This window comes from Streptomyces sp. NPDC054757, assembly GCF_053612185.1.
Window position 1 is genome coordinate 1 of record NZ_JBSHBW010000013.1, and the last position, 201663, is coordinate 201663.

Below are 201663 nucleotides of genomic sequence, written 5' to 3' on the forward strand. Positions count from 1 at the left end.
CCAACCCAGAGGCCGAGGGCCTGTCCTCTCTCCGCAGAGAGGACAGGCCCTCGGCCTCTGCCTTTTTGCCGGTTGGCGGTCTGCCTGCCTACCCGTCTACTGGCCCGCGTACTTCTTGCTGACCGAGTCATAGACGCCCTTGGCGACTTTGCCGAGGCGCGGACCGGCAAGCCAGCCCGCGGTCACCGGGCCGATGGAGGTGTTGGACACCAGCGCGGGCTTGCCGTCGGCGCCCTTGGCGATCCAGCCGCCGCCCGACGACCCGCCGGTCATGGTGCAGCCGACGCGGTACATCGTCGGATCGGCAGCGGAGAGCGAAAGACGTCCCGGACGGTCGGAGCACTGGAACAGCTTCTGGCCGTCGAAAGGCGGCGCCGCGGGGTAGCCGGTCGCCGTCAGCCCTGAAATTTGCGGCACAGCCGGTGCGTTGAAGTTCACCGGGAGTGCGCCTCCGACCGTCTCCTCAAGAGACTTGGTGCTTCCCTTCTCCGGAGTGACGTGCAGGACCGCGAAGTCGTACGGGGCGCCCTGGCCACCGGTGGGACCGCCGTTGTCGATCCACTGCTCGGAGGTCTGGGCCCAGTCCGCCCAGAAGACACCGTACGGAGCGACTTCGTCCTTCTGGGCGTTCTGCAACTGGGCCGCGGACTTACCGCTGTTGTTGTACGAGGGGACAAAGGCGATGTTCCGGTACCAGCCGCCCTTCTTCCCCGCATGCACACAGTGGCCCGCCGTCCATACCAGGTTGGACTTCCCGGGGTGCGCGGGGTCCTCCACGACCGTCGCCGAGCAGACCATCGACCCTTCGGGGCTGTCGAAGAAGACCTTGCCGGCCTCCGGGACGCTCTGGTGGTACGGGGCGTTCACCCCCTGCGCGGTCACCGGCGCCGGTGTCGGGTCGGTCACCCCCTTGTCACCGGAGATGTCGTTGTCGACGGGCTTCTCCGGGGGCTTGGACGCGTGCCGCATCCTGGACGGGTCCCAGAGCCCGGAGATGACCGGGTTGACGAAGTCCTGCGCCTCACGCAGCCACTTGTCCCTGTCCCAGTTCTTCCACTCGCCGTGCTTCCACTTGTCCAGGTCGAAGCCGTGCTTCTTCAGCACACCCTTGACGTTGTCCGGTATGACGACCTTGCCGTCCGGGGCCGACGACGTACTGGCGGCCGGTTTGGCATCGGCGTTGTCGTCACCGGGGCCGCAGGCGGTCACGGCCAGTGCGAGCACCGCCGTGAGACCAACCGCGGTCACGGCGGGAAGGGTTCGCCGGGATGCGCGCTTCCCGCGGCGTTCGGCTGAAATCGGGCGTAGCGGTCGCATGTGGTGATTCCCCCTGGGGCTTTGGAACAGGACTTCGGAACAAGGACTTCGGAACGAGGACTTCGGAACAACGGATCTCGGCACTGTGGAACCGACCGGGACCGCAGCGCGGGCCCCACTATGCCGGTGCCGATGTGGACGGCATGAGGCAGGGCTGTGGTTCCGCCACCGCAAGGATCTTCCGACTTACCCGTGATTCCAGGGTGACTTCGTCGTTGGTACGGCTGGGGGCCTTTGGGCTGCGTTCGGCACCCGGGCGTCGGTGGTGGGGCGAGCGGCGCTACAGCCGATCCGTACAGCGGGAGGACCAACAGCAGTGGCCGTGACCGAGACCGCACCGTCGGCGGTGACGACAGCGCACCGGGGGTCCCTGCGCCGGCAGCCGCTGCGGGAATCGGCGGCCCGTACCTACGCCCGGTCGCTGCCGATCGTGCCGGTACGCGCGCGTGGGCTCACCATCGAGGGCGCGGACGGACGGCGCTACCTCGACTGCCTGTCCGGGGCGGGGGCCCTGGCACTCGGACACAACCACCCGGTGGTCCTCGAAGCGATCAAGAAGGTGATCGCCTCGGGTGCGCCCCTGCACGTCCTGGATCTCTCCACGCCGGTCCAGGACGCCTTCACCAGGGAGCTGTTCGAGACGCTGCCGCGCTCCTTCGCGGATCGAGCCCGGGTGCGGTTCTGCGGGCCGACCGGTACCGACGCGGTCGAAGCAGCTCTCGCCCTCGTCCGAACCGCCACCGGCCGCAGCGGGATCCTCTCGTTCGCCGGTGTCTGCCACGGCAACGCGGCCGGTGCGTCGCCGCTGTCCGGCGGCGCCCACGACGTACGGGTGACACGGCTGCCGTATCCACGGGACCACCGCTGCCCGTTCGGCGTCGGCGGCGCCCGTGGTGCGGAGCTGGCCGGTGACTGGACCGAAAGCCTTCTCGACGGCCCCGGGAGCGGGGTGGCCCCGCCGGCCGGGATGATCCTCGAACCGGTGCAGGGCGAGGGCGGGGTGATCCCCGGCCCGGACCGCTGGATGCGCCGTATCCGGAAGATCACTGCTGACCGGTCCATTCCGCTCATCGCCGACGAGGTGCAGACCGGCGTCGGCCGGACCGGTGCCTTCTGGGCCGTCGAGCACAGCGGCATCGTGCCCGACGTGATGGTGATGTCCAAGGCCATCGGTGGTTCCCTCCCTCTCGCTGTCATCGTCTACCGGTCGGAACTGGACTGCGGGGGGCCCGGAGCCCGCGCCGGTACTTTCCGCGGCAACCAGCTCGCCATGGCCGCCGGCGCCGCCACGCTCGCCCATGTCCGCGAGAACCGGCTCGCCGAACGTGCGGCCGACCTGGGCGCCCGAATGATGGGCCGACTGCGGGACCTGGCCGCCGACCACCCCGTCATCGGCGACGTCCGGGGCCGGGGCCTGATGATCGGCCTGGAGCTCGTCGACCCGGAAGCAGCCGAAGCCGCGGGCACCGCCCAGACCCTCGCACCCGTGGACGCCAGGCACGCCGCGGACGCCGGGACCGTCGCACCCCCCGCGAACGCCGCGACCGTCGCGCCCCCCGTGGAAGCCGGGTGGCCCGATGCCGTCCTCCCCTCGTCCGCCGCCCCCGTGCTCGCGGCTGCCGTGCAGCGGGAGTGCCTGGCCAGGGGGCTCATTGTCGGACTCGGCGGTCACCATGCCGACGTGGTCCGTCTGCTGCCTCCGCTCAATCTCACCGACGAACAGGCGGACGCGGTTCTGGACCGGCTGGCCGATGCCCTGTCTGCCGCAGAACACGCGACCCGCGTCCGTCGCCGGGCCCGCCGCCCGCACTGAAGCCACCTCCCCCCATTTCCCCGGCTGCGCAAGGAAGCACCCCGTGAACCCCACACCCGACCCTGACGCCCCCGAGACCGGAGACTCCGCCATCCCCGGCAGCCGTAAGGCGGGTCCGCCCCCGGCCCGCCCCGTCCGGGCCGACTCCCTCACCGCCGGCCCGGTGTCGACAGGCTCTCTCTCGGCCGGTCCCGAGACCGTGCCACGCCAGATGACGGCGGACCGGACCCCGGGCGGCCACCCGGCACTCGGCCATTTCGACGACCCAGTCGACGCATCGGACCCCCACACGGCCGCCGAAGCCGCAGCCGTCGAGAACCTGCTCCGCTGCTGGGTGCGGGAGACCAACCTGTCGGCACCCGCCGGGCTCACCCTCCGTATCCCACTGAACGCCAGCGGTATCGCGCTGCTGGTTCCCGTCCTGTACTGGTCGGCCACCGGCTGGCACCGGTTCGGTAAACCGGTGCTCGAAGGAGGATCGATCGGCGCACCACGCGCCGATGCCGTCACCGTCGCCGCCCTGCTCGGCAGGGAAGCCGGTCAGAGCGACAGCACCGAGCTGGTCGGCAGGGTCGCCGACTCGGTCCACAGGACCGCCGCCTTCATCACGGAGCGCCGTCGCAGCCCGGAACCGTCCAGCGAGGCGGACCCCTTCCTGACGGGCGAGCAGTCCCTTCTGCTCGGTCACCCGCTGCACCCCACACCGAAGAGCCGTGAGGGGCTCTCGGACGCCGAATTCCGTCAGTTCTCGCCTGAGTTGCACGGCTCCTTCCCGTTGCACTGGATGGCTGTCGACCGCTCCGTACTCGCGCAGGACTCGGCATGGACGGAAGGGGGACGCACGCTCTCCGCCGACCGGCTCACCGCCCGCCTCGCGGGCGCCGTACAGCACCCCGACAACACGGTTCTGCTGCCGCTCCACCCGTGGCAGGCACGCGACCTGGCCCACCGCCCCGCAGTGGCTTCCCTTCTCGAAGCGGGGCTGCTGCATGACCTCGGCCCGCACGGCGACCGCTGGTATCCCACCTCCTCCGTACGCACCGTTCACCGGCCGGGCAGTGACGCGATGCTCAAACTCTCGCTGGGGGTCCGGATCACCAACTCCCGCCGGGAGAACCTCCGCAAGGAACTCCACCGCGGTGTGGAGGTCCACAGAATCCTCCGCAGCGGCCTCGGCGCCGCCTGGCAGGTGGCGCACCCCGGATTCGACATCGTCCGTGATCCGGCCTGGCTGGCCGTGAACACCCCGGACGGTGAACCACTGCCCGGCTTTGATGTCGTCCTGCGCCACAATCCGTTCGGCGCCAGTGACGACGCCGTCTGCCTCGCCGGCCTCACGGCGGTCCATCCCCGCCCCGGCGGCGGTGCCATGCGTTCGCGTCTCGCCGACATCGTGACCGCTCTCGCTGCCAGGACCGGGCGGCCGACCGGAGCTGTGGCCACCGAGTGGTTTCTGCGCTATCTCGACCATGTCGTGCGCCCAGTGCTGTGGCTGGACGGCACCGCGGGCATCGCACTCGAAGCTCACCAGCAGAACACCATCGTCCTCCTCGGCCCCGGGGGCTGGCCCGTCGGCGGCCGCTACCGCGACAACCAGGGCTACTACTTCCGGGAGTCCCACCGCACCGCACTGGAGAAGCGCATCCCCGGCGTCGGAGCCGTCAGCGACACCTTCGTCGCCGACGATGTCACCGACGAACGCTTCGCCTACTACCTCGTCATCAACAACGTCTTCGGACTGATTGGCGCCTTCGGCGCCCAGCGGCTCGCCGACGAGACGCTGTTGATCGCAGCCTTCCGGCAGTTCCTCAACCGGGCCACGGCCCTCGGTTCCCCCTTGCCCGCACAACTCCTGGACACCCCCGTCCTGCGTACCAAGGCCAATCTGCTGACCCGACTCCACGGACTCGACGAACTCGTCGGCCCGGTCGACACCCAGTCCGTCTATGTCCGCCTCACCAACCCCCTTCACCCCACTGGGGCATGACCCGACCGATACCTGAGCAGAGAATGAGGAGCGTGGCCGTGCCCTCCACGGATGCGAGCGCCCAGACCGGGACAGAGCCTGCCGCCCGGACCGACGAGGAGTCCGAGGACACCCTTGATCTGCAGTTGTCCGAGGATCTGCTGTCCCTGCTGCGCACCGGGGAACCGTGGCCCGCCGCCCCCGGGCACCCCGGGGGCGGCCTGCTGGACAGCCCCGGCGCCTGGAAGCCCGTCTCCACCTCCGTCGGTGTGTTCCAACTCGTACCCGTGGACATCGAACGCGACCTCTCCCTCCTCAGCCACTGGATGAACGACCCTGCCGTCGCCGCCTTCTGGGAGCTGTCGGGCCCCGAGTCCGTGACCCGGGCCCATCTGCGCCCCCAACTCGGCGGTGACGGCCGGAGCGTCCCCTGCCTCGGTGTACTCCAAGGCACCCCGATGAGCTACTGGGAGATCTACCGCGCCGACCTGGACCCGCTTGCCCGCCACTACCCGGCCCGTCCCCACGACACCGGCCTGCACCTCCTGATCGGCGGCGTCGCCGACAGGGGGCGCGGCACCGGCACCACCCTGCTGCGCGCCGTCTCCGACCTCGTACTGGACAACCGGCCCCTCTGCCCCCGCGTCATCGCGGAGCCCGATCTGCGCAATACCCCTTCCGTATCGGCCTTTCTCGGAGCCGGCTTCCGCTATTCAGCTGAAGTCGATCTTCCCGACAAGCGCGCGGCCCTGATGATCCGCGACCGCGCATTCCGCGACCTCATGTGAACACCTCCTCTCAACTCTCTTGATGGCAAATCCTCATGCCCCTGCGGCGGCACCCCGTCGCCGCACCCCTGTTCCTGCACCCGCGTTCCTGCACTCCCGTTCCTGCACCCCCGCCCCTGACCACCTGCTGCTTTTCATACACCGCCCGACCCGAATCGGTTCCACCCCGAGGAGTCCCCGTGCTGAACCCGTCTGCTGGCTTCGACTCCGATGCAGAACCGGCGCTGCTCGCCCCCGCCGAGCTGAACCCCGAGGACTGGGACCATGCGGCCCGCCGTCTTCTCGCCAAGATGCTTGGTGAATTCGCCTACGAAGAGATCATCGAGCCGGTGGGGCGGGGAGGCGGCCGCTTCACGCTCACGCTCGACGACGACCTGCCGCTGACCTTCCAGGCCCGGCGTGGCGCATACGGGCACTGGCATGTCGGCCCGGCCACCATCGCGCTCCAGGGCGAACCGTTCGGAGACCCGCTCCGCTTCCTCGTCCTCGCCCGCAGGCTCCTCGCACTGGACGGGGCGACTCTCGGGCACCTGGTCCGCGAGCTCACCACCACTCTCGCTGCCGACGCCCGTATCGAGCACACCGCGCTCACCGCCGCCGAACTGGCCGCACTCGACTACGCGCAGCTGGAAGGCCATCAGACCGGCCACCCCTGGCTCGTGCTGAACAAGGGCCGGATCGGATTCTCCGCCGCCGACGCCGCCCGCTGGACCCCCGAGTCCCGCCGGCCCGCCCGGCTGCCTTGGATCGCCGTCAGCGCGGAGCTCGCCCAGTACCGGGGTGTCACCGGCCTGGCGACGCCCGACCGGCTCTACCGCCGCGAGCTGGACTCCGCCGTCCGGTCTTCCTTCGCGGCGGAGTTAAGGGCCCGCGGGCTCGATCCGGACGGCTATCTCTACCTCCCCGTGCACCCCTGGCAGTGGGACGAGGTGATCCTGCCGCTCTACGCGCCGGCCATCGCCCACGGACAGATCGTCCCGCTGCACGCCGACGCCGATCCACGCCTGCCGCAGCAGTCCATCCGTACCTTCCTCAACGTCGAACACCCTGAGCGGCACACCGTGAAGCTGCCGCTGTCCATCCTCAACACCCTGGTCTGGCGCGGCCTCCCCACCGAGCGCACCCTCGCCGCACCGGCCGTCACCGCCTGGGTCCAGGGGCTGCGGGACGGCGATGCGTTCCTGCGGGACGAGTGCGGCGTCATCCTGCTCGGCGAAGTCGCCTCCGTCGCGGTCGAGCACCCCCTCTACGACCAGCTGCCCGAAGTCCCGTACCAGTACCGGGAACTCCTGGGCGCCATCTGGCGCGAACCGCTCGGCGTACAGCTGGCCGCCGGAGAGGGGGCCCGTACGCTCGCCTCCCTGCTGCTCACCGACCACCAGGGGCGCTCCTTCACAGCGGAGCTGGTCGCCCGATCGGGACTCGCGCCCACCGCCTGGCTCGGACGGCTCTTCGCCGCGCTGCTCCCCCCGCTGCTGCACTTCCTCTACCGCTACGGCACGGTGTTCTCCCCGCACGGCGAGAACGCCATCGTCGTCTTCGACGACCACGATGTGCCGGTGCGGCTCGCGATCAAGGACTTCGTCGACGACGTCAACGTCAGCGCCGAGTCACTGCCGGAGCACGATTCGATGCCCGACGACGTACGTGACGTGTTGCTGACCGAGGAGCCGGCCTTCCTCACGCAGTTCATCCACTCCGGACTCTTCGTCGGCGTCTTCCGCTACCTCGCCCCTCTCTGTGAAGATCAACTAGGGGTCCCGGAGGCTGATTTCTGGCGACTGGTACGCGCCGAGATCCTCCGCCACCAGGCCCGTTTCCCCGAGCTCAAAGAGCGCTACGAGACGTTCGACCTGCTCACCCCGCGGATCGACCGGCTCTGTCTCAACCGCAACCGGCTCCACCTCGACGGCTACCGCGACCGCCCGAACCGGCCGCACGCCGCTGTGCACGGGACGGTCGCCAACCCCCTGCACGAGGTGTGACCCCGATTGTCAGTGCTGCCCCGTAGGGTGGTCCCGCTATGACGAAGCCCTCCCTCCCCGAGCTCCTGCACGCCGCTGTCACCGCTGTGGGCGGTACGGAGCGGCCCGGCCAGGTCACCATGGCCGAGGCCGTTGCCGAAGCCGTCGACGACAACGCCCACCTGCTGGTCCAGGCCGGCACCGGTACCGGAAAGTCACTGGGGTACCTGGTCCCCGCGCTGGCCCATGGGGAGCGCGTCGTGGTGGCCACCGCGACGCTCGCCCTCCAGCGGCAGCTCGTGGAGCGCGATCTCCCGCGTACGGTCGAAGCCCTGCACCCGTTGCTGCGGCGACGCCCTCAGTTCGCCATGCTGAAAGGGCGGTCCAACTACCTCTGTCTGCACCGCCTCCACGAGGGCGTACCGCAGGAAGAGGAGGAGGGGCTGTTCGACCAGTTCGAGGCGGCCGCCCCCACCAGCAGGCTCGGCCAGGACCTGCTGCGTATGCGGGACTGGGCCGACGAGACGGAGACGGGCGACCGGGACGATCTCACCCCGGGCGTCTCCGACCGTGCCTGGGCCCAGATCTCCGTGTCCTCCCGGGAGTGCCTGGGGGCCAGCAAATGCGCCTACGGGGCAGAGTGCTTCGCCGAGGCGGCCCGCGAGCGGGCCAAACTGGCTGACGTCGTCGTGACCAACCACGCCCTGCTCGCGATCGACGCCATCGAGGGCGCACCCGTGCTCCCGCAGCACGAGGTGCTGATCGTGGACGAGGCCCATGAGCTGGTTTCCCGGGTCACCGGTGTCGCGACGGGCGAGCTCACCCCGGGCCAGGTCAACCGGGCGGTGCGGCGTGCGGCGAAGCTCGTCAACGAGAAGGCGGCGGACTCACTCCAGACTGCCTCCGAGACCTTCGAACGGGTCATGGAGCTGGCGCTCCCCGGTCGGCTCGAAGAGATCCCCGAGGACCTCGGATATGCGCTGATGTCCCTGCGTGACGCGGCCCGGACGGTGATCTCGGCCATCGGTGCCACCAGGGACAAGTCGGTGCAGGACGAGGACGTCGTACGGAAACAGGCTCTTGCGTCCGTCGAGTCCATCCACGACGTGGCCGAGCGGATCACGCTCGGCTCCGAGTACGACGTCGTCTGGTACGAGAGGCATGACCGATTCGGGGCTTCCGTGCGGGTCGCGCCGCTCTCCGTTTCGGGACTGCTCCGGGAGAAACTCTTCGCCGACCGCTCCGTCGTTCTCACCTCCGCGACGCTCAGAATCGGCGGTGATTTCAACGGAGTCGGTGCCTCACTCGGACTCTCACCCGAGGGCACCGAGGGGGAGGACGTCCCGCGGTGGAAGGGCCTGGATGTCGGGTCACCGTTCGACTACGCCAAGCAAGGCATCCTGTATGTCGCCAAACACCTCTCCGCCCCGGGCCGGGAGGGATCCCGCTCGGACATGCTGGACGAGCTCGCCGAACTGGTCGATGCGGCGGGTGGGCGCACGCTCGGTCTCTTCTCCTCGATGAGGGCCGCCCAAGCGGCTGCGGAGGAGCTGCGCGGCAGGCAGGACAGGCGGGTGCTGCTCCAGGGTGAGGAGACGCTCGGTGAGCTGATCAAGAATTTCGCTGCAGATCCCGAGACCTGTCTCTTCGGGACACTGTCGCTCTGGCAGGGAGTCGATGTTCCGGGATCCAGCTGTCAGCTCGTGGTGATGGACCGGATCCCGTTTCCCCGGCCCGACGATCCGCTGATGAGCGCCCGGCAGAAAGCGGTCGAGGAAGGGGGCGGCAATGGATTCATGGCTGTTGCCGCCACTCATGCCGCTCTGCTGATGGCGCAGGGTGCCGGCCGACTGGTCAGGGCCATGGGGGACCGGGGTGTCGTCGCCGTGCTGGATCCCCGGCTGGCCACCGCACGGTACGGGAGCTATCTGCGGGCCTCGCTGCCCGATTTCTGGTTCACCACGGACCGTAACCAGGTCCGCCGGTCACTCGCCGCGATCGACGCAGTGGCCAAGGAAAAGGAAACCGGAAAGTAGCCCAGAGGAAAGCCAGAGGCAGGCCAAAGACAAGCCAGAGACTGGCCGGAGACAAGCCAGAAAAAAGGCAGGGCCCCGGAACCGGCGCAGTGAGTTCCGGAGCCCTGTTCAGGGCCGACGCGGTGTTCACACGCGTCGGAGCACAGCCACCACCTTGCCGAGGATGGTGGCTTCGTCACCGGGGATCGGCTGGTAGGCGGCGTTGTGCGGCAGCAGCCACACATGTCCGTCCTCGCGCTTGAAGCGCTTGACCGTGGCCTCGCCCTCCAGCATGGCTGCCACGATGTCGCCGTTCTCCGCGACGGGCTGGCGGCGCACCGTGACCCAGTCGCCGTCACAGATCGCGGCTTCGATCATGGAGTCGCCCACGACCTTCAGGACGAAGAGCTCACCGTCGCCGACCAGCTGCCGGGGGAGCGGGAAGACGTCCTCGACGGACTCCTCGGCCAGGATCGGCCCACCGGCGGCGATCCGGCCGACCAGCGGCACATAGGAAGCGGCGGGCTTGCCCGTGGTGTCGGTGGTCTGGGTGCTGGGCTGGTCGGAGCCCCTGACCTCGTACGCCCGCGGGCGGTGCGGGTCCCGCCGCAGGAACCCCTTGCGTTCCAGGGCCATCAGCTGATGGGCGACGGACGAGGTGCTGGACAGCCCCACCGCCTGGCCGATCTCACGCATGGAGGGCGGGTATCCACGGCGCTGTACCGAGTCCCTGATCACTTCGATCACCCGTCGCTGCCGGTCCGTGAGCCCGGAGCTGTCCGCCCGGATGCCCGGAGGCCGGCCGGGCAGCGAGCGTGCGGGTCGTGGGGGCAGCCCCTCGGGGCCCGTAGCTGCGTCGGTCATGGCATGCCCCGGCTCGAGTCGGTTCTGCGAACGGTCCTGGGCGGTGATGGTGGCGGTGTCTGCGGTCGTGGTCACGTCGTCGGCCCCTCTCGAGATGTTCTCTCCCTAGTTGGACAACGGTAGTGGCTTTCGAAAGGTTGCGCCAAACACACGTTCGAGTGAAAAAACGAAATAACCTTCACATGAGCGCAGTGAGGGGTGTAAGAGCGCGGCTGTAGCCGAAAGGCAATTCGGTCGATTACGGTACCGTCCGCTGTCGGCATCCCGTGCTGCGGGGGCGGACGGCCGCGTCGCGCCGGGTGGTGCCCGTCTGTCATTGCCCCTTCCCCGCCTGCCGCCGGGCCGTCGCCGCGCGCCACCCGCCGACGGGTGCCGGGTGGGCCCGCATCCGGTCGCCGACCCGCTTCCCGTACCCTCTTCCGAGCCGGGCGGCCCCGGCGTGCGGGTGCGACACGCTCTGCCGTGAAGGTGGCGCTGAACCCCAGATCTAGTGGTTGGATTGAAACAGCCACCCAGAAGTTGTGGTCCCTGGTCCCTCGTGTCCCGGGTCATCGCCTATGCTTGGGGCTGCTTCGAGGGGCTCGTTCCGGCCCCGGCGAGGCTATTCAGTCGTACCGCGAAGGAGGGTCGGGAACCATGCACTGCCCCTTCTGCAGGCACCCTGACAGCCGCGTCGTCGACAGCCGCACCACGGACGACGGCACGTCGATCCGCCGGCGCCGCCAGTGCCCCGACTGCTCCCGGCGCTTCACGACGGTCGAGACGGCCTCGCTGATGGTGATCAAGCGCAGCGGGGTCACGGAACCGTTCAGCCGTACGAAGGTCATCTCGGGTGTGCGGAAGGCGTGCCAGGGGCGGCCGGTCACCGAGGACGCCCTCGCCAAACTCGGCCAGCAGGTCGAAGAGGCGCTGCGTGCCACCGGGGGCGCCGAGCTGACCACCCACGACGTCGGGCTGGCCATACTCGGCCCCTTGCAGGAACTCGACCTGGTCGCGTATCTGCGCTTCGCGTCCGTCTACCGGGCTTTCAACTCGCTCGAAGACTTCGAGGCCGCCATCGCGGAACTCCGCGACGCGCAGCCCCCCGCAGTGGAATGCGAGTGCGGAGGGACCCCCGCGGTCCCCGTGCCCGCCACTGCCACCGACTGACCCTCCGGGGCCGGCGGACAGAGACCTGCCTGAGGTGCTTCCTGCGCCACGGGCATCAGACAGACATAGTGCCACGGGAAGAACTGGGCACTTTTGGGCGTTTTAGCCCGCATATGGGAGGCGGCATGACAGAGACGGCGAGCGGCCCGGCACGAGGTTCCCGCGCAAAGGGATCCAAGGCGGCCGCTAATCGGCAGGGGCTGCGCAGCGAGCGCATCCACACCACTCCCGGCGTGCATCCGTACGACGAGGTCGTCTGGGAACGCCGTGATGTCGTCATGACCAACTGGCGCGACGGCTCGGTCAACTTCGAGCAGCGTGGCGTCGAGTTCCCCGACTTCTGGTCGGTGAACGCGGTCAACATCGTCACCAGCAAGTACTTCCGCGGTGCTGTCGGCGCCGACAACCGCGAGAACAGCCTCAAGCAGCTCATCGACCGTGTGGTGAAGACGTACCGCAAGGCCGGCGAGGAGAACGGCTACTTCGCCTCGCCGGAGGACGCCGAGCTCTTCGACCACGAGCTCACGTATGCGCTGCTGCACCAGGTCTTCAGCTTCAACTCGCCGGTCTGGTTCAACGTCGGCACCACCCAGCCCCAGCAGGTCAGCGCCTGTTTCATCCTCTCGGTCGACGACTCCATGGAGTCGATCCTCGACTGGTACAAGGAAGAGGGGATGATCTTCAAGGGCGGCTCCGGCGCAGGCCTGAACCTCTCCCGTATCCGCTCGTCCAAGGAACTGCTCTCCTCCGGCGGCAACGCGTCAGGGCCGGTCTCCTTCATGCGCGGGGCCGATGCCTCCGCCGGGACGATCAAGTCCGGTGGTGCCACCCGCCGCGCGGCCAAGATGGTCGTCCTCGACGTCGACCACCCGGACGTCGAGGCCTTCATCGAGACCAAGGTGAAGGAGGAGGAGAAGATCCGCGCCCTGCGCGACGCGGGCTTCGACATGGACCTGGGCGGCGACGACATCACGTCCGTCCAGTACCAGAACGCCAATAACTCGGTCCGCGTCAACGATGAGTTCATGCACGCGGTCGAGACCGGATCGCAGTTCGGTCTGCGCTCGCGCATGACCGGCGAGGTCATCGAGAAGGTCGACGCCAAGGCGCTCTTCCGCAAGATGGCCGAGGCCGCGCACGTCTGCGCCGACCCCGGGATCCAGTACGACGACATCATCAACCGGTGGCACACCTCGCCCGAGTCGGGCCGGATCACCGCGTCCAACCCGTGCAGCGAGTACATGCACCTGGACAACTCGTCGTGCAACCTCGCCTCGCTCAACCTCATGAAGTTCCTGCGCGACGACGACCAGGGCAACCAGTCGTTCGACGCCGAGCGCTTCGCCAAGGTCGTCGAGCTGGTCATCACCGCGATGGACATCTCGATCTGCTTCGCCGACTTCCCCACGGAGAAGATCGGCGAGACGACCCGCGCCTTCCGTCAGCTGGGCATCGGCTACGCCAACCTCGGCGCACTGCTCATGGCGACCGGCCACGCGTACGACAGCGACGGCGGTCGCGCACTGGCCGGTTCCATCACGTCGCTGATGACCGGTACCTCGTACAAGCGCTCCGCCGAGCTCGCGGCGGTGGTCGGCCCCTACGACGGCTACGCCCGCAACGCGGACGCACACAAGCGCGTCATGAAGCAGCACGCGGACGCCAACGCGTCGGCCACCCGCACCGACGACCTGGACAGCCCGGTCTGGGCCGCGGCCACCGAGGCCTGGCAGGACGTCCTGCGTCTCGGTGAGAAGAACGGCTTCCGCAATGCGCAGGCCTCGGTGCTCGCACCGACCGGCACCATCGGCCTGATGATGGACTGCGACACCACGGGCGTCGAGCCGGACCTGGCCCTGGTCAAGTTCAAGAAGCTCGTCGGCGGCGGCTCGATGCAGATCGTGAACAACACGGTCCCCAAGGCGCTCAAGCGTCTCGGGTACCAGCCGGAGCAGGTCGAGGCGATCGTCGCCCACATCGCCGAGCACGGCAATGTCGTCGACGCCCCCGGCCTCAGGCCGGAGCACTACCCGGTCTTCGACTGCGCCATGGGCGAGCGTTCCATCGCGCCCATGGGCCACGTACGGATGATGGCGGCCGCCCAGCCGTTCCTCTCCGGTGCCATCTCCAAGACGGTCAACATGCCGGCCTCCAGCACGGTCGAGGACGTCGAGGAGATCTACCTCCAGGGCTGGAAGCTCGGCACGAAGGCGCTCGCCGTCTACGTCGAGAACTCCAAGGTCGGTCAGCCGCTCTCGGCCAAGGCCAAGCCCGCAGAGGAGAAGACGGAGCCGAAGACCGAGAAGGTCATCGAGTACCGCCCGGTCCGCAAGCGCCTGCCGAAGGGGCGCCCCGGTATCACCACCTCCTTCACGGTGGGCGGCGCCGAGGGCTACATGACCGCCAACTCCTACCCGGACGACGGCCTCGGTGAGGTCTTCCTGAAGATGTCCAAGCAGGGGTCGACCCTCGCGGGCATGATGGACGCCTTCTCGATCGCGGTCTCGGTCGGTATGCAGTACGGCGTCCCGCTGGAGACATACGTCTCGAAGTTCACCAACATGCGCTTCGAGCCGGCCGGTATGACGGACGACCCCGACGTACGGATGGCGCAGTCGATCGTCGACTACATCTTCCGCCGTCTGGCGCTCGACTTCCTGCCCTTCGAGACCCGCTCGGCGCTGGGTATCCACTCGGCGGCGGAGCGTCAGCGCCACCTGGACACCGGGTCGTACGAGGCGGGCGACGACGACGTGGACGTGGAGGGACTGTCCCAGTCCGCACCGCGCCAGGTGGAGGCTCCGAAGACGGCCGAGCCGCAGCCGGAGGCCGCGGCCGAGGTGCCCGCGCCCAAGCAGGCGCACAACTCGACCGAACTGATGGAGATCACGCTGGGCCTGAACGCCGACGCCCCGCTCTGCTTCTCCTGCGGTACGAAGATGCGCCGGGCGGGCAGCTGCTACCTCTGCGAGGGGTGCGGCTCGACCAGCGGCTGCAGCTGACACGGGCAGCAAGGCGGCTGAGGTGTCCCTGAGCACGGGCTGCCGAGGGCACTGAAGCGCTCCGGAGAGGGCGTCGACCACCTGGTCGGCGCCCTCTTTCCGTGGGCCGGGTCCCGTGCACGGCGTGTTCTCCGCCGGATCCCGTACGCCGGCCGGGCTGTGTGCGTGCGGCGCGAACGCAGGTGAACAGATCGCTGTGGCTGCTCGGTTGACCGGAATTCCCATCTATGTGACCGGTATTGCCCGCAGGCCGGATGTTTGCGGCGGAAGATCCGGATGTGCTCACCCGGACCATGACCGGGGTCACTCTTCTGGCCGTACGATGGCGCGGTGCTGGTCAAGTGGATTCGCTGCACGGTGACAGACCCCAGAGGGTTCGAACAGGGGCAGCGGAGGTGGGCGGGGCTGCTGGGTGAGCCGGGATTCCGGGGACAGGGGGGCGGGTGGAGCCGCAGACGGCGGAGTGTGGCGCATGTGTTCGCCTTCTGGGAGAGCCGGCCCTTCTACGACTCGTTCATGGCGCGTGCGCATGACAGGCTTGCCGCCGCTCAGGCCGGCACGTTCAAGGACCCGCAGGCCAAGCTCTTCGAGTACCGCTTCGATGTGCGGACGGGTTTCGAACCCCGCTTCGGGGACGCGGATGTGGTCAGGGTCGCGCACTGCCGGGTGCACTCCGAGCGGGCCGAACACTTCGCGCTGATGCAGGAGAAGGTCTGGAACCCGGCGATGGCGGGGTCGCCCGGAATGCTGCGCGGGATGTTCGGGGAGGCGCCAGGAGACGAGTTCCTGGTGCTCTCGATGTGGCAGTCCGCGGCCGAGCGCGGGAAGTACCGGCCGGAGCGGATCGAGCGGCTGGCGCTGCGGGCCCGGACCGACGCCGATGTGGCGGCGCTGGCGGGCGACGTCGTGCAGTTGGAGCCGTCCTGGACCGTATAGCCGCCGCCGCGCGCCCCCACCTGTACAAACCCAGGGAGGGGCTGCCCGTACGGGCCGGCTGAGGGGGACCGCCGCACCCGGCGGCGATCCGATCTACTGTCTTGGCATGGCACGACCACAACGCATCGTTCTCGTCCGGCACGGGGAGTCGGAGGGAAACGCTGATGACACGGTGTACGAACGCGAACCCGACCACGCCCTGAAGCTCACTATGAACGGCTGGAGCCAGGCCGAGGCGACCGGGGCGCGGTTGCGGGAACTCTTCGGCCGGGAACAGGTGAGCACCTATGTCTCGCCCTACCGCCGGACCCATGAGACCTTCCGGGCCTTCGGTCTCGATCCGGAACGGGTACGGGTCAGGGAGGAGCCCCGGCTGCGTGAGCAGGACTGGGGGAACTGGCAGGACCGCGACGACGTGCGTCTGCAGAAGGCGTACCGCGACGCCTACGGTCACTTCTTCTACCGGTTCGCGCAGGGGGAGTCCGGGGCCGATGTCTATGACCGTGTCGGTTCGTTCCTGGAGAGCCTCCACCGCAGCTTCGAGGCTCCCGACCATCCGCCGAACGTCCTGCTGGTCACCCATGGGCTGACGATGAGGCTCTTCTGTATGCGCTGGTTCCACTGGTCGGTGGCGGAGTTCGAGGCGTTGTCCAACCCCGGTAACGGGGAGTCGCGGACGCTGGTGCTGGGGGAGGACGGCAAGTACACGCTGGACCGGCCGTTCGACCACTGGCGCGTACCCGAACCGTACGGCGTCACCGGTTAGGCTGGAGGTGAGATGACCGCTGACTCCACTCCTCCTCCCGTTTCCGGGTCTCTTCCCGAGGCTTTCGAACGCGCTCGGGCCAGCCTGCGCGGGCTTTCCGTCGGAGATGCCCTGGGTTCCCAGTTCTTCGTCCCCCTCCACTACCCGCTGCTGGCCCGGCGCGAGCCGCCCACCGGCCCCTGGCAGTGGACCGACGACACGGAGATGGCCTGTTCGGTCCTGGCCGTACTGGCCTCGCAGGGCCGGATCGACCAGGACGCCCTCGCCGCTTCCTTCGCCGCGCGCCATGACTTCGACCGGGGCTACGGCCCGGCGGTCAACCGGATGCTGCGGCTGATCAGGGAAGGCGGCGACTGGCGGGAACTGGCCAGTGGGCTCTTCAACGGCCAGGGCTCGTGGGGAAACGGCGCCGCGATGCGGATCGCGCCGCTCGGCGCCTGGTACGCGCACGATCCGGAGCAGGCCACCCATCAGGCCGAGATCGCCGCGTACACGACACATCAGCACCGTGAGGCGGTGGTGGGGAGCATGGCAGTGGCTGCCGCTGCCGCCCTGGCCGCCGCCCCCGCCGGGCCTCCGTCCGCCGCCGAGCTGCTGGACGGCGTGATCGCGCTCGTGCCCCGCAGCGCGGTGGGTGCGGGGCTGCGCCGTGCCAGGGACATGCTGGACTACGACGACGCGGGGACGGTCGCCGCGGTCCTGGGGTGCGGCCGGCGGACCAGCGCCCATGACACGGTGCCGTTCGCACTGTGGTCGGCCGCGCGGGGTCTCGGCGACTTCGAGCGGACCTTCTGGACGACGGCCCAGGTCGGCGGTGACACCGATACGACCTGCGCGATCGCGGGAGGTGTCGTGGCCGCGGGGGCGGGCGGGGCGCCGCCCGCCGAGTGGCTTGAGCAGACCGAGGAACTCCCGGAGTGGACGCCATCGCGTCTGCCGTGAGGTGACGCCCTCACCGCGAGGGCTCCGCGTAGGTTCCCATGGCGCGGTGAGGGCGGTGGCTCCGAGTTGAGGGCGATTGCTCCCGAGGCGACGGGGAGGCGGCGCGTCGAGTGCGTAAGCGCGCCGCAGCCCCGCTGGGACCCGGTCAGATCGCGCCGGGACCCGCGGACCCGCTGAGCGCTTCCAGGTCGCTCTTGCGGACCTGGATGACGAATATAGCGGTGACCGCTGCCAGCGCGGCCAGAGCGCAGGCGGCGATGAAGGCGGTGCCGATGCCGTGGGCGAGCACCGCGTCGCCCCACGGGGCGGGCAGTATGTGCGACTTCGCGAAGGCCGCCTTCTGCTCGGGGGCCCCGGCGGCCAGGAACTTCGCGGCCTGCTTGGTGCCTTCATGGCGGCTCGCGGTTTCGAAGACCGTGGTCAGGATGGAGAGCCCGAGCGCCCCGCCCACCTGCTGGGTGGTGTTCAGCAGCCCGGACGCCGCCCCGGACTCGTGGTCGGCCACCCCGGAGACCGCGGTCAGCGTCAGCGTGACGAAGTTGAGGCCCATACCGAAGCCGAAGAGAATCATGGGGCCGAGGACACCGCCGGTGTACGAGCTTCCGGGGTCGATCATGGTCAGCCAGCCGGTCCCGAGCGTGGCGAGCACGGTGCCGGTCACCATGAAGGGTTTCGGGCCGAGCTTGGGCAGCAGCTGGGTGGAGAGCCCGGCGGCGATCACGATGGCGACCGTGACCGGCAGGAACGCCAGCCCGGCCTTGACGGGGCTGTAGTGCAGCACATTCTGCACGAACAGCACGATGAAGAAGAACATCCCGAACATGGCGGCGGCCAGGCTGAGCATCATGATGTACGTGCCCGCCCGGTTGCGGTCGGCGAACATCCGCAGCGGGGTGATGGGCTGGGCGGAGCGGCGTTCCACGGCGATGAACGTGATGAGCAGTACGACGGCAGCGATGAAGGACCCCACGGTCACCGAGTCGCTCCAGCCGTCGTCGGCCGCACGGATGAACCCGTACACGAGAGCGGCCATGCCGGCGGTCGAGGTGGCGGCCCCGGCGATGTCGAAGCGGCCGGGGTGGCGTGCGGACTCGGTGATGAACCGGGGCGCGAGCAGGGCGATGAACAGGCCGATCGGTACGTTGACGAAGAGCACCCAGCGCCAGTCGAGCCAGTCGGTGAGCATGCCACCGGCCAGCAGGCCCAGTGCGCCACCACCCGCAGACACACCGGCGAAGACGCCGAACGCGCGGTTGCGTTCGGGCCCTTCGGGGAAGGTCGTGGCGACCAGGGCGAGAGCGGTGGGCGATGCGATGGCGCCGCCGACCCCCTGCAGTGCGCGGGCGGCGAGCAGCTGCCAGGGCTCCTGGGCGAATCCGCCGAGCAGTGAGGCGAGGGTGAAGAGCAGGATGCCGGTGATGAACATCCGCCGGCGTCCCAGCAGGTCACCGGCCCTGCCGCCGAGAAGGAGCAGCCCGCCGAACGTGAGCGCGTAGGCGTTGATGACCCAGGTGAGGTTGCTGGTGGAGAAGCCGAGCGCGGTCTGGATGTGCGGCAGGGCGATGTTCACGATCGTGGCGTCGAGCACCACCATGAGCTGGCTGGCTGCGATGACCAGGAGTGCGATGCCGGCGTGCGCCGGACGGGCGCCGAGGCCTCGGGCCGGTGGGCCCGGTACGGCTGACTCTGTCGTGGCTGGTGCGGATGCGTCGCGTGGTGACGGGTCCGGCCGGTCCGCCGTTCTTATGTGATCAGAAGTCACAGAGCTTCCCCCTGGGCCGAGTTGGTGTTCCGGTGTGTCCCCCGCCGGGACAGTAACGAGTCCGGATTAGTGAACGCAAGCGTTCACTAGATACAGATTCGGCGGACGGTGGCTGTGCGGGGAGTCGACCTGCATCGGGATATCGGAGACACTGGAATCTTGATCAAGTGAACGTGGATCGGCCGGTCTCGACGGAGTGGAACTGATGGTTGCTTCGCGCTCGACGGATGACGCGGGGGAGCGGCAGGGGGCGCCGCGCCGCCGTGGGCCGGTACTGGAACGGGCGATCCTTGAAGCCGCTCTGGAGCAGCTGAGCGCGGTCGGCTGGAACGCCCTCACCATGGAGGGGGTCGCCGCCCGGGCCAGGACCGGGAAGGCGGCCGTCTACCGGCGCTGGTCGTCCAAGGAGGACCTTGTCGCCGACGCACTGCGGGCCGCGCTGCCCGAACTGGTGGCATCGGCCGACCACGGCAGTGTGCGCGAGGATCTCTATCAGCTGTGCCGCGGGATCCGTGACGCGATGTTCTCAACGCCAGGGTTTGCTCTGCGTGCGGTACTTCACGAGTGTGACAACTCCACTGCGGAACGCTTCCATGAGCTGATCATCAGGCGGGTTGCCGAGCCGTCCGTGCAGCTCTTCAAAGAGGTTGTGTGGCGCGGGATCAAGCGTGGTGATGTCCGCTCGGATGCGGTGGGCGATCTGATTTGCGATGTGATCCCCGGGTTGATGATGTACCGATCCAAGGTGTGCGGCAGCAAATTTCCCGATGAGGACATCGCTCGGATGATCGACGAAGTGATGGTGCCGCTGCTGCGCCGGAGCGGTCGCTGAATTCGGGAGAGGTACCGGGGTGTCGCAGGAGGTGTCCGGCGGCGTAACCTGGCAGGCGCCATGCCGTACGAACCACCCACGCACACCGTCGAGCGCTCACTGCGCGCCACTACGGGTGCCAAGACCGTCGCCGGCGTCGACGAGGTCGGGCGCGGGGCCTGGGCCGGCCCTGTCACCGTCTGCGCCGCAGTCACCGGACTGCGCCGACCGCCGACCGGACTCACCGACTCCAAGCTGATCAGCCCGAAGCGCCGCACGGAGCTGGCCGGGGTGCTGGAGTCGTGGGTCACCGCCTTCGCGCTCGGGCACGCCTCTCCGCAGGAGATCGATGATCTGGGGATGACGGCGGCGCTGCGGCTCGCCGCTGTGCGGGCCCTCGAAGTACTTCCCGTCCGCCCGGACGCGGTGATCCTCGATGGCAAGCACGACTATCTCGGCCTTCCCTGGCGGGTCCGTACGGTGATCAAGGGCGACCAGTCGTGCGTTGCCGTGGCAGCCGCCTCGGTGATCGCCAAGGTGCGCAGGGACGCGATGATGGCCGAACTCGCCGCGGCGGAGTCCGATGTGTGCGAGGGCTTCGCCTTCGAGGACAACGCCGGCTACCCCTCGCCCGTGCACAAATCCGCGCTGGAGGAGCGGGGGCCCACCCCGCACCACCGGCTCTCCTGGTCCTATCTGGACGGGCTGCCGCAGTGGCGGCACCTGAAGAAGATCCGTCCTCTCGCGGAGGCCGTCGCGCTGGAAAGCGGGGGCCAACTCGGGTTCGACTTCTGAACTTTCAGCGCACCGGCAGAGGAAACTCCGTCCGGATCGCACTGACGTGCCCACCCGGTGGTGCCTTGTGTGCCGCCGTTTGATAGACATCCATTCATGCCTCTCATCCCCGAGGAGTCTCAGATTCACGAGAGTGCCCAGGGTCCTCGCGTTGCTCCGGCCGCCGGCCGTACAGCGTCGACCCCTCGTCCCGTACCCGGCCCGCGACCCGCGGCCGTGCCACGCCCCGCTCGTCCGGGGCCCCGTCCTGCTGCGAGGCCTGCGCCCACCGCGCCTCCCACGCAGCGGACATCCTCTTCCCAGCGTGCGGAGAACCGGCCGGGCAACCGTCCGGAGACCCGCCCTGAGACCCCTGCGGGAGACTCTTCCGCGCCGCAGATCCAGCTGATCCCCGCTCCGGTGGACGGTGCGCTGGACGCGGCGGAGGAAGCGGTCGACCTGCTGCTCGACACCGGTCGCGCTCCGGGTGACGTCCTGGTGCTCACCACCGGTGAGCAGCACCCGTGGGCGGCCCACGAGTTGTCCTTCGGCGAAGCCGCCTACTGGGCGCAGCACGATGCCCGTGAGGACGTCTTCTACGCGAGCGCCGACGCCGTGGGACGGGCTGAGGCCCGCCCCGTCGTGGTGGTGGTGCTCAACGGCGGAACCGATGAATCCGTGGCCCGGGTACTGCCCGCGGCCAGGACGCACGCGGGAGCACTGCTGATCGTCTGCGGTGACCCGCAGCGCGTCAACGCCGTGCTCGGCGCGGGCGTCTGAACCGTACGTCCCGTCCGCCCGGCCGTCTCCGCGAGGAGCAGGCCGGGCGGAGGCGTGTCCGGTACGACCGGTCTGCGGCGTACGCGAACGCGACTGGTTCCCCAACGGGCCCCGGTACGACGGTCGTCGGCCCTCCACGGGCCGTCGCAGTCAGCTGGCCGCAGCCCGGCGGAGCGCGGCCGGTGCCCCTGAACGCAGCGGTGCCGGCGGAGAGTTCTCCGCGCTGCCGCCGATGCCGGCCGGGCGGGAGAGCAGGTTGGGCCGCCGTCCGCCCCGGCCTTCGCCCAGTACCTGCCAGCCTCCCCGAGTGAGCGTGATGTACGCCCCGCAGCGCAGCCCATGCAGTGTGCAGGCATCGCGCAGCCCCCACATCCAGGCCCCGTCCTCCTCGGTCCACCGCTCGTCCCCTTCACGGCAGTAGAGCAGTACGGCGGTGCGGACCGGCGTGCGGCGGCGGAGGTCGTGCGGAAGGACCCTGCGCAGATGATCAAGGAGTGCGTTACGGAAGTCCCAGCCGTCCGCCGGGGCGGAACGGCGGGTGAACGAGGCGCTGGCGACGAGCCGTTCCTCGTGGTTGAGCACGGCCACGACGGCGGTCGAAGCGGTGGGGCGGTGTCTGGAGTGCAGTCCGCCGACGACGGCACGAGGGCTACGGAGCAGGGGTATGCCCGCAGCGGCCCACTCAGCAGGTTCGAGCAGGCGCCCGGCCCGGTTGCCCGAGTCGGCGGACACGGCTGTCGAGGAGGCTGTCAGGGCGGCGGACGGAGCGAATCCGAAGGTCACGGTACTCCCTTCGCATACGCGCCCATGGTGCGGGCAGGGTCGGGTGAGACGCACCGGGGCACAGCCCTTCCGAACCGCGGGCGGGCCGTACGGGGGAACACTCCCGATTCTTCCTGCCGCACGGGCGGGCGGCAACGAACAATTCACGCGGCTGACGGGAATCTGAGGGGTGGCTGGTCCATCCCTGCCCACCAGGGCCCCGGGTGACGCCTCCTGTCACCCCTGTACGGCGAGGACCAGCGGAAACACCCCCTTCGCTCCGGACCGGCAGAGCAGCCGGGCCGCCACGGCGAGCGTCCACCCACTCGCCGACTGGTCGTCGACCAGGAGAACGGGACCGTCGGCAGAGGCGAGTGCTGCCGCCAGTCCGGGTGGCACGGTGAACGCCTCGTGCAAGGCCCGCACCCGCTGTGCACTGTTGCTCGGCGGAATCCGCTCATGGGCAGAGTGCGCGTACTCGACCCGGCCGAGCAGGGGCATGCGCCCGGTGTCCGCGATGCGGTGGCCGAGCGACTCGATGAGCTGGGGCCGGGTGTGCGAGGCGATGGTGACGACGCCCACCGGCCTGGGCGGGGCGTCCGGTCCGCCGGAGGCCCATCCTCCCGGCCCCCGGGCCCAGTCGGCCAGCACGGTCACGACCGCATCCGCCACCGCGTCCGGGACCGGGCCGTCCGGGGCCTGTGGTGCGAGCATCGGGCGCAGTCTGTTGCCCCAGCCGATGTCCGAGAGTCTGCCGAGTGCCCGGCCAGGCAGAGCCTGTTCGCCCTTGGCGATGCGCCCCTTGAGGTCCACGCCGACCGCCGCCAGACCCGTCGGCCACATCTTCCGGGGCTCCACCTCCACGCCCGGCCTGCTCAGTTCGCCGCGCGCCCCGTCGAGTGCCGCGGTGGAGACCTCGGCGGTGAAGCGGCCCCCCGCGCAGTTGTCGCAGCGACCGCAGGGTGCTGCCTCTTCGTCGTCCAGCTGGCGCCGCAGGAACTCCATCCGGCAGGCGTCCGTGGTCGCGTAGTCCCGCATCGCCTGCTGTTCGGCAGCTCTCTGGCGGGCCACCCAGGCGTAGCGCTCCGCATCGTAGGTCCAGGGCTGTCCCGTGGTGGTCCAGCCGCCCTTCACCCGGTTCACCGCGCCGTCCACGTCGAGGACCTTCAGCATCGTCTCCAGGCGGGTGCGCCTCAGTTCCACCAGTGGCTCGATCGCGGGCAGCGACAGGGGCCTCTCCGCCCGGGCGAGAACGTCGAGGGTGCGCCGCACCTGCTCCTCGGGCGGGAAGGCGACGGAGGCGAAGTACTGCCAGATCGCTTCGTCCTCCTTGCCGGGCAGCAGCAGCACCTCCGCGTGCTCCACACCGCGGCCGGCCCGGCCCACCTGCTGGTAGTACGCGATGGGGGAGGAGGGCGAACCGAGATGCACCACGAAACCGAGATCGGGCTTGTCGAATCCCATGCCCAGCGCGGACGTGGCGACGATGGCCTTGACACGGTTGGCAAGCAGATCGTCCTCCGCCTGCTGCCGCTCGGCGTTCTCCGTTTTGCCCGTGTAGGAGGAGACGGTGTGGCCGCGCTGGCGCAGGTACGCGGCGACCTCCTCAGCTGCGGCGACCGTCAGCGTGTAGATGATTCCCGAACCCGGCAGTTCGTCGATGTGGTCGGCCAGCCAGGCCAGGCGGTGCGCGGCATCCGGGAGCCGCACGACGCCCAGGCTCAGGCTCTCCCGGTCGAGCGGACCCCGCAGTACCAGGGCGTCGGTACCCGCGCCTGTCCCCAGCTGGTCGGCGACATCCGCGGTGACGCGGGAATTCGCCGTGGCCGTGGTGGCGAGCACGGGCACTCCCGGCGGCAGCTCCGCGAGCATGGTGCGCAGCCTCCGGTAGTCGGGCCGGAAATCGTGACCCCAGTCGGAGATGCAGTGGGCCTCGTCGACCACGAGCAGACCTGTGGCCGCCGACAGCTTGGGAAGCACATCGTCCCTGAAGTCCGGATTGTTCAGCCGCTCGGGACTTACCAGCAGCACATCGACCTCGCCCGCGGCCACTTCCGCCTGGACCGTCTCCCACTCCTCCGTGTTCGAGGAATTGATGGTGCGCGCTCTGATGCCGGCGCGTGCCGCCGCTTCCACCTGGTTGCGCATCAGCGCCAGGAGGGGCGAGACGATCACGGTGGGGCCGCTGCCCTGCGCGCGCAGGAGCGAGGTCGCCACGAAGTAGACCGCGGACTTGCCCCAGCCGGTCCGCTGCACGACCAGTGCCCGGCGTTTGTCGGCGACGAGCGCCTCGATCGCCCGCCACTGGTCCTCGCGCAATGTGGCGGCGCCGGTGTGGTCGCCGACGAGACGGGCCAGTACGGAATCGGCCGATGCCCTGAGAGCGGTGCGGTCTGAGTTGGTCATGGCCCCATGCAACCCGATCGCACCGACAATGGGCGAATGTGCCGACCTGCCTGTGGATAACTGTTATCCACAGGGGTCGCGCACTCCGCCGGATCGCGGGACCTTCGAGCCATGAACTCGCACGACGAAACCCATGGTCCCTCACCCGTCCAGGAGCAGGTCACCCTGCGCGGCCCTGCCGAGCTCGCCGACGCATTGCCCTATCTGCTCGGCTTCCACCCGACCGACTCGGTCGTGATGGTCGCCCTGCACGGCCTGCGCGGCCGTTTCGGCGGACGGCTCAGGCTCGGTATCCCGCGCTCGCCGCAGGAGTGGCAGCCGGTCGCCGACCAGCTCGCGGACGGACTGGTCACCGGCAGTGAGAGCCGGGGCCGGCGGCCGGAAGGCATCATCGTCTTCCTCTGCCAGGACCCCGGCCCGGGGGAGACCCCGGCGGATGTCATGGAGCGGCTCCGCCCTTTCGCCCAGCATCTGCGTACGGCATGCGGCGCCCGGGACGTGCCTGTTCCCGAAGCCCTCTGCATCTCCGACGGCAGATTCTTCTCCTACTGCTGCCCCGACACACGGTGCTGTCCGCCCGACGGGAACCCCATGGCCCTGCCGGGTACTTCGGTAATGGCCGCGGCCGCGGCCTACGCGGGGATCCAGGTGCGGGGAACTCTCCAGGAGATGGACGCCAGACTGGCCCCCTGGCAGCCGCCGCGCACCGCGGCGCAGGAACGCGCGCTGGACGAGGCGGCAGGCGCCCTGGTGCCGAGGATCCTGGCAGGCGCCGATCGCGAACAGGTGGGACAGGAGACGCTGGACGCCGCACGCCGCCTTGTCCGTCGCATCGGGCGGACACCACAGGCGCCGGGCTGGGCCGAGGCCGACGCAGCCGACGACGAGCTCATGACCGACGACGAAGCGGCCGTCGTCCTGCTCGGGCTCCAGGACCGTACGACCCGCGATCGCGCAGCCGAGTGGATGGAAGGGCCGTCCGCCGGATCGGTGTTGCGCCTGTGGCGGGCGCTGGCGCGCCGTTGTGTCGGACCGTATGCCGAATACGCCGCGGCGCCACTGACCCTGGCAGGCTGGGTGGCCTGGTCGACAGGGGATGAACCGAGCGCCCGGGTGGCCTTGGGCCGCGCACTCGCCCTCGACTCCGAGTACGTCTTCGCGCGGCTGCTTCACCAGGCATGCAACGAAGGTCTCGATCCCGAGGCGCTCCGGCACTGTCTGCGCCGCGAGCGGAGCGACCGGCTCGCTACGGGGAATCCACCCCCGCAGAGCGGGAGGAGCGCAGCCCCCAAGCCACCAGGAGCCCGCCAGGACCCCCCTCCCGGGACCAGCCGCCCGGGGGCACCGGCCGGCCGGGGGCGTTCGCGCCGTCGCAGCGGTCAGCGTGGGACGAGGACCGGACGATGAGAGCGGGACACAGGTACGGGCGTGACCCGGCCGTGTCCGGCGCCGTTCATTCGGGTGGTGGTGCGCGGCGGCCCGCGCCGGAGGCTCCGCCGCGACCGGTCGCAGCGCTCAGGAGGCGGAAGATGGCTCTCAGCGTCCCTTCAGGAACCAGCGGGGCAGCCGGGGAACGTTCTTCTGCGCCGCCCGCCCTGGGGCAGGCGGCGGCTGTATCGCGCCGAAGGCCCGAACTCCCCTCCGTGCACAACGCGTTGATCTGCGTGGGGCTGCCCGGACTTGTCATCTCACCTGAACACGGACAGCTCACCGGCCAGGGCTTCGACGGGTTCTACCAGTCGGGGCGACGACTCCTCTCCCGCTGTCATCTCCGGGTGTCCGGACGCGAACCGGTCGCCGTCCGGGGCGGGTTGACCGGAGCCGGCCGCGCCCGGTTCGTCGCCGTGGTGCGCCCGCCCGGCGCGGCGGGGCCCGACCCCGAACTGCTCGTGGAGCGCCTGCGCTCCGCCGATGGCATCGAGCGGATCACGCTGCGCAGCGCATCGGACCGGCCCCTTCGGGTGCCGGTGGAGATCGCTCTCGGCACGGACCTGGCATTCCTGGGAGCCGTCGCCGCGGGTTCCCCGGGAGCGGAACTGCCCGCCAGCGTCCATGGAGCCGGTCTGCGCTGGGCGGAAGAAGGGAGCCATGCCATCGTCACCGCAAGCCCTCCACCGCAGGACGCGTTCGCGGCTACGGGACTGCTCAGATGGGAGCTGGAACTGTCTCCGGGAGAATCCAGAGAGATCGAACTCCGGATCCATACGAATGCCCCGTCCCGCCCGGCGAGTTCTCTGCTGGGGGGTGCGGCGCACCCGGCGAGTGCGGACGGCGACGACTCGCGGGTAGGGGCGCTGATGCGCGCCAGTCTGGATGATCTGCGCGCGTTGCTGGTCCACGACCGCAGCCACCCCGCAGACATCTACCCGGTGGCGGGCGTGCCATGGCGCTGCGGGTTCGCGCCTGCCGAGATCCTCTGGACCGCCCGTATGACGCTTCCCCTCGGGACTCGTCTGGCCGCCGCCGCGCTGCGCAGCCTTGCGCGCACGCAGCTCGGGGGAAGCGGGCCTGAAGCCGGACGCATCCCTGGCCCTCTCAGGGATGCGGGGCCCCATCTGCCACCCAGCTGTACCGGGGTGGAGGCGACGCTGCTCTTTCCCGTGCTGCTGGCGGAGGCCAGGCGCTGGGGCCTGGCGGAGCGGGAGGTGGCGGCCCTGCTCCCTGCGGCCGAGCGCTGTCTTGCGTGGCTCCGCACGGCGGTGGACGAGGAGGGCCTGCTCGGTGAGGCCGGAGCTGGGGGCCTGCAGCGTGCGGAGACGCAGGCGCATGCCCATCGCGCCGCAGTGCTCGCGGCCGAGCTGTTCGACGAGTGCGGCAGCCCGGGGGCGGACGCCTGGCGGGAATGGGCCGGCAGGCTCCGGAGCAGGTTCCGGCAGGTGTTCTGGATCGAGGACCGTTCGGGGGGCAGACCCGCGGCCGCGCGCACTCGCGATGGTCAGCTGGTTCCGCATCTGAGTGCCGGAGCGGCTCATCTTCTGGACACGGGACTGCTGGGCGGTGGAAGCCGCGCGAACGGGCTGCTGGACAAGGTGCGGACCGAGCAGGTTGCCAGACTGCTGGGCGGCCCCGCGATGGATTCGGGCTGGGGACTCCGCAGCCTCGGCGCCAGGGAACAGGGATACAACCCGTTCGGGCACCGCGGTGGTGCGGTGCGTGCGCAGGAGACGGCTCTCGCGGTGGCGGGGCTGGCGGCATCGGGATTCGAGAAAGAGGCTGTCTCGCTGCTCGGCGGGGCGCTCGCCGCGGCCGACGCCTTCGACCACCGGCTTCCGGAGATGTACGCGGGGGTGCAGCGGACCGAGGGCGGTGTTCCCCTGCCGCACCCGGCGGCCTGCCGCCCGGCAGCCGTGTCCGCTGCCGCCGGGATCCATCTGCTCACAAGCCTCGTCGGTATCCGTCCTGATGCCCCGGCGGGGACGGTCGCGCTCCGGCCTATGAGCAGTGCTCCGCTCGGCGCCATCCGGTTGTCGGGGCTACGGGTGACAGAGGAGCCCTTTTCGGTGCGCGTCAGCAGACTGGGACTGGGGATGGTCGAAGAAGCCGCTGCCGGACTCCAACTGGGGCTGTGAACGGGCGGGAGGAGTGCAGGAGCAGACGAGAATCGGAGTGCACCGTGGATGTCGAAGGGCGTGTTTATCGTCAGAGAGACGACTATGATCACTCCATGTCGCCCTACGACCCGTCGGCCTTTCCGCCCTTCGCCGTCACCGTCGATCTGGTCGTGCTCACGGTGCGGAGCCATGCGCTGTGCGCACTGGCCGTACGCCGTGGGGAGCCGCCCTTCCAGGGCCGGTGGGCGCTGCCCGGTGGCTTCGTCAAGACCGACGAGGACCTCGGCGCGGCCGCCGCACGGGAACTGGCGGAGGAGACCGGACTCTGCGCCCTGGGTCCCTCGGCGCCGGTCCCGGCTCCTGGTAACGGCGCGCACCTCGAACAACTGGGCACCTACGGCGACCCGGGACGCGACCCCCGTATGAGGGTGGTCAGCGTGGCCCATCTGGCACTCGCGCCCGATCTGCCCGCGCCCCGGGCCGGTGGTGACGCGCACAGTGCCCGGTGGGCCCCTGTGGAGGTGCTGCTGGGGCAGGAGGGCACTTCCGCGAGGGCTGCCGAGCCGCCCGAGCCCCTCGCCTTCGACCATGCGCGGATCCTCGCCGACGGTGTCGAGAGGGCCAGGTCGAAGATCGAGTACTCCTCGCTGGCCACCGCCTTCTGCCCTCAGGAGTTCACGGTCGGGGAGCTCCGCCGGGTGTACGAGGCGGTATGGGGCGTCGTCCTCGACCCCCGTAACTTCCACCGCAAGGTGACCGGTACACCGGGCTTCCTGGTTCCCTCGGGCGGTACGACGACCCGCCAGGGCGGCCGGCCCGCGCAATTGTTCAGAGCAGGAGGTGCGACCCTGCTCAACCCCCCGATGCTTCGCCCAGAGGTTTGAGAACCGCTGCCGTGCTGCACCAAAAGTCCTGAATGTAGCGTTATCTTGCTTCGGTAGCCGCCCAAGCCGCCCGGCGGCCCTGCTACCCGCGAGAGAAGCGATGCTCCAGGCCATCGGACTCACCAGCCACCCCCGCCGGGACCTGCCGCCCGCCGTGGACGATCTGACCTTCGAGGCCGAGGCCGGCCGGGTCACCGCACTTCTCGGCGCTCCGGGTGCCGGCAAGACAACCGCCCTGCGGCTGATGCTCGAGCTCGACCGGGGCCGTGGCATCACCTATTTCCGGGGTCTTCCGCTGCACCGGATCGCGCGTCCGGCTGCCGAAGTGGGAACCCTGCTCGGTGATGTGCCCGGACATCCCGCACGTACCGTACGTGGGCAACTGCGCATGCTCTGCGCCGCGACGGGGGTGCCTGTCTCGCGCGTCGGCGAACTGCTCGAATGCGTGGATCTCGTCGGCCTCGCGGAGCAGCAGCTCGGCACGCTCTCCCGCGGGATGGACCGCAGGCTCGGCCTCGCGGTGGCTCTGCTCGCGGATCCGCAGACACTCGTCCTCGACGAACCCGTCGCGGGACTTTCGCCGCAGGACAGCAACTGGCTCTTCGGGGTGGTGCGCGACCATGCGGCCCAGGGCGGCACGGTTCTGTACACGACGAGTGACCCCAAGGCGGCGGCCCGTACCGCCGACCATGTGGTCACCATCGAAGCCGGACGGCTCGTGGCGGACCAGGAGGGTGCCGAGTTCGCCCGCACCCGGCTCCGCCCCCGGGTCGCCGTGCGCACACCCCACACTGCACGCCTTTCCGGACTGCTCGGCCGGGAGGCCCGCGAAGGGCACCGCTCTGTCGAAGTCGTCACGGAGAGCGGCAGCAGGCTCTCTGTCTACGGCAGCAGTTGCGCCGAGGTCGGCGAGACGGCGTTCAGGCACGGAGTTCTGATCCATCAGCTCGCCGATGAGACAGGCGACATGGGGCCAGGGGGTGAAACCTCCCCGGTCGCCGGTATCCCGGGTTCCGCATCTGCCCGACCCGCAACCGAACTCTCCCCGGTCCGCGACCGCTCCCTCGTGGAGCCCGGTCCCGACGGCTCCTTCCGCGACCCGTCGCCCTACGGGCAGGGGCCCTTCGGCCCGGCGGAGCCCGCCACCGATGACCCCGTACTCGCGGCCCGGTCCGGGCTCCCCGAGCTCCAGTCGCTGATCGCGGCCCGGTCCGAACTCTCCGAACAGCAGCCGGTGATCACCCCGCTCCCGCTCAGGGGGCCGGTCAGGCCGCTGCGCTATGAGCTGCGCCGTGTCTTCGGCGTCCGGACGGCGCTTCTCGTCGTGGGTGTCGCCCTGGCCGCTTCCGTCGTCCTTTCGCTGGTGCTTGCCAGGGCTGGGCAGACTCCCATCCCTCATCTTCTGATCGCGTGGCCCGATCTGCTTCCGTTGCCGCCCGCGGCCTGTGCGGCCGGGCTGCTCGGCGCTCTCGCGTTCGGCGAGGAATTCCGGTATCCGGCGCTAGCCGTGGTCCATGGCATTGTTCCGAGACGATTCGGCCTGCTGGCCGCCAAACTCGCCGTCTCGGGTGCGGCAGCCCTTCTGCTCGCGCTGCTCACTGCCGCTGCGGACGCGGGAATTCTCCGCCTCGTGTACGGCGGTGACTTGGCCGGTGTTCCACACAACTGGCTCTCGCTGGTCGTGGGTTGGGCGGGGCTGGCGGTCGGCTGTGCCTGGGCGGGGCTGCTGGGTGCGGGTGTCTTCAGGAGTACGACCGCCGGGCTGGCCGCCGTTCTGTCCGTCCCCGTTGCCGTCGTACCGCTGGTACAGGCGGCGCTGGCGGCACCGGCCGCCCGCTCTGTCACCGGGCTCTCCGCCAAGCTCCGTGAACTCGCCTGGGGCTGGCCCCACGAAGCGGACCGGTGGCTGATCGCGGTTCTCCGCCTCCTGGTGCAGCCCGTAGGTACGGCCCTGGCCCTGTCGCTCACCGCTCTGCTCTGCGCATATCTGCTCACGGGCCTTTGGGGCAGAGCTCGTTGGTGACCTTCCTGGCCCGCTTCGCGACGCCTTGAAAGCAACTCCTGGGATAATGCCTGGTTCTTTCCGATAAGGCGTCAATTGCAGGGAGGTCGATGATCACCCTTTCGTGTGCTTTTCACCAAAGACCTCAAGGGGCGCCCGAGGCACGCCGACAAAGGATGCGTGACTACCCTTGCGCACTCCATGATGACCAACGCCCGCTCTGCCGAGTCCGGCCTCGCAGGCTCGGGTGAACTCGACCGCTATCCGTACGCAGAGGCGCCCGGTGCCGGGCGTGCCGGAACTCCTTCCTGGGGCGGCGACGCCGAGATGGCCAGGGCTGGTCGGCGGGCTACCGGCAGCCGCGGCCGCGGACTGCACGGCCAGCTGGTTCAGCAGCTCGGCCAGATGATTGTCTCCGGCGACCTCGGTGCCGACCGCCCGCTGGTTCCCGAGGAGATCGGCCAGCGTTTCGAGGTGTCCCGCACGGTTGTGCGGGAGTCGTTGCGTGTCCTGGAGGCCAAGGGCCTGGTCAGCGCCCGCCCCAATGTGGGAACCCGGGTCAGGCCGGTCAGTGACTGGAACCTGCTCGACCCGGACATCATCGAATGGCGGGCATTCGGACCGCAGCGTGACGACCAGCGGCGGGAACTGAGCGAGCTGCGCTGGACGATCGAGCCGCTGGCCGCGCGCCTGGCGGCAGGGCATGGGCGCGAGGACATGCAGCAGCGTCTCGCGGACATGGTCGAGATCATGAGCCACGCTCTGGCTCAGGGCGATGCGGTCACTTTCTCCCGTGCCGATGCCGAGTTCCACGCCCTGCTGATCCAGCTCGCGGGCAACCGCATGCTGGAGCACCTCTCGGGCATTGTCTCGGGCGCCCTCCAGGTCTCCGGCGGTCCCGTCACGGGGTGTGACCGGCCCACCGAGGTCGCTCTCGTTCAGCACGCGCGTATCGCCGACGCGCTCGCCGCGAACGACCCGCAGGCCGCGGAGGCCGCCATGCGTCAACTGCTGACCGTCCACCCGGAGGTGGAGCGCGTCGTTCCCGCGCCGCGTGTGCATTGAGCGCGCGCTGCGGCCGGGGCGCGGGCCGGAAACCGGTGCCGCCGGATCCCCGGAGGGTCCGGCGGCATAATTGTGGGTATGCGTCCCTTGGGGAGTCGTATGTCGCTAATAGGGTGTGACTCGGGCCACGCGGATTGGGCGTAACACTCTTTGAGACAGCGCGATGACCTAAGAGGTGGTAGCCGAAGAGGGAATGCAGGCGTCGTTGGCGGCGCTGTACAGCTCCGAAGCTCAGCCCGCGCCGTCGGTACATCCCCAGCCGGCGGTCGTCGGTTCCAGGCCCGTCAAGGGCGGAGCCGGAAGCCGTTTCCATCGTTTCGAGAGGTTGTTCGTGTCGGCCAGCACATCCCGTACTCTCCCGCCGGAGATCGCCGAGTCCGAGTCTGTCATGGCGCTCATCGAGCGGGGAAAGGCTGATGGGCAGATCGCCGGCGACGATGTACGCCGGGCCTTCGAGGCTGACCAGATTCCGGCCACCCAGTGGAAGAACGTTCTGCGCAGCCTCAACCAGATCCTCGAGGAAGAGGGTGTGACTCTGATGGTCAGTGCCGCGGAGTCGCCGAAGCGCCCCCGCAAGAGCGTCGCAGCGAAGAGCCCGGTGAAGCGCACCGCCACCAGGACTGTTGCGGTCAAGGCGACCGCGGCGAGGACTGTGGCGGCCACTGCCGCTCCTGCTGCCGACAGTGTGGACGCTGTGGCCGACGATGCCGAGCCCGCGAAGAAGGCTGCCGCCAAGAAGGCCGCTGCCAAGAAGACCACCGCGAAGAAGACGGCGGTCAAGAAGACCGCGGCGAAGAAGACCGCCTCCAAGAAGGACGCCGACGAACTCCACGACGGTGATGAGGCAGCCGAGGAGACCCCGGTCGCCAAGTCCGGCGAGGAGGAGGAAGAGGGCGGCGAAGCCAAGGGCTTCGTTCTCTCGGACGACGACGAGGACGACGCGCCCGCGCAGCAGGTCGCTGTCGCCGGTGCCACCGCCGACCCCGTCAAGGACTATCTGAAGCAGATCGGCAAGGTCCCGCTCCTCAACGCGGAGCAGGAGGTCGAGCTCGCCAAGCGCATCGAGGCCGGCCTCTTCGCCGAGGACAGGCTGGCCAATGCCGACAAGCTCGCGCCGAAGCTCAAGCGTGAGCTGGAGATCATCGCGGAGGACGGCCGCCGGGCCAAGAACCACCTGCTTGAGGCCAACCTCCGTCTGGTCGTCTCGCTCGCCAAGCGCTACACGGGCCGCGGCATGCTCTTCCTGGACCTGATCCAGGAGGGCAACCTCGGTCTGATCCGTGCGGTCGAGAAGTTCGACTACACCAAGGGCTACAAGTTCTCCACGTACGCCACCTGGTGGATCCGGCAGGCGATCACCCGCGCCATGGCCGACCAGGCCCGCACCATCCGTATTCCGGTGCACATGGTCGAGGTCATCAACAAGCTCGCACGCGTCCAGCGTCAGATGCTCCAGGACCTGGGCCGCGAGCCCACTCCGGAGGAGCTGGCCAAGGAACTCGACATGACCCCTGAGAAGGTCATCGAGGTCCAGAAGTACGGGCGCGAGCCGATCTCCCTGCACACCCCCCTGGGTGAGGACGGGGACAGCGAGTTCGGTGACCTCATCGAGGACTCCGAGGCGGTCGTCCCGGCCGATGCGGTCAGCTTCACACTTCTCCAGGAGCAGCTGCACTCGGTCCTGGACACGCTCTCCGAGCGTGAGGCGGGCGTGGTCTCCATGCGCTTCGGTCTCACCGACGGTCAGCCGAAGACGCTGGACGAGATCGGCAAGGTCTACGGCGTGACGCGTGAGCGTATTCGTCAGATCGAGTCGAAGACCATGTCGAAGCTGCGTCATCCGTCGCGTTCGCAGGTGCTGCGCGACTACCTCGACTAGTCCAGCGAGCCGCAGGACGTACTGATGCGGGCTCGTGTCTCTCCGTGACGAGAGATGCGGGCCCGCTCTGCGTTTCGGGTCCGGTGTGTGTTTTCGGTGTGGGTGTATGCGCCATGGGGCTGATTCACTCTGAGTGAGACAAGTTCACTGGAGAGTCAGGAAGTCGTATGTGTCGTCCTATCGTCCGAGCACTGACCGGCGTGCTGGCGCTGACCGCGGCCGCGCTGCCACTGGGCGTGTCCGCTCCCGCGTCCGCCGCAGGGCGGGTGACGGTGATCGGTGGCCAGGGGGTGTCGGTGGCCGACAGCCCCTGGGTGGTCGCTGTGGCCAGTCGTGAGCGCTTCGGGTCGGGCCGGGCGGGCCAGTTCTGCGGGGGAGTGGCGGTGTCACCGCGCGAGGTGGTGACGGCGGCCCACTGTCTGAGCCGGGAAGTGCTGGGCGCTCCGCTGGGCCAAGTGCGTGATCTGTCGGTCGTCGCGGGCCGCAGCGACCTGCGTACGTCGGCGGGTCAGGAGATCCGGGTGCGGTCCACCTGGACCGACCCCCGGTACGACCGGGTCAGCAATGCGGCCGATCTCGCCGTGCTGACCCTTTCCCGGGCGCTTCCCCGCCCGTACGCGATCAGGATCGCCGATCCGCACGATCCGGCCGAGGAGCCCGGAACGGATGCGACCGTCTACGGCTGGGGCGACACCGCCGGCACCGGCGACTACCCCTCCGGGCTGCACGCCTCCCATGTTTCGGTACTGCCCGACGCGCAGTGTGCGTCCGCGTACCCCGGGTCATCGAGCGGTACTTTCCAGGCGGCAACCATGCTGTGTGCCGGTGAGCCCGAAGGGGGCCACGATGCGTGCCAGGGCGACAGCGGGGGGCCGCTGGTAGCCCGGGGTCGGCTCATCGGGCTGGTTTCGTGGGGTGCGGGCTGCGGCCGGGCGAAGAGCCCGGGTGTCTACACACGGATGTCGGCGATGGCACAGGCTGTGGCGTCCCACGGCTGATGCCACGCGGCTGACGGCATGCGTCGGATGAGCCCGATGCACATGCCCCGCAAGGTCTGCCCTGCCGGTGCCGGGTCTGCAGGGCCATCGGCCGGGCGTGTGACGACGGCGTGATGGCGCGCCGGGGGTATCAGGGGGTATCGGTCTCCGGCACTGGGCGTGCGTGCCCGGCACCGCGGCCAGGAGTGGTGCCGGGGGGCTTCAGGGCCCGCCTGACGCCCCCCGGGGCCGGGCATGAGAACGGGCGGCCTCTCCTGTGGGTGCAGGCGGGGCCGCCCGTCGACCGGGCTGATACCGGTCCTTGGCTCGTCGTGGGTGCGAGGTGTCAGCGGTCCTCTTCGTCGGAATGGTTCGGGACGGCCGTCAGGCGATCCGTCTCATCCTGGATGTCCGCGGCGATCTTCTTGAGTTCTGGCTCGAACTTGCGACCGTGGTGGGCGCAGAAGAGCAGTTCGCCACCGCTGGTGAGGACAACGCGCAGGTATGCCTGGGCGCCGCATCGGTCGCAGCGGTCAGCGGCCGTCAGCGGGCTCGCGGGGGTCAGAACAGTAGTCACGTCGCCTCTTCTCTAGCTCGACGAGCTGTCGTACCAGGGTCAACATCCAACCAGGCCCAAAACGTTCCCGCTCGTGGCTTTTCCTTGAAACTTTCTGTTCAAGGTGGCTGTCTGCTGCCGGGTGGCGGCGAATAAGCCGTATTGCGGTGGCTTTACGGTTTCGCGTTGCTTGTCTTCGGTGGATCCTCCCGGCTGGCTGCCGGTTGTTGATGAGGACGTGCCCGGAGCCTAAATGGTTCATGCCTGGAAGGGAACGTGATGTGGGCTTCACTCCATCCAGCTATCGAACAGGTGTACGGTGCGGGTTTGGCGCCGGACTCTTCTAGGGTGGCGTAACAACGGCTCTACCAGGGCTCGGTAGGCTCTGACGGGCGACCGACGCCCGGGCCATACCCATGGGGCCCGAAAATAAATTCAGCGAGGAGCGAACCGCGTGACCGCCGATATGTCCGTGCCTTCCACTGCGCTGCTGAGCGGTGCAGACCGTGATGGCTCCAACTACACTGCGCGGCACCTGCTCGTACTCGAAGGGCTCGAAGCGGTCCGCAAGCGGCCCGGTATGTACATCGGGTCCACCGACAGCCGCGGTCTGATGCACTGCCTCTGGGAGATCATCGACAACTCGGTCGACGAGGCTCTCGGCGGCTACTGCGACCACATCGATGTGATCCTCCACGAGGACGGTTCCGTCGAGGTCCGGGACAACGGCCGGGGCATCCCGGTCGACGTCGAGCCCAAGACCGGGCTCTCCGGCGTCGAGGTCGTGATGACCAAGCTGCACGCGGGCGGAAAGTTCGGTGGCGGCTCGTACGCGGCCTCCGGCGGGCTGCACGGCGTCGGTGCCTCCGTCGTCAACGCTCTCTCCGCCCGGCTGGACGTCGAGGTCGACCGCGGCAGCGCCACCCACTCCATCAGCTTCCGCCGCGGCGTTCCCGGGATCTTCACCGAGTCGGGCCCCGACAGCCCCTTCGACCCGGCCAACGGGCTGCTGAAGGGCAAGCGCGTGCCCAAGACCAGGACGGGCACCCGGGTCCGGTACTGGGCGGACCGGCAGATCTTCCTCAAGGACGCCAAGCTCTCCCTGGACCATCTGCACCAGCGGGCCAGGCAGACAGCCTTCCTGGTCCCCGGGCTGACCCTCGTGGTGCGCGACGAGCGCGGTCTCGATGGCGCGGGGAAGACCGAGGAGACCTTCCGCTTCGACGGCGGCATCAGCGAGTTCTGCGAGTACCTCGCTCAGGACAAGGCCGTCTGCGACGTGCAGCGGCTGTCCGGGCAGGGCACCTTCAAGGAGACCGTCCCGGTCCTGGACGACCGCGGTCATATGACCCCGACGGAGGTCACCCGCGATCTGGGAGTGGACATCGCGCTCCGCTGGGGTACCGGCTACGACACCACGGTCAGGTCCTTCGTCAACATCATCGCGACGCCCAAGGGCGGCACGCATGTGTCGGGCTTCGAACGCTCCCTGACCAGGACGGTCAATGAGGTGCTGCGCTCGGCGAAGCTCCTGCGGGTGGCCGAGGACGACGTGGTGAAGGACGACGCGCTGGAGGGGCTGACGGCGGTCGTGACCGTACGCCTCGCCGAGCCGCAGTTCGAGGGCCAGACCAAGGAGGTGCTCGGCACGTCGGCGGCCAGCCGGATCGTGTCCAACGTCGTCGCCAAGGAACTCAAGGCCTTCCTGACCTCCACCAAGCGCGACTCCAAGGCGCAGGCCCGTGCGGTGCTCGAGAAGGCCGTGGCTGCAGCCCGCACCCGGATCGCCGCCCGCCAGCACAAGGACGCCCAGCGTCGCAAGACCGCTCTTGAGTCCTCCTCGCTGCCGGCCAAGCTCGCCGACTGCCGCAGCGACGACGTGGGGCGCAGCGAGCTCTTCATCGTCGAGGGGGACTCCGCGCTCGGTACGGCCAAGCTCGCCCGGAACTCCGAATTCCAGGCGTTGCTGCCCATCCGGGGCAAGATCCTCAATGTCCAGAAGGCGTCGGTCTCGGACATGCTGAAGAACGCCGAGTGCGGCGCCATCATCCAGGTCATAGGAGCAGGCTCCGGGCGGACCTTCGACATCGACGCGGCTCGTTACGGCAAGATCGTGCTGCTGGTCGACGCCGACGTGGACGGCGCGCATATCCGCATCCTGCTGCTGACGCTCTTCCAGCGGTACATGCGACCCATGGTCGAGGCGGGCCGGGTCTTCGCCGCGGTACCGCCGCTGCACCGCATCGAGCTGGTCCAGCCCAAGAAGGGCCAGGACAAGTACGTCTACACGTACTCCGACAACGAGCTGCGGCAGAAGCTGCTGGAATTCCAGCGCAAGAACATCCGCTTCAAGGACTCGATCCAGCGCTACAAGGGGCTGGGTGAGATGGACGCCGACCAGCTGGCGGAGACGACCATGGATCCGCGGTTCCGTACGCTGCGGCGCATCAACATCGGTGATCTGGAGTCGTCCGAGCAGGTCTTCGACCTGTTGATGGGCAATGAGGTCGCGCCCCGCAAGGAGTTCATCACCAGCTCGGCCGCGACACTGGACCGCTCGCGGATCGACGCCTGAGCCTCCAGCCTCCTGCCGGCTGTGCTCTGCTGTGCGCTGCTCCGCTGTGCGCCGCGCGGGGCTCGCATCCTCGGGCCCTCCACCCCTGGGTGGAGCCGCAAGCTCCACCCAGGGTCCACCTCTGCTCCGATCTGCTGACCCGCACGTTTCCGTAGCGTCGAAGGCGTCAACCTTCCCCGCTCACCGGAGGCACTCATGTCAGCGTCCACGCTCACCGATGTCGTGGTGGCTGTCGCGGTCATCGCGCTGGTGCTCGTGCGGCAGTTCCGCCCCCAGCAGGTCAACCACGACAGGCGCTGGTGGCTGCTGCCCGCCATTCTGGCCTTCGTCGCCCTGCGCCAGCACGGCCTGATCGACGCGCACCACCGTTCCCTGTCCGTCCTGCTGATCGGGGTGCAACTGCTGACCGGGCTGCTCATGGGTGCGGGCTGGGCCTGGACCACCAAGATATGGAGCGAGCCGGACGGGTCGACCTGGACCAGGGGCACCAAAGCCACGGCTGCCGTCTGGATACTGGGGCTGCTCGTACGGCTCGGGGTCGCGGGTCTCGGCGCCCTGGCGGGAGTGAGCCTGGGGACCGGAGCCATGCTGCTCGCCCTGGCGTCCTCCCTGCTGGTGCGGGCCGGGGTGGTCGCCTGGCGGGCCGGGCACATCAACCCGTCGTACGGTGTCCCTGCCGCAGCGATGCCCGGAGGGGCAGGGAAGGACCGCGTATGACGCCCGGCGCCTGGACGAGCTGGCCCTCCCGGGAGGCTCTTTCCCGGGTGGGCGTGACCGGCGCGCGGCGCTCGCTCAACTGGGCTGTCCGGTTCGTTGCCCTGGGCGCTCTCCTGTGGAGCGTCTTCACGAGGATCGGCGACGACGCGTGGGTGCTGGCCGCCGCTGCGGTCTCCATCGGTGTCTGCGTCGCGGCGGTCCGCGCCTTCTACTGGGCCAGTCTGGAACATCGCCTGTGGTCCTCGGTGGCACTGCTCGTCGTCCTGCTGGGCGTTGCCGTGCTGGCGCAGCAGGCGAGATTTCCCGGCCCGGCTGCTGTCCTCTGGTGCGGCTGCGCCGTCATCGCACTGGAGCGGCTGCCGCTCATGGCGGGGCTGCCCTGTACGGCGGCGGCCTTCGGCGCCTACGCGCTGCTGGGCGACGACCGGCTGCTGACGGTCGCCGTGACGACCGCAGGGCTGGCTCTCGTCGGATATGTGCTGCGGCTCGACGGGGAGGCCAGGGGTGGTGCTCAGCGGCTGCTGGAGCAGGAGCGGGCGGCCCGGGTGGCCGAGGCCGAGTCCGCGGCGCTTGCGGAGCGGTCCAGGATCGCCCGGGAGATCCATGATGTTCTCGCCCACAGCCTCTCCGCGCAGATGGTGCATCTGGAGGCAGCCAGGTTGCTGATCGAGCGTGATGCGGGGCGGGACCAGATCCTGGAACGCGTGGTGGCGGCGCGCGGGATGGCCAGGGAGGGGCTCGCCGAGACCAGGCAGGCGCTCTCGGCGCTGCGGGGTGAGATGACGCCGGTCGAGGAGTTCCTGGAGGAGGTGGCAGGAGGCTCGCGGTTTGCCGTGACGGGGGACCGCAGGCCGCTGCCCGCTGAGGCCTCGCAGGCTGTGCGGCGGGTGGCTCAGGAAGCGATGACGAATGTACGCAAGCACGCCCCGGGCGCCGAAGTCCGGCTTCGGCTGGAGTATCTGCCGGACGAAATCCTCCTGGAAGTAAAGGACTCGGGGCCTGGGGGACCGGTGGATGAACTCGCTGTCAGTGGCTCGGGATACGGTTTGCTCGGAATGCGGGAGCGTGCCGAACTGCTCGGCGGGACGCTGGAGGCGGGGCCCGATGAGGAGGGTTTCTTGGTACGGCTGAAGGTGCCGGCATGACGGCGCGGGTGGTGGTTGCCGATGACCAGTCCGTTGTGCGTGAGGGCATCGTGATGCTGCTGGGGCTGCTGCCCGGCATCGAGGTCGTGGGCGCGGCGAGGGACGGCGTGGAGGCTGTCGCGCTGGTCGGCGAGCACGCTCCCGACGTGGTCCTGATGGATCTGCGGATGCCCCGCTGCGACGGGGTGGAAGCGACCCGTCGTATCCGCGAGCAGTACCCGTCCACGCAGGTCGTGGTGCTCACGACGTTCTCCGATGACGGCTCGCTCTTTCCCGCGCTGCAGGCCGGGGCGCGGGGATATCTCACCAAGGACGCGGGCGGCGAGGAGATCGTCCGGGCCATCGAGGACGTCATGGCTGGGCAGGCGGGGCTCTCGCCGAGTGTGCAGCGGCTGCTCGTCGAGCGGGTCACTGCGCCGTCAGCGCCCGCCCCGCGGACCGCGGTCGAGCTGCCCGACGGCCTTACTCCCCGGGAGGCCGAGATCCTGGCGCTCATCGCGGAAGGGCTCTCCAACGTGGAGATCTCCCGCTCGTTGCACATCTCGCCGGCCACTGTGAAGACGCACATCAACAACCTCTTCGCCAAGACCGGGATACGCGACCGGGCACAGGCCGTGCGGTATGCGTACGGGCACGGGCTCGCAATGCCACCGGGCACGTCCATCACCTAACGGGCACGTCCATCACCTAACGGGCACGTCCATCACCTAAAGGGGTGAAGAGGGGGAGATAAGGGTTCGGACGCCCCCGGAAGTACCCATCCTTGGGCACGCGGCTGAAGCAGTCGCGCACAGGGAGAGGGTATTCGGTGGAGAAGGACGACGGGCTCGACGCCGCTGAGGTGCGGTTGGACGACCCCTGGTACGACGCGTTGGCCTCCGGCTGGGGCGAGTCGGGCGGCGCCGGCGCTCCCGCGGCTGTACCGGCGCAGACAGCCCCGGTGCAGTCGAGCCCGGCACAGGACCCCCCGGCACAGTCGGGCCCGGTGCAGCCGAACCCGGCACAAGCGGCTTCGGCGCCGTCGAGCCCCGGGCAGGCGGCCTCCGGGCAGCCGACTCCGGAGCAGGGGCGCAGTGCGGCCGATATCTATCTGGAGGTCCAGAGCAGCGCGGCCTTCCAGGAAGTGCGCAGTCGTTACCGGAGGTTCGTCGTCCCCGCGGTGTGCGCGTTCTTCGTCTGGTACCTCGCCTATGTCGTCATGGCCACGGCCGCACCGGGGTTCATGGCCCGCCCGGTGGCCGGAGCGGTGAATGTGGCGATGCTGGCAGGTCTCGGGCAGTTCCTCTCCACTTTCCTGCTCACCTGGGGTTACACCCGCCACGCCCGCCTGCGCAGGGACCGGGCGGCGCTCGACCTCCGCTGGGACACACAGGAACTGACGCGAGAACTGACGCGAGGGATCAGCCGTTGAGCAGCCACACGATCACCTCGCAGCATCAGACCCTGGCACTGCTGCTGTTCAGCGTCTTTGTCGCGGTCACCCTCGCGATCACCACCTGGGTGAGCCGTAACCGCCGCGGGTCCGCGGAGGAGTTCTATGTCGGCGGGCGGCTCTTCTCCCCGATGGAGAACGGTTTCGCCATCGCCGGTGACTACATGTCGGCCGCGTCGTTCCTCGGTATCTCGGGACTGATCGCGCTCTTCGGTTACGACGGCATGCTCTACTCGGTCGGCTTTCTGGTCGCCTGGCTGGTCGTGCTGCTCCTGGTGGCCGAACTGGTCCGCAACTGCGGCCGGTTCACGCTGGCCGACGTCGTGGCGGCGCGGATGAGTGAGCACCCGGTCAGGATCGCGGTGGGCTCCTCGTCGGTCACCGTGTCCGTGCTGTACCTGGTGGCGCAGATGGTCGGCGCCGGCAGCCTCGTCTCGCTCCTGCTGGGCGGGAACAGCGGCGCGGCCCAGGCATGGACCGTGATCGGTGTCGGCGCCCTCATGGTGATCTATGTGACGCTCGGCGGGATGCGGGCCACCACCTGGATCCAGATCGTGAAGGCCATTCTGCTGATGACGGGTTCGATCCTGCTCACGGTGCTCGTCCTGGTGCGTTTCCACGGAGACTTCAACCAACTGCTCACCTCAGCCGCGCACCGTAGTGGCCACGGGATGAAGTTTCTGGCACCCGGGCTCAAGTACGGCGGGGACTGGACCTCCCGTATCGACTTCATCAGTCTCGGTCTGGCGCTGGTCCTCGGAACGGCCGGGCTGCCGCATATCCTGTCGCGCTTCTACACCGTGCCTACTGCCCGCGCCGCCCGCCGCTCCGTCGTCTGGTCGATCGGTCTCATCGGCGGCTTCTATCTGATGACGATCGTGCTCGGCTTCGGTGCGGCGGCGCTCGTCGGCTCGGACCAGGTCCGGGCGTCGAACCCGGCGGGCAACACCGCGGTACCGCTGCTCGCACTGGAGGTGGGCGGGGGAGCCGAGTCCACCGGAGGCACGGTGCTCTTCGCCGTGGTCGCCGCGGTCGCCTTCGCCACCATCCTCGCCGTCGTCGCGGGGATCACACTGGCCTCGTCGGCCTCCGTCGCGCACGACCTCTATGCGACGCTCAGACGCCGTGGCACCCGCGGCAGCGGAGGGAAACAGCGCAGCGAGGTGGCCGTGGCCCGTGTCGCGGCCGCCGGTATCGGCGCCGTGGCCATCGGGCTCAGCCTGCTGGCGAAGGACCTGAACGTCGCGTTCCTGGTGGGGCTGGCTTTCGCTGTCGCGGCATCGGCCAATCTCCCGGCGCTCCTCTTCTCGCTGTTCTGGCGGAACTTCACCACGCGCGGTGCGGTCTGGTCCGTGTACGGAGGGCTCGTCCCGGCGATCGTCCTGGTGGTTCTCTCGCCGGTGGTCTCCGGGAGCCCCACCTCGCTCTTCCCCGGCGTGGACTTCCAGTTCTTCCCGCTGGAGAATCCGGGGCTGGTCTCCATCCCCCTCGGCTTCCTCGCGGGATGGCTCGGTACGGTCACCTCGTCCGAGCCGCCCGACGCGGCCCGGCACGCCGAGACGGAGGTGCGGTCACTGACCGGTGCCGGGGCCGTCTGACCCGGGTGCGGCCCAGGCGTAACGATGCTCGGGCCTCCCGGTGTCCCCGTACTTCAGCGTCAGCCTGAGCCGCCCCGTCTGTTCGAGCTGGCGCAGATAGCGCTGTGCCGTGGAACGGCTGAGCCCGGTCCTCGCGGCCACCTGGTGCGCCGACAGCGGTTGCCGGGCGCCGGTCAGGGTCTCGCGGATCAGGTCGGATGTCGGTACGGAGTGCCCGCTGGGCAAACCCGAGGAAGCGGCCGGCCCGGTGGTCCGCAGTGCGCCGAAGATCCGGTCGACCTGTTCCTGCCCCGCGCACTCTCCGCTGCCTCCGACACGGCTCACGGTGCGCCGCAGCGCCGCGTACCCTTCGAGCCGGGACCGCAGCACCGAGAACGTGAACGGTTTGACCAGATAGTGCAGGGCGCCGTGGCGCATGGCGGCCTGCACGGTCGCCACGTCGGCGGCCGCCGTCACCATGATCACGTCGGTGTGGTGTCCCAGCTCCCGCATCCGCCGGACCAGCGCCAGCCCTGTTTCGTCCGGCAGATAGTGGTCGAGCAGGACCAGATCGATGGGTTCGCGCTCCAGCGCCGCCATCGCCTGGGCGGCGCTGTGCGCGCGGGCGGCGACACGGAAGCCGGGAACCTTCGCCACGTACGCAGCGTTGATCTCAGCGACACGGAAGTCGTCATCGACCACCAGTACATCCATCATCGGGCCGCTCTCTGTCCGTGGCGGTCTGAGCCGTTCCTGTTGACCACGTAGTTGTAGCGCGCGCAAAACGAGCACAACAGTCTCCTGCAGGCAGAAGACCGCCTTGCGCCCACAAGGCTGCCGCTCTGCCGCGTGCCACCTCTACGGTCCGGTCCATGAGCACAGACACGAGCCCCGCCATCGAACTGCGGGGCGCCAGCAAGGTGTTCCGCACCCCGTCGGGGGTCCCGCACACCGCCGTGCGGGAGGTGGACCTCACCGTCGAGCGCGGTGAGTTCGTCGCCGTGGTCGGCCCCACGGGCTGCGGCAAGTCGACCACGCTGACCCTGGTCAGCGGCCTTGAGGAGCCCACCGACGGTGAGGTGCTGGTGGCCGGTGAGCCGGTCCGCGGCATCGGCGACAAGGTCGGATTCGTCTTCCAGCAGGACGCCGTCTTCCCCTGGCGGACCGTCCTGTCCAATGTGATGGCGGGCCCGCGCTTCCGTGGCGCGCCGAAGGCGGAGGCCAGGGAGAAGGCCCGTGAGTGGCTGGCCCGCGTCGGTCTCTCCTCGTTCGAGGACCGCTACCCGCACCAGCTCTCCGGGGGCCAGCGCAAGCGGGTCGCGCTCGCCGCCACCTTTGTCAACGACCCCGAAATCCTGCTGATGGACGAGCCGTTCTCCGCGCTCGACGTCCAGACCAGGGCGCTGATGTCGGACGAACTCCTCGAACTCTGCGCGGGCACCGGTACGTCGGTGGTCTTCGTCACCCACGATCTGGAGGAGTCCATCGCGCTCGCCGACCGGGTGGTGGTGATGACGGCGGGCCCGGCGACCGTCAAGCAGATCTTCGAGATCGACCTGCCCAGGCCCCGCAAGGTCGAAGCCGTGCGCCTCGAGCCCCGGTTCGTCGAGATCTACCGCGAGATCTGGTCCTCGCTGGGCGAGGAAGTCCGTATCACCCGTGAGCGAGGTGCCGCCGATGCCGCCTGAGACCGAGCCCGTGCCCGGCGCCGCTGCCACCACGCTGTCGTCCGCCGCCTCCGCGGCCGCATCCGACAAGAGGAACGGCAGGACCGAGGAGCGCCGGCGGGCAGCACGCAACCGCCGTGCGGTGGTGTACGTGAGCCGTGTGCTGCTGCTGATCGCGGTGGTCGCCCTCTGGGAGATCCTGGCCCGCACCAAGGTGATCGACCCCTTCAACTTCTCGATGCCGTCGAAGATCTGGGACCAGATACGGGAGTGGGCGCTGCACGGCACCGCGCAGGGATCTCTCTGGGAGCAGATCTGGTACACGATGTACGAGGCGCTGCTCGGCTGGATCATCGGTGTGGTCGCAGGGGTGGTTCTGGGTATCGCCCTGGGCCGGATCCGGTTCCTCTCCGATGTGCTCGGCCCGTACATCAAGGTGCTCAACGCCATTCCGCGCATCGTGCTGGCGCCGGTCTTCCTCATCTGGTTCGGGCTCGGCCCCGCCTCGAAGGTCGCGTCCGCCGTTGTGCTGGTCTTCTTCCCGGTCTTCTTCAACGCCTTCCAGGGCGCCAGGGAAGTCGACCGCAACCTTGTCGCCAACGCCCGGATCCTCGGCGCCAGCAACCGGCGTGTCACCTTCCAGGTGGTCATCCCCTCCGCCACCTCCTGGATCTTCACCAGCCTCCATGTCAGCTTCGGCTTCGCGCTCATCGGCGCGATCGTCGGGGAGTACATCGGTGCGACCAAGGGCCTCGGACTGCTGGTCTCCGCGTCGCAGGGCACCTTCAACGCCGCGGGTGTGTACGCGGCGATGGTGATCCTTGCGGTGGTCGCGCTGATCACCGAAGGGCTGCTGACCTTCGCCGAGCGGCGGCTGTTCCGGTGGCGGCCGGTGGACACGGGCAGCGAGCGCTGACGGCGCAGCCCCGTCGGCCGCTTTGCGGACCCGGTGCCTCCGGGGCCCGGCCTCCGGCAATTCCGTACTGACCTCCTGGTAATTCCGTACAGATCACAGGGACGTGATGAACATGCGCAGCATCAGCAGGGTGTCGGCAGTCGCGGTGACGGGTGTGCTGGCGCTGACCGCGCTCACCGGCTGCGGCGGCGGCTCCCCGGGCGGCGGCAAGGACGGCGGCAAGATCAAGATCATGGTGGGCGGTCTGGACAAGGTGATCTATCTGCCCGTGATGCTCACCCAGCGGCTCGGGTACTTCAAGGACGAGGGCCTCGACGTCTCGCTGCTGACCGAGCCCGCGGGTGTCCAGGCCGAGACGGCGCTGGTCTCCGGCGATGTCCAGGGCACCGTCGGTTTCTACGACCACACGCTCGACCTTCAGTCCAAGGGCAAGCACGTCGAATCGGTGGTGCAGTTCTCGCATGCCCCCGGTGAGGTGGAGGTGGTCTCCAACAAGGCCGCGGGGTCGCTCACCGGCCCCAAGGACTTCAAGGGCAAGAAGCTGGGGGTCACCGGGCTCGGTTCGTCCACCGACTTCCTCACCAAGTATCTGGCGGTCCGTGCGGGCGGGCAGAGCGGCGACTTCACCCCGGTCGCCGTCGGCGCGGGGCAGACGTTCATCGCCGCGCTCAAACAGGGCTCGATCCAGGGCGGGATGACCACCGACCCGACGGTCGCGAACATCGTCGACCAGAAGCTCGGCCAGGTCCTCATCGACATGCGTACCCCCGAGGGCTCGCAGGCGGCGCTCGGCGGACCGTACCCCTCGTCCAGCCTCTATATGAACGCCGACTGGGTCGACGGCCACAAGCCCGCGGTGCAGAAGCTGGTCAACGCTTTCGTGAAGACCCTGAAGTGGATGTCGTCGCACTCGCCCGACGAGATCGCGGCCAAGATGCCGGCCGACTACGCACAGGGCGGAAAGGGGCTCTACGCACAGTCGATCAAGGCCACGCTGCCGATGTTCACCAAGGACGGTGTGATGCCGGCCAACGGCCCCGAGACGGTCGAGAAGGTGCTGAAGGCCTTCAACCCCAACCTCAAGAACGCCACGGTTGATCTGTCCAAGACATATACGACGGAGTTCGCGAAGAAGGCCCGCTAGGACCCGGTGGTCCTGTCGTAGCGGGGCGCGCGTGCGCGCCACTGCTCGATCCGGTGGGGGCGCGGCTGCACGACGTTGTGCCGCTCGTGATCACCACATCCAGGGTCTCTGCATGGACATCCCAGACACACGCCTGGATCGCGCCCGCCGGCGCCGGGCCACCGCGCATACGATCCTCGACCGGCTCGGGCTGTTCGAGCGGTGGCGGCCGCTCGGCGCGCCCGTGCTCGTCGGATCCGTCGCCCTTGACCTGGTGGTGGAACCCGACATCGATATGGAGGTCTACTCCACCGCTCCGTCCGTGGCCGAGGGGTTCGCTGTGCTCGCCGCCTGCGCGCAGCTGCCCGGGGTACGCAGAGTTCGCTTCACGAACGCCCTCGATCTGCCGGACCGGGGACTGTACTGGCGACTGGACTACGAGTTCACGCATGACGAGACCTGGAAGATCGACATGTGGTGGCTCCCCAGTGATCACCCCGGTCCCCGCGCGGCTGACCTCGTCGCCCCCGTGCGCGCCGCCCTGGACGACTCGACCCGCGACGCCGTCCTCTCCATCAAGGAGGACGCGGCGGCGCGGGGCGAGGCGACACAAGGGGTGTGGGTCTACCGGGCGGTCCTGGATCACGGGGTCCGCACCTATGACGAGTTCCGTGCCTGGTGCGCCCGGACCCCCACGGACGGTCTGGTGTCGTGGCAGCCGAGCGCCACGCGGACGGCGGAGTAGCCCGTCTTCAAGCTTCCGGCATCCTCCCGGAGGGCGCCCCGGCTCCGTACCCGCCGCGCCGTCCCGGCCTGCGACCCCCTGGGCCGTCGGAGCGGGCCGTGTCGGTGATGGCGCAGGCGAGGTGCAGATCGACCCGGTCGCGGGCGTGGGAGAGGTCGCGGCCCGTCAACTGCTCGACACGGCCGATGCGGTAGTGCAGCGTGCTGACGTGGATGTGGAGTTCGGCCGCTGTCGTACGCCAGGCGCCGTTGTGCTCGAGGAACACCTCCAGCGTGCGCAGGAACTCCGCGCCGTGGGTGCGGTCGTACTCCTCCAGGGGGCCGAGGAGCCGTCTGCGGAAGGCCCTTCTGATCTCGACCGGGACTCCGGCGAGCAGAAGGAGGTGGGAGTCGAGGTCGCGGGCGGTGACCAGGGAGAGCCGCTCCGCTCCCAGCCCGGCCAGGTGCCCGGCGTGCCGGGCTTCCTCCAGCGCCCGGAGCAGGCCGCCCGGAGTGGATACGGTGCCGCTGAGTCCGAACGAGATCCGGCCGTCTCCGGTTGCACCCGCGAGCACGGCGAAGCGCTCGCGGAGCAGCTCCGCCACCTTCAGGTCGTCGCGGATCACCCCACCGAGTGAGACGAGGACGGTGAGACCGCGGCCGTCCCCGGCGACCACCGCACAGACCTGCGGATCGTGGTCGAGTGCGCTCTCGACCAGGTCGGCGGCCAGGTCCCAGGGCCGTAGGCTCCCCAGGCTGGTGGCGGTCAGGACCAGGTAAGGGCCCTGGACCGCGAGGCCGGCGGCGCGCAGCCTGGGCGTCAGCACAGCGGCCGGTGCTCCGGACTCGACGAGTGCGACCAGTTCGGTGAGGAAGTGCTGCTCGGTGCGGCGCCGTTCGTCGCGCCGGGCCCCGCCCAGGGCGAGCAACTCGGCTGTCTGGGTGGCCGATTCCACTTCATCGGAGGCCAGGAGCTCTCCGGCCACCACGAGGTGCCCGCCGCCGCTGCCGCGCCGGCCGATCGGCAGAACGGTGTAGCGGACGGCAGCGGGCCGGCGGTCGGCGGGCCCCGCGGAGCCCGGCCGGGACGCGTCGGCCGTCACCGTCGCGGGAAGCCGGCCGGAGCGCTGTGCGGCCGCGCTCAGTGCCGCGCGGCTGCCGGCCGGCAGTGCCGCCGGCGGCCCGGCGAGCAGGCGTCCCGCAGGTGACAGGACCCAGCAGTCGCGGCCCAGTTCGGTGGCGAGCATGGCGGTGAGCCCGCCGAGATCGGCGCCGTCGACCAGGGCCTGGACGAGGCGCCGGTGGCGGCCGAGCATCTCGCCCAGCTCCCGGCCGCGCTCATGGTTGATGCGGTCGATGACGGTGCGGGACAGGCTGCTGTACGACACCTCGGCGGCGGCTGCCAGGAGCGGCAGGCCGTGGCGGCCGCACGCCTCGGCCAGGGCGGGCGGCACCTCGCCGAGCAGCAGGTCACCGGCGACGACGGCGGCCGCGCCGCCCGCGCTGAGGGAGGCGGCGAACAGGGCGCAGTCGGCGGGCTCGCGGTACCAGCCCTCGCTGGTCAGCACCAGTTCGCCACCGGTCAGGAACGCCTCGGGCTCCAGCAGATCCGTCGTGTACACCCAGCGCAGCTCACGGCTGAGGGCTTCGGTGTCACCGGTGAGCAGTTCGAGCCGCAGGCCGGGCAGGGCCAGCAGGTCCGCGACGTTCATGTGCGGGGTCCGATCGTTGGGTTACTCCGACGATCGTAGGAGCCGGGCGCTGTTTCCGGCCAGGGTTTCGCACCCTCGTAGCCTGCCCCGCCCGCCACCGCCACTGGTCTACTTCGGGTGCTGCAGTGCTCCCGTCAACTGCCCGGACACGCCGTCGGGGCAGACTGAATCCAATGATCGATGGAATGGGGCTCTCATGGCCCAGCACGGTTGCATCGCCCGTACCGTCCGCGCCGCCACCACCGTCGAGACATCCGGGGTCGAACCGATCCCGGACGCCGAACGCACGGGGGGATCCGGCGCTTCGTTCACCCTCTGGTTCAGCTCCAACGTCCAGTTCTCCAGCCTCAGCAGTGGTCTGCTCGCCACCGCCGCCTTCGGGCTGGGCTGGCTGCAGGCCCTCGCGGCGATCGTTCTCGGCAGCGCGATCGGTGCCGCCGCGATCGGTGCGATGTCCACCTTCGGCCCCCGGGCCGGAGTGGGACTGCTCGTCCAGTCACGTATTCCGCTCGGCCGTCTCGGCAGCGCTGTCCCCGCGGTACTGGTCTTCTTCAAGGCGTGCGCCTGGTTCGCCGTGAACTCGGTGCTCGGCTCCTTCGCCCTGCAGTCCCTCCTGGGCGCCGGGTTCGGTCCGGCCTTCGCCATAGTGACGGTCAGCCAGGTGCTGATCGCTCTGCTCGGGTACGGCTTCATCCACCTGGTGCAGAAGGCGATGGCGGTCGTCCTGCCGCTTCTCTTCGTCGGCGTCTCCGTCTACGGATTCGCCAAGAGCGATCTGGGCTCGTCGTTCGACGCACACAAGGCGGGTCCGCTGGGCTTCGCGGGGGCGTTCGCGCTCACCGTCGCCGTCCAGGCCGCGCGCTCGCTCAGCTTCTCCTCGTACTCCGCCGACTACACCCGCTACCTGCCGGCCGGCACTCCGCAGCGGAGACTGTTCGGCAACGCCTTCGGAGGAGCGCTGCTCGGCTCGGTGTGGATCGCGAGCCTGGGCGCGGCGATCGGCACGCTCACCTTCGTCGGTACCCCCACCGACCTGGTCAACAACGTCCTGCCTTCCACACTCGGGGCGCTCACCATGCTGGCGCTGGGGGTGTCCACCATCACCTCCAGCTGTCTGGACTGTTACTCCGGCGCGATGGCCTGGCTGGTCGTCGGGGTACGGATGGCCCGCTGGCAGGCTGTCCTGGTCGTCGGTGCGATCGGCTCGGCCATCGGCTGGGCGGCAGGGCAGGGCGACTACTGGGAGTCATTCCAGAACTTCCTGATCCTGCTCGGCAACTGGATCGCGCCCTGGCTCGCGGTCATGCTCGTGCACCGGTTCTTCGCCGGGGCGCCATCCGATGCGCGGCCCGTCCGTTTCGGGGCGGGGTTCGTCTCCTGGCTGCTCGGTATCGCCGCGGCGGTTCCCTTCATGAGCCAGCCCGGTGTCTTCACCGGGCCCCTCGCCCGGAGCCATCCGGCACTTGGCCCCTACGCTGCGGCCGTCGCCTTTGCCACGGCCGGGCTCATCCATCTCCTGCTCGTACGGGCGCTGCCGACCGGTACGCCCCGCACGGACAGGTCCGTCACCACCGAACCCGACCCCGGCCCGCACACCGACTCCAACCCCAACCCCAATCCCGACTCCAACCCCAATCCCGACCCCGATCCCAGGGAGATTCCCGCATGAGCACCGCCCAGGCACCCGCAGAGACTGCCTCCGCCCTCGACGTACAGCACCTGCACACCGCGGTCACCATCGCCCAGCGCTCCCGCACCGCGGGCAACCACCCCTTCGGCGCGCTGCTCGCCGGCCCCGACGGCACGGTCCTGCTGGAGGCGGAGAACACTGTCACGACCGAACGCGATGCCACCGGCCACGCCGAGACCAATCTGGTGCGGCTGTCCAGCGCCGCGTACGACGCGGAGTTCCTGCGCACCTGCACGCTCTACACCAGCACCGAGCCCTGTGCGATGTGCTCCGGCGCGATCTACTGGTCCCACATCGGCCGGGTCGTCTACGCGCTCGGCGAGGACCAGCTGCTCGCCATGACCGGCGCCAACCCGGAGAACCCCACCATGGCCCTGCCCTGCCGTGATGTCTTCGCAGCGGGCCAGCGGGTCCTCCCGGTCGTCGGCCCGGTCGCCGTCGACGCCGCCCGTACCGTCCACGAGGGTTTCTGGGGCTGAGCCGGTACGGAGCCGGGCCGGGACACGCGTACAGCGGCAGCGTGCCCCGGCCCGGCTCCCGTTCGTCCCGCTCCTGTCCGTCAGCCCCGCACCTCCCGCGCGGTCCCCGCCCGTTGCCCGGCCAACGCCTCCGGGAGTACGACGGTGAACTCGGCGCCGCCGTCCGGGCCGGTACCGACCCGGGCGCTGCCGCCCTGCCGTTCGGCGAGTCTGCGGACCAGCGGGAGGCCCAGACCCCGCTTCCCGTGCGCGGGGAGCTTCTTGGTCGACCAGCCCTCGGTGAAGATCAGTTCACGCTGTTCCTCCGGTATCCCCGCTCCGCTGTCACAGACACGCAGGACGGCCGTATGGCCCTCGGCGAGCAGCTCGGCCTCCACCCGCGCACCGGCCGAACCGGACACCGCATCCAGGGCGTTGTCCACCAGATTGCCCACGATCGTCACCAGCCCCTGCGGGTCGACCAGCCGGTCCGGCAGCAGCGTTTCCGGGGTCAGACGGAGGGCGACCCCGCGCTCGGCCGCCACCGTCGCCTTGCCGACCAGCAGGGCGGCCAGCAGCGGATCGTGGATCTTCCCGGTGATCTGCTCGGCGGTGGTGCGGTGTGCTCCGACCACCTCACTGATGAACTCCGCGGCCTCGTCGTGCATCTCCAGTTCGAGGAGGCCGAGGAGCGTGTGCATCCGGTTGGCGTGCTCGTGGTCCTGGGCGCGCAGGGCGTCGATCAGCCCGCGGGTGGAGTCGAGTTCACGGCCCAGCCGCTCCAGCTCGGTCCGGTCACGGAGGGTGGCCACCGCGCCTCCGTCGTCGGTGGGCATCCGGTTGGCGACCAGGACGCGGCGGCCGCATACCGCCAGCAGGTCCTCGCCCGTGACGCGGCCTGCCAGCACATCGGTGGTGCGCCCCTCGCCCAGCGCCTCGGTGAGGGGGAGCCCGATGATCCCGGGGCCGAGGTCCAGAAGGCGCTGGGCCTCGTCGTTCATGAGCCGTATCCGGCCGCCGCCGTCCAGCGCGACGACCCCTTCACGGATGCCGTGCAGCATCGCCTCACGCTCGGCGAGCAGCGCCGAGATGTCGGAGAACGCAAGGTCGTGCACCTGCCGCTGGAGCCGCCGTGAGATCAGATACGCGGCCAGCGCCCCCGCCGCGAGTGCCCCGCCCGCGTACGCGAGGAGCCCCGGGATCATCGCGAGCAGATGCGCGCGCACGCTGTCGTATCTGATGCCGACCGACACCGCGCCGACGATCCGGCGGTGGCTGTCGCGCAGGGGGACCTTGCCCCGGGCGGAGCGGCCCAGGGTGCCGCTGTCGATCTGCATGACCTCGTGGCCCGACAGCGGTCGCCGGGCACTTGTCGAGACCGGACGGCCGATCTCCGAGCGGGTGGTGTGCGACCAGCGGATCCCGCGTACGTCCATGACCACGATGTACTCCGCGTGGGTCGCACGCCGGATGCGTTCGGCCTCGGCCTGGACCGGGCCGCCGGGCGTCGGCCGGGAGGCGAGGAGCTCCGCCGCCAGCCGGGGCGAGGCGGTAGTCTCGGCGATCGCGAGGGCGCGGCGCATGGCCTGGTCGTCGAACTGGGCGCCGAGCGGGCGCAGGAAGAGACCGGTTGCCAGGGCGAGCACTCCGCCGGCGATGGTCAGCTGCATCAGCAGCACCTGCGAGAACACCCGCCGGGGCAGTCCGATACGGCGTTTCCGGGGCTGTCCGCTGTTCATGTGGCAGAACCGTAGAGTGCGGGCGGGGCCACCGGAAGTTCCCCACCGTACGCAAACCGCTTGCGGCCTTTGCGCTAATCTTGCGCGCATGACGCGACGACTTGCACAGGTGGCACAGAAGGTTGGGGTCAGTGAGGCCACGGTCAGCCGGGTACTCAACGGCAGGCCCGGCGTCTCCGAGGCGACGCGGCAGGCTGTTCTGTCCGCACTCGACGTGCTGGGGTACGAACGTCCCACCCAGCTGCGCGGTGAACGCGCCCGGCTGGTGGGCCTGGTCCTCCCTGAGCTGCAGAACCCGATCTTCCCGGCCTTCGCCGAAGTGGTCGGCGGCGCCCTCGCGCAGCAGGGTCTGACGCCCGTGCTCTGCACCCAGACCAAGGGCGGTGTGTCGGAGGCCGACTACGTCGAACTCCTGCTGGAGCAGCAGGTGTCGGGGGTGGTCTTCGCGGGCGGTCTCTACCAGCAGCTCGACGCCCCGCACGAGCACTACAAGGTGCTCGCGGACCGCAGGATTCCGGTCGTCCTGATCAACGCGACCCTGCCGGACCTCGGTTTCCCGGGTGCCTCCTGCGACGACGCGGTCGCCCTCGGGCAGGCCTGGCGCCATCTGGCCTCGCTCGGTCACGAGCGGATCGGCCTGGTGCTCGGGCCCGGTGACCATGTGCCGTCGCTGCGCAAGCTCGACGCCGCCCGGGTGATCGCGGCCGAACTGGGCGCCGAACTCCCCGACGAGCGGGTCGTACGGGCGATGTTCTCGCTGGAGGGCGGCCACGCGGCGGCGGGCCGGCTGCTCGACCAGGGGGTCACCGGAGTCATCTGCGCGAGCGACCCGCTCGCACTCGGCGCGGTGCGCGCCGCCCGCCGCCGGGGCCTCTCGGTGCCCGGCGACATCTCGATCGTCGGCTACGACGACTCGGCCTTCATGAACTGCACCGAACCCCCGCTGACCACGGTCCGCCAGCCCATCGAGGCGATGGGGCGCGCCGCGGTCGAGCTGCTGTCCGTGCAGATCGGAGGCCATACGGTCTCATCGGACGAGCTGCTCTTCGAGCCCGAACTGGTGGTGCGCGGTTCCACGGCGCAGGTGTCGCGCAGTGGGGAGCAGTAACTGTCAAAAATTTGCGGAATCTGCGCGACATCTTGCGGAGTGCTGTTGTCGGTGGTTGAGTTTGCGCCGCCCCACAGCGACGCAGTTGTGGGCTTCCAGCGCTCCTGCCCACAAGGGGACCACCGATGAGAAGCACCTGGTTCCGCCCGACCCACCGCCGTACCGCGACGGCTGCCCTCGTCTCCGCGCTCGCCCTGACCGCACTGGCCGCCTGCGGCACCAGCAGCAGCGACACCAGCAGCGGATCAGGCGGCGGGAGTTCGGATCCGTCCGCTCCGCTCGACCCGAAGACCAAGGTCACGCTGACCATGGACTGTATGCCGCCGGCCGCGAAGGCCGCCGAGCTGCGCGAGTGGAAGGAGGACATCAAGGCGTTCAACAAGCAGTACCCGAACGTCACGATCGACGGTAAGTCCACGCCCGGCCAGTGCGAGGAGCCCACACGCTTCACCGCCGCTCTCAAGGGGAAGTCGCAGCCGGACGTCTTCTACACGTACTTCACCGATCTCCAGCAGGTGCTGGACAACGGCGGCGCCGCCGACATATCGGCGTATGTGAACGCGAAGAACGTTCCCGCGCTGGGCAGTATCGACCCGGACGTGATGAACGTCCTGAAGAAGGACGGCAAGACCTACGGCCTGCCCACCAGCAACTACACGATGGGCTTGATGATCAACCGCAAGCTCTTCAAGCAGGCCGGTCTCGACCCCGACAGGCCGCCGGTCACCTGGGCCGAGGTCCGCAAGGACGCCAAGGCCATCGCCGGTCTCGGTCACGGCATCGCGGGCTACGGCGACTACAGCGCGACCAACCAGGGCGGCTGGCACTTCACCGCCGAGATGTACGGCCTCGGTGGCGACGTCGTCACCCCGGACGGCAGGAAGGCCGCCTTCAACGACGCCATCGGCAAGGAGGTGCTGACGAACCTCAAGGCCATGCGCTGGGACGACGACAGCATGGGCAAGACCCAGCTGCTCAAGTGGGGCGATCTGCAGAAGCAGATATCCACCGACAAGCTCGGGATGTTCCTCGCGGCCCCCGACGACCTCACGTACATGGTCCAGCAACTGGGCGCCAAGTACGCCGACTACGGTATGGGGCCGATCCCCGGCGGGCATGCCACGCTCTTCGGCGGCAACGACTACATGATCAAGGCGGGCAGCTCCCCGGACAAGATCAAGGCGGCCATCGCCTGGGTCAACTTCAAGACGCTCACCCCCGGCAAGGGGCAGTTCGACTGGGCCCGCTCGAAGTCCGACAAGCTGCCGGTCGGTCTGCCGCAGCCGAACTTCTGGACCGGCGACACCAAGGCCAAGGACCTCCGGTCCCGGACCGACAACGCCACCATGCCGGTCGAGAACTTCAGGCCCTTCATGGAGAACCCCGTCAAGGGGAAGGCCGAGCCGGCCAAGGCGCAGGAGATCTACAAGGTCCTCGACGATGCGATGTCCGGGGTCCTGACCAACAAGAACGCCTCCATCGACTCCCTGCTCTCCACCGCCGAACAGCAGGTCAACCAGGTCCTGGCGAACTAGTACCAGTACCGCACGGCGAACCAGTACCGGCACCGCACCACGAAGGGCCGGGACCCAGCGGTCCCGGCCCCGCCCAGACCGAGACCCGGAGAACCGGCGCCAAGGAGAGACGATGTCGGCCCCCACCCTGTCCACGAGCAGCCTGCCGGTGCAGCCGCCGCAGCACGACGGCCCGCCGCCGCAGGCCCGTCGCGAGGTCTTCGTCCGCAGTCTGCGGCGCAACCTCTCGGCACACGGCTTCCTGATCGGCGCCGTCCTCTGCTTCGCCTTCTTCTCCTGGTACCCGATGGTCAGGGAATTCCTGCTGGCCTTCCAGAAGAACGAGGCGGGCAGGACCACCTGGGTCGGCCTGGACAACCTGAAGTACGTCTTCCACGACCCGGCCTTCTGGCAGGCCTGGCGCAACACCCTGCTCTTCACCGGTCTCGCGCTGCTGCTCGGTTTCCTGGTGCCGTTCGTCATCGCGATCGTGATCAATGAATTCCGGCACGCCCAGGGGTACTTGCGGCTCCTCGTCTACCTGCCCGTGATGCTGCCGCCGGTCGCGTCCGTCCTGCTCTTCAAGTACTTCTACGACCCGGGCTACGGGCTCTTCAACGGCATCCTGCACTTCCTGCACCTGCCCGAACAGCAGTGGCTCCAGTCCACCAGCACCTCGATGCTCTCCGTGGTGATCGCCTCGACCTGGATGAACATGGGCGGTGCGACGCTGATCTACCTCGCGGCCCTCCAGGGCATACCGGGCGAGCTGTACGAGGCGGCGGAGCTGGACGGCGCCGGGCTGCTGCGGAAGATCTGGCATGTGACCGTCCCGCAGACCCGGCTGATCCTCTCGCTGCTCCTGCTGATGCAGATCATCGCGACGATGCAGGTCTTCACCGAACCGTTCCTGCTGACCAACGGGGCGGGACCCGAGGGTTCGACGACGACCGTCGTCTACCTCATCTACCAGTACGCCTTCAACTTCAACAACTACGGCGGAGCCGCCGCACTCGGCCTGGTCCTGCTCGTCCTGCTCGCCGGTTTCTCGGCGGCGTACGTCCGACTGAGCCGCGACAGCGAGAGCTAGGGGTACGACGACGATGGCAGAGCGCACACTGATCTCACCCGCCCAACTGGGCAGACCCCGCGGAAAGGCCGTCTACTGGGGTGTCCTCACCCTGGTCGTCCTCCTCTTCACCCTGGTCTTCCTCGGCCCGCTCTACTGGATGGTGACCGGCGGGCTGAAGACCGCGCAGGAGTTCGCCCAGTCACCGCCCACCGCCTTCCCCAGGAGCTTCCACCCGGACAACTACTCCAGGGCCTGGCATGTGATGCAGCTGTCCAAGCTGCTGCTCAACACCCTCTACTACGCCTTCGGGGCGCTCGCCTTCCAACTGGTCCTCGACGTCGCCGCGGCCTACTCGCTCTCCAAGCTCAGACCCGTCTTCGGCAAGGCCATCCTCGGGATGATGCTGGCCACGCTGATGATCCCGGCGACCGTGCTCGTCGTACCGCAGTACCTCACCGTGCTCGACGTGCCGCTCTTCCAGCGCAACCTGCTCAACTCGCCCTGGGTGATCTGGCTTCCCTCCGTGACGAACGCCTTCAACATCTTCCTGCTGAAGCGGTTCTTCGACTCGGTCCCGCGGGAACTGCTGGACGCCGCCTCCATCGACGGGGCATCCCCGCTGCGCACCCTGCGCTCCGTGGTGCTGCCCATCTCCCGGCCCATTCTGGGAGTCGTCTCGATCTTCGCGGTCGTCGGCGTCTGGAAGGACTTCCTCTGGCCGATGCTCACCCTGCCCGACCCCGGCAAGCAGACCCTCAACGTCGGTATCTACTCGCTGGCCCAGGGGGTGCCCGAGAACTGGCTCATCGCCGCGCTGGCCATGGCGTCCGCGCCGACGCTGATCATCTTCCTGATCTTCCAGCGCAACATCATGAGCGGCCTGACCGCGGGCAGTCTGAAGGGCTGACGACCGCCCCGGCACCACCACCCCGGCACCAGCACCGCGGCACCGCCACCGCCTCAGTACCACCGCTCGCTGTGCGTCCTCCTCCCTCCGCGCTCCGCCGCCGGCCCCTTCCCGGCGCCCCGCTGTCCGGGGCCGGCGGCGGAGTCCCACCTGCCCGAAAGGACCGTCACGTGGCAGCCATCCCTCCGCCCGAGGCCACCGAAGACTGGTGGCGCTCCGCCGCCATCTACCAGGTGTACGTACGCAGTTTCGCCGACGCGGACGGTGACGGAACCGGCGATCTGGCGGGAGTGCGCAGCAGACTGCCGTACCTCGCCGAACTGGGCGTCGACGCGCTCTGGTTCACGCCCTGGTATCTCTCGCCGCTCGCGGACGGCGGTTACGACGTGGCCGACTACCGCAGTATCGACCCCGCCTTCGGCACCCTCGCCGAGGCCGAGAAGCTCATCGCGGAAGCACGTGAGCTGTCCATCCTCACCATCGTCGACATCGTGCCCAACCATGTGTCGGACCAGCACGCCTGGTTCAGAGCCGCGCTCGCCGCCGGCCCCGGCAGCCCCGAGCGCGAACTCTTCCACTTCCGCCCGGGCCGGGGCGAGCACGGGGAACTGGCCCCCAACGACTGGCCGTCCCAGTTCGCCGGGTCCACCTGGACCCGGGTCGAGGACGGCGAGTGGTACCTCCATCTCTTCGCCCCCGAGCAGCCCGACCTCAACTGGTCCCACCCCGTGGTGCGCCAGGAGCACGAGAACATCCTGCGCTTCTGGTTCGAGCGCGGCGTCGCGGGCGTACGGATCGACTCGGCCGCGCTGCTCACCAAGGCGGACGGGCTGCCCGACTTCGTGGAGGGGCGCGACCGGCATCCGTACATCGACCAGGACGAGATCCACGACATCTACCGCTCGTGGCGGGCCGTCGCCGACGAGTACGGCGGTGTCTTCGTCGGCGAGGTCTGGCTGCCGGACTCGGAACGCTTCGCCCGCTATCTGCGCCCGGACGAACTGCACACGGCCTTCAACTTCAACTTCCTGAGCTGTCCCTGGGACAGCGCCGGGCTGCGTACCGCGATCGAGGAGACCCTGGCCGAGCACGCCCCGGTCGGCGCTCCGGCGACCTGGGTGCTGTGCAACCACGACGTGACACGGACCGTCACCCGTTACGGCCGCCGGGAGACCGGCTTCGACTTCGCGGCCAAGGTCTTCGGCACCCCCACCGATCTGGAGCTCGGAACCCGCAGGGCACGCGCCGCAGCCCTGCTCTCGCTGGCGCTGCCCGGATCCGTCTACCTCTACCAGGGCGAGGAGTTGGGGCTGCCCGAGGTGGAGATCCCGCTGGACCGGATCCAGGACCCGATGCACTTCCGCTCCGGCGGCACCGACCCGGGCCGCGACGGCTGCCGGGTGCCGCTGCCCTGGACCGCGGTACCGCCCACGGCCGAACCGTGGCTCCCGCAGCCGGACGGCTGGACCCGTTACGCGGCGGAGGTCCAGGCGGCCGACCCGGATTCGATGCTCTCGCTGTACCGCACGGCGCTCGGGCTGCGCAGGACGGCGGCCGGGTTCGGCGACGGGCCGCTGACCTGGCTGCCCGCGGCCGAAGGGGTCCTGGCCTTCGCCCGGTCCGGAGGACTGATCTGCGTCGTCAACCTCGCCGCCGAGCCCGCGGTGCTCCCCGGCCACACGGACACCCTCCTCAGCAGCGGCCCGCTGGACGAAGGGGGGCGCCTGCCGCAGGACACGGCGGTCTGGCTGCGGACCTGACCCCTCGGCTCAGGGTGCGGGCAGGGGCAGGGGAGGGCGCGGGCCGTTGTACTGGCCACTGGGGCGCAGCCGCAGCGGCCGTTCCGCGTACTCCTCCAGGGCGTGGGCGATCCAGCCGGCCGTTCTGGCCACGGCGAACAGCGCCTCTCCTGCCTCGGCGCGCATCCCGGAGGCCACCGAGAGCACGGCCAGCGCCAGATCGACATTGGCGTGCAGTTCGGTGTGGCGGGCCGTCGTGGCCACCACGTCGCGGGCAGCGGCGAGCGCGGGAGCGGCCGCCGGGACCCTGTCGAGCAGCGCGAACAGCACCGCGGCCCGCGGGTCCTCGCCCCGGTACAGCCGGTGGCCGAGCCCCGGGACCCGGCGGCCGGCCCGCAGATGGTCCGCGACGACCGGAGCCGCCCCGCCCCGCTCCAGCACTTCCGCCAGCATCCGGTGCGCCAGTCCGCTGGCCGCGCCGTGCAGGGGGCCCTCCAGGGCGCCGAGCCCCGCGGAGACGACCGCATACGGATGGGCGCGGGCGGACGCCGCGACCCGGGCCGCCAGCGTGGAAGCCGCCAGGTCGTGGTCGATGAGCAGCACAAGTGCCGCCTCCAGTACGGCCAGTGAGTCGCCGTCTGGTGCGCGCGGGGTGAGCCGGCACCAGAGCCGTGGGGCAAGCCCCGCCTTCTCGGCCTCGCCGTGCGGGCCCTCTGCCGGCAGTGAGCCCACCAGCGTGGGGATCAGGGCGCGCGCCGTGCCGAGCACGGCGTCCGGCGCGAGGTCGAAGCGCAGCGGATCGGCCGCCGACGCAGCGACGGCCGCGGCCCGCAGCCGGTCCATCGCCGTGCTGTGCGCGGGCAGCGCCCCGACCGCCCGCTCTCCGGCCGCCAGCGCCTCGGGGGGAGCGGTGAACCGCACACCGGGGCGGAGCGTTCCGGTCCACAGCCAGTCGGCCACCTCCTCGTAGCCGTACCGTCCGGCGAGTTCCGCCGCGTCCACCCCCCGGAAGTAGTAGCGGCCGGCCTCCGGGTCGATCAGCGTCACACCGGTACGGAAGGCGAGGTCGGTGCCGGACGGCTGGGGCTCCCGCCGTGCGCCGCGCGCGGCCAGCGCCTCGACCTCGGCGGCGTCGAAGGTGCTGCCCCGGCCGCCCGGTGCGCGGCGGGAGCCGAGCTGACCCCGGCTGACGTACGCGTACACGGTCTCGGGCTTCACCCCGAGCCGGTCGGCCGCCTCCCTGGTGGTCAGCCGCCGGGGTTCCGCTGCCGCTGGTTGATCGCTCATAGGGTTCACCGTATTTACATTGATTCAATCAACATTGACAGGATGAAAGTCAATCATGGACAGTCGAATCAATGAAGAGGGAACGCGCCACGCCCCACATCCGGCGGGGCGCGCCTGACCGAGGGGACAGCCATGACCACCATCACCGCCCCACGAGGGCTCGCGGGCGTAGTCGTCACGGACACCGAACTGGGCGATGTGCGGGGCCGCGAGGGCTTCTACCACTACCGGCAGTACTCGGCGGTCGACCTGGCCCGGCTCCGTACCTTCGAGGACGTCTGGTACCTGATGGTCCACGGCGAACTCCCGGACGCCGACCGGCGTGCGGCGTTCACCGCCCGTACCGCCGGACTGCGCAGGCTCCCGGATGCCGTCCGGGAGGCGCTGCCCGCCATCGCCCGGGCCGGATCGGGCCCGCTGGCCGGGTTGCGGACCGCGCTCTCCCTGCTCGGCGCCGATTCGGGCTTCCGGCCGGTCTACGACATCGGCGCGGACCGCCGGGTGGCCGACACACTCACCGCCTGCGCGGTGGTGCCCACGCTGCTGGCCGCGCTGTACCGGATCGGCCAGGGTCTGGAGCCGGTCGAACCGCGTGACGACCTGCCCGCGGCGGCCAACTACCTCTATATGATCACCGGTTCGGAGCCGGACCCGGAGCGGGCGCGCGCCGTTGAGCAGTACCTCGTCTCCACCGTCGACCACGGCTTCAATGCCTCCACCTTCACCGCCCGGGTCATCGCCTCCACCGGCGCCGATGTGGCGGCCTGTCTGGTGGGCGCGGTCGGCGCGCTCTCCGGGCCGCTGCACGGCGGGGCGCCGAGCCGGGCGCTGGACACCCTCGACGCGATCGGCACACCGGACCGTATTGACCCGTGGATACGGGAGAGGGTGCTCGCGGGGGAGCGGATCATGGGCTTCGGGCATCCCGTCTACCGCACCGAGGACCCGCGCTCGCGGATGCTGCGGGAGATCGCCCAGGGGTTCGGCGGCCCGCTCGCCGACTTCGCCGTCGAGGTGGAGGAGCGGGTGGAGGCGCTGCTCGCCGAACTCAAACCCGGCCGGGAACTGCACACCAACGTCGAGTTCTACGCCGGGGTCGTCATGGAGCAGTGCGGGCTGCCCCGCGAGATGTTCACACCGACCTTCTGTGTGGCGCGGGTGGTCGGCTGGAGCGCCAACATCCTGGAGCAGGCGGCGGATTCCAAGATCATCAGGCCCGCGGCCCGCTATGTGGGACCGCCCCCGCCGCAGCCGGTGCCGGCCATCGGCTGACCCGGCCCGCGGCTGTCCCGGAACGGTGCGTCCACCCCGGCCACGGCTGCCCGGCCGCACGGTGTGCGGCTCGTTTAGGATCGGTGCCCATGTCCAGGAAACCCGTGCCCGTCGTCGTCCTCGCGGGATTCCTCGGATCCGGCAAGACCACCCTGCTCAACCATCTGCTCCGGCAGAGCAGAGGCACCCGGATCGGCGCCGTCGTCAACGACTTCGGCGCCATCGAGATCGACGCGATGACCGTCGCCGGACAGGTCGACTCGATGGTCTCGCTCGGCGACGGCTGTCTGTGCTGCGCCGTCGACACCAGCGAACTCGATGAGTATCTGGGCCGGCTCTCCCGCCCCGAACTGCGGATCGATGTCATCGTCATCGAGGCGAGTGGCCTGGCGGAGCCGCAGGAACTCATCCGGATGATCCTGGCGAGCGGGAACCAGGACATCGTGTACGGGGGTCTCGTCCAGGTCGTCGACGCCGCCGAGTTCGACGCGACCCGGAGCCGGCACCCGGAGACCGACCGTCATCTGACCCTCGCCGATCTGGTCGTCCTCAACAAGGCCGACCGGGTGGACGCGGCGGGCCGCGCCCGCATCCGCGCCGCGGTCGGCGAGCACGCCGTCGGGGTCCCGGTGATCAGCGCCGAGTACGGGCAGATCGACCCGGGGCTGCTCATCGACCGCAGACCGGCCGGTGAGCGGGTCGGCCAGCTCTCCTTCGACGACCTGCGCGACGACGGTCCAGCGGGCGACGTTGCTCCGCCGGACGGCGCCGGGGAGCCGGGCGGCCCACAGGACGGCAGCACATGTGCGGAGGGCGGCGGTCACAGCGGCCATCTGCACACGCTCTACGAGAGCGTCGGGTTCGTCTCGGCCGAGCCGATGAACCCCCGGCGGCTGATGGAGTTCCTGGACGCGCGCCCCGACGGCCTCTACCGCATCAAGGGTTTCGTCCACTTCGGGGTCCCCGGCCACCCGGAGAAGTACACCCTGCACGCGGTGGGAAACTTCCTGCGCTTCTATCCCTCGCCCCGGGCCGGGGACGCGGGCACGGGCGGCAGCGGCGAGAACCTCACCGAGCTGGTCCTCATCGGGTCCGGTATCGACGCCGGAGCGGTGCGCGACCGGCTCGACGGCTGCCGCGAGCACGCACCGCAGGATGTCCCCGCCGAATCGATGTGGGGCGTCCTGCGCTATGTGCCCGGCCTCTCCGAAGGGCCCGGGGAACCGGACGGGACCGAAGAGGCCGGGCTGTTGTACTGAGCTTCCGGTTACACCGGCCCCGCGAGCCTCGCCACCGCCGAGGTCAGCGGCAGGCCGGAGCCGTCCCGCCGCGGGTCAGGTTCCGGCAGTTCGGCCGGGGCGCCGTTCGCGGCGGCGGCCCGCACCGGGGTCTCGCCCGCCCAGGCGAGCACCAGCAGGTCCTCGCCCTTCAGGAAGCGCTGGCAGCGCACCCCGCCGGTCGCCCGGCCCTTGCGCGGGTACTGGTCGAACGGGGTCAGCTTCGCCGTACGCACCGAGTCGTCCAGCGTGCCGTGCGAACCCGCGATGGTGAAGACCACCGCATCCGCCGCCGGGTCGACCGCGGTGAACGAGATCACCTTGGCCCCCTGGGCCAGCTTGATGCCGGCCATACCGCCCGCCGGACGGCCCTGCGGCCTGACCTGCCCGGCCGGATAGCGCAGCAGCTGGGCGTCGTCCGTGATGAAGACCAGGTCCTCGTCCCCGGTGCGCAGCTCGGCCGCGCCGACGATCCGGTCGCCGTCCCGCAGGCCGATGACCTCCAACTCGTCCTTGTGGGCCGGGTAGTCGGGCACCACCCGCTTGACGATGCCCTGTTCGGTACCGATCGCCAGACCCGGTGACGACTCGTCGACCGTGGTGAGACAGACGACCCGCTCACCGTCGGCGAGCGAGACGAACTCCGCGATCTGCGCACCGCCCGCCAGGCTGGGCGCGGACGCGGTGTCGGGCAGCTGCGGCAGGTCGATCACGCCGAGCCGCAGCAGCCGGCCGGCCGATGTCACCACGCCGATGTCGCCCCGCGCCGTCGCCGGCACGGCCGAGACCACCACATCGTGCTTGGTGCGCTTCTGCCCCTCGGTGCTGAGCCCGTCGGCGGTGGCCGTACGCGCCAGGAGCCCCGTGGACGACAGCAGTACCCGGCAGGGGTCGTCGGCGACCTGGAGGGCGGCCGCGGCCACCGGGGTCCCCGCCGACTCCAGCAGGACGGTCCGGCGATCGGTGGAGAACTTCTTGGCCACCGCGGCCAGTTCGGACGAGACCAGCTTGCGCAGCTCCGCGTCGGACTCCAGGATCCGGGTCAGCTCCTCGATCTCGCTGTTCAGCCGGTCGCGCTCGCTCTCCAGCTCGATCCGGTCGAACTTGGTGAGCCGGCGCAGCGGGGTGTCCAGGATGTACTGGGTCTGCGTCTCACTCAGCGAGAAGTGCGAGATCAGCCGCTCCTTGGCCTGCGCCGAGTTGTCGCTGGAGCGGATCAGACGGATGACCTCGTCGATGTCGAGCAGCGCCACGAGCAGCCCGAGGACCAGATGCAGCCGGTCCTGCCGCTTGGTCCTGCGGAACTCGCTGCGCCGTCTGACGACCGAGAAGCGGTGGTCGAGATAGACCTCAAGCAGCTCCTTGAGGCCCAGCGTCAGCGGCTGCCCGTCGACCAGCGCCACGTTGTTGATCCCGAAGGACTCCTCCATCGGGGTGAGCTTGTAGAGCTGTTCGAGCACGGCCTCGGGCACGAAACCGTTCTTGATCTCGATGACCAGCCGCAGCCCGTGCGCCCGGTCGGTGAGGTCCTTCAGGTCCGCGATGCCCTGGAGCTTCTTCGACGCCACCAGGTCCTTGATCTTCGCCCGCACCTTCTCCGGGCCGACCGCGAAGGGCAGTTCGGTGACGACGATGCCCTTGCGGCGCGCCGTGACGTTCTCCACGGTGGCCGTCGCACGGATCTTGAAGGTGCCGCGCCCGCGCTCGTACGCGTCCCTGATCCCGTCGAGACCCACGATCCGGCCGCCGGTCGGCAGATCGGGGCCCGGCACGAAGCGCATCAGGGTGTCGAGATCGGCGCCCGGGTGCTTGATCAGATGGCGGGCCGCCGCGATGATCTCGCCCAGATTGTGCGGGGGCATATTGGTGGCCATCCCGACCGCGATCCCGGACGAGCCGTTCACCAGGAGGTTCGGGTAGGCCGCCGGGAGCACGCCGGGCTCGCGCTCCTGGCCGTCGTAGTTCGGCTCGAAGTCGACCGTGTTCTCGTCGATCGACTCGGTCATCAGTGACGTGGCGTCAGCCATCCGGCACTCGGTGTACCGCATCGCGGCCGGCGGGTCGTCGTTGCCGAGCGAGCCGAAGTTGCCGTGTCCGTCGACCAGCGGGAGCCGCATGGAGAAGGACTGCGAGAGCCGCACCAGGGCGTCGTAGATCGAGGCGTCGCCGTGCGGGTGCAGCTTGCCCATGACCTCGCCGACGACCCGGGCGCACTTCACATAGCTGCGGTCGGGCCGCAGCCCCATCTCGTTCATCTGGTAGAGAATGCGCCGGTGTACGGGCTTCATGCCGTCACGGGCGTCCGGCAGGGCCCGTGAGTAGATCACCGAGTACGCGTACTCCAGGAAGGAGCCCTGCATTTCATCGACCACGTCGATGTCGAGAATCTTCTCCTCGAAGTCCTCCGGCGGCGGGGTCTTCGTGCTGCGGCGGGCCATCGCTGCTGCGGCTCCTTCACGTGCCTGGTCCGGTACTGACGCCGACCATTGTGGACTGTCCCACCGACAACGCCGACCGCGACCCGTGCACACCGGGATGGCTCCCGGCTGTCGGTGCGCTTGCATACAGTGGCAGGACTGCATTCCAACGCGGTCAACACACGCGATCGAAGGGACGTACATGCCCATGGGTCACACGGCCACGGCCGAGGCCGCCTCCGGCGGCCTGACAGCGACCGAGCACCGGCTGGCCAACGGCCTGCGGGTGGTGCTCTCCGAGGACCACCTGACCCCGGTCGCCGCGGTCTGCCTCTGGTACGACGTCGGTTCACGCCACGAGGTCAAGGGCCGTACCGGACTCGCCCACCTCTTCGAGCACCTGATGTTCCAGGGTTCGGGACAGGTCGAGGGCAACGGCCACTTCGAGCTGGTGCAGGGGGCCGGAGGCTCGCTCAACGGCACCACCAGCTTCGAGCGCACCAACTACTTCGAGACGATGCCCGCGCACCAGCTGGAGTTGGCGCTCTGGCTGGAGGCCGACCGGATGGGCTCCCTCCTCGCCGCGCTCGACGAGGAGTCCATGGAGAACCAGCGGGACGTCGTCAAGAACGAACGCCGCCAGCGCTACGACAACGTGCCGTACGGCACGGCGTTCGAGAAGCTGACCGCACTCTCCTACCCGGAGGGCCATCCGTACCACCACACGCCGATCGGCTCCATGGCCGACCTGGACGCGGCGACGCTGGAGGACGCGCGGGCGTTCTTCCGTACGAACTACGCGCCCAACAACGCCGTCCTCTCGGTTGTCGGCGACATCGACCCGGAGCAGACGCTCGCCTGGGTGGAGAAGTACTTCGGCACCATCCCCTCCCACGACGGCAAGCAGCCGCCGCGGGACGGCTCACTGCCCGACACCCTCGGTGGCGAGGTGCGCGAGGAGCTGTACGAGGAGGTGCCGTCGCGCGCCCTGATGGCCGCCTACCGGCTCCCCGAGGACGGCACCCGCGCGTGCGACGCCGCGGACATCGCGCTGACGATCCTGGGCGGCGGCGAGTCGTCACTGCTCCACAACAGGCTGGTGCGCCGGGACCGTACGGCGGTCGCGGCCGGCTTCGGTCTGCTGCGGCTCTCCGGCGCCCCCTCGCTCGGCTGGCTGGACGTCAAGACGTCCGGCGGTGTCGAGGTCCCGCAGATCGAGGCGGCCGTCGACGAGGAACTGGCCCGCTTCGCGGCCGAGGGCCCCACGGCCGAGGAGATGGAGCGCGCGCAGGCCCAGCTGGAGCGCGAGTGGCTCGACCGGCTCGGTACGGTCGCCGGCCGCGCCGACGAACTGTGCAGGTACGCCGTGCTGTTCGGCGACCCGCAGCTGGCGCTGACCGCGGTGGGCCGGGTGCTGGACATCACGGCCGACGAGGTGCAGGCGGTCGCCAAGGCCCGGCTGCGCCCCGACAACAGGGCTGTCCTGGTGTACGAGCCCGTCACCGCCGATGAGCCCGAAGAGACCCGTGCGGACGCCGAATCCGACCCGGCCACCGCAGCCACCGACAGCAACAGCACAGAGGCGGACCAGTGACCGACCCCGCGGCCGTGACCATGACCTTCCACCCGCAGCCCCAGGCGGGTGCCCCCAGGCCCTGGGCCTTCCCGGCCCCCGAGCGCTCCACCCTGCCCAACGGGCTGACGGTGCTGCGCTGCGACCGCCCGGGACAGCAGGTCGTCGCTGTCGAGATCAGCCTCGACGCCCCGCTGGACGCCGAGCCCGAGGGGCTCGACGGCATTGCCACGATCATGGCGAGGGCCTTCTCCGAGGGCACCGACAAGCACAGCGCGGAGGAGTTCGCCGCCGAGCTGGAGCGCTGCGGCGCCACCCTCGACGCGCACGCCGACCACCCCGGTGTCCGGGTCTCCCTCGAAGTCCCGGTCTCCCGGCTGCCCAAGGCGCTCGGCCTGCTCGCCGACGCGCTGCGGGCGCCTGCCTTCGCCCCGAGCGAGGTCGAGCGGATCGTGGGCAACCGGCTTGACGAGATCCCGCACGAGCTGGCCAACCCGGCCCGCCGCGCTGCCAAGCAGCTCTCCAAGGAGCTGTTCCCGGCCACCGCCCGTATGTCGCGTCCGCGCCAGGGCACCGAGGAGACCGTGGGGCGTATCGACGCGGCCGGTGTCCGCGCCTTCTACGACGCGTACGTCCGCCCGTCCACGGCCACCGCGGTCGTCGTCGGCGACCTGGCGGGGACCGACCTGGACGCGGTGCTCGCCGAGACCCTCGGCGAGTGGAAGGGCAACGCGGGCACGCCCCGCCCGGTCCCCCCGATCACCGCGGACGACACCGGCCGGGTGGTCGTCGTGGACCGCCCGGGTGCGGTCCAGACCCAGCTGCTGATCGGCCGGATCGGCGCGGACCGGCACGACCGTGTCTGGCCCGCCCAGGTCCTCGGCACCTACTGCCTGGGCGGCACGCTCACCTCCCGTCTGGACCGAGTCCTGCGTGAGGAGAAGGGTTACACCTACGGAGTGCGGGCCTTCAGCCAGGTGATCCGCTCGGCCGCCGACGGGACGGGCGCCGCCATGCTCGCCATCAGCGGTTCGGTGGACACCGAGTCGACCGGGCCCGCGCTCGACGACCTCTGGAAGGTCCTGAGGACGCTGGCCGCGGGCGGGCTGACCGACGCCGAGCGGGATGTCGCCGTACAGAACCTGGTGGGGGTCGCCCCGCTGAAGTACGAGACGGCCGCCGCGGTCGCGGCCACCCTCGCCGACCAGGTCGAGCAGCATCTGCCGGACGACTTCCAGGCCCAGCTGTACGCCCGTCTCGCCGCGACCGGCACGGTCGAGGCGACCGCCGCCGTGGTCTCCGCCTTCCCCGACGACCGGCTGGTGACGGTGCTGGTCGGGGACGCCGCGCAGATCGTGGAGCCGGTCAGGGCGCTGGGCATCGGGGAAGTGACCGTGGTCAGCGGCTGAGCGCGCCGGCCGCCCCTGCCACAGGGCGGCCCATGCTGCGGGGTCCCGGCGGGCGGTGAGTCCGCCGGGACCCCGTCCGTTCGCGGCGGGGTCCGTTGCCCGGGCTGTCCCGAGGCCGCGCGGCCAGGCCCGGTACCGGCTGCGGGCAGCTGGACATGGGCCGCTGGGTACCGGCTGTCGGGGATGGGCTGCTGGACGTCGGATGTGGGATGTGGGATGTGCGACAGAATCCGCTGTCCGTTTGGTGCGGCCGGGACCGACGGCTTAGCGTCACACTCGCTGTCCGTCGGACATAAGCCGCGACCGCGGCGCCGGACAGCGATCGCCGAGTCCCCGTCAGGCGCGAGCCGGGGGAGCCGGGGACCCACTCAGTCCCTGGGGTGAATCGGGGCCGCTCCGCAGGGGCGGGCCCGTAGGGGACCTTCCTGCTCCGAACCCGTCAGCTAACCCGGTAGGCGACAGGGAAGGAAAGGACCAGCCCCTCCATGGCGTTCAGCCGTCCCACCGGCAAGCACCGTGCCCCCAACCGCCCGGCCCGCACGGACCACCCGAGCCGTCCGAACCGCAGGGCCGTCGGCATCGCCGGAGCCGCCACCCTCGCAACAGCCGGTGTCATCGGCGCCCTCGCCTCCCCGGCGGTGGCCGACGGCGCGCAGGTCTCCACCGCGCAGGAAGCCCGTCTCGACCGGACCATCCTCGTGGGGGACACGGTCGCCGACCGGATAGCCGCCCAGGCCACCGCACAGCAGCACGAGGCCGACCACGCCGAGGCCGTGGCGAAGGCCAGGGCCAGGGCGGCAGCGAAGGCGAAGGCCGAGCGGGAACACGCCGCCAGGGCTGCCGAACAGCGCGCGGCCCGCGCCCAGGCCCGTGAACGCCTCAACGCCTATGTGGTCCCGGTCGCCGACTCGTACGTCTCCACCGGCTACAAGACCGGTGGCAGCCTCTGGTCCTCCGGCAGCCACACCGGTATCGACTTCCATGCCGCGAGTGGCACCCCGGTCCACGCCGTCGGCGCCGGCACGGTCGTGGAGGCCGGCTGGGGCGGTGCGTACGGCAACAACATCGTCATCCGGATGCATGACGGCACGTACACGCAGTACGGCCATCTCTCGTCCATCGGCGTCTCGGTCGGCCAGTCCGTCACTCCGGGCCGGCGGATCGGGCTCTCCGGCGCCACCGGCAACGTCACGGGCCCGCACCTCCACTTCGAGGCCCGCACGGGTCCCGACTACGGCTCGGACATCGACCCCGTCGCTTATCTGCGCTCGCACGGCGTCCACGTCTGACCCGGCAGGGCCCCGGGCGGTCCACGTCCGACCCCGGCAGGCCCGGGCGAGCCACGTGTGCCCCCGGCCGGTCCCCGGCCGGTCCTCTTCCGCCGCCCCGGCGCGTCCGCCGCGCGCCGGGGCCACTCGCGTTCCGGATCCGCGCACGAGGCATTTCCAGCGCCCGGTGTTCGCACGGCCGGTTTCTGCCTGGCCAAAAGATATCCATGATTTACCGGGGGCCTTCGGGAATTGACCCGCCCTGCCATAGAGTCACCGCACAGCTGTGGACAGGCCGCGATAGGCGGACGTCGATGCGGAGGTTGGGGCATGCGTATTCCCGCGCATTCGGTATGCACGGCAATCCGTGACGACATCATCTCGGGGGTGTACGAGCGCGGCGGCCGGCTGACCGAGGAGGTGCTCGCGCGCCGTTACGGCGTCTCGCGGGTCCCGGTCCGCGAGGCTCTGCGGACCCTGGAGTCCGAGGGGTTCGTGGTCACCCGCCGCCATGCGGGCGCCTGTGTCGCCGAACCGACCGAGCGTGAGGCGGCCGACCTGCTGGAGATGCGGATGCTGCTGGAGCCGATGGGCGCGGCGCGCGCCGCGCAGCGGCGGACCGAAGCCCATCTGAAAGTGCTGCGCGGCCTGGTGAGGCTGGGGCAGGAGCGGGCCGGGCGGGGGCAGGGCGAGGACCTGCGGTCTCTCGGCGGCTGGTTCCACGAGACGCTCGCGCAGGCATCGGGCAGCTCGGCGCTGACCACGCTGCTGGGCCAGCTGCGGCAGAAGATCGGCTGGATGTACGCCGTCGAGCAGCCGGTCCTTCCGGTCGTGTCCTGGGCCGAGCACGGCTCGATCGTGGACGCGGTGGCGCGCGGCGACGCGGAGCGGGCCCGTGCGCTCACCGCTCTGCACGCGGAGCACGCCAGGGCGGCGCACCGGCTGCGGAAACCGGGGCGCGGGAAGGATCCGAAACATGCCGTAAACACTGTCGGCATCACCGATTAACAGTGCTGCCGTATACAGGGAGCAGATAATTTCGGCTTGCCGGCCGCTGCTCTTTCGCGCCCGTCCGAGAGGAATCCGGTAATCCATCTCCTCTTTCGTGCTGTCTTTTTCTGTGCAGTCTTTTTATGTTCTGCTTTTCGGATGTTCCGGTGCGTTCGCTGCGCAGCCGCATGCCCGGCACCCGGAAAGACAGAATACTCAGACGGTCTCGGGGAGTTCGTCGAGCCCGTCGGTGACCAGCTTGGCCAGCCGGTCCAGGGCGGCGTCGGCGCCCTCCACGTCCGAGGTGAGCACGATCTCCTCGCCGCCCTCCACGCCCAGGCCGAGTACGGCGAGCATCGATGCGGCGTTCACCGGGTTGCTGCCGTTCTTCGCGATCGTCACCGGCACCCCCGAAGCCGTGGTGGCACGGACGAAGATGGAGGCCGGTCGGGCGTGCAGTCCCTCGGTCCAGCCGACCTTGACGCGACGCTCAGCCATGGTGTTGCCCTTCGAGTTCTGCGACAGTTGTCTAGACCATTCTTGCACGGGTGTACCGTGGTGCGGCTCTGCCGGATCACCAGCCTGCACCGCTCCCCGTGCCACCGCGACCCGTACGCTTTCAGCATGCAGCCCCCGCTGGAGGAGAACCCGCACCAGGAGTACCCGGCCCACTGGGAAGCGGACGTGGTGCTGCGCGACGGCGGCACCGCGCGGATCCGGCCGATCACCACCGAGGACGCCGACCGGCTGGTGAGCTTCTACGAGCTGGTCTCACCCGAGTCGAAGTACTACCGGTTCTTCGCACCGTACCCCCGGCTCTCCGCCAAGGACGTCCACCGCTTCACCCATCACGACTACGTCGACCGGGTGGGTCTCGCCGCGACCGTCAACGGCGAGTTCATCGCCACCGTCCGCTACGACAGGATCGCCGCGCACGAGGCAGAGGTCGCCTTCCTCGTCCAGGACGCCCACCAGGGGCGCGGCGTGGCATCCGCGCTGCTCGAACACATCGCGGCGGTCGCCAGGGAGCGCGAGGTCAGCCGTTTCGTCGCCGAGGTCCTGCCGGCCAACACCAGAATGATCAAGGTCTTCACGGACGCCGGGTACGAGCAGAAGCGCAGCTTCGAGGACGGCTCGGTCCATCTCACCTTCGACCTGGAGCCCACCGAGGCGTCCCTGGCGGTGCAGCGCGCCCGTGAACAGCGTGCGGAGGCGCGGTCGGTGCAGCGGTTGCTGGCCCCCCGTTCCGTCGCCGTCGTCGGAGTGGGGCGCGGGGCCGGCGGGGTGGGGCGCGCGGTCCTGCGCAATCTGCACGGCTCCGGCTTCACCGGGCGCACCTACGCGGTGAACCGGGCCTTCCCGGAGAGCCTCACCGAGGTGGACGGCGCCCCCGCCCACCGCTCGGTGTCCTCCGTGACCGCTGCCGGGGAAGTGGTCGACCTGGTGGTCGTGGCCGTTCCCGCCGCGCAGGTGCCCGGGGTGGTCGACGACTGCGGGGCGAACGGGGTGCAGGGGCTCGTCGTGATCTCCGCCGGTTACGCGGAGAGCGGGCCCGAAGGACTGCTGCGCCAGCGCGAACTGCTGCGCAGGGCCCGCTCGTACGGTATGCGTGTCATCGGGCCGAACGCCTTCGGCCTGATCAACACCGCCGAAGCCGTCCGGCTGAACGCCTCGCTCGCGCCCGAGTCGCCGGTGCGCGGCCGGATCGGACTCTTCACCCAGTCCGGCGCGATCGGCATCGCCTTGCTCTCCGCGCTGCACCGGCACGGCGCCGGGCTCTCCTCCTTCATCTCGGCGGGAAACCGGGCCGATCTGTCGGGGAACGACTTCCTCCAGTACTGGTACGAGGACCCGGACACCGATGTCGCCCTGATCTACCTGGAGTCGATCGGCAATCCCCGTAAGTTCACCAGGCTCGCCCGGCGCACCGCTGCGGTGAAGCCGGTCGTGGTCGTCAAGGGCGCCCGGCACAGCGGCAGCGCCCCGCCGGGGCATGCGGTGCCGGTCACCCGGGTCCCGGACGCCACGGTCTCGGCGCTGCTGCGGCAGGCCGGTGTGATCCGGGTCGACACCGTCACCGAACTCGTCGACGCGGGCTTGCTGCTGGCGGGGCAGCCGCTGCCATCGGGGCCGCGCGTCGCGATCCTCGGCAACTCCGAGTCGCTCGGACTGCTGACCTACGACGCCTGTCTCACCGAGCGCCTGCGGCCGCTCCCGCCCGTCGATCTGACGACGGATGCGACCCCGGAGGACTTCCGCGACGCGCTCGGCCGGGCCCTGGCGGACGACGGATGCGATGCGGTGCTGGTCACGGCGATCCCCTGGGTGGGCGAGAACGGCGTGACCGAGTCGGGTGACGGAGAGGTACTGGCGGCCGCCCTGCGGGAAGCGGCCGAGGACGCCCCCGCCAAGCCGGTCGCCGTGGTGCATCTGGAGATCGGCGGTCTCGCGGAGGCACTGGCGGCGGCCACCGGTACGGTACGCGGCCCCCGGGGAACGGCCGCCGCGACCCCACGCACGGGCCCGGCCGCCACCCCGGACAGCCCGGCCGACCGGGACGGCGGCGGGGGAGGGGCCCCGGCCGGTGCGCCCGTGGGGGATACCGGAGACACAGCGGACACGTCGGGCGCCGCGGCCACCGCAGCCGGCACGCCAGGCGGCGACGACACGACCAGCCGGGCCGACAAGGGTACGGGCGCACCCGCCACGCCCCCCGCCCTCCGCACCGGAGGCATCCCCGCCTACCCGGCAGCCGAGCGGGCCGTCCGCGCGCTCGCCCAGGCGGTCCGGTACGCGCAGTGGCGCCGCGAGGCCGCCGAGCCCGGCCGGGTACCGGAGTACGACGACATCGACGAGAACGCCGCAGCCGACCGGATCGATGCGCTGCTCGCCACCGCCCGCGTCGATGTCACCCGCGGCCTGGCACTCTCGCCCGACGACACCTGCGAACTCCTCGGTCTGTACGGCATCCGCGTCCGGCCCGCCCACCCGGCCCCGGACGCGGACACCGCCGTCGCCGCCGCGGAGCAGCTCGGCTACCCCGTGGCGCTCAAGGCCACGGCGCCCCATCTCCGCCACCGCCCCGATCTCGGCGGTGTGCGGCTCGACATCGCGACCGAGGCGGGGCTGCGGCGCGCCTACGCCGAACTCTCCGGCGACCTCGGCAGCCCGGCCGAGGTCCGGCCCGTGGTGCAGGCCATGGTCGGGCGCGGGGTGGACACCGTCGTACGGTCCGCGATCGACCCCGCCGTCGGCGCTGTCCTCTCCTTCGGGCTGGCCGGGGCGCCGTCCGAACTGCTCGGCGACACCGCCCACCGTCTCGTCCCGGCCACCGACCGGGACGCCGCGGGGCTCATCAGAAGCGTCAGGACCGCCCCGCTGCTGTTCGGCTGGCGCGGCTCGGCGCCCGTCGACACCGCGGCGCTCGAAGAACTGCTGCTGAGGGTGTCGCGGCTGGTGGATGACCACCCGGAAGTGGTGTCCGTCGCTCTCGAACCGGTGGTGGTCGGGCAGTGCGGACTCTCCGTGCTCGGCGCCGCCGTACGGCTCGCACCGGCCAACGTACTCGGCGACCTGGGCCCCCGCCGTCTCCCCAGCTACTGACGGCCGGCCGCCGACCCCGTACCGGCAGGGTTCCGCAGGCCCCGCGCCCCGGACTGCGGACTGTGCGATCGGGGCCGGCGGGAGTAAATGCGTCGACAGCGTCCGTCGCCGCCCGCCACAGTGGCTGTCCATGACGAGCAGCGAACTGTGGACCCGTGCGACAGCCGAACGCTACGACGCCGAGCAGACCGACATGTCATCGGCCGCCGTTCTCGAACCTACTCTCGCCTTCCTCGCGGAACTCGCCGGAGACGGCCGGGCACTGGAGTTCGCCATCGGGACCGGACGGGTCGGCGTACCGCTCCGGGAGCACGGCGTGCCGGTCGTGGGCATCGAACTGTCCGCGCACATGGCAGCGGTCCTCCGGCGCAAGGTCGATGAGGACATGCTTCCGGTGTCCGTCGGAGACATGGCCACCACTGTCGTCCCCGGCGGGTTCACCCTTGTCTATCTCGTGTACAACACCCTCTCGAACCTGCTCACACAGCACGAACAGGTCGAGTGCTTCCGCAACGCCGCCCGCCATCTGGAACCCGGCGGCCGGTTCGTCATCGAGCTGGGTGTGCCGCCGCTGCGGTTCCTGCCTCCCGGCCAGGTCGCGGTGCCCTTCGACGTCTCCGAGCGGCATCTCGGCTTCGACACCTTCGACCTGGCCGAGCAGATCCTCGTCTCCCACCACTTCACCCGCGACGGCGACGACGGCCGCTACCGTCGTGGCAGCTCCCGGCACCGGTACGCCTGGCCCGCGGAGCTCGACCTGATGGCACGGATCGCCGGGCTCGAACTGGAACGTCGCGTCGCGGACTGGGACGGGGAACCGTTCACCCAGGACTCCGCGAAGCACATCTCCGTGTGGCGCAAGCCGGTCTGAGGGCCGCCCCCGGGCTGCCGCCGGCGGAGCAGTGCGCATCCGGAAGCGGGAATCAGCTCGGTGCGATGAACGCCGGCGTGACCTGACGCACATTTCCCGGCAGGGGCGCCGATCCCGTACAAGCGGCATCCGTGCACCCCGGTCAGGTCGCTTCCGGCGGCAGAGCACACGCAGGGCACCCGGCGCGGCAGGGGCCACCGCCCGGTTCCGGCAGCCGAGCGACGTGGTGACGCCGATGGCGGCGTCTAAGATGGAGCCCATGGCGAAGACCGGTACAACGACCCAGGGGCTCCGCGCGGCCATCGAGCGCAGCGGCTACTACCCGGCCCTCGTGGCCGAGGCGGTGGAGGCCGCTGTCGGCGGCGAACCGGTTTCGTCGTACCTGGTGCACCAGGAGACGACATTCGACTCCAACGAGGTCCGCCGCCATGTCACGGTCCTCGTCCTGACGGGCAACCGCTTCATCGTCAGCCACACCGACGAGCAGGCCGCCGACGGCAGCTCGCCGACGCCGTTCGCCACCACGTCGACCGAGTCGGTGAAGCTGGGCCGGATCTCCTCCGTCGTGCTCAGCCGTGTCGTGGCGAACCCGGAGAAGTACGTCCCCGGAACCCTGCCCCGCGAGGTCGTCCTGACCATCGGCTGGGGCGCCGTCGCCCGGCTCGATCTGGAGCCCGCGGCCTGCGGCGACCCCAACTGCGAGGCGGACCACGGCTACACGGGCAACTCCACGGCCGACGATCTGAGCCTGCGGGTGAGCGAGGCGGGCGACGGCCCGGACACCGTGCGCCAGACCCTCGCCTTCTCCCAGGCGCTCTCCGAGGCGACCGCGGCGGCCGGCCGCTGATGGCTCTGCCCGACTGGCCGTACGAGGACGACACCGCCCCGCTCGCCCTCTCCACCGCCCCGGTGCCGGAGTACGGCTCGGGTTCGCTCGCCGACCTGCTGCCGACTCTCGCCGCGGGACTGGGAGTTCCCGGTCTCACCTCCGCGATCCCGGAGTTGACGCCCGCCGACCGGAACTGCGTCTTCCTGATCGACGGTCTCGGCTGGGAGCAGATCCGCGCGCACCCCGAAGAGGCCCCGTACCTCCACTCGCTGCTGCCGACCTCGCGCGGCTCCACCGGCCGTCCGCTCACGGCCGGATTCCCCGCCACCACGGCGACCTCGCTCGCCTCGGTCGGCACCGGACTGCCACCCGGCGCCCACGGCCTCACCGGGTACACCACCCGCAACCCGGCCACCGGCGAGCTGATGAACCAGCTGCGCTGGCGGCCCTGGACCGACCCGCACCTCTGGCAGCCGTACCCCACGGTCTTCCAACTCGCCGACGCGGCGGGCGTGCACACCGGGCAGGTCTCCGCGCCCGACTTCCAGAACACCCCGCTCACCAAGGTCGCACTGAGCGGCGGCACTTTCAGGGGCCGGCTCACCGGCGAGGACCGGATGGACCTGGCCGCCGCCCAACTGGGCGCGGCCGACCGCTCGTTGATCTACACGTACTACAGCGAGGTGGACGCCAAGGGCCACCGCTTCGGCATGGAGTCGGATGCCTGGCGCGGCCAGCTGATGTACGTCGACCGGCTCGTCCAGCGCCTCGCCGAGCAGCTCCCGCCCCGGGCGGCGCTGTATGTCACGGCGGACCACGGCATGGTCGACATCCCGTTCGACGAGGAGTCGCGTATCGACTTCGACGAGGACTGGGAACTGGGCGCCGGCGTCGCCCTGCTGGGCGGCGAAGGCCGGGCCCGGCACGTCTACGCGCTGCCCGGTGCGCAGAGCGATGTGCTGGCGGTCTGGCGTGAGGTGCTCGGCGGGCAGTTCTGGGTGGCGAGCCGCGACGAGGCCATCGCCGCGGGCTGGTTCGGCCCCGCGGTCGACGAGCGGGTGTACGGGCGGATCGGCGATGTCGTCGCCGCTGCCCAGGCCGACGTGGTGATCACCGCGTCCCGCCGCGAGCCGCACGAGTCGGCCATGGTCGGGGTACACGGTTCGATGACCCCCGCGGAGCAGCTGGTACCGCTGCTCGAAGTACGCTCGTAACCGCGCCTGCCACGCCCGCCGCGCCCCTCCCCGCAGACCCGAAAGGCCCGCGACCTCCCATGCCTGAGCTGGTTTTCTTCTCCGGAACGATGGACTGCGGGAAGAGCACGCTCGCTCTGCAGATCGAGCACAACCGCTCGGCGCGCGGGCTCCAGGGCATGATCTTCACCCGCGACGACCGGGCCGGCCAGGGCAAGCTCTCCTCCCGGCTCGGCCTGGTCACCGAGGCGGTCGAGGCGGGGGAGGGGTTCGACTTCTACGCCCATCTCGTCCGCCATCTCTCGCACGGCGGCCGTGCGGACTACGTCATCGCGGACGAGGCGCAGTTCCTCGCCCCCGGGCAGATCGACCAGCTGGCCCGGGTCGTCGACGACCTCGGTGTCGACGTCTTCGCCTTCGGGATCACCACCGACTTCCGCTCCAAGCTCTTCCCCGGCTCACAACGGCTCGTCGAACTCGCCGACCGGGTCGAGGTGCTCCAGGTGGAGGCGCTCTGCTGGTGCGGCGCCCGCGCCACCCACAACGCCCGCACGGTCAACGGGGAGATGGTCGTGGAAGGCGCCCAGGTGGTCGTCGGCGACGTCAACAACCCGCCGGGCGAGGTCGGTTACGAGGTCCTCTGCCGACGGCACCACCGGCGGCGGACGACCGCGTCGGCCGCACGCGCGGCAGCCCTCTCGCCCGATGTCCTCCCGGTGGACCGTACGGACGTCAGCGCTCCGTCCTGACGGCCGACGGCGCAAGCATCGTCCTGATGAACCGGGACGTCAGCGCCCTGTCCTGGCGAACCGGGACGTCAGCGCTCCGTCCTGACGACCGTGAAGACCGCGCCCTCCGGGTCGGCGACCGTGGCCAGCCGCCCGGTCTCGCCCTGGCACGGCTGCTGGAGCACCTGCCCGCCCAGTTCGGTCACCCGGCGCACCGCCGCGTCGACGTCCGCCACCTCGAAGTACGTCATCCAGTGCGCGCCCCGGTCCCGGGGCAGCGCCTGGCCGACCCCGTGCAGCGAGGCCACCGCCCGCCCCTCCAGATACAGCGTCAGACGGTCGAGGTCGGCCGAGACCACCGCCTCCGACTCATAGCCGAACACCGCCTGGTAGAACTTGCCGACCGTGCCGGTATCCCGGGTCACCAGCTCGTTCCACACCGGCGTCCCGGGCACACCCCACTCCGCGGTGCCCACATGTGCCGCCGCCTGCCAGATGCCGAAGACCGCGCCGTCGGGGTCCGCCCCTATGGCCAGCCGACCCGCCTCTCCCGCGTCGAGCGGACCCACGCCCACCGTCCCGCCGCAGTGCCTGACGGCCGCCGCGGTCGCATCGGCATCGTCCGATGCCAGATACGTCGTCCAGGCGATCGGCAGATGGCGGTCCGGCGGCAGCTGCCCGATCCCCGCGACCTCACGGCCGTCCAGCAGCGCGCGGACGTACGGGCCCAGTTGGCCGGGCCCCGGCCGGAACTCCCAGCCGAACAAGTCGCCGTAGAACTCCTGGGTCTCGGACAGGCCGTGCACCATGAGACTCACCCAGCAGGGGGTTCCGGGCCTGCGCCGCGAGGCTGCCTCGGTCATTTTCGCTCTCTCCTCGGACCATCGGTGGTGGCCGTGCGGGGGCCGGTGGACCGCCCCCCGCCCAGATGCTTCCACCACCTGCCGTGCGCCGCGCCCCGGCCGCGCCGCATTTTGCACGTTCCAGCAGGAGGATGCCTGTTTTGGTACTCCTCGTCCTTTTCTACGGCGTTACGCGTGAGCCGGACTCTGGGCGAGGATGGCAGCCATGACACCCATCATCACCGCATCCGATCTCGCGAGCGAGTCGGCCGGACCCCGTCCGCCGGTCCTCCTGGACGTCCGCTGGCAGCTCGGCGGCCCGAACCTGCGCCCCGATTACGAGGCAGGCCACATCCCCGGTGCGGTCTTCGTCGACCTGGACACCGAGCTGGCCGGGCCGCCCGGCGCGGGTGGCCGCCACCCGCTGCCCGACCCGGCGGAGCTGGGCGCTGTGCTGCGGCGGGCCGGCGTCTCGCAGGGCGCCCCGGTCGTCGTGTACGACGGCGGCCAGGGGTGGGCCGCGGCCCGCGCCTGGTGGCTGCTGCGCTGGACCGGCCACCCGGATGTCCGGGTGCTGGACGGCGGTCTCGCATCCTGGCCGGGCCCGCTCTCCACCCGGACCCCGGCGCCCGAGCCCGGCGACTTCGTACCGGCGCCCGGGGCGCTGCCGCTCCTCGACGCGGACGGCGCGGCCGGCCTGGCCCGCAAGGGCGTACTGCTGGATGCCCGCGCCGCTGAGCGCTACCGGGGCGACGTCGAGCCCGTCGACCGGGTCGGCGGGCATATCCCCGGCGCGCTGTCGGCCCCGACATCCGAGAACACCGGGGCGGACGGGCACTTCCTCCCCGCCGGTGAACTGGCCGCGCGGTTCGCCGCGTTGGGGGCGGCCGGGCAGGACACGGAGGTCGGTGTCTACTGCGGATCGGGTGTGTCGGGGGCGCATGAGGTGCTGGCCCTGGAGATCGCGGGGATCCGGGCCGCGCTCTACGCGGGTTCCTGGTCGCAGTGGTCGTCGGACGAGACCCGCCCGGTCGCCAAGGGGCCCACGCCCGACGGGGCCTGAAGCACGCGGCGGGGCCCGCGTCGCGTACGGGCTCCTGAGCGCACGGCCCGGGGCCCGTACCGCACACCGCACACGGCCCGGGGGCCCGTACACCTCGCGTACGGGCCCCCGGGCCTGCTGCACGTACCGCTCCGGCTACTCCTGCTTCTTGCGCCGCGTCCCGAAGACGATCTCGTCCCAGCTCGGTACGGCGGCCCGCCGGCCGGGACGGACGCCGTCCGCCTCGGCCTGCCGGTCCGTCGTCCCGGTCAGCCGGTCGCGGTGACCGGCCACCGCACGCGGCATCAGTACGTCCGCGTACGCCGAACCGGCCCCGGCGGACGCCGCGGGCGGCTCCTCGGACTCCGGCTCCTGTACGGGCTCGGACGGCGGGAGCTCGGGCGGCGCGGGCCGCTCGGGCACGATCATGTCGCCCCGGAAGCTCGGCACCGCCTCCAGCAGGCTGGTCAGCGAGTCCCGCTCACCGCTGCCGCTCTCCTCCGGCTCGGGAGGGGCGGGCACCGGCGCGGTGGGCCGCTCCATCTGCCGGTCCAGGGCCCGGTCGAGCGGCCGGTCCAGCGTGCGGTCGAGCGGCCGGTCGCGGGGGAGCCTGGCGATGCGCGGTACGAACGGGAAGCTCGGCTCCGGCGCCGCCAGCGAGTCGTCGGACTCGCCGATCAGCGAGCGGGCCTCGTCGTCCATGGCCTGCACCAGACGGCGCGGCGGGTCGTAGGTCCAGCTCGCCGAGTGCGTCTCGGTGGCGACCCGGTAGACGAGCAGGACCTCCCAGGTCCCGTCGTCGCGGCGCCACGAGTCCCAGAGCACGGTGTCACGCTCGGCGCCGCGCAGCAGCAGCCGTTCGTTCACCGCCTCGCCGAGCTGCGGGCCGGTACCGGTGTTCTCACCGGCGCGCCGTACCGGAGTCTTCCGGGCGCGCTCGGCCATGAACGCGCGCTCCGCGAGCACGGGGCCCTCGAATCGGCGGACCCGGTCGACCGGGATCCCGGCCATCTGGGCCACCTCTTCGGCGGAGGCACCCGCTCTTATACGCGCCTGGATGTCACGGGGACGGAGGTGGCTCTCCACCTCGATCTCGATCTGGCCGAGGCGGGCGCGGTCGTTGCGGACCGCGGCACGCAGCCGCTCATCGATCGGAAGCGTGTACTCCGTACTGTCCGCAGCTTTGAGCACCAGTCGTGTGCCGTCATTCGAGACGGCCACGACACGCAGTTCGGGCATGGGAACCTCCCGGGTGGTGCCTGCCGACGTCACGTGCGTCGCTGCTTCCGCTAGTCGAGTGTGGCCTGCCCGGGTACGGCACGCCACAACCTTGCCGAGTTATCCGGCGTGTCGGGCCTCAGCCCTGGAACGCCGTTATGGCACGGTTACCTGTTTGCGACGCAGAGCGACCGTCGGTCACTCTGTGCAGCGAGGCGCCCGTGCGTTGCCATGGTGCCGCCGGTTCGAGTGCCGCCTTAGGCTCCCTTCCGCCTGTCCGGACACCCCTGAGGGAGGCCGGGCCCAGGGCTCGCCACAGTACTCCATTCGGGCCAAGGGGGTGGACGGCTCGCCGCCGAACTTCCCATGGTCCGGCGGAGGGGAGGCCGGTATGTGCCGCCAGCGTATGCGCGCAGGTGTTGTGCTTCACACAATCTTCCGAAATGGAACTATCCACTTCGCTCACATGTCCCTTTCTGGTGCAAGGTGTACCCAGATGGGCAAACAGGGGCTGGTGATGGAGCAGAAGCCGGACGGCGGCACGGAGACCGGAAGCGGGAAGCGGAAGCAGTTCGATCTCAGCGTTCCGCAGGTCGCGGGCAGTGCGTTCGCGGCTGTGGTGGCGGCGGTACTTGCCTCGCAGCTCGGTGTGTACGGAACGATCATCGGCGCGGGCCTGGTGAGCGTGATCGCCACCTGTGGCGGCACGATCTTCCAGCACCTCTTCCGGCGCACCGGGGAGCAGATCCGCGAGGTGACGGTCCAGGTCAAACCGAAGGTCCTGAAGGTCCCGGTGCGGCAGGTGCCGGGGGCGCCGGAGCCGGGCGAGGCGCCGCCGACGATCGCGGTGCCGTGGGCCCGGGGCACGGGCGCCGACGGGACCGAGTGGACCGCGCGGCTCCCCGCGGACGCGGAGCCGGACGCGACACGGCTGCTGACCCCGGTCGCGGGCGAAGCACTGACCGGCGAGGAACTCCCCGGCGAAGAGTTCACCGAGGCCACGACCCACGGGACGCGGGTGCGGGGCTGGAAGCGCTCCGCCCTCGCGGCCGTGGTCGTGTTCGCCGTGGCGATGCTCGGGATCACCGGCTTCGAGCTGGTCTCGGGGCACGGCCTCAGCGGCGGCTCGGGGACGACCGTGGGCTCGGTGGTCCAGGGCGGTGGCGGCACCCGGCACCACGCGCCGGAACCGGCGGTGTCGACCGACCCGCAGCAGAGCCAGGACCCGCACCGGACCGACCGGCAGCAGAGCCCGAGCCCGGACCCCTCGGCGAGCACCGGCTCCGGATCGGGCTCCGGCGACACCGGCCGGTCGAAGCCCGACCCGGGGAAGAGCGGCACGTCGGCCGATCCGACCCCCAGCCCCTCGCAGTCGGCGGGCGACGGGGCGCAGTCTCCGGACCCGACGCCGTCCGGTGACAGCTCCGGCTCCGCTCCCGGGCACGACGACACCGGCCGGCAGGACAACGCGCCGGACACCGGAGCGGAGAACCCGGCGGGATAGCGCTCCCGCCGGGTGACGGCCCCGGGGATCCGGGATCCGTGGTGCCCGAAATCCAGGGCGGCCGGGTGCCTGAGGGCCTGGGCGGCTGTCAGTCGCCCAGGACCCGGCGCAGATAGTCGTTGCCGAACAGCCGCTGGGGGTCGAGGCGGTCCCGTACCGCCGTGAACTCGCCGAAGCGCGGGTACACCCCGGCCAGATACGCCGCGTCGCGGGTGTGCAGCTTGCCCCAGTGCGGGCGCCCGCCGTGCGCGGTCATGATCCGCTCCACCGCGGTGAAGTACGCCCGGTGCGGAGTGCCCCGGTACAGATGCACCGCGATGTACGCGCTCTCCCGGCCCGAGGCCGTCGAGAGCGCGATGTCGTCGGCGGGCGCCGTACGGACCTCGACGGGGAAGCTCACCCGCAGCGGCGAGCGCTCCACCATCGCCCTGACCTCACGCAGCGCCGCGACCGCGGCCTCCCGGGGCAGGGCGTACTCCATCTCCACGAAGCGCACCCGGCGCGGACTTGTGAAGACCTTGTACGGGATGTCCGTGTAGGTGCGGGCGGACAGCGCCCGGCTGGAGATCTTCGCGATCGCGGGGATCGTCGCGGGGACGGCCCGGCCCAGCGAACACGCCGCCTGGAAGACACCGTTGGAGAGCAGCTCGTCGTCGATCCAGCCGGACACCCGGCCGGGTGGGGCGGCGGGGCCCGCGCTGCGGTTGTTGCGCTTGGTGTTGCAGTTGGCGGTGTGCGGGAACCAGTAGAACTCGAAGTGCTCGTTCTCGGCGACCAGCTGGTCGAAGTCGGCGGTCACCCGGTCGAAGGGCATCGGCTCCTCGCGGGCCGTCAGCAGGAAGACCGGCTCCACCGCGAACGTGATGGCCGTGACGACACCCAGCGCGCCGAGCCCGATCCGTGCCGCGGCGAAGACCTCCGGGTGCTCGTCGGCCGAGCACGTCAGCACCGAGCCGTCGGCCGTCACCAGTTCGAGCGCCCGGATCTGCGCGGAGATCGACGCGGACTCACGGCCGGTGCCGTGGGTGCCGGTGCTGGTGGCACCCGCCACCGTCTGGTCCATGATGTCGCCCATGTTCGTGAGGGTCAGCCCCTCACGCGCCAGCGCCTGGTTGAGCCGCTTCAGCGGGGTCCCGGCCTCGACGGTCACGGTGCCCGCCGCGCGGTCGATCCGCCGGATACCGGTGAGGAGACCGGGACGTATCAGCAGCCCGTCGGTGGCCGCGGCGGCGGTGAAGGAGTGGCCGGTGCCGACCGCCTTCACCTTCAGGCCGTCCTCCGCCGCGCGCCGGACGGCATCGGCCAGTTCGGCGGTGGACGCGGGGGTCACCTCGCGCGCCGGACGGGTGCTGACGTTCCCCGCCCAGTTACGCCAGGTCCCCGGCGCCCGTACCGCCGTCGCCGTCCGTGCCGGTGTTGCTGGTGTACCGGTCATCCGCCCCGCTCCCGTCTCGTGACACCGGCGCAGTGAGCCGGCGGTATCCGGGCAACGCCACCGCGGCCGCGAGCGCTCCCGCCACCAGCGGTACCAGATAGCCCTGGCGTGCCCCGCCCGCGTCGACCGCCCAGCCGGCGGCCGACGAGCCGAGCGCCACCCCGACGGCCAGCCCGGTACTGGTCCAGGTCATGCCCTCGGTCAGCCTGCTGCGCGGTACGTGCTGCTCGACGAGGGCCATCGTGGTCACCATCGTCGGTGCGACGAAGAGCCCCGCGACAAAGAGCGCCCCGGCCAGAAACGGCAGGTTCCCGGCCAGTTGGAGGGGGATCATACTCAGCGCCATCGCGGACACCCCCACCAGCCATCTGCGGGAAGCGGCCCCCTGGAGGTGCAGCAGCCCGAAGACCGCCCCGGCCAGACAGGATCCGAGCGCGTACACCGCGAGCACCAGACTGGCCAGCGGCTTGTGGCCGTGCTCGTCCGCGAAGGCGACCGTCACCACGTCGATCGCGCCGAAGATCGCCCCGGTGGCCACGAACGTCAGCACCAGCAGCCGCAGCCCGGGAGAGCCCAGGGCGGAGCCGCCGGGGCCGTGCCCGTGCGGATGCGGGGCCGGCTCGGTGGCGCGCTGCGCCGTCAGCCAGCACACCCCCACGACGAGGAAGCCGCCGGCCATCAGCGGCCCCGCCTCGGGGAACCAGGCGGTGGAGAGCCCGATGGAGAGGATCGGGCCGAAGATGAAACACACCTCGTCGACGATCGACTCCCAGGAGTACGCCGCGTGCAGCCTGCGCGGATCTCCCCGGTGGATCGACGCCCAGCGGGCCCGGACCATGGAGCCCACGCTCGGGACACAGCCGGCGCCGGCCGCGAAGACGAAGAGCGTCCAGTCCGGCAGCCGCTGCTGGGCACAGACCAGCAGCCCCGCCACGGCGGCTGCCGACACGGCGGTCGCCGGACGCAGCACCTTCCGCTGCCCGTGCCGGTCGACGAGCCGGGAGATCTGCGGTCCGATGGCGGCCGCGGAGAGCGCCAGCGTCGCGGAGAGCGCGCCGGCCAGTCCGTACCGCCCGGTGAGCTGCGAGATCATGGTCACCACGCCGATGCCCATCATGGACAGCGGCATCCGGCCGAGAAGTCCGGCCGCCGAGAACCCCTTGGTGCCGGGGGCGGCGAAGATCGCACGGTAGGGACTGGTCAAGAAGGGCTCCGGTAAAGCGTCCGGTAAGGCGTACTGATGGTGTGCGCAGCTTACGGGCGGTGATCTACCCAGGGCATCGGGGGGCGGCCTCGACCAGGCGTTCCGTGGGGCGTCCCGGAGGCTGTCGGACCCGGGTGGCAGGATCTGTGGCATGTCCGATCAGCGCGATCCAGCTCCCTACGACGCCCTCCTGCTGCTCTCCTTCGGCGGCCCCGAGGGCCCGGACGACGTGGTCCCGTTCCTGGAGAACGTGACCCGCGGCCGCGGCATCCCCAAGGAACGGCTCAAGGAGGTGGGGCAGCACTACTTCCTGTTCGACGGGGTCAGCCCCATCAACGGCCAGAACCGCGCCCTCCTCGACGCACTCCGCAAGGACTTCGCGGGACACGGTCTGGACCTCCCGGTCTACTGGGGCAACCGCAACTGGGCGCCGTATCTGACCGACACCCTGCGCGAGATGACCGCCGACGGGCACCGCAGGATCGCCGTCCTGGCCACCAGCGCGTACGCCTCGTACTCCGGCTGCCGCCAGTACCGCGAGGACCTGGCGGGGGCGCTGGCCACTCTGGAGGCGGAGGGGCTGGAGCTGCCCCGGGTGGACAAGCTGCGGCATTACTTCAACCACCCGGGTTTCGTCGGGCCGATGGCCGACGGCGTGCTCAACTCCCTGGCGGAGCTGGACGGTGCGGTCCGGACCGGCGCCCATCTGGCGTTCACCACGCACTCCATCCCCACCTCCGCCGCCGACAGCTCGGGCCCGGCGGGCGGGGCGTATGTCGCCGAGCACCTGGACGTGGCACGGGTGATCGTCGAGCGGGTCCGCGCCGAGACGGGGACCGACCACCCCTGGCAGCTCGTCTACCAGTCGCGCAGCGGCTCCCCGCAGACCCCCTGGCTGGAACCGGACATCTGCGATCACCTCACGGAGCTGCACGGGGCGGGGGTGCCCGCGGTCGTGATGGTGCCCATCGGCTTCGTCTCGGACCATATGGAGGTCCTGTACGACCTGGACACCGAGGCGGTCGCGAAGGCGGCCGAACTGGGCCTGCCCGTCGTACGGTCGGCGACCGTCGGCGCCGACCCCCGTTTCGCCGCGGCGGTGCGCGACCTGCTCCTTGAGCGGGCGGCCACCGAGCGGGGCCGCCCGGTGGAGCGCTGCACGCTCGGCGCGCTGGGGCCCTCGCACGACGTCTGTCCGGTCGGCTGCTGCCCGGCCCGTACGGCCAAGCCGGCGGCCGCGGGCGCCGACAGCCCGTACGCGTAGACCAGCCGGCGGGGCCGTACATGTGAACCAGCAGCCCGGACCGCAGGTGTGAACCAGCAGCCGGGCCCGTAGGTGTGAACCAGCCGTCCGACGCGTGACCAGAGGGAGAACCGTGACCGACCCGCTCCACACCGAACTGCTCGAACTGGCCCTGGAGGCCGCCCGGCGCGCGGGCGCGCTGCTGCGGGACGGGCGCCCAGCCGATCTGGGGGTCGCGGCGACCAAGTCCAGCCCCATCGACGTCGTCACGGAGATGGACATCGCCGCCGAGAAGCTGATCACCGGCTATCTCACCGACTTCCGCCCCGAGGACGGCTTCCTGGGCGAGGAGGGCGCCAGCTCCGAGGGCAGCAGCGGCATCCGCTGGGTCATCGACCCGCTGGACGGCACCGTGAACTACCTCTACGGGCTGCCCACTTGGTCCGTCTCGATCGCCGCCGAGCAGGACGGCGAGACGGTCGCGGGGGTGGTGGCGGCCCCGATGCGCGGTGAGACCTTCCACGCGGTGCGCGGCGGCGGTGCCTATCTCGGCGAGGCCCGGCTGCGGTGCAGGCCCGCGCCGCCGCTCGACCAGGCCCTGGTGTCGACCGGCTTCAACTACGTGGCGACGGTCCGCACCCACCAGGCCGCCGTGGCCCAGCGGCTCATCCCGCAGCTCCGCGACATCCGGCGCGGCGGCTCGGCGGCCATCGACCTCTGCGACGTGGCGGCCGGCCGGCTCGACGGGTACTACGAGCGCGGACTGCACCCCTGGGACCGGGCGGCCGGCGGCCTGATCGCCCGTGAGGCGGGGGCGCTGACCGGAGGGCGGCCGGGGGAGCGCCCGACGGACGATCTGACGGTCGCCGCGTCACCCGGTGTCTTCGAGCCGCTCCAGGCGCTGCTGGAGCAGTACGGAGCCTGGCACGACTGAGCGTGGCGCTGCGGCCGCCCTCCCACGGCGGCGCAGCGCGAGGCCCCCGGCACCGTCCCAGGTGCCGGGGGCCTCGCGCTGCGCGCTGTGCGGGTCAGACGCCCGCGGTGTGGATGTCGGCGGTGTGGATGTCAGCGCCGGACTCGGCGGTCAGGGCGGGGCCTACGGCCACACCGTGTTCGGCCGCGAGACGGTGGAGATCGTCCAGCTCGCCCTGCTCGACCTCCGCCAGGAAGTCGTCGCCCGACTCGCGGGCACGCGTCAGGTCGGTCTGGGTGGCCTTTATGCGCTGCAGCAGACCTGCGGTGAATGCGTCCATGGTGCGCCCCCTCGTCGTGGGTCGGTGGCACGGGGGTGTGCCGAGGGTCATCAACTGATCACGCGTCCCCGGTGGTGGCGGAGCGGGATGTGGCGCGCCCCGTACAGGGCGTGATCGGCGGGTGTGCAGTCGTCCTCCCCTTGCTCCGCCTCAAGGAAACCTCAACCGCACCGGCAATCCCTGAATTCCCGGCCGATCACCACCTGGCCTTGCCTTACAGCCGGTTTATGGCCGTACGGGGCAGGATGGAGGGACACACTCCATGCCAGGACTCCGCCCGGACACGGGCTGCAACGGAAGGACAAGCGCCGTGCGCGTACTCGTCGTCGAGGACGAGCAGCTGCTCGCCGATGCGGTGGCCACCGGACTCCGCCGGGAGGCCATGGCCGTCGACGTCGTGTACGACGGCGCCGCGGCCCTGGAGCGGATCGGGGTCAACGACTACGACGTCGTGGTCCTCGACCGGGACCTGCCCGTGATCCACGGCGACGACGTCTGCCGCAAGATCGTCGAACTCGGCATGCCCACCAGGGTCCTGATGCTCACCGCGTCGGGAGACGTCAGCGACCGGGTGGAGGGCCTGGAGCTCGGCGCGGACGACTATCTGCCCAAGCCCTTCGCGTTCACCGAGCTGACGGCGCGGGTCCGGGCCCTCGGACGCCGTACGACGGTCGCCCTGCCGCCCGTCCTGGAGCGGGCCGGCATCAAGCTGGACCCCAACCGCCGTGAGGTCTTCCGGGAGGGCCGCGAGATCCAGCTGGCCCCCAAGGAGTTCGCCGTGCTCGAAGTGCTGATGCGCAGCGAGGGCGCGGTCGTCTCGGCCGAGCAGCTACTGGAGAAGGCCTGGGACGAGAACACCGATCCGTTCACCAACGTCGTACGCGTGACCGTCATGACGCTCCGCCGCAAACTCGGTGAGCCTCCGGTCATCGTGACCGTGCCGGGCTCGGGCTACCGGATCTGAGCGCCCCGTGCCCAACAGCCCGGCGGCGCCCGCGGCGCCGCCCAAACCGACCTGGGACCCGAAGAGCTCGGAGTCCCTCTCCCCGCTGCTGCGGCCGACCATCCGGATACGTCTGACGCTCCTCTACGGCGGCATGTTCCTGATCGCCGGGATCCTGCTGCTGACGATCATCTACATGCTGGCGGCGCAGGCGCTCAACGTCGGCGTCGAGCTGCCTTTCAAGATCGTTGCGGGTTCGGTCACCAGCGAGGTGTGCAACCTGCCCAAGAACGGGACGGCCGACCAGTTCAACGCGGCCATGAACTCCTGCGTCAACCACCAGCGCCAGCAGGCGCTCGACCATCTGCTGGCCCGCTCGCTGTACGCCCTCGTCGGCCTCAGCATCATCGCCTTCGCCTTCGGCTACGCCGTGGCCGGCCGGGTGCTCTCCCCACTCGGCAGGATGACCCGTACGGCCCGCCGCGTGGCCGGTACGGACCTGACCCGGCGGATCGAGCTGGACGGCCCGGACGACGAGCTCAAGGAGCTCGCCGACACCTTCGACGAGATGCTCGACCGGCTGGAGCGGGCCTTCACCGCGCAGCAGCGGTTCGTCGCCAACGCGTCGCACGAACTCCGCACCCCGCTGGCGATCAACCGCACGCTCCTGGAGGTGCACCTCTCCGATCCGGGGGCGCCCGTCGAGCTGACCCAGCTCGGCAAGACGCTGCTGGCCACCAACGAGCGCAGCGAGCAGCTGGTCGAGGGGCTGCTGCTGCTCGCCCGCAGCGACAACCAGATCGTCGAGCGGAAACCGGTCGATCTGGCCGAGGTGGCCACCCGGGCCATCGACCAGACCCTCGCGGAGGCCGCGGAGAAGGGGGTGGAGATCCGCGGGGAGCAGTCGCCCGCGGTCGTCCAGGGCAACGGCATCCTGCTGGAGCGCATCGCCCTCAACCTCGTCCAGAACGCGGTGCGCTACAACGTGGCGGAGGACGGCTGGGTCGAGGTCACCACCGAACTGCAGCCGGGCCAGGCGCTTCTGGTGGTCTCGAACACGGGTCCCGTGGTTCCCGCTTACGAGATCGACAATCTCTTCGAGCCGTTCAGGCGCCTGCGTACCGAGCGGACCGGCAGCGACAAGGGGGTCGGGCTCGGTCTCTCCATCGCGCGGTCGGTCGCGCGTGCTCACGGAGGCCGTATCATCGCGGAGCCCCGAGAGGGCGGTGGCCTCGTGATGCGTGTCACGTTGCCGGTCTGAGCCGGTCGGCGGGGGTCGTCCGGATGTTCGCTTTGCGCGGAATTTTCGGAACGCGCTCCTACGGGACAGATGTGCGATCGGTCACAGGCTCGATTCAGTGTCTCCCTACTCTCCGTGATGCGCAAACCCCCGAAAACCTGGGAAAACCCTGGGTTTCCAGGGGGTGCGATCACGGGAAGTACACGGGGTGGCGCCCGCCGGGCGCCACCCCGGGACCGTGTACGGTCCCGTTCGCCATCCAAATCGATCTCTCCCCGGGGATCCGGTTGGGTGTCGATTGAGTAACAGACCTTGATGTGAGGCAAAATCTCCGCCTCAGGTCGGGCACAAGTCCGGCCTCTCACGCGTTACGTGCGCTGGAGACACCGCAAATACCCAGAGGGGGAGAGCGCGACATGGCTACGGATTACGACACTCCACGCAAGACCGACGACGACAGCGACCAGGACAGTCTGGAAGAGCTCAAGGCACGTCGGAACGACAAGTCGACGGCGGCTGTCGACGTCGACGAGTTCGAGCAGGCCGAGGGCCTCGAACTGCCCGGCGCCGACCTGTCCAACGAAGAGCTGTCCGTGCGGGTGCTGCCCCGGCAGGCCGACGAGTTCACCTGCATGAGCTGCTTCCTGGTGCACCACCGCAGTCAGCTGGCGCGCGAGAAGAACGGCCAGCCCATCTGCCGCGACTGCGACTGAGGCAGCAGGCCGTGGAAGGCGCGACACCGTCCCGGAAGCGGCGCTTCCGGCGGAAGGGTTCCCCCGAGGACCAGCAGGGCGTCACGGGCCCGGCAGAAGGCGCGGAAGCGCCCGCCGAGCCCCTCGCCCTCCGGCCCCCGGAGGAGGACGGTCACGGGGAGAGCGCGCTCGGCAGCAGCGCACAGGACGACGAGCGGGGCCTTCCGGCCTCGCTCGACGAGGCGGCGCCCTTCGCGGCAGTGGCGCGGGACGTGCAGGACGGACCCATGACCGGGGCCCGTCGGCTGGGCGCCCTCAGACACGGCATGCATGGCATACAGCACGGGATACAGCAGGGCATCCAGAAGAGCGGTGCAGGCGCGAAGGCGGGGCTCGCCTACGTCACCGACCGCATCATCGCCACCGCACCCCGGATCCCGGTCCGCGATCTCACGACGCTGCGCAAGCACTTTCCCGGGCTCGGACCCGAAGAGATCGCCGACCGGCTCGTCGCGGGCGCGGCCAACGCCACATCGGCCGTCGGCGCGGGCATCGGGGCGGCCGCGATGCTGCCGGTACCGCTCGCCATGCCGGCCGAGATCGCCGCGGAGATCACCGGAGTCGCGGCGATCGAGCTGAAGCTCATCGCCGAACTGCACGAGGTCTACGGAATGCGCCCGCCGGGCAGTCTCAAGGACCGCTCCACCGCCTATCTGCACGCGTGGTCGGGCGAGCGCGGCTTCGACATTTCCAAGCCCGCCACGTTCACCGCGATCGGCGGCCAGATGAAGCGCGAGATGCGCCAGCAGATCATGAAGCGCACCGTCCGCGACCTGCCGAACCTGATGCCTTTCATGGTGGGCGCCACCGTCGGCGCCGTAATGAACCGCCGGGACACCCACAAGCTCGCCGCCAAGGTGCGCAAGGACATGCGCAAGCGCCAGGTCTCCTGGGACGCACTCCCCGAGCTGCCACCGCTCCAGCAGCCGAAGGAACTCCCCGCCGGGGACACCGGAGAGTTCTAGCGGGGGCAGCCCTCGGGTCAGACGGCGCCCGGGTCAGGCGGCGGGCACCGCGGCCAGGGCCGTCTTCAGGGCCTCGGGGTCACGGGTCGAGAGATAGGCGTACGGCGTCGGGTCGGCCGGGTCCGTGATCTCCACCCGCAGAGCCGTCCGTACATAGCTGCGCATCAGCATGAAGGCGCGGGGATCGGCCTTGTACGAGCGCCAGGCGACCGTCTCGTCGGCGTCCAGCACCGTGGCCTCGCCCAGCGCGCTCAGCGGGATCTTCGCGTCGCCCGCGACCAGGGAGCCCGCGACGACCCGGATGCGGACCGAGCCGTACGAGCTGACGATGATGCCCGCCACCGCCGCACCGCCGACCAGGCCGCCGAGCATCGGCAGGGTGCCGAGCGGCAGGGTGATCAGCCCGCCCGCGATCCCGACGAGGAGGGCGATGAGCCACCAGGAGCGGGGCGCGGTGAGACGTTCTTCGTAAGGCTGCATGAGGCCAAGCTTGGCATGGTGCCCACCCCGCGTTGCCGCGCGGGTAATGTCTGCGGCTGTGACACGAACATCTTCAGCGCTGACGCCTCCGGCCGACGCCATAGCGCCCGTGCGCCACCACGATGCCCCGGCCCCCGGTGAGCTGCTCGGAGCGCACTACGCGCACTGTTTCGGCTGCGGCGAAGGACAGCCGCACGGGCTGCACCTCCAGGCGCGCGCCGGTGAAGGTGTGAGCGTCACCGCCGAATTCACCGTGAAACCCGCCCACCAGGGCGCCCCCGGCCTCGCGCACGGCGGTGTGCTCGCCTCCGCGCTCGACGAGACGCTCGGCTCGCTGAACTGGCTGCTGCGGGTGATCGCGGTGACCGGCCGGCTGGAGACCGACTTCGTGGCGCCCGTTCCGGTGGGCACCGCGCTCCATCTGGAGGCCCGGGTCACTGCGGTGAGCGGCCGGAAGATCTTCTCCACCGCGACCGGCCGGATCGGCGGTCCCGACGGGCCGGTCGCGGTCCGCGCCGACGCCCTGTTCATCGAGGTCAAGGTGGACCACTTTACCGAGAACGGACGGCCCGAGGAGATCCGGGCCGCGATGGAAGACCCCGACCAGATCAAGCGCGCCCGTGCCTTCGAGGTGAACCCATGAGCCGTGACCCCGTGGACGTACTGATCCACCGCGTCGACCCCGACGCGCCGCTCCCCTCCTACGGGCACCCGGGCGACGCGGGCGCCGATCTGGTGACCACCGAGGCGGCCGAGCTGGCGCCGGGGGAGCGTGCCGTGCTGCCCACCGGGATCTCGGTGGCGCTGCCCGACGGGTACGCCGCCTTCGTGCACCCGCGGTCCGGGCTTGCGGCCCGCTGCGGAGTCGCGCTGGTGAATGCCCCGGGGACGGTGGATGCCGGGTACCGTGGAGAGATCAAGGTGATCGTGGTCAATCTCGATCCGCGCGAGAGCGTGCGGTTCGAGCGCTTCGACCGGATCGCCCAGCTGGTAGTACAGCAGGTCGAGAAGGTGCGCTTCCATGAGGTGGCGGAGCTTCCCGGCTCGTCACGGGCCGGAGGGGGCTTCGGGTCCACCGGCGGACATGCCGCTGTGGGCGGGCCACAGGGTGGGAATCGATACGCATCGGTCGTATCCGACCGGGAAGGACAGTGACGTGTTCGGACGTCGCAAGAACAGCGGTTCCGACGAGGACGCGACGGGCGAGGCCGGGCAGTTCGACGGCGGCGCCGACGCCGCGGGCGAGGAGTCCGCGGAGGTGAGCGGGGCCCACAGGTCCGGCCTGCCCCCCGCTCCGCGGCCCGACGGTCCCTGGGACATCTCCGAGGTCCGTGAGGCGGCCGAGGGACGGGTGGACCTGGGCGGTCTGTTCGTCCCCGGGGTCGAGGGCATGGAGCTGCGTGTCGAGGTCGCGGGTGACGCGATCGTCGCGGCCACGGTCGTCCTGCGCGACAGCGCCGTACAGCTCCAGGGCTTCGCCGCACCGAAGAAGGAAGGCATCTGGGGCGAGGTGCGCGAGGAGATCGCCTCGGGCATCACCCAGCAGGGCGGCATCATCGACGAGGTCGAGGGTCCGCTCGGCTGGGAGCTGCGGGCCCAGGTGCCCGTCCAGCTCCCGGACGGCACGAACGGCGTGCAGCTGGTGCGCTTCGTCGGTGTCGACGGGCCGCGCTGGTTCCTGCGCGGTGTCATCTCGGGCCAGGGCGCGGTCCAGCCCGAGGCGGCCGGGGTGCTGGAGCAGATCTTCCGGGACACCGTGGTGGTCCGGGGCGAGGGACCGATGGCCCCCCGCGACCCGATCGTCCTCAAGCTGCCGGACGACGCGCAGATGATGCCCGACGGTGTGCAGCAGGAGGAGCAGGAGGGCTCGCGCTTCTCCGGTGGCATGGGCCAGCTTCAGCGCGGCCCTGAGATCACCGAAGTGCGCTGACCCGCCGGGCGGCCTGACTCAGCGCGCAGCCTGAACCACCGCGCACCCCGAACCAGGGCACAGCACCGCACCACACAGCAGGGCCGGTGGCCCGCACTCCCCGACGGGAGTGCGGGCCACCGGCCTTTCTGCTGGTCAGAGCCGTGTGTGCCCGGTCACAGGGGGCAGCGTAGGGATCGCGTCAAGGGCGGACCCCTCGACGTATGGGAGGCGTCAACGAACGGTCCCGGCGACGTTCGAGGGGGTTTGCTCAGGGAGTCCGTTCTTTCGAATCCTCGAACTGTTTCAGGAGCTCACGATGGCCGATGTGGCCTTCGTCGTCACCATGGCCGCGGTCTTCGCGCTGGTGGCGCTCATCGCCAAGGGGGTGTCGAAGCTGTGACCGGTTCTGCCGTGGAAGCGGTGATCGGCCTCGTGGTGGCCGTTGCCCTGCTGGGCTATCTCGTCCTCGCCCTTGTCCACCCGGAGAGGTTCTGAGCCGTGCTGAGCCCCGTACTCGCCGGCGCCCTCCAGATGCTCGCGCTCATCGTGGCGCTCGGTCTGGTCTACCGGCCCCTCGGCGACTTCATGGCCCGGGTCTACTCGTCCGACCGGCATCTGCGGGCCGAGAAGTGGATCTACAAGGCCATCGGCGCCAATCCCGACTCGGCGATGCGCTGGCCCGCGTATCTCCGCGGGGTTCTCGCCTTCTCGCTGGTGAGCATCCTCTTCCTCTATCTGCTCCAGCGGGTGCAGGGCGCTCTGCCCGGCTCGCTGGGCTTCCGCTCGATCGACCCGGACCAGGCGTTCAACACCGCCGCCTCCTTCGTCGCCAACACCAACTGGCAGTCGTACTCGGGCGAGCAGGCCATGGGCCATGTCGTGCAGACCGGCGGCCTCGCGGTGCAGAACTTCGTCTCGGCCGCCGTGGGCATGGCCGTCGCGATCGCCCTCGTACGGGGCTTCGCCCGCTCCCGTACCGGTGCGTCCGGCGGCGGTGAACTGGGCAACTTCTGGGCCGATCTGGTCCGCGGCACCGTCCGCATCCTCATCCCCATCGCCGTCGCTGGCGCGCTGGTCCTGGTGGCGTGCGGCGCCATCCAGAACTTCGCGGGGATCCATGAGGTCGGCCAGTTCACCGGCGGAGCGCAGCAGTGGAACGGCGGCGCCGTCGCGTCGCAGGAGGCCATCAAGGAGCTGGGCACCAACGGCGGTGGCTACTTCAACGCCAACTCCGCCCACCCCTTCGAGAATCCGAACGGCATCTCCAACCTCCTGGAGATCTTCCTGATCCTGGTCATCCCCTTCGCGATGACCCGCACCTTCGGCCGGATGGCGGGCTCCCTGAAACAGGGGTACGCGATCCTGGCGACGATGGTGACCATCTGGATCGCCTTCACCGCGCTGATGATGTGGACCGAGTTCCACCACGGGGGCCCCGCCTTCGACCTCGCGGGCGGCGCCATGGAGGGCAAGGAGACCCGCTTCGGGGTCGGCGGCTCGTCGATCTTCTCGGTGGCGACCACGCTCACCTCGACCGGCGCGGTCAACTCCTTCCACTCGTCCTTCACCGGCTTCGGCGGGGGCATCACGATGCTGGGCATGCAGCTCGGCGAGATCGCGCCCGGCGGTGTCGGGTCGGGTCTCTACGGGATGCTGATCATGGCGGTCATCGCGGTGTTCATCGCCGGTCTGATGGTCGGCCGTACGCCCGAGTACCTGGGCAAGAAGATCGGCGTCCGCGAGATCAAGTTCGCGTCCTGCTACATCCTCGTCACCCCCGCACTGGTGCTCTGCTTCACCGCGGCCGCGATGGCCCTGCCGACCCCCGGCCACTCGATGACCAACTCCGGGGCGCACGGCTTCTCGGAGATCCTCTACGCCTACACGTCCGGCGCCAACAACAACGGTTCGGCCTTCGCCGGACTGGGCGCCGACACCCAGTGGTTCAACACCACCATCGGGCTCGCCATGCTGCTGGGCCGCTTCGTACCGATGGTGTTCGTACTGGCGCTCGCGGGCTCGCTCGCCGGACAGCGCCGGACACCCGAGACCTCCGGGACCCTCCGTACCGACAAGCCCCTCTTCGCCGGGCTGCTCGTCGGCACGATCATGATCATCGCTGGTCTGACCTACTTCCCGGCGCTCGCGCTGGGACCGCTCGCTGAAGGGCTGGCGTCATGAGTACCCTCACCCCGGCCCGCGTGCCCCACCAGGACGCGCCGGGCCCGAAGTCCGAAGGCCGTGTCGGCGGCGGGCTGTTCGACCCCCGGCAGCTGCTCAGGTCCTTCCCCGACGCCCTGCGCAAACTCGATCCGCGGATCATGGTCAAGTCGCCCGTGATGTTCGTGGTCGAGGTCGGCTCCGTGGTCACCACCGGATTCGCGCTCAAGGACCCGGGCGACTGGTTCGGCTGGGCCGTCACCGGCTGGCTCTGGCTGACCACGGTCTTCGCCAATCTGGCGGAGGCGGTCGCCGAGGGCCGCGGCAAGGCCCAGGCCGACACCCTGCGCAGGGCCAAGAGCGACACCGTCGCCCGGCGGCTCGACGGCGCCGTGGAGGAGCAGGTGCCCGGCACCGCGCTGCGCATCGGCGACCTGGTGGTCTGCGAGGCCGGTGACACCATCCCCGGGGACGGCGACGTCGTCGAAGGGGTCGCATCGGTCGACGAGTCGGCGATCACCGGTGAATCAGCCCCCGTCATCAGGGAGTCGGGCGGCGACCGCTCGGCCGTCACCGGCGGTACGAAGGTGCTCTCCGACCGGATCGTCGTCAGGATCATGACGAAGCCCGGCGAGACCTTCATCGACCGGATGATCAAACTGGTGGAGGGCGCCGCCCGGCAGAAGACGCCCAACGAGATCGCGCTGAACATCCTGCTCGCCTCGCTCACCATCGTCTTCCTGCTGGCGGTCGTGACCCTCCAGCCGTTCGCGGAGTACGCCGGTGCGAAGCAGTCGATGACCGTCCTCACCGCGCTGCTGGTCTGCCTGATCCCGACCACCATCGGCGCGCTGCTCTCCGCGATCGGCATCGCGGGCATGGACCGGCTCGTCCAGCGCAATGTGCTGGCCATGTCGGGACGCGCGGTCGAGGCCGCCGGTGATGTGTCGACCCTGCTGCTCGACAAGACGGGCACCATCACCCTCGGCAACCGGCAGGCCGCCGCGTTCGTCCCCGTCCGGGGCGTCACCGAGGCCGTGCTCGCCGACGCGGCGCAGCTCTCCTCGCTGGCCGACGAGACACCGGAGGGCCGCTCGGTCGTCGTACTCGCCAAGGAGAAGTACGGACTGCGCGAGCGCAGCCGCGGCGAGCTGACCGGGGCCGACTGGATCTCCTTCACCGCACAGACCCGTATGTCGGGCGTGGACACCGGTGGCCGCCGGATCCGCAAGGGCGCGAGCGGCTCCGTCGCCGCCTGGGTACGGGAGAACGGCGGGCAGGTCCCGCAGGACGCGCGGACGCTCACGGACGCGATCTCGGATGCGGGCGGCACCCCGCTGCTCGTCGCCGTCGAGGACCGGGAGGGCGCCCGGGTGCTGGGCGTCGTCCATCTCAAGGACGTCGTCAAGGAAGGGATGCGGGAGCGGTTCGACGAGCTGCGCCGTATGGGCATCAAGACCGTCATGATCACGGGCGACAACCCGCTGACGGCGCGGGCCATCGCCCAGGAGGCGGGCGTCGACGACTTCCTCGCCGAGGCCACCCCCGAGGACAAGATGGCGCTGATCAAGCGTGAGCAGGCCGGCGGCCAGCTCGTCGCGATGACGGGGGACGGGACGAACGACGCCCCGGCCCTGGCGCAGGCGGACGTCGGAGTGGCCATGAACACCGGGACATCGGCCGCCAAGGAGGCCGGGAACATGGTGGACCTGGACTCCAACCCGACGAAGCTGATCGAGATCGTCGAGATCGGAAAGCAGCTGCTCATCACCCGGGGCGCCCTGACGACGTTCTCCATCGCCAACGACGTCGCCAAGTACTTCGCGATCATCCCCGCGATGTTCGCGGTGGCGTACCCGAGCCTCGACAAGCTGAACATCATGCGCCTCTCGTCGCCCGAGACCGCGATCCTCTCGGCCGTCGTCTTCAACGCGCTGGTCATCGTCGCGCTGGTGCCGCTGGCTCTGAAGGGTGTGCGGTACAAGCCGACCGGCGCCGACCGGATGCTCCGCCGCAACCTCGGGATCTACGGGCTCGGCGGCCTGGTCGCGCCGTTCATCGGCATCAAGATCATCGATCTGCTCATCTCCCTCATACCCGGGATCGGGTGACCCCCATGAACAACTCCGTGAGCGGTACCGGCCGCCTGCTCTGGGCCGGACTGCGCGCCCTTCTCGTCCTGACCGTCGTCTGCGGGGTGGTCTACCCCCTCGCCGTCACCGGCGTCGCCCAGGCGGTCATGGGCCACCAGGCCAACGGTTCCGAGATCAGGTCCGGCGGCAGGGTCGTCGGCTCCTCCCTCATCGGGCAGCGGTACACCCTGCCGCTGAAGAAGGGGCAGCAGACCCCGGCGCCCGACCTCAGATGGTTCCAGCCGCGCCCCTCCAACGGCCTGGGCACCAACAGCGTCAACACCCAGTACCGGCTGCTGGTGTCCGGGGCGACCAACCGGTCGGGCGACAACGCGGAACTGATCAGCTGGGTCAGGGCCACCAAGTCCGCCGTGATCAGGGACAACTCGGTCCCCGGCTACCGGGTGCGGCCGTCCGACGTGCCCGCCGACGCCGTCACCTCCTCGGGCTCCGGGCTCGACCCGGACATCTCGCCGCAGTACGCGAAGCTCCAGGTGCACCGGGTCGCCGCCCGCAACCACCTCACGGTGGCGCAGGTCGAGCGGCTGGTCGCCGGGCACACCACCGGCCGTACGCTCGGCTTCGTCGGGGAGCCCCGGGTCGACGTCCTGGAGCTCAATGTGGCGCTGAAGCAGCTGACCGAAGGCTGACCGTACGGTGACCGGCTGAGAGCCGGAAGCCGCCGGTGACCGCCGGGACAGCTGCGGTGACGGCCCCTGAGACGCCCGCCCGACCAGGGCCGATCAGGGGCCGCAGCACTCCATCAGGATCGCGTCAAGACACCCGTACGAGTGACCCCCCGTCCGTTATGCCGGAATCGATGGCCGTAAGGTCGACGGAGGGTACTCAGCTGCTCTCCGAAAGACAATGGGGCCATGGCACGAGGCAAGCTTCGAATATTCCTCGGCGCGGCACCGGGCGTCGGGAAGACGTACGCGATGCTGTCCGAGGCCCACCGCAGGGTGGAGCGGGGGACCGACTGCGTCATCGCCTTCGTCGAGCATCACGACCGGCCGCGCACGGAGGTGATGATGCACGGCCTGGAGCAGATCCGGCGCCGTGAGATCGGCTACCGCGGCGGTGTCTTCACCGAGATGGACGTGGACGCGGTCCTGGAGCGCGCCCCCGCCGTCGCCCTCGTCGACGAGCTGGCCCACACCAATGTCCCGGGCTCGCGCAACGCCAAGCGCTGGCAGGACGTGGAGGAGCTGCTCAAGGCCGGCATCGACGTCGTCTCGGCCGTCAACATCCAGCATCTGGAGTCACTCGGCGACGTCGTCGAGTCGATCACGGGTGTCGCCCAGCGCGAGACCGTCCCCGACGAAGTGGTCCGCCGGGCCGACCAGCTCGAACTGGTCGACATGTCGCCCCAGTCGCTGCGCCGCCGGATGGCGCACGGCAACATCTACCAACCCGACAAGGTCGACGCGGCCCTCTCCAACTACTTCCGCCCCGGCAACCTCACCGCCCTGCGTGAACTCGCGCTGCTCTGGGTGGCCGACCGGGTGGACGAGTACCTCCAGCAGTACCGCGGCGAGCACAACATCCGCTCCACCTGGCAGGCCCGCGAGCGCATCGTGGTGGGACTCACCGGCGGCCCCGAGGGGCGTACACTCATCCGCCGCGCGGCCAGGATGGCCGCCAAGGGGTCGGGCAGCGAGATCCTCGCCGTCTACATCGCCCGGAGCGACGGCCTGACCTCGGCGTCCCCCAAGGAGCTGGCCTTCCAGCGGACCCTGGTCGAGGATCTGGGCGGCACCTTCCACCACGTCATAGGGGAGGACATCCCCTCCGCGCTGCTGGAGTTCGCCCGCGGGGTCAACGCCACCCAGATCGTGCTCGGCTCCAGCCGCCGAAAGACCTGGCAGTACGTCTTCGGCCCGGGTGTCGGCCAGACCGTGGCGCGGGATTCCGGGCCCGACCTGGACGTCCACATCGTCACCCACGAGGAGGTCGCCAAGGGCCGGGGGCTGCCGGTCGCGCGCGGGGCGCGGCTGGGGCACGTACGGATCATCTGGGGCTGGCTGGCCGGGGTGGTCGGGCCCGCCGTTCTCACCGTGCTGCTGACCAACGTCGACGCCGAGCTGGGCCTCGCCAACGACATGCTGCTGTTCCTGTCGCTGACGGTCGCCGCCGCGCTGCTCGGCGGACTGCTGCCCGCGCTCGCGTCCGCGGCCTTCGGCTCGCTGCTGCTGAACTACTACTTCGCGCCGCCGCTGCATCTGCTGACGATCTCGAACTCGAAGAACATCGTCGCCATCGTGATCTTCTTCTCGGTCGCCGTGGCGGTGGCGTCGGTGGTGGACCAGGCCGCCCGCCGCACGCATCAGGCTGCCAGACTCCGCGCCGAGTCCGAGATCCTCTCCTTCCTGGCCGGCAGCGTGCTGCGCGGCGAGACCTCGCTGGACGCCCTGCTCGAACGGGTGAGGGAGACGTTCGCCATGGAGTCCGTGGCACTCCTCGAACGGAAGAGCGACGTCGATCCCTGGGTCTGTGTGGGCAGCGTCGGGCCCCGGCCGCTCGACCGCCCCGAGGGCGCGGACGTGGACATGCCGATCGGCGACCATATGGCCATGGCGCTCACCGGCCGGGTGCTGCCCGCCGAGGACCGCAGGGTGCTCGGCGCGTTCGCTGCCCAGGCCGCTGTCGTACTGGACCGCCGGCGCCTCGTCGACGAGGCCGAGGAGGCCCGCAGGCTGGCCGAGGGCAACCGCATCCGTACGGCGCTCCTCGCCGCCGTCAGCCACGATCTGCGGACCCCGCTCGCGGCCATCAAGGCGGCCGTCAGCTCACTGCGCTCCGACGACGTCTCCTGGTCGGACGAGGACGAGGCGGAGCTGCTCGCGGGTATCGAGGACGGCGCGGACCGCCTCGACCACCTCGTCGGCAACCTCCTGGACGTCTCCAGGCTCCAGACCGGCACCGTCACCCCGCTGATCCGCGAGATCGACCTGGACGAGGTCGTCCCGATGGCGCTGGGCGGCGTTCCCGAGGGCAGCGCCGAGCTGGACATCCCGGAGACGCTGCCCATGGTGGCCGTCGACCCCGGACTCCTTGAGCGCGCCGTCGCCAACATCGTCGAGAACGCCGTCAAGTACAACCCGGGCGATGTGCCCGTCACCGTGGCCGCCAGCGCGCTGGGCGACCGGGTGGAGCTGCGCGTGGCCGACCGGGGTCCGGGCGTCCCCGACGAGGCCAAGGAGCGCATCTTCGAGCCCTTCCAGCGCCTCGGCGACGCCCCGCGGGGCGTGGGCGTCGGGCTCGGACTCGCGGTCGCCCGCGGCTTCGCCGAGGCGATGGGCGGCACGCTGGGCGCCGAGGACACCCCGGGCGGCGGGATGACCATGGTCCTCACGCTGAGAGCGGTCACGGGACCGGCGGGTGCGGATACCACCGCGCCGTCCGGATCCACCGGAGCCGCGTTGTCGTCCGGATCAAGCGGAGCCGCGCCACCGTCCGGATCCACCGCGGCCGCGCGGCCCGCCCCACCGGCCACCCCACCGGCCGCCCCATCGGCAGAGAGGCAGATCCAGCTATGACCCGGGTGCTCGTGGTCGAGGACGATCCGCAGATCGTACGCGCCCTTGTGATCAACCTGAAGGCGCGCAAGTACGAGGTGGACGCCGCCCCGGACGGGGCCACCGCGCTCCGGCTGGCCGCCGCCCGCCACCCCGACGTGGTCCTCCTGGACCTCGGGCTGCCCGACATGGACGGCGTGGAGGTCATCAGGGGCCTGCGCGGCTGGACCCGGGTGCCGGTCCTGGTGCTCTCCGCGCGCCACACGTCGGACGAGAAGGTCGAGGCGCTGGACGCGGGCGCCGACGACTACGTCACCAAGCCCTTCGGCATGGACGAACTGCTGGCCCGGCTGCGCGCCGCGGTCCGCAGGGCCGAGCCCGTCGGACCCGATTCCGGTGCGGGGGGCGAGGACGTCTCCCTGGTGGAGACCGCCGAGTTCACGGTCGACCTGGCGGCCAAGAAGGTGCAGCGCGCGGGCCGTGACGTACGGCTGACACCGACCGAGTGGCACCTCCTGGAGGTGCTCGTACGGAACACCGGCCGGCTGGTCAGCCAGAAGCAGCTGCTCCAGGAGGTCTGGGGTCCCTCGTACGGCACCGAGACCAACTATCTGCGCGTCTACATGGCCCAGCTGCGCCGCAAACTGGAGGCCGACCCCTCGCACCCCCGGCACTTCGTCACCGAGCCCGGGATGGGATACCGCTTCGAGCACTGACGGGCGCCCGGAAAGGGCCGGGGCACAGCGGGCGGCGGATACCGGCGCCCCGGTACCCTTCACCTATGAGTGTTAAGCCGACCGGCCGCTTCCGCCGGATGATCGACCGGCTGTCGACCTCGCAGGAGGATCTGCACTCCGCGGAGCTGCAGGAGGACGCGCAGGCCACCGGGTGCACCAGGATCTCCGAATGCACCGACCGCCAGATCGTCAAGGTGACTGGTACCTTGCGCACGGTCACCCTGCGTCCCCGGGCCGGTGTGCCCGCCCTGGAGGCCGAGCTGTTCGACGGCACGGCACCGCTGGACGTGGTGTGGCTCGGCCGGCGCTCGATCGTGGGCATAGAACCGGGCCGCAAGCTGATCGCCTCCGGCCGGATCTCCATGAGCCACGGCCGGCGGGTGCTGTTCAACCCCAAATACGAACTGCGACCGCTCGGACAGGAGTAGCCGGTGACGTCTCTCGACAAGCCGACCACAACCGACCAGGACACCGCCGACAGAGCCGTCACGGAGGCCGCTCTCTTCGAAGCCTTCGGCGGGGTGCGGGGCATGGTGGAGACCGTGCTCCCGGGCCTGCTGTTCGTGACGATCTTCACGGTCAACAAGGACCTCAAGACCTCGGCGATCGCCGCCGTGGCGGTCTCCCTGGTGCTCGTCGTGGTGCGGCTGGTCCGCAGGGACACCGTCAAGCACGCCTTCAGCGGTGTCTTCGGTGTCGCCTTCGGCGTGGTCTTCGCGATGATGACCGGCAACGCCAAGGACTTCTATCTGCCGGGCATGCTGTACACGCTGGGGCTCGCTCTCGCCTACATCGTGACGGCGGCGGCGGGCTTCCCGCTGATCGGGGTGATCCTCGGACCGGTCTTCAAGGAGAACCTCTCCTGGCGCACCCGCAACCCCGGCCGCAAATCGGCGTACACCAAGTCGAGCTGGGCCTGGGGGCTGATCCTCCTCGCCAAGTGCGCGGTGCTCTTCCCGCTGTACTGGTGGGCCGACACCACGCAGTTCGGCTGGGTGCTGATCGCGCTGAAGATCCCGCCGTTCCTGCTCGCGGTCTACCTCACCTGGGTCTTCCTGGCGAAGGCCCCGCCGCCCATCGACGTGTTCGCCGAGATGGAGGCCGAGGAGAAGGCCGAGAAGGCACGCAAGGCGGCCGCCGCGGAGGCGCAGCGCGGCGAGGCGTAACAGCCCGTCCACCTCACCCGGCCGCGCAGCCGGCACACTGCGCACAGCGAGAACCGCCGTACCGGGACGACCCCGGTACGGCGGTTCTCGCTCCGGTACGGATCCGGGGCCGGAAGCGGCTAACCGGCCGCGCCCTCCCGGCGTACCGAAAGCAGGTCCTCCAGCTGCTCCTCGCGCGCCTGCGCGGCCACGAACAGCAGCTCGTCGCCCGCCTCCAGCGTCTCCTCCGGGCTCGGCGTCAGGACCCGGGTTCCGCGGATGATGGTGACCAGCGAGGTGTCCTCGGGCCACGCCACCTCGTGGACCTGGGTGCCGGCCAGCGCGGACTCCGGCGGCAGCGTCAGCTCGACCAGGTTGGCGTCGCCGTGGCTGAAGCGCAGCAGCCGTACGAGATCGCCGACGCTCACGGCCTCCTCGACCAGCGCCGACATCAGCCGCGGTGTGGAGACCGCGACATCGACGCCCCAGGACTCGTTGAACAGCCACTCGTTCTTGGGGTTGTTCACCCGGGCCACGACCCGCGGCACCCCGTACTCCGTCTTGGCGAGCAGCGAGACCACCAGATTGACCTTGTCGTCACCGGTCGCGGCGATCACCACGTTGCACCGCTGCAGCGCGGCCTCGTCCAGTGAGGTGATCTCGCAGGCGTCCGCGAGCAGCCACTCGGCCAGCGGCACCCGCTCCACCGAGATGGCGGTGGGCGCCTTGTCGACCAGCAGGACCTCGTGGCCGTTCTCCAGCAGCTCGCCCGCGATGGAACGCCCCACCGCGCCGGCCCCGGCAATAGCGACACGCATCAGTGACCGCCCTCCTCGGGGCCCCGGGCGAAGGCCGCCTCGACCTTCTCGACCTCGGCCGTGTGCATCATGACGTGCACCAGATCGCCCTCCTGGAGCACCGTCCGGGAGGTGGGCAGCGTCGCCTCGCCCAGACGTGTGAGAAACGCGACGCGCACGCCTGTCTCCTCCTGGAGCTGGCTGATCTTCCGGCCGATCCAGGCGGGCGACGTGTGCACCTCCGCGAGCTGCACACCGCCGCTCGGATCGCGCCACAGGGGTTCGGCGCCGGACGGCAGCAGCCGCCGCAGCATCTGGTCGGCGGTCCAGCGGACCGTCGCCACGGTGGGGATGCCCAGACGCTGGTAGACCTCGGCACGGCGGGGGTCGTAGATGCGGGCGGCGACGTTCTCGATCCCGAACATCTCGCGGGCGACCCGCGCCGCGATGATGTTCGAGTTGTCCCCGCTGCTCACCGCGGCGAACGCACCGGCCTCCTCGACACCCGCCTCACGGAGGGTGTCCTGGTCGAAACCGACTCCGGTGACCCGGCGACCGCCGAACCCGGCGCCCAGACGGCGGAAGGCCGTGGGGTCCTGGTCGATGACTGCGACCGTGTGCCCCTGCTGTTCCAGGGTCTGCGCGAGAGCGGCTCCCACTCGCCCGCAGCCCATGATGACGATGTGCACGACCGTCCTTCCACACGTCCGTAAATTTTCGGTCATAACTGTTCCACCGGAAAATGGCCCCGGCCAAGGAATAAAGACTCTCAGACAAGCGGCCAAGCTACACACGCACGGTGCGGGTGGGGAGCCCCGTACGGGGGCCGCCGCGGGGGAGCCGGATATTCCGTCGTGTTGACACTGTGGTGATGAGGGGGTGGGGGGTGCGCGCCCCCTATATCGAACGCTTACGATCCTCACCGTGTCCAAACTGACCGACGTGCCCAAACGCATCCTGATCGGCCGGGCGCTGCGCAGCGACAAGCTGGGTGAGACCCTTCTCCCCAAACGCATCGCGCTTCCCGTCTTCGCCTCCGACCCCCTGTCCTCGGTGGCGTACGCCCCGGGAGAAGTGCTGCTCGTCCTCTCCGTCGCGGGTGTGTCGGCCTACCACTTCAGCCCGTGGATCGCGGTTGCCGTCGTGGTGCTGATGTTCACCGTGGTGGCGTCCTACCGGCAGAACGTGCACGCCTACCCCAGCGGCGGCGGTGACTACGAGGTCGCCACCACCAACCTGGGGCCGAAGGCCGGCCTCACCGTGGCCAGCGCCCTGCTCGTCGACTACGTGCTCACCGTCGCCGTGTCGATCGCGTCCGGCGTCGAGAACCTCGGCTCGGCGATCCCCTTCGTCGTCGAACACAAGGTGCTCTGCGCCGTCGGCACGATCATTCTGCTGACCCTGATGAACCTCCGCGGTGTGAAGGAGTCGGGAAAGCTCTTCGCCATTCCGACGTACGTCTTCGTCGCGGGCGTCTTCATCATGATCGTGTGGGGCGCCTTCAGGGGACTCGTACTCGGCGACACCATGAAGGCCCCGACCGCGGGCTTCACGATCCACGCCGAGCGGGGCGGCCTCGGCGGCTTCGCCATGGTCTTCCTGCTGCTGAGGGCCTTCTCGTCCGGCTGTGCGGCGCTCACCGGCGTCGAGGCGATCAGCAACGGCGTACCGGCCTTCCGCAAGCCGAAGAGCAAGAACGCCGCGTCCACGCTGGCGCTGATGGGCGTCCTGGCCGTCACCATGTTCTGCGGGATCATCGGGCTCGCCATGGCCACCAAGGTGCGGATGGCATCCAACCCCGGCACCGATCTGCTCAACCACGGCGTCCCGCTGGGGTCCGGCTACAACCAGGACCCGGTGATCTCACAGGTGGCCGCCGCCGTCTTCGGCAATGGCACCTTCTTCTTCGTGGTCCTCGCCGCGGCGACCGCACTGGTCCTCTTCCTGGCCGCCAACACCGCGTACAACGGCTTCCCGCTGCTCGGCTCGATCCTCGCCCAGGACCGCTATCTGCCGCGCCAGCTGCACACCCGGGGCGACCGGCTGGCCTTCTCCAACGGCATCGTGCTGCTGGCCGGCGCCGCCGTGCTGCTCGTGGTCATCTACGGCGCCGACTCGACCCGGCTGATCCAGCTGTACATCGTCGGTGTGTTCGTCTCCTTCACCCTCAGCCAGACCGGCATGGTCCGGCACTGGAACCGCCATCTGGCGACCGAGAAGGACCCGAACAAGCGCCGTCACATGATCCGCTCGCGCGCCATCAACACCTTCGGCGCCTTCTTCACCGGTCTGGTGCTGGTCGTCGTCCTGGCCACCAAGTTCACCCACGGCGCCTGGGTCGCCCTGCTCGGCATGGTGATCTTCTTCGGGACCATGACCGCGATCCGCAAGCACTACGACCGGGTGGCCGAGGAGATCGCGGCACCGGACGAACCGTCCGACGAGAGCCTGCGCCCCTCGCGCGTCCACTCGATCGTGCTGGTCTCCAAGGTCCACAAGCCGACGCTGCGCGCGCTGGGCTACGCGAAGCTGATGCGCTCCGACCATCTGGAGGCGCTCTCCATCGGCGTCGACCCGGCCGAGACCAAGGCGCTCAGGGACGACTGGGAGCGGCGCGGCATCAATGTGCCGCTGAAGATCCTGGACTCCCCGTACCGGGAGATCACCCGGCCGATCATCGAGTACGTACGGGGCCTGCGCCGCGAGAGCCCGCGGGACGTCGTCTCCATCTACATCCCCGAGTACGTGGTGGGGCACTGGTACGAGCACGTCCTGCACAACCAGAGCGCCCTGCGCCTGAAGGGCCGGCTGCTCTTCACTCCCGGCGTCATGGTGACCTCGGTCCCGTACCAGCTGGAGTCCTCGGAGCTGGCGAAGAAGCGCGCGAGGAAGCGGGCCGACTGGAATGCGCCGGGCGCGGTGCGCCGCGGCCCGGTGACCAGGCGTCCCGCGGAGCCGGTCGCGGTGTCCGGCAAGGGATCGGGCGCCGGGAAGGGATCGGGTGCCGGGAAGGGCGCCGCCAAGGGCGAGAAGGGTACGAAGGGCGGGAAGGGCAAGGGCTGAAGCGAAGGCCGTCGGGGGCCGTGAGCGGCGGCCCGCCCGGCCGGTGAGCGCGGGGCTTCGTCTGGAGGGGTGTGATCCGTCCGGCGAGCGCGGGTCCGGCCCGTCCGGTCGGTGAGCGCGGGTCCGGCCCCTCCGGTCGGTGAGCGCGGGGCCTGGTCCCGGCCGGTGAACGCGGCGCCTGGTCCGTCCGGCCGGTGAGGGCCGCCCTGGCCCGGCTGGTGAACGGCCGGGCAGCACCCACGTAGACTGGTGGGTCGTTGTCCGGCGGGTCCCCTGTCCGGCATCCGGCAGTTCCCTGTCCGGCTCTTCCCCTTTGATCTTCTGGAGTCCCCCCGCCATGCAGACAGAACCCACGGCATCGCTGGTCGGGGAGGAGTACGAGGTCGAGGTCGGCCCCGTCGCGCACGGCGGCCACTGCATCGCCCGCAACGCGGAGGGCCGGGTCCTCTTCGTACGGCACACGCTGCCCGGCGAGAAGGTCGTCGCCCGGGTGACCGACGGCGAGGAGAGCTCGCGCTTCCTGCGGGCCGACGCCGTGCGGATCATCGAGGCGTCCAAGGACCGGGTCGAGGCCCCGTGCCCCTTCTCGGGCCCCGGCCGGTGCGGCGGCTGTGACTGGCAACACGCCAAGCCGGGCGCGCAGCGCAGGCTCAAGGGCGAAGTGATCGCCGAGCAGCTCCAGCGGCTGGCGGGTCTCACTCCGGAGGAAGCCGGCTGGGACGGCACCGTGATGCCGGCGGCCGGCGACAAGCTCCCGGCGGGCGAGGTGCCCGCGTGGCGCACCCGGGTCCAGTACACGGTGGACGAGCAGGGCAGGGCGGGCCTGCGCAAGCACCGCTCGCACGAGGTCGAGCCGATCGACCACTGCATGATCGCGGCGCCGGGCGTCACGGAGCTGGGCATCGAGAAGCGCGAGTGGCCGCAGCTGGCCTCGGTCGAGGCCATCGCGGCCACCGGCTCCAGCGACCGCCAGGTCGTCCTCACCCCGAGGCCGGGCGGCCGTCTGCCGCTGGTCGAACTGGACAAGCCGGTCTCCGTCCTGCGCGTCGAGGAGCACGACGGGGGAGTGCACCGTGTCCACGGCCGCCCCTTCGTCCGCGAACGGGCCGACGGACGCACGTACCGCGTCGGCATGGGCGGCTTCTGGCAGATCCACCCGCAGGCGGCCGACACCCTGCTGAAGGCCGTGATGCAGGGCCTGATGCCCCGCAAGGGCGACTCGGCGCTCGATCTCTACTGCGGCGTAGGGCTGTTCGCGGGCGCCATCGCCGAACGCGTCGGTGAGCAGGGCGCGGTGCTCGGCATCGAGTCCTCCAAGCGCGCCTGCGAGGACGCCCGGCACAACCTCAGGGAACTGCCGAGGGTCCGCATCGAACACGGCAAGGTCGAGGCGGCCCTGCCCCGCACGGGCATCACGGAGACCGACCTGATCGTCCTGGACCCGCCCCGAGCGGGCGCGGGCAAGCAGACCGTCACACACCTGACTTCGCTGGGCGCCCGCCGTATCGCGTACGTCGCGTGCGATCCGGCTGCGCTGGCCCGGGACTTGGCCTACTTCGCGGAGGGGGGGTACCGGGTGCGGGTGCTGCGGGCTTTCGATCTGTTTCCGATGACCCATCATGTGGAGTGCGTGGCGATTCTTGAGCCAGCTGTAAAGGACGTCTGAACTGCGGCTTTACCGGCCGTGCGCCATGTGCGTTACGTGCACATTTTTGACGCTCAAATGACGCACTGAGAGACGTCCTGACGCTCGTTCTTACGGGCTTGCAGGTGGGGTCGTCCCTGGGCACGGGCGGCATTTAATGGGCGTCTGTCCCTGTGTACGGCGGATCCTCGGCCATGACGCGGTCTATGCGCCCGTGCGCATACGGGGCGGGCTCGGTGCCAGAGGTCGCAGACTTGGCGAGGAGGCGCTGCCCGCGCTTCAGTCCGCATACGACGACTGCGGCGCATTCGACGGCCTGCTGCCGTCCCCCCTGGGAGGAGCTGCTGACCTCCATGCTCGAACGGGCCCCAGCGGAACGGATCTCACAGACCGCAGCACATCTGGTGGCTGTCGCCGAGGATGCAGTCAGGTTGGGCTTTGCGCAGGAGGAGTTCTCGTGGGCCTCACCGGCCCAGGCGCGGCGGGCGTGGCAGAGGTGGCAGAGATGCCCGGGGGAGAGGCGAAGAGCCCTGGGGCGGAAGCGGAGCTCACGCCGCCAGGAGCCGAACGTACGGAAACGAAGTTCACATCCCCCATTCGAGCCGTACCGGCTCTCGCGCCGTGGTCAGTGCCCCGTCGAAGTCCGCGAGACGTTCGGCCAGTGTGGCCGTGGCCACGCGTGGCGGGAGGGCAGCCGAGAACTTCAGGCCGCGGACGGCGCGCGGGTCGACGGTGGGCAGCGTGAGGGAGTCGGCGAGTTCGGCGCGGGCGGATTTCCAGTCAGCGGGGGCGAGGTCCTGGCGCAGGCGGAGGTGGGTGTCGGACGGCCGCTGGACGGGATCGGCGAGGTTGCCGAGGGAGGCGGCAAGGGTCGCATTGGCGCGGTAGCCGGCCCAGGTCCACCAGCGCGTGGCATCGGCGTCGCGAATGACGAGAGTGCCGGCCGGGTGGACCTCGTGAGGGGCACGATCGGTGCGCAGCTCGGTGAGGGCAGCGGCGGCGCGGCGGGTGAGCCGGACATCGGGGTCGGTGCCAAGAAGGACGTTGCGCATGGCACGGGTCATGGCGAATGAGAGGCCGCGGGCCTCACTGCCCTGCCATTTGGCCACACCGCCGTCCTCGACAGGTTCGACGAAGGCACGGCGACGGGCCCAGTCGATGAACGTAACCTGCCAGCTGCGCCCGGCAAGCAGGAGGCGGCGCGGGCCGGGGCGTTCCTCGGTGAGCACGGCGGGGTCGGTGGTGCCGATCTCGGTGCGCCCGGCGAGGACGGTGAATTCGGGCGGCGCGGTGAAGGAAGCGGTGAGTTCCATGAAGTGCCGGCGGCCGAAGTGCTTCTCGGCCTCGGGGCCGATGAAGAGCATGTCGTTGTCGCTGTCCAGAAAGCCCTCGTCGACCAGGTGCTTCAGGAGCGGGGCGGCCGACCGGTCGAAGGGCGCGAGGCCGTTCCACTGGTCCGGCCAGAGCCGGTTGCCGATGCGGTGCTCCTGCAGGGTGAGCGCGAGCAGCTGCTGAGCGACGAGGTGACGGGGCGACGGTGGCGGGGTTACGGGCTCGACCCAGCCCCGGGCCCAGAGCGTGAGCAACCCGGCGGCCTGCAGCAACGACTCCGGCCTGGTTGTGAGGAAGAGACAGTTGCGTGAGGTGCCGGCGCGACGGCCGGTGCGGCCGATCCTTTGCAGGAACGAGGCGACGGCGCCGGGGGAGTCGATCTGGATGACTCGGTCGAGGTCGCCGACGTCGATGCCGAGCTCCAGGGTGGAGGTAGACACGATGACGCAGTCGCGCGCCTCGGCGAACGCCTGCTCGGAGCGGGCCCGTTCATCGGTGGAGAGTGAGGCGTGCGAGAGAAACACGGTGACGTCGCGGGCCCGGAGCGCCGCACCGAGTTCCTCGACCTGCTTGCGGGAGTCGCAGAAGACCAGACGCTTCTCGCCGCGATGCAGGGCGGAGATGACCTTGGCGGCATTGGCGAGCGAACCGACGTAGTCGAGTTCGACGTCTCCCGCGGGTCTCGGCGGCGGGGTGTCCCCAGCCGTGTCCGGCAGAGTGATGCCGGGCGCGACGACCCGTCCCGGGCGTTCGGCGGGGCGCGCCCCCTGCAGCCATGTGAGGAGTGCGTCCGGGTTGCCGACGGTGGCGGAGAGGCCGATCCGCTGGATCCGGTGACCGGCCAGCTGCTCCAGCCGTTCGAGCACGGCAAGTAGGTGCCAGCCCCGGTCGTCACCCGCGAAAGCGTGCACCTCGTCGATGATGACGGCCCGGACCCGGCCGAGCATGTGCGCGTGATCGGTCTTGACACTCATCAGCATCGCTTCGAGCGACTCGGGTGTGGTGAGCAGGAAGTCGGGCGACTCGGTGCGGATACGGCGGCGTGCGGACTCCTGCGTGTCGCCGTGCCAGAGCGCGGCGCGGCGACCGAGCCACTGGGCGTAGGTGTCGACGCGGTGGATGAGGTTGTTGAGGAGGGCTTTGAGCGGGGCCAGGTAGAGGACGGAGGTGCCCGTCCAGTGCTGCTCCCGCATGGCGGACAGGACGGGGAAGGTGGCGGCTTCCGTCTTCCCGCCCGCGGTCGGCGCGAGCAGGATCGCGTCCTCGCCGTCCATCAGTGGTTCTACGGCGGCCTTCTGCAGGGGGCGTAGATCAGGCCATCCGAGAGTATTGACGATGTGGTGCAGGACGACCGGATCGAGGCGTTCGAGCGGGTCGAGGCCGGGCGTCTGGTCCAGCACGTGGGTGGCTCCCTGCGCTTGGTCTTCCGTGAACGGGAGGGAAAGGCGACAGATCAGAGGTCGAGATCGAGATCATCGGCCGACGCGGCCGCCGGGGGCGCGGCGAGATTGCGTTCGGTGGCAGTGAGATCGCCGCTGCCGAGGGTCAGTTTGTAGTGCGTACGCGGATCGAAGTCGTCGAACTGATCGATCCTGTCGAGTACGTCCCCGACCAGCTTCTTCAGGTACAGGCGCGGTGCCACTCCGACTTTCCCTCCCAGCGCTCCGCCCACGGCCCTTGCCAGGTCCGCAAGGTACACGTCGTCGGCTAGCCGCTTGATCCGCTCGGCGGAGTGGGGAGAGGAGACGCCGTCCGCGTACAGGTCGCGGATGGTGGCGCCCAGACCGGTCAGGGACTCCTCCGTGAATCCGGGAAGCCGGATCTGTACGGCACGCGGATTGTCGAAGCGCGGGGCGGTGGTGAAGTCGGTGGCCAGGCGCTGGGCGAGCGGGGCGAGACGCTGGACACCCTGCTGTCCGTCGTAGAAGGCGGGAGTGCCGGTGATGACGAGGTAGAGGCCGGGGAAGCGACCGGAATGAACCTCGTCGATGAGCTGGCGCAGGGCGTTGAGGGCCTTGTCGCGGGCGTCGGAGCGGACCCGTTGCAGCGTCTCCACTTCGTCCAGGACGAGGACGAGCCCGGCGTGCCCTGCGTCCTTGAGTATGGTCAGCAGGCCTTGCAGGAAGCCGAAGGCGCCGAAGTGGTCGAGGTCCCCGCGGATTCCGGCGCTGCGACGTGCGGCAGCTGCGACGTGCGGCTGGCCGCCGAGCCAGGCCATCACTGCGGCGGCGGTCGTCTCGTCGCCGGAGTCCAGGGACTGCTTGTACCCGCGCAGCGCGGTGGCGAAGGCGGGTGCCTGGCGGGACACTTCGGCCAGGCGGGCGGTGAGCAGCCGGTCCACGGCCTGCGGCAGTTCGCTCTCGGCCGCGCCGTCGGTGAGCGCGTCCTCCTCAAGGGCGTAGAACCAAGCATCGGCGATGGGCCGCAGGGCGCTGGGCGGGAAACTCGCGGTGGTCAGGCGTTCGGTGAGCCGCCGGTAGACCGTCTCCAGCTTGTGCAGCGGGGTCTCGGTCTCCGACACCTGTACCTCGGCCACAGCGAAGGTGCGCCGCTTGGCGCGCTCGCCGAGCCATCGGGTGAAGAAGGTCTTGCCGGAGCCGTACTCACCGCGCACTGCCTTGAACACCGAGCCGCCGGCGGCGACGGTGTCCAGTTCCTCGTCGACCGCCTGCTCGAAGCGGCCCAGGCCGGTGGCGAGCAGGTCGAGGCCGCTCTCGGGGACGGCGCCGCGCCGCAATGCGTCCACGACGGCGCGGCGGCGTACGGCACCGACCGGTGCACTGACACGAGGGGTTGAGGATCGAGACGAGTTCACCCGGACAGTCTCCCATCAGGGAGATCGCCGGGCCGCAGGAATGCCGGCGGAGGGATCCGGTTCGTCCTGCTCACGGGGTGCGCAGTCCGAACTGTTCCATCAACTGGGCCCGGTGCAGGCGCAGGGTGCGGTTGTCGGGGAGGATCTCCAGGATCTGGGCGCCGTCGTGGTTGAGGAGCTGCGCCAGGGTCGCGGCGAAGCCGGGGGCGCGGCCGGCGGGCTGGCCCGTGCGTTCGGCCAGGGCGGTCATGGACAGGGTGCCCGCTTCGACGAGGGCGACCAGCGCCTTGGGCAGGACGGACGGCTCCCGCGGCTTCCGGGCGAGCAGGTCCAACTGCGCCGCGTACAGCTCGGTGGCGACGAGACGTTCCACAAGCGCGACGGCAGGCGACTGGGCTTGCGTGGAGGGGGCTTCGGTCTCCGGTGTGGGCTCGGCGAGCTTCTGCGACGTGAGAGGGGCGAGCTCCTCCTCGCCGAAGAGACCGATGACGCCCTCTGCCACGGACGGGGCGGCCTTCTTGGACTGCTTGGCACCCGGACGCGACGGCGTGCCGACGGGGACGGGAGCAGCGGTGCCGGACGATGTGCCGGCCTCGGCGCCGGATCCCGTCTCGATGCCCGTCTCGTCCGACCACCACGACGGAGCCGGATCGCCCAACTCCCGCCATCCTTCCGGTGGTTCGGCGCCGAAGGGTAGCAGGGCGAGCAGCGGGATGGTGAATTCGGCAAGGGTGGCGCCGCCGTGGTAGCCCGCCTTGAGGGCGGTGTACCGGGCCTCGTGGTCGCGCAGAGCGACGATGCGCGAGCCGGGCTCCGGCCAGACCACTCGCGGCCCGGCCAGTGCGATCTCGGAGGGTGCGACCGGGCCGCCGGGGTCGCGGTGACGAGCCGAACCGATGGTGCCTGCCGGCGCGTCGAGCTTGCTGCCCCGCCGTTCGATGACATGGCCGTGGTCGGAGGTCAGGAGCACAGTCATGCCATTCGCACGCGCGGCCCGCAACAGCGGTTCGAGACCACCGACCTCCTTGGCCTGCCAGGCACCGTCCCCGAGCTTCTGCTCCTTGGCAAGTCGGTCGTCGACGGTGTTGAGGACGACGGCGACATGCATGCGTTCGTCGGCCAGGGCCTCGCCGAGGGCGGCTGAGAAGGGCGAGCCGGTGTCGGGGCCGCGCAGGTCGTCCTTGTGGAAGACGGCCGCCGGGGCACCCTGCCAGCAGGAGTGCTGAGGGAAGAGCCGCTTCTCGTCGTTCTGGTCGCCCCTCATCAGGGTCCCGGCGAAGAGAGAGGTGCGCGAGACAGCGGTGAGGGTGGGCAACGCTGCGGCCACGGCACGCCGCACCGGTGTGCCGTGAGCCCCGGGAAGCGGGTCGAACTCGGCCCACTGCTCGTGCAGTTCCTGCCCCAGCTCGGCCGCTATGGCCGCGCTCATCCCGTCCAGGAGCAGTAGCAGGACCCGGCGCCCCGGCTCGGCGACGACCGGCGCGACGACCCGCGTCAGGAGGGACTCGACGGTGAGCAGGGAACCGGGGGAGCTACCGTCCGCCGTCCACACCGCGAGCCGTTCGCTGAAGGCGTGGTCGAGCGTGCGGCGGGTCCGCTGCACCTGGTCGCCGATCCGGCTGTATGCGGCGGCGAGTACGGGGTCGGGGTCGCCGCCCGCCTCCAGGTGCTCCAGGGCGCGGTCGGACCAGCCGAGTTCGCGGATCTGGCGTTCCGTCCCGTCGGTCACTGACTCGATCCAGTCCGACGGGTTTCCGGCCAGCCACCGTTGCAGCCGCACGGCCATCCGGACCCGCTCGATCCGGGCCCGGGTCTCGCTGTCGCCGGCGGCAAGAGCGTGCGCGCGGAGCGCGGTGACTGAGTCCGTGACCGCCTCTGTGGAGCCGTCGGTCAGCGCGTGACCGGCCGCGGCGAACCGGGCGTCGAGCCCGGCGGGCAGGAGCGGACTGGAGGTGGCGGCTGCCTGCGCCCCGAACTGGGCGACCAGCTGTGCGGCCCGGATCAGGACCGGGTCGGAGAGACGGTGCTCGCCTCGGTCGATGAGATCGCGTACGTACGTCTCACCGCTGCGGGCGAAGGAGGCCAGGAGCCGGTCGAGTTCGTCGCCCTGGGCCGGCGGCTGCTCGCCGAGCCATCGTTCGGCCCGGCCGCGCGCGCGGTACAGGTTGTGGTCTGCCTCCGCATGTCCCCACAGGGCGGCGCAGACCACCGCGTACGCAGCCGCGTCGGGGCCGTGCTCGGCCTCGACCAGGGCGGTGATCACCTTGCCTGTGGAGCCGCCCTGCTCGGGTGCGGCGAGGAAGCGGGCGAGGCCGGCTTTCTCCGGTCCGCGCAGCGCGCGCAGGAGGTCCGGGCCACCAGGGGTGAGGGTCCACCGGAACAGGGCGACGGGGTCGACCCGGTCTGCCTCTCCCGGCAGGACGCGTTCCGCCGGTGTGTCCCCGCTGCTGTCGTCGAGGCGCAGACGCCGCCGGGTCAGCCGGGTGAGGGCCTCGTCGCGGGAGAGCACACCCCTGCCGATCGAGCGCCAGCCCCGGGTGCCCGCCGCGTCCAGGAGCGCCTCGGCCGCCCAGGTCTCGCCGCGCAGACGCGTGTCGAGGCCGCTCGCGCCGAACGCCTCCTGCACGACCTCCCAGTTGTCGACGGACCTGATGCGGCGACCGTAGACGCGGGCGAGCAGACCGGGGTCGAGCTCGGTGTCCTCCCGGTCGGTGAGGACGACGAGGACGCGCGGCTCGGGCGGGACCTGCGCCTGAAGGTGGCCCAGGATCTGCTCGTGCACCGCGAGGACGGACGGTGCGACAGTCACCCGCACCTGCGCCGCGCCCATCGTCGGCTGCTCGGCAGCCCCGTCCCACTGTGGAGCGGCCCGCAGCAGCATGACGCGGACCGCGCCGTCGCAGAGCTTGCTGCGCGCGGCGACGAACTGGCGGACCGTGCTCACCGAGAGGCGGGAGGGACCCGCGACCGAGGGCCCCGGCCCGGCGGCGGGCGTGATGGTGATCGTGCCGGACATCAGTCGACGACCTTCCAGGTGACCTCGACGGCGGCATCGGGGTGTGCTGCGGCGAGTGCCGCGATCTCGGCCTGTAGCTCTGCAGCAGCCCGGGCAGCCGTCGTCCGTCCGCCACCGGAGCGGGCCACCGGGAGGGCCGGATCGCGAGGCGCGGGCGGCGGCGTCGGCAGCACCTGCGGATGGGCGGAGCCGCCGTCCAGGGGCACCGTGTCGGAGCTGGGTGCCGGGTCGGTGGGCTGCTGCGGGGCCGGCGGCGGACTCTGCCGGGACCGCAGCAGCGCCATCACCTCCCGGCTGCCCTTCTTCAGGACGGCCGGCAGGTCGGGGTAGTCGCCGGGGTCGCCGGCCGCGGCGTCGCGCACCCGCTCCAGGATCGCCGCACCGTCCCGGCCGAGGGTGTCGGCCAGCTCCAGCTGTTCACCCCAGCTGGTGTTCTGCAGCGCATCGGACACGGTCCCGGCACTGGTCAGCGACATGCTGTACCGGTGCGCGGTGAACCCGCCGAGGTCGAATGCGGCCAGCCGGTCCACCACGGCCTTGGCACCGAGGTTCTCCGCGCGCACCGCGTCCACCAGCTCCTGAGCCCGCCGGGCGAGCACAAGGCGGGGCGAAGAATCGTCCAGGTGCAGGAACCGCCGGTGTTTCTCCAGCTCCGTGACGAGTCGCCCCGCATCGGTGGCGAACGCGTTCGCAGCCTTGCGGATCTGCCCGGCGAACTGGTTCACGATCCGCCCACGCCGCAACTGCGGTGCGGGCGTACCGAACACCGTCTCGTACCGCTTGCGAGCCTCCGCCCAGTCCGTCTCGGTGGGCAGCGGCTGCTCCCGCAGCGCGTAGTCACGCTTCAGGTCGCTCGGCAGCGGTGCGGGTTCGACCGCGACTCCGCCGCGCACCCACACGCGGTCGGACATTTCCGCGTACGCGGCGGCGAGCAGCCGGCGCAGCGGCTCGGGCAGGCCGCGCGGGTCGGGCCGGTCGGTCCAGTCGGCGAGCCTGACCAGGGTCGGCTCGGCCACTCCGTCCCGGCGGGCCTGCGCGTTGAAGTGGTCGAGCCAGCCGTTGGACTGCCGGTAGTACGCCTCCTGCATCACACCGAGCTTGAGGCCGCCCGCGATCCGCGCCATGACCTTGCGGTCCTTGGACTCGACCTCCACCTGCCCGTCACGGTCCTCGGCGGCCTTGCGCACGTACTCGAAGACGGTCTTGATCTCGGCGGCCCGCAGCGGCTTCCCGGTGCCTTCCGGATCCAGCTCGGGGTGGGCGGGGAACTGGTGGGCGAGCAGCTTCCCGGACAGCTGGCGTGCGGCGTCGTCCATCTGCGCGCCGATCGGCAGCTGCAGGTCCGCCACCTGCTGCTGGGCCTCAAGGTGGTTGCCGAAGCCGAGGTCGACGACGCCTTCCTGCTTCTGTGCGAGTCCGTACGCCTGCTTCAGCGCGCCCAGGACCCGCTCGGTGAGGACTTCCCGCTGCGACTGCAGCATGCCCTTGGCACGCGCCTTGTCGTCGGCGTTGAGACTGCGTGCGAACTCGGAGTCGAAGCGGGCCTCGTCGGACAGTGCCTTGTCGATGACGACGAGACGTTCGAAGTCGCCGCGGGTGGCGTCGGTGAAATGAGTGGGCAGCCAGGCCAGGGTCCGAGAGTCGCCGCCCGTCTTCTCCCGCAGCGTACGCAGCCGCTGGAGGTCGTCCATCGGCCCGAACTCGCCCTCGTCGTAAGGGAAGTCGACGACGAGCCGCCAGGCGTCCTCCTGGTTGGGCCGCAGCGCCGCATCCGACAGCGAGTCGACGTCGGCGACGTTCCCGAAGACCACCTCGACCTGCCGCTCGGTGCCCTTCCACACCAGGTCGAGTATGTCGTACGGGTCGAACCCGCCGGTCCCGTCGGTGACGCCGAGCGCCTCCTTGAGCAGGGCGCGCATCTTGCTCCGGCGGTTGCCCAGGTTGTTGTGCACCTGAGCGTTGGCGAGCACTGCGTCGAGGTCGACACCGGTCAGTTCGAGGCGGACGACCGCACCGGGGCCGGTGCCGGCGACCTTGATCTCGGGGAAGGTCGCCGCCCATTCCTTCGCCTTCTGCTCCAGGCGGCCGATCTCGGTTCCGGCGATCCGAGTGGTGATGGATCCGTGGTTGAGCGCGTTGAGCCGGGCCAGGGTCAGGTCGGACAGGGCGGGGACGCTCGGCGCGAGCGCGGAGAGGAGCAGCGTCTGGATCAGTCGGCTGTCACCGGTGAAGTCCCGGCAACGGGCCTTCAACTGCGGATCGTTGGTCGTCTCCGGACGGCGCTTGTACGTCTCCACGTCGTCTTCGGTGACCTGGTTGGTCTTCAGCAGGTATGGGCGCAGCTTCTCGCGGTACAGCTTGTCCGCCGCCTCGAAGTGGACGCTTGTCTCACCGCTGAACGCCTTGTCGCCGCCGCCGACGATCGCCGGGTACAGATCGCCGAGCGGTACGAGCTGGCCGAGCCGCCAGTCGTCCCGGTGGTCGACCAGGAGCTGGCTCATCAGCTTCAGGCCGGTGCGGGAGCGCTGCAACGCCCCGGAGATGTGCACCAGGGTGTCCATGAACGCCGGCGGGAAGGGGTAGGTGCGCCGGAAGGCGTCCTCGTCCGCGCCGGTGGTGGAGTCCTTGTGGCCGAGCAGGGTCTGCCAGACGTCCGGGCCGAGCTTCTTGGCCTCGTCGAAGGCCGCCGCGACCTTCGCCTCGGCCTCGTCGTCCACGGGGTGCAGCAGACGGGCCTGCGCGATCGTCGGCAGGTTGCGGTCCTCCAGGACGATCGAGTCGTACCGGCCGCCGTTGAGCTTCAGCGTGTCCTGTACGGCGGCCTCGGCGGCGCCGGACATCTCCTCGCCGACCAGCTCGCGCAGGTCACGCTGGCGGGCGATGAACGAGACGACGGGGATGGCGCGGCGCTCGTCGGCCCCCTCCACGAAGTTGGTGACCTTGCCCGCCTCGCGGCCGAGCGCCTTCTGGTCGTGGATGAGGGTGGCCAGCCACAGGATCAGCTCGTCCATGAAGAGGACGAGGCCGTCGTAGCCGAGGGATTTGGCGTGTGCGGCGATGATGCCGAGGCCCTTGTCCAGGGAGACGAAACCGTCGGCGTTCTCCGAGGCGTTGCGGGCGAAGGACGGGAAGAGGGTCTTGGTCAGGTCCTGGACGAGCCGGGCGCGCAGCTCCTGCGGGGTGGTCGGGTTGTCCAGGTCGAAACCCTTGGTGTTCTCGTGCTCCTCCTGCGCGGCGACGGCCCGGTCGAGCAGTTCGGTGGTCCAGGCGAACGCCTCGCCCCACTCGTCGCCCTCACCGCTGTCGGCCTCGGCGAGCTGAGCGATCACACGGTCGTCGCCGCTGCCACGGCGATGAGCCGCGAAGTCCTCGAAGAGGCCGTCGGTCAGATAGACCTGCGGCAGATCGCAGCCGGGGTGCACCTTGCGTACGTGCTCCACGTACTTGCCGAGAATGCGCTGCTCAAGGGACTTGGCGCCGAGCATGTGGTACGGGACGAGGAGGAACTTGCGGTCGTCCGCGTCCAGCCAGGGGTGGTTGTTGCGGACGGGGTCCAGGTCGTCCTTGGCACGGGCGGCCTGGTGGCCGGAGAGGAGGGCGTAGAGCACGGCCATGAAGTGCGACTTACCGGAACCGAACGAGCCATGCAGGTAGGCAGCCTTGGAGGAGTGGCTGTCGAGCGCCGATTTGATCAGGTCCAGTGCCTCGTCGAAGTTGCCGCGCAGGCGGTCGGTGACGACGTAGTCCCGCAGGGCGGCCTCGGCGCCCTCAGGCGTGACAGCCTCACCGAGCTTCAGTACGAAGTCGGACGTCGACACGCGCTCCGGGATGCGGATCAGCTCGCGCAGGAGGGGGCGGTCCTCGGGACGGGGGGTGTTCCTGCTCATGAACGCCATGTGTCTGTGATGCTCCTCGCCCGGCCGGTCCTTCAGCTCGATCAGGAACTGAGCTGCCCGATTAATCGTAGAGGGTGGTACTGACAGCGGCCCATGCGATTCCCGACAGCCGCATAACACGGTGGGTTACGCGGGCCGGCATCACCCAGGCATTCGCCGCGCCGGAGGATCACGCCGAGTGAATCTTCCTGTGTCCGTCTACGGCGCGGGAATGCTCAGCGCCTTCGACCAGCAGGACTGCCCGGCCCGCCTCCTGCACCGTGCGCTGCTCGGCCCGGGCCGCCCGCCGGTGATCCCGCTCCTCGTCCTCGCGCAGGCGTGGCGGTCCGGGAGGTGGACGCCGCTGACCAGGCTGATTCCGCAGTGCGTGATGTTCGGCACCCGGAGTGCCGAACACCATCGTGCGGCGTGTGCCAGGGCGGAGATGCGACCGGTGACGCCACGCGGGCCGGGTAGCTGCTCGCGCTTGGCGGCCTGCCGGACGAGAAGCGCCCCGACGCGGTGGACGCGCTTGCGGTCGTCGTCGCGGTGCGCCATCCGGAGGCGGTCGTGGTCGCCTCCGGCCCACGGCACCTCCGTGCCTACGGGGACGCTCTGGATCAGGGCGCCACGGGTGTGCGGATTCTGCCGGCGCCGGAGCCGGCGGGCGTCCTTGAGGGCAAGTGCGTGCTGCTCTGAGCAGTCCGGTTCCCGCCGGGTGTCGGTGAGCGATGCCGGCGTCAGGGGTGGTCCGGCCCGCTGGGGTCTGGATGGCCGATCAGCCCGGTCTGTGCCCATACGGTCTTGCCGGGGCCGGTGCGGTCATCGACGCCCCAGGCGTCGGCGACCGTCGCTACCAGGGCGAGCCCTCGGCCGCCGTCGGCGTCCGCGTCGGCCATGGTGACCGTGGTGGGGTCGGGGCGTCGCGGGTGGGTGTCGGAGACCTCCACGCGTACGACCGCGGTCGGGTGCGCGTGCTGGTGGAGGAGGCGTAGCTCGAAGTTCGGTCCCGGTACGCGGCCGTGGCGGGCGACGTTGGCCGCGAGCTCGGCGACGAGGAGCGCGACGGTGTCGCAGAGCGCGCTGCCGGGCGGAACTCCCCAGTCAACGAGCCGGGCCACGGCGGCCCGGCGGGCGAGGCTCGCACCGAGGCGGGTGGCGGGGAAGGCGTGCGTGGACTCTTGGACGGCCAGGGGTGGTTCAACCTGCGATGTCGTCATGGGCCCAGCCTTCCGGCGGCGCCCGTCGTGCCGACAGGAACGGCACCCATACAGATCCATCTGTACTTGTTCACGCTCTGGACTGGGTTGGTTACTATCCGTGACCCTGGGCAGATTGGCCGACGCGACGTACGGGGCGCAAGGCGCAGGGCACGGAAAGCGGGGCGGCGATGACGGCGGACCAGGACGGCAGCGGTACGGCGGCGTGTGGTGAACCCGAACTGTCGGACAGTCTCAAGACGTTCGGGGCCGTTTTGAAGGCGCTGCGGGAGGCAGGAGGGTTCACGCAGGAGGAGTTCGCGGCCCGGGTGCGGTATTCGGCGGCATACGTCGCGAAGATCGAGCAGGGTAAGCGGTTCCCTCCGGAGGCGCTGCCCGGGAGGGCGGAGGAGGCGCTGGGCCGGTCGCGGGGAAGGTCCTCGCGGCAGCGGCGAAGAGCCTGCGCAGGAAGGCCGGGCTGGCGTCCTGGTTCCTGCAGTGGGCGGGGATCGAGGAAGAGGCGATCACGCTGTACGCGTATGAGTGCCGGGGGATTCCGGGGTTGTTGCAGACCGAGGGATACATCCGGGCAGTCTTCGATCGACGGCTGCCGCCCTTGTCGGAGCAGCAGTTCGAGCAGCAGGTTGCTGCACGCCTTGAACGACAGGAGCTCTTGGCCGCGCGGCCCAACACCTCGTTCTCGTTCCTTGTCGAGCAAGCTGTCTTGGAGCGCCAGTTGGGAGGGCCTCAGGTGACTTCTGCCCTCATTGACAACCTGCTGACGCAAGGCCGTCGACGCAACGTGGAAATCCTCGTCATGGCACTCAAACAGCATGACCACTCGGGCATCGACGGCCAGATGTACCTCGCCGAGACCTCGTCCAACAGCTGGTTCGGGTACGTCGAAGGTCACGACGGCAGCACTCTCATGGCCGACCCGAAAGTGGTCAGTGCCATGCTTCAGCGCTATGGCAAGATGCGTTCACAGGCGCTGAGCCACGAGGCCACAGTCGGCCTGCTGAAGCAGATTCAAGGAGCGCTATGAGCACCGAACTTGACTGGGTCAAGAGCAGCTACAGCGGCAGCGGTGGCGACAACTGCATCGAGGTTGCGCTGGACGCCGAAGCGGTCCATGTGCGGGACTCCAAGGATCTCGGCCGCGACTCGTTCGCCGTGGCCCCCGGTGCCTGGGCGGCTTTCACCGCGCACGTGTCGGGTTCCTGACTGCCGTCTGTGAGGCGGCGGATCAGCCGCCTCACAGACGCGCTGCTCAGTCGGACTCTGCGGAGGCCGCCGCCTTCTTCTTCGGGGCGGCGGCCTTCTTCGCGCGGGTGGCGGGGGCGGGGCGCCAGGCATGCAACGTGTCGTCGGTCAGGCCGAGTTCGCCCTGCTTCTGCTGCCGGAAGGCGAGAATTTCGGCGGCGGGGGACGCGCCGAACTCGGCGTCGTACTCGCCGTACCACTGGTCCAGCCAGGGCTGGAGCTCAAGCAGCCCGGCCAGGAACGGCACGATCTCCTCGCTGCCGAGACCGGCGGTCTGGATATACGAGGCGAGGGCGAGCGCCTGCTCCAGGTGGTCCCAGCCGGCCCACCCGTACAGCTCGGGCGACTGCGCGTTCACCGTGCCGTACGAGACGAACCGCTCCTTGGGCACGTCGAGCTTGCCCCGGGCTTTCCAGTAGCTCGGCCTCAGGAAGTCGGGGGGAGCGGAGGTGTATTTCGGAGGCACGGGAGTGCGCTCGCGGACTTTCCTTTTTGCCTGCTCGTCTGGTGCGGCGTCCTCCTCACGCTGCAACTCCCACACGTGCTCCCAGTCCAAGCGCTTTTTCAGCCCAGCGGGCTTGTAACGCAGAGCGGCGACGAATGGCACATGTTCCTCGGTTAGCAGCTCACGCACTGTCTTAGTGAGATCTTGTCGTGGCGCATACAGCTCGGCCACGGCGGTGAAGTTTTCGTCGGTCGACAGGCTCTCGGCGAGCCGCGCGAGGGTAGAGATAGTCGGGTTGTCCTGCTCGTCAAACCAATTCGAGCGGTTCTCGACCCGTTCGAGTAGCCAGGCACGTAGTGCCTTCTGACGCATCGAGTCCCAGCCCTCGCTTGCCCAGCGCCGCTTGTACTCTTGGCGCTCAACCATGCCGATGGCACGATTGGACTCAATGGCTTCAATGCGCTTCTTGACGAGTGTTCGGTAGTCGGCGGGCCAGTGGACGGGAATCTCGGTGACTGGAGTGTACTGGTGATTGTGGTGACGGAACCACGAAGTGTTGACCTCGCCACGCTTCAACTTGCGAGCGAGCGCGATGGCAAAGGCTCGCTCCGCAGGCGCCGTTTCGGGAAGCGTTGATGGATCGGCTGTCAGGTCTTCGTCCAGGAGTCCGTACAGGCGATACACCTGCCAGTCGAGTTCTTCCTGGAGCGTGATCATGCGTCCGCGAATGGAACGGAACTGAGCCTCGGCCTCGCGGAGAGACGAGGCGGTAGGGACGGCCTCAGAAACGAGTGCGGAGGCAGACGTAGCGGTGAGCTGTCGGGCCAGGTTGTCCAGCTCTCTAGCGAGGGCTGTCGGGTACTCCGAAGGAAGGGGGAACTCTTCGAGCTTCGTCCCTGTGAACTCGAACCGGTGCTCCCACGGTTCATCCGCGCCAGCGGTATCTGCGCCTGGACGGCCCTTGTCGTGACTTACCTGACGTAGCCAGAAACCAGCCGTGGAACTATTGAGGAGTCCGAGCAGTCGTACATGTTCTTCCTCCGTCGCCCCTTCCCGCAGCTTGATCACCGGCGCGGACTGCTTGAATACCTTCCCGCCTCGATCCAGCACGAAATGGTTGTGTGTCGCCACGAATGCGAATGTGAGTGACAAGGGCGTCGCATAGCGCTCAGGGACCCATCGATACCAAGCCCACCACGCTTTCCCTGTGTCGGCATGTGACTTTCCGTCGAAGTCTTTGGTCGACTTCAGCTGTGTGCGGAGCGGCCACAGAGCACGGCCCCAGGGGCTATGCTCATCCCAAGTGGCTGGCTTCAAATCTGCGGTGTAGGGAGTGATGGCGGACTCGACGCAGTTTTCGGCCCAGTCTCTGATTACTTCACCGATGACCAGTTCACGTGCTACGGAATCGGAAATGCCCTTACGTTGCAGAGCGTCGGTTGTGCTGATGAACGCGTCATCCTGACCGGGGAAGCTAGCGAATCCGATCGGGCGAGACAGAGTGCTCCGCAAGCGATCACGTGCCGAAGCCGCGATGGTTTCGTTGAGTTCCAGGCCGCCGTCAGCCAGGATCCACGGCTGCTTCGCGAAATACTGACCTCTCTCCAGGTCGTCCGCCGAAACCCACTGCCCGACACTTCCCGGCCGATCGATCTGCTCCTCGATTGCCCGCCACACGAGCCCCTCTTCCGGGCTGTCCGGTGCTGATGGCTCTCCCTGTACGCTCCGCACGGTCCGGATCGAGGGCTGACGCTTCGAGCCCTCCCTGGAGCGACCTACCAGGATGACCGTCGGCGTCCCGTGCCCCGGAATGTACGCCCCCGACGTGTCGATGACCTCCGTCAGTTCGACCTTGTGCGCGAAGAACTCCTCGATGAGCTTCGTACCGAACTCCCGCTTCATGAAGGAGTTCGCCGTGATCTGGCCGACCATGCCGTACCCGGCCTCATCGCCCCCGCCCCGCTTGGCGAGCTCGAAGAATCTCTGAGCGAACGGCACCGACAGCGCGTACGTTCCCGCACACGCGTCGTACAGCTCCCTATACAGCTGGTTCAGCTGTTTGTCCTTGACCGTGATGTACGGCGGATTCCCCACCACCACGTGATACCGCCCCTGCTGCAGAATCCCCGGGTACTCGTGCACGTCCTCCGTCGCGTACGAGAACTCGGCCAGCGGGTCACCAGCCGCACCCTCCTCCCCAAGGCCCAGCTGAAGCTCCAACTGCCGGTCCTTGATCAGCGAGTCGCCCACCGCCAGCTGGATCGGCCACTCGTACTCCCGCGCCGCCCCGAACGTCCGCAACCCGCTCGCCGCCATCGCCGCAACGAGCAGCCGGAATCGCGCCACCGCCACCGCGAACGGGTTCAGGTCCACCCCGTGCACCGACTCCAGCGCCGCCCGCACTCGCTCGTACGCCCCGACCTCCGGCCGCTCCTCGGCCCACAGCCGCACGAGCCTCCGGAACGCGCCCAGCACAAAGTGCCCCGACCCGCAGGTCGGGTCGATCATCTTCAGCTCTTCGAAGCCGAACTCCCGTACCGCAGGCGTCATCGTCCGGTCGAGGATGAACTCCTCGACGAATTCCGGGGTCTGGAGCAGCGCGTACGTCTTCCGCGCCGCCTCGCTCAGGTCCTGGTACAGGTCGCCCAGGAACCGGGTGTCCCAGCCCTCCGTCCCGTCCTCGATCAGCGGGTCCGTGAAGTCGTGCACCAGCACCGACGTGCTGCCTGAGCCGTCCTCCGGCTCTGTCCCCGCCTCCACCGACTTCTGCTCCCGCCAGAACGCCAGCAGCGCTCCCGCCCCGTCGTGAGACAGCGGAATCTGGTACAGCGGATTGTGGTCCCGGTCGAACAGCAGCCGCCCCGCCTGCCCCGCCCCCAGCTCCGCGAACGCCGTCTCCAGCCACCCGCGATACGTCGGGTCGGCGTCCTTCGCCATGTACTCCTCGTACCGGGCCTGGGCGACCTCGCGCCCCGCCACGTCCGGCGCCGTGATGTACGGCTGCGCGATCAGCCGGTTGTCCTCGCTGAACCGGACGAAGACCGTGCCGAGCACCCACGCCACCGCGACCTGCGTGACCCGCTCTCCGAGCCAGGAGTTCCAGGTCGCCGCCGTACGCCCCAGCTTCTTCGCCTGGTCGTACTCGCCGCGCAGCCGTGCTCCTACCTCGGGAACGGCCTTGACCTGCGCGTCCAGGTCGGTCTCTGCCGCCTTGACCTGCTTCTGCAGGTCGTTGAGGAGGCTCTTGCGGTCGATCACGGACTGCTCCCGAAATTGTGGCTGAAAGGCGAGACGAGAAGGAGGAAAGAAGAGGAGAGAGAAGCGACGAACCGCGTCCGTGCGTCCGGCGTCAGACAGCGTCCGGTGCCAGATGCTTCCGCGCGACCCACGCGTCCGGCACGACGATCCACTCGTCGAACCCGGCCTGGTACGGAACGCTCTGCCCGGCCAGCCTCGGCGCACGCGCCGGGTCGGACTGGGCGACGAGCAGCCACAGCGGGCTGCCGCCCTGCCGCGACTCCTCGGCGAGGCGGCCCAGGAGGTCGAACGCGTCGTACCGGGCGAGTGCCGCCGTGTCGGTGAGGAGCAGCGGACCGCTGCCCTGCGCCAGACGCTCGCGAAGCAGTGGCTCGACCCGCCCCCACGCCTTGTCCGTACGGACCCGCAACTGCTGATGGGGCCGCGTGCCCGTTTCGGCGGCGTCCGCCTTGAGGATGGTCTCCCAGGTCGGCTTGGCCGCCTCGGCGATCACGCCACGCAGCTCGGCAAGGAACAGCCCGGTCAGCGATACGACGCCCACCCCGTACGGCTCGCCGGCCAGCCGCCGTACCGTCGCCTCCGCACCCCGGTGCGGCACGGTCAGGACCCGGAACCCGTCCTGCCCCGCCGAGTGCACGAGCCGCTGCTCGGCCTTCACCGCCGCGGCGACCGCCGCATCCGCGTCGTACTGCGTCGGCGCGGACCGCCGCCCGGCCGAGGCCGCGACACCCCAACTCGCGGACGTCAGACCGCTGGTGAACTCCCCGGCGGGCCGGTCCGGGACGAGGCGCAGGGTCTTGTCGTAGCGGGTCGCCAGCTTCAGCTCGAAACCGGCCTCCTTCAGCAACCGCACCAGCGCGCTGCCGACCGGCAGTTCGCGCGGGACGAGGGGATCCTCGCCCAAGTCGGGGAAGCGGGTCGCGACCCGCTTGTGCAGAGCGTCGACGGTGAGCCCCGGCTGGCGCTCCTCCTCGACACCCGGCTGCACGGCGACCACGCCGGCCTGGGTGATCCGCAGTGCACGGACGAGGTCCAGGTCGCGTGGATAGATCTCCAGGCGGGGCGTGAGCGCGGCCCCGGGGGAAGCCGCGACCGCGATCTCGGCCGTCCGCCGCTCGTCCCAGCCGAGTGCCCCCGGCGGCTGCCGGACCGCGGCCAGCTTGGTGAGGACCGTGCTCGCCGTCGGCAGGGACTCCAGGCCCGCCAGCTCGTCCGCCTGCGTGCCCAGCTTCAGCGCGTACTCCTGGAGGGCCGGCAGGGTCGGGGTGTCCGCCCCGTCGTCACTGTCCTCTCCGTCGCGGACATCGATGACGATCAGTCCGAGCACCGGGTCGGCGCCCTTGGGCAGCCGGGCGTGGAAGTAGCGGAACCGCGGAGGCGTCTCCTCGTACTGCTCCCGGAACTGCTCCCGCTCCACCACCGCACGCAGCAGCGACAGCGCCAGCGCACGCCGGTCGCGTCGCTTCGCCACCTTGCTGCCCCGCTGGGCGAGCAGCGCATCGGCGAGTTCGAGCACCGGCACGACCCGGCCGCGCTCGGCGACCAGGTCGATCAGTTCGTCGCTCAGCAGCTTCAGCGCGGGATCGTTGTACCAGCGCTCGCGCGATTTCTTCACGATCTGCGGGATGCGGCCCACCGTGAGGCCAAGGGCTTTGGCGACGTCCGTCTGCCGGACCCAGGGCAGCCCCTCGGGCAGGTCACCGTTCTCATCGGGAAGCCGGAGCAGCAACCGTACGGCCTCGCGCTCCTTGACGTTGGAACGGGCGTTGCCGCCCGACGGACGCGGCACCAAGCGAGACGCAAGGGCGTCCAGACTCAGCCCGCGCAGCACCTCCGGGCCGGTGTCGCCGCCGACCACCGCGACCGCTTCGGCGACCGCCTGCTCCAGCTCGGTGACCTCCTCGCGGGCGGCCTTGAGCGCCTCCTTGCTCATCGGCGCCGGTGTCTTGCCGAGTCGCAGGTTCCACTGCTTCTGCCGGTTCTGGATCTCCGTGCGGGTCCGTGCGCCCATGCCCGGGGCGGTCAGGAACTTCCGCACCGAGTAGTCGAGGACGTCCCCCACGGTGTTCAGGCCCAGGTCGAACAGCTGGGACTGTGCCGCGAGGGTCAGGCCCGCCACCGACAGCGGCGTGGAACGGTCCGCCCGCTCCGCCTGTTCGTCACGGATCTCCTCGGCCGAGGTGTCGTCGTCGCCCTGGCCGATCTGCGGCGCAGCGCTTTCTACCGCCACCACCTTGCTGCCGTGCCCGGAGCTCGGCGCTGTCGTCCGCTGGGCGTCAAGGAAGATCGCATTCCAGGCGCGCTCCATCGGCTTCAGATCGGGGAAGCGGTTCTTCACGTCCCGGGCCAGAGCCTTGCGGAAGAAGGCCACCAGGCCGTCCCGCACCGGATCGTCGAAGGCGTCGGAGGCCAGCTGTGGGTACGGCCACTCCTTCGGACCGGTCTGCCGGGGCGTGACCGAGCCGTCTCCCCAGCGGGGCAGCTCGCGGGAAGCCATCTCGTGCAGAGTGACAGCCAGCGCGTACCGCTCGGCGTGGCCGTCGTACGAACCGCGCGTGATGATCCCGACGAACGGGTCGAGATAGCCCTCGGTGCCCGCCTCGATCTCCTTCGCGGGATAACCGGCGAGCGAGAAGTCGATCATCACAAGCTGACGGGTGCCATTGGGACGGATCCGGATCGCGATGTTGTCCGGCTTCAGGTCCCTGTGCCAGATTCCCTCCGCCTCCAAGTGCTCCACCGCGCCGAACAGGTATTTTCCGTACGTCTCCAGCTGGTCCATGCGGAGGCGGCCGTAGTCCCGCAGCTGACGGGCGACGGTGTCCTCGCGTCTGCGTGCGGCCTTGCCCGTGCTCTCCGTGTCCAGTGCGCGGTTGTCACCCACGTACTCCAGGGCGAGCACCCTGCGGCCCGCGAGGGTCAGCGGCTCCCGCTCGTACAGCGCGATGATGCTGGAATCCCGGTGGATCCGGCCCAGGACATCGGCCTCGCGGTCGAGCACCACGTGCTTGGCCTCGCTGAGCGCGACCTTGAGCACCGCGACCGGCAGGCTGCCGCTGCGCCGGGGCTCACCGGCCAGGTCACGGACCAGGAACGCGCGCGACGTCGAGCCGGTACCGAGACGGCGCACGATCTCCCAGCGTCCGGCGAACACGTCACCGGCCATGGCTTCCAGTGGGTCCTTCTCCGGCTCGGTCCGCTCTCCGCCGGCCTGTGGGGCCGGAGGAGCATCGGCAGCCGGCTCCCCACTCGCGGCGTCGTCGAGAGACACAGCCTGCTGTGTGAACGCCTCCTCGACGAATTCCAGCATCTCCAGGAAGTCGTCGATCGTGGAGAGGCGACGGTTCGGCTCGTACGCGGTGGATGCCTCCACCAGATCGTCGATGTCGGGGTTGAGGCCGTCCACCAGCGCGCTCGGGGCGAGCGTCTCACCCGCCTCCAGGCGGGACAGGACCTCGCTCTGGGTCGCACCCGGCGCCTGCCCGGTGACCAGGAGATACGTGAGAACGCCGAGCCCGTACACATCGAGCCGGACCGGGTCCGCCCTGGGGATCCGCAGCTCGGGGGCCAGATACGGGTCGGCCTGCTGGGAGACGTGCAGACCGGACACATGCGAGGTGGCCAGCGTCAGCGGCTTGCCCTGGCTGGCGCTGTGCCCGGAGGCGATCTGCCAGTCCGCGATCTGCAGCCGGGGGCTCAGCCAGCGCTGCTCCTCGCCCAGTTCGCGCCCGCGCGGACCGCGGTTGCGCGGGATCACGTGCACCGCGTGCGCCGACAGCGTGCGGTGATGGAGCCGGTTGGAGTGCGCGGAGCGGAGCGTCTCGGCGAGCTGGCGGACCAGTGCGAGACGGCCGGGCAGGCCGAGGCGCTCTCCGTGCTCCACCAGGTAGTCGTCGAGCCTGAGGGTCTCCGGGTGGTAGTCGAAGAGGATCGTCGGGCCTGCGGGATGTCCCGACGGCAGGTAGCTCTTCAGCTGGACGACGCCCGGGTGCCGGAACCGGCTGAGCACCGTGGCCTCACGAGCGGCGGCCTTCTCCACTGAGGCGCGCTCGGTGTCCGAAGCACCCCGCTCGCTGAGGAAGACCCGCACCCGCGCCAGATCGTGCAACTGGGTGTGACTCCCCAGGTAGTCGGCCCAGGTCGGACCGGAGTCGAACGACTTCGTCTCCAGGAGATACGACCCGACCTCGTGCTGACGGCGGACGGACGCGATACCTAGCTGCTTGAGGGCCGCGCCGACCTGGCGGGAGACCCCGGCGGTCACCTGCCCCCGGGCATCCTCCGGGGGAACGGCGAGCATCTCGACCAGTTGCCTGATCTTGAAGACGCCATTCAGGTCGGCGCCCGCCAGGTTCACCCGAAACTTGTCGTCGGTGAAGCAGACCGCCTCACCCACCCAGATCCTCGGGCGCCCGGGGCCACGCCCCACGACGTTCCCGATCAGGCCCGCCAGCTCCTTGGCCTTCTGATTGGTCAGGTGCAGCGGATTGCCGTGCCGACGCTGGGTACCGCCGGGTGTCGTCTGCACCCAGCTGTTCCCGCCGCCGCTCACCGACCCGTGCCAGTCCTTGAGCTCGACCAGGAACACACCGGCTGGCGCGGTGACCATGAGATCGATCTCGCGGACGTGCCCGCTGTTCGCCGTGAAGGTGAAGTTCGACCAGGCACGCCAAGGCTCCTCGTTCGGCAGGAGCCTGCGGATCGCCTCAAGACCGCGGCGCTCGTGCTCGAACTCGGACTCGGTGACCGTCGTCCACCGGCCATCCTCCATGTGGCTCCTGCCCCGTGTCAGCTCATGCGCGTGTGTGCCGGTCGCATTCCTGCTGGTGCGACCCAGACAGCCCGGCTGAATTCTCTGGAAGAAATCCTAGACGGTGACACTGACATCAGGTGGTCCAGAAGTGACAGCGGCGATACAACGGCAGGCCAGAGGACTGGAGGGGGTGCCGGCCCGACTGTCGGGCCGGCCGGGAGCCGAGGCGAGCGGCGGGACAGGCGTCCCGCCGAAGCCGGCGGGGTGTGCGGTGAGCATTGCGGAGGTTGCGCGGGACAGCGTGGGTGAGGGACATGGGCCAGTGACCTGAACGAGGGCTCTGTGGTTTGTCCAAAGACGTACTGGTCGAAACCCACGACTCTTCGATACATATGAGAGGTTGAGCTGGGGATCAGGGGGGATTCTGTGCTGCTTGTCGTGGGTTTACTAGGCATAGGTGGATGTGTGCTGGTGTCCCGTTGCGGTGGACCGACGCATTACCACAGGCCGTGCCGCCGCAGGCGCAAAGGACTCTTCGCCCGTTGCAGGGATCACGGCTTCACCCTTGTCACGGTCACCGACCTGGCCGGACTCGCGCTGTTCGGTCTGGCTTTCGGAGTGTGGGCACTCTTTGGGGCAGCCGGCTGATGCGGCGCAGCCGTAGCCAAGGAGGGTGGGCCGCGATTCCCTGGTGGGCATGGGGGCTCGGGGGCACGGCAGTGCTCATCGGGCTGTCGCAGGCGGCCCAGCAGTGGCCGGTCCGGACCGGATTCGGGTTGGCATCCGTGGCTGTCGGACTGGCGCTGAAGCCGGGGCGATCGGCCTTGATGGCGCGGGCCGGCCGCTCGGCGCTCGACGCAGGGCCCGTGCGCTATTCGCTGGCACATCTCGATTCCCTGGATCCCACGGAGTTCGAACTGGTCGTCTGCTCCCTGCTGCGTAGGGACGGACTGGCCGCGCAGCACGTCGGCCGAGCCGGGGACAAGGGAGCAGACGTCATGGTCGTCGACAGGTCTCGACGACGGGTGGTCGTGCAGTGCAAGCGGCTGCGACCGGATCGAAGGGTCGGAGACCAGGACGTACAGCGGGTCAACGGAACCTACCGGCACGACCACAATGCCGAATTCGCTGTGATCGTCACCACGGGAGGATTCACGACAGCCGCGAGAACCAGTGGCCCGCGTTACGGGATCCATCTGGTCGACCGGGACGCGCTGGAGCGGTGGGCCGACCTGGGGGAGCCGTTGTACCGGATTCTCCGGATTCCCGACGAGCGGACACGGAGCGGGAAACCGGGCTCCGCATCTTGGCGTGCAAGAAAGTCGATAGAGTGACATTGCGTCAGAAGACACTACAACCCGCCCTGTGTGAGGGCGGGTTGAGGAACCAAGGGGGAGTATGACCGGCCAGATCGAGTCCGTACGGATTCAGGTGTCCGGGGCGGACCCGCGTCACGCGGAGCTGGAGGCGCGAGAACTCCGCGACGTTCTGCGCCGGTTGGACGACACCGAGGTGCGCTTCGCCCCAGCGGAGGCAGCACACGACGGAGAGGGTTCGAAGGGTCCTGGGCTGCTGACCCCGGAGGTCGTGCTCGTTCTCACGGGAGGATCCTTCACGCTGGCCGGGACCGCCATCAAGGCGTGGGTCGCCGTCCGTAAGAGCCGCATGGTGCGCGTCCTGCATCCGGACGGCACGGTCACGGAGTTCCAGGGCGGCGTCTCCGGGCGTGAGATCAGGAAGCTGCGGGACGTTGGTGGCAACGGCAGTTCGGGCGCCGGTCCCGGAGCCGGGCGGTGAGCCGAAAGCATGCCCTGCTCGTGGGCACCGCCACCCACCAGGACGTGAGCTACCCCGCGCTGCCTTCGGTGCGCGCGGACATCTATTTCCTGGGCCAGGTGCTGGAGATGCCGGCCGTCGGAGGGTACGAAAAGTGCTCCCGGGTCGAGGACTCGCCGAAAGCGGCGGTCAAGCAGGCCATCGAGGAGTTCCTGAGCGTGCGGGAACCCGATGAACTGGTGGTGGTCTACCTCAGCGGCCACGGGACGTACGACCGCGAGGACGGTCAGCTGTACTTCGTCACCACGGACACCGAGGCCGGGCGCATGCGGCAGACAGCCCTCGAAGCAGCTTTTGTCATCGACCAGTTGGAGAAGTGCGCGGCCCGCCGCAAGGTGCTGCTGCTCGACTGCTGTTTCAGCGGCAGCGCGGTGCAGGGCTTCCGCAGCAAGGGGGCACCCGCGACGACCGCCCTGCCGGTGGTCGAGGCCGGAGGAGTACACGTCATCACCGCCTCCCAGCACTGGGAGAAGGCGTTCACCACGGATGCCGACCAGCCTTCGCAGTTCACCCGGGCGATCGTCGAAGGCCTGCATTCGGGACGAGCGGACCTGGACGGCGACGGGCAGATCTCCGCGAACGACCTGTTCCGTCACATCAGCCGGGACCTGCAGAAGGCACCGGACGGCCGTAGGCAGACGCCGACCCAGTCCACCCTGTCCGTGACCGGCGACATCTACCTCGCCCGTGCCGCCACCGGCCGCCAGATCCCCGCACTCAAGCCACTGCCCGCCGGGCTCACCGCGGTGACCGACACCGCGGGGGACAAGTCGCCGGCACCGGTCGAGCCCGTCGAGGCCGCACACGACGACACCGCCTTCACCGAGGCCGAATGGGCCCGGCTGCTGGCCTATTACCAGCAATGCCTGGAGGTGGAGGACCGCACCGGCGAACTGCTGCCGCTGGCGGGCAGCGACCCGCCGCGAATGGTCTGGCCGGCCGGGGAGGAAGTCCTTCTCTCCGGCTCAGAATCCAGTGTGCAGGCGCCACAACGCGTCGTGGACCTCGCAGAGCTGGCGCAGAAAGACGGCTCCGATCTCTGGTACGGGTACCCCGTCGCCGTGCTGTACGACGGCACGCGACAGGTGTGCGCACCCCTCGCCATGCGCCGGATCGAAGTCGAACACGGACCACAGGGGCGCAGCGTCGTCACGCCTTCCGGACCGATCGTCCTCCACCCCGAACTCGTCCTGAACCGGCTGGGCAAGGACGAAGGCGGGGAACTGCTCGCCGCCTACCAGCCCAACTGGCGGCCGGGTTTCCGTGAGGACATGATCCGCGACCTGCGCAGCCTGTTGCAGGAACTCGGGCTGTCCGACACCGAACACCTCGATCCCGGAGCCCTCGGCGACGGCAGCTCGCTGCGTGCGGCACACGAAGGTGCCCGCAACGTGGCGGTCGTCTACGCGGCCCGGTCGGACAGCGCGGCTACAGCGCAGCTGATGAAGGACTACAAGACGCTGCAGCGGAGTATCGGGCAGTTCCCGGACACGGCACTCGGAGCGTTCACCGCACAGGCCGAAAGGGAGCCGAGCGCCGAACAGGACGTCCAGATCGTCGCGCCACTGGAACTCAACGAAGGACAGGAAGCCGTCATCCGGGCCGCCATGGTCCGCAGGCTCACGGTCGCCACCGGACCACCCGGCACAGGCAAGAGCCAGCTCATCGTCAACACGGTCGCCACCGCCAGGGCGGCCGGACAGACCGTGCTCGTGGCCTCCACCAACAACAAGGCAGTGGACGAGGTCTGGCAGCGATGCGAGGAACTCGCCCCGGGACTTCTCGTGCGGACAGGCGCGCAGTCGGTCATCGACAAGGAGGTGCGCACCCTGGAGGAGCTGACCCGCAGCGTCCGGCCCCGGCAGTCCTCCCAGACGTACCGGGGCGAACTGCGGAACCATCTCCGGACACAGGAGTCGCTGCGGCACCGGCTCGCTGAGATCGCCCGCCGGGAGCGGGACCTCGCCGATCTCGGCCGACTGCGTTCCGCTTACGCGGAGAAGCACCACCAGGACCTTTTGGCACTTGCCGCCGCACTGGGTGACGATATCTCCCTGGGACGGTGGCTGCGTCGGGCCCGTACGGCCGCCCGTCTCGGAATCATCGGGGGATGGCTGCGCGGCCGGTGCGTGCGCAGGCTCGGCTCTGTGCCGGTCCAGGTCGCGGGCCGTCAGAACTTCGCCGAGCTGCTGATGTTCGCCGAGGCGGAAGCCGACTGGCGGCAGATGCGTACCGCAGCCGAAGCGGCGCCCGACGACGCACAGCTTCACGCCACGCTTCAGGATGCCGACCGGCGAGTCCGTGAGGCCGCGACAGCACTGCTGCGGTCGTCGGTGGCGGAGCAGGCGATGACCGCCCGCGCTGCCATCCACGAGCGCATCGAGGCGGTGCGGGCACGATCACCGAGGCAGTGGTCGACCCTGGACCGCATCCTGCCGCAGGTCTCGGGCTGGGCAGTCACCGCGCGATCCGCCCGGCGGTTCCGGGACCGGGCCGCCCTCTTCGACCTGGTCATCGTGGACGAAGCCAGTCAGTGCTCCGCACCGGATGTGCTGCCGCTGCTCTTCCGTGCCCGGCGTGCCCTGGTGATCGGCGACCCCATGCAGCTGCAGCACATCACCACACTGCAGCCGCGCCAGGAGGCGGAGGCGCACCGGGGAGCAGGACTGCGAGCGAGCTGGCTCGACGAGCACCGGCTCGAGCACCGCCGCTACTCCTCCTTCCATGCGGCTGCCCATGCGGCAGGGGAGACGCTGCTGCTCGACGAGCACTTCCGTTGCCACCCGGACATCGTCGGCATCGCGAACCGGCACTGCTACGGCGGCCGGCTGACCGTCCTCACCGATCCCCGATCGCTGCGGCGCATCGATGGAGTCGACGCCGTGCAGTGGCTCGACGTGAAGGGGGCGGCGCGCAGGGGTCACAACGGGTCGTGGCTGAACCAGGATGAGGCAGACCGTGTTCATCTCTCGGTGGAGCGCCTGCTCAAGCGACTTCCGCACGGTTCGACCGTAGGCGTCGTCACTCCCTTCCGGGCTCAGAAGGACCTGATCGCCGGCTGCTGGCAGGACGAACCACGGGTCAGGGTCGGAACAGTACATACTTTCCAGGGAGGACAGCAGGATGTGATCCTGCTGTCCCTTGTCGCGTCCGACCGGATGCGTCCGAGCGCGGTCAACTGGCTCTCTCGCGAAGTCAACCTCTGGAACGTGGCCATCACACGGGCCCGTTCGCATCTCATCGTGTTCGGAGACCGCGAGTTCTGGTCGGTCCGGCCCGGCATGCCGCACGCACTCCTCGACGCGGCAGAGGCCAAGGACGGCCTCCCTTCGCTCTGGGTTCACCCGGAACATTCCGCCGAAGACGTAGGCGACCGGCTGCAGTTCCTGCTGACGGACGAGATTCCTGGAGCCCTGATCGACCGGAATGCCACGGTGGACGGCTATCCCTACGACTTCGACGTCCGCCGCAGCTCGAAGAGTGTTCGGATTCGACTCGACCCTGGTACGTCCACCGGCGCAGAGGCCGCACGTCACCTGAGACTCGCGCTCGGCCGAACGAGCCTGCTGCCCAACGGCGTGCGGATCCCTGCCTGGCAGGTATGGGACGGGCGGACGGAACGGGTGGTGGGCCGACTCGACAACTGAAATGTGCAGGGAGGGGCGGGCAGCGCTGAAGAACGCACAGGGACGAGCGAGAAGCGCGATACGACTGCGACAGCCGAAGCCAGGCCCTATCATCGGACCGGGGGATCTCGGTGTCCCGGCCCGCACGCCGGAAACCGCTGCGTCGGCATGCGTACGAGCTTCTCCGACGACCGGTTTCTTCGTAATCCGCCAGGAGTTCACCGTGCCGTACACGGCAGAGATCAGCCGCTCCAACCCGACGAGCATCATCTTCCTCGTTGACCAGTCGACCTCCATGAGCGATCCCATCGGTGGTGAAGTACCGCAGCAGAAGGCCGATGTCGTCGCCGACGCCATCAACCGACTGCTCACCGAACTCTCCGTCAAGTGCGCGAAAGAAGAAGGCGTACGCGACTACTTCCACGTCGCGGTCATCGGCTACGGAGCCACCGTGGGCTCGGCGCTCGCGGGGCCGCTCGAAGGACGGGACCTTGTCCCCCTGAGCGAGGTGGCGGACAACCCGGCCCGCATCGACGAGCGGAGCAAGAAGGTTCCCGACGGGGCCGGCGGACTGGTGGAGACTGCCGTCAACTTCCCTCTGTGGATGGATCCGGTCGCTCACGGCGGGACCCCGATGAACCGTGCGTTGCAGTACGCGGAGGGACTCGTCGCCGGCTGGACCGAGCGGTACCCGGCCGGATTCCCGCCCATCGTCATCAACCTGACGGACGGCGAGTCGACCGACGGCGACCCCACCGCCGCGGCCGAGGCCGTCACCTCCCACGCCACAGCGGACGGAGCGGCACTGCTGTTCAACCTGCATGTGTCCGCGGCCGGCGGCACACCAACCGCGTTCCCCGACTCGGCGGACACCCTTCCGGACAGCTACGCCCGGACCCTGTTCGGCATGTCCAGCCCGCTGCCGAGTCACATGCGCTCGTACGCGGCCTCGCAGGGGCAGCGGGTCAGCGAGACCACTCGCGGTTTCGTCTACAACGCCGACATCACCACGGTCGTTCAGTTCCTCGACATCGGTACCCGGGCAACCGAACTGCGGTGACGACCTCCACTTCCTGCGTGTACATCACGCACCTGGTGGCGCCCAAGAAAGGAAGCACGGCAGCGGAATGCGAAGACGCCGTCGCCGTGCTTCCCGGGCATCCGCACGATCACATGCTGCGGGAGCCATTCGCGGCCGGCGTCTGCGACGGAGCCACGGAAAGCGCACTGGCCAAGGACTGGGCCAAGCTGCTGTCCCGCGCCGCGGCCGAACACGCCATGGCGCTGCCGGACGCGCTGGCGGGCGGAACCGCCTTCGAGCAGTTCGCAGCGTCCGTGGTGGCCCGGTGGGATCCCTGGCTGGCCGACTACACACTGGCTCGCCAGGCAGAAGGGCGTCCACTGAAGTGGTACGAGCACACCAAGCTCGCGGAGGGTGCCTACGCGACGCTGCTCACGGTGCGCGTCGACCCGGAGAGCGGTGCCCACGACGGCGAAGCAGCACCGTCCTGGCGGTGGCGTGCGGCTGCCTTGGGGGACAGCTGCCTGTTCCACCTGCGAGACGACCAGTTGATACAGGCGTTCCCGGTGTCGGCCGTCGAGGAGTTCGGCACCACTCCCGATCTCTTCGGCAGCCGCAACCGTGATGCCGCGCTCCTCGCCGACCGCACGAGATTCACCGGAGGGAACTGTCGCCCGGGAGACCGCCTGCTCCTGATGACGGATGCCCTGGCCGCTTGGCTCATGTCGGCTCCGGACCAGGCCGACGCCGTCGGCCAGCTCCTCGAGTACGCCGGGCCCGACGACCTGGACGATTTCAACAACTGGCTGAATGGGCTACGGGACAGCCGGCAGTTGCGCAACGACGACGTGGCGTTCGTACGGATCGATTTCGAGGGACGGTGAACATGGGCCCGGCCACCGGTTCGCAGCGCCGGTTCCCCAGCGGCGCCGAGTACGCGGAAGCCCTGCAGCACACCCAGCTGTGCTTCCATCATCCGGAACTCAGGGGAGCCCGGCCCGAGCTGACCGGACTCGGTCTGCCGCGCCCCATCTCCGGCGCCTTCGCCAGTGTCTTTTCCCTGACCTCGCCCTCATCGGGCCGTCGGTACGCGGTCAAATGCTTCACCCGTCACGTCCCGGACCAGGAACGTCGGTACGAGGCCATCAGCTCCCGACTCGCCCTGCTCGATCCGGCGGAGCTCTCCCAGCCGTGGAACCTCGGCTTCGAGTACCTTCCCGACGCCATCAGCGTGGGGCGGGAACGCTACCCGGTCCTCAAGATGGAGTGGGCCGAGGCCGTCACCCTGTCCTCCTGGCTCGACGACAACCATGCGGACCCGATCGCCGTCGATCGTTTGGCTGACCGGTTCGAGGAACTGACCCGGGACCTGGCGAACCACCAGATCGCCCATGGCGATCTGCAGCACGGCAACCTGCTCGTGGCGAGCGACGACACCTTGCGGCTGGTCGACTACGACGGCATGTACGTCCCGGCACTGGCCGGCCTGGGCGGGACCGAGCGAGGGCACCGGAACTATCAGTCGCCCCTGCGGGGGAACGACGACTTCGGACTGGATCTTGACCGGTTTTCCACCTGGGTCATCTTCCTCTCGTTGAAGGCGATCGCCTCCGAACCGGCCCTGTGGTCCCGATTGCACGAACCCAGCGGCGAGTTCCTCCTGCTCACCGAAGACGACTTCACGAGCCCGGCCGGGTCCGCACGACTGCAGACACTGCTCACTCATCCCGACCGTATGGTGAGCGGACTCGCCGACCAGGTGCGGACCCTGGCCTGCCAACCCCTGGACATGCTGCCGCCGCTCACCCTGGCCGTGCCCAGGCAGCGCCAAGCCGCAACGGTGATCACGGACACCGCTGCTCACAGCGGGGCCGCCGCCCCGGGCACCGGCGGTCTGCCCAGCTGGATGGCGGGACACGTCGCCTCTGAGGCGTCGCCGACGCAGCCCGCGCCCTCTGTGGCCTCACCGGACAGATTCCAGTTCAGGACGCCACTGGATGTCGCTGTAGCCGTCGTCTGGCCCGTGATGCTGGCAGTGACCGTGCTGGCCCTTGTCATGGGGCTCTCGACAGCCCTGTTCGGTCCGGTAGTCCCGGCGCTCGTCGCCACCGCGTTCTCGGCGTTCGGGCGGACTCGCCGCACGGAGTTGGCTCAGATACGGGCCGTTCTCTCCGGGCTCACAGCGGAACTGGATCAGCTCGACGATCCGGTGAAGGCTGAGAAGAAACTACGCAAGGACCGGGCGAAGTTCGACGCCGCAGAGACGAAGCGCGCCGCAGACCACCCACGAGAACAAACCAAGCTCACTGCGAGCTACCACGGCGAGCTCCAGCAGATCGAGAAGCGCAGGATTCGTAAGCGGCAGGAGCTGGACAAGAAGATCGCCGGGCTTTCGACGGAGCGCGGGAAAGCATTGCAAACGGAGCTTACCGCCCGGCAGTCCGCCTACGTACGTGACCGTCTCGGACGACAACTGATCTCCCGGAACCCGCCGCACGGCATCGGACCGACACTGGCCGCGCGTCTCGCGGCAGCGGGAGTCCGTACCGCAGCCGACTTCACCGGATACCAACCCGTGCGCAATACGCACTACAACAGCGTCGGTGCCGAACTGGTGCTCAGCAACGGCCGCCGTGTCGACGTCCAGGGCATCGGTGAGGCCAAGGCCATCGCGCTCGAGGCCTGGCGCAGGCAACTGGTCGCCGACGCCGAAGCCGGTCAGCCCACCATGCTCACCGCACAGGAACGACGCTCGATCGACCAGGGCATCGAAGTCCGGCGCACCCGCCTGACCGCTGAGCTCCGCTCCGTGGACGCGGCAGCCGAAGCCTCACGGACAAAGGCACAGAAGGAGTTGGAGGAGGGCCAGGCGCGGCTCACCCGGGAGAACACTCTGGCTGGCGAGCGATCCCGCAGGCAGCGGCAGGAGTTCAGTCGGCGAGCGGTTTCGCTCCAGCAGAACAGGGCGCGCCATGCGGCGCTGAGCTCTGCTGCTGAGACTGCTGAGGCACACCGGCGCAGGCTGTCCCTCGTGCAATACCTGCGATTCCTCTACACCGGTCGCTGAACCGCGCCTCTGAAAGGCACGATGCCGCATCCCCGGTCGACCTCGTGCTCCATACCGTCGAGGGCGCGCATCGCTCCGGATGAGGGATCGCGGTGGTTCAGACCGTGGAGGAGCGGACAGTGATGTCCGCTAGGTCGGCCGGGTGGGTGGTGGCGAAGCCGAGTTCCTGGCTCGGGAGCTGGACGATGTCGTGGACCCGGACGCGTAACTGCCCTTCAGGGCCGGCCCGCAAGGGAGTCCCCGGTCGAGGGCGTCGGCGTTCAGCCGCCGGTAGTGATCGGGCAGACTCTGCCGAGTCGCGCAGCGGCCTGGTTGTATTGGCCCGCAGCGTTGTTGACGCGGCTGATGGGGGGTTTGCCTCCGAGTGCGGTGTGGCTGCGGTGGTGGTTGTAGGTGTGGAGGAAGTCTGCCAGGGCTGTGGTGCGTTCGGTGTTGGTGGTGTAGAGCCGTAGGTAGGCCCACTCGTCGAGGAGGGTGCGGTTGAAGCGTTCGACCTTGCCGTTGGTCTGTGGCCGGTAGGGGCGGATCCTCTTGTGGGTGATGCTGGCCGTGGCCAGGGTCTGGGTGAACAGTTTCGACTTGTAGCAGGAGCCGTTGTCGGTCAGTACGCGCTCGACGGTGATGCAGTGGGCGGTGAAGAACGCGTTCGCCCTCTGCCAGAAGCCGGTCGCGGTGTGCTGGCGTTCGTCGGTGAGAACTTCGCTGTAGGCCAGGCGGGAGTGGTCGTCCACGGCGGAGTGGATGAAGGCGTAGCCGATCACCGGTTTGCTGCTCTTGCGCTCGGCCGTGGTGCCGATCTTGTTGTCCATCGCCGATCGGCGGTCCATGACGCGGTGGCCGCCGCCGTCGGGGATGTTGCCGAGCTTCTTGATGTCGACATGGACCAGCTCGCCTGGGCGGGAGCGTTCGTAGTGGCGGATGACCTGGCCGGTGGGCCGGTCCAGGAAGGCGAGCCGGTTCAGGCCGTGGCGGGCCAGGAGCCGGTGGACCGTGGAGGCCGGCAGACCCAGGACGGGGCCGATCCGTGCCGGGCCGAGCTTGCGGTCGGTTCGCAGGCGGCAGACCTGCGCCTCGATCGCGGCCGGCGTGCGGTGCGGGGTCGTTCGGGCCTGCTGGAGCGGTCCCACAGTCCGGCCTCGCCCTCGGCCCGCCACCGGCGGACCCACTTGTGGGCGGTGGGCCTGGATATGCCCATCTCGGCCGCCACGTGTGCGACCGGCCACCCGGGCCAGGAGGGCCTTGACTCCGAATCCTGAAGACGGGTTATGCGGCTGGTTTCAGCGTAGTTGGTGTGAGGTGGAGGGCGTTCTCGAAGGCGGTTGGTGATCGTTGTCCGAGGCGGGAATGTCGGCGTCGGGTCTTGTAACGGTGGAGCCATCGGAAGGCGTCGAGTCCGGCCTCGCGCTCGTCGGGCCACCCTTTCCGGCCCTGGAGTGTCTCGCGTTTGAAGGTCGCATCGAATGACTCGGCGAGTGCGTTGTCCGCGCTGGAACCGACTGTGCTCATGCTTCGCCGCACACCTGCTGACCTGCAGGCTTCGGCGAATGCCTTGCTCGTGTACTGGGCTCCGTGGTCGGTGTGCATGATCGATCCAGCGAGGCTTCCTCGGGTGCGGACGGCTGCGGCCAGGGCGTCGGTGACGAGATCCGCGCGCATGCGGGCGGCGATCGCCCAGCCGGCCAGACGTCGCGATGCGAGGTCGATGACGGTCGCCGGGTAGCAGCACTTCCCGCCGTCGATGGGCAGGTAGGTGATGTCGCCGACGTACTTCGCGTTCGGGGCCTGGGCGGTGAAGTCGCGGCCGATCAGGTCCGGGGCCTTGGCCGCTGCTGGGTCGGGGACGGTGGTGCGGTGCCGGCGGCGCAACCGGACTCCTTCGATCCCGGTTGCTCGCATGATCCTTGCGACGCGTTTGTGATTGACCGCCTCCTCACTCGTCTCGCGGAGCTCGGCGGTGATTCTTGGGGCTCCGTAGGTGCCGTCCCATTCCTGGTGCACCGCCCGTATCCGGGCGGCCAGCCTTGCGTCGGCCGCCTCCCGGGCGGCCCGGTCCGCGGCTGTCCGGCGCCAGTAATAGAAGCTCGAGCGGCTGACGCCGAGGATGCTGCAGAGCCGCTTCACGCCGTAACGGCGCTGGAGGTCGGCGACACACTGGAAGCGGTTCACCAGCGCGTCTCCCCGGCGAAATACTTCGCCGCTTTGCGCAGGATTTCGCGTTCCTCCTCCAGCTCACGGACCTTCTTCCGCAAGGCCGCGTTCTCCGGCTCCAGCGGCGCCGGCGGCTGGGCCGGTTCCTGCGTCGTGCGTCCCCGCGGACGGCTTAGTCCGGCCGCCCTCACCCAGTTCCGCAGGGTCTCTGGGTTGATCCCCAGATCGGCGGTGACCGACCTGATCGTTGCTTCGGGCCGCGACTCGTACAGGGCGACTGCGTCCGCCTTGAACTCCGGCGGGTAGTTCTTCATGACCACGAGATGTCCGTACTCAGATCCGCAGGATCCAGTGTCTCGTGTGTTCAACACCAGGGGTCAAGGCCCCCCATCCACGGCATGGGTGGACTTGCCCGCGGTGATGAAGTGGTCAGGGCAGCGTCCGATGCCGGACCCGGTCCTTGGCGTCGGTTGTCATGCCAATGCGCCGCCTATCTGGCTGAGGCAAAGGCAGTGAAGTGCGCCGGCGGGTGATCGATGGCCAGGCCGGGCCGCCAGGCAGTGAGGATCTGGGCGCTGCAGACGAACAGTCCGTCGGGGAGCTGATCGAGCGGGTGCCAGGCCCAGTCGCCAACGCTCTCGTCGGCTTGTGTAGCGGGCTGCCCTTGCCAGGCGTGGACGAGCGCGCCGACGGTGACCCGCAGGACACCTTCGACGTGGTCGACAAGCGTGCCCAGGAGCCTGACGTCGCCGGGCCGAGCGACCAGGCCGGTTTCCTCGTCGAGTTCTCGGATCACCGCGTCCTTGAAGGATTCGCCTGCCTCTACGCTGCCGCCAGGGAGTTCGATGGTGCCGCGGTGGTGCCGGCCCAGCAGAATGCCCTGTTCGCTCAGCAGGATTGCGCCGACGCCGACGGCTGCGTGTGCTGCCGGGGCTCTGGTGCTGCGGGGGCGGCTGGAGACTCGCGCCGACCGGTCGGGCAGGCGCCGGGCGCGGATGAGCTGCTGGATGACTGTGATGCTCTCGTCGGGGTGCGGCAGCAGGTCGATTGCCTCGACGCGGAAGCCGTGCCCGGTGAGCAGGTCTTCCCACAGCTGCGGTGCCAGGATCCACATCTGCGTGGGCAGAGGCGGATCGTCGCGCAGCAGGATCTCCTGCTCGCGCGGCGCCACCTCCGTGGACGGGCCGCGGCCATGAAGGTCGGTGTGGAGGAGCGAGAGGATCAGAGGGGCGCCAGGACGTAGTCCGCCACGCAGTGCGGGCAGTGAGCGTTGAGGGTCTACGAACCCGAGCGTCCCGATTGCGTACGCGGCGTCGAACGGGTCGGCTACAGCCAGGTAGTCGCTCACGTCTCCCAGGACGAACTCCACGCCCTCCACGTCCGTGTGGGCCGAGACGGCGCGTTCATGCTGGGTCGGGGACAGCTCGATGCCGGTGACGTGGGCTCCGTGAGTCTGGGCGAGATGGACAGCGTGGTGGCCGGCTCCGGATCCGATGTCCAGTACGCGTCTGCTGGTGACGTCCCCGAGGACTTCTGCTCCCGGTCCGACTCCTTCCCAGGGCGTCCATGCGATGCCCTTGGGGACGGGCGGGCTGTAGGCGCGGGCCAGTTGTCTCTGGCCGTAGATCTGCCAGGCACGGGTGTTGGTGTCCTCGGCGGGCACGGTTGCCTCCTGGGTAGGGGGTGGGGTCAGATGTGCGTGAGTTCGATCGGCCCGTACCGCGCGTGCGGCTCCTGCCGCATCAGCGCGTCGTACCGGTCCGCTGCCGAGAAGTGCCAGAACTCGGTTCCATAGTTGGTAAAACCTGCGCTCTCCATGGCGTGGAGCAGCAGCGTGCGGTAGTGGCGCGCGCGATCGCTGAGATTCGGGGCGTGAGTGAAGCAGGCGCCGTCGCTGTCCTCGGGGGAGGCATTGACACGGGTGCCGAGGTCGAGTTCGTGGCCGTCCTGGTCGACGAGGGTTACGTCCACGGCCGCGCCCGCGGAGTGGGGCGCGATCGCCGGCGGCGACACGTACTGGCTGGCGGCCCGGTACAGCTGCTCAGCTGTCCAGCCGGAGTGAGCGGCGGTCAGCTCGTCCCGGTATTCGGTGAAGTAGCGCCGCTGGAGGGCCAGCGGCCGGTAGCCCTCGATGAACAGCAGGTCGGTGCCGGCGGGCAGGAGCGAGCGGGCGTGGGCGAACGCGCCCAGCGGATCTTGCTTGCGGGGATCGACGCGGAAGCTGCGGTCACGCACGTCGACGAGCGGCTCCCCGCACTCGCGTACCGGGATCGCGGCGACCCGCGGATCGGACATCAGCACCAGGCTGTTCATCGGCTCTCCCTGTGTCGGTTTGCACTGCGGCGGAGGGACGGGCGAGGCGGAGGCCAGGTCGGTTTCGCGCACGATTCGCGCGATGGTGTCCTGCAGCGTGCTGTCGGCCGGGAGCACGGTCTCCAGACCGTCCGGCAGCAGATCCAGCTCTCGGTACCAGGAGGCGAGGTGGCTGTCGGTGACTTGCTCCAGGTACGCGGCATCCGCCTTCGACGCGTGCCGGGCTAACGTCGTTTCCAGCGGCACGTCCAGGTAGTAGCAGCTGGAGACCCCGCGGTGGTCCCGTACCAGAGACGTGATCATGTGGCTGTAGCGGTCGGCGTACAGGATCCCTTCGAGCACCACATGGAAGCCGGCGTTCAGTGCTTCGCGTGCGATCCTGCCCAGCAGAGCGATGTTGGCGCCGCGCGCGGTGTCGTGTTCGCGCAGCACGTTTCGCCGGATCACGTCCTGGCCCACGATCGCGACACCGCGGCCGTAGTGGTCGCGTAGGCCCTGGGCCACGCTCGACGTGCCGGACGCCGAGTTGCCGCGGATCACTACGAGGCGGGTGTCCGGCCGGCCGCCGTCGCGGCGGATGCGCGACAGGGTGCTTCGGTCGGTGTGGGGGTCATGCGGGCCAGCCCGTCTCGCTGTACAGCTCGCCGTTCTGGATCTTCGTGATAGCCAGTCGGGTATAGGGGACGAGTTCGTCTGGAAGGGCGGCGGGGTCCCAGAATCGCCACTCGGTGCACTTGTCCGGCTCGCGCAGTTCCGGCTCGCCGCTCCAGATGCGGGCGCGGAAGAATAGACCCATGCGGGGTGGGTTCTTGGGCTTGCCGATGTGGTGGACGACGTGGACGAGTTCGACGTCATGGCGCTCGATGTGCAGGCCGGCCTCCTCCTGGGCCTCCCTGATCAGGCAGGCGATGGCGTTCTCCTGCTCGCAGTGGCCGGCCAGGACGTGCCAGGTGGAGGGCGCGAACGCGGAGTTGGGGTGGCGCAGTCCGAGCAGCACCGTTCCGTCGGGCCGTTGCAGGTAGAGGTGGACGCCGATGATGTTGGGGACCGTGCCGCGCGGCGAAGCCAGACGTTCCTCCTCGGGCTCGGGTCCGCTCTGCGTCGTCGGGAGGCCGGCGGCATGGCGCCGTACGAGGTCGCTGGTGGTGTCCGCGATACGGAGTCGGTGGAGGTCGCCGGGGGCGAAACAGGCGAGCATGACCCCTTCGGTCAGACGGAGTTCGCGGGGGTCACCGTTCCAGCGGCCGACGTAGATCGCGATGGGCACGGTCGTGCCGGCGTCGTCGGTGGCGTATTCGGTGCCGAACGGGGTCAGGTCGGCGATGTCGAGGCCGGCTTCCTCGGTCAGTTCGCGCCGCGCGGTGTGTTCCAGTGTGGCGTCCTGGGGTTCTCGGCCGCCACCCAGGAGGGACCACATGCCCGGTTCCCAGATCCGGCCGGGGAAGTAGTCGCGCAGGTGGAGCAGGTACTCGCCGCGGTCGTTGTAGACCAGGGCGGAGGCATTGGCCTTCTCCGGTTCGGCCTGGAGCGGGAGCTTGAGCAGCTTCTCGCGCAGGGACGGAGAGGCCACCTCGTCCATGGGCCGCCACTCGATGCTGCCGACCACTTCTTCCTGCAGCACCGGCGGTTCGCCCGCGGTGCGCAGACGGAAGAGGAACCGGAGGTCGAAGTGCTGGTGGCCGGGTCCGCCTTTGCCTTGCTGGGCGTCGACGTGGTGGATGCCGATGTCGAACGGAACCGCCTCGTAACCGGGCCACGGCGTGAGGGCCTGGGGCGGGATCCCGGTCTCCTCGTGCAGCTCCCGCAGCGCCGCTGCTGCCAGGGACTCGTCAGAGGGCCCGATGTGCCCTCCGGGGGCGAGGACCTTCCCGCTCGCCACGTGCAGCACGTGCAGGACGCGGCCGAGCGGATCGACGACGATCGCGCCGCAGGTGACGTGTCCGGTGAAGGCGGCGCGGCTGGCGATGTCGTCGCCGGTCCGGTCCAGGGCGTCCAGGAGGCCGGCGAGCTGCTCGCGCTCATGAGGCTTGCGGGCGAGATAGGTGTCGACGGCGGTGCGAATGTGGTCGTGCGACAGCGGCATGGGCTACCTCAGAGGGGCGTGGAGTGGAACGAGTTGAGGCGGGGTGAGCGTCCGGGTCAGCTCATCCGCATCCCCTCCGCGGGGATCTCCTCGATGGCGGCGGCATGAGCGGCGGGCAGGCCCCACCGGTTGCGTGCCGTCTCTGTGGCCAGCAGTGCTTGCCGTGCTCCGGGCGGGCCCCAGCCCAGCAGGGCGGCTGCCTGGGCGGGGGTGGCGAGCAGGCGGGCGAAGGTGCGGCCGGTGGCGGGGTCGACGGCCGCCGGTCCGATGGTGGTGACCCGGGCGGCCAGTCGGAGCCGGGCGTTGGGCCCCACGCCGCCGTAGACCTCACCGGTTTCGTCCAGAATCCAGCCCAGTCGCACTGGTTCGGTCAGGGTCAGTTGGGCTTCCTCGGCGGCTTCCCGGCGGAGGGTGTCCTCGGGAGTGGCGTCGGCCTTCTCGACGGTGCCGCCGGGCAGCATGGGCAGCGCACCCCGGGGCTCGGGGTCGGCGACGAGGACGACCCTGCCGTCCGGGACGAAGCACCACGCCCAGGCTTGTTGCACAGGGAGTTGGTCGGGCACGGGGGTCCGGTTCAGAGGGCTGTCCCACATGGGGCGGTAGCGGACGTGGACGTTATGACGGTCCAGTGCCGGAACGTCGAGGACGTGCCGGCCGTCGGCGAGGTGTGCGGTGTCGGTGCCGCCGAGGCGAGCGCGGTAGGCGGCGAGCATGATCTGTCCGTCCACGGTGAGCATGCGGTGCGCCGCCTCCCGGGTCTCAAGGAAGGCGTACTCGGACAGTTCGTCGCTGGGCAGACGTAGCTCCCGGATTTGATCGGGGGTGAGGGTGCCGCCGTCGAAGATGTAGCGGATCTCTCCGGGGCAGGGCATGCCTGGTTTGATGTCGGGGTGGTGCGGCGAGAGGGAGTGGACGGCGAGCACACGCGGGAAGTCCATTTCCCGTAGGCCCAGTTCTTCGTCGATCTCGCGTCGGCAGGCGTCCACCGGGTGCTCTCCCGGTTCGGCGGCGCCGCCGGGCAGCAGCCACCGGTCGTCCTCGCGGTAGGTCGGGTGCACCAGCAGGACACGGCCGATCTGGTCAGTGATGATCGCTGCGGCACTGAGCCATACGGCGTGGCGGGAGGCGGCGTACTGCTCGTCCGTTGTGGCAGCTTGCGGCGGAATGTGATTCGAGCGGGAGACGGGAGAGGTCACGGGCTCTGCCTTTCGGTGGGGCGCGTCCACGCAGTGAGGGTGAGAGGGAGCAGTTCAGCTGCACTGCCCCTCATTACGGGCACGTTGGCGCGGCCGAGGCGGGGGATGGCCTCACGGGAGGCCCGGTCTCGCGGGTGTAAGAGGACTGGCTTGGCCGCCACCTTCACGAAGTGGCGGCCGTCCGGCTGGTTGCCTCACACACATGTGAGTTGGTCCGCCCGTGGGAGGCGTCGCCTACGACCTGGGTCGGCCCCAGAACGGATTGCACCCACTGGGCCAGTGGCGCGGGGGTGCTGGCGGGTTCGGTCATGCCAGGTACCTCGTATCCGGTCGTGCCCCGGACCTGAGGAAGCCGTTGTGGCCGCCGGCGGGGCGAGCGGAGGTGTCCGGAGGGAAGGCGGTGTTTTCGAACGCAGGGTGAACGGGCACAGGGGCCGTACAAGCGATGCATGGGTGCTCCCCGGGACGCGATGCGGACAGGTGATCGGGTAACTGGGCCTTTCCCTTCGCCGTCACGGGTACACGGGGGCGAAATCTAGAACCTTATTTCGAATGGTCGAGGGGTCCCTGGTATGGCCGAGGAAGCCGTGCGGTGATGCTGCGTTCGATCACTCATGTGGGTCTGGGTATTTCATACGGAGGGTTTGCGGAGGGTTCAGGGTGGCGGTGCTGTCTGTGCGGTGCGATCAGCTGCGGGTGATTCGGGTCCGGTGCTGTCACCGGGTGACAGGAGGCACCCGAGTGTGACTTCGGCGTGCCACAGTCATGATCCGCGAGGCGAAGGGCAACACCGCGGTGCGCGACGTCAGGCCGGCCACCGTGACAAGTCCCTCTTCCCCAAGTCGGCGTGCGATGTTGTCCGACGCGTCGGGGGACGTGATGTCAACAAGGTGACGAGCGAATGCCTGCTGGACCGAGGTTCGGAGCATCGCGCAACTCCTTCGGGGCGGGGTGGTGCGTCCACTCTTGGTAGCCAGGACATTCGGGTAAAGCGACGGATTGTCGACTGCGCCAATACGCCTGACCGGCAACCCTGTTGGCAGGCACCTGCTACGTTCCGGATGCCTGAGCCCCTGCACTTCGAGGAGCGGGATGTCGTACTCTCCGCCGCTCTGGCCGGTTTCGGTCAAGGGCGTCGTCATCGACGGATACGGGCGTGTGCTGCTGCTGAAGAATGAACGGCAGGAATGGGAGTTGCCCGGCGGGCGCCTGGAGATCGCAAACGCCCCAACGGGGCAGGAGCCCGACCTGGGCTGCGAGGAAGCCCTGGCCCGAGAAGTTCGGGAAGAGACCGGCTGGACGGTGAAGGCCGATCGGCTGCTGGACACCTGGGTGTACGAACCCATCCCGGGCCGGCGTGTACTGATCGTGACGTACGCATGCACGGTGCTGACGCCGGAACGGGAACCGCTCGTGAGTCACGAGCACAAACAGGTCGGCCTCTTCACCGAGGCCGAGGTACCGGGGCTCACGATGCCGGATGGATACAAGCAGTCCATCGCGACTTGGTACGCGCAGCTCGCCCCCACTGTGGACGATCACCGGGAGGCGAAGGTGTCCGTAGCCAGTGAGGGCGGGCAGCTGGACAGCACGCTGCGACCCGCCCCTCAGCATGCTCTCCCGGGCTGTAGTGCCGACAGAGATATCTCCGGGCAGGAAGTCGGTATCGAACAGCGTGTTCCGCGCGGTTGCGCATATGGATTTCGCACGGGAGGAGGTCCTCCCGTGCGAAATCCATGACGTGTGCTCATTGCCCTGGAAATCCGTCGGCCCGAGCAATGGAATCCGCTTGGGCCGACGGGTGTGCTTTCTCTTGGTCTGTGCCGCCGGGCTCCCTATTCGGCCCCGCGCAGCGCGGTGGTGGGGCGCTGGCGGAGGGCGATCCGGGTGGTGGAGACACCGGTAGCCAGCGCGAGGACGCCGGCGCCGCCCAGGATGAGCGCGAGCGTGAAGCCTGTGACCTGCGGTCGGGCCGATCCGGTCAGCGCGTGGCTGAACACGGAGAGAACAGCTCCCGCGACCAGCGCTCCGACCAGAAGCGCGGCCAGGACGACCACTGCGTTCTCGAGACGCATCATGCGGGCGACCTGTTTGCGGGTGGCACCGACGAGGCGGAGGAGGGCGAACTCGCCCGAGCGTTCCATCGTCGTCATCACCAGGGTGTTCACGACCGAGATCGAAGTGAAGACGGTCACCACCACCAGGAGCAGATAGGTGGCGGTCATGGAGGCATCCTGTTGGCGTAGCGCCTCGGCCCGGTAGGCGGCGCGGTCGAGTACGTGCCAGGACGGCTTGTCGTGGTGCAACTCTGCCAGACTTTGGGCGAGTTGCCGCACCTGGCCGGGCTTGGCACGTAAGTACACCGCATCCTGGACCAGCTGACCGCCGCCCAGATGTCCCGCGGTCAGTCGCTGGGGGATCACGGCTTCGCCGAAGCCACGGGAGCGGCTGTAGACGGCCACGACCCTGACCTTCTCCATCTGGTCGTCCTCCATGGCGAGCCGTACTTCGTCACCGGCCCGCACGTGGGCCCGCTGTGCCAGGTCCTTGCTCAGCGCGACATCTCGCGGGCCCAGTTGGTTGATGGTGCCCTGTACGACACCCAAATCGAGGACGTCGTTCAGCGGGCCTCCGGTGACGGCCTGTGCGATGCCGCCGGGGCCCGGATGCGACGCGTCGTCGTCGGCGACTGTCACATAGGTGCCCATGGTGCCGAGCGCAACGCCAACCCCCTTACTCCTGAGTAGAGTTTCCGTGGCGCTGGGCGGCAGCCCGTTGCCGGTGCTCTGGACGATCTGCTCGGCCATCATGCGCTGTCCGTCCTGTTGCTGCTGCTCGTGCCACTTCATCTGCGGTACGAGCAGAGCTACGGCGGCGAAGGCGACGGTCAGGGCGAGCGGAGTGGCCGCGGCGCCCAGCCGACGGTAGCCCGTGGTGAGGTTGGTCTTCACCAGCAGGCCGACGACCGGGAACAGGGCCTGGCACAGGAGGCCGAGTCCGGCGCCCGCCAGCTTCCCGGTCCAGGGGGCTAGCAGCCCCACGGCAACCATCAGCACCATGACCATCGCCACCGCACTGTTCGCCGCATCGGAACCCCCGGAACTCCCGATCACCGCGAGTCCCCAGACACCTCCGGCCAGGACCGCGAGACCACAGCCGGTACGCACCACACCCGCCCGGCGGCGCGGCAGGGAAGCCTCCCCCAGCGCCTGTACGGCGCGCACCCGGGAGGCCCTTCTGCCACTGCTCCACACTGCGGCTTCAGCGGTTGCCCAGCAGATCAGCACGGCGGTGAGGATGCTCAGTGGGCCGAAGTCGAGTGGGAAGGATGCCGGGATCATGTTCTGGGCCACCAGCCAGGCGCGCAGGCCACCGGCGAGCAGCACACCGAGCCCGCAGCCGGGGACGGCGGCGGCGAGGGTGACGACCAGCGCCTCGTACGCGATGAGTCTGCGGACCTGGCCGGGTGTGGCGGCGACTGCTCGCAGCAGGGCTACCTCCCGTATCCGCTGCTGGACGGAGAGGGAGAACGCGCCCCCCACCGCGAAGGCCATGACGAACAAACAGATAAAGCCGAAGGGCACGACGAAGGACACCACATCCGCCCCGCCCTGAGCGGGAGTTGCCCTGCCCCCGGCGTCCAGCAGTACTCCGCAGGCCGTGATCAGCACCTGGGCGCAGAGCATGGCCATGAAGGAACCGGCGAAGGAGACCTTCCGGGTGCGGATGGTCCACCATGCCAAGAGAAGGAGCATTCCCTCATGCCCCCAGTCGCGTCATGCGCTCGGCGATGGCGCCGGCCGAAGCGCCCTGCAGCACCTCGGTGATGCGTCCGTCGGCCAGGACCAGGACGGCGTCCGCGTATGACGCTGCCACCGGGTCGTGAGTGACCATCAGGACCGTCTGTCCGATGTCGTCCACGAGACTTCGCAGCAGTTCGAGGACCTTGCGGGCCGATGTGGTGTCCAGGGCTCCGGTGGGCTCGTCGGCGAAGACCACCTCAGGGCGGGTGATGAGTGCTCGGGCAATCGCCACCCGCTGCTGTTGACCGCCGGAGAGTTCTCCCGGCCGGTGCCCGCGGCGATCGGTGAGCCCGGTGTATTCGAGCAGTCGCTCCAACCAGGGGCGGTCGAGCTGAGTGCGGCGGCCCGCCAACCGCACGGGAAGGGTGATGTTCTGCTCGGCCGTCAGCGCGGGGAGAAGGTTGAATCCTTGGAATACGAAGCCGACCCGCTCCCGCCTCAGCACCGTCAGCTGGCGCTCGCCCAAGGGGCCCAGCTCACGGCCGCCGATTTCGACGGTGCCCTGGTCCGGGCGCTCCAGACCGGACGCGCAGTGCAGGAATGTGCTCTTGCCCGAACCGGAGGGGCCCATCACAGCGGTGAACGTTCCGTACGGCAACTCCGTGGTGATCCCGTCGAGCGCCATCACGGCGGAACGCCCACTGCCGTGCACCTTGCGCACCGCGCTGAGGCGTACGGCCCAGGGACGCCCTACAGGGGGCGCCTCGCCACCGCCCCATGGCCGGTTGTGCGCGGATTTATCTAAATGAGGACCGGCTCCAGCTCCCGCGTGCTCGTTCACGTGCTCTCTCTTTCGATGCAGCTTTCGGTCCAGCGTTTGCTGTCCGGAGGCCGGTGGCCACCGGGTACGCGACACCGCTCGTCCTAACACAGCCGCGTCCGCCCGGTCATGCCGAGAGGATGAGAGATGCCGTCCGGCGGCTGGTTCACGTCATGTCACGGCGAGGGTCAGGGTGCGGACGAACCGGGGAACACGTCCGCACCCCAGCCGCTTGATGTGTCGAAACCGTATTTCGCGTTGAACCCCGGTACTCCGGCATAGGAGTTGGAGCCCTGAGTGACCTCGACGATCCCGGCGGCAGGCCCCGCGGCGCCCAGTTGGTCAGGATGATGTCCAGTTGCCGGCCCGCAGACCGTGACGCAGGTCCCGCTGTTCGCCTCGCGCAGTACCGGACCCAGAGGCGCGGGCAACTCGCTCACCGGGCGCGGGCCGATGAGCGGCGAGACACCCGAGCGGATCTTCTGGCCGCACGGCTTGGTGCGCCGTCTCGCCTCTGCGGCGGTGGCGTCGAGTACGGCCATGGCTCGACCGATGAGGGGCGGTGACCTCCTCATCGGGGACGCTCTGACCTCTGTCGGCAAGTGGTTCTTCAGGCCGTTCCGGCCGTTCTTTCGGGTATCGGCACTCTGACCGTAGCACCGCACCTTTACTTGTGCTTCACATTTTTCAGCCGAGGGGTTGTGGGGCTGTCGGCCCGCGTCAAAAGACCTCTCGCGTGGCAAGTTCGTGACGCGCAGGGTGGTTTGCGTGGCAGTTTCTGTGGTCTTGCTCACGTTGACGAACCGTTGAACCGGCGGTAGCTTCCTGATTGATCTTCACGTGTTCATTACATGTGTGGAGACATGTGGGTGCCCGCAGGCGCCATTTCTGAAAGGGTTGCGTTCGTGTTTTCTCGCGCGCACAAGTTCTTCGGTTTCGGGGCCTCCTCCTCTTTGGCTGCGACTGCTGGAGCGCCGCCGGTATCCTGCTCCCCTGCGACGTCGCGAGGCGCTTCCCATGCCAGGTGAGCGGTCTTGGCGATAGCTGGAAGCAGTAGGTACCTCCCTCGGTCCGAGGGTCCGTCTGCGGTTGGGGCTGCGACTGCGACCGCCGTGGCGGTGATCTGATGCGCTGTCCGGTCGCACCCGGAGAAGGATGCGGCGGCCCTCACCCTTCTTCAGCTCGGTGCCTCTGATGGCCTCGCTTTGGCCGTCGCTCTGACATCCGCGCTGCGCGCATCCCGTTCGTCACTCAGCTCCTCTTGCGCAGGTCGCGGTCGGCGACCGCGAGGGAGCCCGCGCCCCGGCGCCCTGGACACAAGAGTCAACAAAAGCGGGGCACACCCCGCGTTTTGGAGAGCATGAAGATGGCAATTCCTACCGTTTCGGTGATCGTCGCCGCATACAACGCGATGCCTTATGTGACGCGCGCGATCACATCCGTGGCCGAACAGAGCATTGGTCAGGACGAGTTAGAGCTCATCGTCGTCAACGACGGATCGACCGACGGCACGGGTGAGGAGCTGGAACGCCTCGCCGGTGTGTATCCGGGGCTCCTGAAGGTCTTCCACCAGGAGAACTCGGGCGGGCCGTCGGCGCCGCGCAACGTCGGGCTCGATCAGGCCCGGGGGAAGTTCGTGTTCTTCCTCGACGCCGACGACTACCTGGGGACGGAAGCGCTGGAGCGTATGTCGGCCATGGCCGACGAGAACGGCACCGATGTCGTACTGGGCAAGCTGGTGGCCGTCGGTGGGCGGCAGTTGCCGAAGTCGATGTTCAAGACCACCCAGCCGAAGACCGATGTCTTCAACTCTCGCGTGTACTGGACTCTCAACCCGCTGAAGCTGTTCCGCCGCGAGCTGGTGGAACGGCACCATTTGCGGTTCCCGACCGGTCTGACCATCGGTGAGGACCAGCCGTTCACGGCCCTGGCCTACATCTACGCGTCGGGGGTCTCCGTCCTCACCGACTACGACTGCCTCTACTACACCCTGCGCGACGACGGCGGCAACATCACGGTGCGCACCAGGGGTTCGGAGCCCCGGCTGCGGTTCTTCCCGCACATGACGCAGCTGCTGCACGAACATGTGCCCGCCGGCCCCGGCCGGGACCACCTGGCGCACCGGCATCTGACCATCGAGGTGCAGAACCTCCTCAGCCACCTGATGCGCGAACCGCGCGACGAGCAGGAGAAGACTCTCGCCCAACTCGCGGATGTCATCGAGCCGTTGTGGCACGAGGGGATGAACGACCAGCTCTCCGCGATGGCACGACTGCGGCTGTACCTCATCCGGCACCGGATGCTCGACGAGGTGATCGAGCTGTTCCGGTTCGAAAAGGAACTGGCCGGCAAGCAGGTGTCCACGCCGCTCCACCTTGAGGACGGCCACGCCTACGCCCTCTACCCCTTCTTCCGCACCCCCGCCTCTCCCGTCCCCGACTCCTGCTACGACGTCACGGACCGGCTGGCCGTGCGCCACCTTGTCACCCGGGCCGAAATCCGCGGTACCACGCTGCATTTGGCCGGGCACGGCTACCTGCACCGCGTCGAGACGCCGAACGTCACCACCGAGCTGCTGCTGCGCGAGCGGGACAGCGGGACGGAGTACCGGCTCCCCGTCGGGCGCACCGCGACGCCGGAACTCGGCGCCGACGAGGACAAGGGCTGGTACACGTACGAGAAGGCCGGGTTCGAGGCGCGGATCGACCTCGCCGACGCCGCTGACGGCCTGCCGCTCGCCGACGGGCTGTGGGACATCTCCCTCACGCTCGGCGTCCAGGGCATCACGCGCTCGGTCCGCATCGGCAGCAAGCGCACCGACGACGTCTCGGGCCGGCCCGCCACGCACCTCGTGCACGGCGCGGGTGACGGTCCGCGTGCCGTCACGCTCTACACCACCCATCCGTACGGCAACTTCACCGTCGACCTCGGCGAGCGGAAGCACCGCATCGCCACGCGCCTGGGCATCGCCACGACGGGCTGGTCGGCGGACGACCCGACGGAGCTGGTCCTCAGCGGGACCAGCACACTCGCGGAGTACCCGGCAGTGCCGTTGACCGTGGCCCTCACCAGTGACAACGGCGCGACGGCCGTCTTCCCCGCCGTGCGCACCCCGGACACCAACGGCTTCACCGCTCGTGTGAATGTACGAGAGCTGGCTGCCGGGGTGTGGAGAGGCGAACTCCGCCTCGGGGACCGGGGCGAGTGGACAGCCCCGCTGCGGGTGCCCCCGAAGAACCTCGCCCCGGCCAAGTGGCGCCACCGCGGGCTGCCCTGGTACGCCAAACCGGAATCGGGCAGCGAAGAACAGTTCGCCCTGCGCGTCGCGAAAACCGACCTTGTCAAGGCAGTCGGGCGCCGCATCAAGCCCTGAAGAGGCCGGGCGTGATGTCACTGGCGGCTGAGGGCCCTGGACACTCCGGCGGTCACGGTGGTGGCCAGGATCCACCCGGCGGTGGTCAGGGCGTAGGCGAGCCACTGCCCGCCACCGTGGGGTGCGAAAGCGGCCTTCTGCCCGAAGCCGATGATGGGGAGCAGGAGGTCGAGCGCGTAGAACACCGGGCTGAACGGCGGAGCTTTGGCCGCTTCGAGTGGGACGGGCCGATGTGCCGCGAAGAAGCACGCGCCCACGGCGAGGAGAGTGATGATCCACAGGGCGGCACGAGCGGGCCGGTATCCGTAGCCGACAGTGGCGTCCTGGACGTATCCCCACGCGCGTGCGTGCCGGGGGAGGACGGAGCGGCGGTGGCGCTGTTTGGCGAGCAGGACGGTACGGGCTTCGTCTTCGTGTCCCAGGCTCCGGTAGGCGGCTGCGAGCTGCTCGTAGGGCTGCGGGAGGTAGCCCCCGGCGTCGCGCTGGATCCAGGCGAGACGTTCGGTCGCGGCGAGGGGAGCGGCGAGAGCGTCGTATGCCGTGTCCGTCAGCCGCAGCCGGGCGGGCCAGGTGGTGGGCGCGTCGTACAGAACACCGAGCCGGGCGTTGCCCGCGTCGACCAGGCCGTCGACCGGTGTCCGGGTGCGAAGATCGGTCTCGCGTGCCTGTACCAGGCGCAGCGACACAGCGGTGCCGCGGGGATGGGTCACGGCGGCGTCGTGGAAGCTGAGGAGGGAGCCGACCTGACTGCCGTCGAGCTTGATGCCGCCGTTCACTCGGAGGCCCGCACCGAGGTCGAAGTTACGGTGGACGGTGACGTCGACGGCTTCGAGGGCGATGTCACCGGGGTTGTGCAGGCGGGCTCCGCAGAATCCGATGGCCGCGGCCACGTTGGCGCCCGAGATGATGATGCGCCCCTCTGCGCTGAAGCCGGGGTGGAAGGTGAAGTCCTCGGAGATCCGGACGTGGTAGGCGTCGAGGGCGGTGTGGCCGGGATTGCTCAACTGCGCGCCCTGTAGGTCGAACTCACCGGATATGGAGGCACCTGACAGCCGTACGGCTCCGTGCACGGTCAGGTGAGTGCCCAGCAGATCCCCACCCGTGGTCAGACGTACGGCGGATACCGCCTCGCTGCCCGGAGCGGTGATCACCGTATGCGTCAGGTCGAGGTCGCTGTGGATCTCGGCCCGGGTGAGAACGAGAGGGCCGGACAGCCGGCAGCGGGACAGCACGAGCCGGCCGTGGACCCGGGCTGTGTCGGCGATCATTCCGGGCAACGCACAGCCTGTGAGGGTGAGTTCCCGGAACTCGGCTCCCTGTATGAGGGGAGCTTCGGCGAAGTGGCAGTCCGCAAAAACGACTGGTGCGGGGACATCCGCGAAGCGGAGGTCCAGTGTGCCGGTGACGGATGCGCCGCTCAGCCGCAGCGCCGGGCGCTCGCCCGGTCCGGACTCGGGGCCGGCCCCGAGGAGCAAAGCTGTCAGGAACGCGGCACGGATGGAGGGCCGGGGGGACTGAGGGGAGTCGGGACGGAGATCTGCAGGGTGGCCCTGAGCGTAGGAGTGCCACAACTGGCGTTCGATCGTGTCCAGTTCTTCCAGTCGCATGATCGGTGATCATCGCAGTGCCGGTGCTCCCGTACAAGCTCGGCAACGTTGGCTCAAGGCAGGTGGGGCAGGAGAGGGGGTTCAAGGCAGAGGGGTCTTGGTGGAGGGCCCAAGGCAGAGGGCTCAAGTCGGTTGAGGGCTAAGGGCGTTGAGAAGCCCCGGGCTGCGTGGGCCATGCGCAACACGAGTGAGGACCACGTGGCGCGACGGGCCAGGGCAGACTGAATCCGCCTCGTGCTTCCGGTCGGTTGTATGCACGGAAGGTGATCTTCCCAGACCTGTTGCACCATCCCGCCGACCGGCAGGACCTGTCCAACCGTCATGCCATCCCGCCTGCACACTTCTCTGACCGGTTCCTGACATCGCGTGGCTACTGTCCGGCGCATGCGTACATCTCATCGCCCACACGGTCAGCAGGTCAGCACCCGCAGGACCCTCCGCCGCGCGATCGGGGCCACCGTCACCGTGTCGGCGGCCGTCGTCGCACTGGTCACGCCGGCCGCGGCCGCCAACGCCGCACCGCACAACCCCTCGTCCAGCGGCGGTGGTGCGGCAGGACCGGACACCACCAGCACCCACGCCGGTGCCACGACCACACAGGAGCGCAACCGGATAGGCGCCTACTGGAGCCCTGAGCGTCTGAAGCTGGCGAGCGCGGTGATCCCCGAGATCACCCCCGTACCCAAGGACGACAACACGCCGGACGACCCGCGGCCGCTTCCCGCGAACACACCGGACTCCGGGTCCGTGTGGACGCACGCCGGGGCTGTGGAGAAGAACGTCGGCCGTCTGTTCTTCACCTTCTCCGACGGTTACGACGGCAGTTGCACTGCGACGGTCGTCACGAGCGCCAACCGCAGCACCGTTGTCACGGCAGCACACTGCCTGAGAGGCGTCGGCTCGCCCTCAGCCGACGACACCTGGAACCACAACTTCTACTTCGTGCCCGGCTACCGCAACGGAACGAAACCGCTCGGCGGCTTCAGCATCAGGACCATGGCCACCTCTTCCCGCTGGAACGGCGACCCGGACACCACGCAGTCGTCGGACATCGCTGCCGCCGGTTACGACGCGGGACTCCTCGTGGCGAACCCGGCTGCCGGGGGACAGCCGATCGCGGGCGTCACCGGAAGCCAGCGCATCGGCTTCGGCCGGCCCGCCGGGGACGAGTTCATCCACGCCTTCGGATACCCGAGCAACGGACTCAACGACCCCAAGGACAAGTACCTCGGATCCCGCATGATCCACTGCGCGGGCCCGAGCCACCCCGGCCCCAAGGTTCCCCTGCTGTGGGGCGAGACCTGCGACATGTCGGCCGGATCGAGCGGTGGACCCCACCTGGCCCACTTCGACACCCGTACCGGCACCGGCACCGTCGTGGGCATCACCACCACCAGCGAGGAACTCGCGGGCGGACCGGCCCCCACGCTCTACGCCACGCGCTTCGGTGACAGCGCCCACCGCCTCTACGACTGGGCGCAGTCCCGTTAGGGCCCTCCGCTGAAGCACGGTCCGGCTTCCCCGCCGGGATCCGCACCCTGGGCGGTCCCGGCGGGGGACGGGCATCGGTTGATCCGGGCCGTGCGGGAAAGGGCCGTGCGGAGAGGCGGAAGCCGCAGCACGTGTGCTGCGGCAGGCGCCCGTGGCTGGCGTGACCCCTACGCGTAACCGCGGTTGAGCAGGTCGAAGAACGCATCACCGCGCACGATCTCGAACGGGGCCTCCAGCAGCTTCGCCAGGTCGGCGATGTCGCTCGGGGTCCAGCTCCAGGCGTTGATCGCGGCGGCGATGAACAGGGGGCGGTCCGTGTTCCGGCCGTCGATGTGCTGGAGCAGCGCATCGCGGAAGTCCGCGCCCTTGCCCTGGGGGTAGAAGTTGCCGACGACTGGGATGCCGGCCGGCCGGGCCTGCAGGTCGCCGGTCTCCCAGGACTGGATGACACCGCGCAGTGGGGTGTTCCTCCGGTAGGACGCCATGACCCGCTCGCCGAAGGGGAGCCAGCCGTCGTTGTCGGCGTTGCGCGGGTTGTAGGCGTAGGCGAGATCGAGGCCCGTGCGGCGCATGTAACGCCCGGTCAGTTCGGTGTACGCGTCCAGCGCGTCCTGCGGCCACGACTCCGGGTAGGTGTATCCCGCGCCCGAGGGCCCGCAGATGAGCAGGTCGTTGGAGGTGGCCGTGCGCTGGTAGTAGGCGAGTTGGGCCGGTCCGATGTCGGCGAGCAGCGGACTCACGGTCCAGTTGACGGGTACGGACCCGCGCGCGGGGTCGTCCCAGATGTCACGCATACGGCGCTGGCAGTACTGGATGTTGTCGCCCTCGCCGACCGTGAACGTGACATAGACACGGTTGCGCAGCCTGCTCCTGGGCCGCTTCGGAACCCGGTCGGAGATCCTCGCGGGGACACCGGCGTGCACGGTGCCGTTCATGTAGAAGTCTGCGGCGACGACCTCCACGCCGTGCTGCGAGGCGCGGTCCACGCCGCCCCACTCGCCGGACACGTCGTTGGGGAACCAGCCGGTGTACGGGGTCGTGGGCCCGAAGCGCCCGAGTGTCTCGTCGAGCAGCTTGCCGGTGTCGCCGGACGGCGGCAGCCACAGCACCATGGCCCGGCTCGCCACAACATAGTCCCGGAAGTACGGGAAGGGTTCGACGCGGGTGGGGGCGGTGGCGGTGGCGGTCACCAGGTACTGGTTCCACAGATCGACGTCGGCCGAGAGCGTTCGGCTGCCCGCAGGGGCCTTGAAGCGGTAGACGAAGTAGCCGCCGCCGTCGGCGAAGCGGTTCGACTTGTCGCCGAGGGAGGAGTTGAGGCCGTCGAACAGATACGGCTTCTCGGCATCCGTGCCGGGAGTGAAGGAGGCGATCTCCTTGCCGTCCGCCATGACCTTGACGGATCCGACGGACGCGCCCCAGCCGTCGTCGCCGAAGGAGTCCTGGAAGCGCACATAGACATCGTTGTCACCGCTCAGTTCGGCACTCAGGTCGAGGGTGCGCACCGCGCGGTTGGAGGTGTCCACGATCCGTCGGGGCTCCCGTGTCACCTCCCGCCAGTCCACGCCGCTCACGTTCACTGTCCTGGTCGGCGGCAGGCCGGCCAGGAGACCGTGGCTGCAGTGCGGGAACAGCCTGTCGAGCTGCCAGCGGTAGACGCCCTCGATGTCATCGGGGGCGAAGCGGCCACGCAGGTCCAGCAGGGTCCTCAGACCGTGGGTGCGTGCCTGCTCGGCGGTTGCGGCCACCCCGTTCCTGAGGCCCGCGAGCGTAGTGGCGACGTTGACGGTGTCCGGCACATCGGGGTCGATCAGGATCGCCCCGTGTACCCGGTCGCGGTAACGGCCCACCAGATCAAGGGCGTTGTCGTGATGACTGACGGATGCGCCGGTGCTCGACAGCCATCGGCGGTCCGCCGCGCCGTCGTCGAAGTTGAAGTACAGCCGCGGTCCGGCGCGGTTCACCGCCCCCTGGAGGGTGGTCAGCAGGAGCTGGTCATGACCGTCCAGTGCGCCGACGTCGGCGACGTCGAGTCGGACCGGACGGCCGAAGGACGGCAGCAGACGGGCCGCCGTGGCGCGCTCGGTGGCCGGTGCCAGTGCCGACGTGGACGGGGATGCCGGGGCCGATGCCGTGGCCCGGCCCGGCAGGGAGATCCCGAGGGCCCCGGCGGCCAGGGCCGCGCCACCAGTCTGCAGGAGGTTTCTTCGTGTCACCATCGACGTTCACAGCTCCTTGTTGGGCGTCTCATGAGCCGGACAGGTCTGAAATCGTTTTTGGTAGTCGGTAGTCGGTAGTCGGTAGTCGCTTGTCGGTAGTTGGTAGTTGACAGGCAGTCCGCACGCCGCAGTCGGCTGTCGGCGGGTGTGACCGTCGCCGCAGTGGACCATGCCGGCCGGACCCGTACGCACACCCGCAGGCCGGGCTCGGGTGCGCCGCCGGGCAGGGCGGGGAGGGGGCCCGGGACGAGCCCCCTCCCGCACCGTCTCCCCGTCTCAGCCCCGGCCGGGAACCAGCCGCACCGTCAGGATCTGGAACGGACGCAGCCGCAGCCGCACCCCGTCGCCGGTCACCTCGCAGCTCGGCCCGTCGGCCGCGCGTGGACGTTCCAGCAGGTCGGTCGCGGTGACCGACGTGATGCGGAAGCCGGGTGTGAGCAGCGCGGTGGCGCGGGCCCCGTGGGCCTCGTAGAGGCGGACCACCACATCGCCCGAGCGGTCGTCGGCGAGCTTGACCGTCTCGACCACCACGGCAGGGGAGTCGACGGACACCACAGGCGCCACCTCGGCCGAGCCAGGCACCATGCGCTCCGGCAGATTGAGGTGGTACCCCTCGCGGATCGCGTCATCGACGCCCGCGCCGATCACCAGGGCGTAGCGCAGCCGGTGGGTGCCCCGGTCGGTGTCCGGATCGGGGAAGCGGGGCGCGCGGGCCAGGGAGAGACGGACCGTGGTAGTGGTGCCGCCGTCCTCGCGCACATCACGGGTCACGTCATGGCCGTACGTCGAGTCGTTGACCAGCGCCGCGCCCCAGCCGCCCTCCCCGACGTGCAGGAAGCGGTGTGCGCACATCTCGAACTTCGCCGCGTCCCAGCTGGTGTTGGTGTGGGTGGGCCGTTCCACGTGCCCGAAGGGGATCTGCGCCGTCGAGTGCCCCGCCCGCACGTCCAGCGGGAACGCCGCCTTGAGCAGCTTCTCGGTCTCGTGCCAGTCCAGGACCGTGTCGATGTCCAGGCGGCGTGTGCCCGGCGCGAGGGAGAGTGTCTGCTCGACGCGGGAGGATCCGAAGGCGCGCGACACCCTCACCGCGCCGCCCACCACGGTCACCGACTCCGCGTCCGTCAGGTCCGTGACGGTGTTGCGGTAGAAGGCATCGACGTCCCAGGCGTCCCACTGATTGGGGAAGTCCTGGTGGAGCTGGAGCAGATTGGCGGCCGTGCCCGGCGGCAGCGCCTCGCGGTCCGCTTCCACGTCGTATGCAGAAGTGACCAGGCCCCGCCCGTCGATGACGACACGGACGAGCCCGTTGTCGAGGACGTACCCGCCGTCCCGTGCCACCGGAGCGACCGTGGCCGGCCCTGGCCCCGTGCGTACGGTGGCGCCCAGGGCGGGTGCGCCTCCCCGGGCGTGCGGCGCGGCGTTGAAGACGACTTCGGAGCCTTCGTCGCCTGCGGGTCCGGCCAGCGCCGTCTGCGCGGCGGCGATCAGACCGGTCAGCTTGGTGCCGATCCGGCGGTAGGTCTCCTCCGCCTCCCGGTGCACCCAGGCGATCGACGTGCCGGGCAGGATGTCGTGGAACTGGTGCAGCAGGACCGTCTTCCACAGCCGGTCCAACTGCTCATAGGGGTAGGCCGCGTCGGTCCGCAGTGCGGCCGTCGTTGCCCACAACTCCGCCTCACGCAGCAGGTGTTCGCTGCGCCGGTTGCCCTGCTTGGTCGCGATCTGGCTGGTGAGCGTGCCCCGGTGGAACTCCAGGTACAGCTCGCCCACCCACACCGGGGCGTCCGGGTACTCCTCCAGCGCCTTGGCGAAGAAGTCCCCCGGCTTCTCGATCTCGACCCGTGCCGAGCCCTCCAGATCGGCGAGGCGCGCAGCGCGTGCCAGCATCTCGCGGGTGGGGCCGCCGCCGCCGTCGCCGTAACCGAACGGGGCCAGTGAGCGGTTCGCCGCGCCCTTGTCCTGGAAGTTGCGGACGCTGTGTGCGACCTCGGCGCCGGACAGATCGCTGTTGTACGTGTCGACCGGCGGGAAGTGGCTGAAGATCCGGGTGCCGTCGATGCCCTCCCACCAGAACGTGTGATGGGGGAACTTGTTCGTCGTGTTCCACGAGATCTTCTGCGTCAGGAACCAGCGCACGCCCGCCAGTTTCATCAGCTGCGGCATCGCCGCGTTGTAGCCGAACGTGTCCGGCAGCCACATGTCCTCGGTCTCGACGCCGAACTCCTCCAGATAGAACCGCTTGCCGTGGATGAACTGCCGGGCCAGCGCCTCCCCGCCGGTGATGTTGGTGTCCGGCTCCACCCAGAGGCTGCCGGTCGGCACGAACTGCCCGGTCTTCGCCTTCTCCTGGGCGCGCTCGTACACCTCGGGGCGGTGCTCCTTGAGCCAGGCCAGCTGCTGGGCCTGGGACATCACGAAGCGGAACTCCGGGTGCTCGTCCATGAGCTGGGTGACGTTGGAGACCGTACGGGCCACCTTGCGCACCGTCTCGCGCAGCGGCCACAGCCAGGCGGTGTCGATATGGGCGTGGCCGACCGCGGAGATGCGGTGCTCACCCGCGGTGGCGGGCGGGGCCAGGGCGGGCACGAGGATTGCGCGGGCCGCGACCGCGGTGCCGCTGATGTCCTGCAGGTCCACGGCGTCGAGGGCGTCCGACAGCGTCCGCAGGATCTGCCAGCGGCGCGGCGACTGCTCGGGCAGCTCGTGCATGAGCTGGTCGAGCACCTCAAGATCGTGGACGAGCTCGTAGACGTCCGCGTCGAAGAGGGCCAGGTCGAGGCGGCGCAGCTGGTACAGGGGTTCGCCTCCGGGGGCGCCCGGCTCCTCCAGCCACGGCGCCCGGCCGCCGAGCGGGGTGATCGCGAAACTGCGGTCCTCGGGGCCGGAGTGCATGACGAGGGGGTTCGCCGCGGCCTCGACATAACAGGTGAACTCCGCGCCTCCCCGGGCCTGTTCGGAGACCGGCAGCCATACGTTGCGCGGGTTGAGCGCCTTCACGGGGGTGCCGTCGGCCCGGTACACCAGGCCCTCGGCCGAGAAGCCCGGTTCGGTGGTGCCGAAGCCCAGGTCGACGACGGCCTCCACCCGGCGCCCCGCCCACTCCTCGGGGACGCGCCCGCTGAGCCTGAACCAGCTGGTGGTCCAGGCGGGGCCCCAGTGTGCGCCCACCTCGGTGGGCCGGTAGCTTGCGGCCAGCCCGTCGGACACCGGAACGGGCTCGCCCGGCACTTGCCAGACGCCCGCCTGGAGAGGGACGGACACGGCGTGGACAGCGGGCCGGATACGTTCGTCGAGTACGCGCCGCAGCCGGCGCTCGACGGTGTCGCGGTCGGAATGCACGGATCACCTTTCCAAGGACGTGAAGGACGTATCGGAACAGGTCGGGAACGGCGGGGGGCGAAGAGCGGCGGCTGAAGGGACGGCGGGTCAGCCCTTCAGGGCGCCGCCGAGCGCGAACCCGCCGCCCAGCCTGCGGGTCAGCAGGAGATACAGCATCACCACGGGAAGGGTGTAGACGACGGAGAAAGCGGCCAGCTGCCCGTACTGCGTCTGGTCGTGGGCGCTGAGGAAGGTGAACACGCTCACCGAGGCCGGCAGCTTCTCCGGCGACAGCAGCAGTACGAACGGGACGAAGAAGTTGCCCCACATGCTGATGAAGGTGAACACGGTGACGACGGTGACCCCCGGCCACATCAGCGGCAGCACCACCCGGGCCAGCGACTGCATGGCGCTCGCGCCGTCGATCCGGGCCGCCTCCTCCAGGACGATGGGCACACCGTCCATGAAGTTCTTCATCAGCCAGATCCCGATCGGCAGCGCGGACGCCGTCAGGAACAGCATGGTGGCGGCCATCGAGTCGATCAGCTCGACCTGTACGAACATGCTGTAGACGGGGATCATCACGGCGGTGATGGGCAGCCCGGTGGTGAACAGGACGGTGTACAGGAACGGGCGGCGCAGCCGGGAGCGGTAGCGCGACAGCGGATACGCAGCCAGGATCGAGACGGCCACACAGAGCAGGGTCGCCCCGCCGCACAGCAGCAGGCCGTTGAGCAGCGGCCGGAAGGTGGTGTCGGTGTTGAGGATCGCGTGGAAGTTGTCCCACGTCGGCGGTGCGGGCAGGCTCAGTTCGAAGCTGGCCGTGGAGCTGACGGACGCGAACACCATCCAGACCAGCGGCAGTACGAACAGCAGGCTGATCACCAGCAGGACGAGGTTGACCGCGACCCGCGCGGGCCGGATCCGGCGGGGCGCGGTCCCCGCGACAGGTGCGGAACGGGTGTCCGGGTCCCGGCGGCCCGCCCCGGCCGCCGTCCGCAGATCGGTGGTGGCCATCAGCTCTCCTCCACCTTGAGCAGCTTGAGGTACACGACGGAGAACAGGGCGCCCACGACCAGCAGGACGAGCGCGATCGCCGTGCCGTAGCCGATCAGGCTGTTCTGGAACGCCTGTTGGTACATGAAGACCGGCAGGGTCTGGCTCTTGTTGCCGGGGCCGCCGCGCGTCATGGCGTAGATCAGTCCGAAGACGGAGAGCGTCTGGAGCGTGATCAGCATCAGATTGGTCATGATGGAGCGCCGGATGACCGGCAGCGTGACATGCCACAGCCGGTGCCACACACCGGCGCCGTCCATCTCGGCGGCCTCCACCAGTTCGCGCGGTACGTCGTTGAGCGCGGCGGAGTAGACCATCATCGAGAACGCGGTGCCGCGCCATACGTTGGCCAGGCACACCGCGAGGATCGGCAGGGTGTACAGCCAGTTCTGCTTCGGCAGGCCGAGCATGCCGAGTACGTCGTTGAGCGCGCCCTGCTGGTAGAAGAAGGCGTACATCAGATACCCGGCGACGACCTCGGGCAGCACCCAGGCGGCGATCACCACACCGTTGGTGAGCGCGCGCACCGGACGGGTGGCCTTCTCGGCGAGGACCGCGAGGCTCAGTCCCAGTGTGTTCTGCCCGATGACGGCGGAGGCCACGACGAACACCAGGGTCAGCCAGAGGGCGTTGAGGAAGTCCGGGTCGCCGATGGCCCGGGTGAAGTTGTCGAGGCCCACGAAGTGCGTCTCGGCGGCGCCGGTCAGCTGGGTGTCGGTGAAGGCGTCGTAGACGCAGTAGAGGATCGGCCCGGCCAGGAAGACGCCCAGCAGGACGAGGGACGGCAGCAGCGGAAGGCCGCGCAGCAGCGACTGGCCCGCGGTGCGGCCGCCGGGCGCGCGCCCCGGGGGAGCGGTATCGGCGGATGCGGCGGCGGATTTCATCGGGCGCCCTTGGCGGTGTTGCCGGAGCCGACCGCCGTGGCCAGATCCTGGTCGTAGGTCTTGGCGGCGTCGTCCACCGAGCTCTGGCCGGTGGTCACGGACTCCATGGCCTTGGTGATGGCGTTGGAGACCTGCGGGTACTTCGGCAGCGCCGGGCGGAAGTGGGTGTACTTGACCAGGCCGGTGAAGAACTTGTTGGTCGGGGTGGCGCCGAGGTACTTCGGGTCGGCGGCCACATCGGTGCGCACGGCGGTCGTCGACTCGATGATGTTCCACTGCGTCGAGTTGTCCCTGTTCTTGATCGCCTTGGTGAACTCCCAGGCCAGAGCGGGGTTCTTGGCCTTGGCCGGGATGGACCAGGCCCAGCCGCCGGACATGCTGACCCGGCCGGGCGCCTGACCGTGCTGGGTCGGCATGGCGGCGGATGCCATGGTGCTGGTCCACTCGGGCCAGGGACGCGGGCCGGTCTTCAGCCAGTTGTTCGCCAGCCATGAGCCCTCGATATTGATGGCGAGCTTGCCCTCGGGGATCAGCTTCGTGTCGGCCTCGGCCCCCGCGTTGGCGCCGAGCGCGGTGGACTTGGGCAGGCCCAGGTCCTCGCTGTAGACGGTGTGCACGAAGTCCAGCGCGTCCTTGAAGCCCCGCGAACCGGTGATCCATTTCTTGGTCTTGGCGTTGTACAGCGAGTCGTCGGCGGCCCCGGCGTCCGCCCCCGTCCCGTACAGCAGCATCTCGAAGCCCTGCATGGTGGACTGCTCGCCGCCGGCCTGGCCGGTGTAGAGGTTCATCGGGGCCACGCCCGGGAGCTTCTTCTTGATGGTCCGGGCGGTGTCGATGATGTCCTGCCAGGTCCTGGGCTGCCAGGGCGTCGCGATCCCGGCCTTCCTGAGCAGGTCCTTGTTGTACCAGATGCCCCGGGTGTCGGTGTCGTCCGGGACGGCGTACGTCTTGCCGTCGGTCGGCGAGGAGACGGCGCCCTTGGCGGCCTTGGCGAACTTGTCCCACTCCGCCCACTTGTTCACATACGCGTCGATCGGTTTGAGGTAGCCGCTCGCAATGTCGGAGTTGATCAGCGCGGTGTCCTCGTAGACCAGGTCGGGCGCGGTCGCGGGCGAACGCATCATCAGCTGGATCTTCGTGTAGTAGTCGTTCTCGGACGCCGTGACCGGAACGATCTCGATCTTCTTGCCCGGGTGGGCCTTCTCGAAGGACTGCTTCATCGAGGTGAGGAACCTCTGCTGCTTCTTGTCGTTCTGGTCCAGGTGCTGCCAGTAGACGACCTTGATCGAATTGCCGCCGCCGGCGGAACCGGATCCGCCGCAGCCCGCGGCGGACAACGTTGTCGCCACGGTGATCGCGAGGGCAGCGAGAAGCTTCTTGCGCATGGTGTTCCTCCGGGGGTGCGGCTCGTATGCCTGGCTGGGGCGTACGACTGCGGGTGGTACGGGTCGTCACTGCGGGAGGTGCGGGACGTACAAGGAGGCGGTGCGGCTCGGGAGCTGTGCGGGCGTGCGGATGACGCCGATCGTGCGGCAGGCGCTGGCGCGTGCGGGATCGTCTGGCGCATTACCTAAATCCAATGGATGGACCAAGTCAACGCCTGCTGCATAATCACGGTGCCCGAATTCCGCCGGCGGGATGACGAGTTCGTGTCCGCTGCTCGTGTCCGCTGCCCCACACGGACCTGCCCACACGGACCTGCCCCACACGGGCCTGCCCACACGGACCTGCACGGAGGAGCGCCCCATCATGCGAAGCGGAACCAACCTGCCCCGGGTGGGTGGTTACAACCAGGCCGTCGTCCTGGACGCCATCCGCACCAAGGGCCCCATCAGCCGCGTCGAGCTGGGACCGCTCACCGGGCTCACCAACCAGACGGTGTCCAACGTCGTGCGGCGGCTGCTCGACGAGGGCCTGATCGCCGAGTCGGGGCAGGCCCCCTCCCGCGGCGGCAAGCGCCGTACGCTGCTGATGCCGCGCGCCGACGGCGCCTACGCACTCGGGGTGCACCTCGACCCCGACGCCGCCGTGATCGCCCTCGTCGACCTCGCCGGATCGGTGCTGCTCAGCCGCCGTCTCCCGCTGCCGCGGCCGAGCGACCCCGAAGAGGTGGTCCGGAAGGTGGCGCGCGCCGCGCTGCGGCTCCCCTTACGCGCCGCCATCGACCGCGGCCGGCTGCTCGGTCTCGGGATCGCCGCGCCCGGACCCGTCGACGGCGTGGCCGGCACGGTGGTGGAGCCGCCGAACTTCGACGGCTGGCGGCGGGTGCCACTCGTCGACATGTTCGCGAAGGCCACCGGTATGGCGGTCGCGATGGACAACGACGCGACGGCCGCGGCGATCGGCGAGCGCTGGATCGGCGGCAGGGAGCGGTCGGACGGCTTCCTCTTCCTGTACATGGGTGCGGGCATCGGCGCCGGCATCATGCTCAACAACCAGGTCCTGCACGGCGATACGGGCAACGCGGGCGAGATCGGCCATGCCCAGATCGAAGCGGGGGACCGCCTCTGCGACTGCGGGAGCAACGGCTGCCTCGGCCCGAACTGCAACCCTGCCGCCCTGGTCGACGAACTGTTCATCCGGCACGGGCCGGCCGCCGCCCGCCGTATCGGACTCAGCGGCGAGCCCGGTGCGGCGCGCGCCGACTGGAAGCTGCTGCGGCGTGCGGTGCGCGCCGGGGACCCGGCGGCCTGCGCGGTGGTGCGTCTGGCGGGCCGCCGGATGGGGCAGGCGGTGCGCGGAGCGGTCGCGCTGCTCGACGTGAGCCGGGTCGTGCTGGGCGGAGAGGCACTCGTCGGTGTCGAGGGCGTGCTGGGTGAGGAGATCGACGCCGCGGTCAACACCACATCGGTGACCCGGGTCATGGGGAGGGTGCTGGTGGAGCCCAGCCTGATCGGCGAGACGGCCGGGGCGGTGGGCGCCGCTTCACTGGTCCTGCACGGGCGCTACGCACCGGGGTGGCGGATGCTGACGGAGATGTCGGGGTGAGGGGGTGCGCGGGGGTGTGCAGGGAGCGCGGGGGAGCGCGCCGGCGGTACGCCTGACAGCGGCGCGCCCGGTATCGGTACGCGTCGTTCCTGGCATCGTTGTCATGACCCTGGACACCCGTCACCTCCGCGTGGTGTCATGCCTCGGCGCTTCTTCCAACGTTGTACAGGCGAGGGAGTCGATGGCAATGGCCGACCGCAGCCGACCAGAGGCCCGCCCAACCGGGCCGTGGCGGAGACGACTTGTGGGTGTGGCGGCCCTCGGGCTGCTGAGCTCGTTCCTGGGGACCGTGGGTGCGACGGAGTCCGTGGGTGCGACGGAGTCCACCGCGCCGCGAGCGGACGCCGGAGCGAGAGCCGTCGTCTCGGGCGACGCCCGGTTCGAGGTGCTCTCACCCACACTGATCCGTACCGAGTACGCCGGTGACGCGCACTTCGTCGACGCGGCGACCTTCAACGCGGTCGGCCGGGACTCGTTCGCCCGGACGCCCTTCAGGAGCAGCACCGAGCACGGCTGGCTGACCATCCGCACCAGCGCCCTCTCCCTCAAGTACCGCGTAGGATCAGGTGAGTTCAGCGGTGACAACCTCACCGTGGCCGAGCGCGCGGGCGGACAGGACGTCAGTGCCCACCCCTGGCCCGCCCCGGCCCGGTGTGTGGTCGGCGAGGGGTGCGAGGCCGAGGACCTCGACCTGAGCGGTGTCGACACCGCCACCGATCACGGGGGCTACACGGGCCGTGGCTTCGCCGCCGGGTTCATCGGCACCGGGACATCGCTCTCCTTCGCCGTGGATGTGCCCGCGGCCGGGACGTACGACGTCAGCACGCGGTACGCCAACGGGACGGCCGGGGACGGCAAGCACACCACCCGGAGCCTTGGTCTCGCCGTGGACGGCAAGGACGGCACGGCGCTCGAGCTGCCCGCCACCGCGGACTGGGACACCTGGTCCGTCGCCACAACGTCCCTGGAACTGACGGCCGGTGAGCACACCCTCACCCTCACCCACACCCCGGACGACTCCGGCAACGTCAACCTCGACAGTCTCGCCGTGCACCAGCCGGGCTCGCCCTATCCCGCCCCCACCAGGGCGGTCCGGGACTGCGCCTTCGCCGCGGTGTGCGAGGCGGAGACGGGCACCCTGGACGGCCCAGCCTCCGTCGGATCCGGCCACAACGGCTACTCGGGGCGCGGCTTCGCCACCACCATGGACAGCGCCGCCGCCCATGACACGCTGCACACGGTCGGGGTGCCCGCGGCGGGCACGTACGACCTCCAGCTGCGGTACACCAACAGCACCTCGCCCGCCGACCCGGAGGAGGAACCGGTCGCCCGGCACCTCTCGGTCACCGCGGGATCCGCGCACACCACAGCGACCCTCGCGCCGACCGGCGACTGGGACTCCTGGCGGACCGTCGCGGTGCCCGTAGAGCTGACGGCCGGGGCGAACGACATCACGCTGGGCTGTCCCGACCGGACCGGATGCAGAGCCGATCTCGACACCGTCGCCGTCACCGCGCACGGTGCGCCCCTGCTCGCGCCGCACGCCCCGCTCGGCGGCTACCGCCGCGGACTGGACGGCGTCAACGGCGCCGACGGCAACCCGCGCACCACACCGGGACTGCTCTATCAGGACGGCTGGTCCCTGCTGAACGACACCGCTTCGGCGCTCTACGACCGGACGAGCGGGAAGATCACGCCGCGCCCCGGGCACGACGGCCACGCCTACCAGGACGGCTACGTCTTCGGCTACGGCCATGACTACCGGCGGGCGCTCGCCGATCTGTCCGCACTGACCGGCCCGGACGTACAACTCCCGCGCTGGGCCTACGGCGTGTGGTTCTCGGAGTACCTGGACCGCTCGGCCGACGACTACCGGGCCCTGCTGGAGCGGATGCGTTCCGAGGGAATGCCGCTGGACAGCCTCGTCATCGACACCGACTACAAGTCGCCCGACGCCTGGAACGGCTGGGAGTTCGACACGGCGAAGTTCCCCGACCCCGCGAAGTTCCTCGCCGGGGTGGCCGCGCAGGGAGTGCACAACTCCCTCAACATCCACCCCAGCATCCTGGGTTCGGACCCGCAGTTCGCCCAGGCGCAGCGGACGGCCAAGGGGAAGCTCCAGAAGGGCGACTGCGCCCCGGGCGGTGACTGCTACACCTTCGACTTCGGCGATCCCGACCAGCTCAGGGCCTATATGCAGCTCCACGACACCATGGAGCGGCAGGGCGGCGAGGTGTGGTGGATCGACTGGTGCTGCGACGACTCCCGCTCCACACTCGCCGGTGTCACCCCCGACGCCTGGCTCAGCGCGCAGTACGCCGCGCGGGGCGGGGCCTCGGGACCCGGCTTCGCCTTCTCCCGCGCCTACGGCTCCCTCCAGGCGGGCGGCTACAGCTCCCCGTCCGCCGTACCGACCGGGCCCTGGGCCGACAAGCGCACCACCCTCCACTTCACCGGCGACACCGCGTCCAGCTGGGGCACCCTGCGCCAGGAGGTCGGGTACACACCGGGCGAGAGCGTGGCCACCGGTCTCTCCGCCATCAGCCATGACATCGGGGGCCACAACGACACGACAGGGCTCCAGGGTTCGGACACCTACCAGCAGGACGGCCAGGTGACGCACACGCACAAGCTGCCCGACGACCTGTACGCGCGCTGGGTGCAGTTCGGTGCGTTCCAGCCCGTCGACCGGCTGCACAGCAACCACAGCGACCGGCTGCCGTGGCAGTACGGCAAGGCGGCGGAGGCGTCCGCGAAGAAGTTCCTGAAGCTGCGCGAGGCGCTCGTCCCGTACACGTACACGCTGGCCGACGAGGCACACCGCACCGGCACCCCGATGCTGCGCCCGGCCTATCTGGAGTACCCGCAGGAACAGGAGGCGTACGCCACGGCCGGCAGCGAATACCTCTACGGTTCGGACGTGCTGGTGGCCCCGGTGACCCGGCCGGGCGCGAAGGCGACGACCGCCGTGTGGTTCCCGCCCGGCACCTGGACCGACTACTTCACCGGCAGGACGTACCAGGGCGGGGCGACACACGATGTGACCACCGGGCTGGACACCATGCCGGTGTTCGTGAAGTCCGGCGGCATCGTGCCCACCCGCGGCAGTGCTGTGGCGAACGACAGCAAGGACCCCCGGACCGAGGTCGCGCTCACCGTCGCCCGGGGGGCGTCCGGCACCTTCGCCCTGCACGAGGACGACGGCACCCCGGCGAACGGTGGCGGCACGGCGACGACTCCGGTCCGGTACACGGAGACGCCGAACACGTCGACGCTGCGGATCGGCCCGGTGAGCGGCCGCTTCACCGGGCAGGTCACGCGGCGCGCTTGGACCGTCGATCTCACGAACGCCGGGCGGCCCGGAACGGTCTGCGTGGACGGGCGGCGGGCCGGGGCGGACACCTGGACGTACCACGCCGCGTCCCGCACGGTGACCGTGCGGGTTCCCCGCACACCGGTGCGACGGGCCGTCACCGTGACGACCGGCTGCGGGAGGGGGACGCGCGGCTGAACCGGGGAAGGGCCTCGCCGTGCTCATGAGCGGGTGACGAGGGCGGCTCCCCGGCCTGTCAGGCGGCGCCGTCCGGACTGCCGGGCCCGGAGGGGCCACCACCGAGGTCGTCGGGGGACACCCCCTCTTCGAGGAAGAGACCGGCGAGGTCGGGGCTCACTCCTTCGATGCCGTCCCGCAGGGCCTGTTCGGTCCAGATGATCTTGCCGGTCGGGGTGTACCGGGTGCCCCAGTGCTCCGCGAGTCTGGCCACCAGGAACAGCCCGCGGCCACCCTCGTCGGTGGTCTTCGCCTGGCGCAGGTGCGGGGACGTGCTGGAACCGTCCGAGACCTCGCAGATCAGGGTCCGGTCGCGCACCAGCCGTACCCGGACCGGGGGAGTGCCGTACCGGATGGCGTTGGTGATCAGCTCCGACAGGATGAGTTCGGTGGTGAAGGCGATCTCCTCCAGCCCCCAGTCGGCAAGCCGCCGGCTGGCGTCGGTCCGTACCGAAGCGACCGCCGCGGGGTCGGACGGCACCTCCCACTCGGCCACTTGCTCAGGTCCCAGCAGGCGGGTACGGGCCACCAGCAGCGCCACGTCGTCGCTCGGCCGTGGCAGCAGGACGGTGTCGATGACCGCCTGGCAGATCTGCTCCGGATCCCGCCCTGGGTGCCCGGCCAGGGCGTCCCGCAGCAGGGCCAGGCCCGTGTCGACGTCCCGGTCGCGGTCCTCCACCAGCCCGTCGGTGTACAGCACCAGCTGGCTGCCCTCCGCGAGGGGCAGCTCAGCGGTCTCGAACGGCTCCCCGCCGAGCCCCAGCGGCGGGGAGAGGGGCACATCGGGGAAGCCGACCGAACCGTCCGGCCGCACCACGGCGGGCCCCAGATGGCCTGCCCTGGCCACGTGGCAGCTGCCGGCCACCGGGTCGTAGACGGCGTACAGGCAGGTCGCCCCGGTCACCCCGGGCCACTCCTCCCCGGCGCCCTCGTCGGCGTCCATCCGGACGACCAACTCGTCCAGGTAGCCGAGCAGTTCGTCGGGGGCCAGGTCGAGGGCGGAGAAGTTGTGCACCGCGGTCCGCAGCCGGCCCATGGTGGCCGCGGCATGCAGCCCGTGCCCGACCACATCACCCACCACCAGGGCCACCCGGGCCCCGGGCAGGGGGATGACGTCGAACCAGTCCCCGCCCACGCCGGCCTGCGCGGGCAGGTACCGGTGAGCGGCCTCCACCGCCGTCTGACCGGACAGACCACGCGGCAGCAGACTGCGCTGCAGAGTGACGGCCACGGCGTGCTCCCGGGTGAAGCGCCGGGCGTTGTCCAGGCACACGGCCGCCCGTGCGGCCAGTTCCTCGGCGAAGGACAGATCATCCGTCTCGAACGGCTGCTCCTGCTCCGAGCGCCAGAAGCAGGCCCTGCCCAGCACCGTCCCGCGGGCCAGCAGCGGCACCGCGATCAGCGAGTGGATGCCGTGGCCGAGGATCTCGGCGGCCTTCCGCGGGTTGTGGGTCCGCCAGGCGTGCTCGGTCCGCAGATCGGCGATCATGGCCCCCCGGTCCGTGGCGGCGGCGGGCGTCTCCGTCTCCGCGGGCACCAGCTGCACCAGATCACCGACCGGCGCCACCGGCGCGTCGGCCCGCACCCCCCGCACCGCCACCCGGTGCATCTGCGTGCTCGCCCACCCGAGCTCCTTCCCCTGCACCACGGCGTCGGCCAGATCGACCGTGACGAGGTCCGCGAACCCCGGCACCGCCACCTCCGTCAGTTCCTCGGCGGTACGCACCACATCCAGGGTGGTCCCGATCCGCATCCCGGCCTCGTACAGCAGCGTCAGCCGGCCGCGCACTACCTCCGCCCGTCCCGTCAGCGCTGCGAGCTCCGTGGTGTCCCGCAGCGTCGCCACACACCGCGCGGGCCCCGCCGCGCCGTTCGCCGCCGGCCGCACATTGACCCCCAGCAGCCGGTCCCCGGCACGGTGCACCTCGTCGCTCGCCGGCCGCAGTGAGCCGAGCAGTTCCGTCAGCCCCGGCGTCAGCCCCAGCTCCGCGACCTGGCGTCCCTCCGCGTCCGCGGGCAGTTCGAGCAGCCGCCGTGCCTCGTCGTTGGCCAGCAGCAGCCGCCCGTCCTGGTCGACGATCACCACGCCCTCCCGCACCGCGTGCAGCACGGCGTCGTGATGCTCGTACATCCGCGTCATCTCCGCCGGTCCCAGTCCGTGGGTCTGCCGTCGCAGCCGCCGCGACACCAGCACCGAGCTGCCCGCCGCCAGTACCAGCGTTCCCGCCCCGGCGCCCAGCAGCACCGGCATCTGACGGTCCACCGCGCTCTGCACCTTCGCCACCGTGATCGCGACCGACACCAGCCCGACGACTCTGCCGTGGGGCCCGGTGACGCGGACGATCGAGTCCACGGCGGGGCCGCGGCTCGCGCTGAAGGTCCGGGTGGACGCCCCGTGCGTGATGACCGACTTGTACGGGCCGAGGACATGCTTGCCGATCAGCTTCGGGTCGGGATGGGTGTAGCGGATCCCGGAGGTGCTGAACACCACGACGAAGTCGACGCCCGTCGACTTGCGGACCTTCTCGGCCCGCGGCTGCAGAACCGCGGTCGGGTCGGTGCTCGTCACCGCCGCCGCTGTGCCCGGTGCGTCGGCGAACGCCTGGGCCACGTCGAGCGTACGGTCGCGGGCGTCCTGCGTGCCGTCGTGCCGGGCCTGCAGCACCAGCGCCACCACCGCGGCGGCGATCAGCAGCAGCGCGATGATCACCTGCAGGACGAAGATCTGACCCGCGACGCTGCGCAGGGCCGGCAGGAAGGGACGGCGCCCCCGGGTGGAGCCGAAAGACGCCTTGCGTTCACCCATGGGCCGGTCCTGCCGATCGTTTCTTCGAGTACCCGGAGGATTGCTCTGTCCGTCGGGGCGGTGGCCCGCGGACGGAACAAACAATAAGTCCCGGAATCGACCGAAATGGCTCCTTGTTCGATGGTTCGGGGTACCGGCGTCGTCGTAGGTCAGGCCGAGGCGGCGGCGCGCGGGAGTGTGGCGGTGAGGGTGCGCCAGGCGCGGGTGCCGATGTCGGCCGGTGTGCCGTCGAGGATTCTCGCCGTACGGGTCGCCGGTTCGAGTGTGACGGTGGCGAGGCTCGCCCAGCGCCGGCCGAGTGGTGCGTCCGGGTCGGGCAGGCAGGTCACCGGGGGTTCGCCGTCCCCCGTCACCAGGAGAGCGGCGAGGCGGTCCGGAGTGGCCGGCGGTTCCCGGCGGGTCGCTGTGCAGGAGGAGGTCACACGCACCGCCCTTGCCGCCCTCATCCAGGAGGGCGCCGACGCCGGGGAGTTCACCACCGGGGACCCGCTCGGGGTGGCGCTCTGCATCCTGGTCACCGTCGACGGGCTCGGCGCCTACGCCAACGACGACACCACGCTGGACCACCCGGTGCTCAAGGACATGGCCCTCACCACGGCCGAGCGCCTGCTCGGTCTCGCCCCGGGCAGCCTCCGTGCGCTGACCTGACGTATACCCGGGCCGGGGAGCCGTTCTGTCTCAGTCCCCAACTGCTCTTTTTCGCCCAGGGTTTGAGGGCGGGCCCTCGCGGTTCCGATCTCGGGGGCCCGGCCGTCAGGCTGTCACGGAGTGGCCGGCGGGAAGCCGTATCCGGTCCAGTTCGCCACGACCCGTTCCCGCAGATCCTCGGGGAAGGAGTGGCGGAAGGACGCGGTGATCCCCCGGGTGGCGCCTTCGAACTGCTCCGGCAGCAGGCAGCTCAGTACGGACTTGCCGCCCCGGCCGGTCCGCACCTCATCCGGCGTCAGATAGGGGACCATCGGGATGCCCTGCGCCTCGGGGTAGACATACTCGCCGGTGCCCGGGTGGTAGCGGGTGGCCAGGGCCCACACCACCTGGTTGATGTCGGTGATGTCGATGTCGTTCGCCACCAGGATGACCTTGGGCACCAGCCACCCGGTGTGCGATCCGAAGAGGGTGCCGGCCACCGCGTCGGCCAGTTCCCTTTCGCTCAGCCGCATCCGGGCCAGCCGCCGGATGTCGATGGACACGGCGATCCAGCAGGTCGCGGCCTCGTAGGAGCACCAGGCCAGGTCGACGGGCAGGCCGCTGGAGCGCAGCAGGTCCAGGCCGGTCGCGGAGATCATGGTGCCCCAGATGGTGTGGTTCTCCTCCGGGGGGAGGCCCGCCACACAGACCGGCAGGATGGGGTTGTCGCGGTGGGTCACCGCCTCGACATGGAAGACGGGCTGCGGCTTGCTCCCGGCGAACGAGTATCCGTGGTACTCGCCCATCGGCCCCTCCGGAGCCGTCTCGTCCGGGCTGATCCACCCCTCCAGGACGATCTCCGCGTTGGCCGGTACGTACAGGTCGTGCAGCTCGGTCCTGACCACGTCGACGGCGCTGCCGGTCAGGGCGCCCACGTAACCGTCCTCGTTCACCTCGGCGGGCAGCGGCATCCCGGCGGCGGCCAGCGCGGCCGGCGGGGCCCCGAGCACCATGGCCCAGGGGGTCGGCAGCCCCCGCTCGCGCCACATGGCGTGGATCCTGCCGAGGTGCTGCTGCGCCATCGCCGGGCCGACCAAGGTGTTCCGCCCGCCCAGCATGGTGCGGCTGACCGACCAGCTGGTCCATCGCCCGTCGGGGGAGCGCACCACATGGAAGCCGTACGTCCCGAAGTACCGGCCGCCGTCCTCCTGGTGGAGCAGCGGCACCGGGAACCGTTCCAGGTCGACGGCGTCGCCCGTCAGCACGTTCTCCTTGCACGGTCCGGTGCTCACCACCCGTGGGGGGACCGGACTCGCGTGCATCGCGGAGACGAGCCGCTCCAGCAGCTCGCGCGGTGTGGTGTCACGTGCCAGGCCGAAGTGGGCGGCGAGCCGGCCGTACCGCTGCCCGGCGACGCCGCTCAGACCGGCCGGCGCGCCGAGGATCCGGCACCCCGCGTCTCCCTCGGTCAGATTGCTGAACAGCGGGGCCGGGCCCCGCGTCTCGTAGACGCGCCGGGTGATGGCTCCGGCCTCAAGGGTGGGGCTGACCGGCCCGCGGATGTCGACCGCGTCGCCGGCGGCGAGTGAATCCTCCACGAAATCACGGAAGTTGAGGGCGCTGCCGCGTTGAGTGCCGCCGTGCTGTGTGCTGCCGTGTTCTGTCATGACGGGACCTTTCTCGGCCGATGGGCAGGGGGCCGGACCGGCGGGCAGGGGGACCGGACCGGCGCTCCACGGCTTCGGCGTAAGTGCGGGGTTTACGGGATGTGTTGCGCGGGACGGCGGTGCGTCAGATCGCGCTGCCGGCCGGCCGGGGTGACCGTGCGGGGCGGCTGTCCGCCTTCATGCCCTGCCACCGCCGGGCCTGGGGCATGTCCAGACCGAACTGGTCCAGGACACGCGTGACGATGTGTTCGACGACGTCGGCGACCGTCGCGGGGCGGTGGTAGAAGGCCGGGGCCGGCGGCATGACGACGGCGCCCATCCGCGTCAGCTCCAGCATGTTCTCCAGGTGCACGGCCGACAGCGGTGTCTCGCGGGCGACCAGGACCAGCTTCCGCCGCTCCTTGAGCGTCACATCCGCTGCCCGGCCGATCAGCCCCTCGCCGTAGCCGGTACGGATCGAGGCCAGCGTCTTCATGCTGCACGGCACGACCACCATGCCGTCGACCCGGAACGAGCCGCTGGAGATCGATGCGCCCTGGTCGTCGGGGCTGTGGCAGACCGAGGCGAGCGACTGCACCTCGCGGAGTGTGTACGCGGTCTCCTGCGCGAGCGTGGCCCGTGCCCACCGGCTGACGACGAGGTGGGTCTCGACCTCCAGCTCCCGGAGTGCCTCCAGCAGGCGTACGCCCAGCGGAGCGCCGGTGGCCCCGGTCATCGCGACGACGAGTTTCATCCCGCACCTCCCGTGTCTCTGTCGCACACAGTTATGGCGTGTACGTCCTAACGCTCTCCACGGTATAGTACGTGTACGTCCTGATCAATTCGGCCGATCGAAGGAATGGCGGCGGGACATGTCACCGCAGAACGACCAGGACCCCGGCGACCTGCTCACCGCGATCGGCGGGGTCGGGCCCCTGGCCCGCCAGCTGAACCAGGTACACACCCGCCTCTGGTACGAACAGGTCCACCAGGACCTGACCGGGCCGCAGTTCACCGTACTGAGCCTGCTGCAGGCCCGCGGCGCGATGGACCAGGGCAGCCTCGGCGCGCTCGCCAGTCTCGACAAGTCGACCGCGGCGCCGCTGCTGGAGCGGCTGCGGCGCCGCGGTCTGGTGGACATCACCAAGGACGAGAGCGACCGGCGGAGAAAGCTGGTGCGCATCACTGGCAGCGGCCGGGAGCTGGCCACCTCGCTCGCCCCCGCCGTCGCCGCAGTGAGCGAGCAGATGCTCGCCCACTTGTCCCCGCAGGAGCGGGACCAGTTCCTCGCGCTGCTGCGCCGGGCGGTCCAGGGGCCGCAGCGGTAGTCCGGCGCCGGCCGCTCCGCCGACCCGTCGAACCGCCGTTCGGGATCCGCCGGGCCCCGCGCCGTTCGGGATCCGCCGGCCCGCGCGCCGTTCGGGATCGGCTGGACCCTGCTCCGTTGAGGATCCGCTGGGCCGTTGCTCTGTTGAGGGTCCGCCCCGCGCCGTTCAGGAGCGGCGCCCGCGCTCCCGCACCCCGGCGAGGAGCCGGGCCCGCCGGGCCGGTGACGCCGCCAGGGCGGTGCCCGTCAGGGCGAGTGCGGTGGCCCCGTCCAGGACGGCACGGTCGGCGCCCGCGCTCTTGCCGTACGCGGTGAACTCGGGGGTGTGCTGCCGGGCGCCGCCCGTCTCGTAGCCGATCGTCGGGTGGATCGTGGGGACGAGCCGGGAGACGTTGCCCATGTCCGTCGATGCCATCGAATCGCCGTGCCGAGCTGTCGCCGTGCGGCCCAGTTCGCCGAGGGCCTCCACATAGGCGTCCGTCATATCGGGGTCCTGCCGCAGATCGGCGAACTCCCGGCCGTGCGGCTCGATTTCGAGCTCGGCCCCGGTGGCGAGCGCACCGGCCTCGAAGCAGGCGCGCACCCGCCGGTGCGCCTCGCCGAGCTGCTCCACGGTCCGCGCCCTGACCTCGCAGCGTGCGCCGGTGCGGGCGGGGATGATGTTCACGGCCTGGCCGCCGTCCGTGACGATGCCGTGCACCACCACGCCCGGCGGCAGCTGCTGGCGGAGCAGCCCGACGGCGGTGTGGGCCACGGTCATCGCGTCGAGGGCGTTGACACCTTCCCAGGGCGCGAGCGCCGCGTGCGAGGGCTTGCCCCGGTAGGTGATGTCCCAGGCCCCGACCGCCAGGGAGGAGGCGCCGACCGAGTCTTCGGGGGCGGCGTGCACCATCATCGCCGCGGCCACGTCGTCGAAGACCCCGGCGTCGATGAGGAGGACCTTTCCGCCGATGTCCTCCTCGGCCGGTGTGCCGATCAGCTTGACGGTCAGTCCGAGCCGGTCCGCCACGGCGGCGAGACCGAGGGCGGCGCCGACGGCGGCAGCGCCGTTGACGTTGTGCCCGCAGGCGTGCCCGATGCCGGGCAGCGCGTCGTACTCGGCGCAGAACCCGATGACGAGTTCCCCGGTTCCGCAGGTGCCGACGAGAGCCGTGGGGAGGTCCGCCACCCCCCGGGTGACCGTGAAGCCCGCCGCCGCCAGGAGGTCCCCGATCCTGGCGGCCGCCCGGTGTTCCTGGAGGGCCGTCTCCGGTTCGTCGTGCAGTCCGTGGCTGAGGCCGATGAGCTGTCCGCTCCAGGAGGCGACCGCATCGGCCACGGCCCTGCGCGCCTGCCGGGTGTCCGTTCCGTGCGTCTCCCGGACGTCCGTCCGGTGCGTGTGCCGGACATCCGTCCCGCGCGCGTCCTGAGTGCCCGTCATGCGAGTTCTCCGTTCTGTGCCACGTGCTGTACCTGCTGGGCGCTCTCCCCGTGCCTGCCGCGGTAGCGCAGCGCCAGTGCCGTACCGGCGAGGGCCGCGAAGGCGCAGGCGCCCCAGCCCCACAGGTAGCCGGACTCCGCGATGTGTGTGGTGCCGGGGCTGACATGAGCGGCGAAGAACGCGCCGATCACCGCGGCGCCGATGGCCGCGCCGAGGGAGAGGGCCAGTTCGTTGAGGCCGACCGCCAGGGCCGTCTCCTGCTCCGCGACCGCCTCGGCCGACAGGGTCCGGGTGACCGACTCGAAGAGACCGGTGGCGAGCCCCACCACCAGGGCGCAGACCACGTACTGGGGGAGAGTGCGGTGGAAGAGGATCATCCCCAGGAAGCCCAGGGCGACGAGACCGCCGCCCGAGGCGAGCACGGCGCGGTCGCCGAGCCGCCGGGTCAGGCGCGGGGTGAGCGTGGAACCGGCGAACCCGGCGGTCACCATGGCGAGCGAGATCGTCGCGATGGCCTGCGGCCCCAGGTCCATGCCGTACCCGGTCGTGGAGCGTGAGGCACCCAGGAAGAGGGCGTTGGCGCCGAGAAAGCCGATCGTGCCGAAGGAGGCGCAGAAGGTGAAGCCGCTGACCACCGCGAGCCGTGGGTTGCTCAGCATCCGCACACTGACCAGCGGGTGCGCCGAGCTCCGCTCGACCGCCACCCAGGCCGCGAGCAGGACGACCGCCCCGACGGCGAGAGCGAGCGTACGCGGTGCTCCCCAGCCCCACGTACCGCCCTGCGCGAGCACCAGGACGAGCGCCACCAGACCCGCCGTGAGCAGCATCGCGGCTCCGTAGTGGAAGCGGCCGCCGCGTGGTGCGCCGCTGGCGGGCAGCACGATGCCCGCGATCACGGCGAGCACGCCGACCGGAACGGCCGTCCACAGCCCGGCCGCCGCGTGCCGCTCGCTGAGCGCGCCCGCCACCAGGCCGCCGACCCCGATGGAGAGGAGCAGGACTCCCACCAGGAGGGAGATCCCGGTGCGGTTCCGTTCGGGTGCGCGGGAGCGCAGGATGCCCACGAGCAGCGGGAAGAAGCCGACCAGGGCGCCCTGGAGCACCACCCCGACGGCCAGCGTCACGGCGGACGGCCGCACGGCGATCAGCAGCGAACCGCCCGCCACCATCGCGACGCAGACCCGCAGGAGCCTGCGGTGCCCGTACAGGTCGCCCAGCCGGGAGAGCAGCGGTGTCATCACCGCGAAGGCCACCTGGGACAGCAGATAGATGTTGTTCTGTCCGACGGTGCTGATGTGCAGGGTGCGGCCGACCTCGGGCAGCAGCGGTGTCAGATAGCCCTGGACGATTCCGCCCAGCAGGATCACGACGGCCATCGTCGCGAGCATGCCCGGTCCGGAGCTCAGCGTTCCGGGTCCGCGTTCCGTTCCCGATATGCGTAGGGGCACAGCTTCACCTCTGGATCACTGGTGGCGGGGGATCTCTGATGCGGATCTCTGTCGCGGGGTCTCTGGAGCGGTGGCCTCCGGTGCCGACGGATCTCCGGTGCGTACGGAAGTCCGGCGCGTACCGGTCTCCGGGCGCGTCCCGATCTCCGATGCGCAGGGATCTCCGGCGTGTCCCGATCTCCGATGCGCAGGGATCTCCGGCGCGGGGGACCTCGGTGGCCGGAACCGGATGCCGTGGCTACTGTGCGGGCGGAAGCACGAACGGCCGCGAATATTCATGGATTCGTCCGCAAGGAGGGCTTGTGATGCGAGAAACGGTCACCCCCAGCGAACTCGATCTCGCTCTGGTGAACGCCCTCCAGCTGCGGCCGAGGGCGTCCTGGTCGGAGCTGGCGCCGCTCCTAGGGGTGACCGCGGGCACGCTGGCGCGGCGCTGGGAGCGGCTGAGCGCGGAGGGGCTCGCCTGGGTGTACGCGGCGCCGGGGCGGGAGTTCTCGCGCAACCGCTGTTCGGCGTTTGTCCTGCTGCGCTGTCTGCCGGGGGACCGGTCACGGCTGATGGCGGAGCTGAGCGCGCTCCCGGAGGCCGTGACCATCGAGCTGACCGGACCCGGCACCGCCGATCTGCTGCTGGACGTGCTCGCCCCGGATCTGACGGCACTCAGCCGGTTCCTCACCGGGAAACTGGACCGGATACCGGGGATCACCGCGGTGACCTGCCTGTTCACCACGTCTCTGTACGTCGAGGGCAGCCGCTGGCGGCTGCGCTCCCTGGACCCGGCCCAGCAGACGGCCCTCGGCAGCCCGTCGCCGGCGGGGGAGACGATCCGTACGCTCCCGCTCGACACCGTCGACCGGGCGCTGCTCGGCGAACTGGTCCGCGACGGCCGCCTCGGCCTGGCCGAACTCGCCGAGCGCACGGACACCAGCCCGGCGACCGTCCGTCGGCGGCTGCGCCGCCTCACGGAGTCGTCGGTCCTGACCTTCCGCTGCGACATCGCCTCCGCGCTGGCCGGGTGCCCGGTCCCGGTCTCCCTGCTCGGTCAGGTCCCCGCGCGGGACATCGGGGCCAGCCACCGGGTCCTCGCCGCCCTGCCCGAATGCCGCCTGGTGGCGGCCGTGACCGGGCCGGCGAACATCTTCGCCACGCTCTGGGTGCACGACCTCGGGGACATCCAGCGGCGCGAGACCGCGCTCTGCGCCCGGCTGCCCACCCTCACGGTGACCGACCGCATCGTCGGCCTGCACACGGTCAAGCGCATGGGGCATCTGCTCGACGAGGAGGGCCGCAGGGTGGGCGTACGGCCGATCTCCCCCTGGTAGCAGAGGAGTCGGCCGCCAGGGCCTGCCGTGCGGATCAGGGGCTGCCGTCCGCCAGGGCCTGCCGTGCGGATCAGGGTCTGCCCGGCGGACGGGAGCCCGCCCTCGGGCCGGACCGTCTCACCGGCCGAGCGCCCCGAGGACCGCGCCGGCCATGCTCCGCTCGCCGGCCGCGTTGGGGTGGAAACCGGCGGCGGCCACCGACTCCTTCGGCTCGATCCACCGCACGCCGTCCGCCTTGCAGGCGTCATGGCCGACCGAGGGGGTGTAGGTGTCCACATAGGCCGCGTCGTACACGGCGGCCTGCTCGGCGAGCATGGAGTCGAGCGCCTTCTCCTCGTCGCGGAACCACGCGAAGTCGCCCTTGGCGAGGGGGATCGTGCCGCGGCAGGCCGAACCGTCGTCGGGGACGATCACCGGATAGCCGACCAGGGCCACCTTCGCCTGCGGGGAGCGGGTGTGGATCTCCTTGAGGACCGCTTCGATCTTCGGGCCGATGGCGTTGATGCGCGAGCGGATCTCGTCGGTGCCCAGGAGGGTGTAACTGCTCTTGCAGGGCGCGCCGTTCGGCGCGAGGTTCGCGAGCAGCACACAGCGGGTGATGACCCCGGTCAGGCCGAGGTCGTTGCCGCCGATGCCCAGGGTGACCAGCGTCGTGTCCGGGCGCAGGGCGTCCAGCTGGGGCGGGGCCGAGCCCTGCCGCTGGGTCATGTCGGTGGTGTCGGCGCCCCCGCAGGTCACATCCGTCACTTGCGCCGCACCGATGGCCTTCGCGGTCAGGGACGGATAGTTCTGGTCGGAGCGGGCGCAGTTCACGTCCACCTGATCGGGGATGCCCGCCCCTGAGCTGTACGAGTCGCCCAGCGCCACATAGTGCGCCCCGGCGGCGTTTGCCCCCGTGTGGCCGGCGGGTGCGGTCGTACGGGCCGCGGCGGGCGCCGCGAGAGCCAGGGCCGCAAGCCCGGCCACGGCCAGCGGGACACCGGCTCTGGCGAGAGGCCGGCGGACGGCTGCGGCGGGCGGGAACCCGGTGGGACGGGGCACGGAACGGTGCAGCGGCATTGCTGTCCCTCATCTCGTGAGAGGCCCGGACGTACGGGGGCTGTACCGGGGCGGAGCACCCCGGGCTCGAAAACCGTAATGTGATCGGTTTATGGTCGTCAATACGCTGGAGCGCGGCGGATTTTGCTGGCCGTGGGGCGCCGTGCGGAGGCCGGGTCGCCGTGGGCGCAGAACCTTGACAGTGAAATCCGATCAATTTACGGTTTTCGCGACCGCGACAGAGCTCTGCCGCGCCCGGCCGGTACTCCTCCGATGTCGCACCGGCCGACGCCGCATCGACCGACCGGGCAGGCCGTATGACCCACCAGAAACCGCCCTCCGCGCCAGCCGCCCCCGACGGGCCCCTTCAGCTGACGCTTGCTCAGAAAGCTTCGCTGACCAGCGGAGCGGGAGACTTCGTCACCGAGACGGTGCCGGGGGTGCCGACGGTGTCCCTCTCGGACGGGCCGCACGGCCTGCGGCTGCCCAGGGGGCAGGGCGACGGCGGTCAGATCGATCTGCACAGCGCGGCCCCCGCCACCTGCTTCCCCCCGGCGGTCGCCCTCGGCAGCAGCTGGGACCCGGGACTCGCGGCCCGGGTCGCCGCCGCCATCGCCACCGAGGCGCGGGCGCACGGCGTACAGGTGGTGCTCGGTCCCGGCATCAACATCAAGCGGTCGCCACTGTGCGGCCGCAACTTCGAGTACTTCTCCGAAGACCCGTTCCTGACGGCCGAGATGGGCGGGGCGATGGTACGCGGCCTGCAAGAGGCGGGGGTGGGGGCCGCGTTGAAGCACTATGCGGCCAACAACCAGGAGACCGACCGTATGCGGATCAGTGCCGACATCGACGAACGCCCGCTGCGCGAGATCTACCTCCGGGCCTTCGAGCGCATCGTCCGCCGCGACCGCCCATGGTCCGTCATGGCCTCCTACAACGCGCTCAACGGCGTACCGGTGAGCGAGAACCACCGCCTGCTGACCGGCATCCTGCGTACCGAGTGGGGCTTCGACGGCGTGGTGATGTCCGACTGGGGCGCGGTGCGCGACCGGGTCGCCGCGCTGCATGCCGGACTCGATCTGCAGATGCCGGGCACCGGTGGGCGCACCGACCGTGAGGTGGTGGCCGCGGTCGAGTGCGGGGCCCTGGAGGCGGAGGTGCTGGACCGGTCGGTGGAGCGGCTGGCGCGCTTCGCCCGGCGTGCGAACGCCTCCGTCGGACGGGAGCGGGGCGAAATCCCGTACGAAGCACACCACTTGCTGGCGCGGGAGGCGGCGGAGCGGTGCCTCGTCCTGCTCAAGAACGACACCGCCCTGCTGCCGCTGGACCCCGGCGCCGGCCGGATCGCCGTGATCGGTGAACTCGCGCGCACCCCGCGCTTCCAGGGCGCGGGCAGCTCCCAGGTGACCCCCACCCGTCTCGACCTACCGCTCGACTCTCTGCGGGCGGCGGCCGACGGTGCGCGGGTGGAGTTCGCGCCGGGGTACGCCCTGCCGGACGGCGGTGGGCATCCGGCCGGGCACCAGGAGGCGGGCAACGCGGAACCGGCTGCGGGGGATTCAGCTACGGGTGATCCGGCCACAGTGGGCCCGCCCGCGGAGGGCCCCGCTGTGGGGGATCCGGCTGCGGGGGCCCCGGCCGCAGGAGATCCGGGTACGGGTGAACCGGCCGCAGAGTGTCCGGCTACGGGTGACCCGGTCGCGGGAGATCCGGCCACGGAGTGTCCGGCTACGGGTGATCCGGCCGCTGCTCTCGCGCTGGAGGCCGAGCGGCTCGCCGCCCGCAGTGACACCGTGCTGCTGTTCCTCGGGCTGCCCGCGCAGGACGAGTCGGAAGGGTTCGACCGCGACCACATCGATCTGCCCGAGGCCCAACTGCGCCTCCTGGAGCGGGTCGTCTCCGTCAACCCCCGGGTCGCGGTGGTCCTCTCCAACGGCGGTGTGGTCCGTACCGCGCCCTGGCACGACCGGGTCCCGGCCCTTGTCGAGGGCTGGCTGCTGGGCCAGGCGGGGGGAGCCGCGCTCGCGCGGATCCTGTTCGGTGCGGCCGGCCCGTCCGGCCGGCTCGCCGAGACCGTACCGCTGCGCCTGGAGGACTCGCCCACGTATCTCTCCTTCCCCGGCGATGAGGGGCATGTCCGTTACGGCGAGGGGGTGTTCGTGGGATACCGGGGGTATGACGCACGCCGCAGCGAGGTCGCCTTCCCCTTCGGCCACGGTCTCTCCTACACCTCGTTCGACTACTCCGGTCTCACCGTCGAAACCGGCCCGGACGGCGCGCGGCTGACCGTGCGGGTCGGCGTGACCAACACCGGGCGGCGGGCCGGGCGCGAGATCGTGCAGATCTACAGTGCGGGCCCCGAGGAGAGCGCGACCCTGCGCCCCGAGCGTGAACTGCGCGGCTTCACGGCGGTGGATCTGGAACCCGGCGAGCACCGCGAGGTCCGGGTCGAGCTGGACCGTGCCGGCCTCGCCCACTACAGCGAGCGCGAGGGCGGGTGGCGGGTGGCGGGCGGCACCTACCGTATCGAGGCGGCGGCCTCCTCCCGGGACATCAGGCTGGCGGTGCGGGTGACCGTCGACGGCGACCCGTCGCGGATCCGGCTGACAGGCCGTCACACGCTGGCGGAGTGGTTCGCGCACCCGGTCGGCGGGCCGCTGCTTCTGGAACGGTTCGCCCGCGGCGGCGGCGCGCCGGGCGGCTCAACCGCCTTGGCGGACCCGGTGATGCGGCGCTTTCTGGCCGGGATCCCGCTGGATGTGATCGCCGATTCCCCGCAGAGCCCCGTGTCCCCCCAGGACCTCAAGGACCTGGCTGCCCGCGCCGCGGCGGAGACGCCCGCTCCCGAAGGCCCGGGAGCGGGTTAGCGGGTTAGCGGAGACGGCTGCCCCCGGCTCCGCCCGTACGTACTGATCCCGGCCCGGGTGAAGGCCCGGGGCATCCGGCCCCCGGCACTCCGCTGCGGGCCGGTACCGGAGCCGTACGGGTCGACAGCCGTCCGGGTCAGCAGCCGCGCGGGCCAAGCCAGCGGGTAAGCACAGACCGCCAGTTCGGCCACCGTCTGTCACGGCCTCACCCGCTTCGGCGCCCGCTGTCACGAAGGTGTCCTCCTGGTTCTCCAGGGCCCACCAGTCGCTGGAGACGTTGTTTCCCTCGGTCTGGCGGGCCGAGGTGGCGGCCCCCAGCAGGAAGTGCGCCGGGAGCACGAGAGCGGGCCCTGCTGAGGACGTCATGCGGCCACCCGTAAAAAGCGTTCGTTGATCGGTTTTCGTGTTAGCGTACAGGCGGCGCCGGTCCCGGAGGAAGAGGCGCCCGCGCCGACGCGCAGTCCGGGCCCGGCCGGTCCGGGGCACCCGAGCGCCGTACCTGACGATTCGGCCGACCGGGCTCCCGGGCCCCCGGACGGCTGGTGGAGGCTCCATGAACGCGGTCATTCCCAGCCCCGCCGAGCGGTCCGCCGCGGCGGATGCCGGTTCCCTTCCGGCTGCCGGCCCCTGGCGCATCCGCGCCGGCGAAGGTCTGGCGCCGGTCGCCGACACGCTGCGCGCCCTGCTGGCACCGCACCTGGGCGAGCGCCTGTTGCCCGGTGACGCGCGGGCGGGGAGTGCGAGCGACATCGTCCTCTCGCTCGACGCGGCCGGTGTGCCACCCGGCCGTACCGTGGGTGTCGCGCCGGACGGCGGAGACGTACCGGCCGACGAGGCGTACCGCCTGACGGTCGGCCCCCGCTCCGTCGACTGCCGGGCACGCACCCCCGAGGGCGTCTTCCGTGCGGCGACCACGGCCGCCCAGCTGATCCTGACCGCGGGGCCCGAGGGCCTGATCGCCTGTCAGGAGCTGGCGGACGCACCGCGCTACGCCTGGCGCGGGCTGCTGATCGACCCGGCCCGATGGTTCATCACGGCCGACGAGGTACGGCACATCATCGATGTCGCCGCCCTGTACAAGTTCAATGTGCTGCATCTGCACCTCACGGACAACGAGGGCTGGCGTCTCGCCATACCGTCGGTCCCGTCCCTGACCGCACCTCCGCAGGGCGCCACGCCTGCGGGCGCCGGGCAGGATGGGCCGGGGGAGCGGAGTCACTACACCACGGACGAGTACCGGGAGATCCAGGCGTACGCGGCCCGGCGCCACATCACCGTCGTTCCCGAGATCGACCTCCCGGGCCACTGCGCCGCACTGCGCACCGCCCTGCCGGAGCTGCCTCCCGCTCCCGCGCCGCCCGGACTCGCGGGGCGCTTCCCCTTCGTACCGCCGCTCGACCTCACCGATGCGGACACCCATGCGGCGGTCTCCGCGGTCCTCGCCGATGTCTGCGCCCTGACCGAGGGGCCTTTCGTGCACATCGGCGCCGACGAGGCGGTCGGCATCACCGAGGACAGTTTCGCGGCAGGTGTACGTGAACTGCGCGCCCTCACAAGGAAGTTCGGCAAACGACCGGTGGCCTGGCAGGAGTCGTCCCGGGCCGGGACCGGGCCCGACGACATCGCCCAGTTCTGGGTCGACGTCCCGATGATGGACCTGCCCGACACCGCGGAGGAACTCGCCGAGCGGCCCCGGCTGGCCGCATCGGGCATGACCCTGGAGTTCATCAGGGCGCTCAAGAAGTTCTTCGCCCCGTCCGACCACGACGTCGAGCGGATCATCGCCGGGGGCGGCCGGGTGCTGCTGTCACCGCAGTCCCATCTGTACCTGGACCGCGGCTACGCACCCGAGGGCGGAACCGCCGATGAGGCCGCCGGCGCGGCGCACCTGGGCTTCCCCGGCTACCGCCCGCGCAGCGTCCGCCACACGGCGTCCTGGGACCCGGCCTCGTACGGCATCCCCGACGAGCGGGTGGCGGGCGTCGAGGCGACGCTCTTCGCCCATACCCTGCGCGGAATGGAGGACTTGACCACCCTGCTGCTGCCGCGCATCGGTTCACTCGCCGAGGCCGCCTGGTCGGGACGGGCGCCGGAGTGGGACGAGTACCGCACCCGCATCGCCCGGCACGCCCGCATATGGAGCGAGCGCGGACTGGTCCACTTCGCCGCACCGGACGTGCCCTGGGATGAGTGAGCCGGGGGTGCCTCCACCTCGGTCTGCGGTGGAGGCACCCCCGGCTGCGGCCCGCGGTTCCGCGCCTGCCCGGTGCCGGGCGCCGCCGCGGTCCTGGGCGCGCACCCGGGGCCGCGGGTCACCCGACCCGTGCGGCGATGGTCCGTGCGCACGCCATCGACTCCGTGTGCGTGGTGTCCACTTCCAGGTCGTAGACCACGCCCCGGTGGACCAGGTCCGCCTGGGACGCGGCCATACCGACGACCCGGTCGCCCCGCGCCACCTCGCGGTCCGCGGCGACCGCGCTGTCGCATCTGACGCCGACCCACAGCACCGGCAGACCCTCCAGCGCCCGCTGCCAGCGCCGCTGCGAGTCCGCCCCGCCGAGGAAGACCTCGTCGACGATGACCCGGGCCCCCGCGCGGGCCATGGCGGCGATCCCCTCGGTCCACGCCGCCTCCAGCGCACGGAACTCCGCCCCGACGATGATCCCTCCGTCCGGAGCGAACTCGATCCCGGCCTGTGCCGACCGCAGGGAGGCGGGCAGCGCACCGACCAGCGTGTCGACCCCGAAGGCCGGCCAGGGATCCGGCAGGACCGCCTGAAGGCACCGGACGATCCCGGACTTCCCCGCGCTGGAACCACCGTTGAGAACGATCACCTGGGTCATCACCGGCCCACAGTAGGGCCGCCGGACCCGTGCCCGAAACGGATTCCGGCGGGCGCCGTCGCAGCGGCGCCCGCGGCCGGACGCCTACCCCGCCGGTGTGTAGTCGTAGATCGACGGCACGCCCATCCCGGACTGTGTCTCGGCCTTCACGTCCTTGCCCGACACCAGCAGGAACGACGACCGGTAGAAGGGGACGAACCAGCCCTGCTGGACGAGATGCCTGTTCAGGGCGCGCGCCGCCGTGTCCGCCCGGGGGCCGCCCGCCTGGATGCGCGGGAGCAATTGCCTGACGGTCGCGTCGGTCGAGCCGAAGAGGTTGAACGTGCCGGGTGTCACCAGGTCCTGGACGGTGACCCAGTCGACCGGTGACTGGCCGATGTTCATGACCATGGCGGAGTAGGCCCGGTCCTTGTAGATCTTCTGCACGGCGCTGTTGCCGTCGAGCTGGTCCCAGACCACCTTGATCCCCACCGCCTTGAGATCCGTCGCGATCGACGAGGCGAGGGCGTCGTTGACGATGGCGGAGATCCTCGGCAGCTTCAGGGTGAACCCCTTGGCGTAGCCGGCCTGGGCGAGCAGCTTCCTCGCCTTCGCCGGGTCGTGGTCGTAGTACGTGTCCAGGCTCTTGTCGTACGCCTTGGTGTCCGTTCCGAAGACCTGGTCGGTGATCTGACCGCCGCCCCGGCGGATCTGGTCGAGCATCGTGCCGCGGTCCAGCGCGTAGTTGAGTGCCTGACGTACCTTAACCTCCCGCAGCGCCGGGGTCCGTACGCCCGCCCGGTCGAAGAGGAGCAGCCCCTGGAAGTCGAAGGTGTGCTCGGTCGTCCGGAGGTCGGTGCCGGACTTGACTGCCTCCTGCTGGTTCGCGTCCTGGAGGACGGCGGTGTCTATCTGACCCGTCCTGAGGCCGTTGACGATGGCCGTCTCGTTGTCGAAGACGCTGATCGTCAGGGTGCGGTAAGGGAGTTGGCTGCCCCAGTAGTCCTTCCTGCGCTCGAAGACGTACTTGCCGCCGACCGCCGTCCTGGCCTTGTCGAGGGTGTACGGGCCCGTGCCGTCCGGATCCGTCCTGAGGGTGCCGCCCGCCAGTTTCGCCGGGCTCGCCATCAGCCCGGCCGCGTCGCTCAGATAGAACAGCATCGCCGGGTCGGGGGCCGAGAGCCGGAGCGTCACATGGGTGGCGTCCCGCACCTCGACGGCCCGCAGGGCGCTGAGATCCTTGGCCCCGCCACCGCCGCCCTTCTTGAAGTGCTCCATATTGGCCTTGACGGCCTCTGCGTCGAACGCGGTCCCGTCGGTGAACTTCACGCCCCGGCGCAGCGTCAGCGACAGCCGCGTCCGGTCCTTGTCGTACGACCACTTGGTGGCCAGCATCGGCCGGAAGCTGCCGTCCGGAGCCCGCTTGAGCAGCGTGTCGTAGACCGCCTGGAAGTACGGCAGCGCGCTGCCGAGCGCGTCGGCCGGGTCGAGGCTCTGGGCGCCCGTGAGGGTGGCGATGTCGAGCTCGGTGGAACCGCCCCCGGCGGAACCGCCGCCTCCGCCGCAGCCCGCGAGCGCCAAGGACAGCACGGTGACGCAGGCTGTCAAAGCCCCGGTTCGAGCGGAATGCCTCATCATGTTCTCTCCGTCTGGGTGGCCGGGAAAGGGGGTGACCCGGCGGAACGGCAGCGGGCAGCCGGGCAGCGCGCCCAGCCGGAAGGCTCGTGGACTTTGAAAACCATATTGTGATCGGTTTCTGGCCGTCAATGCGTCGTCCGGAGAAGCCTGAACCGCGCGGTGCGGCTCCCCGGCGCCAAAACAGCACAAAGTATGGTTTTCGTGTGCGCGCGGATGCCAGGTCAGCGGCTCCGGTTGCCGGTCCGGTCCGGACCGAAAGGGCGTACTACGCAGCCGCCCCCGCCGGCGCCGCCCGGTCGGGGCGGAACCTGCGGGGGCGGGTGAACGCCTCGGCGGGCTGGTCAGGCGGCGTCGGCCCGGCCGGTTCCCGGGGCGTGCGCGGCGATGTCGAGCGCCGCCGTGATCCACTCGTCGAACGGTTTGCCCGTCCGGTTCGCGGCGGCGCGCCACCGCTCCATCGTCTCGCTGGCCACCTTGAGTTCAGGGAGCCGGGTCAGCGGCGTCGGACCGGAGGAACCGCGAGCGGCCCGCAGGCGCCGGCGGAGCTCCGTCTTGGACCACTTGTTCTCCTCCGCCCGCGCCAGCCACAGGTCCTGCTGGGCCGGATCGAGCGAGGCGACCTCCGCGTGGTGCTGGAAGCTGAGCTGAGGATGACGGCGGGGCATCTCGAACTTGCGGGCCGTCCAGGCGTAGTTGCGCAGGGTCTGGTAGTCCAGGCCCGCGACGTCCACCGCGCGGCGGTACCGGTCCCCGTAGCGGTCCTGCCCGTAGACCAGCCAGTCGCCGAGGCACCAGGCGAAGGAGTCAGCGGTGTGGAAGATCTTGACCCCGGCCTCCTGCCAGACGTCGAACGGCACCGCCTTCGGGAACTGCAGACCGACTCTGGTGGTGAGGATCTGGTCCTTGCGCGGCGCCTGGTACGGCCGCGAGGAGGCGACCGGCCGGGCCGCCCGGGGCGTTCCCTGCGGGAGGCCGCCGTGCCGGCCCGCCGTAGGAGGGCAGGGGGCCGCCGCCGAGCCGATCCTGGCCAGGGTGCGGCGTTCGTCCGGTGCGGTTACGGGTCCTCTGGTGCTCGTCGTCACGATTACGTCCGTCCATCGTCTGTCGTCCCATGACCGATGGGCGGCAGCGCGAGCACTGAGTCTCGTTTCCCCCGCTGCCCCCAGCCCCTCACCCGTTGGGCGAATCGGGGCTTTCCCTCAGGATGGTGGAGGGGGCAGGGCTTCACCAGTGTTGCCATGTTGACTGAATGAGGAAACGGTCCGGACCAGTGCCCGACCCTTACAGCCGGGTGCCGGGCCGGTCGCGGCCGGCCCTCCGGATGTCCCGCCGGCGGGACATCCGGACGGCGCGCCGTTCCCGTACGCGGTCCGGCCGTTCGGCCGCTGTCAGAGCGGTCCGGGGGGCCTGGCGCCAAGGGTGTCGGCAACCCCGGCCAGACGTCCGCGCAGCAGCAGCGACTCCAGCGCCGCGGCCGTGACACTGCGGGAGTTGGCGGGCCCGAACCGGTCGGGCCAGTCGCTCAGCACGACCAGCCGCGGCACCGCCCGGCGGGCACGCTGCGGCGGCCGGTGCGGGACGGTGACCGGTGCCGGGTCGTCCAGCGGCTCGGCGTGGTGCAACGCCTCGTGGATGTCGGGTACGGCAAGTCCCCGGGTGAAGCGGAGATAGGCGGTGTGCGCACTGTCGCGGGGCAGATCGCCGCGGAGGCTGCCCAGGCTCAGGGCCCAGCGTTCGTTCTCCTCGCGCGCCAGACATCCGTACCGGGGAACCCCGTCGGACGGTGCGGCGACGACCGCGATGTCACTTCCGAGCGCCCCGGCCGGCAGCCGGTAGCGCCGTATCACATAGCCCCCGCCGGACAGCCCCGCGCCGCCGCCCCGCCCGGCGGGGGCCGCCCCGGAGAGCCAGACCGAGGAGTGCGGGGCAGCCCCCGACGCGTCCACGACCAGATCCGCCTCGACCACCTGCTCGTGCTCGCCCTGGGGCCGCACCCGGACCCCGGTCACCCGGTTCCCGCTCGGGGCGAGCACCAGCCCGGTCACGGTCGAGCTGTCCACGATGCCGACGCCCGGCCGGGTCAGCAGCCGCCTTCTCAACTCCCGTACCAGGAAGGCCCGGCTCATGGAGATGCCGGGCTGTCCGGAGTCCCGGCGGTCGAGCGGGCTGTCCCCGAGGTACCAGCGGCAGCCGCCCAGCAGGTCGGCCGCGGGCGCGCCCGCGGCCCGCAGCGCGGCGAGGAAGCCGGGGAGCAGCCGCTCCACCGCCCGGTCGCGGAGCGACAGGATGCCCAGCGTCTGGAGACGCCGGCCGTACTCGGGCGCCGTGTCGTCCCCCGTGACGATCCGGTCCTGTTCGAGGAGGGTCACCCACGCGTAGAGGTCGGCCAGGGCGTGCGCCGCCATCAGTCCGGTCGCGCCCGCGCCGATGACGACAGCGTGTCCGCGCGCGCTCAGCATCGGCGATTCCGCATGGTTGTGAAACGTCCTCTCGGCGGCGAAGGATGGGTGACACACCCCTCGCGGCCCGGAAGTCCGGACGGCCCACCGCCGTAACGGGGAGAGAGCGCACGGCTTTTCCACCTCGTGGGCTCTCGCGGCTCCAGCCGGCGACCAGGCGGTCTGAACGGCGATGATGACCGACCGTCGCCCCGAAAGCCAGGGGGCGCCGGCGCACCCCGCCGTGCGGCGTCACGGCCCGCGGACCCGGCCCGGCCGCGTCCCGCCGGGCCCGCCGGCCGCCGGGAAATCCACGAAGCACCGTGCCGTGCGGCGGAGTTGAGGAGGGCGGGCGGACCGGGGGTGTGACTCCGGCCGGGAGCTTTCCTGTGGACACCGTATGTCACGGATGACTAATATCCGAGATGTACGTGAATACCGTCCGTAGCGGACCAGTGAGCAGAGCGTGCGCCGGTACACGGGCGGCGGCGCTGGAAAAGGGTGTGACGTCATGAGCGACACGGACGCGGCCGTCCCCGCCCCGGTGGCGGCGGCAAAGGGACCGGAGAAGGAGGCGCCCGCCGGGAACGGGCGCATGCTGGCAGTGCTGTTGACCGCGATGTTCATGGCGCAGTTCGACTTCTTCGTGGTGAACGTCGCCGCACCGTCGATCTCGCACGAACTGCACGCGGGCCCGGTCATGCTGGAGCTGATAGTCGCCGGTTACGCGTTCGCGTATGCGAGCGGTCTGATCACCGGCGGGCGACTGGGCGACCTGTTCGGCTACCGCAGGCTGTACATGGTGGGCATGGTCGCCTTCGCCTTCGCCTCACTGCTGTGCGGGATCGCCCAGGAGCCGTGGCAGCTCGTGGCCGCCCGGCTGCTCCAGGGGCTCACCGGGGCCATGATGGTCCCTCAGGTGCTGGCGACGATCACCTCGACGTTCGCCCCGCAGGACCGCCCCAAGGCGATGGCCTGGTTCGGGGTCGCGGGCGGGCTCGGCTCCGTGTCGGCGAACGTGCTCGGCGCCCTGATGCTCGACGCCGATCTGTTCGGCCTGGGCTGGCGGGTGATCTTCCTGGTCAACCTGGTGGTCGCCGCCGTGGCGATCTTCTTCGCCAGGCGGTACCTGCCCGTCATGACCCCGCCCCGGCGGCAGCGGCTCGACCCGCTGGGCGCCGCGGGCGTCGCCCTCACCGTCGCGCTCGTCCTGGTGCCGCTCTCCCTCGGCAACGACGAGGGCTGGCCGGCCTGGACGTTCATCTGCCTGGTCGCGTCGGTGCCCGCCGGTCTGCTGACGCTCCGCTGGCAGAAGGCCGTACGGGAGCGCGGCTCCACACCGGTGCTCGATCTGACGCTGCTGCGGATCCGCTCGTACGCGTCGGGGGTGCTGGCGGGCGCCGCGTTCCTCGCCTACTTCGCCAGCTTCATGTTCGCCCTCTCCCAGTACCTCCAGGTCGGCCGGGGCTACTCACCGCTGCATGCGGGTCTGCTGGTGACGTCGAGCGCCGTGATGTTCTCGTCCAGCGCCATGGTCGCCTCCCGGCTGATGCGCCGGTACGGGCTGCGGGTGGTGGTCGTCGGCGGTGTGATCACCATGGCCGGACTGGCCTCGCTCGCACTCCAGCTGTACTTCTCCGGAGTGGACACCACCGTGCCGGGACTCATCGTCTCGATCATGCTGACGGGCGCGGGGAACGGCGCCGTGCTGCCCCAGCTCATCGGCGCTTCGATGCTGGGCATCAAGCCGCAGCAGGCCGGGATCGGCGCGGGTGTGCTCAACACGGCCCAGCAGTTCGGGAGTTCGGCGGGTGTCTCGCTGGTGGGCGCCGTGTTCTTCTCCATCGCGGGGCCCGCGGTGGCCACCGGCAGGGTGTCCGGGCCGCACTACGCACGGGCGATGGAGGTCGCGGCGGTCATCGATATCGCTCTGGTGCTGATCGTCACGCTGCTCATGGCGTACAACAAGCGCTCGTCCGACCGGCTGCGGGCCGCCCGCTAGTGCCACGGCAGGCAAGGTTTGCCCCGTCGCGACGCCCGGCACGCACTCTCGCCGCACCGGCCGAAAGCCCAAGTACGTCCAGTACGAGGACTTCCGGCCGGCACGCCGAGAGCATGCACCGGACGCCGCTCCTTGACGGGCAAACCCTGCCTGCCGCGGCACTGGAGTCCGGCCGGGCCACAGACCGCTCCGCCCCGCCCCGCAGCCACGGCCCCGCCCCCCCCGTTCGGGGCCACGGGCCGGGGCGGGGCGGAGCACCACCGGTACGGACGAACGCCCCGGTGGGCCTCGTGATCCGGACGGCACGGCCTACGGCAGGCGGACCTGCTCCATCGCCTTCCGTACGTCCTCGACGCGCGGGTCGTTCATCTCGCTGTACGCGTTCAGGGCTGCGCCCCAGGAGGCTGTCGCCCGTGCCTCATGGCCCAGTTCGTGCAGGATGTCCCCCTGGCGGGCGAGCGATTCGGCTTCGCCCCACCGGTCCCTCGCGGAACGGTGGAGTCCGACGGCGAGTTCGGCGTACCGCAGGGCCTGCTCGCTGTCGCCGCGCGACTGGTAGATGATGCCGACCTTGATCAGGCTCCGCCCCTGGCGCTGGTAGTCCCGGATCTCCTCGCAGATCTGCAGCGAGTCCCGCGCGGCGGTCAGCGCCGCGTCCGGCCTGCCGGTCCGGGTCTCGATGTCGCACAGGGTGCCGAGCGCCGCGGCCTGGCCCTCGTGGCTGCCCGCCTCGGTGAAGATGTCGAGCGCGCGCACGGCGAAGTCATGGGCCTCACCGAGATCGCCGTGGTCGCGCACCGTGATGGCGCAGTTCTCCAGGGCCCATCCCTCGCCCGGCCGGTCCTGGACACGGCGGAGCAGGACCAGCGCCTCCTCGCAGAGACGGCGGCTGCGCCGGCAGTCGCGCAACCACCAGCAGGCGTACGCCAGATGGGTCTTGATCCACCCCGCGGCCCGGTCGTCGCCGGTCTCCAGGGCCGCCTTCTGCGCGAGTTCGTGCGTCAGTATCCAGACGGACCAGGGCTTGCGCAGGATCAGATAGTCGAACAGGCGCAGTCCCAGCAGGACCACCTCGTCACGCAGCCCGTGCTCCGCCGCGAGTTCGCTGACCGGCATCAGGTTGGACAGCTCCGAGTCGCACCAGCGCAGCGCCGCCACCGCGTCGTCGAAGGCGGCGGGGGCGTAGTCGTCGTGCCGCGGCTGCCAGCGCACCCAGTCCAGACTCGTACGGAACGGGGCGAGGTGGGCATGGGTCGCCGACACCATGCGGATGTACCACTCCACCATGCGCTCGACGGCCTGGCGGCGTGACTCCGCCACCTCGTCGACGAGGACACGCTCGGCCGCGTAGAGCCGTAGCAGTTCGGGGAGCCGGAGGCCGTCGTCGCCCAGCGCCTCCAGCAGATGCATGCTGTGCAGCTTCTCCAGGAGCGCCGCGGTCTTCGCCGGCGGGCGGGCGCAGAGAGCCGCGGCGCAGGCGGGGGAGATGCGCACCCCCGGGTGCAGGCTCAGCAGCCGGAACATCCGCCTGCTCTCGGGGTCCAGTTTGCGGTAGGACCAGGAGAACACGGTGCGCACCGCGACCGGTTCGTCGGGCGAGAGCACTTCCAGCTGCCGGCGCTCCGCGACCAGATTGGCGAGCAGCTGCTCCAGACCGATGTGCGGGTTGCTGACCGCCTGCTCGGCCACGATCCGCAGGGCGAGCGGCAGATGACCGCAGCGGACGGCCAGTTCGTCGAGGACATGGGCCTCGGCGTCGGCCCGCTCGCCGATCGCTGTCCGCAGCAGCAGTACGGAGTCTCCGTCCGACAACGGCTCCAGAGTGACCCGGGTGGCGTGGGTGCGCACCGCCATGGCGAAGAGCCTGCTGCGGCTCGTGACCACGACGACACACTCGCTGGAGCCCGGCAACAGGGGCTCCACCTGGGAGAAGTCCGCCGCGTTGTCCAGGATCACCAGGGTCCGGCGGCCGGACAGCATCGTCCGGTAGAGCGCCGCGCGTTCGTCGACGCTCCGCGGTACCTCGTTGAGCGGGCAGCCGAGCGCCACCAGGAACTTCTCCAGGGCGTCCTGCGGAAGGACCTGCGACTGGTTGCTGGAGTAGCCGTGCAGATCGACGTAGAGCTGACCGTCGGGAAAGAGCCGGGCGACGCTGTGCGCCCAGCGCAGCGCGAGTGCGGTCTTGCCCACACCGGGCGGGCCGTCGACCGCCACCACATGCGGTGCGCCCGGGTGGTCGGGCTCCTGGAGCGCGCCGTTCAGCTGTCCGATGGCGCTCTGGCGGCCTACGAAACCGATGGTGACACCGGGCAGTTGGGCGGGGCGCACCAGATGCGGCGGGGCGGCGGCCGGAGCGGGATCGGCCGCGGCGAGGGCCAGCAGCCTGCCGCCCGCGCCCAGGACCTCGTCGCACCGGCGCGCCAGATCCTCGGACGGCCGTCTGCCGTGTCTTATCTTGCTCAGCCAGCCGGCCGTGTAGCCCACGTGCTGTGCCAGCTTGCGCCAGGAGAGCCCGCGCTCTTCCAGTAGTGCCGCGAGTTCCCTGCTGAAGGGGGTGGCCCCGTCCGGCTCGGCAGCCAAAACAAACCTCCTGCTGCGCTGGATATCGACAACGATGTGCAGGTCAGTGGGGCTAGAAGCGGGGCCTGGAAAGGCTGCACATCCGCACATCCCGGCAGATCACACCGTTCGCCACCGACCGCACCGCTGGTCTCGTCATCGACTCCCCGTTTCCCCCGTGGTGCCATCAACGCCATCCTCCGTTACGCGGACCCGGCCGCCGAACGCGATAGTGCGGTGAATTCCCTTCAAGTGAACGAGAAGGGCAGACGGTGGTTCCAGCGGAATCGGGGGGCGCAACCTGCCCACTGTAACTGTGGTCAAGTTAGGGAGCAAGAGAGTTTCCTACTGGCCGGTCGGGTGAACTCAGGGGCCCGAATCGGCGCCCGTTTCCCTGCCCGATCCGGTAAAAGGCGGGCCGGTCCGGGCGGGCGCGGTTTCGCAACGCACCCGCCTGACCTGAGAGTTCGTGCCGTCCCCTTCGTCTCCGGGGCCCTCGGTCCCGGCCGCCCGTCGTTCACGGGGTGTTCACCGCGGGAGGATTTGGCACACCTTCCCCCGTGCTCCCCGTGTTCGGATTCGGAGTTCCGGTGGAAAGCCGGGAAGGTATACCGGGCGGGCGGCCGAAATGCTACGTCAACGATTCGGAATACTTTGTTCCGTTCTTTTCTCTCCTTTGGGGCGCCTTGTTTCGGTGCCGTGAATTCCACGGCCGGGCGGAAGGTGCTGACCTGGCCGGTACCCGGCCTGGGCGGCTTCCCGCGGAGCGCCGGGCCCGGTCACTCGCCGGGGGGCGTGCCGGAGTGAAGGTGCTGAAACCTGTGAAATCGCCAGAAAGTTGGGTAAGTTGATGTAAGGCGGCAAAAGGGTCGAACGGCCCCGGTCCGGTGGTCCTTGGGGGCGAATTCCAGACAGTGTCGGGCGCAATCCAGGGCTTCGGACGCACCCCTGTGCGGGGCCGCCGGGCTGTCCCGCCGGCGGGACAACCGATCAGAACCGGGCTGCTACTGTGGGTGAGATGCCTGCCACACCCCCCGACTCCGACGGCGCCGGCCGAAGCTCCCTCGGAGCCTTCATCAGGTCGCGTAGGGAGCGCCTCTCGCCCGCGGACGCCGGTGTCGCCGACACGGCCCGCCGGCGGACGCCCGGACTGCGGCGCGAGGAGGTAGCCGTACTCTCCGGAGTCAGCCTCAGCTGGTACACGTGGCTGGAGCAGGGGCGCGACATCAAGGTCTCGCGCCAGGTGCTCGGTTCACTGGCCCGCGCTCTCCGGCTGTCCGTCATGGAGGAGCAGCACCTCTACCGGCTCGCGGGGGAGCTGCCGCCGGCGGCCGAGAGCGGCAGGGCGTGCCCGGTGGCCGCCGGCCATCTGCAGGCCGTACTGGACGCCCTCAACCCCAACCCGTCGTTCCTGCTCGACCAGCACTGGGACATCCTGGGCTGGAACCGGGCGGAGACCGGGCTGTTCACCGACTTCTCCGAACTGCCGGAAGCCCGCAGGAACATGCTGTGGATGATTTTCGGGTGGGGCCCGGCCCGGGAGCTGATGACCGACTGGGAGCAGCAGGCGACGCTCGTGCTGGCGCAGTTCCGGATGACGGCCGACGAGCATCCGGCGGACCCCAGGTTCGGCGAGATCACCGCGGAACTGCGGTCCGCGTCACCGGAGTTCGCCCGGTACTGGGAGCGGCACGAGGTGGCGGGGTACCAGCCCGTCCTCAAGCGGTTCCAGCACCCGCGGGCGGGTGCGCTGTCGTTGCGCCAGTCGAAGCTGATCGCCGCCGACGACCCCAGGATCCATCTGGTCACCCGGCTCCCGGTCGACCCGCAGAGCGCCGCCCGGCTGCCGCTGCTGCTGGACTGAGCCGCGGGCACCACCGACGACGACGCCGGCCCGGACGACCTGAAGAAGGTCG

General features: G+C 70.1%; 142 protein-coding genes, 2 pseudogenes and 1 riboswitch. Of the genes and pseudogenes, 90 read left to right on the forward strand and 54 right to left on the reverse strand.

What is annotated here, in order from left to right; genetic code table 11:
• Positions 1-96 precede the first annotated feature (96 nt).
• On the reverse strand, positions 97-1317 hold the full coding sequence (locus tag ACWGKJ_RS17370; RefSeq protein ID WP_385021557.1) for a trypsin-like serine peptidase: 1221 nt from the start codon (positions 1315-1317) through the stop codon (positions 97-99).
• Positions 1318-1633: 316 nt separating this feature from the next.
• Between ACWGKJ_RS17370 and ACWGKJ_RS17375 the strand changes: the two genes are divergently transcribed.
• Genes ACWGKJ_RS17375 through ACWGKJ_RS17395 form a run of 5 tightly spaced genes read left to right on the forward strand, consistent with a single transcriptional unit; the run spans position 1634 to position 9884 of the window.
• Positions 1634-3130: an aminotransferase class III-fold pyridoxal phosphate-dependent enzyme gene (locus ACWGKJ_RS17375; RefSeq protein ID WP_385021554.1), complete on the forward strand. Its 1497-nt coding sequence runs from the start codon at positions 1634-1636 to the stop codon at positions 3128-3130.
• A gap of 43 nt (positions 3131-3173) precedes the next feature.
• Positions 3174-5117 carry an IucA/IucC family protein gene (locus ACWGKJ_RS17380; RefSeq protein ID WP_385021551.1) on the forward strand — a complete coding sequence of 648 codons (1944 nt, stop codon included), beginning with the start codon at positions 3174-3176 and terminating at the stop codon, positions 5115-5117.
• 38 nt (positions 5118-5155) lie between these two features.
• Positions 5156-5884 carry a GNAT family N-acetyltransferase gene (locus ACWGKJ_RS17385; protein ID WP_385021548.1) on the forward strand — a complete coding sequence of 243 codons (729 nt, stop codon included), beginning with the start codon at positions 5156-5158 and terminating at the stop codon, positions 5882-5884.
• 35 nt (positions 5885-5919) lie between these two features.
• A complete protein-coding gene (locus ACWGKJ_RS17390; protein WP_385021546.1) occupies positions 5920-7869 on the forward strand; it encodes an IucA/IucC family protein in 1950 nt (649 codons plus the stop codon).
• A 38-nt stretch (positions 7870-7907) separates the two neighbouring features.
• On the forward strand, positions 7908-9884 hold the full coding sequence (locus tag ACWGKJ_RS17395) for an ATP-dependent DNA helicase (protein ID WP_385021543.1): 1977 nt from the start codon (positions 7908-7910) through the stop codon (positions 9882-9884).
• A 126-nt stretch (positions 9885-10010) separates the two neighbouring features.
• On the opposite strand, the gene lexA is transcribed toward ACWGKJ_RS17395, so the two are convergent.
• Positions 10011-10802 (reverse strand): transcriptional repressor LexA, encoded by a 792-nt coding sequence (lexA, locus tag ACWGKJ_RS17400; RefSeq protein ID WP_385021540.1) that lies wholly within the window; start codon positions 10800-10802, stop codon positions 10011-10013.
• Positions 10803-11363: 561 nt separating this feature from the next.
• On the opposite strand from lexA, the gene nrdR reads away from it, so the two are divergent.
• From nrdR to ACWGKJ_RS17425, 5 genes are all read left to right on the forward strand, one after another.
• Complete coding sequence (nrdR, locus tag ACWGKJ_RS17405; RefSeq protein WP_385021537.1) at positions 11364-11876, forward strand: transcriptional regulator NrdR; 513 nt, start codon at positions 11364-11366, stop codon at positions 11874-11876.
• A 125-nt stretch (positions 11877-12001) separates the two neighbouring features.
• On the forward strand, positions 12002-14878 hold the full coding sequence (locus ACWGKJ_RS17410) for a vitamin B12-dependent ribonucleotide reductase (protein ID WP_385021534.1): 2877 nt from the start codon (positions 12002-12004) through the stop codon (positions 14876-14878).
• A 330-nt stretch (positions 14879-15208) separates the two neighbouring features.
• Complete coding sequence (locus ACWGKJ_RS17415) at positions 15209-15814, forward strand: YdbC family protein (RefSeq protein ID WP_385021531.1); 606 nt, start codon at positions 15209-15211, stop codon at positions 15812-15814.
• A 106-nt stretch (positions 15815-15920) separates the two neighbouring features.
• A complete protein-coding gene (locus ACWGKJ_RS17420; protein WP_385021528.1) occupies positions 15921-16580 on the forward strand; it encodes a histidine phosphatase family protein in 660 nt (219 codons plus the stop codon).
• Positions 16581-16592: 12 nt separating this feature from the next.
• On the forward strand, positions 16593-17522 hold the full coding sequence (locus ACWGKJ_RS17425; protein ID WP_385021525.1) for an ADP-ribosylglycohydrolase family protein: 930 nt from the start codon (positions 16593-16595) through the stop codon (positions 17520-17522).
• A 145-nt stretch (positions 17523-17667) separates the two neighbouring features.
• Here ACWGKJ_RS17425 and ACWGKJ_RS17430 read toward each other — a convergent pair whose 3' ends face one another.
• Complete coding sequence (locus ACWGKJ_RS17430; RefSeq protein WP_385021566.1) at positions 17668-19149, reverse strand: MFS transporter; 1482 nt, start codon at positions 19147-19149, stop codon at positions 17668-17670.
• 340 nt (positions 19150-19489) lie between these two features.
• Here ACWGKJ_RS17430 and ACWGKJ_RS17435 point away from each other — a divergent pair, with 340 nt between their 5' ends.
• The 3 genes from ACWGKJ_RS17435 (at position 19490) to ACWGKJ_RS17445 (ending at position 21649) form a co-directional block, all read left to right on the forward strand.
• Positions 19490-20116, forward strand: coding sequence for a TetR/AcrR family transcriptional regulator (locus tag ACWGKJ_RS17435; protein WP_385021522.1), 627 nt, complete (start codon positions 19490-19492; stop codon positions 20114-20116).
• 60 nt (positions 20117-20176) lie between these two features.
• On the forward strand, positions 20177-20890 hold the full coding sequence (locus tag ACWGKJ_RS17440) for a ribonuclease HII (protein ID WP_385021519.1): 714 nt from the start codon (positions 20177-20179) through the stop codon (positions 20888-20890).
• A 96-nt stretch (positions 20891-20986) separates the two neighbouring features.
• Positions 20987-21649 (forward strand): hypothetical protein, encoded by a 663-nt coding sequence (locus tag ACWGKJ_RS17445; protein ID WP_385021516.1) that lies wholly within the window; start codon positions 20987-20989, stop codon positions 21647-21649.
• A gap of 150 nt (positions 21650-21799) precedes the next feature.
• On the opposite strand, the gene ACWGKJ_RS17450 is transcribed toward ACWGKJ_RS17445, so the two are convergent.
• Together ACWGKJ_RS17450 and ACWGKJ_RS17455 are read right to left on the reverse strand one after the other, a co-directional pair.
• On the reverse strand, positions 21800-22432 hold the full coding sequence (locus ACWGKJ_RS17450) for a hypothetical protein (protein ID WP_385021513.1): 633 nt from the start codon (positions 22430-22432) through the stop codon (positions 21800-21802).
• 216 nt (positions 22433-22648) lie between these two features.
• Complete coding sequence (locus tag ACWGKJ_RS17455) at positions 22649-24817, reverse strand: RecQ family ATP-dependent DNA helicase (RefSeq protein WP_385021510.1); 2169 nt, start codon at positions 24815-24817, stop codon at positions 22649-22651.
• A gap of 111 nt (positions 24818-24928) precedes the next feature.
• Here ACWGKJ_RS17455 and ACWGKJ_RS17460 point away from each other — a divergent pair, with 111 nt between their 5' ends.
• The 7 genes from ACWGKJ_RS17460 (at position 24929) to ACWGKJ_RS17490 (ending at position 35196) form a co-directional block, all read left to right on the forward strand.
• Positions 24929-26224 carry a DUF4192 domain-containing protein gene (locus tag ACWGKJ_RS17460; protein ID WP_385021507.1) on the forward strand — a complete coding sequence of 432 codons (1296 nt, stop codon included), beginning with the start codon at positions 24929-24931 and terminating at the stop codon, positions 26222-26224.
• A 122-nt stretch (positions 26225-26346) separates the two neighbouring features.
• Complete coding sequence (locus ACWGKJ_RS17465; RefSeq protein ID WP_385021504.1) at positions 26347-28386, forward strand: glycogen debranching N-terminal domain-containing protein; 2040 nt, start codon at positions 26347-26349, stop codon at positions 28384-28386.
• A gap of 95 nt (positions 28387-28481) precedes the next feature.
• Complete coding sequence (locus tag ACWGKJ_RS17470) at positions 28482-29252, forward strand: NUDIX hydrolase (RefSeq protein WP_385021501.1); 771 nt, start codon at positions 28482-28484, stop codon at positions 29250-29252.
• 100 nt (positions 29253-29352) lie between these two features.
• A complete protein-coding gene (locus tag ACWGKJ_RS17475) occupies positions 29353-31275 on the forward strand; it encodes an ATP-binding cassette domain-containing protein (RefSeq protein WP_385021498.1) in 1923 nt (640 codons plus the stop codon).
• Between the two features lie 105 nt (positions 31276-31380).
• Positions 31381-32319, forward strand: coding sequence for a FadR/GntR family transcriptional regulator (locus tag ACWGKJ_RS17480; RefSeq protein WP_385021495.1), 939 nt, complete (start codon positions 31381-31383; stop codon positions 32317-32319).
• Between the two features lie 331 nt (positions 32320-32650).
• Entirely contained in the window at positions 32651-34198 is a 1548-nt protein-coding gene (locus ACWGKJ_RS17485; RefSeq protein ID WP_385021492.1) for an RNA polymerase sigma factor, read from the forward strand.
• 167 nt (positions 34199-34365) lie between these two features.
• Positions 34366-35196, forward strand: a complete 831-nt coding sequence (locus ACWGKJ_RS17490) for a S1 family peptidase (RefSeq protein ID WP_385021489.1) — start codon at positions 34366-34368, stop codon at positions 35194-35196.
• 325 nt (positions 35197-35521) lie between these two features.
• Here the strand turns inward: ACWGKJ_RS17490 and ACWGKJ_RS17495 are convergent, their stop codons facing one another.
• Positions 35522-35752 carry a DUF7455 domain-containing protein gene (locus ACWGKJ_RS17495; protein ID WP_385021486.1) on the reverse strand — a complete coding sequence of 77 codons (231 nt, stop codon included), beginning with the start codon at positions 35750-35752 and terminating at the stop codon, positions 35522-35524.
• Between the two features lie 433 nt (positions 35753-36185).
• Here ACWGKJ_RS17495 and ACWGKJ_RS17500 point away from each other — a divergent pair, with 433 nt between their 5' ends.
• The 6 genes from ACWGKJ_RS17500 (at position 36186) to ACWGKJ_RS17525 (ending at position 43198) form a co-directional block, all read left to right on the forward strand.
• Positions 36186-38306: a DNA gyrase/topoisomerase IV subunit B gene (locus ACWGKJ_RS17500; RefSeq protein WP_385021483.1), complete on the forward strand. Its 2121-nt coding sequence runs from the start codon at positions 36186-36188 to the stop codon at positions 38304-38306.
• A gap of 195 nt (positions 38307-38501) precedes the next feature.
• Positions 38502-39023, forward strand: a complete 522-nt coding sequence (locus tag ACWGKJ_RS17505) for a DUF1453 domain-containing protein (RefSeq protein WP_385021480.1) — start codon at positions 38502-38504, stop codon at positions 39021-39023.
• Positions 39020-40168, forward strand: coding sequence for a sensor histidine kinase (locus tag ACWGKJ_RS17510; protein WP_385021478.1), 1149 nt, complete (start codon positions 39020-39022; stop codon positions 40166-40168). The genes ACWGKJ_RS17505 and ACWGKJ_RS17510 overlap by 4 nt, the downstream gene beginning before the upstream one ends.
• Positions 40165-40839: a response regulator gene (locus ACWGKJ_RS17515; RefSeq protein WP_385021475.1), complete on the forward strand. Its 675-nt coding sequence runs from the start codon at positions 40165-40167 to the stop codon at positions 40837-40839. The genes ACWGKJ_RS17510 and ACWGKJ_RS17515 overlap by 4 nt, the downstream gene beginning before the upstream one ends.
• 92 nt (positions 40840-40931) lie before the next feature.
• Positions 40932-41579: a DUF485 domain-containing protein gene (locus tag ACWGKJ_RS17520; protein WP_385021472.1), complete on the forward strand. Its 648-nt coding sequence runs from the start codon at positions 40932-40934 to the stop codon at positions 41577-41579.
• An 11-nt stretch (positions 41580-41590) separates the two neighbouring features.
• Positions 41591-43198 carry a solute symporter family protein gene (locus ACWGKJ_RS17525; RefSeq protein WP_385021563.1) on the forward strand — a complete coding sequence of 536 codons (1608 nt, stop codon included), beginning with the start codon at positions 41591-41593 and terminating at the stop codon, positions 43196-43198.
• Here the strand turns inward: ACWGKJ_RS17525 and ACWGKJ_RS17530 are convergent.
• Complete coding sequence (locus tag ACWGKJ_RS17530) at positions 43172-43894, reverse strand: response regulator (protein ID WP_385021469.1); 723 nt, start codon at positions 43892-43894, stop codon at positions 43172-43174. The genes ACWGKJ_RS17525 and ACWGKJ_RS17530 overlap by 27 nt on opposite strands.
• Before the next feature lie 155 nt (positions 43895-44049).
• Here ACWGKJ_RS17530 and ACWGKJ_RS17535 point away from each other — a divergent pair, with 155 nt between their 5' ends.
• The 4 genes from ACWGKJ_RS17535 (at position 44050) to ACWGKJ_RS17550 (ending at position 47628) form a co-directional block, all read left to right on the forward strand.
• Positions 44050-44865: an ABC transporter ATP-binding protein gene (locus tag ACWGKJ_RS17535; protein ID WP_385021466.1), complete on the forward strand. Its 816-nt coding sequence runs from the start codon at positions 44050-44052 to the stop codon at positions 44863-44865.
• Positions 44855-45760 (forward strand): ABC transporter permease, encoded by a 906-nt coding sequence (locus ACWGKJ_RS17540; RefSeq protein WP_385021463.1) that lies wholly within the window; start codon positions 44855-44857, stop codon positions 45758-45760. Before ACWGKJ_RS17535 ends, ACWGKJ_RS17540 begins: the two co-directional genes overlap by 11 nt.
• Before the next feature lie 112 nt (positions 45761-45872).
• Positions 45873-46904 carry an ABC transporter substrate-binding protein gene (locus ACWGKJ_RS17545; protein ID WP_385021460.1) on the forward strand — a complete coding sequence of 344 codons (1032 nt, stop codon included), beginning with the start codon at positions 45873-45875 and terminating at the stop codon, positions 46902-46904.
• Positions 46905-47016: 112 nt separating this feature from the next.
• Positions 47017-47628: a hypothetical protein gene (locus tag ACWGKJ_RS17550; RefSeq protein WP_385021457.1), complete on the forward strand. Its 612-nt coding sequence runs from the start codon at positions 47017-47019 to the stop codon at positions 47626-47628.
• Between the two features lie 7 nt (positions 47629-47635).
• Here the strand turns inward: ACWGKJ_RS17550 and ACWGKJ_RS17555 are convergent, their stop codons facing one another.
• Complete coding sequence (locus tag ACWGKJ_RS17555) at positions 47636-49318, reverse strand: helix-turn-helix domain-containing protein (protein ID WP_385021455.1); 1683 nt, start codon at positions 49316-49318, stop codon at positions 47636-47638.
• A gap of 196 nt (positions 49319-49514) precedes the next feature.
• Between ACWGKJ_RS17555 and ACWGKJ_RS17560 the strand changes: the two genes are divergently transcribed.
• Both ACWGKJ_RS17560 and ACWGKJ_RS17565 read left to right on the forward strand, forming a co-directional pair.
• Positions 49515-50987 (forward strand): purine-cytosine permease family protein, encoded by a 1473-nt coding sequence (locus ACWGKJ_RS17560; protein ID WP_385021452.1) that lies wholly within the window; start codon positions 49515-49517, stop codon positions 50985-50987.
• Entirely contained in the window at positions 50984-51487 is a 504-nt protein-coding gene (locus ACWGKJ_RS17565) for a nucleoside deaminase (protein ID WP_385021449.1), read from the forward strand. Before ACWGKJ_RS17560 ends, ACWGKJ_RS17565 begins: the two co-directional genes overlap by 4 nt.
• A gap of 80 nt (positions 51488-51567) precedes the next feature.
• Here the strand turns inward: ACWGKJ_RS17565 and ACWGKJ_RS17570 are convergent, their stop codons facing one another.
• Positions 51568-53205 (reverse strand): sensor histidine kinase, encoded by a 1638-nt coding sequence (locus ACWGKJ_RS17570; RefSeq protein WP_385021447.1) that lies wholly within the window; start codon positions 53203-53205, stop codon positions 51568-51570.
• Between the two features lie 88 nt (positions 53206-53293).
• Between ACWGKJ_RS17570 and ACWGKJ_RS17575 the strand changes: the two genes are divergently transcribed.
• From ACWGKJ_RS17575 to ACWGKJ_RS17595, 5 genes are all read left to right on the forward strand, one after another.
• Positions 53294-54313: a LacI family DNA-binding transcriptional regulator gene (locus ACWGKJ_RS17575; RefSeq protein ID WP_385021445.1), complete on the forward strand. Its 1020-nt coding sequence runs from the start codon at positions 53294-53296 to the stop codon at positions 54311-54313.
• Positions 54314-54438: 125 nt separating this feature from the next.
• Entirely contained in the window at positions 54439-55848 is a 1410-nt protein-coding gene (locus tag ACWGKJ_RS17580) for an extracellular solute-binding protein (RefSeq protein ID WP_385021442.1), read from the forward strand.
• 112 nt (positions 55849-55960) lie between these two features.
• Positions 55961-56917: a carbohydrate ABC transporter permease gene (locus tag ACWGKJ_RS17585; protein WP_385021439.1), complete on the forward strand. Its 957-nt coding sequence runs from the start codon at positions 55961-55963 to the stop codon at positions 56915-56917.
• Between the two features lie 13 nt (positions 56918-56930).
• Complete coding sequence (locus ACWGKJ_RS17590; RefSeq protein ID WP_385021436.1) at positions 56931-57806, forward strand: carbohydrate ABC transporter permease; 876 nt, start codon at positions 56931-56933, stop codon at positions 57804-57806.
• Positions 57807-57976: 170 nt separating this feature from the next.
• Positions 57977-59566 carry a glycoside hydrolase family 13 protein gene (locus tag ACWGKJ_RS17595; protein WP_385021433.1) on the forward strand — a complete coding sequence of 530 codons (1590 nt, stop codon included), beginning with the start codon at positions 57977-57979 and terminating at the stop codon, positions 59564-59566.
• Between the two features lie 9 nt (positions 59567-59575).
• Here the strand turns inward: ACWGKJ_RS17595 and ACWGKJ_RS17600 are convergent, their stop codons facing one another.
• On the reverse strand, positions 59576-60832 hold the full coding sequence (locus ACWGKJ_RS17600; RefSeq protein ID WP_385021430.1) for a citrate/2-methylcitrate synthase: 1257 nt from the start codon (positions 60830-60832) through the stop codon (positions 59576-59578).
• A gap of 132 nt (positions 60833-60964) precedes the next feature.
• On the opposite strand from ACWGKJ_RS17600, the gene ACWGKJ_RS17605 reads away from it, so the two are divergent.
• A complete protein-coding gene (locus tag ACWGKJ_RS17605; RefSeq protein ID WP_385021427.1) occupies positions 60965-62104 on the forward strand; it encodes a citrate synthase in 1140 nt (379 codons plus the stop codon).
• Between the two features lie 89 nt (positions 62105-62193).
• Entirely contained in the window at positions 62194-63363 is a 1170-nt protein-coding gene (locus ACWGKJ_RS17610) for a CobW family GTP-binding protein (RefSeq protein WP_385021423.1), read from the forward strand.
• Between the two features lie 8 nt (positions 63364-63371).
• Here ACWGKJ_RS17610 and ACWGKJ_RS17615 read toward each other — a convergent pair whose 3' ends face one another.
• On the reverse strand, positions 63372-65819 hold the full coding sequence (locus tag ACWGKJ_RS17615; RefSeq protein ID WP_385021420.1) for a DNA gyrase/topoisomerase IV subunit A: 2448 nt from the start codon (positions 65817-65819) through the stop codon (positions 63372-63374).
• Positions 65820-66000: 181 nt separating this feature from the next.
• Here ACWGKJ_RS17615 and ACWGKJ_RS17620 point away from each other — a divergent pair, with 181 nt between their 5' ends.
• From ACWGKJ_RS17620 to ACWGKJ_RS17635, 4 genes are all read left to right on the forward strand, one after another.
• Complete coding sequence (locus ACWGKJ_RS17620; protein WP_385021417.1) at positions 66001-67392, forward strand: M16 family metallopeptidase; 1392 nt, start codon at positions 66001-66003, stop codon at positions 67390-67392.
• Positions 67393-67412: 20 nt separating this feature from the next.
• A complete protein-coding gene (locus tag ACWGKJ_RS17625) occupies positions 67413-68780 on the forward strand; it encodes a M16 family metallopeptidase (RefSeq protein ID WP_385021560.1) in 1368 nt (455 codons plus the stop codon).
• 313 nt (positions 68781-69093) lie between these two features.
• Positions 69094-69253: riboswitch (cyclic di-AMP (ydaO/yuaA leader) on the forward strand.
• A gap of 12 nt (positions 69254-69265) precedes the next feature.
• Positions 69266-70069 carry a M23 family metallopeptidase gene (locus ACWGKJ_RS17630; protein WP_385021414.1) on the forward strand — a complete coding sequence of 268 codons (804 nt, stop codon included), beginning with the start codon at positions 69266-69268 and terminating at the stop codon, positions 70067-70069.
• 309 nt (positions 70070-70378) lie between these two features.
• Positions 70379-71056, forward strand: a complete 678-nt coding sequence (locus ACWGKJ_RS17635) for a GntR family transcriptional regulator (protein ID WP_385021411.1) — start codon at positions 70379-70381, stop codon at positions 71054-71056.
• A 198-nt stretch (positions 71057-71254) separates the two neighbouring features.
• Here the strand turns inward: ACWGKJ_RS17635 and ACWGKJ_RS17640 are convergent, their stop codons facing one another.
• The gene (locus ACWGKJ_RS17640; RefSeq protein ID WP_385021408.1) at positions 71255-71536 is read right to left on the reverse strand and encodes an HPr family phosphocarrier protein; all 282 of its coding nucleotides are present in this window, start codon (positions 71534-71536) and stop codon (positions 71255-71257) included.
• Between the two features lie 126 nt (positions 71537-71662).
• On the opposite strand from ACWGKJ_RS17640, the gene ACWGKJ_RS17645 reads away from it, so the two are divergent.
• The 5 genes from ACWGKJ_RS17645 (at position 71663) to ACWGKJ_RS17665 (ending at position 78283) form a co-directional block, all read left to right on the forward strand.
• Positions 71663-74641: a bifunctional acetate--CoA ligase family protein/GNAT family N-acetyltransferase gene (locus ACWGKJ_RS17645; RefSeq protein ID WP_385021405.1), complete on the forward strand. Its 2979-nt coding sequence runs from the start codon at positions 71663-71665 to the stop codon at positions 74639-74641.
• A 130-nt stretch (positions 74642-74771) separates the two neighbouring features.
• Positions 74772-75512, forward strand: a complete 741-nt coding sequence (locus tag ACWGKJ_RS17650) for a class I SAM-dependent DNA methyltransferase (RefSeq protein WP_385021402.1) — start codon at positions 74772-74774, stop codon at positions 75510-75512.
• A gap of 259 nt (positions 75513-75771) precedes the next feature.
• The gene (locus ACWGKJ_RS17655) at positions 75772-76359 is read left to right on the forward strand and encodes a DUF5998 family protein (protein WP_327294837.1); all 588 of its coding nucleotides are present in this window, start codon (positions 75772-75774) and stop codon (positions 76357-76359) included.
• The gene (locus tag ACWGKJ_RS17660) at positions 76359-77555 is read left to right on the forward strand and encodes an alkaline phosphatase family protein (protein ID WP_385021398.1); all 1197 of its coding nucleotides are present in this window, start codon (positions 76359-76361) and stop codon (positions 77553-77555) included. Before ACWGKJ_RS17655 ends, ACWGKJ_RS17660 begins: the two co-directional genes overlap by 1 nt.
• Before the next feature lie 59 nt (positions 77556-77614).
• On the forward strand, positions 77615-78283 hold the full coding sequence (locus tag ACWGKJ_RS17665) for a thymidine kinase (RefSeq protein ID WP_385021395.1): 669 nt from the start codon (positions 77615-77617) through the stop codon (positions 78281-78283).
• Positions 78284-78351: 68 nt separating this feature from the next.
• Here the strand turns inward: ACWGKJ_RS17665 and ACWGKJ_RS17670 are convergent, their stop codons facing one another.
• Complete coding sequence (locus ACWGKJ_RS17670; RefSeq protein WP_385021392.1) at positions 78352-79125, reverse strand: VOC family protein; 774 nt, start codon at positions 79123-79125, stop codon at positions 78352-78354.
• Positions 79126-79330: 205 nt separating this feature from the next.
• Between ACWGKJ_RS17670 and ACWGKJ_RS17675 the strand changes: the two genes are divergently transcribed.
• Entirely contained in the window at positions 79331-80167 is an 837-nt protein-coding gene (locus tag ACWGKJ_RS17675; RefSeq protein ID WP_385021389.1) for a sulfurtransferase, read from the forward strand.
• A 135-nt stretch (positions 80168-80302) separates the two neighbouring features.
• Here the strand turns inward: ACWGKJ_RS17675 and sepH are convergent, their stop codons facing one another.
• On the reverse strand, positions 80303-81385 hold the full coding sequence (gene sepH, locus ACWGKJ_RS17680; protein ID WP_385021386.1) for a septation protein SepH: 1083 nt from the start codon (positions 81383-81385) through the stop codon (positions 80303-80305).
• A 475-nt stretch (positions 81386-81860) separates the two neighbouring features.
• On the opposite strand from sepH, the gene ACWGKJ_RS17685 reads away from it, so the two are divergent.
• On the forward strand, positions 81861-82868 hold the full coding sequence (locus ACWGKJ_RS17685) for a hypothetical protein (RefSeq protein ID WP_385021383.1): 1008 nt from the start codon (positions 81861-81863) through the stop codon (positions 82866-82868).
• A gap of 88 nt (positions 82869-82956) precedes the next feature.
• Here the strand turns inward: ACWGKJ_RS17685 and ACWGKJ_RS17690 are convergent, their stop codons facing one another.
• Both ACWGKJ_RS17690 and ACWGKJ_RS17695 read right to left on the reverse strand, forming a co-directional pair.
• A complete protein-coding gene (locus ACWGKJ_RS17690; RefSeq protein WP_385021380.1) occupies positions 82957-84303 on the reverse strand; it encodes a D-arabinono-1,4-lactone oxidase in 1347 nt (448 codons plus the stop codon).
• Positions 84236-85507 carry an MFS transporter gene (locus tag ACWGKJ_RS17695; RefSeq protein ID WP_385021377.1) on the reverse strand — a complete coding sequence of 424 codons (1272 nt, stop codon included), beginning with the start codon at positions 85505-85507 and terminating at the stop codon, positions 84236-84238. The genes ACWGKJ_RS17690 and ACWGKJ_RS17695 overlap by 68 nt, the downstream gene beginning before the upstream one ends.
• Positions 85508-85658: 151 nt before the next feature.
• Here ACWGKJ_RS17695 and ACWGKJ_RS17700 point away from each other — a divergent pair, with 151 nt between their 5' ends.
• Together ACWGKJ_RS17700 and ACWGKJ_RS17705 are read left to right on the forward strand one after the other, a co-directional pair.
• Positions 85659-86771 carry a ferrochelatase gene (locus tag ACWGKJ_RS17700; protein ID WP_385021375.1) on the forward strand — a complete coding sequence of 371 codons (1113 nt, stop codon included), beginning with the start codon at positions 85659-85661 and terminating at the stop codon, positions 86769-86771.
• Positions 86772-86883: 112 nt separating this feature from the next.
• Positions 86884-87684 (forward strand): inositol monophosphatase family protein, encoded by an 801-nt coding sequence (locus tag ACWGKJ_RS17705; protein ID WP_385021372.1) that lies wholly within the window; start codon positions 86884-86886, stop codon positions 87682-87684.
• A 94-nt stretch (positions 87685-87778) separates the two neighbouring features.
• On the opposite strand, the gene ACWGKJ_RS17710 is transcribed toward ACWGKJ_RS17705, so the two are convergent.
• The gene (locus ACWGKJ_RS17710) at positions 87779-88003 is read right to left on the reverse strand and encodes a hypothetical protein (RefSeq protein WP_385022158.1); all 225 of its coding nucleotides are present in this window, start codon (positions 88001-88003) and stop codon (positions 87779-87781) included.
• Between the two features lie 310 nt (positions 88004-88313).
• On the opposite strand from ACWGKJ_RS17710, the gene ACWGKJ_RS17715 reads away from it, so the two are divergent.
• The 4 genes from ACWGKJ_RS17715 (at position 88314) to ACWGKJ_RS17730 (ending at position 91903) form a co-directional block, all read left to right on the forward strand.
• Positions 88314-88967 (forward strand): response regulator transcription factor, encoded by a 654-nt coding sequence (locus ACWGKJ_RS17715; protein ID WP_327294825.1) that lies wholly within the window; start codon positions 88314-88316, stop codon positions 88965-88967.
• 7 nt (positions 88968-88974) lie between these two features.
• On the forward strand, positions 88975-90207 hold the full coding sequence (locus tag ACWGKJ_RS17720; protein ID WP_453315761.1) for a sensor histidine kinase: 1233 nt from the start codon (positions 88975-88977) through the stop codon (positions 90205-90207).
• 395 nt (positions 90208-90602) lie between these two features.
• Positions 90603-90899, forward strand: coding sequence for a DUF4193 domain-containing protein (locus ACWGKJ_RS17725; protein WP_164260119.1), 297 nt, complete (start codon positions 90603-90605; stop codon positions 90897-90899).
• A gap of 11 nt (positions 90900-90910) precedes the next feature.
• Positions 90911-91903: a hypothetical protein gene (locus ACWGKJ_RS17730; protein WP_385034069.1), complete on the forward strand. Its 993-nt coding sequence runs from the start codon at positions 90911-90913 to the stop codon at positions 91901-91903.
• 33 nt (positions 91904-91936) lie between these two features.
• On the opposite strand, the gene ACWGKJ_RS17735 is transcribed toward ACWGKJ_RS17730, so the two are convergent.
• Positions 91937-92383: a DUF3093 domain-containing protein gene (locus ACWGKJ_RS17735; protein ID WP_385034066.1), complete on the reverse strand. Its 447-nt coding sequence runs from the start codon at positions 92381-92383 to the stop codon at positions 91937-91939.
• Positions 92384-92441: 58 nt separating this feature from the next.
• Between ACWGKJ_RS17735 and ACWGKJ_RS17740 the strand changes: the two genes are divergently transcribed.
• The 11 genes from ACWGKJ_RS17740 to ACWGKJ_RS17790 all read left to right on the forward strand — a co-directional run bounded on the left by ACWGKJ_RS17740 (position 92442) and on the right by ACWGKJ_RS17790 (position 104008).
• Entirely contained in the window at positions 92442-93026 is a 585-nt protein-coding gene (locus ACWGKJ_RS17740) for a PaaI family thioesterase (protein ID WP_385034063.1), read from the forward strand.
• Entirely contained in the window at positions 93023-93538 is a 516-nt protein-coding gene (dut, locus tag ACWGKJ_RS17745) for a dUTP diphosphatase (RefSeq protein WP_385034060.1), read from the forward strand. Before ACWGKJ_RS17740 ends, dut begins: the two co-directional genes overlap by 4 nt.
• Position 93539: 1 nt before the next feature.
• Positions 93540-94313, forward strand: a complete 774-nt coding sequence (locus ACWGKJ_RS17750) for a DUF3710 domain-containing protein (protein ID WP_385034057.1) — start codon at positions 93540-93542, stop codon at positions 94311-94313.
• Positions 94314-94706: 393 nt separating this feature from the next.
• Positions 94707-94790, forward strand: a complete 84-nt coding sequence (gene kdpF / locus ACWGKJ_RS17755) for a K(+)-transporting ATPase subunit F (protein ID WP_164260163.1) — start codon at positions 94707-94709, stop codon at positions 94788-94790.
• Positions 94791-94796: 6 nt separating this feature from the next.
• Entirely contained in the window at positions 94797-96476 is a 1680-nt protein-coding gene (gene kdpA / locus ACWGKJ_RS17760) for a potassium-transporting ATPase subunit KdpA (RefSeq protein ID WP_385030740.1), read from the forward strand.
• Positions 96473-98566: a potassium-transporting ATPase subunit KdpB gene (gene kdpB, locus ACWGKJ_RS17765; protein WP_385030734.1), complete on the forward strand. Its 2094-nt coding sequence runs from the start codon at positions 96473-96475 to the stop codon at positions 98564-98566. The genes kdpA and kdpB overlap by 4 nt, the downstream gene beginning before the upstream one ends.
• A 5-nt stretch (positions 98567-98571) precedes the next feature.
• The gene (locus tag ACWGKJ_RS17770) at positions 98572-99237 is read left to right on the forward strand and encodes a potassium-transporting ATPase subunit C (protein ID WP_385030731.1); all 666 of its coding nucleotides are present in this window, start codon (positions 98572-98574) and stop codon (positions 99235-99237) included.
• Between the two features lie 225 nt (positions 99238-99462).
• Positions 99463-102126, forward strand: coding sequence for an ATP-binding protein (locus ACWGKJ_RS17775; protein WP_385030728.1), 2664 nt, complete (start codon positions 99463-99465; stop codon positions 102124-102126).
• Positions 102123-102821 carry a response regulator gene (locus ACWGKJ_RS17780; RefSeq protein ID WP_385030725.1) on the forward strand — a complete coding sequence of 233 codons (699 nt, stop codon included), beginning with the start codon at positions 102123-102125 and terminating at the stop codon, positions 102819-102821. The genes ACWGKJ_RS17775 and ACWGKJ_RS17780 overlap by 4 nt, the downstream gene beginning before the upstream one ends.
• Before the next feature lie 98 nt (positions 102822-102919).
• Entirely contained in the window at positions 102920-103270 is a 351-nt protein-coding gene (locus tag ACWGKJ_RS17785) for an OB-fold nucleic acid binding domain-containing protein (protein ID WP_385030737.1), read from the forward strand.
• 3 nt (positions 103271-103273) lie between these two features.
• Positions 103274-104008 (forward strand): DUF3159 domain-containing protein, encoded by a 735-nt coding sequence (locus ACWGKJ_RS17790; protein ID WP_385030722.1) that lies wholly within the window; start codon positions 103274-103276, stop codon positions 104006-104008.
• A 119-nt stretch (positions 104009-104127) separates the two neighbouring features.
• Here ACWGKJ_RS17790 and ACWGKJ_RS17795 read toward each other — a convergent pair whose 3' ends face one another.
• Together ACWGKJ_RS17795 and ACWGKJ_RS17800 are read right to left on the reverse strand one after the other, a co-directional pair.
• On the reverse strand, positions 104128-104805 hold the full coding sequence (locus ACWGKJ_RS17795; RefSeq protein WP_385030719.1) for a potassium channel family protein: 678 nt from the start codon (positions 104803-104805) through the stop codon (positions 104128-104130).
• Positions 104805-105473, reverse strand: coding sequence for a potassium channel family protein (locus tag ACWGKJ_RS17800; RefSeq protein ID WP_385030716.1), 669 nt, complete (start codon positions 105471-105473; stop codon positions 104805-104807). The genes ACWGKJ_RS17795 and ACWGKJ_RS17800 overlap by 1 nt, the downstream gene beginning before the upstream one ends.
• Before the next feature lie 235 nt (positions 105474-105708).
• Here ACWGKJ_RS17800 and ACWGKJ_RS17805 point away from each other — a divergent pair, with 235 nt between their 5' ends.
• On the forward strand, positions 105709-107847 hold the full coding sequence (locus ACWGKJ_RS17805; protein ID WP_385030713.1) for an APC family permease: 2139 nt from the start codon (positions 105709-105711) through the stop codon (positions 107845-107847).
• A 337-nt stretch (positions 107848-108184) separates the two neighbouring features.
• The gene (locus ACWGKJ_RS17810) at positions 108185-109513 is read left to right on the forward strand and encodes a class I SAM-dependent RNA methyltransferase (RefSeq protein ID WP_385030710.1); all 1329 of its coding nucleotides are present in this window, start codon (positions 108185-108187) and stop codon (positions 109511-109513) included.
• A 563-nt stretch (positions 109514-110076) separates the two neighbouring features.
• On the opposite strand, the gene ACWGKJ_RS17815 is transcribed toward ACWGKJ_RS17810, so the two are convergent.
• The 4 genes from ACWGKJ_RS17815 to pglY all read right to left on the reverse strand — a co-directional run bounded on the left by ACWGKJ_RS17815 (position 110077) and on the right by pglY (position 120551).
• Complete coding sequence (locus tag ACWGKJ_RS17815) at positions 110077-112224, reverse strand: DEAD/DEAH box helicase (protein ID WP_385030707.1); 2148 nt, start codon at positions 112222-112224, stop codon at positions 110077-110079.
• 53 nt (positions 112225-112277) lie between these two features.
• A complete protein-coding gene (gene brxD / locus ACWGKJ_RS17820) occupies positions 112278-113639 on the reverse strand; it encodes a BREX system ATP-binding protein BrxD (protein WP_385030704.1) in 1362 nt (453 codons plus the stop codon).
• Between the two features lie 70 nt (positions 113640-113709).
• A complete protein-coding gene (gene pglZ, locus ACWGKJ_RS17825) occupies positions 113710-116655 on the reverse strand; it encodes a BREX-2 system phosphatase PglZ (RefSeq protein WP_385030701.1) in 2946 nt (981 codons plus the stop codon).
• Positions 116655-120551, reverse strand: a complete 3897-nt coding sequence (pglY, locus tag ACWGKJ_RS17830) for a BREX-2 system ATPase PglY (RefSeq protein WP_385030698.1) — start codon at positions 120549-120551, stop codon at positions 116655-116657. Before pglY ends, pglZ begins: the two co-directional genes overlap by 1 nt.
• Before the next feature lie 501 nt (positions 120552-121052).
• Here pglY and ACWGKJ_RS17835 point away from each other — a divergent pair.
• Positions 121053-121229, forward strand: coding sequence for a hypothetical protein (locus tag ACWGKJ_RS17835; RefSeq protein ID WP_385030695.1), 177 nt, complete (start codon positions 121053-121055; stop codon positions 121227-121229).
• Positions 121230-121270: 41 nt separating this feature from the next.
• Here the strand turns inward: ACWGKJ_RS17835 and ACWGKJ_RS17840 are convergent, their stop codons facing one another.
• Positions 121271-121750: an ATP-binding protein gene (locus tag ACWGKJ_RS17840; protein ID WP_385030692.1), complete on the reverse strand. Its 480-nt coding sequence runs from the start codon at positions 121748-121750 to the stop codon at positions 121271-121273.
• A gap of 170 nt (positions 121751-121920) precedes the next feature.
• Between ACWGKJ_RS17840 and ACWGKJ_RS17845 the strand changes: the two are divergent.
• A pseudogene (locus ACWGKJ_RS17845) lies at positions 121921-122774 on the forward strand (helix-turn-helix domain-containing protein).
• Positions 122771-122953 (forward strand): DUF397 domain-containing protein, encoded by a 183-nt coding sequence (locus tag ACWGKJ_RS17850; protein ID WP_018895950.1) that lies wholly within the window; start codon positions 122771-122773, stop codon positions 122951-122953. Before ACWGKJ_RS17845 ends, ACWGKJ_RS17850 begins: the two are co-directional and overlap by 4 nt.
• Positions 122954-122999: 46 nt before the next feature.
• On the opposite strand, the gene pglX is transcribed toward ACWGKJ_RS17850, so the two are convergent.
• Complete coding sequence (gene pglX / locus ACWGKJ_RS17855; protein WP_385020016.1) at positions 123000-126695, reverse strand: BREX-2 system adenine-specific DNA-methyltransferase PglX; 3696 nt, start codon at positions 126693-126695, stop codon at positions 123000-123002.
• Positions 126696-126786: 91 nt separating this feature from the next.
• Positions 126787-131466, reverse strand: a complete 4680-nt coding sequence (gene pglW / locus ACWGKJ_RS17860) for a BREX system serine/threonine kinase PglW (RefSeq protein ID WP_385020019.1) — start codon at positions 131464-131466, stop codon at positions 126787-126789.
• A 767-nt stretch (positions 131467-132233) separates the two neighbouring features.
• Between pglW and ACWGKJ_RS17865 the strand changes: the two genes are divergently transcribed.
• The 6 genes from ACWGKJ_RS17865 to ACWGKJ_RS17890 all read left to right on the forward strand — a co-directional run bounded on the left by ACWGKJ_RS17865 (position 132234) and on the right by ACWGKJ_RS17890 (position 140998).
• A complete protein-coding gene (locus tag ACWGKJ_RS17865) occupies positions 132234-132782 on the forward strand; it encodes a restriction endonuclease (protein WP_385020022.1) in 549 nt (182 codons plus the stop codon).
• A 64-nt stretch (positions 132783-132846) separates the two neighbouring features.
• Complete coding sequence (locus ACWGKJ_RS17870) at positions 132847-133245, forward strand: effector-associated constant component EACC1 (RefSeq protein WP_385020025.1); 399 nt, start codon at positions 132847-132849, stop codon at positions 133243-133245.
• Complete coding sequence (locus ACWGKJ_RS17875) at positions 133242-136931, forward strand: caspase, EACC1-associated type (protein WP_385020028.1); 3690 nt, start codon at positions 133242-133244, stop codon at positions 136929-136931. Before ACWGKJ_RS17870 ends, ACWGKJ_RS17875 begins: the two co-directional genes overlap by 4 nt.
• Positions 136932-137133: 202 nt before the next feature.
• Positions 137134-137970 (forward strand): vWA domain-containing protein, encoded by an 837-nt coding sequence (locus tag ACWGKJ_RS17880; protein WP_366473384.1) that lies wholly within the window; start codon positions 137134-137136, stop codon positions 137968-137970.
• A gap of 17 nt (positions 137971-137987) precedes the next feature.
• Complete coding sequence (locus ACWGKJ_RS17885; protein ID WP_385020032.1) at positions 137988-138815, forward strand: hypothetical protein; 828 nt, start codon at positions 137988-137990, stop codon at positions 138813-138815.
• A 2-nt stretch (positions 138816-138817) separates the two neighbouring features.
• The gene (locus tag ACWGKJ_RS17890) at positions 138818-140998 is read left to right on the forward strand and encodes a protein kinase family protein (RefSeq protein WP_385020035.1); all 2181 of its coding nucleotides are present in this window, start codon (positions 138818-138820) and stop codon (positions 140996-140998) included.
• Positions 140999-141258: 260 nt separating this feature from the next.
• On the opposite strand, the pseudogene ACWGKJ_RS17895 reads toward ACWGKJ_RS17890, so the two are convergent.
• The 6 genes and pseudogenes from ACWGKJ_RS17895 to ACWGKJ_RS17920 form a co-directional block, all read right to left on the reverse strand.
• Positions 141259-142265, reverse strand: a pseudogene (locus ACWGKJ_RS17895) (IS481 family transposase).
• Positions 142262-143466, reverse strand: a protein-coding gene (locus tag ACWGKJ_RS17900) for an IS3 family transposase (RefSeq protein ID WP_385020038.1) whose coding sequence is annotated in 2 segments (ribosomal slippage) — positions 142262-143175 and positions 143175-143466 — 1206 coding nt in all. Because the reading frame shifts where the segments join, the coding sequence is not laid out codon by codon here. The pseudogene ACWGKJ_RS17895 and the gene ACWGKJ_RS17900 overlap by 4 nt, the downstream one beginning before the upstream one ends.
• Positions 143467-143636: 170 nt before the next feature.
• On the reverse strand, positions 143637-144809 hold the full coding sequence (locus ACWGKJ_RS17905) for a bifunctional class I SAM-dependent methyltransferase/NUDIX hydrolase (RefSeq protein ID WP_385020041.1): 1173 nt from the start codon (positions 144807-144809) through the stop codon (positions 143637-143639).
• Positions 144810-144835: 26 nt separating this feature from the next.
• Positions 144836-145999, reverse strand: a complete 1164-nt coding sequence (locus ACWGKJ_RS17910) for a M15 family metallopeptidase (protein ID WP_385020044.1) — start codon at positions 145997-145999, stop codon at positions 144836-144838.
• Between the two features lie 70 nt (positions 146000-146069).
• Positions 146070-147542 carry an NUDIX domain-containing protein gene (locus ACWGKJ_RS17915; RefSeq protein ID WP_385020047.1) on the reverse strand — a complete coding sequence of 491 codons (1473 nt, stop codon included), beginning with the start codon at positions 147540-147542 and terminating at the stop codon, positions 146070-146072.
• 56 nt (positions 147543-147598) lie between these two features.
• Positions 147599-148738, reverse strand: coding sequence for an NUDIX hydrolase (locus ACWGKJ_RS17920; protein WP_385020050.1), 1140 nt, complete (start codon positions 148736-148738; stop codon positions 147599-147601).
• A 1092-nt stretch (positions 148739-149830) separates the two neighbouring features.
• Between ACWGKJ_RS17920 and ACWGKJ_RS17925 the strand changes: the two genes are divergently transcribed.
• Positions 149831-150478 (forward strand): NUDIX hydrolase, encoded by a 648-nt coding sequence (locus ACWGKJ_RS17925; protein WP_453315762.1) that lies wholly within the window; start codon positions 149831-149833, stop codon positions 150476-150478.
• Positions 150479-150573: 95 nt separating this feature from the next.
• On the opposite strand, the gene ACWGKJ_RS17930 is transcribed toward ACWGKJ_RS17925, so the two are convergent.
• From ACWGKJ_RS17930 to ACWGKJ_RS17940, 3 genes are all read right to left on the reverse strand, one after another.
• Positions 150574-152481 carry an FtsX-like permease family protein gene (locus ACWGKJ_RS17930; RefSeq protein WP_385020056.1) on the reverse strand — a complete coding sequence of 636 codons (1908 nt, stop codon included), beginning with the start codon at positions 152479-152481 and terminating at the stop codon, positions 150574-150576.
• A 16-nt stretch (positions 152482-152497) separates the two neighbouring features.
• Complete coding sequence (locus ACWGKJ_RS17935) at positions 152498-153202, reverse strand: ABC transporter ATP-binding protein (protein ID WP_385020059.1); 705 nt, start codon at positions 153200-153202, stop codon at positions 152498-152500.
• Between the two features lie 287 nt (positions 153203-153489).
• Entirely contained in the window at positions 153490-153843 is a 354-nt protein-coding gene (locus ACWGKJ_RS17940) for a hypothetical protein (RefSeq protein ID WP_385020062.1), read from the reverse strand.
• Between the two features lie 824 nt (positions 153844-154667).
• Here ACWGKJ_RS17940 and ACWGKJ_RS17945 point away from each other — a divergent pair.
• The gene (locus ACWGKJ_RS17945) at positions 154668-156674 is read left to right on the forward strand and encodes a glycosyltransferase family 2 protein (protein WP_385020065.1); all 2007 of its coding nucleotides are present in this window, start codon (positions 154668-154670) and stop codon (positions 156672-156674) included.
• 17 nt (positions 156675-156691) lie between these two features.
• On the opposite strand, the gene ACWGKJ_RS17950 is transcribed toward ACWGKJ_RS17945, so the two are convergent.
• Complete coding sequence (locus ACWGKJ_RS17950) at positions 156692-157942, reverse strand: oxidoreductase (RefSeq protein ID WP_385020068.1); 1251 nt, start codon at positions 157940-157942, stop codon at positions 156692-156694.
• 723 nt (positions 157943-158665) lie between these two features.
• Between ACWGKJ_RS17950 and ACWGKJ_RS17955 the strand changes: the two genes are divergently transcribed.
• On the forward strand, positions 158666-159772 hold the full coding sequence (locus ACWGKJ_RS17955) for a trypsin-like serine peptidase (RefSeq protein ID WP_385020071.1): 1107 nt from the start codon (positions 158666-158668) through the stop codon (positions 159770-159772).
• Positions 159773-159939: 167 nt separating this feature from the next.
• Here ACWGKJ_RS17955 and ACWGKJ_RS17960 read toward each other — a convergent pair whose 3' ends face one another.
• The 5 genes from ACWGKJ_RS17960 to ACWGKJ_RS17980 form a co-directional block, all read right to left on the reverse strand.
• Positions 159940-161991 carry a GxGYxYP domain-containing protein gene (locus ACWGKJ_RS17960; protein WP_385020074.1) on the reverse strand — a complete coding sequence of 684 codons (2052 nt, stop codon included), beginning with the start codon at positions 161989-161991 and terminating at the stop codon, positions 159940-159942.
• Between the two features lie 276 nt (positions 161992-162267).
• Complete coding sequence (locus ACWGKJ_RS17965; protein ID WP_385020077.1) at positions 162268-165330, reverse strand: alpha-mannosidase; 3063 nt, start codon at positions 165328-165330, stop codon at positions 162268-162270.
• A gap of 87 nt (positions 165331-165417) precedes the next feature.
• Positions 165418-166326: a carbohydrate ABC transporter permease gene (locus ACWGKJ_RS17970; RefSeq protein WP_385020080.1), complete on the reverse strand. Its 909-nt coding sequence runs from the start codon at positions 166324-166326 to the stop codon at positions 165418-165420.
• Positions 166326-167249 carry a carbohydrate ABC transporter permease gene (locus tag ACWGKJ_RS17975; protein WP_385020083.1) on the reverse strand — a complete coding sequence of 308 codons (924 nt, stop codon included), beginning with the start codon at positions 167247-167249 and terminating at the stop codon, positions 166326-166328. Before ACWGKJ_RS17975 ends, ACWGKJ_RS17970 begins: the two co-directional genes overlap by 1 nt.
• On the reverse strand, positions 167246-168634 hold the full coding sequence (locus ACWGKJ_RS17980) for an extracellular solute-binding protein (RefSeq protein ID WP_385020086.1): 1389 nt from the start codon (positions 168632-168634) through the stop codon (positions 167246-167248). Before ACWGKJ_RS17980 ends, ACWGKJ_RS17975 begins: the two co-directional genes overlap by 4 nt.
• Positions 168635-168998: 364 nt before the next feature.
• Between ACWGKJ_RS17980 and ACWGKJ_RS17985 the strand changes: the two genes are divergently transcribed.
• Together ACWGKJ_RS17985 and ACWGKJ_RS17990 are read left to right on the forward strand one after the other, a co-directional pair.
• Positions 168999-170237 carry an ROK family transcriptional regulator gene (locus tag ACWGKJ_RS17985; protein WP_385020089.1) on the forward strand — a complete coding sequence of 413 codons (1239 nt, stop codon included), beginning with the start codon at positions 168999-169001 and terminating at the stop codon, positions 170235-170237.
• Positions 170238-170481: 244 nt separating this feature from the next.
• Positions 170482-173748, forward strand: coding sequence for a TIM-barrel domain-containing protein (locus tag ACWGKJ_RS17990; protein ID WP_385020093.1), 3267 nt, complete (start codon positions 170482-170484; stop codon positions 173746-173748).
• A gap of 58 nt (positions 173749-173806) precedes the next feature.
• On the opposite strand, the gene ACWGKJ_RS17995 is transcribed toward ACWGKJ_RS17990, so the two are convergent.
• Together ACWGKJ_RS17995 and ACWGKJ_RS18000 are read right to left on the reverse strand one after the other, a co-directional pair.
• Complete coding sequence (locus ACWGKJ_RS17995) at positions 173807-176593, reverse strand: SpoIIE family protein phosphatase (protein ID WP_385020095.1); 2787 nt, start codon at positions 176591-176593, stop codon at positions 173807-173809.
• Positions 176594-176742: 149 nt separating this feature from the next.
• Positions 176743-177015: a hypothetical protein gene (locus ACWGKJ_RS18000; RefSeq protein WP_385020098.1), complete on the reverse strand. Its 273-nt coding sequence runs from the start codon at positions 177013-177015 to the stop codon at positions 176743-176745.
• Between ACWGKJ_RS18000 and ACWGKJ_RS18005 the strand changes: the two genes are divergently transcribed.
• Positions 176999-177241 carry a hypothetical protein gene (locus tag ACWGKJ_RS18005; protein WP_385020101.1) on the forward strand — a complete coding sequence of 81 codons (243 nt, stop codon included), beginning with the start codon at positions 176999-177001 and terminating at the stop codon, positions 177239-177241. The two genes, ACWGKJ_RS18000 and ACWGKJ_RS18005, sit on opposite strands and share 17 nt — an antisense overlap.
• A gap of 113 nt (positions 177242-177354) precedes the next feature.
• Here ACWGKJ_RS18005 and ACWGKJ_RS18010 read toward each other — a convergent pair whose 3' ends face one another.
• Positions 177355-178887 (reverse strand): UbiD family decarboxylase, encoded by a 1533-nt coding sequence (locus ACWGKJ_RS18010; RefSeq protein WP_385020105.1) that lies wholly within the window; start codon positions 178885-178887, stop codon positions 177355-177357.
• Positions 178888-179011: 124 nt separating this feature from the next.
• Positions 179012-179620 (reverse strand): non-oxidative hydroxyarylic acid decarboxylases subunit B, encoded by a 609-nt coding sequence (locus ACWGKJ_RS18015; RefSeq protein WP_385020108.1) that lies wholly within the window; start codon positions 179618-179620, stop codon positions 179012-179014.
• A 118-nt stretch (positions 179621-179738) separates the two neighbouring features.
• Between ACWGKJ_RS18015 and ACWGKJ_RS18020 the strand changes: the two genes are divergently transcribed.
• Positions 179739-180194, forward strand: a complete 456-nt coding sequence (locus ACWGKJ_RS18020; protein ID WP_385020111.1) for a MarR family winged helix-turn-helix transcriptional regulator — start codon at positions 179739-179741, stop codon at positions 180192-180194.
• Between the two features lie 165 nt (positions 180195-180359).
• Here the strand turns inward: ACWGKJ_RS18020 and ACWGKJ_RS18025 are convergent, their stop codons facing one another.
• A complete protein-coding gene (locus tag ACWGKJ_RS18025) occupies positions 180360-181613 on the reverse strand; it encodes a M20 family metallopeptidase (RefSeq protein WP_385020114.1) in 1254 nt (417 codons plus the stop codon).
• The gene (locus ACWGKJ_RS18030) at positions 181610-182989 is read right to left on the reverse strand and encodes an MFS transporter (protein ID WP_385020117.1); all 1380 of its coding nucleotides are present in this window, start codon (positions 182987-182989) and stop codon (positions 181610-181612) included. The genes ACWGKJ_RS18025 and ACWGKJ_RS18030 overlap by 4 nt, the downstream gene beginning before the upstream one ends.
• Positions 182990-183366: 377 nt before the next feature.
• On the opposite strand from ACWGKJ_RS18030, the gene ACWGKJ_RS18035 reads away from it, so the two are divergent.
• Complete coding sequence (locus ACWGKJ_RS18035; RefSeq protein ID WP_385020120.1) at positions 183367-184383, forward strand: Lrp/AsnC family transcriptional regulator; 1017 nt, start codon at positions 183367-183369, stop codon at positions 184381-184383.
• Between the two features lie 117 nt (positions 184384-184500).
• Here the strand turns inward: ACWGKJ_RS18035 and ACWGKJ_RS18040 are convergent, their stop codons facing one another.
• A complete protein-coding gene (locus ACWGKJ_RS18040) occupies positions 184501-185442 on the reverse strand; it encodes an SGNH/GDSL hydrolase family protein (RefSeq protein ID WP_385020123.1) in 942 nt (313 codons plus the stop codon).
• 296 nt (positions 185443-185738) lie between these two features.
• Between ACWGKJ_RS18040 and ACWGKJ_RS18045 the strand changes: the two genes are divergently transcribed.
• The gene (locus ACWGKJ_RS18045; RefSeq protein WP_385020127.1) at positions 185739-188288 is read left to right on the forward strand and encodes a glycoside hydrolase family 3 C-terminal domain-containing protein; all 2550 of its coding nucleotides are present in this window, start codon (positions 185739-185741) and stop codon (positions 188286-188288) included.
• A 553-nt stretch (positions 188289-188841) separates the two neighbouring features.
• The gene (locus ACWGKJ_RS18050; protein ID WP_385020130.1) at positions 188842-190482 is read left to right on the forward strand and encodes a family 20 glycosylhydrolase; all 1641 of its coding nucleotides are present in this window, start codon (positions 188842-188844) and stop codon (positions 190480-190482) included.
• 118 nt (positions 190483-190600) lie between these two features.
• On the opposite strand, the gene cpt is transcribed toward ACWGKJ_RS18050, so the two are convergent.
• From cpt to ACWGKJ_RS18070, 4 genes are all read right to left on the reverse strand, one after another.
• Positions 190601-191131 carry a chloramphenicol phosphotransferase CPT gene (gene cpt / locus ACWGKJ_RS18055; RefSeq protein ID WP_385020151.1) on the reverse strand — a complete coding sequence of 177 codons (531 nt, stop codon included), beginning with the start codon at positions 191129-191131 and terminating at the stop codon, positions 190601-190603.
• A gap of 84 nt (positions 191132-191215) precedes the next feature.
• Positions 191216-192700: an ABC transporter substrate-binding protein gene (locus ACWGKJ_RS18060; protein ID WP_385020133.1), complete on the reverse strand. Its 1485-nt coding sequence runs from the start codon at positions 192698-192700 to the stop codon at positions 191216-191218.
• A 389-nt stretch (positions 192701-193089) separates the two neighbouring features.
• On the reverse strand, positions 193090-193830 hold the full coding sequence (locus ACWGKJ_RS18065; protein WP_385020136.1) for an LmbU family transcriptional regulator: 741 nt from the start codon (positions 193828-193830) through the stop codon (positions 193090-193092).
• A 306-nt stretch (positions 193831-194136) separates the two neighbouring features.
• Complete coding sequence (locus ACWGKJ_RS18070; protein WP_385020139.1) at positions 194137-195207, reverse strand: FAD-dependent oxidoreductase; 1071 nt, start codon at positions 195205-195207, stop codon at positions 194137-194139.
• A 490-nt stretch (positions 195208-195697) separates the two neighbouring features.
• Between ACWGKJ_RS18070 and ACWGKJ_RS18075 the strand changes: the two genes are divergently transcribed.
• Complete coding sequence (locus ACWGKJ_RS18075) at positions 195698-197188, forward strand: MFS transporter (RefSeq protein WP_385020142.1); 1491 nt, start codon at positions 195698-195700, stop codon at positions 197186-197188.
• A gap of 309 nt (positions 197189-197497) precedes the next feature.
• Here ACWGKJ_RS18075 and ACWGKJ_RS18080 read toward each other — a convergent pair whose 3' ends face one another.
• A complete protein-coding gene (locus ACWGKJ_RS18080) occupies positions 197498-199768 on the reverse strand; it encodes an ATP-binding protein (RefSeq protein ID WP_385034013.1) in 2271 nt (756 codons plus the stop codon).
• A 997-nt stretch (positions 199769-200765) separates the two neighbouring features.
• On the opposite strand from ACWGKJ_RS18080, the gene ACWGKJ_RS18085 reads away from it, so the two are divergent.
• A complete protein-coding gene (locus ACWGKJ_RS18085; protein WP_385034016.1) occupies positions 200766-201611 on the forward strand; it encodes a helix-turn-helix transcriptional regulator in 846 nt (281 codons plus the stop codon).
• Positions 201612-201663: the final 52 nt, after the last annotated feature.

Coding starts and splice junctions, on each gene's coding strand:
- ACWGKJ_RS17370 (WP_385021557.1), bottom strand. CDS start 1,317: ATGCGACCGCTACGCCCGATTTCAGCCGAACGCCGCGGGAAGCGCGCA.
- ACWGKJ_RS17390 (WP_385021546.1), top strand. CDS start 5,920: ATGCCCCTGCGGCGGCACCCCGTCGCCGCACCCCTGTTCCTGCACCCG.
- ACWGKJ_RS17395 (WP_385021543.1), top strand. CDS start 7,908: ATGACGAAGCCCTCCCTCCCCGAGCTCCTGCACGCCGCTGTCACCGCT.
- nrdR (WP_385021537.1), top strand. CDS start 11,364: ATGCACTGCCCCTTCTGCAGGCACCCTGACAGCCGCGTCGTCGACAGC.
- ACWGKJ_RS17410 (WP_385021534.1), top strand. CDS start 12,002: ATGACAGAGACGGCGAGCGGCCCGGCACGAGGTTCCCGCGCAAAGGGA.
- ACWGKJ_RS17420 (WP_385021528.1), top strand. CDS start 15,921: ATGGCACGACCACAACGCATCGTTCTCGTCCGGCACGGGGAGTCGGAG.
- ACWGKJ_RS17425 (WP_385021525.1), top strand. CDS start 16,593: ATGACCGCTGACTCCACTCCTCCTCCCGTTTCCGGGTCTCTTCCCGAG.
- ACWGKJ_RS17435 (WP_385021522.1), top strand. CDS start 19,490: ATGGTTGCTTCGCGCTCGACGGATGACGCGGGGGAGCGGCAGGGGGCG.
- ACWGKJ_RS17440 (WP_385021519.1), top strand. CDS start 20,177: ATGCCGTACGAACCACCCACGCACACCGTCGAGCGCTCACTGCGCGCC.
- ACWGKJ_RS17445 (WP_385021516.1), top strand. CDS start 20,987: ATGCCTCTCATCCCCGAGGAGTCTCAGATTCACGAGAGTGCCCAGGGT.
- ACWGKJ_RS17455 (WP_385021510.1), bottom strand. CDS start 24,817: ATGACCAACTCAGACCGCACCGCTCTCAGGGCATCGGCCGATTCCGTA.
- ACWGKJ_RS17460 (WP_385021507.1), top strand. CDS start 24,929: ATGAACTCGCACGACGAAACCCATGGTCCCTCACCCGTCCAGGAGCAG.
- ACWGKJ_RS17465 (WP_385021504.1), top strand. CDS start 26,347: ATGGCTCTCAGCGTCCCTTCAGGAACCAGCGGGGCAGCCGGGGAACGT.
- ACWGKJ_RS17470 (WP_385021501.1), top strand. CDS start 28,482: ATGTCGCCCTACGACCCGTCGGCCTTTCCGCCCTTCGCCGTCACCGTC.
- ACWGKJ_RS17475 (WP_385021498.1), top strand. CDS start 29,353: ATGCTCCAGGCCATCGGACTCACCAGCCACCCCCGCCGGGACCTGCCG.
- ACWGKJ_RS17490 (WP_385021489.1), top strand. CDS start 34,366: ATGTGTCGTCCTATCGTCCGAGCACTGACCGGCGTGCTGGCGCTGACC.
- ACWGKJ_RS17505 (WP_385021480.1), top strand. CDS start 38,502: ATGTCAGCGTCCACGCTCACCGATGTCGTGGTGGCTGTCGCGGTCATC.
- ACWGKJ_RS17510 (WP_385021478.1), top strand. CDS start 39,020: ATGACGCCCGGCGCCTGGACGAGCTGGCCCTCCCGGGAGGCTCTTTCC.
- ACWGKJ_RS17515 (WP_385021475.1), top strand. CDS start 40,165: ATGACGGCGCGGGTGGTGGTTGCCGATGACCAGTCCGTTGTGCGTGAG.
- ACWGKJ_RS17530 (WP_385021469.1), bottom strand. CDS start 43,894: ATGATGGATGTACTGGTGGTCGATGACGACTTCCGTGTCGCTGAGATC.
- ACWGKJ_RS17535 (WP_385021466.1), top strand. CDS start 44,050: ATGAGCACAGACACGAGCCCCGCCATCGAACTGCGGGGCGCCAGCAAG.
- ACWGKJ_RS17540 (WP_385021463.1), top strand. CDS start 44,855: ATGCCGCCTGAGACCGAGCCCGTGCCCGGCGCCGCTGCCACCACGCTG.
- ACWGKJ_RS17545 (WP_385021460.1), top strand. CDS start 45,873: ATGCGCAGCATCAGCAGGGTGTCGGCAGTCGCGGTGACGGGTGTGCTG.
- ACWGKJ_RS17550 (WP_385021457.1), top strand. CDS start 47,017: ATGGACATCCCAGACACACGCCTGGATCGCGCCCGCCGGCGCCGGGCC.
- ACWGKJ_RS17555 (WP_385021455.1), bottom strand. CDS start 49,318: ATGAACGTCGCGGACCTGCTGGCCCTGCCCGGCCTGCGGCTCGAACTG.
- ACWGKJ_RS17560 (WP_385021452.1), top strand. CDS start 49,515: ATGGCCCAGCACGGTTGCATCGCCCGTACCGTCCGCGCCGCCACCACC.
- ACWGKJ_RS17565 (WP_385021449.1), top strand. CDS start 50,984: ATGAGCACCGCCCAGGCACCCGCAGAGACTGCCTCCGCCCTCGACGTA.
- ACWGKJ_RS17570 (WP_385021447.1), bottom strand. CDS start 53,205: ATGAACAGCGGACAGCCCCGGAAACGCCGTATCGGACTGCCCCGGCGG.
- ACWGKJ_RS17575 (WP_385021445.1), top strand. CDS start 53,294: ATGACGCGACGACTTGCACAGGTGGCACAGAAGGTTGGGGTCAGTGAG.
- ACWGKJ_RS17580 (WP_385021442.1), top strand. CDS start 54,439: ATGAGAAGCACCTGGTTCCGCCCGACCCACCGCCGTACCGCGACGGCT.
- ACWGKJ_RS17585 (WP_385021439.1), top strand. CDS start 55,961: ATGTCGGCCCCCACCCTGTCCACGAGCAGCCTGCCGGTGCAGCCGCCG.
- ACWGKJ_RS17590 (WP_385021436.1), top strand. CDS start 56,931: ATGGCAGAGCGCACACTGATCTCACCCGCCCAACTGGGCAGACCCCGC.
- ACWGKJ_RS17600 (WP_385021430.1), bottom strand. CDS start 60,832: ATGAGCGATCAACCAGCGGCAGCGGAACCCCGGCGGCTGACCACCAGG.
- ACWGKJ_RS17605 (WP_385021427.1), top strand. CDS start 60,965: ATGACCACCATCACCGCCCCACGAGGGCTCGCGGGCGTAGTCGTCACG.
- ACWGKJ_RS17610 (WP_385021423.1), top strand. CDS start 62,194: ATGTCCAGGAAACCCGTGCCCGTCGTCGTCCTCGCGGGATTCCTCGGA.
- ACWGKJ_RS17615 (WP_385021420.1), bottom strand. CDS start 65,819: ATGGCCCGCCGCAGCACGAAGACCCCGCCGCCGGAGGACTTCGAGGAG.
- ACWGKJ_RS17620 (WP_385021417.1), top strand. CDS start 66,001: ATGCCCATGGGTCACACGGCCACGGCCGAGGCCGCCTCCGGCGGCCTG.
- ACWGKJ_RS17625 (WP_385021560.1), top strand. CDS start 67,413: ATGACCTTCCACCCGCAGCCCCAGGCGGGTGCCCCCAGGCCCTGGGCC.
- ACWGKJ_RS17630 (WP_385021414.1), top strand. CDS start 69,266: ATGGCGTTCAGCCGTCCCACCGGCAAGCACCGTGCCCCCAACCGCCCG.
- ACWGKJ_RS17635 (WP_385021411.1), top strand. CDS start 70,379: ATGCGTATTCCCGCGCATTCGGTATGCACGGCAATCCGTGACGACATC.
- ACWGKJ_RS17640 (WP_385021408.1), bottom strand. CDS start 71,536: ATGGCTGAGCGTCGCGTCAAGGTCGGCTGGACCGAGGGACTGCACGCC.
- ACWGKJ_RS17645 (WP_385021405.1), top strand. CDS start 71,663: ATGCAGCCCCCGCTGGAGGAGAACCCGCACCAGGAGTACCCGGCCCAC.
- ACWGKJ_RS17650 (WP_385021402.1), top strand. CDS start 74,772: ATGACGAGCAGCGAACTGTGGACCCGTGCGACAGCCGAACGCTACGAC.
- ACWGKJ_RS17655 (WP_327294837.1), top strand. CDS start 75,772: ATGGCGAAGACCGGTACAACGACCCAGGGGCTCCGCGCGGCCATCGAG.
- ACWGKJ_RS17660 (WP_385021398.1), top strand. CDS start 76,359: ATGGCTCTGCCCGACTGGCCGTACGAGGACGACACCGCCCCGCTCGCC.
- ACWGKJ_RS17665 (WP_385021395.1), top strand. CDS start 77,615: ATGCCTGAGCTGGTTTTCTTCTCCGGAACGATGGACTGCGGGAAGAGC.
- ACWGKJ_RS17670 (WP_385021392.1), bottom strand. CDS start 79,125: ATGACCGAGGCAGCCTCGCGGCGCAGGCCCGGAACCCCCTGCTGGGTG.
- ACWGKJ_RS17675 (WP_385021389.1), top strand. CDS start 79,331: ATGACACCCATCATCACCGCATCCGATCTCGCGAGCGAGTCGGCCGGA.
- sepH (WP_385021386.1), bottom strand. CDS start 81,385: ATGCCCGAACTGCGTGTCGTGGCCGTCTCGAATGACGGCACACGACTG.
- ACWGKJ_RS17685 (WP_385021383.1), top strand. CDS start 81,861: ATGGGCAAACAGGGGCTGGTGATGGAGCAGAAGCCGGACGGCGGCACG.
- ACWGKJ_RS17690 (WP_385021380.1), bottom strand. CDS start 84,303: ATGACCGGTACACCAGCAACACCGGCACGGACGGCGACGGCGGTACGG.
- ACWGKJ_RS17700 (WP_385021375.1), top strand. CDS start 85,659: ATGTCCGATCAGCGCGATCCAGCTCCCTACGACGCCCTCCTGCTGCTC.
- ACWGKJ_RS17710 (WP_385022158.1), bottom strand. CDS start 88,003: ATGGACGCATTCACCGCAGGTCTGCTGCAGCGCATAAAGGCCACCCAG.
- ACWGKJ_RS17725 (WP_164260119.1), top strand. CDS start 90,603: ATGGCTACGGATTACGACACTCCACGCAAGACCGACGACGACAGCGAC.
- ACWGKJ_RS17735 (WP_385034066.1), bottom strand. CDS start 92,383: ATGCAGCCTTACGAAGAACGTCTCACCGCGCCCCGCTCCTGGTGGCTC.
- dut (WP_385034060.1), top strand. CDS start 93,023: ATGAGCCGTGACCCCGTGGACGTACTGATCCACCGCGTCGACCCCGAC.
- kdpB (WP_385030734.1), top strand. CDS start 96,473: ATGAGTACCCTCACCCCGGCCCGCGTGCCCCACCAGGACGCGCCGGGC.
- ACWGKJ_RS17770 (WP_385030731.1), top strand. CDS start 98,572: ATGAACAACTCCGTGAGCGGTACCGGCCGCCTGCTCTGGGCCGGACTG.
- ACWGKJ_RS17775 (WP_385030728.1), top strand. CDS start 99,463: ATGGCACGAGGCAAGCTTCGAATATTCCTCGGCGCGGCACCGGGCGTC.
- ACWGKJ_RS17780 (WP_385030725.1), top strand. CDS start 102,123: ATGACCCGGGTGCTCGTGGTCGAGGACGATCCGCAGATCGTACGCGCC.
- ACWGKJ_RS17785 (WP_385030737.1), top strand. CDS start 102,920: ATGATCGACCGGCTGTCGACCTCGCAGGAGGATCTGCACTCCGCGGAG.
- ACWGKJ_RS17795 (WP_385030719.1), bottom strand. CDS start 104,805: ATGCGTGTCGCTATTGCCGGGGCCGGCGCGGTGGGGCGTTCCATCGCG.
- ACWGKJ_RS17810 (WP_385030710.1), top strand. CDS start 108,185: ATGCAGACAGAACCCACGGCATCGCTGGTCGGGGAGGAGTACGAGGTC.
- pglZ (WP_385030701.1), bottom strand. CDS start 116,655: ATGTCCGGCACGATCACCATCACGCCCGCCGCCGGGCCGGGGCCCTCG.
- pglY (WP_385030698.1), bottom strand. CDS start 120,551: ATGGCGTTCATGAGCAGGAACACCCCCCGTCCCGAGGACCGCCCCCTC.
- ACWGKJ_RS17840 (WP_385030692.1), bottom strand. CDS start 121,750: ATGACGACATCGCAGGTTGAACCACCCCTGGCCGTCCAAGAGTCCACG.
- ACWGKJ_RS17850 (WP_018895950.1), top strand. CDS start 122,771: ATGAGCACCGAACTTGACTGGGTCAAGAGCAGCTACAGCGGCAGCGGT.
- pglW (WP_385020019.1), bottom strand. CDS start 131,466: ATGGAGGATGGCCGGTGGACGACGGTCACCGAGTCCGAGTTCGAGCAC.
- ACWGKJ_RS17870 (WP_385020025.1), top strand. CDS start 132,847: ATGACCGGCCAGATCGAGTCCGTACGGATTCAGGTGTCCGGGGCGGAC.
- ACWGKJ_RS17890 (WP_385020035.1), top strand. CDS start 138,818: ATGGGCCCGGCCACCGGTTCGCAGCGCCGGTTCCCCAGCGGCGCCGAG.
- ACWGKJ_RS17915 (WP_385020047.1), bottom strand. CDS start 147,542: ATGCCGCTGTCGCACGACCACATTCGCACCGCCGTCGACACCTATCTC.
- ACWGKJ_RS17925 (WP_453315762.1), top strand. CDS start 149,831: ATGTCGTACTCTCCGCCGCTCTGGCCGGTTTCGGTCAAGGGCGTCGTC.
- ACWGKJ_RS17940 (WP_385020062.1), bottom strand. CDS start 153,843: ATGGCCGTACTCGACGCCACCGCCGCAGAGGCGAGACGGCGCACCAAG.
- ACWGKJ_RS17945 (WP_385020065.1), top strand. CDS start 154,668: ATGGCAATTCCTACCGTTTCGGTGATCGTCGCCGCATACAACGCGATG.
- ACWGKJ_RS17950 (WP_385020068.1), bottom strand. CDS start 157,942: ATGATCGCCGACACAGCCCGGGTCCACGGCCGGCTCGTGCTGTCCCGC.
- ACWGKJ_RS17955 (WP_385020071.1), top strand. CDS start 158,666: ATGCGTACATCTCATCGCCCACACGGTCAGCAGGTCAGCACCCGCAGG.
- ACWGKJ_RS17960 (WP_385020074.1), bottom strand. CDS start 161,991: ATGGTGACACGAAGAAACCTCCTGCAGACTGGTGGCGCGGCCCTGGCC.
- ACWGKJ_RS17970 (WP_385020080.1), bottom strand. CDS start 166,326: ATGGCCACCACCGATCTGCGGACGGCGGCCGGGGCGGGCCGCCGGGAC.
- ACWGKJ_RS17975 (WP_385020083.1), bottom strand. CDS start 167,249: ATGAAATCCGCCGCCGCATCCGCCGATACCGCTCCCCCGGGGCGCGCG.
- ACWGKJ_RS17980 (WP_385020086.1), bottom strand. CDS start 168,634: ATGCGCAAGAAGCTTCTCGCTGCCCTCGCGATCACCGTGGCGACAACG.
- ACWGKJ_RS17985 (WP_385020089.1), top strand. CDS start 168,999: ATGCGAAGCGGAACCAACCTGCCCCGGGTGGGTGGTTACAACCAGGCC.
- ACWGKJ_RS17995 (WP_385020095.1), bottom strand. CDS start 176,593: ATGGGTGAACGCAAGGCGTCTTTCGGCTCCACCCGGGGGCGCCGTCCC.
- ACWGKJ_RS18010 (WP_385020105.1), bottom strand. CDS start 178,887: ATGACAGAACACGGCAGCACACAGCACGGCGGCACTCAACGCGGCAGC.
- ACWGKJ_RS18015 (WP_385020108.1), bottom strand. CDS start 179,620: ATGAAACTCGTCGTCGCGATGACCGGGGCCACCGGCGCTCCGCTGGGC.
- ACWGKJ_RS18020 (WP_385020111.1), top strand. CDS start 179,739: ATGTCACCGCAGAACGACCAGGACCCCGGCGACCTGCTCACCGCGATC.
- ACWGKJ_RS18025 (WP_385020114.1), bottom strand. CDS start 181,613: ATGACGGGCACTCAGGACGCGCGCGGGACGGATGTCCGGCACACGCAC.
- ACWGKJ_RS18030 (WP_385020117.1), bottom strand. CDS start 182,989: ATGGCCGTCGTGATCCTGCTGGGCGGAATCGTCCAGGGCTATCTGACA.
- ACWGKJ_RS18035 (WP_385020120.1), top strand. CDS start 183,367: ATGCGAGAAACGGTCACCCCCAGCGAACTCGATCTCGCTCTGGTGAAC.
- ACWGKJ_RS18040 (WP_385020123.1), bottom strand. CDS start 185,442: ATGCCGCTGCACCGTTCCGTGCCCCGTCCCACCGGGTTCCCGCCCGCC.
- ACWGKJ_RS18045 (WP_385020127.1), top strand. CDS start 185,739: ATGACCCACCAGAAACCGCCCTCCGCGCCAGCCGCCCCCGACGGGCCC.
- ACWGKJ_RS18050 (WP_385020130.1), top strand. CDS start 188,842: ATGAACGCGGTCATTCCCAGCCCCGCCGAGCGGTCCGCCGCGGCGGAT.
- cpt (WP_385020151.1), bottom strand. CDS start 191,131: ATGACCCAGGTGATCGTTCTCAACGGTGGTTCCAGCGCGGGGAAGTCC.
- ACWGKJ_RS18070 (WP_385020139.1), bottom strand. CDS start 195,207: ATGCTGAGCGCGCGCGGACACGCTGTCGTCATCGGCGCGGGCGCGACC.
- ACWGKJ_RS18075 (WP_385020142.1), top strand. CDS start 195,698: ATGAGCGACACGGACGCGGCCGTCCCCGCCCCGGTGGCGGCGGCAAAG.
- ACWGKJ_RS18085 (WP_385034016.1), top strand. CDS start 200,766: ATGCCTGCCACACCCCCCGACTCCGACGGCGCCGGCCGAAGCTCCCTC.